Genomic DNA, 222,465 nt, shown 5'->3' with positions numbered 1-222,465 from the left:
CTGGCCGCGGCCCTCTGGATCCAGAACGTGCTGGCCGGCACTTGGAAACTCGACTGGCAGGCCTTACCTTAGGGCCATGAAGGTTCTGAACCTCCAGTGCGGCCATGCCCATTCCTTCGAGGGCTGGTTCGCGTCCGAAGACGATTTCCAGGGCCAGCTCGCCCGCGGGCTGGTCGAATGCCCCCTGTGCGGCGACGCCCAGGTCGCCAAGCTGCCCAGCGCACCGCGCCTGAACCTGGGGGCGCCGGAGCCCAAGCCGGCCCGGCAGGAAGTCGTGTCCGGTCCCACCCCGCAGCTGCAGGCCGCCTGGATGGAACTGGTGAAGCAGGTGCTGGCCAACACCGAGGACGTCGGCGGGCGCTTCGCCGAGGAGGCCCGCAAGATCCACTACGGCGAATCCGAGGAACGCGGCATCCGCGGCCAGGCCTCGCGGGAGGAGACGCAGGAACTGCTGGACGAAGGGATCGGCGTGCTGCCGTTGCCGATCCCGAAGGGGCTCAAGGGGCCGCTGCAGTAGGCTTCCTCCGGGTGGGACCGGATGTCCGGGTCCCGGGGCGCTTTCCTAGAATCCGACCGAACAAGGGTCCGGAGGGGTCATGGACGCATCCACCTACCGCCAGCTGGCACCGGGGGAGCTCGCTCCGTGGTTCCGGCAGCGGACCACGGCGAAGGCGTCGTACGCCTTCGACCTGAGCGGCGGCCGCTACATCGTCCTGTGCTTCCTGGCCACGGCCGGCGACGCGGTCGGTCAGGCGGCGCTGGGCTTCGTGCGGGAGCACCGGGCGCTGTTCGACGACCGGCGCTTCTCCTTCTACGGCCTGAGCTCGGATCCCGACGACGAGGCACGCGGTCGCCTCGTCCAGTCCTTGCCCGGCGTGCGCCACTTCCTGGACTTCGACGGCACGGCCGCCCGGCTCTACGGCGCGCTGCCGGAGGGTTCGCAGGGAGCCGGGGAGGCCGGGACGCCGGGCTACCGGCGGATGTGGGTCGTGCTCAACCCGGGCCTGCAGGTGAAGGCCGTGCTGCCTTTCCGGCCCGACGGCGGCGACCGCCAGGCGCTGCGGGCCCTGCTGGACGCGCTGCCCCCCGTGTCCCACTACGGCGGGATCGAGATGCACGCGCCCGTCATCATCATCCCGGACCTGCTGGAACCCTCCGTCTGCGAGGACCTCATCGGGCGCTATGACCGCGCGGGCGGCACGCCCTCCGGGTTCATGCGCGAGGTGGACGGGCGGACCGTCGCGGTGCACGACGGCAGGCACAAGCGCCGCAGCGACTTCACCATCGAGGACGACGCGCTGCGGCGCCTGCTGCAGCAGCGCGTCCTGCAGAAGGTGGTGCCCCTGATCTGCAAGGTGCACTGCTTCGAGGTCACCCGGATGGAACGCTACCTGGTGGGCTGCTACGACGCCGAGACCGGCGGCCATTTCGCCCCGCACCGGGACAACTCCACGCGGGGGACGGCTCACCGGCGCTTCGCCCTGTCGGTGAACCTGAACGACGACTTCGACGGCGGCGAGCTCGCCTTCCCGGAGTACGGCTGGCGCGGCTACAAGGTGCCGGCGGGCGGCGCCATCGTCTTCGCCGGCGCGCTGCTGCACACCGTCAGCGCCGTGCGGCGGGGCCGGCGCTATGCCTTCCTGCCGTTCCTCTACGACGACGCCGCCGCTGCCGTGCGGGAGTCCAACAACGCCTACCTCGCGCCGGGCTTCGGGGAGTACAAGGCCTGACCGTCGCCCCGCCGGGCACGGGGAAGGGAGTTGAGATCAAAGCCAAGCTTCCGGACGCCAACGCCAAACTTCCGGACGCAGAGGACGCCAAGGGTACGCAGAGGACGCAAAAGGATTCCAATACTTGGATTGGATGTTTTTCTGCGTCCTCTGCGTACCCTTTGCGTCCTCTGCGTCCGGATATTGGTTTTTCTCTACGTCATGAATTGCAGCGCCGCCAGGCGCGAATACATCCCGCCCGCCGCCAGCAGTTCCTCGTGACGCCCTGACTCCACGATCCTCCCGTGGTCCAGCACCACGATGCGGTCGGCCTGCTGCACGGTGGCCAGGCGGTGGGCGATGACCAGCGTCGTGCGGCCGCGCATCGCCGTCGCCAGGGCCGCCTGCACCATGCGCTCGCTCTCGGCGTCCAGCGCGCTGGTTGCCTCGTCCAGCAGCAGCAGCGGCGGATTCTTCAGGATCGCCCGGGCGATCGCGATGCGCTGGCGCTGGCCGCCCGAGAGCCGCACGCCCCGCTCGCCCAGGAAGGTGCCGTAGCCTTCCGGCAGCGCCCGCAGGAAGCCGTCCGCGAAGGCGGCGTGCGCGGCTGCCTGCACCTCCTCGTCGCTGGCCTCCGGGCGGCCGTAGCGGATGTTCTCCAGCGCCGAGGCGGAGAAGATCACGGGCTCCTGCGGCACCAGCGCGATGCGGGACCGCAGCACCTGCGGCTGCCAGTCGCGCACCGGCGTGCCGTCGACCGCGATCGTGCCCTGCTGCGGGTCGTAGAAGCGCAGCAGCAGCTGGAACACCGTGGTCTTGCCGGCGCCGCTGGGGCCCACCAGCGCCACCGTCTCGCCCGGCGCGACGTCCAGCGCGAACCCGGAAAGCGCCGGGGCCTGCGGCCGCGAGGGGTAGTGGAACTGCACGTCCGCCAGCCGCACGGCGCTGCCGCCCACCGGCACGGGCGGCGCCAGCGGACGCTCGGGCGGCAGCACCGGCGAGCGGCTGGCCAGCAACTCCATCAGGCGCTCGCTGGCGCCGGCCGCGCGCAGCAGGTCGCCGTACACCTCGCCCAGCACCGCCAGCGCGCCGGCGAAGATCGCCACGTAGAAGGCGGCCTGCCCGAGCTGGCCGGCGCTCAGCTCCCCGCGCAGCACGGCCTGCGTGCCCTGGTACAGGCCCCACAGCATGAGCGCGGCATTGGCGATGATGACGAAGGCGACCAGCGCCGCCCGCGCCCGGGTCCGCCGGATGCCGGTGCGGAAGGCGTTCTCGGTGGCCGCGGCGAAGCGCCGCGCCTCGCGCTCTTCCGCCGCGTGGCTCTGCACCACCGGGATGGCGTTCAGCACCTCCGCGGCGATGGCGCTGGAGTCGGCGACCCGGTCCTGGCTGGCGCGCGACAGTCGCCGCACCCGCCGGCCGAAGACCATCGCGGGCACCACCACCAGCAGCACGACCAGCAGCACCAGCGCCATCACGCGCGGGTGCGTCAGCACCAGCATGGCCAGGGCGCCGATGCCCATGACCAGGTTGCGCAGCCCCAGGGAGAAGGAGGAACCCACCACCGCCTGGACCAGGGTCGTGTCGGTCGTCAGGCGCGACAGCACCTCGCCGGTCTGCGTGCTCTCGAAGAAGGCGGGGCTCTGTTCCAGCACGTGGGCGTAGACGGCGTCGCGCAGGTCCGCCGTGACCCGCTCGCCGATCCAGCTCACGAGGTAGAAGCGGGCGGCGGAGAACAGGCCGAGGGCCACGGCCACTCCGAACAGCAGCAGGAAGTGCCCCCGCAATGTGACCAGCCGGCCGCCGGGGTCAGCCGACAGGCCGCGGTCGATCATGGTCCGCAGCGCCACCGGGAACAGCAGCATCGCCCCCGCGGCCAGCAGCAGGAACACGCCGGCCAGGACGATGCGCGCGCGGTAGGGCCGCAGGAAGGGCAGGAGCCCGGAGAGGGAACGCGGGGAGCGCGGCTTCGTCGCGGCATCGGGCATCGCGGCAGTTTAGCCATCGTCTTGGATCCGGCTGACACCGTTCCACACCGCGAGCCCGCTCCCGGCTAGAGTGCTCGGCAATGGCCAAGCCCGCTTCCACGCCCCCGCGCAAGACGACGTCCCTCGAGCAATCCTGGAACGCCGCCGACCCCATCCCGGTTCCCGACGCGGAGCACCAGGACGGCGACACCGCCTGGGCGCTCTGGAACGAGGTGAGCGCGCAGCACGAGGCCAGGTTCGCGCCCACCGCGCCCATGACGGTGCCGGCCACCGCCCCGGGTGCCCTGGCCCCCGAGGCCCGCGCCTGGGCCATGACCCAGCCGGCGGCCGGGCGCGCGCCGCTGCGGCCCGCGGCGCCGCGCGCGCAATCGCCGTTCACCCTGGAATCCGCCATGCTGGTGGCGCGCAAGAACAACCGCGTCTGCCCGCGGCCGGTCCGCTGGGCCGAGGTCTCCGCCATGCTGCCGCCGCGCAAGACCGCGCGCGGCCAGCAGAAGCCGCCCGCGCCGGTGATCGGCGCCGCCTGGAACGTGACGCCGCCCCTCACCAAGCGCCTGCACTTCCGCGAACAGATCGAATGGGCCGAAAGCGCCGGCATACTGGAGGCCGTGATCGCTTTCATGCAGTCCATGCGCGAGGACGAATGGCTGCACATGGGCGAGGAATGAACCGGCCCTGCTGAGACTCATCTCCGCCTTCCCGTAGGGCCGCGGCGATGCCGTGGAGCACCGCGGCGACGCGTCGCGCCGCCGGAGCGCGAGGCGTGCCCGCGTTGACGCGGAGCGCGGGATCCCCTCCCGCGTACGATCGGCCGATGACCAGCCCCGCCAGCGGCTACAACCTCGCCCGCTTCGACCTCGTCTCCATCCGCCTGGTCGTGGACTGCCTGCAGCAGGGCAGCCTCAGCGCCGCCGCGCGCGCGTCGCACCTCGCGCTGGCGGCTGCCAGCCGGCGGCTGCGCGAGCTGGAGGACGCGGTGGGCGAGCCGCTGTTCGAGCGCCACGGCCGCGGCCTGCTGCCCACCAGCGCCGGGCGCGTGTTCGCCCGCCACGCGCTGGAGGTGCTGCAGGCCATGGAGCAGATGGGCACCGAGCTGGCCGACCTGCGCCGCGGCATCCAGCGCCACATCCGCCTGGCCGCCAGCACCGCGGCGATCGTCCAGTTCCTGCCGCCGCTGCTGGCGCAGCACGCGCGCGAGGCGCGGCACGTGCACGTCGAACTGGAGGAGCACGTCTCCAGCAGCGTCGTGGCCGCGCTGCGCGAGGGCCGCGCCGACCTCGGCGTGTTCGTCGAGGGCGTGGACACCGAGGGGCTGGAGTGCCAGCTGTTCCGGCGCGACGAACTGGTGCTGGTGTTGCCGCCCCGGCACCGCCTGAACGGCCGGGGCGCCATCGCCTTTTCCGAGGCGCTGGAGGAGGACTGGATCAGCCTCGCCGAAGGCGCGGCCCTGCTGCAGCAGCAGCACGCGGCGGCGCACGCGGCCGGAAGGCCGCTGAAGCTGCGCATGCAGGTGCGCAGCTTCGACGCCGTGTGCCACCTCGTCGCCTCGGGCCTGGGCATCGCGGTGCTGCCCAAGAGCGCGGCCCTCCCCATCATCGGCGCCCGGGGGCTGCGCTGGCGGGCGCTGTCGGACGCCTGGGCCTCGCGCCGGCTGCTGCTGGCGACTCGCCCGGGCACCCACGACGCGGCGGTGGAACAGCTGGTGCGCTTCCTGGTCGAGCCTTCGCAAAAAGCGAAACCCGGGGTCCGCAAACGGCAATAGACGCCGCCCGGGCGCGCACGCAAACTGCGCGCCATGGAGACAAAGACAACACCCGCCGCCGGCCCGCTCGCCGGCCTCAAAGTGGTGGAAATGGGCCAGCTCATCGCCGGCCCCTTCGCCGCCAAGACCCTCGCCGACTTCGGCGCCGACGTCGTCAAGATCGAGCCGCCCGGCGCCGGCGACCCGCTGCGCAGCTGGCGCCTGCTGAAGAACGGCACCTCCGTCTGGTGGCAGGTGCAGTCGCGCAACAAGCGCTCCGTCGCGCTGGACCTGAAGAACGCGGAAGCGCAGGAGATCGTGCGCAAGCTCGCGGCCGAGGCCGACGTGCTGATCGAGAACTTCCGCCCCGGCGCGCTGGAGGGCTGGAACCTCGATCCGCAGCAGCTGGTCGAGATGAACCCCCGCCTCGTCGTGCTGCGCATCAGCGGCTACGGCCAGACCGGCCCCTACCGCGACCGCCCCGGCTTCGGCGTGGTGGGCGAGGCCATGGGCGGCCTGCGCCACCTGACGGCCGAGCCCGGCCGGGTGCCGGTGCGCGTCGGCGTGAGCATCGGCGACACGCTCGCTTCGCTGCACGGCGTGATCGGCATCCTGATGGCCCTGCACGAGCGCCAGCGCAGCGGCCAGGGCCAGATCATCGACGTCGCCCTCTACGAGGCCGTGTTCAACTGCATGGAAAGCCTGCTGCCCGAATACAGTGCCTTCGGCGCGGTGCGCGGGCCGGCCGGCAGCGCGCTGCCCGGCATCGCGCCCACCAACGCGTATCCGTGCAGCGACGGCGGCTACGCGCTGGTGGCCGGCAACGGCGACAGCATCTACAAGCGCCTGATGGCCGCGATCGGCCGCGAGGACCTGGGCAACGACCCGGAGCTCGCCAACAACGCCGGTCGCGTGAAGCGGGTCGCGGAGATCGACGCCGCGATCGGCGCCTGGACGAAGAGCCGCACGGTGGACGAGGTGCTGGAGGTGCTGGACGCCGCCTCGGTGCCGGCCGGCCGCATCTATACCGTGGCCGACATCGCCGCCGACCCGCACTACGCCGCGCGCGGCATGCTGCAGCAGATCCGGCTGGAGGACGGCGACACGCTGACGGTGCCGGGGATCGTGCCCAAGCTCTCGCGCACGCCGGGCGGCCAGCACCGCAACGCGCCGCGCCTGGGCCAGGACAGCGAGGCCGTGATGCGCGAGCTGGGCCTCACCGGGGAACAGATCGCCGGGCTCAAGAGCCGCGGCGTGATCAAGGGGGAACAATGAACCAGCGGATCTTCTTCAACGAGGTCGTCACCCGCGACGGCTTCCAGATCGAGCCGGAGTTCGTGCCGACCGACGCCAAGGTGCAGCTGGTCGACGCGCTCTCGCAGTGCGGCTACGCCAAGATCGAGGTCACCTCCTTCACCTCGCCCAAGGCGATCCCGATGCTGCGCGACGCCGAGGAGGTGATGGGCCGCATCCGCCGCGCGCCGGGCGTGGAGTACACGGTGCTGGTGCCCAACCTGCGCGGCGCCGAGCGGGCGATGGAATCCAGGGCCGACGAGCTGAACCTCGTGATGTCCACCTCCGAGACGCACAACCTCGCCAACCTGCGCATGCCGCGCGAGAAGAGCTTCGCCGCGCTGTCGGAAGTGATCCGCGTGGTCGACGGCCGCACGCCGGTGAACGTCTCGCTGTCCACCGCCTTCGGCTGCCCCATGGAGGGCGACGTGCCGCAGGAAGTCGTGCTCGGCTGGGCCCGGCGCTTCGCCGACCTGGGCGTGCGCGGCCTCACGATCTGCGACACGACCGGCATGGCGCACCCGCAGCAGGTCGCCCGCATGTGCGAGGAGGCCCAGCGGCGCTTCCCCGCGCTGCAGCTCACGCTGCACTTCCACAACACGCGCGGCATGGGGCTGGCCAACGTGCTGGCCGCCGTGCGGGCCGGCATCGTGCGCTTCGACGGCTCGCTGGGCGGCCTGGGCGGCTGCCCCTATGCGCCCGGCGCCAGCGGAAACATCTCCAGCGAGGACACGGTCCACATGCTGCAGGCCATGGACCACGACACGGGCATCGATCTCGCGAAGCTGCTTCAGCTCGCTCGCGCGCTGCCGGAGATCGTCGGCCACGGGGTGCCGGGGCAGGTGGCGAAGGCCGGCCCGAGCACGCAGCTCCATCCGGCGCCCGCCTACGTCGCGGAACTCCGCGCCGCGGCCTGATCCGCATCCTTTCCCAGAACCAGAGGCGCCTGCGCGGCGCCATCGGAGACTCCATGCCCATCCAACGCAGAACTTTCCTCGGCGCCGCGGCCGCCGGGGCCGCCGTGCTGGCGCTGCCCGCCCGCGCACAGTTCGCCGGCAAGACCATCACGCTGCTGGTGCCCTCGGCGCCGGGCGGCACGACCGACATCTCCGCCCGCATGCTGGCGGAGCCGCTTGCCAAGGTGCTGGGTGCCAACGTCGTCGTGGACAACCGCAGCGGCGGCAACGGCAACATCGCCGGCCAGGCGGTCGCCCGCGCGAACGGCGACGGCCTGACCCTGCTGGTGCAGTACTCCGGCTACCAGTCCATCACGCCGCTGGTGCAGCCGGTGAGCGGCTTCGACCCCGGCCGCGACCTGAAGCCGATCGGCCACCTGATCGACGCGCCGCAGGTGATGGTGGTGCGTGGCAACTTCCCCGCCAACACCTTCCAGGAATTCCTCGCCTACGTGCGGGCCAACCCCGGCAAGGTGAACTACGCGTCCAGCGGCAACGGCGCCCTGCAGCACGTGACCACCGAACTGCTGAAGGACCTGACCAAGACCTTCATGACGCACATCCCCTATCGCGGCACCGGCCCGGCGCTGACCGACCTGCTGGCCGGCAACGTCGACCTGACCATCACCACGCCGCCCCCGCTGCTGCCCCACATCAAGGCCGGCAAGCTCAAGGCGCTGATGACCACCGGCACGACCCGGCTGGCGGCGCTGCCCAACGTGCCCACGGCGACCGAGACGGGCGTGCCGCTGGTGGCCTCGTCCTGGTTCGCGGTGTACGGGCCGGCAAGCTTGCCCGCGGAGTTGCAGAATCGGCTCTCGGCCGCGGTGCGCCAGGTGGTCGACACGCCGGAGTTCAGGCGCAAGGCCGAGGAGCAGGGCGCCAAGGCCATCGCGATGACGCCGGCCGAGCTGGCGGCCCTGGGCGAGAAGGAGCGCGCCACCTGGGACCGCATCGTGAAGCTGGCGAAGATCAAGGCCGACTGAAGGCGCGCGCAACGACACAGGAGACAAGAATGCACCGTCGTCCCTTCCTCCGCGCCGCGGCCTTCGCGGCCGCCGCCCTGTGGGCCGGCTGCGCCGCCGCGCAGGGCGCGTTCCCGGCCAAGCCCGTCACGCTGGTCGTGCCCAACCCGCCCGGCGGGCTGGTCGACACCTCCGCGCGCATCCTGGGCGACACGCTGGCGAAGGCGCTGGGGCAGCCGGTGGTGATCGACAACCGTCCGGGCGGCAGCGGCAACGTCGCCTACGGTTTCGTGGCGCGGGCGCCGGCCGACGGCTACACGCTGCTGACCTCCTATTCGGCCTACCACGTGGGCAACCCTTCGCTCTCGCCCAAGCTGCCGTGGACGCAGAAGGATTTCGCGCCGGTCGCACTGATCACGGTGGCCACCAACGTGATCGCCGCGCATCCTTCGGTGCCGGCCAGCACGCTGCAGGAGTTCATCGCCTACCTGAAGAAGAACCCCGGCAAGCTGAGCTATGCCTCGCAGGGCAACGGCTCGGTCTCGCACATCGGCACGGAGATGTTCAAGAGCCGCACGGGGACCAGCATGGTCCACATCCCGTACCGGGGTTCCGGCGCCGCCATCGCCGACGTGCTGTCCGGGCAGGTGCAGGTCTTCATGACCACGCCGCCTTCGGTGATGCAGCACGTGCAGAGCGGCAAGCTCAAGGCCTTCGCGGTGACCGGCAAGACGCGCCATCCGGGACTGCCGAACGTGCCGACGACGGCGGAGGCGGGGCTCAAGGGGTTCGAGCTGGAGTCCTGGGTGGCGATCTTCGCGCCCGCCGCCACGCCGGCCGACGTGGTGCAGAAGCTCACCGCCGGCATCAAGCAGGCACTGGACGCACCCGAGGCGAAGTCGCGCGCCGATGCCGCCGGCATCGAGATCCGCTACCAGGCGCCGGCGCAGCTGGCCGCGATGGTGACGGGGGAAACGGACTTCTGGGCCAAGACGATCAAGGCGGCGGGCATCACGGCGGACTGAGAGGCCTTGCATTCGGGGCGGTGCCGCCCCATCTGCGATCCCTGGAACTGCCCATGGGATCGCGCGACCTCACCCTCCTCGACGCCTACTCCCGCACGGTGACGGAGGTGGCCGAGCGCGTCGGCCCCAGCGTCGCCGCGGTGCAGGTGCAGGATCGCCAGGGCAAGCCGGCCGGCAGCGGCTCGGGCTTCCTCTTCACGCCCGATGGCTATCTGCTCACCAATTCCCACGTGGTGCGCGCCGGCGGCCCGCGCCGCCCCGAGGGCGCCAGCTGGCATGCCTCCTTCAGCGACGGCCGCCGCTTCGCCGCGCGCTGGGTCGGCGACGATCCGCACAGCGACCTCGCCGTGCTGCAGGTCGACGGCATGTCGCAGGGCGCGCTGGTGCCCGCCGTGCTGGGTCGTTCCGCCGACGTGCGGCGCGGCGAGATCGCGATCGCGATCGGCAATCCCCTCGGCTTCGACCACACGGTCACCGCGGGCATCGTCAGCGCGCTGGGGCGCAGCATGCGCGCCTCGACCGGACGGCTGATCCCCGACGTGATCCAGACCGATGCGGCGCTCAACCCGGGCAACTCCGGCGGGCCGCTGCTCGATGCGCGCGGCGAGGTGATCGGCGTGAACACGGCCATCATCCCGCAGGCGCAGGCGATCTGCTTCGCCGTGGCGGTCGACATCGCCAGCATGGTCATCCCGGAACTGCTGCGGCACGGCCGCATGCGGCGCGGCTACCTGGGCGTCGGCGGCAGCACGATCCCGCTCGACCGGCGCATCGTGGTCGCGCTCGGCCTGCAGCAGGCGCGTGCCGTGCGCGTGCTGTCGGTCGAGCCGGGCAGCCCCGCCGATCGCGCCGGCCTGCGTCCGGGCGACCTCCTGCTGGACCTGGACGGGCAGCCGATGGCCAGCGTCGACGCGCTCTACCAGGCGCTGCACCCGGAGCGGATCGGCCGCGACTGCAGCCTCTCGGTGCTGCGGCCGGGCAGCAGCGCGCCGCTGGTCCTCACGGTGCGCCCGCTGGAGGCGCCGGACGCGGGTTAGTGTCCTGTCCGTGCGCGACTTTTCCTCCCCCAACGACCCGCAGTCCTGCGAGGATTGGCCTTCCGAGAGGAGAGCCTGACATGCCGCATCCGCGCAAGCACATGAAGCTCACCGGCGACACGCATCCGCCGGAAGTGGAAGACGATCTCGGCCGCGAGGATGAAGAGCCCCTGCAGTCGGCAGGGCCCGTCCTCGAAACGGCGACAGCCGTCGAGGCAGGGGGCGGTGCGCGCGCCCTGCGCCTCGCCGGCGCTGGCGAGGGCTATCTCGACCAGGCGCGCGCGCAGGTGCGCTCGCGGCCGCTCGCGGCGGCCTTCACCGCCTTCGCCGTCGGCTTCGCGCTCGCCGTGGTGACCCGTTCGAGGTAGGCGGCCGGCGGCCGGCTCCTTATGATGGCCGCCATGAAAAACGTCGGACTGATCGGCCTGGGGGCGATGGGCCTGGGCATGGCGCAGTCGCTGCGCCGCGCCGGGTACCACGTGCACGTGTACGACGTGCGGGTGGATGCCACCCGCACCTTCGCCGACGAAGGCGGCGTCGCCTGCGGCAGCCCTGCCGACGTGGGTTCGCGCTGCGAGGTCGTGATCAGCGCCGTCGTGAACGCGGCGCAGACGGAGCAGGTCCTGTTCGGCGCGGGCGGCGCGGCCGCCGCGATGCCGCGCGGCAGCGTGTTCGTCATGTGTTCGACGGTCGACCCGAACTGGTCGATGGCGATGGAGCAGCGGCTCGCGGCCATGGACCTGCTGTACCTCGATGCGCCCATGTCGGGCGGGGCCGCGAGGGCCGCCTCCGGCCAGATGACGATGATGACCTCCGGCCGGCCCGAGGCCTACGCCAGGGCCGGCGAACTGCTCGATGCGATGGCCGCCAAGGTCTACCGCCTGGGCGACCGCGCCGGCAACGGCAGCAAGGTCAAGATCATCAACCAGCTGCTCGCCGGCGTGCACATCGCCGCGGCGGCCGAGGCCATGGCGCTGGGCCTGCGCGAAGGGGTGGCGCCGGAGGCCCTGTTCGACGTCATCACGCACAGCGCCGGCAACAGCTGGATGTTCGAGAACCGCATGCCCCACGTGTTGAAGGGCGACTACACCCCGCTGTCGGCGGTCGACATCTTCGTGAAGGACCTGGGGCTCGTGCTGGACACCGCGCGGGCCACGAAATTCCCGCTGCCGCTCGCCTCTACGGCGCACCAGATGTTCATGCAGGCCTCGTCGGCCGGATACGGGCGGGAGGACGACGCGGCGGTGATCAAGATCTTCCCGGGGATCGACCTGCCCGGGTGATGCGTCGTTCCGCGCCTGGCACGCGCAGGGGAAGCGCCGTGCCCGGTGCGCCGAAGTGTCGATGTCATGCGGGGCGGCCCTGATCGTGCCGTTCGAAGGCCTGATCGGCCACTGCCCGATCACTTCCTCATCGGGCGCTGAGCCCCGGCCGGCGCCGCCCGGCCCCGGCCAGCGCCCCCGGGTTCTTCCGGGTGGGGGACCCCACCACCCCCACTTCCGGGGGACCGGCACCATCGGGCCGCCCCGCCTCCCACCGAATCCTCAATGCTGGCGCGGATTTGCGCGCGTCCGACGGCACGGTGGCGCCGTCGGCGCGGGCCGGCACGCTTGATGCAATACCTCGTGCGGGAGCCTTCAGTCGGGGAATTTACCGGAAGCGGGCTCAGGAGCCAATCGACTCGTACAGACGGGGGAATGCCATGTGTCAAGCCACCTACGGTAAGTTCCAGCTTCGGTTCCAGTCGCTGTTCGCCAGCGGCCGCGGATTCGCCTTCCCATGCGACCACGAAGGTCACGTGGACCTCGACGGCATGAGCGAGCGCGCGCGGAACAACTACTTCTTCGCGCGGGCGATGGTGGGTCGCGACCTGGCCTGCCCCGCGGTCGAAGCCACGATCCTTCTGTGATGCGGCGCGAAGCCCCGGCGGTGGGCTGGCGCCGTCCCCGTGCCGCGGACCGCGGCGCATCTCGTAGCTCGGCCGGAGGGAATTGACCGGCATCGCATAATCCGGGCCTCACCCGAGGGACATGCGATGACCTACCCCAATACCCAGCTCTTCATCAACGGCCAGTGGCAGGATGCCGCCGACGGCCGTACGCTGCCGGTCTTCAACCCGGCCACCGGCAAGGAAATCGGCCGCGTGGCGCATGCCGGCAAGGCTGACCTCGACAAGGCGCTCGAGGCGGCGCAGAAGGGCTTCGAAACCTGGCGGGACATGACCCCCGCCGACCGCAGCAGGATCATGCGCAAGGCCGCCGCTTTCATGCGCGAGCGCGCCGGCGAGATCGCCCCGCTGCTGACCCAGGAACAGGGCAAGCCGTTGCCGGAAGCCAAGGGCGAGGCGATGGCCGCCGCCGACATCATCGAGTGGTTCGCCGAAGAGGGCTTCCGGGTCTACGGCCGCATCGTGCCCTCGCGCTTCAAGCCGGAACTGCGCCAGATGGTCCTGAAGGACCCGGTGGGCCCGGTGGCCGCCTTCACTCCCTGGAACTTCCCCATCAACCAGATCGTGCGCAAGGTCGGCGCGGCGCTGGCCGCCGGCTGCTCGATGCTGGTCAAGGCGCCCGAAGAGACCCCGGCCGCCGCCGCCGCGCTGATCAAGGCGTTCGCCGACGCGGGGATTCCCCCGGGGGTGCTGGGCCTGGTCTACGGCAACCCGGCCGAGATCTCCGGCTACCTGATCCCGCATCCGACGATCCGCAAGATCACCTTCACCGGCTCCACCCCGGTGGGCAAGCAGCTGGCCGGGCTGGCCGGCCAGCACATGAAGCGGGTGACGATGGAACTGGGCGGCCACGCTCCGGTGATCGTCTGCGAGGACGCGGATATCGCGCTGGCGGTCAAGTCCGCCGGCGGGGCCAAGTTCCGCAACGCCGGCCAGGTCTGCATCTCGCCGACGCGCTTCCTGGTGCACGAGAGCGTGAAGACGGAATTCGCCGAGGCGATGGCCAGGTACGCGCAGGGCCTCAAGGTCGGCAACGGCCTGGACGAAGGCACCCAGATGGGCCCGCTGGCCAACCCCCGCCGCCTGACCGCCATGACCGAGTTCCAGACCGATGCCGTGCAGAAGGGCGCCCAGGTGCTCGCCGGCGGCAAGCGCATCGGCGATGCCGGTAACTTCTGGGAGCCCACCGTGCTGGTGGACGTGCCGCTGGAGGCCAAGCTGTTCAACGACGAGCCTTTCGGGCCGGTCGCGGGCATCCGCGGCTTCACCAGGCTGGAGGAGGCCATCGCCGAGGCCAACCGCCTGTCCTTCGGCCTGGCGGGCTATGCCTTCACGAAGTCGCTGAAGAATGCCGACCTGCTGTCGCGCAGGGTGGAGGTGGGCATGCTGTGGATCAACATGCCGGCCATGCCCACGGCCGAGATGCCCTTCGGCGGCATCAAGGACTCGGGCTATGGCTCCGAGGGCGGGCCGGAGGCGCTGGAGGCGTACCTCAACGCGCGCTCGGTGGCGGTGATGAACGTCTGAGATCCTGGCCGCTCCGTGAAAAAGCCCGGCAGCGCCGGGCTTTTTCGTTGGTGGGCGGTGCTTCTTCAGGACGATGTGGCGGGGCAGCGGCGGCGGACTATCATGGGCACCAGAACTGCGGCGGCAGTTCGCTGCCCACGGCAGGATCCGCGGGCGGGCTCCTCGGGGAGCGTGATTTTTGCGGCGGGCGCGGGCCTTCCCGCGCGTGCCTGGAGACAAGCGATGGCTTCCACCGTGCCCATGTCCTCCCTCGGCCTCGCGCGCATGCCGTTGTTGGCGGAGCTTTCGCAGCGCCGCCTCGACGCGCTCGCCGCGCAGTGCACGTGGCGCCGCTTCGAGCCCGGGCAGGTGATCGTGTCGCACCACGCCGTCGGCGGGGACGTGCACCTGATCGTCGATGGCCGCGTGCGCATCCACGTGTACGGCGCCGACGGCCGCGAAGTGCTGTTCACGCAGGTGCACGAGGGCTCGATCGTCGGCGACTTCGCCGCGGTCGACGGCGGCCTGCGCACGACCGACGCCCACGCCAGCACGCGCGTGCTGAGCGCCTCGCTCTCGAGCGCCGAATTCAAGCAGCTGCTGCGCGAGGAGCCGCTCGTGGAAGAGCGCTACGTGCGCTACCTGGTGGGGCTCGTGCGGTCCCTCACGGACCGGGTGATCGAGCTGAGCACGCTGGCGGTGCAGAACCGCATCCGCGCGGAGGTGCTGCGCCAGGCGCATGCGGTCGCCGCCGCCGACAGCGACTTCGCCCGGCTGGAGCCGGCGCCGCGGCACGCGGACCTGGCGGCGCAGGTGGGCACCACGCGCGAGCAGGTCACGCGCGAGCTGTCGGCGCTCACGCGCCAGGGGCTGCTGCAGAAGACCGAGCGCGGCCTGATGGTGACGAACATGCAGCGCCTGGAGGAGCTGCTGCGCGGCGAGACCGAGCGGCCCGAGTTCAGCGCTTCACGAGAGCGCCGTACTCCTTCTCATGGCGAGCGAGATAGCCCGCGATGAAGCTGCACTGCGCAACCGCCTTCAGCCCGCGCCGCCGCACGTCGTCGAGCGCGTAGCCGGCCAGCCGCGAACCCAGGCCCTGGCCTTCCAGGGCCTTGTCCACTTCGGTGTGCGTGAAGAACAGGGTGTCGCCCTCGCGGCGGTAGCGCGCGAACGCGACCACGCGGCCGTCCTTCTTCAGTTCGTAGCTGGAATGCGCCTCGTCGTGGTCGGGCTCGTAGGCCTCGAGGGTTTGCTGCTGCTGCTTCATGACCCCATGCTGCCACGGGCCTGCCGTCCGCGGGGCTAGAGTGGGCCCATGTGGCAAACGAACCAGCACGCCAGGGCGCCCGGCGACGGCGGACTCCTGGCCAAGGTCATCCCGGCGCTGTCCGTCTTCACCATGGCGATGACCGTTCCGCAGGTGTGGGCGGTGTGGGTGGAGCGGAACACGTCCGGGGTGTCGCTGCTGTCCTGGGGGGCGTACCTGCTCTCCGCCCTGCTGTGGTTCTTCTACGGGCTGCAGAAGCGCGACCGCACGATCTGGGTCGCGTGCATCGGGTGGATCCTGCTGGATGCGGCGGTGGTGGCAGGCGTCTTGTGGCGCGGCTAGATACGTTCACCCGCAGAGCGCCACGGTGCGCGGATCCGGCTCGCCTTCGTAGAACCGCTGCAGCGCCTGCCGGAACACGGCCTCCTGCGGCGCAGCGAGCGAGAACAGCGTGAGGCAGGACCGGAATTTCAGGTCGTCCGGGGAGCCCAGGATCTCGTGCGCGTCCTTGGCGGGCACGGCCAGCATCAGGGCGCAGCACTCGCGCAGCCTCGGCCCCAGCACGGCATGGGCAAGATAGGCCCGGGCTTCGTCGAGCGAGGCGATGCCGTAGCGCTGCGCCATGCTGCTGGCGCCCAGCCCCTTGAGCTGCGGGAACACGAACCACATCCAGTGGCTGCGCTTGCGCCCGGCGCGCAGTTCGTCGCGCACGGCATCGATCACCGGCGCCTGGGCGGCGACGAAGCGTTCGAGGTCGTGCGGATCGTCCACTATCTTTTCGGCGGCAGCCTGCTGGTCACGTCCGCCACCGTCTCGTACTCGCGCCGGATCTCGGAAACGACGCGGGTGGCCGGCTCCCAGTCCTGCACGATGCCCAAGGGTAGCAGGCGGGCCGCGACGGCGGGATTGCGGGCGGCCCGCTGCAGCGCGGGCAGGAGCACCTGGGCCACCTCCGCGGGCGTGCCGGCCGGCAACATCCACGCGAACCACACACCGAGAATGTCCTGCCGGTAACCGAGTTTCGAAAGGGTGGGCACGTGGGGCAGGTCGGGGAAGGGGCTGGAGATCGCCACTGCCTTCAGCGCGCCGCTCTTCATGTGCGAGGCCACGGCGCCCAGGGCCAGGATCACGCCTTCGACCTGGCCGCCCAGCACGTCGGTCACCGCGGGCGCGGCGCCCTTGTACGGGACGGACAGCAGGTCGGTCTCGGCGACCGCGTTGATCACCTGCACGCTCAGGTCGCCGGCCGAGCCGGGGCCCGCGTTGCCGATGCGAAGCTTGCCCGGGTTCTTCCTGGCGTAGGCCACCAGCTCCTGGAAGGTATCGAAGGGCGCCTCCTTGCGCACGACCAGCACCGAGGGCGTGCGCGTGGTGATCGCCAGCGGCGCGAGTTCGCGCAGCGGGTCGTAGCTGGCGGCGGCGGGCTCCAGCACGCGGCGGATCGTCAGCGGACTGTTCTGCGTGAACAGCAGCGTGTAGCCGTCCTTGCGGGCCGCGATCACCTGCTGCACGCCCACGGCGCCGCCCGCGCCGGGCTTGTTGCTGACGACCACCGCCGTGTCGAGCTCCTTCGCCAGCAGGTCGGCCATCGCACGCGCCGTCGTGTCGCCGCCGTCGCCGGCCGCCAGCGGCACCACGATGGTCAGCGGGCCGCGGGGCCAATCGGCCGCCAGCGCGGCCAGCGGGACGACGGAGACGGCGAGCACGGCCAGCAGCGCGATACGGATCATGCGGATCATGCGGATTATGCGGATCATCCGGGGATTCTGCGGCGCCTCGGAGGGGGATGGCCAGCAGCGTTTCCACCACCTGCGAATCCAGGTTGGGGTGGCGGCCGGCGGGGTCGAGCACCGTGCCCGATTCCTGCGACTGCCGCGACAGGCCGCAGGTGCCGTAGAACTTACGGCATCGTCGGCGAATTCTTGTCCGGGTCGCGCCGGTGCCCGCCGCCGCCCTGGTTGCCGGCATCGCCGCCATTGAGCAGCAGCGTCACCAGCACGGCCGACTCCGCGCGGGCCTTCAGCGCATGCTGTTCGCCCCCCGGCAGCACGATCACGTTGCCGGGCCGCAGCTGCCGCACCCCGGCGCCCATCACCACGTCCACCAGCCCTTCGAGGCAATGGATGGTGCATTCGTCGGCGACGTGGTGCATCGGCTGGTCCTGGTGCGGCGCCAGCACCATGTGCAGCAGCTGGATGCGGTCGGTCTTGATCAGGCTCGTGCTCACCGTGCCGGGCAGCTGGTCGCCCAGCGGCGCCACGTTGATCACGTCCAGGTGTTTCGCATGGGGCAGGGCCATCGTTCGTCTCGCGTCGCTTCCCGGCGCAAGAGTAGCAAACCCTAGCGCGGATAGGGAGCTATTTCGCCGGTCCGGCCCTGGTCCAAGGCGGCCTGGTGGACCTTCGCATTGGAGAACGCCCACTTCTTCACGTGCTCGATGTACTCCTGGCGCTCCGGATCGGTCTTGACGAAGTCCGGGTGCCACTCGCTGCCGCGCCAGTCCGTGACGGTGGAAGGCACGAAGTCGACCAGCTCGGGGTTCACCGTGTAGTCCACCCACAGGTATTCGGAGCCCTTGAAGAAGCGCTCCTGCACCTGCAGCACGGTCTTGGGCATCTGCACCTCCTGGGCCTGGATCCATTTCCAGACTTCGCGCTCGGCATGGTCGCGCGGCTGGGCCTGGAAGTAGCGCACGAGGTGGTTCATGAGCACGCAGTCCTGCGCATGCGCCGGTCCGCCGAGCACGGCGCGGTAGAGGGTGTCCTCGCGCCCGCAGGTCTTGTCCCGCCATTCGATGGGATTGCCGGGCTCGGTGGTCGCCCGGATGTGGAAGGAGCCGACGAAGCGCTTGGCCTCGTCGTACTGCACGAGGAAGTAGCTCTTGTACGTGCCGCCGGTGGGAATGCCGTCGGCACTGCTGGCATTGCCGGTCTGCTCCGCCACGACGTTCCACTTGCCCGGCGGCAGCGCGACGCGCAGCTTGCCGACCTCCACGGTGGAGGTGACGGACTCGCCCTTGGCAGGCTCGCGGGCCATGGCCGGCGCGGCGACCATGAGGCAGGCCAGGGCGGCGGCGGTGAACATGTTGCGCATATCTCCTCCTCGTCTTCGGAATGCGTCAAACCATGCCGCCGATAGTAGAAATCGGCAGCGCATGGCGCGACTGCCGGAGGTGACCCTCGCACGGGACTCCCTGCGCGATTTTTTTGGCACCTAGGTGCCGATTTCGTTACGTCCGTCCAGGAGTGTTAAAACTCGTTTCAGACGCCGTATTCGGCCTTGCGCCGAAGTCAATCGTCGTGTAACGCGCCGCGTCGGGTCGCACGGGCGAGCCCGCCAGCGATGGCTGTCGTGGGGAGGGAGCGCGGGAGCGCCGCCCTGCGGCCGCCCGCGACCGAGGCTAGTCGGCGCGGATGTTGTTGGCTTTGGCGACCCCCGCCCACAGTGGAATCTCGCTCGCGATCACGCGGGCGAATTCCTCCGGCGTGCTGCCGGCCGGGTCGATCGCCAGCGCCGCCATGCGGGCGCGCACGTCCGGCAGCTTCACGATGCGCTGCACTTCCGCCGCGAGCTTGTCGATGACCGCCTTGGGCGTGCCGGCCGGCGCCAGCAGCCCGCTCCAGAACTGGATGGTGAGGTCCACCCCCTGTTCGGCCATGGTCGGCACGTCGGGCAGGGCAGGGATGCGCTGCGGCGAGGTGACCGCCAGGCCCTTCAGCAGGCCGCCCTTGATCGGGCCCATGGCCGGCCCGGAGTCGACCAATGTCATCGTGAGCTGGCCGGAGGCGACTCCGTTGACGGATTCCATGCTGCCCTTGTAAGGAATGTGCTCGGCGCGGATGCCGGTCCTGCTTTTCAGCAGCTCGGTGGCCAGCCGGAACGAGGCCGCGCTGGAACCATAGTTCGACTTCTCCGGATTGGCCCTGGTGTACGCCGTCAGGTCGGCCACGTTGTGGAAGGGCGCGCCGGCCGCCACCGAGAGCACCAGCGGGAAGGTGCCGACCAGGGAGACCGGCACCAGGTCCTTCGTCGGCGAGTAGGGCAGCTTCTCGTAGAGGGCCGGGTTGAACACGATGGGCCCGCTCGCGCCCATCAGCAGCGTATAGCCGTCGGGCGGCGCCGTCGCCACGGTCACGCTGCCGACGATGGCCGCCGTGCTGGGTTTGTTCTCCACCACCACTTCCCGCCCCAGGCCTTCCTGCATCTTCTGCGCCAGCAGGCGGGCCAGGATGTCGTTGGCCCCGCCCGGTGCATACCCCACGATGATGCGGATCGGCTTCGACGGGTAGTTGGCGGCCCCCTGCTGCGCGAACACCGGGAGCACGGAAACCGCGAGCATCGCGGCGGCGGCCGCGTGGAGCAGGGCGTTGCGCTTCATTCGGAGTTCTCCCTGGCGGCGGGGGCCCTCCCGCGCGCCGTGTACTCCAGGCCTTTCACCAGGGCCGTGACGGTGCGGCAGGCCGGCACGGGGATGCCGAGGCGCTCCGCCTGCGCGACCACCCAGCCCGTGAGCGCGTCGATCTCCGTGTCGGCGCCGCGGGCGATGTCCAGCGCCATTGAGCCCGCGTGGCGCGTCATCGGCACGGCGCCGGCGCGCACCTTGTGCACGAAGGCCATGGGCTCGAACGCGAAGTTGCCGCCCAGCGCCCGCACGACCTGCTGGCATTCCCCGGCCAGCGCGTCGATCAGGTCGCAGACCTCGGACACCTGGTAGCGCGCCGCATTCTGGCCGCCCACCAGCGCGCCCACCGGGTTCATGACGCAGTTGAAGACGAACTTGGACCACACGGCATCCATGACGTCCGCAATGACCTCGCACGGCAGCCCGCTGCCGCTGAGGAGGTCGCCGAACCACTGCATGTCTTCCAGCCTGCCCTGCACCGGGCCCATCCAGGTGGTGCCGCGGACCAGGTGTTCGATCCGCCCCGGCGCGACGTAGCGGCCGGCGTTCATGGTCGCCCCGTGCGCGACGGGCGCACCGGTGGCCAGCAGCTGTTCGACGTTGCCCATGCCGTTCTGCAGCGTGACCAGCAGCGGCTTGTGCGCGAGCTGCCGCCCCAGGGTGCCCAGCACCTGCGCCGTCGCACTGGACTTGACCAGGAACACGACCGCGTCGAAGGGCTCGTCGACCAGCTCGACGGCCTCGCTCACGCACGGGAAGTGTGCGCGCAGGCGGGTCGCGCCTTCGATCTCGAGGCCGTGCTCGCTGATGTGCCGCGCATGGGCGGTGTTGCTGTCCAGCCCGACGACATAGGCGTTCGCGGCAAGCTTCGCCGCGACGATGCCGCCGATCGCGCCCACGCCCACCACCAGAATCTTCTTCATCGTCAGGTCCCTCCCACCTTCACGTGCAGGACGGCGGCGCGTCCGCCGTCCACCGCCTGCAGGCTGCGCTGCAGGGCCTGTTCGAGATCTTCCGGCGCGTCGACGTACTCGCCGTGCGCGCCGAAAGCTTCGGCCACGCGGTCGAAGCGGCGCACCTCGCCGTCGAGCCGCGCGTGGAACTGGTTCGCCCGGGCCGCTTCGCCCTCCGGGTAGACGCGCAGCACGGCCTCCTTCACGGCCTGCCAGCCGCCGTTGTCCAGGACGACGGTCAGGATCGGCAGCTTCGCGCGCTGGGCCACGGCATAGACCGAGGTCGGCGTCGAGAAATGGAAGCCGCCGTCGCCGCAGACCTGCACCACGCGCTGCGCGGGGCGGGCGAGCTTCGCGCCCAGGGCCATGCCGCCGCTGTAGCCGAGCCCGCCGCCGGAGCAACCGAGCAGGGTGCCGGCGCGCGTGCGGTGGATCTGGGCCAGCACCGCGGGCGAGTTGCGGATCGCCTCGTTGACCACGAGGTCGTCCTGCGACAGCGCGCGGTTCAGCGTCGCGCACACGAAGGCCGGCGCGATGGCGCCGCGGGCGCCCGGGGCCGCCCCGGCCACCGCCACGGCGCGCAGGCGCTCGTCGCGCTCGCGCGACCAGCCGGCCGTGCGCTGCGCCACGCGGGCGCGGAAGTCGTCATCGGCCAGCGTGCGCACCGCCTGCAGGATGTCCGCCAGCGCGGCGGCGCAATCGGCCTGCAGCCGCAGGTCGGTGGCGAAGCCCCACATGGGGAAGTCCTGCTTCAGCGGGTCGATGTCGATGTGGAGGAAGCGCGTGCCGGCATCCGGCCCGGTGAACTTCGGCAGCCAGGGCACGTCCACGTCCAGCAGCAGGCACAGGTCGGCGCCGGCGAGGCCCTGGGCGGGGTCGAAGCCGCCGAAGCAGGGCGCGTCGCGCGACACGCTCAGGGCCGTGGGCATGAATTCGTGGACGCGGATGCCGCACTCGGCGGCCAGCGCCTCCAGCGCCGCCACGGCCTCCGGACGGCGGCCCAGATACGAGGTGACCACGATGGGCTTGCGCGCCTGCACCAGGGCCCGCGCGATCTCGCGCGCGGCCCCGGCGGGGATGCCGCCGGCGCGGACCGGCCCGAAGCGTTCGGCCGGGAAGCTCGCCACCTCCGCGTCGCAGGCCTCGGCCAGCGTTTCGCGCGGCAGCGTCAGGAACACGGGCCCGGGCGGGTCGCTGTGCATCACCGTGTGGGCGCGGCGCAGCACCTCCTTGGCCACCACGCCGCTCGCCAGCGTGTATTCCCACTTGACGTACGGGCGCACCAGGCTGGCGATGTCGAACGGGTCCTGCACGAAGTGCACGTAGTTGTCGCGCGAGCCCGTGAGTTCGCCGCGCAGCGTGAAGGGCGAGCGGCCCGCCATCAGCAGCACCGGCCAGCGGGAGCGGAACAGGTTGTGCATGCCCATGGCGGCATTGGCCGTGCCGGCGTCGACGTGGACCAGCACGCCCTGGCCGCGGCCGGTGACGGCGGCATAGCCGCCCGCCATGTGGATCGCGACGTTCTCGTGCGGGCACAGCACCACCTCGGGGTGCCGCCGGCCCTCGCGTGCGAACTGCGCCATGGCCTCGATCAGCGAGACGTGATCGGTGCCCAGGTTGCAGAAGAGGTACTCGAGGCCTGCTTCCGCGAGCCCGGCGAGGAAATGGTGGGCTGCCGTCGTGCGTGCTTCCGGGTTCATGGTCCTGCTTCTTCGCCGCCTGCATGCACCGAGAGGTCGAAAGTGCGAAGAATAGGCGGCGCCGGCGGGCCCTTCGAGTGGGGGAAACCCCGTTCACGCCGTGCGGCGGTGCGGCCCGCGCCGCGCGATGGCAAGATGCGCCGCACCCCCACGGAGGCGCGCATGTCCAATCACGTCTACAAGAGCATCGAGATCACCGGTTCCTCCACCGTCGGCATCGAGGACGCGGTGAACGGCGCGATCGCCAAGGCCAGCGAAACCGTGCGCAACATCCAGTGGTTCACGGTGGAGGAAACGCGCGGCCACGTGAGCGACGGCAAGGTGGCCCACTGGCAGGTCACCGTCAAGATCGGCTTCACGCTGGAGTGAAGTTCAGGGCGCGGCGCCCTCGGGCAGCTGCAGGTCCGGGTTCCAGGCCACCTCCCAGAGGTGCCGGTCCGGGTCCTGGAAGTAGCCGGCGTAGCCGCCCCAGAAGGTTTCGCCGGCCGGCTTGACGATGGTCGCGCCGGCGCGGGCGGCCTGCGTCATGGCCTCGTCCACGGCGAGCCGCGAACCCACGTTGTGCGCCAGGCAGAACTCGCCGGGGCTGCGCGGCCCGACCGGCAGGCCGCAGTCGTGCGCGAGGCTGGCGCGCGGCCAGAGCGCCAGGCGCAGGCCCCCCTCCAGTTCGAAGAACACGACGGCGCCGTGCTCGAACTGCTGGCCGACGATGCCCTCGGTGCGCCAGCCCAGGCCGTCGCGGTAGAAGGCGAGGGCGCGCTCGAGGTCGTCGACGCCCAGGGTGATGAGGGTGATGCGCGCTCGCATGGACGGGTTCCTCCGCAGGGAATCAGCGCTGGCCCCGCGCCGCCTGCCAGGCCTCGATCTGCGGCAGGATGGCGCGGCGCCGCTCCAGGCTTGCCGCAGGCCAGTACGCATCGCGGTCGTAGTACGCGGGCACGGCCGGCGTGCCTTCCGGCAGCACCACCCAGGGCTGCTTCGACGCGGTGAAGATGTGGATGTCCGGCGGCAGCGCGTCCGGCTCGTCGAGCGTGCCGACGCGCACGAACTTGACCGCCGGTCCGGAGCCGGCGTAGTGGCTCCACAGCGCGACAAGGCAGTGCGGGCAGCGCGCGACCTGCTGGCCCAGGCCGCTTTCCGAGGGCGTGTCGACCATGCGCACCTCGCCCGCGGTCAGCTCGACGCGGTCGCTCTCGAGCAGCGCGTTCAGCGCGAAGGACGCGCCGCTCTCGCGCTGGCACCAGCGGCAGTGGCAACAGTGCACGAACAGCGGTCGCGTGGTCACGCGGTAGCGCACGTGGCGGCAGTCGCAGCCGCCTGCGAGGGGAAAGCGCACGGGGTCTTGCATGGCGAACTGCTCGCGGCGAGTGTGGCACCGGCCCGCCGGCGCCGCAACCTCAGACGTCGCCGCGGGGGCGATAGAGCAGTGCGTGCTCGGCCGCGTATTCGGCCAGCGGTCCCTGGCGCACTTCGCCCGCGCGCAACTGCTCCGCCGGCTTGAGATAGGCGTGCACCGGCTCCGCCAGGCCTTCCAGCGCCAGCGGCAGGCGACGGTAGCCGTCCGGCTCGGCGATGCGCTCCAGCCGGTCCATCGCGGCCAGGGTGCCGGCGTCGACACGGAACACCTGGCCGCTCACCTGCTGCCCCCGGCCGGGCAGGTCCAGCAGCCAGGGCGTGTGGCGCTCGCCCACCAGGTAAAGCGGATAGGCCTCGCGGGTGCGGAACACGCCGGGCACGCGCGTGCCGCGGTTGGTGGCGAAATTGGGGAAGCCCTCCTTGAGGGTGCCGAAGACGAAGACCAGGTGTTCGCGTTCCATGTTCAGGCCTGCGTCTCCACGCGCAGCCACTTCTCCAGCGTCACGCCGTGGACCGAGCTGGCGTACCTGTCATTGCGCAAGGCGCTTTCGTGGTAGCCGTGCTCGTTGTAGAAGCAGCGCGCGGCCTCGTTCTGCTGTCGCGCCTCGAGCCGCACGCAGGCCACGCCGGCGGCGCGCGCGACCTCCTCCAGCCAGGCGAGCAGCGCGCTGCCTATGCCGAGTCGGCGCTGCTCCGGGTGCACGGCCAGCAGCAGGAGATGGGCGTCCTCCTCGCCGTAGCGCATGATGCCGAAGCCGCAGAACGCCTCCTGCTGGCGCGCCACCGCCACGTTGGTGGCGCCGTCGCGGATGCAGCGCTGCACGCGCGCCGGCGTCCAGCGCCAGGGCAGGCCCTGCTCGATGCTGTCCCGGGACAGGCAGGCGATGTCCACCGCGTCGGCGGGCGTGGCGAGCTGGATCGCGATCTCTGCGCGCATGCCTTCACTTATAGCAATTTCGTCCGGCCGGCGCAGCGCTTCGGGCATCATCCCGGCCAGGAGAAGACCCATGCACCCCGAAGACACCCTCGGCACCGTCCGCAACTGCCTCGCGCGCCTGCGCACGGCCTTCGACGCGGCCACTGTGGCCCTCGCGCGGCGCTGCAGCGCCCAGGGCCGGCTCAGCGGCGACAAGCTCGACGCCGAGCAGGTCGCCTCCTTCGAACTGGCCTGGGCGGCGGCGGACCTGCTCGCGGCGGACGCCGGCATCGCCGCCCTGGGCGCGCAAAGCAGCGAGCTCGATGCGCGCCTCGCCCTCCTGTTCGCGGTCGAAGCCGGCCAGGCCGTGCTGGCCCGCCTGGAGATGCTGCACCTCGAGCTCGGGCTGCCCCGCGACGCCCTGCGGGCGCTGCGCGACGACGCCGGCTGGGAGGCGCTGTGCCACTCCGCCGCCGGCTCGCAGGCCCTCGATGCGGCGGGCCGCGCGGTCGCCGCCTCCGACGGCGAAGTCGGGCGCCTGGCGCTGGACGAGCCGCATGCGATGGCGCAGGAGGCCTTCCGGCGCTTCGCCGCCGAAGTGGTGGCGCCCCAGGCCGAGGCCATCCACCGCGACAACCTCACCGTGCCCGAGTCGCTGCTGCAGCCCCTGCGGGAGATGGGCGTGTTCGGCCTCTCGGTGCCGGAGCAGTACGGCGGCAGCGCGCCCGACGGGCACGAGGACGCGCTGCTGATGGTGCTGGTGACGGAGGCCCTGTCGGAAGGCTCGCTGGCCGCGGCCGGCAGCCTGATCACGCGGCCGGAGATCCTCACCCGCGCGCTGGTCGCGGGCGGCACCCCGCAACAGCAGGCCCACTGGCTGCCGAAGCTGGCGGCGGGCGACCCGCTCTGCGCGATCGCCATCACCGAGCCCGACTTCGGCTCCGACGTCGCCGCGCTCACCTTGCGCGGCACGCGCGTGGCCGGCGGCTGGCGCCTCGACGGCGCCAAGACCTGGTGCACCTTCGCCGGCAAGGCCGGCCTGCTGATGGTGGTGACGCGCACCGACCCGGACCGCGCGCTGGGCCACAAGGGCCTGAGCCTGCTGCTGGTGGAAAAGCCTTCGTTCGACGGCCACGACTTCGTGTTCCGCCAGCCCGAGGGCGGCACGCTGAGCGGCCGCGCGATCCCCACCATCGGCTACCGCGGCATGCACTCCTTCGACCTCTCCTTCGAGGACTTCTTCGTGCCCGATGCGAACGTCGTGGGCGGCGAGGCGGGGCTGGGCAAGGGCTTCTACTACACGATGGCCGGCATGGTGGGCGGCCGCATGCAGACCGCGGCGCGCGCCTGCGGCGTGATGCGCGCGGCCCTGCGCGCCGCGATCCGCTACAGCCACGACCGCAAGGTGTTCGGCCAGGCGCTGGCCGAATTCCCGCTCACCCGCGCCAAGCTCGCCCGCATGGGCGCGCGGCTGGCGAGCTGCCGCCAGCTCGCGGGCGCCGTCGCGCGGCAGGTCGATCGCGGCGAGGGCCGCATGGAGGCCAGCCTGGTCAAGCTGCTCGCCTGCCGCTCCGCCGAGATGGTCACGCGCGAGGCGCTGCAGCTGCACGGCGGCATGGGCTATGCCGAGGAGTCGCCGGTCAGCCGCTACTTCGTCGATGCCCGCGTGCTGTCGATCTTCGAAGGCGCGGAGGAAACGCTGGCGCTGAAGGTGGTGGCGCGCAGCCTGCTGGAACGGGCGCTGGGGACGGCCTGAGTCAGAGGGCGGCGACGCGGCGGGAGAACGCATCGACGTTCTCCCAGTCCGTGAACTCCACGCAGGCCTGCGGGTCGGTGGGGCCCTTGGTCAGCCACATGATGAAGCGGATCACCTGCCGGTCCACGAAACCGTAGCTGCGGTAGTCGATCCTGCCCGCGAACACGCCCACCAGCGGGGGGCGCCAGGGCGTCAGGCGGCGGAAGCTCTTCACGTACGGGTTGCCCTCCGGCACGTCCTTGCCCGGCTTGCGCGCGACGGCGTTGACGGTGAAGAAGGCGCTGGGCTTCGTCGCCAGCGCCTGCCGGTTCCCCTCGATGAAGTCGAACACCTCCTGGCGGTGCTTGCCGTAGCGGATGCTGGCGCCGATCACCACTTTCTCGAAGGCGTCCGCGTCCGGGCGCCCGGCGGCGCTGAGCGAGGCCAGCGTCACGGCGTGGCCCTCGCCCTCCAGGGAGCGCTGCATGCGCTCGCAGATCCTGCGCGTGTGGCCGTCGACGGTGGAATAGGCGATGAGGATGCGGGCCATGGGATGCCGCGGTTATAGCGCCGGCGGGCGAGGCCGGCCCTGCGCAAACGCAAACGAAGGCGCGTCAGGCGTCGGACGCGTAGGTCTCGTCGGCGAATTCGATCAGGCAGAAGCCGTGGCCGAAGGGGTCCGAGAACGTGATGCAGCGCGACCCCCGCCATTCCACCCAGCCGGTTTCCTGCTTCGCGCCGGCGTCCAGCGCGCGCCGGGCGGCCTCGAACACGTCGTCGACCACGAAGTCCATGTGCACCGGCGTCCAGTGGCGGGCGTAGTCGCGCGCGATCGCGAGTCCGTGCACGGCGGGCGAGCCGGCGGGATGGCGCAGCAGGTAGATCGTGCAGGCCGCGCCGACGAGCTCCGCCACGTCGTCGTCGAGCACGCGCTGCAGTCGCAGGCCCAGGGCCGCGGAGTAGAAGGCGATGGCCGGATCGAGTGCCGGGACATCGATGTTGAGCAGGATTCGCATGGATCGCTCCTCTCGCGCGGCTACATCTTCAGCTTTGCCGCATACCCCGTCATCTCCAGATACCCTTTCCCCACCCGCCTGCCGTTGCCATCCAGCAGCTCCGACAGCCCCTCCCAGTAGATCGCGCCGGTCGACCCCCGGCTGTCCAGCTCCTGGTTCTCCACCAGCGCGCGCACCGTGTAGAAGTCGGCCGGCGTGCGCACGATCCACTCCACCGGGTAGCTCGCGTTCGTCAGCGGACTCTTCCAGCGCCGCCCCGGCCGGAACTCGGTCTCGCCGGGGCTCGCGACATACAGGTCGCCGCGCGCGCTGCGGAAGGTGCTGCCGTCCCAGAGCGTGCTGCCGTCCGGGCGGCGGATGCGGAAGGCCATGAGGGCGCTGCCGTCGTCGAGGTTCATGCCGATCCAGTCCCAGCCGGCGGCCTCGGCGGGCAGGTACTCGTCGCTGATCTCGTGGTCCATCCAGGCCTTGCCCGCCACCTCGAAGGGGCGGCCCTGCAGGGTGAGGCGTCCCGTGACCGCGAGCTGCGGCTCGCTGTAGTAGTAGCTCGCCTGCTCCGGTTTCGGGCCCTTGCGCGACAGGCCCTGCGCGCCCTGCAGCAGCACCGGCTGCGTGGGCGCGCAGCGCAGGTCCAGCGCGAAGTCGCCGGCGGGGAGGACGGCGTGCCAGGCGCCGCCCTCGCGCGCCAGGGACCAGTCGCGCAGCCGCAGCTGGCCGTCGCCCGTCGCGGCCTCGGCGATGCCGAAGCCGGCGCGCGCGATGCGCTGGTCGTGGCGCAGGCGGCCGCCCTGCACGTCGGTCACCGCCGCATGCGCGAACAGCAACTGCTTCGCCGCGAACTTCGATTGCAGGGCCTGCGTCGCCTCGACCCGCGAGCGGAAGAAGGTCACCTGGAAGCCGAAGCTGCGCTCGCCCGCCTGCGCGTGGCCGGTGATGTACCACCACTCGGTGCGGAACGCCGGGTGCGCGCCGTGGTCCGCCGGGAAGGACAGCCGCCGCGCCGGCAGCGCCCAGGTCCGCGGCGCGAGCGCGAGGCAGGGCAGCGCGACGAGCAGGGGGCGGCGCCGCATCACCAGTCCTCCTTCACCGCGAGCACGGCGTCGCGGCCGGCCGCGGCCCGGCCCGCGAGCCAGGCCGTCAGCGTGCCGGCGACGACCACGGCCGCACACAGGGCAAGAAGGCGCGTCCAGGGCAGCAGCAGGTCCATGGTCCAGTGGAAGCTCTGGGGATTCACCACGTGCACCAGCACGACGGCCACCGCCAGGCCCAGCCCCAGGCCCGCGAGGGCGCCGATCACGGTCCACGCGGCCCCTTCGCCGGCGACCACGGCCAGCACCTGCCGGCGCGTGAGCCCCAGGTGCGCGAGCAGGCCGAACTCCTTGCGCCGCGCCAGCACCTGGGCGCTGAAGCTCGCGGCCACGCCGAACAGGCCGATGGCGATCGCCACGGCCTGCAGCCAGTAGGTCACGGCGAAGCTGCGGTCGAAGATGCGCAGCGAGATGCTGCGCACCTGCGAGGCGGAGGCGAAGTCGACCAGGTCCGGCGCGCCGGCCTCGCGCGCCACCAGGGCGCGGATGCGGGCCTGCACGTCCTGCTCGGAGGCGTCGGGCGCGAGCCAGAGCTGGGCATCGTTGATGCGCCGGTCGCCCGTGAGGCGCAGGTAGTCGGCCTGCCCGATCATGACCGCGCCGGTTTGCCGCACGTAGTCGCGCCACACGCCCGCGACGACGAAAGGCCCGCCGCCCAGCACGCCTTCGAGCACCGGCAGCGGCTCGCCCTTGCGTGCGCCGTACAGGTCGACCATCGCTTCGCTGACGTAGACCGGCACGGCGCCGGCGGGCACCGCGACGGGGTCGCCCACCAGAGGCAGGCTGCGGCGCGCATCGCCGATCGACCGGGAAAGCAGGGCCACCTGCGGCCGCGCGGGATCCAGCAGCAGCAGGCGCACGCGCTGGGTGGCGACTCGCGCCACGCCCGGCACCTGCGCCAGTCCCTCCACGAGGGCCGGCGTGAGGTAGGCCGTGTCGCCGGTGCCGGCGCCGATGCTGGTGCGCAGGTACAGGTCGGCGGGCAGCACGATGTCGAGCCAGTCCGAGACCGACTGGCGAAAGCTCGCCACCATCACGGTGAGCGCCACCGCGAGGCTGAGGGCCGCGACGACGCCGCTCACGGCGACGGCAGCGCTTTCGCGCACGCGCCGCGCGCGCTCCACCGCGAGCAGCGGCAGCAGCCGGTGCGCCACCGCGGGCGCGAGCCGGTCGTAGAAGGCGCCGACCGCGCCGGGCAGCACGGAGATGCCGCCCACCAGCAGCAGTCCCACCGAGACGTAGGCCGCCAGCGGGATGCCGCCGATCGGCGGCAGCAGCGCGAGCGCGACGGCCGCGCCCAGCGCCAGCCAGCCCGGCCAGTGGCGCCGCGCGCGCGGCAGCCCGGTGCCCAGGCCCTTCAGCGTCTGCGCCAGCGGCAGGCGGGCGGCGCTGCGCGCCGGCAGCCAGCCGCCCGCCATCGCCGCCACCACGCCCAGGGCGCCATAGCCTGCCGCGGCCAATCCGCTCCACTGCAGGCTGGGCCGCACGCCGGGGAAGTACCCGCCGCCCAGGTCGCCCCCGAGCAGCGACAGCGCCGCTGCCGCCAGCCCGGTGCCGAGCGCGATGCCCGCGATGCTGCCCACCAGTCCCAGCAGCGCGGATTCGGTGAGCACCAGGCGCAGGCGCTGGCGCGCCGTGAGCCCGAGCACGCCCAGCAGCGCGAACTGCTGCGCGCGCCGTGCCACGCTGAGCGCCAGCACGGAGAACACGAGGAAGGCGCCGGTGAACAGCGCGACCAGCGCCAGCACCGTGAGGTTGACCCGGTAGGCCCGCGAGATCTGGCTGACGCGCTGGCCCGTGTCGCCGGGTTCCGCCGCCTGCACGCCCGCGGGCAGCTGCAGCGCGCGCAGCCAGTCGGCGCGGGGCACGCCGGCCTTCAGGCGCACGTCGATGCGCGTGAGCTGTCCGCCGCGGCCGAACAGGTCCTGCGCGGCGCCGAGGTCCATCACCAGCAGGGGGCCGCCGCCGGCGTTGGTGGAGCCGGCCACGCGCAGTTCGCGCAGGGCCAGGCCGACCTGCAGCCGCAGCCGATCGGGCGGCAGGACCTGGCGCGCCGCGGCATTGAGGAACACGGTGTCGGGGGAGAGCACGGACAGGCGGTCCGCGCCTTCGCCGGGAACGGGCACCAGTTGCGGGGCGGTGGCGCCCACGACCAGCGCGTCGACCCCGAGCACGCGCAGCGGCGTGCGCTCGCCGTCCCGGGCGAGCGCGAGCGTCTGCAATTCGAGGACGGGGCTCGCCCAGGCGACGCGCGCATCGGTCGCGACGCGGGCGTACAGCGCTTCGTCCAGGACGCCCTGCGCGGCCCGCAGTTCCAGGTCCGGCTCGCCGCCGGCCGAACGCGCCGCGGTGGAGAACTCGTCCAGCGCCGACGCGTTGATCAGGTGGACGGAAAAGGCCAGGGCGACGCCCAGCATGACCGCGAGCACCGCGGTCGCGCTGCGCCAGCCGTGGTGGCGGACTTCCTGCCAGGAGTAGGTCGCGAGGAGCGCGAGCATGCGGGGCATTGTGCCGCCGCAGGCGCGCGCGGGACGGAAATCAGGCCGTCGCCCCCATCAGCTCCTCCTTGCGCGTCGCCAACTCGTCGCGCAGGGCCACCAGGTCCAGCTTGCGGGCGGCGCGGGCCTTCGGGAACATCTCGTTGCGCTCTTCCTTCACGTGGTGGTCGATGTACTCGCCCAGCACCGTGACCTTGGCATCGAACATCTCGTCGGCCTCCGCCATGCCCTCGATCTGCGCGATCAGGTCCTTGGCCGACTGGTGCTCGACCTCGGCCTCGGCCAGCAGGTCCGTCTCCTTGAGCGCGGCGCGCAACGCCGGGTAGAACAGCTCTTCCTCGATCTGCGCGTGGACGGAGAGCTCGTGGCAGATCTGGCGGGCGAGGTCCATCTTCTTCTGGGCAGCGCCGCGGGCGCGCGAACCGGTCAGTTCCTCGTATTCCTTGAACATCTTCTTGACGGCGCGGTGGTCGGCATCGAGAAGGTCGCAGGCATCCTTTTCGCCACGGGTGTTCGGCATCTTCGTTCTCCTTGGAAATGGTTCGGTCATGATCGTCAGCGCACGGCGCAGGCACTGTAGGAAGACGGCGGCATCGCCCGCCGCGTTCCGCCGACGCGCCCGCGGACGCACGCGCCCTCCGCGTGCGGGCTGGTCCGGCCCGCGCGTGCGCGCCTGTCGGACCGTTGAGCCTTCGCGCAGTCCTTAGTCTTCAGGGACTTGCGAAGAAAGGATTTCCATGAGCCAGCGCACGCATCCGATCGATCAGGCGAAACACAAGACGAGCGAAGTCCAGCACGAGCTCGAAGTGGCCAGCGCGGAGCTCGGCCTGACCCACGGTGCGCTGGAGCGCGAACTCCCGGCCGACGTGAAGCAGCAGAGCGACATCGCCTGGGCGATCCGCCAGAACGCGGAGCTCGAGCGCAAGGTGCAGCAGGCGGCCGAGGACCTCGAAGAGGTGACGGAACTGCTCGAGCAGGCCAAGGACGGGGGTGCATGACCCGGTGTCGCCGCGCGCGGGCGCGGTCTAGAATGAATCAGACACTCGCACAGACAGGGGCAGGCAGAAGTGACCGTGCGTGTTTTCCTGGTCGAGGACATGAAGCAGGTGCAGGGCGCGCTGGCCGAATTGCTGGCGACCCTGGGCGATTTCCGGCTGGTGGGCGCCATGCGCACCGAAGCCGAAGCCAAGCTGTGGCTGCAGGAAAACCCCGGCGGCTGGGACCTCCTGATCATCGACCTTGTGCTGGATCAAGGGACCGGCATGGCCGTGATCCCGCGCGCGCGGGGGGCGGCCGGGGCCGGGGCGGGTAACATCGTGGTCCTCAGCGACTACGCCAGCGACGGGATCCGATCGCATTGCCTGAAGCTCGGCGCGGACGCGGTGTTCCTCAAATCCCAGACCCAGGAATTCATGGACTACTGTTCCGAGCTCGGCGGCCTCGCGGCCGCGACCGCATCATGAGGCGCCGCCTCGTCCTGTCCGCCACGGCCGCGGCCTGCCTGCTGGCCGCCTGCGGCAAGGAGTCCTCCTCCGGCGGCGACAGCAGCGCCAGCGGCGGCAAGCCGGCCCCGCAGCCCGTCTCGATCGAGGCGATCGAGCAGAAGGCCAAGGGCTTCAACGTCGGCTCCACGATGGCCACGCGGGTCATCTACGTCTTCTTCGACCCGCAGTGCCCGCACTGCGCGGCCCTGTGGGAGAACATCAAGCCGCTGAAGTCGCAGGTCCGCTTGGTGTGGATCCCGGTTGGCCTCATCGGCGAGAAGAGCGTGGCCCAGGGCGCCGCCATCCTCGGCGCGCCGGACCCGGTCATGAAGATGGAGGAGAACGAGGCCTCCGTGCGCAACCAGCAGGGCGGCATCGCCGCCATGGGCGTGGAAGACGCGAAGAAGGACATCGTCAAGGCCAACACGGCGCTGTTCACCAGCTTCGGCTTCAGCGGCGTGCCCACGATCGTCGGCAAGCATGCGCAGACCGGCGGGCTGGTGACGATCGACGGCGCGGTGCCGGCGGTCACGCTGGCGCAGAAGTTCGGCCTCACCGCTCCCGGCAGCTGATCCGGCCCCCGGCCCGCGGGTTGGCGCCCGTGGGCCGCGTCACGTCCCGGAAATTCCGTCGCTGCGCAACTGCAGCACCCGGTCCGCCTGGGCGGCCGCGGCCGCCGAGTGCGTCACCAGCACCAGCGCCGCGCCGCTCTCGCGCGCCTGCGCGCGCAGCACCCCCATGACCCGCGCCGCCGTCGCGGGATCGAGGTTGCCGGTCGGTTCGTCGGCCAGCAGCAGCGTCGGCCCGTGCACCAGCGCCCGCGCGATGGCGACGCGCTGCAGCTGGCCTCCGCTCAGCTCCTGCGGCAGGCGCTGCCCCAGGCCCTCGAGCCCCACCGCCGCCAGCATCGCCTGCACCCGCGCCGCGTCGGGACGACCGAGCAGCAGCAGCGGCAGCCCCACGTTCTGCGCCACGTCCAGGTGCGGCAGCACGTGGAAGGCCTGGAACACGAAACCGAGCTGGCGCCGGCGCAGCAGCGCGCGACCCTCGTCGTCCAGCGTCGCGAGATCGACGCCGTCGAGGACGACGCGCCCCTCCTGCCACACGTCGAGTCCCGCCATGCAGTTCAGCAGGGTGGACTTGCCCACGCCCGACTCGCCGACGATCGCCACGAACTCGCGCGGCGCGACGGTGAGCGAGACCCCGCGGAACACGTCCACTTCGCCGTAGCGCTTGGCGAGCTGCTGCACTTCCAGCATCAGGCTTCCACTCCGGCGGCGCGCAGCACCTGCGCGAGGGCGTCGGGCGCATCGCAGGCGATCACCCGCCGCTGCGGCATGCCGCGCAGCCAGGTGAGCTGCCGCTTGGCGAGCTGGCGCGTGGCGGCGATCCCGCGCTCGCGCAGCAACTCCGGTGGCCAGCCTGCGTCCAGCGCCTCCCAGGCCTGCCGGTAGCCCACGCAGCGCATGCTGGGCAGGTCCGGGTGCAGGTCGCCGCGCGCACGCAGGCGCCGCACCTCGTCGAGGAAGCCGGCGGCCAGCATGGCGTCGAAGCGCTGCGCGATGCGTGCGTGCAGCCAGGCGCGGTCCGCCGGTTCCAGCGAGAGCCACAGGTCCGGCTGCGGCAGCGGCGCGCGGACGCTGGCGCGGTGCAGCCGCGACAGCGGCTGCCCGCTGACGCGGAACACTTCCAGCGCGCGCTGGATGCGCTGCGCGTCGTTGGGCGCGAGGCGGGCGGCCGTTTCGGCATCGACGGCGGCCAGCTGCGCGTGCAGCGCGGGCCAGCCGGCGCGCGCCGCTTCCGCCTCGATCTCCGCGCGCACTGGCGCATCCGCGGGCGGCAGCGCGTCGAGCCCCTCGAACAGCGCCTTGAAATACAGCATGGTGCCGCCGGCCAGCACCACGCGGCGGCCGCGGGCGCGGATCTCCTGCAGCAGCCGGCGCGCATCCGCCGCGAACTCTGCCGCGCTGTAGGCCTGCGAAGGCTCGCGGGTGTCGACCAGGTGATGGACCACGCGGGCGCGCTCGTCAGCGGTGGGCTTGGCGGTGCCGATGTCCATCCCGCGGTAGACCAGCGCCGAATCCACGCTGACGATTTCCGCGTCCAGCCGCTCGGCCAGCACGAGCGCGGCGGCGCTCTTGCCCGAGGCGGTGGGGCCGGCGAGCGCCACCGTGGCGGGCAGCGAGGAATGGGGCATCCGGACGAGGTTAGCAGATGAGGCGCCGCCGCCGCGCTATACGCAAATGGTTGCAGTGAACCCGTGTACGGCCGCCCCGCACCCACAATGGAGACAAGAGTAGCAACGGAGAACCAGGGGCGTGGACCTGAGGGTGTTCCTCGTGGAGGACATTCAGCGCATGCGCGGATTGCTGGCTGAATTGTTCGACTCCATCGGCGGCTTCTCGGTGGTCGCCAATGCCAGCACCGAGGCCGAGGCGTACCTGTGGCTGGAAGAACATCCCGGCGGCTGGGACGTGGCCGTGATCGACCTCGTGCTGGAGCAGGGCGCCGGCATGAACGTGATCCGGCGCTGCAAGGCCGATTCGGCCGGCGGCCGGGTCGTCGTGTTCAGCAGCTATGCGACGCCGGGCGTGCGGCAGCACTGCCTCGACCTGGGCGCCGACGCCGTGTTCGACAAGGGCGACACGGGCGGCTTCATCCAGTGGTTCCACGACCTGGAGGACCAGGAGAACTCCGGTCCGTAGGCGGCGGCGGCCGCGCTTGTCGGTCCTTGTCCGACACGCATCTCCGCCTCATCCGACAAGCCCCGCGCCGCACGCCCCTAGCATCGGGGCATGAGTGCGATGAGATCTGGCTGCGGACCAGACGATGCCGAGGGTGGAACGTGGGCGACCGAATCGCTGCCCATGTCCGTCCGCAAGGAATTGCTGGAACGCGAATTGAACAAGCTGGGCTTTCGCAAGGCGACGGCCCACGGTGGCACGTCCACCCACGACGGCGGGAGTGCGCAGCAGCAGGGTGACTCCGGCTCCTCGCATCCGCAAGCCGACTCGGAGCGATCGGCCGGTCACGGCGGTTGACGCCGTGATCGGCCGGAACCGGGCGGCAGGCGGGCGTGGGCCCGCTGCTTAGAATCGCCCGATGATCCCCATCCAGATTGGCGGCCGCCCCCTGGCCGGAGGGCGGCTGCCGGCCGTGTGCGCGCCGCTCGTGGCCCGCACCCGCGCGGCGCTCGCCGCGGAAGCGGCCGTCGTCGCCGCCAAGAAGCCCGACCTGCTGGAGTGGCGCGTCGATTTCCTCGAGTCGATCGCCGATGCGCAGGAAGTGCTGCGGGCCGCGGCGAACGTGCGTGCCGCCAGCGCGGACATCCCCATCCTGTTCACGCGCCGCTGCCAGCGCGAGGGCGGGCAGCCGATCGCGTTGACCGAGCCGCAGGTGCTCGCCCTCTACGAAGCGGTGGCGGCCAGCGGCTGCGTGGACCTGATGGACTTCGAGATGGGCAACGAGCCCGGGCATGTGGCACAGGTGCGGGCGCTGACGCGCCGCCACGGCCTGCCGCTGGTGCTGTCCTTCCACGACTTCCACGCCACGCCCGCCGACGCCGAACTGCGCGCACGTTTCGAGCAGGCGCAGCGGCTGCAGGCCGACGTCGCCAAGCTCGCCGTGATGCCGCAGTCCATGGAGGACGTGCACCGCCTGCTGGGCGCCACGCTGCAGGCCAGCCGCGCGCTGGCCATCCCGGTGATCAGCATGGCCATGGGCGGGCTGGGCGCGGTGACGCGGCTGTGCGGCGGCGGCTTCGGCTCCGCGCTGACCTTCGCGGTGGGCGCGGCCGCGTCGGCGCCGGGCCAGATCCCGATCGAGGAAGTGCGCGCCGCCCTGGCGGTGCTGCAGCGCGCTACTTCAGGCTGAAGAACTGCGCCAGCGCTTCGCGGTACTGCGCCTGGCCGATGGCCATGGTGCTGTGGTGCGAGCCGCCTTCCACCAGCAGGAAGCGCTTGCGGCCGGGCGCGGCTTCGTAGAGGCGACGGCCCAGCGCGGGATCGATCAGCGAGTCGTCGGCGCCGTGCACCACCAGCAGGGGCGAGTGCACGCTGGCCACCTTGCGGATCGATTCGAAGCGCTGCGTGATCAGCGGCCCGATCGGCAGCCAGCCGAATTTCATCGAGCTCGCCACGTCCGGGATCGAGGTGAAGGTGCCCTCGACGATCACGCCCTGTTCGTCCTCGACGCGGGAGGCCAGGTCGATCGCGATCGCGCCGCCCAGCGAGTGACCGAACACGTAGCGCGGGCGATCCGGATAGTGCTGCGCCAGCCAGTTCCACGCCGCCCGGGCGTCCTCGCACGCGCTGTCCTCCGAGGGCAGCTCGCGGGTCGACTTGCCGAAGCCGCGGTAGTCGATCGCCAGCACCGAGAAGCCCAGTTCCTGCATGCGGCGGATGCGCGGCGCCGAGCCGCTCACGTTCCAGCGCGCGCCGTGCAGGTACAGCAGCACCGGCTTGTCCTGCGGCTGCTGCGCCGCCGGCAGCCAGAGGGCGTGCAGGCGCGCGGGGCGTTCCGTCACCTTCGAGTCGAACTCGATCCAGACCTCTTCCATCCCCTGCGCGTACTCCGCGCTGGTGGAGCGGCTGCGGTCGCTGGGCTGGAAGATCCATTCGCGCTGGCGCTCGTCCAGCGTGGAGCATCCCACGCTCAGGAGGGTGGCGGCGGCGATCGCGGCAAACAGCAGGCGGCGTTTCATCTCCAGCGCATTCTCCCCAAATCCGGCCTGGCTCTGCAGGGACGTAAGCCGGCGTTCACGCGCTTTGCCTCGCGGATGCACGCGGCTCGGGGGTAATCCCCTAGCGTCCGCGCAGGAACAAGCCGTCCAGCTCGCGCAGGGAAAGCTGGCGCCAGGTCGGCCGGCCGTGGTTGCACTGGTCGGAGCGCTCCGTGGCCTCCATCTGGCGCAGCAGGGCGTTCATCTCCTCCAGCGTCAGCTTGCGGTGGGCCCGCACCGCGCCGTGGCAGGCCATGGTGGCCAGCAGTTCGTTGCGGGCGCGCTGGACCACGCTGCTGGCGTCGTGCTGGCCCAGTTCGGCGAGCACGCTGCGCGCCAGTTCGACCGGGTCGCCCTGGGCCAGGGTGGCGGGCACGGCGCGCACGGCCAGCGTCCTGGGCGTGAAGGGGCTCACCTGGAGGCCCAGCGCTTCCAGCGCGTCCTGGCAGGCTTCGGCGGTGGCGACTTCGGCCGGCGTGGCGGCGAAGGTCGCGGGGATCAGCAGCGGCTGCGAGCGGATCGCCTGCGCGTCCATCTGCGCCTTGAGCCGCTCGTACACGATGCGTTCGTGCGCGGCGTGCATGTCGACCAGCACCAGGCCCTGGGCGTTCTCGGCCAGGATGTAGATGCCGTGCAGCTGCGCGACGGCCCTGCCGAGGGGCCATTCCTGCGCGGGCCCGGCCTCGCTGGTCTCGGCGGGTGCCGCGATCTCCGCATGCTCGGGCGAACCGAAGGGAACCCCTGCTTCCCGCACCTCGGCTTCGGCGGGCCGTTGCCACAGGACCCCTACATCCGCGACCCGCTCCCCCACCTGCGCTGCGAACGGAATCGAAGGCTGCCGCCACGCCGGCATAGTCGCCGGCGCCGCCGGTGTCGCCGCGAGCTCCAGCGCAGGCTGCGCCGCCTGCCCCGCCGCCGCCGCGCGCGGCGCCGACAGCGCCGCCTCCAGCGCATGCCGCACGGCCTGGTGCACCTCGCGGCCGTCGCGGAAGCGCACCTCGATCTTGGTCGGGTGCACGTTGACGTCCACCCGCGCCGGGTCGATCTCCAGGTGCAGGGCGTACACCGGCTGGCGCTGGCCGTGCAGGAGGTCCTCGTAGGCGCTGCGGGCCGCGTGCGCGATCACCTTGTCGCGCACGTAGCGGCCATTGACGTAGGCGAACTGCCAGTCCGCGCGGGAGCGCGCCGCGTCCGGCACGCCCGCGCGGCCGCGCACGCGCAGCGGCCCGGCGGTGAAGTCGATCGCCAGGCTGTCGCCCAGGAAGTCCTCGCCCAGCACGTCCGCCAGGCGCTGCTCGCGCGTGCCGGCGCGCCATTGCTCGACGAGCCTGCCTTCGTGCCACACGGTGAAGCCGACGTCCGGCCGCGCCAGCGCGTGCCGGCGCACCGCCTCCAGGCAATGCGCGAATTCGGTCGCGTCGGTCTTGAGGAACTTGCGGCGCGCCGGGGTGCTGAAGAACAGCTCCTTCACCTCCACCGTCGTGCCGGTGGCGCGGGCCGCCGGCCGCAGCTCGCCGCTGGAGGCGTCGAGCAGGAAGGCGCTCGCCTGGCCCGCCGTGCGCGACAGCAGGTGCAGCTCGGAGACGGAGGCGATCGCCGCCAGCGCCTCCCCGCGGAAGCCCATCGTCGCCACCGACTCCAGGTCGGCCAGCGAGCCGATCTTGCTGGTGGCGTGGCGCTTCAGGGCCAGCGGCAACTGCTCGCGCTCGATGCCGCCGCCGTCGTCCTCCACCGAGATCAGGCGCACGCCCCCGGCGAGCAGCCGCACGGTGACCTGCGCGGCGCCGGCGTCCAGGGCGTTGTCGACCAGTTCGCGCACGACCGAGGCCGGACGCTCCACCACCTCGCCCGCGGCGATCTGGCTGACCAGCTCGTCGGGCAGCTCGCGGATCGGGCGACGGGGGGCGGGGGACAGCACGGCATTCATCCGGAGCGATTCTAGGCGGCTAAAATCCGCGCCCCCCATGACCGCACCCTCCGCCCCCGGCGCCTTCTGCGCCATCGATTTCGGCACCTCCAACTCCGCCATCGCGGTCCCGGCCGCCGGCGGCGCCATGCGGCTCGTCGCGGTCGAGGATGGCCAGCCCACCATGCCGACGGCGGTCTTCTACCAGGTGGAGGGCCGCGCGGCCCACGAGGCGCCGCTGCGCCTGTACGGCCGCGCGGCGCTGGCGGCCTACATCGAAGGCCACGAGGGACGGCTCATGCGCTCCATGAAGAGCGTGCTCGGCTCGCCGCTGGCGGACCAGCGCACGGAGGTCGGCGCCGGCCACGCGGTGCCCTACCTGGACGTGGTGGGCGGCTACCTGCAGCACCTGAAGGAGCTGGCGGAGCGGGAGGCCGGCGCCCCGCTGACGCGGGCCGTGCTGGGGCGGCCGGTCTACTTCGTGGACGACGACCCGGCGCGTGACGCGCAGGCGCAGGCCGCGCTGGAGGCGGCGGCCCGCGCCGTGGGCTTCGCCGAGGTGAGCTTCCAGTACGAACCGATCGCGGCCGCCCTGGACTACGAATCGCGCCTTGACACGGAGCAGCTGGTGCTGGTGGCCGACATTGGCGGCGGCACCTCCGACTTCTCGCTCGTGCGCGTGGGCCCGCGGCGGCGTGTGCACCTGGACCGGCGCGACGACATTCTCGCCAACCACGGCGTGCACGTGGCCGGCACGGACTTCGACCGCCAGGTGGAGCTGGCCACCATCCTCCCGACCTGCGGCTACCGGGGACTCGGGCCACCCCGCCCGGACGGGCCGCCGCGCGAAGTCCCCAGCCGCGTGTATTTCGACCTGGCGACGTGGCACCTGGTCAACACCGTGTACTCGGTGCCCCGGGTGCTGGAACTGCGCCGCATGCGGTCCTTCTACGGCGACCCGCGCCAGCACGCGCGCCTGATGAAGGTGGTGGAGCAACACCTGGGCCACGCGCTGCTGGGCCAGGCGGAGGACGCCAAGATCGCCGTGGCCGAAGGCGGCACGACCGAGATCGATCTGCGGCGCCTGGAGGCCGGCCTCGCCGCCCGCCTGGACGAGGCCGGCGCCGTGCACGCGCTGGATCCGGAGCTGGATCGCATCGTCGCGGCGGCGCGGGAAACGCTGCGCGCGGCCGGCGTGGCGGCCGACGAGGTCGACGTGCTGTACCTCACCGGTGGCTCGACGGGATTCGCACCGCTGGTGCGCCGCATCGCGGACGCCGTGCCGCGGGCGACGCCCATCGCGGGCGACCGGCACGCCAGCGTCGCACAAGGGCTCGGGGTGCACGCGCAACGGCTGCACGCGAGGGCCCGGGGATAATCGCCGGCATGGACGTCGTGATGCTGCTGGTCGACTTCATCCTGCATGTCGACCGCTACCTGGAAACTTTCGTGACGAACTACGGCGCATGGGTGTACGCGCTGCTGTTCCTCATCATCTTCATCGAGACGGGCGTCGTCGTGATGCCCTTCCTGCCGGGGGATTCCCTGCTGTTCGTGGTGGGCGCGCTGTGCGGGCTCGGGCTCATGAGCTATCCCTTCTCGGTGGCGCTGCTGATCGCCGCCGCGGTGCTGGGCAACCAGAGCAACTACACCATCGGCCGCCACTTCGGGCCCAAGGTGTTCCAGTGGGAGGAATCGCGCTTCTTCAACAAGCGCGCCTTCGAGCAGGCCCATGCGTTCTACGAGAAGTACGGCGGCATCACCATCGTGCTGGCGCGCTTCATGCCCTTCCTGCGCACCTTCGCCCCCTTCGTGGCGGGGGTGGCGCAGATGACGCGCCGCAAGTTCAGCTTCTACGACGTGACCGGCGGCACCCTGTGGGTGGGCGGCATCGTCACCGCGGGCTACTTCTTCGGCAGCATCCCCTGGGTCAAGGAGAACCTGGACAAGATCATCTGGGCCATGATCCTGGTCCCCGGGGTCATCGTGCTGGCCGGTGCGTGGCAGGCCAGGCGCAACGCCCGGCCAGTCGGGGGCTGAGCGGAAAGTTCCCCCGCCGGGCTCCGTCAACTGCAGGATGTGCGCCCCGCGAAAGCCTGCGACAAGGCAGGATTTCTCGCGGCGGAGACCTGCATGGAACAAGGGGCGGGGTCGGTCTGGGCGGACGAATGCGACCTCGTCCTCAAGGGCGGGATCACGAGCGGGGTGGTCTATCCCCTCGCGATCGCGGAACTGGCGAAGGCCTTCCGCTTCCGCTCCATCGGCGGCACCAGCGCCGGCGCGATCGCCGCCGCGGCGGCCGCCGCCGCCGAGACCGGCCGCCAGCGGCGCGAGGCCGGCGCCCTGCCGCCGCAGTTCGATCCCTTCGCGCGGCTGCGCGAACTGCCCGCCTTCCTGGGCGAGCCGGCAACCGAGGGGCGAGGCACACGGCTGCTCGGGTTCTTCCAGCCCGCCCCGGAACTGGCGCCCCTGTTCGATGCCTTCCTGGCCCTGCTGCAGCATGGCAAGTCGAAGATGCGCCGGATGGGCGAAGCGCTCGCCATCCTCTGGCGCTCCGCGGGGCCGGGGCGCTGGCTGGGGCTGCTCGCCGGCCTGCTGCCCCTCCTGTTCCTGCCGCTGCAACTGCGCAGCCTGCTGCCGGCGGTCGTGCTCCTGGGGGTCGCGATGCTGGTTCCGATGGCCTTCGTCATGGTCCGGGCCCTGCGCCTGGCCCTGCACGAACTCCCCGCCAACGGCTTCGGCATCTGTTCGGGCATGCCGCAGCGGGAGGGCCTAGCGCTGACCGAGTGGCTCGCCGGCTACCTCGACGAACTCAGCGGCCAGGACAGGCTGCATCCCGGCGCGCCGCTCACCTTCGGCAACCTCGCCGGCTACGACATCGAACTGCAGGTGATGACCACCTGCCTCACGCTGGGGCGGCCGTTCCGGCTGCCCTTCCGCGACGACGAGCAGGTGCGGGAGAACAACAGCTTCTGGTTCCGCGAGGAGGATTTCGCCAGGCTGTTCCCGGCGCGCGTCGTGCAGTGGCTCAAGGAGCACCAGCGGGTGCCCGTGCCGGGCGAGCGCGACGGCGACCCCGCCTTCCTGCGCCTGCCCGAGCCCAAAGACCTGCCGGTGGTGGTTGCGGTCCGCATGAGCCTGAGCTTCCCGCTGCTGCTGTCGGCCGTCCCGCTGTACGCCTTTCGCACCAACGGCGATCCCGCGCGGGCGCGGCGCGAGCCCGTCTGGTTCACCGACGGCGGCATCGCCTCGAACTTCCCCATCCACTTCTTCGATGCGCCGCTGCCGAGCCGCCCCACCTTCGGCATCGACCTGGGCGAGGCGCACACCGAGGCGGAAGCCGGCGAGTTCCTGCCCCGGACCAACAAGGATGCGCGCCGGCCGGACTGGCGCGCCTTCGAGGGCGCGCCGCCGGACCGGCTGCTGTCCTTCCTGCTCAGCGTCCTGGGCGTCGGCATGGCCTGGAACCACGAGGTCCTGTCGCACATGCCCGGCTTCCGCGACCGCATCGGGCTGGTCCGGCTCACGCGCGAACAGGGCGGCCTGAACCTCACCATGGAGAAGCAGCGGATCGCGCAGCTGGCGCGCTACGGCGAGAACGTGGGCAAGCGCTTCGTGCGCCGCTTCGGCGACCCCGCGAAGTGGGACCCGGAGATCGCCGCCCTCGAGCCGGGGCCGGTCCTGCTCGATTGGGAGAACCACCAGTTGATCCGCTTCCGCTTGCTGCTCGCGACGATGGAGGAGTTCTGCGGCCAGTTGGAGCACGTTCTTTCGCGCCTGGCGGGTTCGCGCTCGGACTACGAGCGTTTCCTGGCCCTGCCGGCGCGCAGGCACAGCTACGGGCTGCAAGGCCAGGTCGAGGCAGCACCGTTGCCGCCCCGGTCGCAGGCGCAGCTCGCGCGCGAGGTGCTGCAGCGCCTGCGCGCCCTGGCCTGCGTGCTGCAGTCGGCGACCACGCTGGCGGGGCAGGAGGGCCGCGACATCCGCCTGTCCAAGCGGGCGCCGCGGCCGGCGCCGGAGCTGAAGGTGCGTCCGCGCGTCTAGACTGAGGGCATGAACGCCCCCGAATCCCTTTCGCGCTGGGCCGGCGCCGGCTCCAGCCGCGTGCCCTTCTGGGCCTATACCGACACGCAGCTGTACCAGCAGGAGCTGCAGAAGATCTTCTACGGCCCGCACTGGAGCTACGTCGGGCTGGAAGTCGAGATCCCCAAGGTGGGCGACTACCGCCTGAGCCAGGTGGGCGAGCGGCAGGTGATCATGGTGCGCGACCGCGTGGCGAGGAAATTGGAATCTGACCCCAATTCGGCGGACCACGGGATCCGCGTCGTCGAGAACCGCTGCGCCCACCGGGGCGTGCGCTTCTGCCAGCAGCCGCACGGCAACGTGCGCAGCTTCGTCTGTCCCTACCACCAGTGGACCTACAAGCTCGATGGGACGCTGGCGGGCCTGCCTTTCAAGGACGGCGTGCCGGCCACGGATGCCGAGGGCCATGCCTGCGTGCACGGCGGCATGCCGGCGGACTTCGACACGAAGCAGCATGGCCTGACGAAGCTGCGGGTGGCGGTGCTGCACGGGCTCGTGTTCGCCACCTTCAGCGCCGAGGCCGAGCCGCTGGAGGAGTACCTGGGGCCCGCCGTGCTGCCGTGGCTGGAGCGGATCTTCGCCGGCCGCAAGCTCACGCTCCTGGGCTACAACCGCCAGCGCATTCCGGGCAACTGGAAGCTGATGATGGAGAACATCAAGGACCCCTACCACCCGGGCCTGCTCCATACCTGGTTCGTCACCTTCGGCCTGTGGCGCGCCGACCAGAAGAGCCGCATGGTGATGGACGCGCAGGGCCGCCACGCCGTGATGATCTCGCGCCGCAACGACGGCGGCGAGAACAAGGCGGTGACGCAGGGCGTGACGAGCTTCAAGGCCGGCATGGCGCTGAACGACGACCGCCTGCTGGACGTGGTGCCGGAGCCGTGGTGGAAGGTGCCCGATCCCTCGAATCCCGGCACGGAGATCATGCCCAGCGTCACGATGCTCACGCTGTTCCCCAGCCTGATCATCCAGCAGCAGGTGAATTCGCTCTCGACGCGGCACATCCAGCCGCGCGGCGAGGGCAGCTTCGACTTCGTCTGGACGCACTTCGGCTTCGCCGACGACGGCGAGGAGATGACGCGCCGGCGCCTGCGGCAGGCCAACCTGTTCGGGCCGGCCGGCTTCGTCAGCGCCGACGACGGCGAAGTGATCCAGTTCAGCCAGGACGGCTTCCGCCAGTGGGGCGAGGGCGGCGAGACGTTGTGCGAACTGGGGGGCACCGACACGCAGGGCACCGAGCACATGGTGACCGAGACGCTGATCCGCAGCATGTACGCCTACTGGCGCAAGGTGATGGGCGTATGAATGAGCGCCTGCTGCTGCGCCTGGAGATCGACGAACTGAACGCCGGCTATGCCGCGGCGCTGGACGAACGCCGCTTCGACGACTGGCCCGGCTTCTTCCTGCCGGAGGGCCTGTACAAGCTGCAGGCGCGGGAGAACTTCGACCGCGGGCTGCCCCTGGCGCTGATCGCGCTGGAGGGGCAGGGGATGATGAAGGACCGGGTCTACGGCATCACGCAGACCATCTACCACGGGCCGTACTACACGCGGCACGTGGTGGGTCCCGCGCAGGTGCTGGGGGAAGGAAGCGAGGGGCGGGTCCGCGCCCAGGCCCACTATGCGGTGTTCCGCACCCGGCCCGGCGACGCGAGCGAGGTCTACAACGTGGGGCGCTACATCGACGAGATCGAATGCACGCCGGCCGGCCTGAAACTGGCCAGCCGGCTGTGCGTGTACGACAGCGAGATGGTGCTCAACTCGCTGATCTACCCCATTTAGCGGTTCAGCATGCCGCCGGGCTTGGTCGCCTGGTTGCCCAGCAACGCGCCGGCGCCCGCGCCGAGGACGGTCGCGCCGGTGCCGCCAACGGCGTTACCGACCAGGCCACCCACCACCGCACCGCCCACGGTGCCGACCGCCTGGCGATCGCTCATGCCGGCGCAGCCGCCGAGGCCCAGCAGGGAAGCGGCCAGAACAGCCGCGGAAATGAACTTCGTCTTCATGGCATAACCCTTCCAGAATCGAGTTGTCCGACGGCCGCAGGATGGCGGCCAACGTGTGCCAATCACTTTAGGTACCGGGGCTCTGCCGGGCTGTAGGAGACGTTCACCGCATCGTGCAGGCGTACTGTGGGCGCACGAAGTACGTCCACGCCGTCACTCCACGTATCGCACATTGCATCGCGAAGGGCCAAAGAAAATGGGGTCACTCGCGTGACCCCATTGGCTGTGCCGGTGCGGGCTCAGCGCTTCGCGGCCTGGTTGCCCAGGTAGCCGCCGGCCGCCGCGCCGAGGATGGTCGCGCCGGTGCCGCCCACCGCGCTGCCCACCAGGCCGCCGACCACGGCGCCGCCCACGGTGCCGACGGTGGTGCGGTCCATCGAGGCACAGCCACCGAGGCCCAGGAGCGAAGCGGCCAGGACAGCCGCGGAGATGATCTTGGTCTTCATGCGATCCCCTTGATTTCTTTCAACCGCTGGAGGCGCGGCAACCTGTGCCAGTGAATGTAAAAAGAAGCACCAGGGCGGGCTGTAGGAGCCCCGCGAAGCGGGCTGTCGTCTGCCCGCAGCAATCCATGAGGGGGGAGGGAGGCGCGGCAGCAAGCGGCCCGCGAGGGCGCGCTCAGAGCGGGCGGTTGCGCGCGAGCGGCGGGTTGCGCGCGAAGTAGCGCTCGATGCCGCGCACCAGGGCGCTCGCCAGCTGCTCCTGGTATTCGGGGCTGCGCAGCTTCTGTTCTTCCTCGGGGTTGCTGATGAAGGCCGTCTCCACCAGCACGCTGGGGATGTCCGGCGCCTTCAGCACCGCGAAGCCCGCCTGTTCGACCTGGCCCTTGTGCAGCCGCCCGACGCCGCCGATCTCGCCCAGCAGCTCGCTTCCGAGCTTGAGGCTGTCCTTGATCTGCGCGGTGGTGCTCATGTCCAGCAGGGCGCGCGACACGTGCAGGTCCTGCGACTTGATGTTGATGCCGCCGATCAGGTCCGCCTTGTTCTCGCGGTCGGCCATCCAGCGCGCCGCGGTGCTGGAGGCGCCGTTGTGGCTCAGGGCGAACACGCTGGCGCCGCGCGCGGTGGGCGTCATGAAGGCATCGGCATGGACGCTCACGAACAGGTCCGCCTGCACGCGCCGGGCCTTGTCGACGCGCACGTGCAGCGGCACGAAGAAATCGGCGTCGCGCGTCATGTAGGCGCGCATGGGGTTGCCGTTGATGGTGAGGTCGTTGATGCGCTCGCGCAGCAGGTGACCGATCTGCAGCACGACGTCTTTCTCGCGCGTGCCGCCGGGGCCGACGGCGCCCGGATCCTCGCCGCCGTGGCCGGGGTCGAGCGCCACGATGATCAGGCGGTCGGTCTTGGCCCGGGCCAGCGCGGGGCGCGCCACTTCGGAGGCCTGCACGGTGGCCCGCGCCGGGCGCTGCGTGCGCTGCACGATCAGGTCGCCGAGCGGGTCCTCCGCTTCGGCCGCCGCGAACGGCGCCGGGGCGGTGGAGCCGGACGAAGGCTTTTCCTTCATGCGCTCGGCGATCAGCGCTTCCAGGGGGTCGACCGGCTTGTGCGGGTAGAGGTCGACCACCAGGCGGTTCTTGTAGGCGGCCACGGGCTGGAGGTGGAACAGCTGGGGCAGGGCGGGCTGCTTCAGGTCCACCTGCAGGCGCACCACGCCGGCGGCGTGCTGCAGCACGCGGATGCCGGCGATGTACGGGTCGTCCGCCTTCACCTTGGCGACCAGCTCGCGCAGCGTGGCGTCGAGCGTGATGCCCCGCAGGTCCAGCGCGACCCGCTCCGGCGAGCTCACCATGCTGCTGGCGAGCAGCCCGTCCGATTCGATGGTCAGGCGGGTGTACTCGGGCGCCGGCCACAGGCGCACGGCGAGGATGGTGGCGCCGTGCGCGATCTGGTGCGCGCCGAGCATCAGCACCACGCTGCCCTGCAGGAGCCGGCGGCGCTGCATCACGACAGCAGCTCCGCGCCGCGCAGCGTGTTGGCGCGCAGGCTCACGCGCCGGTGCGCGTCGTCCTCGGCCAGCGCGAGGTGGATGTCCAGGTCCGCCACGGGCAGCAGCCCGGCGGCCTTCAGCGGCCACTCGGCGATCTTCAGCCCCGGGCCGGCGAAGATGTCGCGGAAGCCGGCGTCCTCCCACTCGCGCGGATCGTCGAAGCGGTAGAAGTCGAAGTGCCAGGCCTCCAGCGCCGGCAGTTCGTAGGGCTCGACCACCGCGTAGGTCGGCGACTTGATGCGGCCCTCCGCGCCCAGGGCCCGCAGCAGGTGGCGCACCAGGGTCGTCTTGCCCGCGCCCAGGTCACCATGCAGGGCGATGAAGGCATCGGCGATGGCGGGCCGGGCGGCCAGCCGCTCGGCGAACGCGCGGGTGTCCTCCTCGCCCGCCCACAGCAGGGGGCGGGAGTCCATTCCTACAATCGGCGGGTGACGGTCGACAGCGTTCAATTCGATGCTCAAGTCCTGCTGGCCCGGATACGGCAATGGGCGGGCGAGCTGGGATTTTCCCAAATCGGAGTGGCCGGCGTCGACCTCTCCAGCGCCGAACCCGGACTGATCGCATGGCTTGCCAACGGATTTCACGGCGAAATGGCCTACATGGAGAACCATGGGGTGCGGCGCGCCCGCCCGGCCGAACTGGTTCCGGGCACGGTGAGCGTCATCACCGCCCGCATGGATTACCTGCCCGCGGCGCCGGAGGGCTGGCAGGCCATTGAATTCGAACGATTGCAAAGACCGCGTGAAGGGATTGTTTCCCTTTATGCGCGGGGCCGCGACTACCACAAGGTCCTGCGGGGGCGGCTGCAGAAGCTGTCGGAGCGCATCGAGGGGGCGGTGGGGCCCTTCGGGCACCGCGTCTTCACCGACTCCGCTCCGGTGCTCGAAGTGGAGCTGGCCGCGCGCAGCGGCCAGGGCTGGCGCGGCCGCCACACGCTGGTGCTGAACCGCGAAGGCGGCTCCATGTTCTTCCTGGGCGAGGTCTACGTCGACCTGGCCCTGTCGCCCACCGAATCCGTGGAAGACCACTGCGGCAGCTGCCGCGCCTGCCTGGACGTGTGCCCGACCGGCGCCATCGTGGCGCCCTACCGGCTGGATGCACGTCGCTGCATCTCTTACCTCACGATCGAGCACCCGGGCCCGATTCCGGCGGAATTGCGGCCCCTGATGGGCAACCGCATCTACGGCTGCGACGACTGCCAGCTGGCCTGCCCCTGGAACAAGTTCGCCCAGCCGGCGGTGCTGCCGGACTTCGCGCCGCGACCGGCGCTGGTGGGACAGCCGCTGGCCCAGCTGTTCGGGTGGTCCGAGGAGGAGTTCCTGCGCCACACGGAGGGCAGCCCGATCCGGCGCATCGGCCACGAACGCTGGCTGCGCAACGTCGCGGTCGCCCTGGGCAACGCCCTGCGGCGGCAGGACGACCCGGGGATCCGGGCCGCGCTGTCAGCCCGCCGCGACCATCCCAGCGCCCTCGTGCGCGAGCACGTGGAGTGGGCCCTGGCGCAGGCTTAGCAGTTGCCGTCGACGAGGTTCTTCTCGACCTCGCGCAGCTGCCGCTGGTACATCTGGACCGTCTCGGGGCGGCTGCCGGACTTCAGGCGGCCTTCGATCGCGGTGTGCTGCTCGCGCAGGTTGGGGCAGGCGAGGCTGGGCGGACCCTTGCGGGCAGGGGTAGCGGCGGGCGCGGCGGCGGGAGCCGCGGTGCTGCCGGAGGCCACCCGCCGCACGGCGGCGGCTTCCTCGCCCTTGCCGGCCGGCAGCGCCGTGGACGCCGCGGGGCTGGACGCCGCGGGGGTGGACGCCGCGCTGGCGGACGCCGCGCTGGCGGCGCGCTGGGTGACAGGCGCCCCGGCGGCTGACGCGCCGCGCCCCGGCCGCACGGCCTCCTGCGCGGACGCGGCCTCGCAAGGGCGGTCCTGGAAGACGTTGCCGCATCGGAAAAGAGCCGCGGAAGCCGGTACGGCCAGCGCGCAGGCCAGGGCACCGAGCAGCGCGGGCACGTTCTTGTTGTTCATCCCGCTCTCCAAACGATCCTCGCATCGTAAACGGCTCAGGTAGCCGAAAGGAGGACCCCGAGTGCAAAAGGCAGGCTCGCCATGCCCAAAATCGTGGAGAGTGTCACAAGGGCGGCGACATAAGGACCGTTGTAACCCATGCGCGAGGCCAGCACGTAGCAGCTGGAGGCGGTGGGCAGGGCGGAAAACAGCAGCAGGACGACCGTCTGGGCGCCATCCAGGCGCAGCCCGCGGGCGAGCAGGGCGGCCAGCAGGGGCAGCAGCAGGTGCCGGATCGCGAGCAGCGCGGCCGCCAGCGCCTTCTGCTGCGCGAGGTGGCCCAACTGCATGCCGGCGCCAGCGGCCATCAGGCCGAGCGGAATCGAGGCGCCGCCCACCCGGTTGACGCTCGGTTCCATCCACGCCGGCACGCGGAAGCCCGCCAGGTTCGCGGCCAGGCCCAGCGCGGTGGCGATGATCAGCGGGTTGCGCAGCAGCGCCCGACCGAAGCCGGTGCGGCCGTGCCGGGCCATCGGCCACACGGCCCCGACGTTGAACAGCGGCACGCAGACCCCGATCAGCACCGCGATCAGCAGCAGCCCCTGCGGCCCGGCCAGCCGCTCCGCGAGCGCGAGCCCGATGAAGGAATTGAACCGAAAGGCCACCTGCGCCGCGCCGGCGTGCTCGCGCGGGTCGACCACGCGGGCCAGCCCCGGCAGGTGCGGCACGGCATAGGCGAGGGCGATGCCGCCCAGCCCCAGCAGCAGGCCGGCGGCCATCAGGTTGGACGCGGCGCCCAGGTCCAGCGGGCTGCGCACGATCGACTGGAACAGCAGCACCGGGAAGAGGAAGAAGTACACCAGGCTCTCCACCTGCTCCCAGACGGTGCGGTTCAGGGCCGTGTAGCGGCACACGAGGTAGCCGCAGAGGATCAGGGCGAAGTCGGGAAGGAGGAGCTGGACAAAATGCACGCGCGCGAGGATAGCCCAGGCCCCTACCGTCTCCCGGAAGGCCAAGCTTGCGGTTGGCTGAGGGCTGCCCCCGATCGGCAGGCCGCGTCGGGGCGGCCCCCGGTTCTGCCCGTACGATGCGAGGTTCAGCAACACAGGAGACTCGAATGAAACGACGTGTCTGGATCGCCGCCGCCGCCACGCTGCTGGGCGCCGCGGCCGCTCCGGCGCTCGCGCAGGGCTACCCGAACAAGGTCGTGAAGCTGACCGTGCCCTTCGCGCCCGGCGGCACCACGGACATCATCGCCCGCGTGATCTCGGAGCCGCTGGGCAAGAACCTGGGCCAGCCGGTGATCGTGGAGAACAAGGCGGGCGGCGGCGGCGTGGTGGGCGCGGCCGACACGGCGCGCCAGCCGCCGGACGGCTACACACTGGGCATCGCCACCGTGTCCACCACGGCGGCCAACCCGGCGATCAACCCCAAGATCCCGTACAACCCGCTGACGGACTTCACGCCGATCATCAACATCGCCGCGACGCCCAACATCATCGCGGTCAACCCGGGCTTCCCGGCCAAGGACTACAAGTCCTTCATCGCCGAGGTGAAGAAGAACCCGGGCAAGTACTCCTACGCCTCCTCCGGCACGGGCGGCATCGGCCACCTGCAGATGGAGCTCTACAAGAGCCTCTCGGGCGCCTTCGTGACGCACATCCCCTACCGCGGCGCGGGCCCGGCCCTCAACGACGTGGTGGCCGGCCAGGTGCCCATCATGTTCGACAACCTGCCCTCGGCGCTGCCCTTCATCAAGGAAGGCCGGCTGGTCCCCATCGTGGTCGCCGCGCCGCAGCGCCTGAAGGAACTGCCCAACGTGCCGACCTTCAAGGAAGTGGGCCTGGAGCCGGTGAACCGCCTGGCCTACTACGGCATCGTCGGCCCCAAGGGCCTGCCGAAGGAGGTGGTGCAGAAGGTGCACGACGCGGTCAGCAAGTCGCTGCAGGACCCGGCGGTGCGCAAGCGCATCGAGGACACCGGCTCGATCATCGTCGGCAACACGCCGGAGCAGTTCGCCGAGCAGATCAAGAACGAGTACGCCGTGTACAAGAAGGTGGTGGATTCGGCGAAGCTGAAGCTGGACTGAGTCCCTTCGATTCCGCGTGCGCGCACGGGTGTCCGGAATGAGGCAGCTGGAGTTCGCTGCTGCTTCCTTGCCGGACCAGACCGGGACTGTCCGTCTCTGCGACTGTCCCCCGGCGGCGCTGAAGCGCCGCCTCCTCCTTTATGTCGCTGAGCCGGACAGTCCCGGTCTGATCCTGCGCCGTGCGGGATCGAGCGCAGCGGCTTCGTTGGAGCGATCCGGGGATGCTCCCGGAGGACGCGCGTTTTCCGATGGCAGGACCCAGGACCAGGATGGGACAGTCCGACTCGGCGACATAAAGGAGGAGGCGCGGGCGCGGCCATCTTCCTGGCCAGGGCTCTCATCCGCGCCGGGGGACAGTCGCAGAGGCGGACTGTCCCATCCTGGTCCGGCCCGGGGGGCAACGGAGGTTCCGGGCTCGCCGGGACTCGCCCCGCAACCTCCCGGCTGCTCCCAAACGCGGCGCTGACGCGCCGACCCCGTTCCATGAGCGACGCCATCGACACCTTCATCGACGCCCTCTGGCTCGAGGAGGGCCTGTCGCGCAACACGTTGGCGGCGTACCGGCGCGACCTCGCGCTGTACGAGCAGTGGCTGGCCGCCGAGCGCGGCCGGCGGCTGCCGGCGACGGAGGAGGCCGACCTGCAGGGGTACTTCGCGGCCCGCCATGCGCAGACCAAGGCCACCTCCGCCAACCGCCGCCTCACCGTCTTCAAGCGCTACTTCCGCTGGGCGCTGCGCGAGCGCCTGATCGACGCCGACCCGACGCTGCGCCTGCAGTCCGCGAAGCAGCCGCTGCGCGTCCCCAAGACCCTCACCGAAGCCCAGGTCGAGGCGCTGCTGGCCGCGCCCGACGTGGACACCCCGCTGGGCCTGCGCGATCGCACGATGCTGGAACTGCTGTACGCCAGCGGTCTGCGCGTCAGCGAGCTGGTCACGCTCAAGATCTTCATGGTGGGCATGAACGAGGGCGTGCTGCGCGTCCTGGGCAAGGGCAGCAAGGAGCGGCTGGTGCCCTTCGGCGAGGTGGCGCGCGACTGGATCGTGCGCTACCTGGCGCAAGCCCGCCCGGCGATCCTCGCCGGCCAGCAGAGCGAGGACCTGTTCGTCACCGGCCGCGGCCACGGCATGACGCGCGCCATGTTCTGGGTGATCGTCAAGAAGCATGCGGCCGGCGCCGGCATCACGGCGCCGCTGTCGCCGCACACCCTGCGCCATGCCTTCGCGACCCACCTGCTCAATCACGGCGCCGACCTGCGCGCGGTGCAGATGCTGCTCGGACACGCGGACATCTCGACGACGACCATCTACACTCACGTGGCCCGCGAGCGCCTGAAGCAGCTGCATGCGCAGCACCACCCGCGGGGCTGAACCGCTTACCGAGGGGAGCCGCCGGATGACCCACCCGACGCGCCGGACGACGCTGGCCGCATTGACGGCGCTGGCGCTGCCTGCGCAGGCGCAGCAGTGGCCGGGGCGGCCGCTGCGGCTGATCGTCCCCTATCCCACCGGCGGCATCGCGGACCTGATCGGGCGCGGCCTCGCGGCCCGGCTGGCGGCGCAGCTCGGGCAGCCGCTCGTGGTGGAGAACCGCGCCGGCGCCAGCGGCACCATCGGCATGGATGCGCTCGCCAAGGCGCCTGCCGACGGCCTCACGCTGGCGTTTTCCGCCATCAGCCCGCTGGTGCTGAGCCCGGCCCTCGGGCGGGTGCCCTACGACCCCGTCCGCGACTTCACGCCGGTGGCCAGCGTGATGGTCTCGCCCATCCTGCTGATGGCCACCAACGCCCTGGCGGTGCGCGACTTCCGCGAACTGCTGCAGCACGCCCGCGACTGGCCCGACACGATCCGCTGGGCCACCTCGGGCCTGGCGTCGCTGGGCCACCTGATGCTGGAGGAAGTGCAGGCGGAGGCAAAGGTGCGCCTGGTGCACATCCCCTACAAGGGCGGCAGCCAGCAGATCAACGATGCGCTGGGCGCGCAGTTCGAAATCCTGTCGACCAACGCGGCCCCCGCGCTCAACGACTACTTCAGGGCGGGGCGGCTGCGGCCGCTGGCGGTGGGCGCGCCGCGCCGGCTTGCAAGCCTGCCGCAGGTGCCCACGCTGGCGGAACTGGGCTTTCCGCGCGCCAATCTCTCTTCCCACTTCGGCCTCTTCGCCCCCGGCAACCTGCCCGTGCGGCTGCTGGACCGGCTCAACGGCGAAGCGAACACGGCGCTCGAGGCGCCCGAGTTGCGCGCGCGCATCACCGTGGCAGAAAACCTCGTGACCGGCGGGGCGGCCCGCGACTTCGCGCGCCAGATCGCCGCCGAAGCCGACAGCACCCAGGCGATCGTGCGCTCCGTCGGGATCCGCGCGGAATAGCCGGGGGGCGCTCGCGGGCGGGAACGGGCCCGCGTGCGGTGACATCTATCTCCATAGAGACCCGGTTTCCCGGACCAACGGTCCGGCTGGCGTCCTAGGAGAAGCCCATCATGACCCGAAAAATGCATGTTCTCGCCCTGGCCGCCGCGGCCGCGTTCGCCCTGTCCGCCCAGGCCCAGCAGGGCCCGTCCGACCCGCAGATCGCCCACATCGTGGTGACGGCCAACCAGGTCGACATCGACGCCGGCAAGCTGGCCAAGGAGCACTCCAAGAACAAGGAGGTCGACAAGTTCGCCCAGCAGATGATCACCGACCACACGGGGGTCAACAAGCAGGCGGTGGAACTGGCCAAGAAGCTGAAAGTCAAGCCCGAGGACAACGACACCAGCAAGAGCCTGAAGAAGGGCGGCGACGAGAACATCGCCAAGCTGAAGAAGCTCAAGGGCGCGGAATTCGACAAGGAATACGTGGCCCACGAGGTCGCCTACCACCAGGCGGTGCTGGACGCGATCGACAAGACGCTGATCCCCTCGGCGAAGAACGCCGAGCTGAAGGGCCTGATCGAGAAGGTGCGGCCCGCGATCCAGGCCCACCTGGACCACGCCAAGCACCTGCAGGCGGACCTGGCCAAGTGATGAAGAAACTCGCCGCGCTCGGGATGCTGCTGGCCGCCGGCTGGACGCTGGCCGGACCGGCCGGCGCCGCGACCCACACGGTGAAGATCGAGGGCATGCAGTTCGTGCCCGCGACCCTCACCGTGCAGCGCGGCGACACGATCGTCTGGCAGAACAAGGACGTGGTGCCGCACACGGCCACCGCGCAGGGAGGCTTCGATTCCGGCAACATCGCCGCGGGAAGGAAATGGAGCCATGCCATGAAGAAGGCGGGAAGCTACGACTACGTCTGCACCTTCCACCCGGGCATGAAGGCAAAGGTGGTGGTGCAATGACGCGCATGAACACGAAGGTCGATGTCGTCCGGCAGGAAGTGGACGATGCCTCGCTGGCGCAGCGGGTGCATGCGGGCGACGCGGCCGCTTTCGAGCTGCTGATGCGCCGCTACAACCAGCGCCTCTACCGCCTCGCGCGCTCGATGCTGCGCGACGCGGCGGAAGCCGAGGACGCCGTGCAGGACGCGTACCTCGCCGCGTACCAGTCCATGGGCGCGTTCCGCGGCGAAGCGAGCCTCGCCACCTGGTTGTCGCGCGTCGTCGTCAACCAGTGCCTGGCCCGGCTGCGCCGGCAGGCGCGGCGCGACAACATCGTGCCCATGGTTCCCCTGGGGGGCCCGGGCGAAGAGGAGGGCCACGCCATGCCCGCGGACGACAAGGACAGGCCCGACCGCGCGCTGGTGCGGGCCGAACTGCGCGCCGTTCTCGAGCGCAAGCTCGACGAACTGCCCGAAGCCTTCCGCACGGTGTTCGTGCTGCGTTCGGTGGAGGAATTGAGCGTGGAGGAAACCGCGCGCACCCTCAACCTGCCCGAAGCGACCGTGCGCAGCCGCCACTTCCGCGCCCGCAGCATGCTGCGCGAATCCCTGGCGCAGGACATCGACGTCGCCGAACGCGACGTGTTTTCCTTTGCCGGCGAGCGCTGCGACCGCATCGTGGCCAACGTCCTGAAGAAGCTCGACTCCCGCTCCTGACGCACCCCGGAAGCGCACCGCGCGCGCGTTCGCGCCATCGCGGTGCGCCTTCCGCCCCTCCTCCGCACCAATCCGGCCTTTGCGGCCCCTTCGCGATTGGCACGCGGATTGCGTTGACTCCTCCATCCCGACCACGGCGGCCCGCTGCCGTGGCCCCGGTCCTCGTGGCGCACGACGCAGTGCCGCCGCGGCCGCACGACGCAGTGCGCAACAGGTCCGGCCCGGGTGGCGCCCCGCGAGCCTGCTCGCAGCCGGGCGCCGCCTGCTGCGCCCGCGGCCCGCCCTTCACCCGCAACCCAGGAGTCAACGCCAGTGGCCTACCTCGTCCCATCCGAATTCGTCGCCAAGATGGTCGATGCCGGAGAGTCCAAGATCTTCATGTCGACGCGCGACACGCTGGTGCGCTCCTTCATGGCCGGCGCCATCCTCGCGCTGGCCGCCTGGTTCGCGGTCACCATCAACGTGCAGACGCAGCAGCCGCTGCTGGGCGCCGTGCTGTTCCCGGTGGGCTTCTGCATCCTCTACCTGCTGGGCTTCGACCTGCTCACGGGCGTGTTCGTGCTGGCGCCGCTGGCGCTGATCGACAAGCGCCCCGGCGTGACCTGGAGCGGCGTGCTGCGCAACTGGGGCCTGGTGTTCACGGGCAACTTCGGCGGCGCCTTCACGGTGGCGGTGATGATGGCGATCGTCACCACCTTCGGCTTCTCCACCGAGCCCAACGCGGTGGGCAAGGCGATCGGCGTGATCGGCGAGACGCGCACCCTGGGCTACGCGCACTACGGCGCCGCCGGCATGCTGACGCTGTTCGTGCGGGGCATGCTGTGCAACTGGATGGTCTCCACCGGCGTCGTGGGCGCGATGATTTCCACCACGGTGGGCGGCAAGGTGATCGCGATGTGGATGCCGATCATGCTGTTCTTCTACATGACCTTCGAGCACTCGATCGTCAACATGTTCCTGTTCCCCTCCGGGCTGCTGCTGGGCGGCCACTTCACGCTGATGGACTACCTGGTGTGGAACGAGATCCCCACCGTGCTGGGCAACCTGGTGGGCGGCCTGTCCTTCACCGGCCTGACCCTCTACGCCACGCACCTGAAGACGGCGGCGAAGCGGGCGATCGCGTGATCGTCGCCGCCGGGCAGTACTCGGACCGGGGCCGCAAGGCCACGAACCAGGACTGCCATGGCCTGCGCATCCCGCGCGAGCCGCAGCGCGCGTCCAAGGGCGTCGCCCTCGCGCTCGCGGACGGCATCAGTAGCAGCGCGTCGGCGCAGCAGGCCAGCCAGGCGGCCGTCCGCAGCTTCCTCGACGACTACTTCTGCACCTCCGACGCGTGGTCGGTGAAGAAGTCGGTCGAGCGGGTGCTGGCGGCCACCAACGCCTGGCTGTTCGCGCAGACCCAGGCGGGCCAGGGCCGCTACGACCGCGATCGCGGCTGGGTCTGCACCTTCAGCGCCCTGGTGCTGAAGTCGCGCACCGCGCACCTGTTCCACGTGGGCGACGCGCGCATCTGGCAGGTGCACGGCCGCGCGCTGGAGCAGCTCACCACCGACCACCGCGTGGCGGCCGGCGGCGGCCAGAGCTACCTCGGGCGGGCGCTGGGCATCGCGCCGCACGTGGAGATCGACTATCGCAGCGTCGCGCTGGAGGAGGGCGACACCTTCCTGCTCGCCACCGACGGGGTGCACGAGCACGTGCCGCCGCAGGCGATGCTGGCGGCACTGGAAAGCCACGCGGACGACCTCGATGCCGCCGCACGCGCGATCGCCGAGGCGGCGCTCGCGCGCGGCAGCGAGGACAACCTCACGGTGCAGGTGCTGCGGGTGGAGCGGCTGCCGGCGGCGCAGCCCGGCGAGTTGCAGCGCCTGGTCGGCGCGCTGCCCTTCCCGCCGCTGCCGGAACCGCGCGCGGAGTTCGACGGCTACCGCATCCTGCGCGAGCTGCATGGCAGCAGCCGCAGCCACATCTACCTGGCGCAGGACGGCGCTGCGGGTGCGACGGTGGCGCTGAAGATCCCCTCCATCGACCTGCGCGACGACCCGGGCTACGGCGAGCGCCTGCTACTGGAGGAGTGGGTGGCGCGGCGCGTCACGAGTGCGCACGTGCTCAAGGCCTGCCCGCCGGCGCGGCGCCGCAACTTCCTCTACGTCGCCATGGAATACGTGGAGGGCTGCACGCTGCGGCAGTGGATGGTCGATCATCCCCGGCCCGACCTGGACACCGTGCGCGACCTCGTCGACCAGATCGCGCGCGGCCTGCGGGCGCTGCACCGGCTCGAGATGGTGCACCAGGACCTGCGGCCGGAGAACGTGATGATCGATGCGGGCGGCACCGTGCGCCTGATCGACTTCGGTTCGGTGCAGGTGGCCGGCATCGCCGAGACGGGGGACGCGGTCCCCCGCCTGCTCGGGACCGCGCAGTACTCCGCGCCGGAGGCCTTCCTGGGCGCGGCCGGTTCGCCGCGCTCCGACCTGTACGCGCTGGCCGCGATCGCCTACGAGATGCTGGCCGGCCGCCTGCCGCATGGCGCGGAACTGGCGCGCTGCCGCACGCTCGCCGAGCAGCAGCGCCTGCGCCTGCGTCCGCTGCGCGAGCTGCGGCCGGAGCTGCCGTCCTGGGTGGACGATGCGATCGCCCGCGCGCTGCAGCCGGAGCCGCAGCGACGCTACCAGGAGGTGGCCGAATTCGCGTACGCCCTGCGGCGGCCGGATCCCGAGCTGCGGCCGCGCCGGGCGCTGCCGCTGATCGAGCGCGATCCGCTGCGGTTCTGGAAGGCGCTGTCGCTGCTGCTGGGGCTGGGGTGCGTCGCGCTGCTGGGCCTGCGCGCGACCGGGCACTAGGCTGGCGCGCCGCTGCGGCGGGTCCGCTCCGCGGCGATGATGTTCTCGATCGCGGGGGCCCCGAGGCCTTGCGATTCCAGGGCGTGCGAGGTGAGCAGCAGTCCCGCCTCCAGCATCTCGGGCACCACGCAGGTCGCGCCGGCGGCTTCCAGCTCGCGGGCGTGCGCCTCGTCGTGCGAGCGGGCGAAGATCTTCAGCTGAGGCGCCTGCTCGCGCGCGGCCTTCACCACGCGGCGGGCGGCGGAGGGCGAATCCATGGTCACGACCAGGCTGGCGGCCTCGTCCAGCTTCAGCTTGCGCAGCAGCTCCACCCGCGCGGCGTTGCCGAAGTAGACCGGGAAACCCTGCTCGCGCAGCCGCGCCGCGCGGTCGCCGTCGTGTTCCACCGCGATGTAGGGCACCTGCTGCGCCGCCAGCACCTCGCCCAGCATGCGGCCCACGCGGCCGAAGCCGATCACGACCACGTGGCCGCTGGCGCCCGGCAGGCGGCTCTCGTGCACTTCGCGCTGCTGCTGCACCGTGTCGGCGTCGATCCAGCGCCCGAGGCGGTGCGCCAGCCGCGCGACCACCGGCGTGACCAGCAGGCTCAGGCTGACCACCAGGAACATGAACTGCCCGATCGGGTGCGTCAGCGCGCCGGCCGCCACGCCGGCGCCGATGATGATGAAGGCGAACTCGCCGCCCTGCCCGAGCAGCAGGCCGGCCTCGATCGCCTGCCCCCACCGCAGGCCGGAGGCGCGCAGCACGCCGGCCGCGATGATCGCCTTGATCGCGAGCAGGCCGACCACCGAGACCGTGATCCACCCCGGTTCGCGCAGCACCTCGCGCGGGTCGATCTCCATGCCCACGGTCATGAAGAACAGGCCCATGAGCAGGCCCTTGAACGGTTCGACGGTGATCTCGACCTCGTGCCGGTACTCGGTCTCCGCCAGCAGGAGGCCGGCGAGGAAGGCGCCCAGCGCCATCGACAGGCCGGCGGCGGCCGTCGCGCCGCCGATGCTCAGGACCACCAGCAGGCACAGGGCCGTGAACACCTCCGGCTGGCGCCGCCGCGCGAGGGTCCGGAACAGGACCCGCACCAGGCGCGGCCCCAGCACCAGGATCAGCGCCACGATCAGCAGCGACGCGAGCATCTGGAAACCGAGCTTCTGGAACAGGCCACTGCCCGAATCCTTGCCCACCAGCTCCACCAGGATCAGTAGCGGCACCACGGCGACGTCCTGGAACATCAGCACCGAGAAGCTGGCCTGGCCGACCGGCGTGGCGAGCGCGCGCGATTCCACCAGCAGCTGCATCACGACCGCGGTGGACGACAGCGACAGCACCAGCCCCAGCACGAGCGCCACGCCGGGCCGGTTGCCGAAGCCCCAGGCCAGCCCGCCGATCACCATGCCGCTCAGGAGCACCTGCCCCGCGCCGGCGCCGAACACCCAGCGGCGCAGCTCCCATACGCGCTGGATCGACAGCTCCAGGCCGATCAGGAACATCAGAAAGATCACGCCCAGGTCCCCCAGCACCTGCACGCCCTGCTGGCGCGGAAAGGTGAGCCACGACAGGACGGGGTATTCCGCGGCGAGGCTGCCGCTGCCGTAGGGGCCGGCGATCACACCGACCACCAGGAACCCGACCACCTGGTTGATGCGGAAGCGCTGCAGCAGGGGGATCAGGATGCCCACCAGCGCGAGGAACAGCAGGGTCTCGCGGAGAAAGGGCAGGGCGGCGGGATGGTCCATCGGGGCCGCCCCATTCTAGGAACGGGCCGGCCCCCAGACGATGAGCTGGATCAGTCTGCGAGCGCGGCGCACCCGGCTATTTGCTGCAGCCCCACTCGTAGGGCGTCACCCAGCGGCAGTTGCCATAGGTCCTGGAATAGTCGGCCGCTGCCGCCGGCGGCTCGGGCTTCGTTTCCGCGCGCGCCCGCGCCCGCAGGCTGCTGGTGTGGTCCGCCACCGCTTCGACCATCGCGACGCTGGGATACATGCCGCGCGCCTGCAGCACCTTCTGCCGGTCGATGATCGCGCGCAGGATCGGCTCGCCTTCCGGCGTGCGCAGCACGGGGTGGTCGTTGCGGGCCCGCTCCAGGACCTGCTCCACCTCGGTGTCCTGCACCGAGCGTTCGCGCTTCCTCTTCTCCAGTTCGGCGGTCTGGCGCGCCGCTTCGTCCCGCTCCGCGGCGACCCGCTGGCTGGCGAGCTGCGCGTCCAGCTTCTCCGCGGCCCCGCGCTGCGCCTCGGCGCGATCGGCTTCGGCGCGTTGGGCTTCGGCCTTGCGGGCGGCGTGTTCGGCCGTGTGCTTCTCGTAGCTGGCCAGGGCGGCGGCCCGGCGTGCCAGCTCCTGCGGATCGGCATCGGCGGCGCCGGCGATTGCGGGCAGCACGGCGCGCACGCGGCCGGCCTGCTCGCCGCCTTGCGGCTCGGACTCTTCGCTGGACGAAGAGGTGCCGCGCCTCAGCGTCACGTGCGTGCCGCCGCCGTGGGCCGCGCGGTCCGTCTCGGCCCTGGCGCTGGCCTTGGCGATGCTGCTGCCGCCGCGGCGGCCCCCCCTGGCCCCGGCATCGCCCGGTGCGGCGAGCAGGGCTGCCGCCACCAGCATGACCACGGCGCCGCCTGCCCCGGCGCCTGCGTGTTGTCGCATGACTCTTCTTCTCCGTCCCGCTTTGCGGGCCATGCTAAGCAGCCGCGGCGCGGCCGGTGCGACCGTCCGGGACGCGCAGGGCGCCGCTGGTCAGCGGGCCCGCGCGGGCGTGACGTGCGCCACGGGCCTCGGGGTCCCCGTCGAGGGACGAATGCAGCCCGGCGCGGGGGACTGCACGACCGGATCGGAGCGCCGCAACCACGGCAGCCCGGAATGAGGTACCATCGGCGGGCTGACGTTCCACAAGAGTCCGCATCTCTAGGTTTCTCTTCCCCTGCTCCCGCTCTCGCGGCGAGACGTAGTCGAATCTCCCACCGATGGTTTCTTGGCGTTCGCTCCGCGCGGCGCAGCGCTGCCCGGGAAACTTTTCATCGAAAGAGATTGACATGACGACCAGCCAGACCGGAACCGTGAAGTGGTTCAACGAAAGCAAGGGCTACGGCTTCATCGCCCCGGACAACGGCGGCAAGGACCTGTTCGCGCATTTCCGCGAAATCCAGGGCGCCGACGGCTTCAAGACCCTCGCCGAGAACGCACGCGTGCAGTTCGACGTGACGCAGGGCGCCAAGGGTCCCCAGGCTTCCAACATCCGGCCGCTCGCCTGAGGTCGGCGGCGCAACCCGAAGGTCCCCGCGGCCTTCTCCGGCGGCCCGAACCGCCTGGACGAACCCTCGTCCGTTCCTGGCCCGCGCATGGGTGCATGCGCCGGCGAGAAGCAGCATGCCATGCCGCTCCACAGGCCTTTTCCAGCACCTGCGGAGTTGCCATGAAATCCCTGAACGGCCCACGGGCCGCTTTCCACCCTGCCGTCATCCCCGACGGATCTCCCGCCGGCCCGCTGAAGGTCGGCAAGTACCTCGTGTCTCCGCTGATCAAGATCCTGGAGAACGGCTGGTTCGCGAGTTCCGTCTCGATCCGCTCCGGCTCCGGTTCCGGCACGACGGATCGCGTCCTGCGCTTGACGCGGCTGTTCCGCTGCGCGAAGGAAGCGGCGGCCTACGCCCATGCGGAGGGAATGCGCTGGATCGGCGATTCCCACGGGCCCCGGTGGGCGCCCCTGAACTGACAGCAGGAGGGCCGTAGGCCGAGAACGCCACCACCCGGTGGCCTCAGCAGCCGTTGCGGCAGCGGTACTGGCGGCGTCCCGCCACCAGGAAGGACACCAGGCTCGAACGCGACACGTGCTTGCTGCACAGGAAGCAGCTCATGGTGGCGCCGAATGCGCCGGGGAAGTCCGTGCCTCCGACCTTCGAGGCGTAGCGCAGGCCCCCGGGCCGCAGCGTGGTCTTGACGTCTGCGTCTTTCACGTGGGATCCCATCGCGCGGGCGCTCGGTGGATGAGAGGTGCAGGCACGATATTCTCCTCACGTGCCGGTGCGATGGAACTGCGAGAGATGCGGGCGTCGTCGAAGGGCACTTCTGGGGCGGCGCTTCCGGATGCACACACTGTACGCCCGTCGGGTGGCGCTGGGCCCCCTGCCGGGCAGGTAAAAATTCAGGTCGGCGGCGGGGCCTCCGGCTGCTCCGGCGGCTGCACCGTGGAGGTCTCGGTCTCGGGCTCGGTCTCGGGCGCGGGTCCGGCCGCCTTCTTGCGGACCTTCTCGGCCTTCTTGCTCTTCTTCTCCAGCTCGCGCTGTCGCTTGGCGAAGGAGTAATTCGGTTTGGGCATGGCGTCTCCCTGTAGTTACCGCGGGCACGCGCCGCACGGTGCGGGACGCCAACAAGGTCGTCGCTGGAAATCGCCAACGACCCCCGCGAAGGGAGAGGGAAGAGAGATCGGAGAACGAGGCCTTGACGACGTCAGGCCAGCTCATGATACACCGCGCGCCCAAGGCGTCCCATCGCGCCGCCGGGTGGGAGCGCACGCGACGGCGCATCCGCGAACGGGCTGGCGTCCTACACCCTGCGGGCCGGCTCAGGCACATAAGGGGAGAGTCAGCTTGTCGGGGGAGGAACCCATGAACGAAAAAAGCACACCGCCGGTGCCGGTCAAGGGAGACCGGAATCCGCACGAGGTCAGCGGTGAAGAAGCGCGGCCGACCGAAACCCGGGCGCGGCAGACGTCCGGCGGCGGCCATCGCAGCGGCTCGCGCGGAGCGGGCACCTTCGAGAACTCGGACGGCCAGGGCGAGCCGGGACAGGGCCCGTCGAACGCGGCCGCCGCCGCCCGGTGACCGAACCGCTGCTCCTGAGCACCACGCGGGTGTCGACCTTCCGCGGCCGGCAGCTGCTCACGGCCGCGACCAGCTTCTTCTTCGCCCGCGGCGAGCGGCTGTTCGCGGTCACCAGCCGCCACGTCCTGCACGACGCGCCGAGCGGGCATTTCCCGGATCGCGCCGAGTTCGTGCTGCACGTGGATGCCCGCGACCTCACGCGCTGGGTCCTGTTCTCGGTGCCGCTCTACCGCGACGGGCTCGCAGTCTGGCGGCAGGGCACCGACTCCGCCGGCGAGGTCGACGTCGCCGTGCTGGAACTGGAGCGACAGCACCTCCCGGAGCATGTCGTGCTCCGGGCCTTCGAGCCGCGCCACCTGCAGCCCACCGCCACGGAGGTGGAGGTGGGCGCCCCGCTGCTGGTGGTCGGTTTTCCGTTGGGCTTCTACGACACGCGACACCACCTGCCCGTGGTGCGGCACGCCATCATTTCCTCTTCCTTCGGCGTCCGGTTCCAGGGGGAGGGCTACTTCCTCACGGACGGGCGCATGCACCGAGGCTCGAGCGGCGCACCCGTGGTGATGCGCTGGAAGGGCGGCGATCCGGCGATGCCGTGGCGCCTGCTGGGGGTGCACGCAGCCCGCATGGACATGGGCGGGCGCGACCTGGCCCGCGACGAGACGCTGGGCCTGAACTGCGCCTGGTACGCCGACATCCTGATGACCCTCACCGAGGGCGACTCCGCGCCGGACGCGCCCAGGAGCCGCGGCACGGCCGCTGCGCCGCGTTGAGGGCAAGCCCTTGTAGGCCGAGAGCCCCAAAAGCGAGGCGGCTGCGCCACGGCGCAGGCCCCAGGCCCTACAATGGGCGTTCTTCCGCTTCAACCGCGGCTCTCCTCCCGGCAGAACCCGTCCTTCGCGAGGCTCGCTCCTCCAGGTTCTGTCCCTTCCGCCCCGCACCGGGGTGGCTTTCCACTCCCCATGTCGCGCGCCGCCGGCGCGGTCCCGACGTGGGTCCCCGCCTGTCCGGCCGTGGCCGGGCCGTGCCCCGAAAAGGAATTTCCCATGGCCAAAGAGGAGTTGATCGAAATGCGCGGCCGCGTCGCCGAAGTGCTGCCCGACTCGCGATTCCGGGTGAAGCTGGACAACGGCCACGAACTCGTCGCGTACAGCGGCGGCAAGATGCGCAAGCACCGCATCCGCGTGATCGCGGGCGACGACGTGACGCTGGAACTCTCGCCCTACGACCTGACCAAGGGCCGGATCATGTTCCGCCACCTGCCCGAACGCAGGGCGGCGGCACCCGGCGCGCGCCGTCCGCCGCCCAAGCGCTGAAGCCGGCGCCTGGATTGCCGCGCTACGCGCGGCGACCTCCCGGAGGGCGCGGCCCGCTGCGTAAAGCGGCTCAGGGCCGCGACGACAGGTCGGGCGAGCCGGCCAGGTAGGCGAGTTCCGCCTCCGAGAAACCGGCCCGGCGCCGCGCGTCGAAGTTGAAGGGTGGATGCAGCCGCGGCGCCGCGTAGCGCTCCACCAGTGCGCCGTAGTGCGCCACCGGATCCAGCCCCTCGCGTTCGCAGAGATGACGGTACCAATGGTTGCCGATCGCCACGTGGCCGACCTCGTCGCGCAGGATCACGTCCAGGATCTCCACCGCGCGCAGCGCCGCCGCGGTGCCCACCTGGCGCAGCTTGCGCTGGATCTGCGGGGTGGCGTCCAGCCCGCGCGCCTCCAGCGTGCGCGGCACCAGGGCCATGCGGGCGACGACGTCCTCCTTCGTCTTCTCGCACATGGCCCACAGGCCGTCGTGCGCATCGAAGTCGCCGTAGGCGTGGCCCATCGTGGCGAGATGGTCCGCCAGCAGCGTGAAGTGAAAGGCTTCTTCCGCCGCGACCCGCAGCCAGTCGTGGTGGAAGGCCTCCGGCATGCCTTCGAATCGCCACACGGCGTCGAGCGCGAGGTTGATGGCGTTGAACTCGATGTGCGCGATCGCGTGCAGCAGCGCCGCGAGGCCTTCGGGCGTGCCGGGCGAGCGCCGCGGGACCTGCGCGGGATGCACGAGGCGCGGCCGCTCGGGCCGGCCGGGCAGGGCGGCCGGTGGCGGCGGTGCGGAAGGCGAGAGAGGCAACTGCCCGGCCATGCCGTGCAGCGCCCGTGCCTGCGCGGCCTTGGCGCGCGGATCGGACTCGCGCAGGGCCCGCAGGGCCTGTTGGCGAAGCTCCATCCCTACAATTCTAGTTTTTGCCCGGGGCATCATCGAATGGCGATCTACGAACTCGACGGCAACGCGCCGAAGCTGGCAGAAGGCGCATGGGTCGCCGACAGCGCGCAGGTGATCGGACAGGTGGAAATGGCGGAGAACGCGAACGTCTGGTACGGCTGCGTCGTCCGCGGCGACACCGAGAAGATCCGCATCGGCCGGAACACCAACATCCAGGACCTGTCCGTGCTGCACGCGGACCCGGGCGTGCCGCTCAGCATCGGCGACAACGTCACCGTGGGCCACCAGGTGATGCTGCATGGCTGCACCATCGGTGACGGCACCCTGGTCGGCATTCAGGCCGTGGTGCTGAACAACGCGAAGATCGGCCGCAACTGCATCGTGGGCGCCGGCAGCGTCGTCACCGAGGGCAAGGAGTTCCCGGACAACTCGCTGATCGTCGGCTCGCCCGCCAAGGCGATCCGCACGCTCGACGAGGAGGCGGTCGCGAAGTTCCAGCGCATCCCGCCGCACTACGTGCAGAACGCCCAGCGGCACGCCCGCGCGAAGAAGATCGGCTGATGTCCGAGCTCCACAAGTTCCTGTTCGAAGGGCTGCCGGTGCGCGGCAACATCGTGCGCCTGACCGACGCCTGGACCGAGATCCTGTCGCGGCGCCGCGCCGACGACGCCGCCTCCACCTGGCCCTGGCCGGTGATGGAACTGGTCGGCGAGATGGCGGCGGCCGGCGCGCTGATGCAGTCCAACATCAAGTTCAACGGCGCGCTGGTGATGCAGATCTTCGGCGAGGGGCCCGTGAAGGTCGCGGTCGCCGAGGTCCAGCACGACCTGAGCCTGCGCGTGACGGCCAAGGTGGTGGGCGAGGTGTCCGCCGGCGCGCACCTGCAGGAGCTGGTGAACGTGAACGGGCGCGGTCGCTGCGCGATCACCCTGGACCCCAAGGACCGGCTGCCGGGCCAGCAGGCCTACCAGGGCGTGGTGCCGCTCAACGCGAGCACCGGGACGGGCCAGCCGCAGCTGGCCGACGTGCTGGAGCACTACATGCGCCAGTCGGAGCAGTTGGACACGCGGCTGGTGCTCGCGGCCAACGAGAACGTGGCTGCCGGCCTCCTGATCCAGCGCCTGCCGGCCGAGGGCGGCGCGCACCTGGCGGCCGGCATGGAGATGGAACCCGCCGAGCAGCTGGAGCACTTCAACCGGATCGCCACGCTGGCCGGCAGCCTGACGCCCGAGGAACTGCTGCAGCTCGACGTGGAGACGATCCTGCGCCGCCTGTTCTGGGAGGAGAAGCTGCTGCGCTTCGACCCGCTGGTCCCGCGCTTCCGCTGCACCTGCAGCCGCGAGAGGGTGACCGGCATGATCCGCGGCCTGGGCGAGGAGGAGTCGAGGAGCATCCTCGTCGAGCGCGGCGAGATCGACGTGTCCTGCGACTTCTGCGGCCAGCACTACCGCTTCGATGCGGTGGACGCGGCGCAGATCTTCACGGCGCCCGGCGACCGGCCGCCGGGATCGTCGACGATGCACTGAGGCCGGCGCGGCGTGTCGGTGGATTCCGACACGCCGGTGGCACCCTGGCCGTCACCGAAAGTCCTAAGCCGCGCGTTGCAAGCAGCGGGGGCCTTCGTCGTCGCCCCGCAACCAAGGAACAATGATGAACAAGCTGCTCGCTGCGCTGCTCGCCTCCCTGGCCGTGTCCTTCGCCTTCGCCCAGGCGACCCCCGCCACGCCGGCCTCGCCGGGCGCTGCCGGGGCCGCCAGCCCCGCCTCGCCGTCGACCGGCGCGATGCCTGACGCCGGTTCGGGCAGCAAGGCGGGCGCCTCCGACGGCTCGGCCAAGAAGACCAAGACCTCCTCCAAGTCCAAGTCGAAGAAGAAGTCGACCAAGACCGCCAAGAAGGACAAGAACTAGCCCGGCGGCTCGCGCAGCCCGCGGAACAGGCGGTGCTCGCAGGCCGGGTCGCTGCACTTCTCGCACACCCAGACCCAGGGCTTTGAGCTGCCGGTCTCCTCGCCGTCCGCGGGGCGCACGGCTTCGGGCAGCACGCCCGCCGCGGCGAGTGCCTGCAGCGCGGAGCGCAGGCGCTGCGGCCCCTGGCCGTACACCACCTGGAAGGCGACGCCGCTGCGCTGCAGGTGCGCGCGCACCAGCGCATCGACCGGCTCGCGGGGCTGCGCGGCATCGCGCTGCAGGCCGTCGGGGGACCAGGCCACGTCGAGCCCGGTGAGCAGCGTGGCGGCGTAGGTGCGCTGGCGCGCGATGGCGAAGCGGTACAGCGCGCCGTCCTCGAACAGCATCCCGGCGTAGATCGCCACCATGAGCGCCGTGGTGTCGGCGATGACGATCTCCGCCTGCGCGCCGGCCTCGTCGACGCGCCGTTCCTGCTCCTCGGCGATGGCGAGCTGCTCGTCGGGTTGCGGTGTGCGGCCTGCGCGCACGCACCATTCGCGCAAGACCTCGCCGACCGCGACGGCCTCCAGCCCGCGCCCGCGCAGGTCGGCGGCGAGTTCGCGGGCGAGGGTGGTCTTGCCGGTGCTCTCGGCCCCCAGCAGGGCGATGCGCCGGGCCATGGCCTTATTTCGCGATCTGCACCAGGATCTCGTTGGGCCGGACCATGCCCAGTTCGGCGCGCGCCTTCTCTTCCACCATCTCCAGGCCTTCCTGCAGGTCGCGCACCTCGGCGGCGAGCCTTTCGTTGGCGTGCTGGGCCTCGGTGTTGCGCGTCTTCTGGTCGTCCAGCTTCTGGCGCATCTGGGCGACGTCGCCGACGCTGCCGCGGCCCAGCCAGAGCTGGGCCTGCACCACGGCCAGCAGGCCGATCAGCAGCGCGGCGACGACGCGTCCGTTCACCCGATGACGATCAGCGCAGGTTGTAGAAGGCCGTGCGGCCCGGGTACTGGGCGATCTCCCCCAGGTCTTCCTCGATGCGCAGCAGCTGGTTGTACTTGGCCATGCGGTCCGAGCGCGAGAGCGAGCCGGTCTTGATCTGGCCGGCGTTGGTGCCCACGGCGATGTCGGAGATCGTGGAGTCCTCGGTCTCGCCGGAGCGGTGCGAGATCACGGCCGTGTAGTTGGCGCGCTTGGCCATCTCGATGGCGGCGAAGGTCTCCGACAGCGTGCCGATCTGGTTGATCTTGATGAGGATCGAGTTGGCGATGTTCTTTTCGATGCCTTCCTTCAGGATCTTGGTGTTGGTGACGAACAGGTCGTCGCCCACCAGCTGCACCTTGCGGCCCAGGCGCTCGGTCAGCAGCTTCCAGCCGTCCCAGTCGCCTTCGGCCATGCCGTCCTCGATGCTGATGATCGGGTACTTGCCGACCCAGCTTTCCAGCCGGGAGACCCACGCTTCCGGCGAAAGCTGGTCGCCCTCGGAGGCGGACAGGTCGTACAGGTTCTCGCCTTCCTTGTAGAACTCGCTGGAGGCGCAGTCTAGGGCCAGGGCGATCTGCTCGCCCGGCTTGTAGCCGGCCTTCTCGATCGCCTGCAGGATCATCTGCAGCGCGGCCTCGTGGTCCTCGACGTTGGGAGCGAAGCCGCCCTCGTCGCCGACGGCCACGCTCATTCCCTTGTCGTGGATGATCTTCCGGAGCGCGTGGAACACCTCGGCGCCGTAGCGCAGCGCCTCGCGGAAGCTGGGCGCGCCCACCGGGACGATCATCAGCTCCTGGAGGTCCAGGTTGTTGTTGGCGTGGGCGCCGCCGTTGACGACGTTCATCATCGGCACCGGCAGCTGGCAGCCGTTCATGCCGCCGAAGTAGCGGTACAGGGGCAGGCCGGATTCCTCCGCCGCGGCCCGGGCGACGGCCATGGAGACGGCCAGCATCGCATTGGCGCCCAGGCGGCCCTTGTTCTCGGTGCCGTCGAGGTCGATGAGCGTCTTGTCCAGGAAGTTCTGTTCGGCGGCGTCGAGGCCCAGGACCGCTTCGGAGATCTCGGTGTTGATGTGCTCCACGGCCTTGAGCACGCCCTTGCCGAGGTAGCGCTTGGGATCGCCGTCGCGCAGCTCGATGGCCTCGCGCGAGCCGGTGGAAGCGCCGGAGGGCACGGCGGCGCGGCCCATGGTGCCGGACTCCAGCAGGACGTCGCACTCCACGGTGGGATTGCCGCGCGAGTCCAGGATCTCGCGGCCGACGATGTCAACGATTGCGCTCATTCTCGGTTTCTCTTTTCAAAGTCAAAAACAAGACAGCCGAACGCAGAAGGCGCAGAGGATGCGCAGAGGACGCAGAAGCAAACCATATTGAATGTCCTTTTTGCGTCCTCTGCGAACTCTCTGCGTCCTCTGCGTTCGGCATTAGGTTTTCAGGTGCCCTCGATCAGCACCATGCGCATGACCGCCGCCCCTTCGCGCGCCTTCTTCGCTGCGGCGTATTCGGGCGAGTCGTAGAAGGCGCGTGCTTTCTCGACCGACGGGAACTTCAGGAGCACCATGCGGCCGGGCGTCCAGTCGCCCTCCAGCACCTGCACCGCGCCGCCGCGCACGCACACCTCGGCCCCGTGCGCCTGCATGGCGGCCGTGGACAGCTTCTTGTACTGCTCGTACTGCTGCGGGTCGGTGACGTCGACGTTGGCGAGGATGTAGGCGCTAGGCAAAGTCGTTCTCCAGGAAGCGATGGTTCTTCTTGGTGACGCGATCGAGCTCCACCAGCGTCTCCAGCAGCGCGCGCATGTGCTTCAGCGGCACGGCGTTGGGGCCGTCGGACAGCGCCTTGGCCGGGTCCGGATGCGTCTCCATGAACAGGCCCGCCACGCCCACGGCCACCGCCGCGCGCGACAGCACCGGCACGAACTCGCGCTGGCCGCCCGAACTGGTGCCCTGGCCGCCCGGCAACTGCACCGAGTGCGTGGCGTCGAACACGACCGGGGCGCCGGTCTCGCGCATGATCGCCAGCGAGCGCATGTCCGAGACCAGGTTGTTGTAGCCGAAGCTCGCGCCGCGCTCGCAGGCGAGGAAGCTGTCTTCCGGCAGGCCCTTTTCCTTCGCGGCCTCGCGCGCCTTCTGGATCACGTTCTTCATGTCGCCGGGGGCGAGGAACTGCCCCTTCTTGATGTTCACCGGCTTGCCGGACTGGGCCACGGCGCGGATGAAGTCGGTCTGGCGGCACAGGAAGGCGGGGGTCTGGAGCACGTCCACGACCTTCGCCACCTCGGGGATCTCCTCCTCGGTGTGCACGTCGGTCAGCAGGGGCACCTTCAGCTCGCGCTTCACCTTGCCCAGGATCTCCAGGCCCTTTTCCATGCCGGGGCCGCGGAAGCTGGAGCCGGAGGAGCGGTTGGCCTTGTCGTAGCTGCTCTTGAAGACGAAGGGAATGCCGAGCGCCGAGGTGATCTCCTTCAGCTGGCCGGCCACGTCCATCTGCAGCTGCTCGGATTCGACCACGCAGGGGCCGGAAATCAGGAAGAAGGGCTTCTCCAGCCCAACCTCGAAACCACAAAGCTTCATGCGACCGCCTTCAGCGATTTGTTGGTGCCCGTGCCCTGCCGCTGCGACTGGTGCTCGCAGGCGGCGCGGATGAAGGCGTTGAACAGGGGATGGCCGTCCCAGGGCGTGGACTTGAACTCCGGGTGGAACTGCACGCCCATGAACCAGGGATGCACGGCCTGGGGCAGTTCGACGATCTCCGTCAGGTGCTCGCGCTGCGTCAGCGCGGAGATGACGAGGCCCGACTTGCGCAGCTGGTCCAGGTACTTCACGTTGGCTTCGTAGCGGTGGCGGTGCCGCTCGGTGACCACGTCGCCGTAGATCTGGTGCGCCAGCGTGCCGGCCGCGACGTCGGAGCTCTGGGCGCCCAGTCGCATGGTGCCGCCCAGGTCGGACTGCTCGGTGCGGGTCTGGATCGCGCCGCTCGCGTCCTGCCACTCGTTGATCAGCGCGATCACGGGGTGCTTCGCCTGCTGGTCGAACTCGGTGCTGTTGGCGCCCTCGAGGCCGGCGACGGAACGCGCGTACTCGATGGTGGCGACCTGCATGCCCAGGCAGATGCCGAGATAGGGCACCTTGTTCTCGCGGGCGAAGCGGGCGGCCAGGATCTTGCCCTCCACGCCGCGCTTGCCGAAGCCGCCGGGCACCAGCACGGCATCGAACTTGGAGAGCTGGCCCACCGTCTCCTGCGTGATCGTCTCGGAGTCGATGTAGTCGATCTTCACGCGCATGTGGTTCTTCAGGCCCGCATGGCGCAACGCTTCGTTGAGCGACTTGTAGCTGTCCGACAGGTCGACGTACTTGCCGACCATGGCGATGTTGACCTCGCCGCGCGGATGCTCCACCTCGTACACCAGCTGGTCCCAGCGCTTGAGGTTGGCCGGCGGCGTGTTCAGGCGCAGCTTGTCGCAGATCAGGCCGTCGAGGCCCTGCTCGTGCAGCACGCGCGGCACCTTGTAGATCGTGTCCACGTCCGGCATGGAGATCACGCCCCACTTCGGCACGTTGGTGAACAGGCTGATCTTCTCGGCCTCGTCGTCGGGGATGTTGCGGTCGGCGCGGCACAGCAGGGCGTCCGGCTGGATGCCGATCTCCCGCATCTTCTGCACGGTGTGCTGCGTGGGCTTGGTCTTCAGCTCGCCTGCCGCGCCGATCCACGGCACGTAGGTGAGGTGGACGAAGGCGGAATTGTTGGGGCCGTGCTTCAGGGCCATCTGGCGCACGGCTTCCAGGAAGGGCAGGGACTCGATGTCGCCCACGGTGCCGCCGATCTCGACGATCGCGACGTCCACTTCGGCGGAGCTGCCCATGCCGGCGCCGCGCCGGATGAATTCCTGGATCTCGTTGGTGACGTGGGGGATGACCTGCACGGTCTTGCCCAGGTAGTCGCCGCGGCGCTCCTTCTCCAGCACGCTCTTGTAGATCTGGCCGGTGGTGAAGTTGTTGGCGCGGCGCATCCGCGTGGAGATGAAGCGCTCGTAGTGGCCCAGGTCCAGGTCGGTCTCGGCGCCGTCGTCGGTCACGAACACTTCGCCGTGCTGGAAGGGCGACATCGTGCCCGGATCCACGTTGATGTAGGGATCCAGCTTGATGAGGGTGACTTTGAGGCCCCGCGACTCCAGGATCGCTGCGAGGGAGGCTGAGGCGATTCCCTTGCCCAGGGAGGACACCACACCGCCGGTGACGAAGACGAATTTGGTCATGTCGATCGGGAGGCGGGCTCCCGGGGAGGTGGTAAAGCGAGATTATAAAGGTGAGGGGCCGGCCCCTTACACTCTCGGGCCATGAACGACCTCGCCGGCAAGCACATCGTCCTCGGGCTCACGGGTGGGATCGCGTGCTACAAGGCCGCGGAACTGTGCCGCGCGCTGGTGAAGGAAGGCGCGACGGTGCAGGTCGTGATGACCGAGGCGAGCGAGCAATTCATCACGCCGGTGACCATGCAGGCGCTGTCCAACCGGCCCGTGTACACCTCGCAATGGGATCCGCGCGAGCCGAACAACATGCCGCACATCAACCTGTCGCGGCAGGCCGACGCCATCCTCATCGCGCCCTGCAGCGCCGACTTCATGGCCAGGCTGGTGCACGGCCGCGCCGACGAGTTGCTGTCGCTGATGTGCCTCGCCCGGCCCATCGCCCGGGTCCCCCTGCTGATCGCCCCCGCGATGAACCGCGAGATGTGGGCGCACCCGGCGACCCAGCGCAACATGGCGCAGCTCGCCGCCGACGGCGCGACGCTGCTCGGCGTGGGGAGCGGCTTGCAGGCCTGCGGCGAAACCGGGGACGGCCGCATGCTGGAGCCGCAGGAACTCCTGGAGGACCTGATCGCCTTCTTCCAGCCCAAGCTGCTGGCCGGGCGCAGGGTCGTCGTGACGGCGGGGCCCACCTTCGAGGCGCTGGACCCGATCCGCGGCATCACGAACCACTCCTCGGGCAAGATGGGCTTCGCGATCGCGCGGGCCGCCCGCGAGGCCGGCGCGGAGGTCGCGCTGATCGCCGGGCCGGTGAGCCTGGCCACCCCCCGCGGCGTACGCCGGGTCGACGTGAAATCGGCGCGCCAGATGCTCGCGGCCACCGAGGCGGAAATCCCGCAGGCCGACGTGTTCGTGGCGACCGCCGCCGTGGCCGACTGGCGTCCCGCCACCGAATCGGATCAGAAGATCAAGAAGGAGGGCGGCGGGCAGCCACCGGTGCTCACCTTCACCGAGAACCCCGACATCCTGGCCACCGTGGCCCAAGGGGCGCGGGCGCGCAGCGGCGAACTGTTCTGCGTCGGCTTCGCGGCCGAGAGCCACGACCTGGTGCGCAACGCCAGGGCCAAGCGCGAGCGCAAGGGCGTGCCCCTGCTGGTGGGCAACATCGGCCCCGTCACCTTCGGCCAGGACGACAACCAGATGCTGCTGGTCGACGCCCAGGGCGTGCAGGAACTGCCGCGCGCGTCCAAGCTCGTGCTGGCCCGCCAGCTGGTGGCCGAGATCGCGCGCCGCCGCGTACCGGCCTGAATCCCTCTCCTTCGAAATGCAAGTCGACGTCAAGATCCTCGATCCCCGCATGGTGGATCAACTGCCCACCTACGCCACGCCCGGCAGCGCCGGGCTGGACCTGCGCGCCTGCCTGGACGCGCCGCTCACGCTCGCGCCCAATGCGTGGCAGCTCGTCCCGACGGGCATCGCCATCTGGCTGAAGGACCCCGGTTACGCGGCGCTGATCCTGCCGCGCTCGGGCCTCGGCCACAAGCACGGCATCGTGCTGGGCAACCTGGTCGGCCTGATCGACAGCGATTACCAGGGCCAGCTCATGGTGAGCGCCTGGAACCGCAGCGACACGGCCTTCACCTTGCAGCCGATGGAGCGGCTGGCGCAACTGGTCGTCGTGCCGGTCGTGCAGGCATCGTTCCAGGTGGTGCAGGAGTTCCCGGCGACCGAGCGCGGGGCGAATGGCTACGGCTCCACGGGGAAGAGCTGACGCTCTGCCGCGTCCGGTGCGGCTGACAGGCGGTCCGACCTGCTCCTACGTGTAAGTGCGGTAATGACTGCATGCCGCCGCGGGGTGTGCCCGATTCAATGACTGTACAGGGCGCATCCATTGGGGGGCGCCGTGTGCAGATCAGCAATCCAAGGAGAATTCCATGCGCACATTCACCCGTTTGACCTCGCTGGCGGCCGGCAGCGTAGCCGTCGCGATGCTCGCGGCCTGCTCGTCCTATCCGGTGGCCAACAGCTACCCGAGCTATCCGACCAGCACGTACCCGGTGTCCACGTACCCCGTGGCGGGCGCCGAATTCGGCCGCATCACCAACATCGAATACATGCCGGTGGGCACGAGCGCGCCGGCGAGCCACAACGTGCTCGGCGCGGTGGTCGGCGGCGTGGTGGGCGGCCTGCTGGGCAACCAGATCGGTTCCGGCAGCGGCCGCACCGCGGCGACGGTGCTCGGTGGCGTGGCCGGCGCGGCGGTCGGCAACCAGATCGCGCGCAACTCGGCGGGCGTGACCACGCAGGCGGGCTATCGCATCACGATGCAGACGGACCAGGGCATGATCCGCACGTACGAAGTGCCGGCGACGGGCGACCTGCGCGTGGGCGATCGCGTGCGCGTCGACAATGGCGTGATCTATCGCGGGTAAGACGTTCCGCGACGAAGAAACGCCCGGCGCTGCCGGGCGTTTTCTTGAAAGCCGTCGAAAACCAAACTTCCGGACGCAGAGGGCGCAAAGGGTACGCAGAGGACGCAAAAAAGACAAAGAAACCTTTAAAAGGTTTTCTTTTGCGTCCTCTGCGTCCGGCTGTTTTAAAACGCCCTTCGAAGAGACGCTAATCGCCGATGCGGAAGAAGCCCGTGCCGAGCGTTCCCTGGCCCACTTCCTCCTCGGTGGCTTCCCGCACGGCTTCCACCTTCAGGTGCAGCCGGATCGCGATGCCGGCGAGCGGATGGTTGGCATCCAGTACCACGTGCTCGGGATAAATTTCGGTGACGGTGTAGAGCAGGTTCTCCGGCGCGTCCTTGCTGGTGGCGCCGGGCGGCAGGCCCTCGAAGGTCATGCCTTCCTCCAGTTCCTTCGGGAACACGCTGCGCGGCTCCAGGAACACGAGCTTCTCGTCGTAGTCGCCGAAAGCGTCCTCCGGCTCCAGGTGCAGGTCGAGGCGGGCGCCGGGCTCGTGGCCCTGCAGCGCCTCCTCCACCTTGGCCAGCAGGTCCTTGCCGCCGACCAGGAACTCCACCGGCTCTTCGAGCCGGTCCAGTTCTTCGCCCAGCGTGTCCTTCAGGGTCCAGGTCAGCGCGACCACGCAGCGGGGTGTGATTTCCATAGGAGAATTGTCGCAGCTCCCATGGACCCCCACGCCCCACTGGCCCTGCTCGGCGGCCTGAGCCCGACGCTGTTCATGAAAAGGCACTGGCAGAAGAAGCCCCTTCTCGTCCGCCAGGCCGTCCCGGGCTTCCAGCCGCTGCTGGCGCCGCGCGAGCTGTTCGCCCTGGCCGAACGCGACGAGGTCGAATCGCGCCTCGTCGTCCACGACGGGCCGTCCTGGCGGCTGCGGCGGGGGCCCTTCGCGCGCCGCGCGCTGCCGCCCCTGAAGAAGCCGGGCTGGACCCTGCTCGTGCAGGGCGTGGACCTGCACCACGCCGGCGCGCACGAGCTGCTGCACCGCTTCGATTTCGTGCCCGCTGCGCGGCTGGACGACCTGATGATCAGCTACGCCACCGACACCGGCGGTGTCGGCCCGCACTTCGACAGCTACGACGTGTTCCTGCTGCAGGCCCAGGGCCGGCGCCGCTGGCGCATCGGCCGCCGGTCGGACAGGGTGCTGCAGGAGGGCGTGCCGCTGAAGATCCTGGCGAACTTCGAGCCCGAGCAGGAGTTCGTGCTGGAGCCGGGCGACATGCTGTACCTGCCCCCGCGCTACGCGCACGACGGCATCGCCGAGGGCGAGTGCCAGACCTGCTCCATCGGCTTCCGCGCGCCGGCGCAGGCGGAGCTCGCGCGCGAGCTGCTGCAGCGCATCGCCGACGAAGCGGCGGAAGAGGGCGAGCCGCGCATCTACCGCGACCCGGCCCAGGCCCCTAGCGGGGCGCCCGGCGCGCTGCCCGAGGGACTGAGGCAGTTCGCGCAGGACGCGCTCGCCGCCGCATTGAGGGATCCCGCGGCGCTCGATCGCGCGCTGGGCGCCTACCTCAGCGAACCGAAGCCCAACGTGTGGTTCGAGCCCGGGCGGGCGCCTCGCAAGCTGCGCTCGCTGGTGCTCGATGCGCGCACGCGCATGCTGCATGACCGGCGCCACGTCTTCATCAACGGCGAGGCCTGGCGCGCCGCCGGCGCGGACGCGACCCTGATGCGGCGGCTGGCGGACCGGCGTCGGCTCGAGGCCGGCGAGCTCGAAGGGGCCAGCGACGCCGCGCGCGCGCTGCTGCGATCGTGGTGCGAAGCGGGCTGGGCCCATGCCACGGGCGAGGCCCGTGGCGAGTGATGGCGAAACCGCCGTACGGAGGAGAGTCATGAGCGAAGAGGAGCGACAAGGAGCGGCCTCGCCGCTGCCCTCGCGGCGCTTCGAAGGCCGCGAGGAGTTCCGTCAGCTGCTGCGCGATGCGCTCGCGTGCGCGGCGCGCGACGGCTGGCGCGACATCATCCTGAGCGACCCCGACTTCGAGGACTGGCCCCTGGACGAGCGCGCCACCGCCGAGTCGCTCCAGGCGTGGTCCTCCTCCGGCCGCGGCATCGTGCTGCTGGCGCGCAACTACGATCGCGTGCTGCAGCGGCATGCGCGCTTCGTGCAGTGGCGCCGCCAGTGGTCGCACATCGTCACGGCTGTTGCCTGTCCCAGCGCGGACCGGCTCGACCTGCCCAGTGCGCTGTGGAGTCCGGCGTGGGTGCTGGAGCGGCGCGACCTCGAGCGCAGCAACGGCTTCTGCGGCAGCGAGCCCGAGCGTCGCGTACTGCTGCGTGAAAGCCTGGCCGAATGGCTGCAGAAGGCCACGCCCGCCTTCCCGGCGAGCACGCTCGGGCTCTGAAGAAGGCCCCCACTATGCTGGCGAGCTCGCGCGGGAAAACCCTTTGAGGCTATAATTTTTGGCTGAGCTGGAAAGGGCGCGAGCCTCCCGCTCTCGGTCACTAGCGGCTTTGCCCGCCAGGACAAAGTTCCGGAATCGTTGTCCCCATCCCTAGAAGGAAACCTGAAATGAAGAAATCGCTCGTTCTGGCCACCCTGGTCGCCGCCGTTGCCCTGGCCGCCTGCGGCAAGAAGGAAGAACCGGCGCCCGCGCCCGCCCCGGCGCCCGCTGCTGCTCCGGCCCCCGCTCCCGCGCCGGCTCCCACCGCCGACACGTCCTCCAGCGCTGCTTCCGCCGCCGCGGGCTCTGCCTCCGCTGCCGTGGGCGCCGCTTCCGCCGCTTCGGGCACGAAGTAAGCCATTGCGCGGCGCGCGCTTGCGCGCTGCTGGAAGAAGCCGCCTTCGGGCGGCTTTTTCTTTGGTACTCCGCTGATCTCCGGAGGCCGCTGGAGAGGGTTCGTTTCCGTCGGATGAGGAAATCTTCAGGTGCGCGCAGCGGCCTTCTTGCCGGACCAGAGCGGGGCTGTCCGTCTCTGCGACTGTCCCCCGGCGCGGGTGAGAACCGCGCCCCGGGTGAGCGCGGCGCCCGCGCCTCCTCCTTTATGTCGCCGAGCCGGACAGCCCCGCTCTGGTCCTGCGCCGCGCCAGGTTCGTGCGCAGCGGCTTCGTTGACGCGTGCCGCAAGCCGTGCGCCGCGAGACGCAGATGGGCGCAGGCAAACTGCCCGGACGCGCGCTGCGCAGGACCAGGGCGGACAGGCCCGTCCTGGTCCGGGCCCACTAGCAACGAAGCGAGACGGCGGCTGACCGCACCAATTCGTGTATCACAGTGCGCTCGCCGCCGAACGCGATTCACCCCGTTCGCGCAAATCGGCAAAGAACTTCTTCTTGGTGGGTCGCGCCTACGCAGCCAACCAGCCGCTGCCGCAGGGCCCATCGGCCACATGCACGTCGCTGGCGCCGCAGCCCAAGGCCTGGGCCAGCGCCGCGCGCGCGAGTTCCGGCGTGTTGTTCTCCTCGCTGAGGTGCGCGGCCACCACCTGCCGCAGGTGGCCTGCCGCGAGCAGCGACTGCGCGAAGGCCGCGGCCGCGCCGTTGGCCAGGTGTCCGTAGGGGCCGCCCACGCGCCGCTTGAGGAAAGGCGGATAGCGCGAGGCCCTGAGCATCTCCTCGTCGTGGTTGCACTCCAGCAACAAGGTGCTGCACCCGGCCAGTTCCTGCACGACATGCGCGCTGACGTGCCCGAGGTCCGTCACGACGCCCAGGCGCGCGTCGCCGTCGGTCAGCGTGAGCTGCAGCGGTTCGCGCGCATCGTGCGGCACCGTGAACGGTCGCACCTGCATGGACCCGAGCTCGAAGACGGCGCCGTCGCAGGCCAGCCGCAGCAGGCCGTCGAAGTCCGGCTGGCCGATCGCGGCATAGGTGCCTTCGCTCATGTACACCGGGATGCGCTCGCGCAGGGCGAGCGCGCGCGCGCAGCCGATGTGGTCGCCGTGTTCGTGGGTGACGAAGACCGCGTCGATCTGGTCGGCCAGCATGCCGGCCGCGCGCAGGCGCTTGTCCAGTTCGCGGATGCCGAGGCCGCAGTCGATCAGCAGGTGCGCCGCGTGGGCGCCGCTGCGCGCCTGGACCACCGTGGCGTTCCCCGAACTGCCACTGCCCAGGCTCTTGAAACGGATCACGGAAGCCCCGTTACTTCAGGTCCTCGGCGATCACCTGCACGATGCGCTGCGCGTTGGCGGAAGTCTCCGGCGCGCCGTTCGCGTTCAGCACCGAGACGGTGGTGCTCTGGCCTTCGGCCTTCAGGTTGATGCGGTACTTCAGCGGCTGCTCCGTCTTCTCGCTGCGGCTGAACAGCTTGCCGAAGAAGCCGGGCTCCTTCTTGTCCGGGTTCGGCGGCACGTAGCGCACGAAGTAGGTGCCCTGGCTGCGGTCGCGGTCCTCCACCGTGAATCCGGTGCGGTCCAGCGCGAGGCCGACGCGGCGCCAGGCGCGGTCGAAGCCCTCGTCGATCACCACCACCGGCTGGCTGTTCTGGGTCTCGACCCGCGAGGTGGGCTTGTCGGAGGCGACGTTGGTGGCGGCCGCGGCCTGCGCCTGCGGCGCCCCCAGCTTCACCATCAGGCGGCGCAGGAACTCGGCTTCCAGCTCGGGATCGGCCGGGCGCGGCTGCCACGCCGTGTTCTCCTTCTGCTGCGTGGTGTAGACCTCGATCATGCCGCGGTGGCTGATGTAGATCTCGGTGCCGCCGGTGGCGGAGCGCTCCAGGCGCGTGCGGAACTTGTCGCGTTCGGAGGTGGAGTAGGCCGAGTCGATCAGCTTGCCCAGCGTGCCGCGGATGATGTCCTGCGGTATCTTGGCCCGGTTCTCGGCCCAGTCGGTTTCCATGATGCCGAGGTTGGGCTGGTCCATCGTCAGCAGGAAGCCGCTCTCCTGCCAGAAGTCGCGCACCAGCGGCCAGACCTGGTCGGCCGAGCGGTTCACCACCAGCCAGCGCTGGTTGCCGGCGCGCTCGATGCGCACGTCGCCCACGGCGGTGGCCGCGGTCGGCAGGTTGGGCACGGCCTGGCCCACGTTGTAGCTGCTGGCGGAGACGGCGCCGCCCGGCGTCGCGTAGCGCGAGTCCCGGGACAACTGCGTCAGGTCCGGCGGCACTTCGAGCGTCACGCCCTTGCTGGCGCTGCGGTAATCGATCTTGTCCTCTTGCAGGACGGAGCAGGCGGACAGCGCCGCGGCCACGGCGAGAAGGCCGAACTTGGCGATCAACTTCATGGAATCCCCTCTGGATGTCTTCGCGTGCTCAGCCCAGCAGGCCGGCGGCACGCAGCGCGCCCTCGACCACGGCTTCGTTGGCCTTGGCGAGCGGCGTCATCGGGAGGCGCAGCGCGCCGCCCATCAGGCCCATGCGGGCCATGGCCCACTTCACGGGGATCGGGTTGGCTTCGACGAACAGGTGCTTGTGCACGGGCAGCAGGCGCAGCTGGATCTCCATCGCCTTCTTCGCATCGCCGGCGATGGCGGCGACGCACAGTTCGTGCATCAGGCGCGGGGCCACGTTGGCCGTCACGCTGATGTTGCCCTGGCCGCCGCACAGCATCAGCGCCACGGCGGTGGCGTCGTCGCCGGAATAGATGGAGAAGCCCTTCGGGGCTTCCTTGATCAGCCACTCGGCACGCTCGATGTTGCTCGTGGCTTCCTTGATGCCGACGATGCCGGGCACCCGCGCGAGGCGCAGCACCGTGTCGTGCTGCATGTCCGCGACCGTGCGGCCGGGCACGTTGTAAAGCACCATGGGCAGGTCACCGGTCGCTTCGGCGATCGCCTTGAAGTGCTGGAACAGGCCTTCCTGCCCGGGCTTGTTGTAGTAGGGCACGACCTGCAGCTGGGCGTCCGCGCCGACCTTCTGCGCGAACTTCGCCAGCGCGATCGCCTCGACGGTGGAGTTGGCGCCGCAGCCGGCCATGATGGGCACGCGCTTCTTCGCCTGTTCCACGGCGACGCGGATGATCTCCTGGTGCTCCTCGACGTCGACGGTCGGCGACTCGCCGGTGGTGCCGACCACGCAGACGCAGTCGGTCCCCTGCTCGATGTGCCAGTCGACCAGCTTGCGCAGGGCGGGGTAGTCGACGCTGCCGTCGTCCAGCATCGGGGTGACGAGCGCGACGATGCTGCCAGTAATCGGTGTCATGGTTGTGTCCCGGGAATCCGTCGATTCTAACTAGAGCATGTAACGCACTCTTGTAGGGCTCGGCCGCTCGCGCACCGCCGCGATGCGCTGGACGAAGCGCGGCGGGCCATCGAGGAAGCCGTCCTCGAACGCGACCACCCGCAGCGCGCCGCCGTAGACCTGCAGCAGCTCGCCCGGCGTCAGCAGGAATTCGGGGCGCGAGGGCTTGCCGACGGACTCATTGCCCTGCGTGAAGGTCTCGTGCAGCAGCACGCCGCCGGGAGCGACCGCGGCCAGGATCTGCGGAAACAGTGGCCGCCAGAGGTAATTGGTGACGACCACGAGGTCGAACTGCCGGTCCGCCAAGGGCCAGGGGCCGTTCTCGATGTCGGCCCGCACGATCTCGCCGAGGCCCGCGATGGCGGCGATGGCCTCGGGGTCGCGGTCGACCCCCGTGACGGGATGGCCGCGCGCGGCGAACCAGCGCAGGTGGCGGCCGCGGCCGCAGGCCACGTCCAGCACGGTGCCGCCCGGCGGGACCAGGTGGGACCACAGGCGGATCCAGGGGGAGGCTTCGTCGGTTCCGTGCATGGTGCTGGTCACGCGGCTGCCCGCGTGCCGGAACGGGCCGGGAAACGGCGGTGGCCACCGGCGCCGGACCGGAGCGGAATTGTCCGCCTCACTCCATGTCCTCCGGCAGGGCCTGAAGGCCCTGCCTCCCCCTTTACTTCCGGAGGCGGACAATCCCGCTCCGGTCCTGGGGTGTGCGGGTGCGGGTGGCAGATGCTCCGATGAGCGTGGCCGCGAGCGTTCTTCGGGGGCCCGGGGGGACGCCATGGTCCATCGCGGCGCAGCGCAGGACCGGGACGGGACTGTCCGTCTCCGGAAGTAAAGGAGGAGGCACTGGCTTCAGCCAGTGCCGGGGGACATGGAGTGAGACGGACAGTCCCGTCCCGGTCCGGCCGGGGGGAAGCGTGCGCGCGCCTCACTGGAAACATGCCCAGATCATCTCCCCGAGGCCCACCATCATCTCCGGCCGCGTGTACAGCGCGAACACCCCCGCCAGCACCGCGCCGGCGATGGCATAGGCCGTGACCCGGCGCCCCCTCGCCGACATCAGGCCCCCTGCGGCATGGCCGTCCGCGCGATCGGCGCCTCCCGCACCGGCAGGTTCACCACCGCCGCGAAGATGCCCAGCGCGATCGACAGGTACCAGACGATGTCGTAGCTGCCGGTGCGGTCGTACAGCAGGCCGCCCAGCCACACGCCCATGAAGGAGCCGATCTGGTGGCTGAAGAAAACGAAGCCGCCCAGCATCGACAGGTGCGCGACGCCGAAGATGTTGGCGATGGTGGCGTTGGTGGGCGGCACCGTGGACAGCCACAGCAGGCCGATCACCGCCGAGAAGACGTAGACCGACCCGGGCGTCAGCGGCGCCAGCAGGAACAGCGTGATCGCGACCGAGCGGCCCAGGTAGATGCCGGCCAGGATCTTCCGCTTGGCCAGCTTCTGCCCCAGCATGCCCACGATGTAGGTGCCGAACACGTTGAACAGGCCGATGATGGCCAGCGCGTAGCTCGCCACCTGCGGCGACAGGCCCTTGTCCTTGAGGTAGCTGGGCATGTGCACGCCGATGAACACGACCTGGAAGCCGCACACGAAGTAGCCCGCCATCAGCAGCTGGAAGCTGGGGTAGCGGAAGGCCTCGGCCAGCGCCTGCAGGACGGTCTGCTCGCGCTTCGGCGCGTGCGCCCCGCCCAGGCCCGGCTCGCGCAGCCCGCGCGCCAGCGGCACGATCAGCAGCGCGGTGACGGCCAGCACCAGCAGCGCCTGCTGCCAGCCCAGGCCGCCGATCAGGCCCTGTTCCACCGGCACCATCAGGAACTGCCCGAACGACCCCGCCGCGGCCGCGACGCCCATGGCCCAGGAGCGCTTGCTCGGGTCGATCTGCCGGCCGATCACGCCGTAGACGATGGCGTAGGTGGTTCCGGCCTGCGCCGCGCCGATCAGCACGCCCGCGGTCAGCACGAACACCAGCGGATTGGTCGGGAAGGCCATGCCCACCAGCCCGGCTGCGTAGAGCAGGGCGCCGACCGCCAGCACCCGGAAGGCGCCGAAGCGGTCGGCCAGCATGCCGGCGAAGATGCCGATCAGGCCCCAGGCCAGGTTCTGGATGGCGATCGCAAAGGCGAAAGTCTGGCGGCTCCAGTCCTGCGCCTGCGTGATCGGCTGCAGCCACAGGCCGAAGCCGTGGCGGATGCCCATCGACAGGGTCACGACCAGGGCGCCGCAGACCAGCACCTGGGTCATCGAAAGCTTGGGGGCGGCGTCTTGCATCCGGGCGACTGTAGCGAGAACGTCCTCCCCACGCTTGCAGCGGGGCTGACAACCCTGTTGAAATCTTTGCCGCGAATTGATGATGCCTCGGCATGAATGCAACACCGGCTGGATGTGCATCCAGTGCGAAAGAAGGCAGGCCACTACAATCCGGCTCCCATGGCCACGAAACCGTCCGACTACTCCGAAGGTTCGATCCGGGTGCTCAAGGGCCTCGAGCCCGTGAAGCAGCGCCCGGGCATGTACACCCGCACCGACAACCCCCTGCACGTGCTGCAGGAGGTCCTGGACAACGCCGCCGACGAAGCCCTGGCCGGCTACGGCAAGCGCATCGGCGTGGTGATGCACGCCGACGGCTCCGTCAGCGTGGAGGACGACGGCCGCGGCATCCCCTTCGGCCTGCACCCCGAGGAGAAGGCGCCGGTGATCGAGCTGGTGTTCACGCGCCTGCACGCCGGCGGCAAGTTCGACAAGGGCAAGGGCGGCGCCTACAGCTTCTCCGGCGGCCTGCACGGCGTGGGCGTGTCGGTGACCAACGCGCTGGCGAAACGGCTGGAGGCCACCAGCTACCGCGACGGCCAGGCCGCCACGCTGGCGTTCTCCGGCGGCGACGTGGTGGAGAAGCTGGCGGTCCGCAAGTCCGGGCCCGGGGACCGCAGGCAGGGCACCACCGTGCGCGTGTGGCCCGACGCGAAGTACTTCGAGTCGATCCAGGTCCCGATGGCGGAACTGGCCCACCTCCTGCGCAGCAAGGCGGTGCTGATGCCCGGCGTGACCGTGCAGCTCACCGACGAGAAGAAGAAGGAAACCCAGACCTGGCAGTACAAGGGCGGGCTGCGCGACTACCTGATGCAGACGCTGTCCTCCGACCCGGTGATCCCGCTGTTCGAGGGCGAGGGCTTCGCCGACAGCAACGAGAACTTCGCCGAGGGCGAAGGCGCCGCGTGGTGCGTGGCCTTCACGGAAGAAGGCCAGCCGGTGCGCGAGAGCTACGTCAACCTGATCCCCACCACCGCCGGCGGCACCCACGACAGCGGCCTGCGCGACGGCCTGTTCAACGCCGTCAAGAGCTTCATCGAGCTGCACAACCTGCAGCCCAAGGGCGTGAAGCTGCTGCCCGAGGACGTGTTCGCCCGTGCCTCCTACGTGCTCTCCGCCAAGGTGCTGGACCCGCAGTTCCAGGGCCAGATCAAGGAGCGCCTGAATTCGCGCGACGCCGTGCGGCTGGTCTCCAGCTTCGTGCGGCCGGCGCTGGAACTGTGGCTCAACCAGCACGTCGACTACGGCAAGAAGCTGGCGGAACTGGCGATCAAGGCGGCGCAGTCGCGCCAGAAGGCCGGCCAGAAGGTGGAGAAGCGCAAGGGCTCCGGCGTCGCCGTGCTGCCCGGCAAGCTCACCGACTGCGAGAGCAAGGAGCTCACGCACAACGAGATCTTCCTGGTGGAAGGCGATTCGGCCGGCGGCAGCGCCAAGATGGGCCGCGACAAGGAGTGCCAGGCCATCCTGCCGCTGCGCGGCAAGGTGCTCAACACCTGGGAAGTCGAGCGCGACCGCCTGTTCGCCAACACCGAGATCCACGACATCGCGGTGGCGATCGGCGTCGATCCGCACGGGCCGAACGACACGGTCGACCTGTCCGGCCTGCGTTACGGCAAGATCTGCATCCTGTCGGATGCCGACGTGGACGGCTCGCACATCCAGGTGCTGTTGCTCACGCTCTTCTTCCGCCACTTCCCGAAGCTGATCGAGTCCGGCAACGTGTACGTGGCGCGCCCGCCGCTGTTCCGGGTGGACACCCCGGCGCGCGGCAAGAAGCCGGCCGGCAAGCTGTACGCGCTGGACGAGGGCGAGCTCACCGCCATCCTCGACAAGCTGCGCAAGGAAGGCGTGGGCGAGGGCAAGTGGACCATCAGCCGCTTCAAGGGCCTGGGCGAGATGAGCGCGGAACAACTGTGGGAGACCACGCTCAATCCGGACACGCGCAGGCTGCTGCCGGTGAGCCTGGCCCGCTTCGACTTCTCCGGCACCGAGACGCTCATCACCAAGCTGATGGGCAAGGGCGAAGCGGCCGCCCGGCGCGAACTGATGGAGCTGCACGGCGACGCCGTCGAAATCGACATTTGAGAACCACCCGAGGAGGAACGAGATGAGCGACGACACCAGCGGACGGTCCACCCCCCGGGTGCGCCTGCGCCCCACGATGCAGAGCGACCTGGAGTACGTGCTGTCGCTCGAGCAGGACCCGGAGAACCAGCCCTTCATCACGCCCTGGGAGAAGATGCAGCACGAAGCCGCCATCCGCTTCCCGGACTTCCGCCACTTCATCATCGAGGCCGGCCCGGGGCTGGAGCGCGCCGGCTTCCTGATCCTGATCGGCTGCCGCAACCCGCAGGCCTGCATCGAGCTCAAGCGCATGGTGGTGCAGGGCAAGGGCAAGGGCTACGGCCATGCGGCCGTGCGCGTGGTCAAGAAGATCGCCTTCGACGACCTCGGCGCCCACCGCTTCTGGCTCGACGTGAAGATGCGCAACACGCGCGCACAGGCCCTCTACGTGAAGGAAGGCTTCGTGCAGGAAGGTGTGCTGCGCGAGGCGGTGCGCGTGAAGGACGGCTTCGACTCGCTGGTCGTGATGTCGATGCTGGCGGGCGAATTCGCCCAGCGCCGCGAGCAGGCGCTGGAGCTGCAGAAGTGAGCGCCGCACGGCCGCCCGAAGGCGCGAAGGCCCCCTCGGGGGGCAGCGCAGTACACGAAGTGACAAGCGTGGGGGCACCATGACTTTGCGCGCGCTGCTCGCGGCGGCGTTCGCGCTGTGGCTGGCGCCTGCGCATGCGGAGATCTGGGGCTATGTGGACTCCCAGGGCGTGCACTTCGCCGCCGAGAAGATGGACGAGCGCTACGAGCTGTTCTTTCGCGGCGGCGAGAGCTTCGACACCGCGGAAGGCATCGCCGCGCCGGGCGCGCCGGCGGCCGACGCGCCCGGCCGCGTGCTTTCCTTCCTGCAGGTCTCGCCCGGCTTCCGGCTGGTGCAGCCGCAGGTGAGCGAGGCCGCGCGCGAGCACGGCATCGAGCTCGAACTGCTGCAGGCGCTGATCGCGACCGAGTCCGGCTTCGATCCGGCGGCGGTGTCGCCCAAGGGCGCGGTGGGGCTGATGCAGGTGATGCCGGCGACGGCGCAGCGCTACGGCCTCGCGGGCGATGCCCGGGCGCCGATCGAGAAGAAACTGAAGGACCCGCGCACCAACCTGCGCACCGGCGCGCGCTACCTGCGCGACCTGCTGCAGATGTTCCCGGGCCGGCTGGAGCTGGCGCTGGCCGCCTACAACGCCGGCGAGGGCGCGGTGCAGCGGGCCGGCAACCGCATCCCCAACTACCGCGAGACGCAGAACTACGTGCGCACCGTGATGCAGCTCTACACGATGCTCAAGCCGGTGCCTGCGGCCGTCGCGGCGCCTGCGGGGCCGCAGCCCCGTCGCGTGCACATGGAACTGCCCGGTCCCGCCGGCACGACCGGGCGGCGCAACCTGCCTGCCGGCCTGGCGGCCGTCGCGCCGCTGGAAGGCGCAGGCACGCCCGCCGCGGTGGTCCACGACTAGCTCTCTTTTCCCTTCCGATTTCCAAGTGACCGACACGATCGATCCGGCCCAGCTCTGGCTGGGCGCCTTCGTCGGCGCCCAGGTGCTGCTGTTGTTCTCCTGCGTGATCAAGGCCAACGCCTATGGCGAGCGCGCCCTGCTGCTGCACGCCCCGGCCACGCTGATGTCGGTGCTCTCGGTGCTGTCGATGATCGGCCGGCAGCCGCTCGCGCCCACGGCGGTGCTGCTGCTGGTGCCTGCCCTCGCCGGCGTGCAGCTGATGGACCTCATGAGCCATGCGAGCGAGGTGCGGCAGGCGCGCCGCTGGCTGTTCGTCGCCAGCGCCATCCTGCCCGTGCTGGCGCTGGGCGCCATCTACAGCGACTGGGCGCTGGTCGGCGGCGTCGTGCTGTGGACCTCGGTGGTGCTGCTGGTGGTCGTGCGGGGCTGGCGGCAGAGCCGGCCCTGGAACTGGTGGCTGCTGCCGGCCCTGGTGGCGCTGGCGCTCGCCAGCTTCCGGCTGGCGGCCGACGCGCCGCCCTACGACATCGAGGATGCGCTGTGGCAGGCGGGCCTGCTGGCGGTCTGGGCGGCCTGCACCTACGTCGCCACGGACTGGCGCGGGCGCATCGTGGGCGAGACCCGGGCGCGCGTCCTCGGCCGCACCACCACCGATCCGCTGACCGGCCTGGCCACGCCGATGGTGCTGTCGCAGCGGGTGCAGGCCGCGCGCAACCTGACGCGCCGCTATGGCCATCCCAGCGTGCTGATGATCGTGAACATCGACAACCTCGGCGCGCTGACGGACGAATTCGGGCCGGAGGCGGCGGAGTCGGCCGTGCTGGCCGCCGCCAGCCGCATCCGCGGCTCGCTGCTGCGCGACGGCGACGTGGCCGCGCGCCTGACCCATTCGCGCATGGGCGTGCTGGCCGAAGGCTGCGCGCCCGCCCAGGCGGCGGCGACGGTGGCCTCGCGGATCCTGGTCGCGGGCCTCAAGGAGCCCCTGCCAGCGGCGAAGGCGGAGTACCTGCACTTCCGCATCGTGATGACCGCGGTGCCGCCCGGCGAGGTCGAGCCCATCGTGCTGCTGCAGAAACTGAACACCCGCCTGGACCAGGAAGTGCGCGGCGCCTCCGAGCGCCGCATCGTCACCCTGAGCCAGGACGAACTCTCCGATACCCCCAAGACCCTCCGATAACGATCCATGGAGCAGGAACTCATCCCCCTCGCCAGCCCGGGCGACGACGACGGCGGGCTCGACCTCGCGAGCTACGCGCAACGGGCCTACCTGGAGTACGCGCTGAGCGTGGTCAAGGGCCGCGCCCTGCCGGACGTGGCGGACGGCCAGAAGCCGGTGCAGCGGCGCATCCTCTACTCGATGTACCGCATGGGGCTGGGCTTCGGCGGGGGCGCCGGCGCCAAGCCCGTGAAGAGCGCGCGCGTGGTCGGCGACGTGCTGGGCCGCTTCCACCCGCACGGCGACCAGGCCGCCTACGACGCGCTGGTGCGCATGGCGCAGGACTTCGCGCAGCGCTACCCGCTGATCGACGGCCAGGGCAACTTCGGCAGCCGCGACGGCGACGGCGCCGCGGCCATGCGCTACACCGAGGCGCGGCTGGCGAAGATCGCCAACCTGCTGCTCGACGAGATCGACGAGGGCACGGTCGAATTCGTGCTCAATTACGACGGCAGCACGCAGGAGCCGGTGGTGCTGCCCGCGCGCCTGCCCTTCGCGCTGCTCAATGGCGCCAGCGGCATCGCCGTGGGCCTGGCGACCGAGATCCCCTCGCACAACCTGCGCGAGGTGGCGGACGCCTGCGTGGCGCTGGTGAAGAACCCCAAGCTGTCCGACGAGGACCTGTTCGCGCTGGTCCCGGGCCCGGACTATCCGGGCGGCGGCCAGGTGATCTCCAGCGCCGCCGACATCACCGAAGCCTATGGAAGCGGCCGCGGATCGCTGAAGGTGCGGGCGCGCTGGAAGATCGAGGAGCTGGCGCGCGGCCAGTGGCAGCTGGTCGTGACGGAACTGCCGCCCGGCGTGAGCTCGCAGAAGGTGCTGGAGGAGATCGAGGAGCTGACCAACCCCAAGGTCAAGGCCGGCAAGAAGGCGCTGACGCAGGAGCAGGCCAACCTCAAGGCGGCCGTGCTGGCCGTGCTGGACACGGTGCGCGACGAATCGAGCAAGGACGCGGCGGTGCGCCTCGTGTTCGAGCCCAAGACCAGCCGGATCGCGCAGGACGAACTGACCAACACGCTGCTGGCGCAGACCTCGCTGGAGACCTCTGCGCCGATCAACCTGACCATGGTGGGCCTGGACGGCAGGCCGGTGCAGAAGTCGCTGCGCCAGATGCTGGTCGAATGGATCGAGTTCCGCCAGCGCACCATCGAGCGCCGTTCGCGGCACCGCCTCGACAAGGTGATGGACCGCACCCACATCCTCGAGGGCCGGCAGCTGGTGCTGCTGAACATCGACGAAGTGATCGCGATCATCCGCGCCGCGGACGACCCGAAGCAGGCGCTGATCGCTCGCTTCAAGCTCTCCGAGCGGCAGGCCGAGGACATCCTCGAGATCCGCCTGCGCCAGCTGGCGCGCCTCGAGGCGATCCGCATCGAGCAGGAGCTGAAGGAACTGCGCGCCGAGCAGCAGAAGCTGGAGGAGATCCTCGGCTCGCCGGCCGCCTTGCGCCGCCTCATGGTCAAGGAGATCGAGGGCGACGCGAAGCAGTTCGGCGATGCCCGCCGCACCCTGATCCAGGCCGAGAAGAAGGCCGTGGCGGAGGTGAAGGTGGTCGACGAGCCGGTGACGGTGGTGGTGTCGCAGAAGGGCTGGGTGCGCTCGCGCCAGGGCCACGGGCACGACGCGTCCAGCTTCGCCTTCAAGGCCGGCGACGGCCTCTACGGCACCTTCGAGTGCCGCACGGTGGACACGCTGCTGGCCTTCGGCAGCAACGGGCGCGTGTACTCGGTGGCCGTGTCGACGCTGCCCGGCGCCCGCGGCGACGGCCAGCCGCTCACCACCTTCATCGAGCTGGAGTCGGGCACGCAGCTGGTGCACTACTTCGCCGGCGCCGGGAATGCGTGGCTGCTGCTGTCCAACTCGGGCGGCTACGGTTTCCTGGCGACGGTCGACAACATGGTGTCGCGCCAGAAGGGCGGCAAGGCCTTCCTGTCGCTCGGCGCCGGCGAGACGGTGTGCAGGCCTTCGCCCGCCAACGTGCCGCCCGCACCCGGCGCGCAGGCGACGGCTGCGAACCTTCCCGCCACCCACGTGTGCTGCGCCTCGACCGGCCGGCGCATCCTGACCTTCGAGATCGCGGAGCTGAAGGCCATGGCCAACGGTGGCCGCGGCCTGATGCTGATGGACCTGGAGCCGAAGGAAGAACTCGCGGGCGCGGCGGCCTACAGCCGCTCCGTGCGCATCACCGGGCTGGGCCGCGGCGACAAGGAGCGCGAGGAGGTGCTGGAGATCCGGTCCCTCAACAACGCCAAGGGCGCGCGCGGCCGCAAGGGCAAGGTGGCGGACCTGGGCTTCAAGCCGCTGGTCGTCACCCGGGTCGAGTGATGGAACCGCGCCGCCGCCTGCGCGCCGGCCAGGCGATCACGCCGCAGGAGTTCGAGGAACTCTCCGACGAGGAACTGGAGCGCCTCGTGCCGAAGAAGTACCGCGAGTTCTTCCCGGGCAAGGACGGCTGCGCGGACGGGTACTTCTACCTCCACGACGGCACGGCGTACAGCTTCTATCGGGGCGGGTTGCTCGACGAGTAAGTTTGTTCTTTCTCCCTGCCCTTCGGGGAGGGGCAAGGGTGGGGGCAAGTTCGAATGCGCCCTTCTCCACGTGCGGGGTCCGTCGCGCCAGGCGGTGCGCGGTGCGGGCCCGCGAAGGTGCCGGTCCGCGGCTTCGCGCGCGGACTTCCCCAAAAAATCGGGCCCGCCGCCGCGGAGCCATAACTCACTGCGAGTTTGCGGCGCACCGCAAACTCTCCGTTCGAACAGATGTCTCCAGCATGAAACGTACGCGCGGCTCGCATCGCTGTCGCTGCGTAGCCGCGCTGCGGCGGCGGGCCCGATTTTTCGGGCGGCCCCAACGCGGGCCCGCACCGCGCACCGCCTGTCGCGACGCGCAGCGCCGTGCCCTCTGGGACCACAATCATTGCCGCCCATCGCGTCATCCCGTGCGGGCGAGAATCCAGTACGCGCGAACCGCCAGGGCACCGGGATCACGCACACCGCCTGCCGCGACGCCCTCGGGCAGAATGAGGCCCTACGCAGCCTGGCACGTACTCTCGGCTCGCTCGCTCAATCCACGGTCTGCCGATACCGCAGCAATGCCACTGCCGCCGCCACGACCATGAACGCCAGCATGGGCCACAGGTCCCCCAGCAGCTGCCCCGTTTCGCTCCCCTTCAGCATGATCCCCCGCACGATCCGCAGGAAGTGCGTCAGCGGCAGGATCTCTCCCAGCCACTGCGCCCACTGCGGCATGCCGCGGAACGGGAACATGAACCCGGACAGCAGCATGCTCGGGAGGAAGAAGAAGAACGTCATCTGCATCGCCTGCAGCTGATTGCGCGCAAGCGTCGAGAAGGTGAAGCCGACGCCCAGGTTGGCCACGATGAAGACGCCGATCATGGCCAGCAGCAGCGGCCAGCTGCCCGCCATGGGCACCTCGAACAGCAGCCGCGCCGCGCCCAGGATCACCGTCAGCTGCACGTACCCCATCACCACGTAGGGCAGGATCTTGCCGGCCATCACCTCCGCCGGCAGCACCGGCGTGGCCAGCAGGTTCTCCATCGTGCCGCGCTCGCGCTCGCGCGTCATCGCCAGCGAGGTGAGCATCACCATCGTCATCGTCAGGATGGTGCCGACCAGGCCCGGCACGATGTTGTAGCGCGACAGGCCCTCGGGGTTGTAGCGGCGGTGCACGACGACGTCGAAGGGCAGGGCCTTCGCCTGCAGCCCCAGGAGCGGCCCGGCCAGCTCCCGCTGCAGCGCCTGCGCGCTCGCGCCCTGCAGCGCCGCGAAGGCATTGCCGGACGCCGAGGGGTCGGTGGCGTCGGCGGCCAGCAGCAGCGCGGGGCGCTCGCCGCGCACCAGCCGCTGGCCGAAGCGAGGCGGGATGACCACGAGGAACTGCACCTCGCCGCGTGCCAGCAGCTCCTCGCCCGCGTCCTCGCTGGTGCCCTCGTGCACGATGCGGAAGTAGCCCGTGTTCTGCAGGGCCGCGGAGATGCTGCGCGCCATCGGGCTCGTGTCGGCGCTCACCAGCGCGGTGGGGAGCGCCTTCGGGTCGGTGTTGATCGCGTAGCCGAACAGGATCAGCTGCATCACCGGCACGCCGATCGCCATCGCGAAGGTGAGCCGGTCCCGCAGCATCTGCTGGAACTCCTTCAGGAAGACCGCAAGCGTGCGGCGCCAGGACAGCCGGGTCATGGCGCGGCGAAGTTGTCCTGGGCGCGGGCGATGAGGGCCACGAAGGCCTGCTCCAGGGAAGCGTCGGCGCCCAGGCCGGCCTGCCGCACCACCTCCGCGCCGGTGCCGCGGGCCAGCACCGTGCCGTAGGCGATGTACACCAACTCGTCGCAGCGCTCGGCCTCGTCCATGTAGTGCGTGGAGACGAGCACCGTCATGCCTTCCTGCGCCAGCCGGTGGATCTCGTCCCAGAACTCGCGCCGGGCCTTCGGGTCGACGCCGGCCGTGGGCTCGTCCAGCAGCAGCAGGCGGGGCGCGTGGATCAGGCAGGCGGCGAGCGCCAGTCGCTGCTTCCAGCCGCCCGAAAGCGTGCCCGCGAGCTGCCGCTGCCGCTCCACCAGCCCCAGGCGGGCCAGCGCCTGGTCCACGGCCTCGGTCCGGCGCTCGAGTTCGAACAGCCGCGCGATGAAGTCCAGGTTCTCGCGGATCGAGAGGTCCTCGTAGAGGCCGAACTTCTGCGTCATGTAGCCCGACTGCCGCTTGATCGCGCGCGACTCGCGCAGCACGTCCAGGCCCAGGCAGGTGCCTTCGCCCGCGTCGGGCTTCAGCAGCCCGCACAGCATGCGGATGGTGGTCGTCTTGCCGCTGCCGTTGGGGCCGAGGAAGCCGCAGATGCGGCCGGTGGCGACCTGCAGGGCGACGTCGTCGACCACGGCGCGCCCGTCGTAGCGCTTCGTCAGGCCGCGCACGTCGATCGCCAGCGCGGTCACTGGAGTACCTTCGTGCTGCGCACTCCGGTATTCGCGCTTGGGGCGGCCCGGCGCGCTCATGGCGCCGCTGCCTTCGCGGCGCGCCGCACGTCCAGCGGCTGGCCCGGGCGCAGCCGCGCCGCGTCCGCCCCGTTCACCGGCCGCGCCTCGACCAGGAACACCAGCTTGCTGCGCTGCGCGTTGGAGTAGATCACCGGCGGCGTGTATTCGGGCTGGGTGGCGATGAAGCTCACCCGCGCCTCGATGGGCTTGCCGCAGCCGTCGCAGGAGAGCTGGACCGCCTGCCCGAAGGCGATGCCCGCCAGTTCCGGCTCCGGCACGTAGAAGCGCGCCTTGATGTTGCCGGGCGGCAGCAGGGCCACGACGGGCGCCCCCGCCTGCACGAATTCGCCCTGCCGGAAGAAGGTGTCGCTGACCACGCCGGCGGCGGGGGCCGCCTGGCGCTTCTGCTGCTCGCGCCATTCGTTCTGCCGCAGGACCTGGCGCGCCGCCTCGACCTGCGCGTCGGCCGCGGCGCGCTCGTCGGTCCGCGACGGCAGGTTGGCGACCCGCAGCGCCGCCTCCAGCTCGCTCACGCGGCCCTGCGCCTCTTCCGCGGCCGCGCGCGCGGCATCCACTTCCAGCCGGGAGATCGCGCCGCTGTCGGCGATCGGCGCCTTGCGCGCGAGCTCGCGCCGCGCCAGCGCCAGCTGGGACCGCGCCTGCGCGAGCTGCGCTTCCTGCACGGCGAGTTCGGCCGGGCGCTTGCCCTTGTCGGTGTTCGCCGCCTGGAAACGCGCGGCGGCCAGCCGCGCCTGCGCCTCGGCGCGAGCGGCCTCCTCCGACTGCGCCTCCAGCGCGAACAGCGCGTCGCCGCGCGCGACCTGCTGGCCCGACGCCACCTGCAGGCTCGCCAGCGTGCCGGCCAGCGGCGCGGCCACGTAGACGTAGTCGCCTTCGGCGTAGCCGGACCAGGCGGGTTCCGGCGCGCGGTCGCAGGCCGCGAGCAGGGCGGCGGCGCAGGCGAGGGTCCATGCGGGCTTCATCCGGTTCCCCTTTGCAGTGCCGCCAGCGCGAGCTCCACGCGCTGCGCGATGGCCTCGTCGCTGGTGACCTGGCGCTTCAGCTGGCGGCCGATGAGGGCCGGGGCGATCCGCAGCCGCGCGACGTGGGGCACGACCACCAGCGGCAGCGCCACCGCGCCCATGGTGAAGACGAAGCGCTGCAGCTTCGGCAGCGGCGCCAGCACGCCGGCCGCTTCGGCCTCGTTCATCAGCGCGACCAGCAGGCGGAGGTGGCGCGGGGCATTGGCGCGCAGGAACTCCGCCGCCACGGCGTCGCCGCCGCTCGCATCGGCGAAGACGCGGCCCAGCATGGCCTCGTGGTCGCGCACGAAGGTCGCGAGGAACAGCAGCGCCTGGCGCAGGCGTTCCAGGGGCGGGCCCTCGTGGTGCACGCGCTCGGCGAGCGGGCCGAACATCTCCTCGTAGTACTGCTGCAGCAGCTCGCGCAGGAAGTCGTCCTTGGAGCGGAAGTGGTAGTGGAACATGCCCACGTTCACGCCCGCGTGCTCCGTCAGCGCCCGCACGGAGAGCCCGGCGCCGCCGCGCGCGGGATACAGCAGCCTGCCGCTGCGCAGCAGCGCCTGCTCGATGTTGCGGCCGGGACGGGCCATGGCGGCATTATTGGTCGCGTGACCAATAATGTGCAAGGGGCGCTCGTGCGGCACATCCCTCCCCGGGCGGGGGAGGGAGGAAGATCACACCTCCGCGATCAGCTCGATCTCCACGCAGGCGCCCATCGGGATCTGCGCCACCCCGAAGGCGCTGCGCGCGTGCGCGCCCTTGTCGCCGAACACCTGGCCGAACAGCTCGCTGGCGCCGTTCGTGACCAGGTGCTGCTCCGTGAAGTCCGGCGAGGAGTTCACCAGGCTCATGACCTTGACGATGCGCTTGACCTGGTCCAGGTCGCCGACGGCGGCGTGCAGCGTGCCCAGGAGATCGACCGCGATCGCCCGCGCCGCCTGCTTCCCTTCCTCCGTCTGAATCGTCTTGCCGAGCTGGCCGACCCAGGCCTTGCCGTCCTTCTTCGCGATGTGGCCGGAGATGAAGACGAGATTGCCCGTACGGACGAAAGGCACATAGGCCGCCGCTGGTGTCGCCACCGGCGGCAGCGTGATGTTCAGTTCCTTCAGCTTGTCGTAGACGCCCATGATCTGCTCCTTCGGTGAATGCCGGATTCTAGGGAGCCGGTCTGGCGCCGGGGCGGCGTTTCTCCGGGTTTCGGGGCGGATGAGGGCCTGACGACAAACAGGACGAAGCCATGAGCCCGGTACTGGCCCGCCATGGCTCCATGACGAAGCCCCTCCGAGGCGCTACGGCGCGGCGCCTGCCGCCGGCGTGACCGTCACGGCCACGCGCAGGGTGTGGTTGGCGCCGCCGTGGATCACGCCGCGCACCGGCGACACGTCGCCGTAGTCGCGGCCGAAGGCGAGCGTCACGTAGTCCTCGCCGGCGGCGCGGTCGTTGGTGGGATCGAGATCGACCCACTGGCCGGGGCCTTCCGCCGCCGGCAGGTACACCGAGACCCAGGCATGCGAGGCATCGCTGCCCACCAGCCGGGGCTGCCCCGGCGGCGGCTCGGTGAGCAGGTAGCCGCTGACGTAGCGGCCGGGCAGGCCCAGGCTGCGCAGGCAGCCGAGCATCACCTGCGCGAGGTCCTGGCAGACGCCCTTGCGCAGGGCCAGCGCCTGCAGCGCCGGCGTGTTGACGTCGGTGGCGGTGGTCTCGTATTCGAAGTCCGCGTGGATGCGCTGCGTCAGTTCGCGCGCTGCCTCCAGCAGGGGGCGCCCCGGCGCGAAACTGGGCCGGGCGTAGTCGGCGAAGGCGTCGTCGCGCGGCACGGAGGGCGAGGCGAAGGCGAATTCGGCGGCGGGGTCGTAGCGGCTCGCGCGGTGGTAGCGCATGCGCTCCACCGCCTGCTCCCAGGGCAGGCTGGCGGCCGGCACGGCCTGCGCCGAGGTGGCGACCAGGCTGTCGGCCACCACCCGCAGGGCCTCGTGCGAGAACTGCAGGCTGAAGAAGCTGCGCGTGTTGCCGTACACGTCGATCCATTCGCTGCTGCGCGCGGGTGCCGGTTCGATGGCAAGCCGGTGGCGCAGGACCTGCTGCGTGGCCGTGGTGGCCGGCTTCAGGTGCGCCATGTGCTGCGCCGTGCGCACCGCGGGCACGTAGTCGTAGGCGGTTTCGTGCAGGACGTGCAGCAGCATGGCCTCAGGCGCCGACCGAGGTGCGGGCGTCGGTCGAGTGCGCGAAGTAGCGCGCGGCGAGCTCGTCGGAGAGCCGGTAGGAGGCGTCGATGCACTGCTGCAGCAGCTCGGTCGTCGCGGGGTAGCGGCCCGAGGCGTCGCGCTGGCACAGGCCCTCCAGGTTCCAGGACTCGGGGTCGGGCACGGGCATGGCCACGGCGGTCGGTTCGCCGGGGGCGGCGCCGGCCAGCTTCGCCAGCCGGCCGCGCAGCGTCTGCGCGACCCAGCCCAGCGCGCGCGGGTTCTCGCGGTCCAGCACCAGCAGGTCCAGCAGGGCCGGGATGTCGTGGCGTTGCTGGTACTGCGCGTGGAAGGTGATCGTGCTGTCGAACAGCGCCACCACCGCCTCGTAGCCGCCTTCGTCGAACAGGGCGCCGGTCCCGAAGCCGCTGGCGAGCGCCTGCGCGAGGAAGGCCAGGCGCTCCAGGTGGCGGCCGATGGACAGCAGCCGCCAGCCGTCGTCGCGCGTCATGCGGTCGGTCTGCGCCCCGGTCATGGCGGCCGTGTGGGCCGACAGCCTCTCCAGCACCCGCAGCGCCTCGACCGAGGAGTATTCGCCCCCGCTGGCGAGCGCTTCGCAGCCGATGCGGAACTCCTGCTCCGCCCGCACGATCTGGTTCCACTGTTCGATGGAGATCCGCTCGCGCACGGCCGACGCGGCGGCGCGGACGGCGCGCAGGTTGAAGCCGACGCTTGTGGCGTCGTCGCGGTCGCCCAGCGCCGCGACCAGGGAGCGCTCGAAGACCCGCCGGCCCTGCCGCGCCGCCGGCACGCCGGCGAGCACGAGCCCGTTGGCCACCGCGAGCTCGCGCAGCCAGGCCACCAGCGGCGCGGAGTTCTGGTCCTCGCCATTGAGGCTCTCGATCGCGAGCCGCGCGAGGCGCGCCGTGTTCTCCGTGCGCTCGGTGTAGCGCCCGAGCCAGAACAGGTGCTCCGCCGCACGGCTGGTGACGGTGCGGCTGCGGTGCGCCGTGTCGATGGCGGGCTGGTCGTGGTGCAGCAGGGTGGTCGGATCGACCTCGCCCTCGGTGAGCACCCAGGTGTCGGCACTGCTGCCGCCGCGCTGCATGGAGGCGATCTCGGTGTCGCTGGTGGCGATGCGCGTGAGTCCGCCGGGCAGCACGCGCCAGCCGTTCGCGCCGTCGGACAACGCGAACACGCGCAGCAGCATGGAGCGCGGCACGATGTGGTCGCCCGAGCGCGCGCTCTTCCAGGTGGGCATCTGCGACAGGCGGATGTAGCTCTGGATGGTGTGCCGGTCCGGATCGCGCAGGATCCGCCCGGCGTATTCGTCCAGCTCGCGGCGCGAAAGGTTCTTGCCCAGGATGGCCGCGGCGCCGGCGCCGCCGAGGGTCTCCTTGATCACGCACTGCGGCAGTTGCGGCAGGGCGGCGGCCATGGCGGCGCGTTCGCCGCACCACCAGGTCGGGAGCGAGGGCAGCTGCAGTTCCGCGCCCAGCAACTGCCGGCTCAGGGCCGGCAGGAAGCCGAGCAGCGCCGGCGATTCGAGCATGCCCGAGCCCGGGCAGTTGGCCACCAGCACGTTGCCGGCGCGGACCGCCTGCAGCAGGCCCGGCACGCCCAGGTGCGAATCGGGGCGCAGCTCCAGCGGGTCGAGGAATTCGTCGTCGAGCCGCTTGAGCACGCCGTGGACCGGTTCCAGCCCCTTCAGCGTCTTCAGGTACAGGCGCTCGTCGCGCACGGTCAGGTCGCTGCCCTCGACCAGGGTGAGGCCCAGGTAGCGCGCCAGGTAGGCGTGCTCGAAGTAGGTTTCGTTGTAGGGCCCCGGCGTCAGCAGCACGATGCGCGGCTCGGCGGCATCCATCGCGCGGCCCATCGCCGTGAGGCTTTCCAGCAGCGCCCGGTAGGCGCCGGCCAGGCGCTGCACCTTCAGGTCGCGGAAGGCCTCGGGGAACAGGCGCGAGATGGCCAGGCGGTTCTCCAGCAGGTAGCCGAGCCCCGACGGGGCCTGGGTGCGCTGCGTCAGCACCCACCAGTTGCCGGTGGGGTCGCGCGCCAGGTCGAAGGCGGCGATGTGCAGGCGGCGGCCGCCGGCCGGCTGCACTCCGTGCATCGGCCGCAGGTAGCCGGGATGGCCCTGCACCAGCGCGGGCGGCAGCAGGTTGGACTTCAGCAGTTCCTGGGGCCCGTAGAGGTCTTCCAGCACGCGTTCCAGCAGGCCCACGCGCTGCAGCACGCCGGCCTCGATGCGCTGCCAGGTGGCGGACGGGATGATCAGCGGGAACAGGTCCAGCGACCAGGGCCGCTGCGGGCCGTTGGCATCGGCGTAGACGTTGTAGGTGACGCCGTTGTCGCGGACCTGGCGCTGCAGGTCGATGGTGCGCCGATTGAGGTCGCCGAAGCCTTCGCGGCCCAGGTTCTCGAAGAAGCGGGCCCAGGGCCGCGTGGGCAGGGCGTGCGCGCCCACCACGGCGGCATGGGCCGCGGTGTCGGGCAGCGGGGCGGAGATGCCGCCGCGCAGTTCGTCGTAGTGGCCGGGCGCGGCCGGGGGCGCCAGCGCCGCGGCGAGCGCGGCGGGCGTCTCCTCGGCCTGCAGGCCGAACAGGGAATCCTTGGGCGAGTCCACGACCGGTCCATTCTCCACCAGCCGGGCCGTGCCTGCTGGCGGCTCCTACCCCACCGCGACGACCAGCGCCGGGTCGAAGCGCGCGTTCTCCTGCACCCCTTCGCGCACGTAGCCGCGCGGGTTGCACAGCACGCGCGTGCCGCCCACGCGGTAGTCGAAGCTGTCGTGCGTGTGGCCATGCACCCAGAGGTCCACGCCCTCCAGCAGGTATTCGGCATCGGAGGCGAAGCACAGGTTGACGGCCGATCCGGCGAAGCGCGGATGGATGCTGCGCACGGAGGGCGCGTGGTGGCTGATCACCACGGTGGGGCCCGCATGCGGGTGCGCCAGCCGCTCCCGCAGCCACCGCGAATGGCGGCGGAACAGGGCGGCGCAGTCGTCCGCGCGCAGCAGTGCCTCCTCGCCTTCGCGCAGGCGGATGCGGGAGAAGTCGCGCATGAAGCTGGTGGCGGCGCGCTCCGCCGCCTCCTGCTGCGGCAGGTCGGGCAGGCGGAACTCGGTCCACAGGGTGGTGCCGAGGATGCGCACGCCATCGAGCACGAGTTCGTCGTCGTGCAGCAGGCGCACCGGCGTGCCTTCGGTGAGCGCGCGCAGTTCGGCGATGCGTCCCTCGAGGCTGCCGCCGTAGAACTCGTGGTTGCCCGGCACGTACAGCACCGGCTTGCCGAGCGCGCCGGCCCAGGCCACGGCCTCGCGGGGCCGGGCGATGTCGCCGGCCAGCACGACGAGGTCGGCGTCGGTGGCGGGCAGGTCCATCCCCGCCTGGCTCAGGTGCAGGTCGGAGACGACGTGGAGCGTGAGCGCCATGTCAGGCCGGGGGCCGGCGCAGGTCCAGCGTGAACGGGAATTCGCGGCTGCCCGTGAGTTCCACCGTCGCGGGCGGCACCTCCATGCGACCCGGCGAGTGCCCCATGCGGAAGAAACGCGCCAGCCGCCGGCTCTCCGCCTCGTAGGCGTTGACGGGGAAGGTGACGTAGTTGCGCCCGCCCGGGTGGGCGACGTGGTACTGGCAGCCCGCGACGGAGCGGTGCATCCAGGTGTCGACCAGGTCGAAGGTGAGCGGCGCGTGCACGCCGATGGTGGGATGCATGGCCGAGGGCGGCTGCCAGGCACGGTAGCGCACGCCGGCGACGAATTCGCCCGCCGTGCCGGTGGACTGCAGGGGCACCGGCCGGCCGTTGACGGTGACGACGTAGCGGCTCTCGTTCAGCCCGGTGACCTTGACCTCGATGCGCTCCAGCGAAGAATCGACGTAGCGCACCGTTCCGCCGGTGGCGCCCTCCTCGCCCATCACGTGCCAGGGCTCCAGCGCGTTGCGCAGCGTCACCTCCATGCCGAGCGCCTGCAGGGTGCCGGCGACCGGGAAGCGGAATTCGAAGTGCGGCGCGAACCAGTGCGGATCGAAGTCGAAGCCGGCCTGCCGCAGCTCGGCGAGCACGTCCTGCAGGTCCAGCCAGATGAAGGAGGGCAGCAGCCAGCGATCGTGCAGCTCGGTGCCCCAGCGGGTGACCGGCGCGCGGTAGCTGTCCTTCCAGAAGCGCGCCACCAGGGCGCGCAGCAGCAGCTGCTGCACCACGCTCATGCGGGCGTGCGGCGGCATCTCGAAGGCGCGCAGTTCCAGCAGGCCCAGGCGGCCCGTGGCGCTGTCCGGCGAGTACATCTTGTCGATGCAGAACTCGCTGCGGTGCGTGTTGCCGGTGACGTCGATCAGGATGTTGCGCAGCGTGCGGTCCACCAGCCAGGGCGGCATGGCGTCGCCCTGGAGCTTCCGGTTGCGCTCGATCTCCTTCAGCGCGATCTCCAGCTCGTAGAGCTGGTCGTTGCGCGCTTCGTCCACGCGCGGCGCCTGGCTGGTCGGGCCGATGAACAGGCCGCTGAACAGGTAACTGAGGCTGGGGTGGTTGTGCCAGTACAGCAGCAGGCTGGCGAGCAGTTCGGGCTGGCGCAGGAAGGGCGAGTCGGCAGGCGTCGCGCCCCCCAGCACGAAGTGGTTGCCGCCGCCGGTGCCGGTGTGGCGGCCGTCGGTCATGAACTTCTCGGCCGAGAGCCGGCTCTCGAAGGCGGCCTGGTACAGGAACTCGGTGTGCTGCACCAGCTCGCCCCAGTCGTGCGCCGGGTGGATGTTCACCTCGATCACGCCGGGGTCGGGGGTGACCTGCAGGATCTTCAGGCGCGGGTCGCGCGGCGGCGGGTAGCCTTCCAGCACGATCTGCAGCTCGAGCTCCTCCGCCGTCGCCTCCACGGCGGCGAGCAGTTCCAGGTAGTCCTCCAGGCGCGCCAGCGGCGGCATGAACACGTACAGCACGCCGCTCTGGCCGCCGTGCTCGCGCTCGGCCCTCGGGCCATTGGCGCGCTGGGGGTCGCGCACCTCCACGCACAGCGCCGTGCGGGTGAGCCAGTGGGCGGACTCGAAGCGGTCCGGCGCGCGGGCGGGCTCGGCGGGCCTGCCGTCCGGTGCGGCGCCGGGACCTGTCGGGGTGGGACGGGTGCCTGCGCCGGGAACGGCACGCCCGTGCCCTCCCGGGCCCGGGAAGTCCTGGAACAGGCGCGGTGCCTCGCCGCGCGCGCTGGCCGGACCCTGCACGTACTGGCCGCGCAGGCCGTCGAAGGCGGGCAGGGGGGCCGCCGGCGCCATCGGGTCGCGCTCGATCAGGTAGGGGTAGTCGGCCTCGCGCACCCACGGCAGGCTTTCCAGCGGCAGCCGGTACCCCATGGGCGAGTCGCCGGGGATCAGGTACAGGCGGTCGTCGCGCAGGAACCAGGGGCCGCTGCTCCAGCGGGCGCCCCGCAGCTTCGGGGCCTCCGGGTCCTCGGCTTCCAGCGGCAGCACGTAGCCGACCACCGAATCGAGTTTCTGCCCGAACACGCGGCGCAGGCGCACGCGTTCGAGTTCGTCGTCGAGCCGGGCGTCGAAGGGATCGACGTTGACCGGCAGCCGTCGCTCGCGCCACAGGTAATAGAAGACGTCCTCGTAGCCGGCCTGCACGAACCGGTCGGTGATCCCCAGCTTGCCGGCCAGGCGCTGGACGAAGCGGCGCGCATCCTCCGGGCCGTGGCGGGCCGGCTGGCGTTCGTCGGCGAACAGCGCCGGATTGCGCCAGCAGGGCTGGCCGTCGGCGCGCCAGCAGATCGACAGGGCCCAGCGGGGCAGCTGCTCGCCCGGATACCATTTGCCCTGGCCGAAGTGCAGGAAGCCGCCCTGGCCGTATTCGGCGCGCAGCCGGTTCACCAGTTCGGTCGCGTAGCCCCTCTTGGTGGGGCCGAGGGCGTCGGTGTTCCATTCGGCCGCGTCGCGGTCGCCCACCGCGACGAAGGTCGGCTCGCCGCCCATGGTCAGGCGCACGTCGCCGGCCTCCAGCGCGCGGTCCACGGTGTCGCCCAGCGCCAGCACCTGCTGCCACTGTTCCTCGGTGTAGGGCATGGTGACGCGCGGCGATTCGTGGATGCGCGTGACCTGCATGTGGTGGCTGAACTCCACCTCGCAGTCTTCCACCATGCCTTCGATCGGCGCGGCGCCGGAAGGCTGCGGCGTGCAGGCGAGCGGGACGTGGCCTTCGCCGGCGAGCAGGCCGGAGGTCGGGTCGAGGCCGATCCACCCTGCACCGGGAAGGTACACCTCGCACCATGCGTGGAGGTCGGTGAAGTCCACTTCGGTGCCACTCGGGCCTTCCAGCGACTTCACGTCCGGCTTCAGCTGGATCAGGTAGCCCGAGACGAAGCGCGCCGCCAGCCCCATCCGGCGCAGCAGCTGCACCAGCAGCCAGCCCGAGTCGCGGCAGGAGCCGCTGGCGAGTTCCAGCGTCTGCTCCGGCGTCTGCACGCCCGGTTCCATGCGGATCAGGTACCGGACGTCGTTCTGCAGCTGCTGGTTGAGCGTGACCAGGAAATCGATGGTGCGCCGCGGGGTCCGGTCGATCTTGTCCAGGTAGGCCTGGACGCGCGGCGTGAGCGGCTCGCAGGCGAGATAGGGCGCCAGTTCCTCGGCGACCTGCGGCTCGTACTTGAAGGGGAAGTTCTCGGCGCCCGGTTCCAGGAAGAAGTCGAAGGGGTTGTAGACCGCCATCTCCACCACGAGGTCGACGGTCACCTTGAAGCCCGTGGTCTTCTCCGGGAAGACCAGGCGCGCCTGGAAATTGGAGAAGGGGTCCTGCTGCCAGTTGATGAAGTGCTTTTCCGGCTCGACCCGCAGGGAGTACGAGATCACCTTGCTGCGGCAGTGCGGCGCGGGTCGCAGGCGCACCACCTGGGGGCCCAGCAACACCGGTCGGTCGTATTTGTAATGAGTGACGTGGTTCAGTGCAGCGTGGATGGACATGGCGCTGCATCGTAGCAACAGCCGGGCCTGCGGAGTTTTCGGGCGCCCTTCGCGCCTCCGCGTGCCCCGGCCGGCGGGCGACGCAGCGGCACGCGTCGCGCCCGTGTGACATTCGCCCTGCGCGCTTGAGCCCGGTCAGATGAGCGGTGGCTGTGGCATGACAAAGTAGACGCGACCCGGTTGTCACAAAACGTACACTGATGGGCAAGGGGTCCAATCAGATGCCACCAGTCCTCGCAGCCCGACTCGCACCGGACGCGCCAGACGCGCCGGGCCGGGTCGACTTCGCCGGGACTTCCCAGCTCGCCTCCGGCCTCGACGGCAGCGCCGCCGACGGCGTGTCCGCGGTGGCGACGATCGTCTATGCGCGCCTGCATCATTTTTCTGCCATCTGCAACGCGCTCGGGCCCGACGAGGCCGCGGCCTTCGTCACCGAAGTGCGGCGGATCCTGACGGATCCGATCGTCAAGCTCCATGGGGAGGTCGGCACGCGCCGCCCGGATTCCATCCTGGCCGTCTTCGGCAACAAGCCGGAGGACCGGAAGCCGAATCACGCGCAACGCGGCCTGCATGCGGCCATCCTGCTGGTGCACGAGGTGGTGCAACTGGCGCAGGCCATCGCGGCGCGCACGGAATTGGCGCACCTGCCCAGCCTCACGCTGGGCGCGGGCGTGCACCTGGGGGTGGCCGACCTGTCGCGGCGCACCAACGGCAAGGTGCACGCGGCCGGCGAGGCGGTCGAAGTCGCCCGCCTGCTCGAAGTCACGGCGATGGACCTGAACTGGAGCATCGCGACCTCCGCCGGAACCAGCGTGGCGGCGCAAGGGCGCGCCGAGAACGGCCGCATCGGCTCCGTGGGCCTGCCGGACAACAGTTTCCTGGACATCGTGGAAGTCGCCGGCCTGGTGCCGCGCCGCGGCTCGCACACGCCGCCGGAGGTGTTCCACAAGCTGCGGGATTCGCTGCAGGTCAACCAGCATGCGCGCCGGCGCACCGCCGCCCCCGCGGCCGTGCCCAACGCACCGGTCTCGGGCACGCACCTGCTGATCGAGGGCTACCACGTGCTGCGCAAGATCGGCGAGGGCGGCATGGCCTCCATCTACCTCGCCCAGCCGGCCGAAGGCGGGCCGCCGCAGGTGCTGAAGGTCATGCGGCTGGACCAGGGCCTGGAGGGCGACGCCCTGCAGCGCTTCATCCAGGAATACGCGCTGCTGGCGCAGATCCACCACCCGAACGTGGCGCGCATCCACCGCCAGGACTTCTCGGTGGCGCATGCCTACATCGCGATGGAGTACTTCCCGCGCGGCGACCTGCGTTCGCGCATGCGCCAGGGTCCCATCGCTCCGAGCACGGCGCTCTCGTACCTCAAGCAGGCCGCGGCCGGCCTGGGTGCGATCCACCAGGTGGGGATCGTGCACCGGGACATGAAGCCCGACAACCTGATGCTGCGCCAGGACGGCAGCCTCGCGCTGGCGGATTTCGGGGTGGCCAAGCAGGTGTCGATGAAGATCACCGAAACCGGGGACGGCGACATCGTCGGCACGCCTTACTACCTGAGCCCGGAGCAGGCGCTCGGCCACCCGGTGGACGCGCGCAGCGACATCTACAGCCTGGGCGTGATGGCCCACGAGCTGCTCACGGGCCGCAAGCCGTACCACGCCAGTTCCGCGCAGGAGCTGCTGCGCATGCACGTGCAGGAGCCGGTGCCGCTGCTGCCGCCCGACCACGCGCACCTGCAGGCCGTGATGGAAGGCCTGATGGCCAAGGACCACGAGCTGCGCTATCCGTCGGCGCAAGCCCTGCTCGACGACCTGGCCCGGATGGGTCTGTGATGGTCCCGAGCTCCTCTGCACCCGGCACCCACGCCCGGCGCGCCGCGCGCGCGACGCAGCCGCCCGGCGCCTTCGCGCCCCACATCCCCGGCTTCCAGCTGCTGCGCCAGGTGGGCCGCGGCCGCCACGCCGCCGCCTGGCTGGCGTGGGACGAGGCCGGGGAGCGCGAAGTGGTGCTGAAGCTGCAGCCCGCCGGCGACGGCGCGCTGATGCGCGAGTACGCCATGGCGGTCCGCCTGGACGGCCCGCACGTCGTGAAGGTGTTCGGCTGCGGCGAAGCCGGCGGCCAGGGCTGGCTCGCGATGGAACACCTGCCGGGGGGCAACCTTCGCCGCCTGATCGGGCAGGGCAACACCGCCCCCGAGGCCCTGCACCTGCTGCGGCAGGCCGCCGAGGCGGTGGCCCAACTGCATCGCCGCGGCCTGGTGCACCGCGACGTCAAGCCGGACAACCTGCTGCTGCGCGCCACCGGCGAACTGGTGCTGGCCGACTTCGGCCTGGTGACGTCCGTGGGCGCGCCGGACCCGCGCGCGCAGCCCGGCGCCCTGGTCGGCACGCCGCGCTACGTCGCCCCGGAACAGCTCGAGGGCGCCTGCGCCGCGCCCGCCGCCGACGTCTACAGCCTCGGCGTGCTGCTGCACGAGATGCTCCGTGGCTGCCCCCCCTTCGCCGGCGAGACGCTGATGGAGGTGCTGTCGCAGCACCTCATGGCCCCGCCGCCGCGCCTGCCCGCCGACCTCGCGGGACTGCAGCCGCTGCTCGACCGAATGCTTGCCAAAGAGGTGAATGACCGGCTTCCCGATGCGGACGCCGTACTCGGCCTTCTGGGCCAGAGGTGGTTACCGTGAATGTGAATGAACAATACCTGGTCGACGTGATCGGCTTCAACGCGGTGGAGCGATCGATGCTCGCGAGCATCTTCGCCCTCGGCGCGCGGCGCGATCCCGGCTTCTTGCAGTACGACCCTGCCGCCACCGTCAGCGGATCGGCCGACATCTACCTCGTGGATGCCGAGAACCCCGAGGCGCTGAACGAATTCAAGATGCTGAGCCGCCGCGCCAACCTGCCGGCGGTGTTGATCGGCGCCGCCGCCGACAGCCTCGGCTTCCCGATGCTGCCGCGGCCGCTGCAGTGGGCCCGGCTGCTGCAGGCGCTGGAGGAGACCGTGATGGCCTCCGGCACCTCCGCCGCGGGGCACAAGCGCGACGACGAGGACGGCACGCTGCCCCTGGGCCACACGTTCTCGGCCAGCAGCGCCGGCCGCACCGGTGCGCCGCACAGCGGGGGCTTCGAGGGCGCCGCCGCGCAGAAGCGCGCCGCCGGCGACACCGTGCTGGTGGTCGACGACAACGCCTCGGTGCGCATGTTCATGAAGGCCAAGCTCGCGCCCTTCCAGTTCGAGGTGGACTTCGCCGAGACGGGCGAGGAGGCCGTCGGCCTCACGGGCCAGCGCGAATACGCCTGCGTGTTCCTCGACGTGGTGCTGCCCGGCATCGACGGCTACCACGTCTGCAAGGCGATCAAGGCCAACAAGCACGCCATCAAGAAGACCGCGGTGGTGATGCTCACCAGCCGCAGCTCGCCGTTCGACAAGCTGCGCGGCTCGCTCGCGGGCTGCGACGAGTACCTGACCAAGCCCCTCGACGAGGACCGCCTCCTCGAGGTGATCGCCAAATTCCTTCCCAGCAGTCGCAAGCGCGAGCGTTCCGGAGCAACGAAAAAATGAGCAAATCTATCCTGGTGGTGGACGACACCCGTTCGATGCGCGCGATGGTGGCGGCGGTGCTGGAAGGCGCCGGGTATCAGGTCGCCCAGGCCGGCGACGGCGTCGAGGCCCTGGAACTGGCGCGCCAGCGCGTCTTCGACCTCGTGGTGACCGACCACAACATGCCGCGCATGGACGGCGTGACCCTGGTGCGCGAGCTGCGCCAGCTGCCCAACTACGACCCGGTGGCGCTGATCGTGCTGTCCACCGAAGCGAGCCCCGAGCTGAAGCAGAAGGGCCGCGAGGCCGGCGCCACGGGCTGGATGGCCAAGCCCTTCGACCCGCAGCGCATGCTGGACATCGTCGGCAAGTTCATCTGACGGGACCGGCAGGGAGGCCTCATGTTCCAGCCCTCGAACAGCTTCGGCGACCCGCTCGCCTTCCGCACCATCTTCTTCGAGGAGGCCCACGAGCACCTCGAGAACGTGGAGGCGATCCTCCTGCGCATGGACGTCGACGCCCCGCAGCCCGACGACCTGAACGCGATCTTCCGCGCGGTGCACTCCATCAAGGGCAGCGCCGCCATGCTGGGCTGCAGCGAGATCGCGGCGCTCACGCACCTGCAGGAGAACCTGCTGGACCTGCTGCGCAAGAACGAGCGTCCCCTGGCCACCGAGGACATCGAAGCGATGCTGCGGGCCGGCGACGTGCTGCGGCTGCAGGTGCAGCACCGCCGCGGCTCGCGGCCCGAGGCTCCGGACGCGGCCGACGTCGAGGCGGTGCTGCGCGATCGCGTGGCGCAGCCCGCGGCCGACGCGCGCGGCGGCCAGGCGGGTCCCGTCACGCGCCACTTCCGCGTGAGGCTCGGCCCGCTGGCGACCCCGATCGACGAACTCGAACTGGACATGATGCTGACGGGCCTGGCCGAGATGGGCACCGTCACCAACACCGAGGTGGACAACGTGGAAGGCGGCAGCGTCGCCTTCGAGGTGGCGCTGCAGGGCGCCGCGGCGGACCTGCAGAGCGTGCTGGCGCTGGTGGTGCCGCCGGAGCAGATCGTGCTGCAGACGCTGCAGGCCGCCACGGCGGAAGCGCAGCCGCAACCCGCGGCCGCGCCGGCCGCGGTGCCCGCACCCGCGCCGGTGCTGCAGGCGGTGGCGCCGGCCGCGGCGGCAGCGAACGAGGCGGAAGACGAGTTCTTCGTCGACCCGGAGGAGTTCAAGAAACGCGCGGCCGCGGCGCAGGCCAACGCGACCCGGCACGGCGGCTCCGTCGACCTGTTCGTGACGCCCGAGGAACTGAAGAAGGACCGGGCCGCGAAGGAAGTCGCCGGTCCCGTCGAACTGTTCGTCACCCCGGAGCAGTTCCACAGCCAGCGCGCCGCCGTCGCGACGCCGGTTCCGGCAGCCGCGCCGATCGCCGCGGCCACGCCCGCGCCGGTCGCCTTCGCCGCGCCCGCGGACGCGCAGGAGCCGGCCACGCCGGTCGCGCACGACACCACCTTCATCCGCGTGGCGACCGAGAAGATCGACCTGCTGGTGAACCTGGTGGGCGAGCTGGTGATCACCGAGGCCATGCTCCAGCGCAACGGCGCCGTCGCCGACCACGCGGGGGACAGCCGCTACGGCGGCAACAGCGGCCTGGCCGACCTGTCGCGCCACACGCGCAACTTGCAGGAGGCTGTGCTCGCCATCCGCATGCTGCCGATCTCCAACGTGTTCTCGCGCTTCCCGCGCGTGGTGCACGAGCTGTCCAACCGGATGGGCAAGCGCGTCGAGCTGAAGGTCTCGGGCGAGAGCACCGAGCTCGATCGCGGCCTGATCGAGAAAATCTCCGATCCGCTGATGCACCTGGTGCGCAACGCGATCGACCACGGGCTGGAAACGCCGGAGGAGCGCATCGCCGCCGGCAAGGCGCCGGTGGGTTCCGTGTGGCTGCGCGCCAGCCAGCGGGGCGGCAACATCCTGATCGAGGTGAGCGACGACGGCCGCGGCCTCGACCGCGAGCGCATCCTGAAGCGCGCGATCGAGCGCGGCAACCCCATCTCGCCCGATGCGCCCGACGCCGAGGTCTGGCAGCTGATCTTCGAAGCCGGCCTGTCGACCGCGGACAAGGTGACGGACGTCTCCGGGCGCGGCGTCGGCATGGACGTGGTCCGGCGCAACATCCAGGCGCTGGGCGGCACGGTGGACTTGTCCTCGGTGCCGGGGCAGGGCATGCGCGTGACGGTCAGCGTGCCGCTCACGCTGGCCATCATGGAGGCCATGACCATCTCCATCGGCGCCGAGACCTACGTGCTGCCGCTCGCCTGCGTGGTGGAGTCGCTGAGCGTGGGCGCCGGCGAACTGCACACGCTGCCGGGCCACGGGGACACCCTGCGCGTGCGCGAGGAATACCTGCCGGTGCTGCACCTGGCGAAGCTGTTCCCGCCGCAGAAGCCGCGCGAGCAGGCCTCCGCCATCGCGGTGATCGTGGAGACCGACGGCTCCAAGGCCGCCCTGCTGGTGGACGAACTGGTCGGCCAGCAGCAGGTGGTGGTCAAGAGCCTGGAAGCCAACTTCCGCCGTGTGCCGGGACTCTCCGGCGCCACCGTGATGGGCGATGGCTCGGTCGCCCTGATCCTGGACGTCGCCCACCTGGTGCGGCTGTCGGGGCGCGAAGGCGCGATGCAGTTCTGAGGCCTGAAAGGGCAGGTCAACCAAACAGCCGAACGCAGAGAGCGCAGAGGTTCCGCAGAGGGCGCAGAAGAAAACCTTAAAAGCTTTTTTTTTCTGCGTCCTCTGCGTAGCTTCTGCGCTCTCTGCGTTCGGCTGTTTGGTTTTGCCTGCCTTCCGGGATAACCGCACCGCCGCCGGTCGCCGGGGGTTAAGCAATCTCCCTCGGTTGACGTACATCTACTGGCGCAATGAGAGGCACCCTCATCCTGTGACTCAGCAGGCGTCGTTGGGAAGCGCGCCGCATGACAGGAGAGAGATGATGTTCCAGAACCTGCGGCTCTCGGCCCGGCTCGCGCTGGGCTTCGGGGTGGTGATCCTGCTGGCGGTCGCGACCTGCGTGCTGGGGATCACCAGCCTCGCCTCGCAGAGCCAGCGGATCGACGAACTCGCCAATACGCAGACCCCGGCCCTCGTGCTCGCCGGCGAATGGCACGCGCGCGTGGAGGCGGCCGCCAAGGACATGCGGGGCCTGTTCATCGTGCCCGAGGAGGACATGCTGGAGGAGGTCACGCACATCCGCATGGGCCGCCAGGAGCGCGACCGGCTGCGGGCCGAACTGGCCCAACTGGCGCAATCGCCCAAGGCGAAGGAAGCCCTGCAGGGCATTGCCGACACCACGACGACCTACCTCGCCATGGAGACCGAGTTCCTGAAGCTCGCCGAGGACGGCAAGATGCAGGAGGCGCGCGACATGATGCTGAACCGGATCCGGCGCGTGCAGATCGCCCACCTCGAGAACATCGAGCGGGTCGTGCAGGTGCTGGCGGCCGAGGCGAAGGAGCTGTCGGCACGATCCGCCGCCAGCGCGCGGGCCAGCCTGTCGCTGATGGCGGCGGCCACCGGCGCCTCCGCGCTGCTGGCCCTCCTGTTCGCCATCGTGGTCACCCGCTCCATCACCCGGCCGATCGACGAGGCCGTGGCCGCCGCGCGCCGCGTGGCGCAGGGCGACCTCACCGTGGACCTGCGGACCACCCGCCGCGACGAGGCCGGCCACCTGCTGGAGGCGCTCGGGGAAATGATGATGCAGCTGCGCCAGCTGCTCGGCGAGGTCGCCACCGGCGCGGACGCGGTGGCGCACAGCAGCGCGCAGATCGCCCAGGGCAACCAGGAACTGTCGCAGCGCACCGAGAAGCAGGCCGGCACGCTGGAGGAAACCGCCAGCTCGATGGAGGAACTGACTTCCACCGTCGCCCAGAACGCCGACCATGCGCACCAGGCGAGCCAGCTCGCGGTGAGCGCTTCGCAGGTGGCCGTCCGGGGCGGCGAGGTCGTCGGCGAGGTGGTCAGCACGATGGAGGGCATCACGGCCTCCTCGCGCAGGATCGCCGACATCATCGGCGTGATCGACGGCATCGCGTTCCAGACCAACATCCTCGCCCTCAATGCGGCGGTGGAAGCCGCGCGCGCCGGCGAACAGGGCCGCGGCTTCGCCGTGGTGGCCGCCGAAGTGCGCAGCCTGGCGCAGCGCAGCGCCTCGGCCGCCAAGGAGATCAAGGCCCTCATCCACGAGTCGGTCGGCAAGGTGGACACCGGCGCGAAGCTGGTCGACGCCGCCGGCCAGACGATGGAGGAGATCGTCGTGGCGGTGAAGAAGGTCAGCGACCTGGTGGCGGACATCGCCCTGGCCAGCCAGGAGCAGAGCTCCGGCATCCAGCAGGTCAACGCGGGCGTCACGCAGATGGAGCACGTGGTGCAGCAGAACGCGGCGCTGGTGGAGGAAGCGACCGCCGCGACGGGGTCGATGAAGATGCAGGCCGACGGCCTGAGGCGCCTGGTGGCCCGCTTCAAGCTGCACGAGCAGGCGGCCGTGCCGGCCCCCGAGCCCGCAGCGGAAGCCCCGCAGGCCGAGAGCCTGCCGGCCGTGCCGCTGGCGGTGACGCGCATCGCCGCGCGCGCGGCGGCCGCGAACCAGCCCGCCGTGCTGGCGGTGTCCAGCGGCGCGCGGTCCGCGGGCGGGGAGTGGAAGGAGTTCTGAGTGTGCCGCCCGCGCCACGCCGGCCCCGGCCGGAAGGCGGCACGGGGGCGACGGACGGACCGGATTCTTTGCTTTTGCGCACGAGTCGTTGCGAAGCTCCGGATCCGGCCCGTTTACGTATTGCAACATCCCGGCCGGGATGGCATTCTCGGCTCGACAGTGCGAGGCGCGCCAAGCGCGAGAGGAGAAGAAACATGCAAGGACCGATGGCAAGCGCCAGTTCCACGACGGGCAAGTCCACGGAGGGCCCGGCGAGCGAGTTCCTGACGTTCCGCCTGGGTGCGGAGAGCTACGGCATCGAGATCCTGAAGGTGCAGGAGATCCGGGGCTACGAGACGCCCACCGCGATCGCCAACGCCCCTTCGTTCATCAAGGGCGTCATCAACCTGCGCGGCGTGATCGTCCCCATCCTGGACCTGCGCATCAAGTTCCACCTGAGCGAGGCGCGCTACGACGAGTTCACCGTCGCCATCATCCTCAACGTGGCGGGACGCGTCGTCGGCGTGGTGGTGGATTCGGTGTCCGACGTGCTGACGCTCGACAGCGAGTCCATCCGGCCGACGCCGGAGTTCGCCTCGGCGACCTTCGACACGAAGTACATCACCGGGCTGGGCACCATCGACGACCAGATGATCATCCTGCTCGACATCGAGAAGCTGATGACGGGCGCCGACATGGCGCTGGTCGACGGCGCCGTCCACTGAGGCGCCCGGATCCAGGCAGGCGGGCCGGGGTGCCGCGCGGTGCGCGCGGGCCCGGGCTGCGCGCGGGCCCCTTGGAGGTACATCCCCTTGTCGCAGTTTGAGGCCAACAGCGGCATCGACCGCAACGCGCTCCGCGGGCTCCTCCACGCCGCGCGCCCGCGCGCCGGGGCCGGATCCTGTGCTCCTGGCGGCGGCCTCGCCATGACGAGGCTGCGCAACCTGGGCCTGGCCCGCAAGTTCGCGCTGCCGGGCCTCGACGGCGGCGTGCCGGCCGCCGGGCATTGGACGGAGTTCCGAGCTTGAAACTGCACCCCCTGCGAACGGCCGACGGGACCGCCCGCAACACGCTCCCTTTCGATTTCTCGCTGCCGCTCACGGACGCTGCCTCGATGCTCAGCGAGCGCGACTTCTCGACCGTGCGCGAGCTGATCGCCCAGTACGCCGGCATCAAGCTGAGCCCGCAGAAGCGCAACATGGTCTACAACCGGCTGCAGCGGCGCCTGCGCGCGCGCGGCCTGGCCAATTTCGGCGACTATCTCGCCCTGGTGCAGCGCGAGGGTTCCGACGAACGCGAGGCCTTCGTCAATGCGCTGACGACCAACCTGACCGCCTTCTTCCGCGAGCCGCACCACTTCGACATGCTGCTGGAGCGCGCCCGCGCGCAGGTGCAGCAGCGCGGCGCCCCGCTGCGCTGCTGGAGCAGCGCCTGCTCCACCGGCGAGGAAGCCTGGTCGATCGCCATGGTGCTGCGCGAGGCGCAGTGCCCCGGCAGCGTGCTGGGCACCGACATCGACACCGACGTGCTGCACGCGGCGCAGTCCGGCATCTACCGCATGGACCGCACGTCCACCCTCTCGCCCGAGCGCCTGCGCAGGCACTTCCTGCGCGGCTCCGGCGCCAACGAGGGGCTGGTGAGCGTCCGGCCGGAACTGCGTTCCCTGGTGCAGTTCAACCAGCTGAACCTGCAGTCGCCGGTGTGGCCGGCCCACGAGCGCTACGACGTGATCTTCTGCCGCAACGTGGTGATCTATTTCGACCGCGAGGTGCAGAAGAAGCTGCTCGCGCGCTTCGCCGACCTGCTGGTGCCGGGCGGCCTGCTGATGGTGGGCCATTCGGAGAGCTTCCCGTCGACGCATGCGGGCTTCCGCTCCTGCGGGCGCACGGCCTACGAACGGGTGGGAGCGTGAGCGCAGTCCTCCAAGACAACCCCGAGCCCCTGCGCTACTTCGACCGCGAATTCCAGGTCGACACGGTCAAGATCCTGCCCGGGCAGTACCACGCCGCGCGCAGCGGCGCGGTGACGACGGTGCTGGGCTCCTGCGTGTCCACCTGCCTGTGGGACCCGGTGGAGCGCATCGGCGGCATGAACCACTTCATGCTGCCGGGCGACAACGCGCATCCCGACTCGCCCTGGGCCGCCTCGGCGCGCTTCGGCGTCTACGCGATGGAAGTGCTGATCAACCAGATGATCCACCTGGGGGCGGACCGCCGCCGGCTGGTGGCCAAGGTGTTCGGCGGCGCCCGCCTGCTGGCCGGCTTCGAGCGGCTGGACGTGGGCGCCAAGAATTCCGAGTTCGTGGTCGAATTCCTCCGGGTCGAAGGCATCCGCGTGCTGGCCAGGGACCTGCAGGACGTCTGCCCGCGCAAGGTGCACTTCTTCGTCGAGAGCGGCAAGGTGCAGGTCAAGCGCCTGAGCCTGACCCCGAGCGAGACCGTGCAGCGGCGCGAACAGGAATACCTCCAGCGGCTGGACGCGAAGTCCGGCGGCGAGATCGAAATCTTCAAACCCCCGCGATGATCCGCGTCCTCGTAGTCGACGATTCCGCCGTGATGCGGGCCTTCCTCGGCCGCGTCGTGGCTTCGCAGCCCGACATGGAGCTGCTGGGCGCGTCGCCCGACCCCCTGCTGGCGATCGACCGCATCCGCCGCACTCCGCCCGACGTGATCACGCTGGACGTCGAGATGCCGCGCATGAACGGCCTCGACTTCCTGCGCAACCTGATGATGGTGCGGCCGCTGCCGGTCATCATGATCTCCTCGCTCACCCGCGAGGGCGCCGAGACCACGATGAAGGCGCTGGAACTCGGCGCCGTGGACTTCGTGGCGAAGCCCGCCAGCTACGACCAGCTGGAACAGAACGCGCAGGAGATTGCCGACAAGATCCGCGCCGCGGCCGGCGCCCAGGTGCGGCGGCGCCGCGCCATGGTCTCGCAGCCGCAGCCGGCGCTGAAGTCGCGCCCCGCCCCGCTGATGCCGTCCGCGCCGGCGGCGGGGCTGCGGCGGGTGATCGGCATCGGCGCGTCCACCGGCGGGGTCGAGGCGCTGCGCGAACTGCTGACGAACCTGCCCTCGCGCATGCCGCCGATCGTGATCGCGCAGCACATGCCGCCGGGCTTCACCGAGACCTTCGCCAGGCGGCTGGACACGCTGTGCAAGATCCACGTCAAGCAGGCGGACGACGGCGAGGCGGTGCACGAGGGCGTCGCGTACATCGCGCCGGGCGGACGCCACCTGGTGCTGATGCGCCGCGCGTCCGGCTACTACCTGCGCGTGACGGACGATCCGCCGGTGAACCGGCACCGCCCCTCGGTGGACACGCTGTTCCGCTCGATCGCCAGGGCCGCGGGCCCGAAGGCGATCGGGGTGATGCTCACCGGCATGGGCGGCGACGGCGCCGACGCCATGCTGGAGATGAGCCGCGCGGGCGCCCACAACATCGCCCAGGACGAGGCCACCTGCGTGGTCTTCGGCATGCCGCGCCAGGCGATCGTCGCCGGCGGCGTGCACGAGATCACGCCGCTGCCGGACATCGCCGGCCGCCTCGAGGCCCTGGCCCTCTCCTGATCCCTGGCTCCCTCCTTGCCCCTCCGGGGGAGGGTCGGGGTGGGGGCACGCCCGGCTCCTCCAGGTAGGGGAGCGTTCCCGTGACGCACTGGTCGCCGCGCGCGTTGAACCACGGTGATCCCGCCGTCCACTCTCCCGCCGCTCCTTCTGGGCGTGGTCCTCGGCGCCGCCCTGCAACTGCAGCAGCCCCGCCTCTGGCCGCCGCTCGCGTATGCGGCCCTGGGCGGGCTCGCCTTGCTCCTGCTGCTGCCCGCACTGCGCCTGCGCCGGCGCAGCGCGGCGCTCTTCCTGCTGGCCACGGCGCTCTCCGCCGGCGTGACCGGCTGGCGCGCCGCGGCCTTCCTCGCCACCCGCATCGACCCCGCGCTGGAAGGCGCGGACCTGCAGCTCACCGGCATCGTCGCCGCCCTGCCGCAGCGCAACGAGGCCGGCCTGCGCTTCCGCTTCGCACCGGAATCGGCGCAGCGCGATGGCCGCCCCGTCGCCGTGCCGCCGCGCATCCTGCTGGGCTGGTACGGCGGCCTCGATACCGGCGGCGAGGGCACGCCGGCGCTGCAGCGGTTGCCCGCGGACCTGCGCCCCGGCGAGCGCTGGCAATGGACGGTGCGCCTGAAGGCGCCGCACGGGCACGTCAACCCGCACGGCTTCGACCACGAGCTGTGGCTGTGGGAGCAGGGCATCCAGGCCACCGGCTACGTGCGCGCCGCCCCGCGCGATCCGCCGCCGCGGCGCCTGGGCGCCACCTGGGCGCACCCGCTCGAACAGGCCCGCCACGCGGTACGCGAGGCGATCTTCGCGCAGGTGGGCGATCCGCGCCTGGCCGGCGTGCTCGCCGCGCTGGTGGTGGGCGACCAGGGCGCGATCGAACGGGCCGACTGGGACGTGTTCCGCGCCACCGGCGTCGCCCACCTCATGAGCATCTCGGGCCTGCACGTCACCATGTTCGCCTGGGCGGCCGGCGCGCTGGTGGGCCGCGCCTGGCGGCGCAGCGCGCGGCTTTGCCTCGCCTGGCCGGCGCAGCATGCCGGCCTCCTCGGCGGCATCCTGCTGGCAGCCGCCTACGCCCTGTTCAGCGGCTGGGGCGTGCCGGCGCAACGCACGGTGTTCATGCTGGCCGCCGTGGGCCTGCTGCGCCTCGGCGCGCGCGACTGGCCCTGGCCGCACGTCTGGCTGCTCGCCTGCGCCACCGTGGTGACCATCGATCCCTGGGCGCTGACGCAGGCGGGCTTCTGGCTCAGTTTCGTGGCGGTGGGCGTGCTGTTCGCGAGCGGCCCGGCGCGGTCCGCTCCATCCCCGCCGGCGGGCAGCCTCGTCGCGCGGGTGCTTGGCTCGCTGCGCGCCCTCGCGCGCGAGCAGTGGGTCGTGACCGTCGCCCTCACGCCGCTGTCGGTGCTGCTGTTCGGGCAGGTGTCGCTGGTGGGCCTGCTCGCCAACTTCCTCGCCATCCCGTGGGTGACGCTGGTCGTGACGCCGCTCGGACTCGGCGGCGTGCTGCTGGCGCCGCTCTGGACCGCCGCCGCCGGGGCGCTGGAGCTGCTGGGCGCGTTCCTGCGCCTGCTGGCGGAACTGCCGTTCGCGACCTGGTCGGCCCCCGTGCCGCCCTTGTGGGCCGGCGCGGCCGCCGTGCTCGGCGGCCTGCTGCTGGCGGCGCGCATCGCGCCGACCCTGCGCCTGCTCGGCCTGCCGCTGATGCTGCCGCTGCTCCTGTGGCAGGTGCCGCGGCCGCCGCCGGGCGAGTTCGAGCTGCTCGCCGCCGATGTCGGCCAGGGCAACGCGGTGCTCGTGCGCACCGCGACGCACACCCTGGTGTACGACGCCGGCCCGGGCTACAGCCGCGAGACGGATGCCGGGCAGCGCGTGCTCGTCCCGCTGCTGCGCGCCTGGGGCGAGAGGGTGGACCTGCTGGTGCTCAGCCACCGCGACAGCGACCACACCGGCGGGGCGGCGGCGGTGCTGCGCATGCAGCCGGGCGCCCGGCTTCTGGCCTCGCTGGAGCCGGGCCACCCGCTGCAGGCGCTGCGTCCCGTGGAGCCCTGTCGCGCCGGCCAGCAGTGGGACTGGGACGGCGTGCACTTCGAACTGCTCCATCCGGCGGAGGAGGACTACGCGCAGCGCCTCAAGCCCAACGCGATGAGCTGCGTGCTGCGGGTGGGCAACGGGCGCGCCCGCGCGCTGCTGGCGGGCGACATCGAACAGCCGCAGGAGGCGGCGCTGCTCGCGCGGGGTACGGACCTGGCGGCCGATCTCCTGCTGGTGCCGCACCACGGCAGCCGCACTTCCTCGTCCGAGGCTTTCCTCGATGCGGTGCGGCCGTGGGCCGCCGTGGTGCAGGCCGGTTACCGCAACCGCTTCGGGCATCCGGCGCCCGTGGTGCGGCAAAGGTACGAGCAGCGCGGCATCGTGCTCGCGCTCTCGCCCCGCTGCGGTGCGGTGGCGTGGGCTTCACGCACCGCGCGGGTGCTGCGCTGCGAGCGGCAGGAAGACCCGCGCTACTGGCGCCACGAGGCCGCTCCCACGATGGCCGACTGAGGTGCGGCAGGGTGACCCGACCGTGGCCGACCGCGGTGCGGCCGGGCGACCCAGCCGTGGCCGGGAAGTTGCTATCCTGTAGCCGGAGAACCGCATCTATGCAGAAATTCGACGAGATGTTCGCCCAACTGCCCCAGGACGGTGCGGTCCAGTTCCAGGCGCAGTCCATGGGCGGCATGTCGCAGCTGCAGGTGCAGGGCGTGCGCGACCATTACCGCACCTACGCCGAGTGGCTCTCGCGCCAGTCGCACGAGATGATGCGCTCGCGGCGCGAGGAGGCCGAGATGATCTTCCGCCGCGTCGGCATCACCTTCGCGGTCTACGGCGCCAAGGACGAGGACGGCGCGGGCACCGAGCGGCTGATCCCCTTCGACCTGATCCCGCGCATCATCCCGGCGGACGAGTGGCGCCGGATGGAAAAAGGCCTGGTCCAGCGCGTCGACGCGCTCAACCGCTTCATCCACGACGTCTACCACGAGCAGGAGATCGTCAAGGCCGGCGTCGTGCCGGAGGCGCAGATCACCGGCAACGCGCAGTTCCGCCGCGAGATGATGGGCGTGAACGTGCCGAACAACATCTACTCGCACATCGCCGGCATCGACATCGTGCGGGCCCCCGACGGCAACGGCGAGGGCCGCTACTACGTGCTGGAAGACAACCTGCGCGTGCCCAGCGGCGTGAGCTACATGCTGGAAGACCGCAAGATGATGATGCGGCTGTTCCCCGACCTGTTCAGCGCCTACAAGGTCGCGCCGGTGATGCACTACCCGGACCTGCTGCTGGAGACGCTGCGGGCCTCGGCCCCCTCGACCACCGACGACCCGACGGTCGTGGTGCTCACGCCGGGCATGTACAACAGCGCCTACTTCGAGCATGCCTTCCTCGCCCAGCAGATGGGCGTGGAGCTGGTCGAGGGCCAGGACCTGTTCGTCAAGGACAACTTCGTCTACATGCGCACCACGCGCGGCCCGCGCCGGGTGGACGTGATCTACCGCCGGGTGGACGACGACTTCCTCGATCCGCAGGCCTTCCGCCCCACCTCCACGCTCGGCTGCGCGGGGCTGCTGAAGGTCTACCAGGCCGGCAACGTGACCCTGTGCAACGCGATCGGAACCGGCGTGGCCGACGACAAGTCGATCTATCCCTTCGTGCCGAAGATGATCGAGTTCTACCTCGGCGAGAAGCCGATCCTCTCGAACGTGCCAACGTGGTCCTGCCGCAACCCCGAGGACCTCAAGTACGTGCTGGCCAACCTCAAAGAACTGGTGGTCAAGGAAGTGCACGGGGCCGGCGGCTACGGCATGCTGGTGGGCCCCGCGGCCTCGGCGCAGGAGATCGAGGACTTCCGCGGCGCGCTGCTGGCCCGGCCCGATGGCTACATCGCCCAGCCGACGCTGTCGCTTTCGAGCTGCCCCACCTTCGTGGAGCGGGGCATCGCGCCGCGCCACATCGACCTGCGGCCCTTCGTGCTCTCGGGCAGGGAGGTGCAGATGGTGCCGGGCGGGCTCACCCGCGTGGCCCTGAAGGAGGGTTCCCTGGTGGTCAACTCCTCGCAGGGCGGCGGCACCAAGGACACCTGGATCCTCGAAATTTGAACGGAGAAAACAACGACATGCTCTCGCGCACCGCGGACCACCTGTTCTGGATGGCGCGCTACACCGAGCGGGCGGAGAACACCGCGCGGATGCTGGACGTGAACTACCAGACCTCGCTGCTGCCGCAGTCCGCCGCGGTGTCCAAGGTCGGCTGGCAGGGCATGCTGTCCATCAGCGAGCTGATGCCGGCCTACCAGGCCAAGCACGGCGAGGTCGAGCCGCAGAGCGTGATGCAGTTCATGGTGAAGGACGAGAGCAATCCCTCGTCCATCGTGTCCTGCCTGCGGGCCGCGCGCGAGAACGCACGCGCGGTGCGCGGCTCGCTCACCACCGAGGCCTGGGAGACGCAGAACCAGACCTGGCTGGAGGTCAACCGCATGCTGCGCTCCGGCGAGTTCGAGCGCGACCCCGCCCAGTTCTTCGAGTGGGTGAAGTTCCGCTCGCACCTCTCGCGCGGCGTCACGGTGGGCACCATGCTGATGGACGAGGCGCTGCAGTTCATGCGCCTGGGCACCTTCCTCGAACGCGCCGACAACACGGCGCGGCTGGTGGACGTGAAGTTCCACGCCGTCCAGAGCGACTTCTTCGGCGCCGCCAGCGAGAAGGACCAGGAGTACGACTTCTACCACTGGAGTTCCATCCTGCGCAGCGTGTCCGGCTTCGAGATCTACCGCAAGGTGTACCGCGACGTGATCAAGCCCGAACTGGTGGCGGACCTGCTGATCCTGCGCGCCGACATGCCGCGGTCGCTGCACGCCAGCATGAACGAGGTGGTGCACAACCTCGCGATGGTGGCCAACGACCAGTCGTCCGAGACGCAGCGCCGGGCCGGCAAGCTGCGCGCGGACCTGCAGTACGGCGACATCGACGAGATCCTCGCCACCGGACTGCACGCCTTCCTCACCCAGTTCCTGGACCGCGTGAACGAACTGGGCGTGCGCATCAGCCGGGACTTCCTGATCCCCGCCTGACCGGCGCCCGCGCCGGCCTCAGCCCGGGGCGCGCAGCCACGCGAGCGCGGCGGCCTCCTCGGCGAACACGCGGATGTTGGTTCCGTTGCGCCGCGCCGCCTTTTCGGCGACGCGCGTGATGCGCTCCGGCTGTACCACCGCGGCCACCCTGCGCAGGTGCGCCAGGCTCAGGGCGGCCTCCCGGCCGATGCAGACCTGCTGTTCGGGCGTGAACCGAGTCTGCATCTCGCGCAGGTCCAGCAGCAGCACCGGGTGCTCCCAGCCGCCGCTGTCCACGCCCAGCAGGTGGAGCAAGGACACGAGCTGGTCGAAGGAGGGATGCCCCGCCACCTCGACGCGGGCATGGTCGACCTCATTCCCGACGAAAAGGTCGAAATTCATCACCGTTTCTGTCATGGCAGGTCGAATTTGCCAGACGGTGTGCGGCACCTGTGAGTCGGAAGTCACTCCGATGGGGGGTGTTACGGAAGTAACCTACTCCGCGTGAGGTGCACCACGCGGCGCCGCCAGGGTCGGATCAGGCCTGGAGGCCGGCGAGCGTGCGCCCCAGGTTTTCCCGCGCGCGGTGCTCCAGCGCGTCGTGGAAGGCGGACGTGAGGTAGATGCGCGGTCGGGCGAGGAAGGCGGCGAGGACCTCGGCGCGGCCGGCCCGGAACTCCGCCTCCGGCAGGTGCCCGTACTCGGCGCGGATCTGCCGGTCGTAGTCGTCGAAGCGCGCCGGCGCCGCGCCGAGGATCGCCAGGTCGATGTCCAGCAGCAGGCGGGTGTCGGGGTCCTCGCTGGGGGCGTGGCCCTTGGTGGCCAGGACGAGGGCCTGCACCCTCTGGGCCACCTCCTCGCCGCAGCCGGCGGCGAGGATGCTGCGCCAGGCCCATTCGGCGCTGCGCGCCTCGTTGTCGGGGCGGCCCGGGTCGTACACGGCGTCGTGGAACCACAGCGCCAGCTCGACCTCGGCCGGGTGCTGCGCCAGCGAGGCCGCGGCCTCGAAATGCGCGAGGCAGGCGCGCAGGTGCTGCAGCGTGTGGTACTCCCGGTGGGCTTCGCTGTACGCGGCCACGAGCTGGTTGTACAGGCCCGCGGGCACGGGTTCGGCGCCCAGCTCGCGCCACAGGCGCTGCCAGGAAGCGCTGCTGACGCTCATGGGGTACCTGCGGTCTGCTGGCGCGCCAGCGCTTCCTTCACCTCGCGGCCGAGTTCGATGACCGCCATCGCGTAGTAGCTCGACCAGTTGTAGCGCGTGATCACGTAGAAGTTCTCCGTGCCCGCCACGTAGGTCGGCGGGTCTGCGCCATTCTGCAACTCGATCAGCGCGAGCGGCCCCTTGTGTTCCAGCGCCGGCCCCTCCAGCACCGCGCCCTTGGCCTGGAAGCTCGCCGCGCTGAAGGTGGGCAGGATGTCGGGCGCGAGCAGGGCGTCCAGCTGCAGCTTCTCCTGGTCGAGCTGCACCGGGTAGTGGGTGGGCATGCCGGTGTTCCAGCCGTAGCCCTTGAAGTAGTTGGCCACCGAGGCGATCACGTCGTCCGGGCTGTTCGCCAGGTCCACCTTCTTGTCGCCGTCCTGGTCGACGCCCCAGCGCGCCAGGCTGCTGGGCATGAACTGCGGCATGCCCCAGGCGCCGGCGTAGCTGCCGCGCGGCTTCAGCGGGCTGCTCTTGGCGGTGTAGTGGAAGGCGAGGAACTGCTCCAGCTCGCCGCGGAAGTACTGGCTCCGTTCGGCCGCGCGCGGGTGGCTCGCGGGGAAGTCGAAGGCCAGCGTGGCCAGCGCGTCGAGGATGCGGAAGTCGCCCATCTGCTGGCCGTAGATCGTCTCCACGCCGACGATGCCGACGATGATCTCGGCGGGCACGCCGTACTGCTGTTCCACCGTTTCCAGGGTGCGGCGGTGCTCCTCCCAGAAGCGCACGCCGGCGCGGATGCGCACCGGGTCGATGAAGCGGCTGCGGTACACCGCCCAGTTCTTCGGCTGGGCCGCGGGCGGCGGCTGCATCAGGCGCGAGACCACCGCGAGGTTCTGCGCCTGGCCCAGCATGCCGCGCGCCCATTCGGGATCGATGTCGCGGCGCGCCGCGACGTCCTCGGCGAAGCGCATCGCGTCCTCGCGTTCGGCGTAGGGCGGTCCGCTGCGTTGGGGCGGCTTCTTCGCGCGGCCGGCGGGCCGGGCGCCCTTGGCTGCGGCCACCAGTTCCTCGCCGGCGGGCGGCGGCAACTGCGCCGGCGCGGCGAGCGGCAGCAGCAGGAAGGCGAAAGACAGGAGGCGGACGGGCAGCATCAACGGGGCCAGGCGAGGTGGTGGAATTCGCGCCGCAGCGCGGTGAGGCTGGCGGGGCTGGCCGGCGCATAACGCTGCGCTTCCAGCTTCAGCAGCCAGTCCGCCAATGGTCGCGCATCCGGGCCGAATTGGCTCGTGACAAGATTTGCGATTTGGCGAGGGGGGGTGGCGCGCCCGATTTCCACGCCCGCGCCGCGCAGGCGGCGCCGGGCCCGGCCCAGCAGGCGCAGCCAGGGGTCGTGCTGGCGCCGGTCCCACCAGGTCCACAGGGCGCCCAGGCCGGCGGCGGCGACGATCAGGCCGATCAGCAGCCGGGCGAGGTCCTCCCAGCCGGGGGACTCGAAGCCGAGGTTGCGCAACAGGTTGAGCTGGCGGCTCTGCGTGTAGTTCAGGATCCACTGGTTCCAGCTGTTGTTCAGCGCCTCCCAGGTCGTGCGCAGCAGGGCCGAGAGGTTCGGGTTCACCGTCTCGATGGCGGTGGCCAGCACCCCGCGCGAGGCCGCGAGCCGTTGCAGCGAGCCCGTGCGCGCCGGCGCGACGGCCGAGGTCGGGTCCACCCGCACCCAGCCGCGCCGGTCCAGGAAGACTTCGGTCCAGGCGTGCGCGTCGCTCTGCCGCACCACCCAGAAGCCGTCCAGCGCGTTCAGCTCGCCGCCCTGGTAGCCGGTCACGATGCGGGCGGGGATGCCCATGGCGCGCATCAGCACGACGAAGGCGGACGCGATGTGCTCGCAGAAGCCCTGCCTGCGGTCGAACCAGAATTCGTCGGCGGTGTCCTCGCCGTAGACGCCGGGTTCGAGGGTGTAGACATAGTCGCCGCTGCGCAGGCGGCGCAGGGCGGCCTGCACCAGTGCGGCCGGATCGCGCGGGTTGTCGCGCAGCAGCGTGGCGGCCAGTTCCAGGGTGCGCGGGTTGCGGCCGGGCGGCAGTTGCCGGTACTCGGGCAGCACGGCGTTGCGCGACTGCGGGCCGTGGCGGAAGCTGAGGAAGCTCTCCGCCTCGTAGCGCAGCAGGTCGACCACGGGGCGGTTGGCCACCCATTGCAGCTCGCTGGTCATCGCCACCTCGACGCCCGGGACGATGGGCGCTTCGGCGGCGGCGTCCAGCGTCAGCAGCCAGGGGCGGTTGCTGGGCTCCAGCGTCACCTGGTAGCGCACCGGCATGCCGGAGCCCGTGAGGTGCGGGTCGGCCAGGCGGGGCGGGGGGAAGCGCGTGGCCAGGCGCGAGAGCAGCGGCCGCCACTCGCGGCCATCGAACTCGCTCAGCACCGGGCCGCGGAAATACATGTCGCGCTGCGGTGGCGGGCCGTCCAGGAACTTGACCCGCAGCGCGACCCCCTCGTCGAGGGCCAGGCTGGCCATCGCGCCGACCTCCATCTGCGCCGAGAGGCCGCTGCGCCCGCTCATGGCGTCGCTGGGGATGCCCCAGAGCGGCCCGAAGCGCGGGAACAGCATGAACAGCACGCCCATCACGGGGGCGCCCAGCAGCGTCATCCAGCCCGCGGTGCGCGCCGCCTCCAGCAGCGGCGGCCGGCCCACGGGCATGTGCGCGTTGACCAGCGCGGTCAGCAGGCCGAGCAGCCCGAGCAGCATCGCGAAGGCGACCAGCAGCGACTGCGAGAAGAAGAAGTTCGTGAGCATCGTGAAGAAGCCCAGGAAGAACACGACGAAGGCATCGCGCTTCGCCCGCAGTTCCAGGGTCTTCAGCGCCAGCAGGGCGACGATCAGCGTCACGCCGGCATCCCGGCCCAGCACGGTGCCGTGCGTCGCCCAGGTGCCGGCCACGGTCGCGATCAGCAGGGTCGCCACCCACCAGCGGCCCGGCAGCGGCCTGGCCTTCATGGCCAGCGTGGCGCGCCACACCAGCACGGTGCCGGCGAAGGCCGAACACCACCAGGGCAGGTGCCCGACATGGGGCAGCACCACCCAGCCGATCACGGCCAGCAGGAACAGGGTGTCGCGGCCGTCGCGCGGCAGGGCGGCGAGGCGGGCGCCGACCTTCAGCACAGCGCCAGGGCCTCCAGGCAGCGGCGCTTGTGCGCCTCGCCGGTGCCGGGCGGGATCTGCTGGCCGGCCACGCGCAGGCCGTAGTTCTGACCCAGCTTGTCGGCCTGCAGCACCCAGGCCGCCAGGCGCGACAGCCGCGCCTCGCGCTCGGCGACGCCGGCCAGCGCCTCGTCGAGCCACAGCTCGTGGCGCTGCGCCTGCAGGGTGTCGCGGCTCACCAGCTCGTTCGACTTGGCCACCTTCTTCCAGACCACCATCTTCATGGGGTCGCCGCGCCGGTAGGCGCGCACGCCTTCGAATTCCCCGGTGGTCTGCACCTTGGACACCGCAAGCCCGCCGGCGCGCGGCTCGCCAGGCGGCAGAGGCGGTGGGTGCACCTCGGGCTTGGGATACACCAGCACCTGCGCCGCCGGCCGCCACACCGTCCAGACCCGGAAGGTGCCGAGCGGGAAGCGCGTTTCCGCGGTGAGCGGCGGCACCCGGTGCAGCCCGCGCCGTTCGGGGCGGAAGGCGACCTGCACGGTGCAGCTGCCCTGGGCCGGCACGTCGGTCCAGGTCCAGCGGTCGCGGTGGCGCACGTCGAGCACCGCCAGGCCGATGCCGTGCCGCACCGAGCGCCGGCTGTTGCTCAGGACCACCGACAGCGCGGTGCTGGCGCCGGCGAACTGCGGCGCCGGGGCCATCAGGTTCAGGGTCAGCCCGCGCAGGGTGGCATGGCACACGTGCATGCCCACGGCGGCGCTGCCGGCCAGCAGGAAGGTCAGGAGATAGCCCAGATTGAGCTGGTAGTTGATCGAGCCCACCAGCAGCACGAGCAGGGTGATCGCCAGCATGAAGCCGGGACGCGTGGGCAGGATGTAGACGTTGCGCTGGGTGAGGGTGAGCGTGTCGGTGTGCGGCAGGCGGGATTCCCACCAGTGCTGGATGCGCTCGCGCACCCGCATCGCCTGGTTCCACGTCGAGCGCCGACCCTCGGGCGTGTCCGCTCCCGCACGCCGAAGGCTGAACGCCGAACGCGGAACCGCTTCTTTCATGGCAATGGCACCGCCTCCATCATCGCGCGGACCTGCTCCACCGGGCCGCGCCCCGCGTCGCCCACAGGGATGAGCCGGTGCGCCACGGTCTGCGGCAGGATGGCCTGGACGTCGTCCGGCGCCACGTAGTCGCGGCCCGACAACAGGGCCTGCGCCTTGGCCGCGCGGATCACGGCGATGCCGGCACGGGGGCTCAGGCCCTGCAGGAACCAGCGGCCCGAACGGCTGGCGGCGACCAGGTCCTGCACGTAGTCCAGCAGCGGCTCGGCCGCGTGGACCTGCAGCACCTTCTGCTGCATGGACTGCAGCTCGATCGGCGACAGCGTGTTGCCCAGCTCCTCGACCATGTCGCGCCGGTCCGCGCCGGAGTACAGCGCGCGTTCGGCGGCGCGGTCGGGATAGCCCAGGGAGATGCGCATCAGGAACCGGTCCAGCTGCGATTCGGGCAGGGCGAAGGTCCCGAGCTGGTCGTGCGGGTTCTGGGTGGCGATCACGAAGAACGGCGAGGGCAGGCCGCGGGTCTCGCCTTCCACCGTCACCTGCTTTTCCTCCATCGCTTCCAGCAGCGCGCTCTGGGTCTTGGGGCTGGCGCGGTTGATTTCGTCCGCCAGCAGCACCTGGGCGAAGATCGGGCCCGGGTGGAAGATGAAGCTCTCGCGCCCGCGGTCGTAGACCGATACACCCGACAGGTCGCTGGGCATCAGGTCCGCCGTGAACTGGACCCGCGAGAACTGCAGCCCGAAGGCGCGCGCCAGAGCGTGCGCCAGCGTCGTCTTCCCCACCCCCGGAACGTCCTCGATCAGCAGGTGCCCCCCCGCCAGCAGGCAGGCCACGCAGTCGCGGACCTGCGCCGGCTTGCCGACGATCACCGTGTTAAGCTGGTCCAGGAGCGTTTTGAGTTTTTGTCGTGCTTCCATGAAACGCGACCTTATCCGAATTTCGAACGTGGCCGAGGTGGGGTGATGCACAAGACGGGCTTTTACACGCACGCGGACTGCCGGAGACATGACATGGGGCACGGCCATCCGGAGTGTCCGGAGCGGCTCGACGCCATCGAGGACCGCATGCTGGCGTCGCGCCTGCTGGACGTCGTGGAGCGCCGCGAAGCGCCGCTGGCCAGCACCGAGACGCTGGAACTGGCCCACGACCGCATGCATGTGGCGGGCATCCGGGGCCTGGCGGACGAACTGCGCGAGCAGGAGGACGCGGGCGGCCTGGACCACCTCCACATCGATCCTGACACCGCGCTGAATCGCCACACCTGGAGCGCCGCCCTGCGCGCCGCCGGCGCCGCGATGGCCGCCACCGACGCGGTGATGGCCGGCGAGCTGGAGAACGCGTTCTGCGCGGTGCGTCCGCCCGGCCACCACGCGTGCCGCAGCCGCGCGATGGGCTTCTGCTTCTTCAACAACGTCGCGGTGGCGGCGCGCTACGCGCTGGAGCGCCACGGCCTGGAGCGGGTGGCGGTGGTCGATTTCGACGTGCACCACGGCAACGGCACCGAGGACATCCTGTCCGGCGACGAGCGCGTGCTGATGGTGGGCATCTTCCAGCACCCCTTCTACCCGTACAGCGGCGAGTCCCCCAATGCGGACAACATGGTGAACGTGCCGGTGCCCGCCTACACGCGCGGTCCCGCGATCCGTGAAATCGTGGACACGCTGTGGCTGCCGCGCCTCGAGGCGTTCGCGCCGGAGATGATCTTCATCAGCGCCGGCTTCGACGCCCACCGCGAGGACGAGCTCGGCCAGCTCGGGCTGGTGGAGGCGGACTACGCGTGGATGACCGAGAAGATCCGCGACGTCGCCAAGCGGCACGCCAAGGGCCGCATCGTGTCCTGCCTGGAGGGCGGCTACAACCTGAGCGCCCTGGGGCGCAGCGTCGAGGCGCACATCCGGGTGCTGGCCGATGTCTGAGGCCGCCCTGCTGGAAAGCCGCGACGCGCGCGGGGTGGTCACGCTCGCCATGAACCGGCCGGCGAGCTTCAACGCCCTGTCGGAGGAGATGATCGCCGCGCTGCAGTCCGCGCTGGACCGGCTGGCGGGCGACGAGGGCGTGCGGGCGGTGGTCCTCGCGGCGCAGGGCAAGGCCTTCTGCGCCGGCCACAACCTGAAGGAAATGATCGCGCGGCCGGAACTGGCCTACTACCAGAAGCTGTTCGCGCAGTGCAGCCGCATGATGCTGGCGATCCAGAAGCTGCCGGTGCCGGTGATCGCGCGGGTGCAGGGCATCGCCACGGCGGCGGGCTGCCAGCTGGTGGCGCAGTGCGACCTCGCGGTCGCCTCGACCGAGGCGCGCTTCGCGGTCAGCGGCGTGAACTACGGCCTGTTCTGTTCCACGCCCAGCGTGCCGCTCTTGCGCAACGTGCCGGCGAAGCAGGCGATGGAGATGCTGGTGACCGGCGAATTCATCGACGCCACGGAGGCGCGCGCGCGCGGGCTGGTGAACCATGCCGTGGCGCCCGGGCAGGTGGATGCGGAAATCGCCCGGCTGGTGGACAGCATCCTGGCCAAGCCGCGGCTCGCGCTGGCCATGGGCAAGGAGCTGTTCTACCGCCAGCGCGAGATGGGCATCGAGGCGGCCTACCAGCTGGCGGCGCAGACGATGGCCGCGAACATGATGGACGGCTGCGCGCTGGAGGGCGTGACCGCCTTCACCGAAAAGAGAAAACCGAACTGGAACAAGTGACGGGGAAGGGGCTGGCGCAGGGGATGGACGAACTGCGGCGATTCATCCGCGACCTGGATCGCGGCGCGACGCCATGGGAATTCGGCACGCTGGCCGCGAGCCTGCTGGTCGCCTATGGCATCTGCTGGCTGGTCGGGCGCCGGCGGCGCGGCGACTCGGTATGGTTCGGGCGGGCCCTGGTCGACGGCCTGCTGTTCCCGCTGCTGGCGCTGGGCCTCACCTACACGATGATGCTGGCGCAGGGGCGCTTCCAGCCCGTGCCGGTGCTGCGCATCGCGGTGCCGATCCTGGTGGCGCTGGCCGGCATCCGGCTGCTGGCGCGCGTGTTCACGCTGGTCTTCCCGCATTCCGCGCTGGCGCGCCTGGTGGAGCGCCTGTTCTCCTGGGTGGCCTGGCTGGCCGCGGCGCTGTGGATCCTGGGCCTGCTGCCCCCCGTGCTGGCGGAGATGGACAAGATCGAGTTCGCCTTCGGCAAGTCGCACGTCAGCCTGCGCACGATCCTGGAAGGGGCGCTCTCCTCCGGCCTGGTCATGGTGCTGGTGTTGTGGATCTCCGCGGCGCTGGAGCGCAAGGTGCTGCGCGACGCGGTGAGCGACCTGTCCCTGCGCAAGGTGGCAGGCAATGCCATCCGCGCCGTGCTGCTGGTCATCGGTTTCCTGTTCGCGCTCTCGGCGGTGGGCGTGGACCTCACCGCGCTGTCGGTGCTGGGCGGCGCGCTGGGCGTCGGCCTCGGCTTCGGCCTGCAGAAGCTGGCGGCCAACTACGTGAGCGGCTTCGTGATCCTGGCCGAGCGCAGCCTGCGCATCGGCGACACGGTGCGGGTCGACAACTTCGAGGGCGTGGTCACGGACATCAAGACGCGCTACACGCTGATCCGTTCGCTCAACGGGCGCGAGTCGGTGGTGCCCAACGAGAAGCTGATCACCGAACGGATCGAGAACCTGTCGCTGGCCGATCCCAAGGTGCTGCTCACCACCGACGTGGCGGTGAGCTACGAGGCGGACGTCGAGGAGGTCCGCCGGATCCTGCTGGAGGCCGCGCGCGGCGCGGCGCGCGTGATCGAGGACCCCGGCCCGGGCGTGAACCTGGTGCGCTTCGGCGCCGACGGCCTGGAATTCCGCCTGGTCTTCTGGATCGCCGACCCGCAGAACGGCTCGGGCAACGTCATCTCCGAGGTGAACATCCGGGTGCTGGAGGGCCTGCGCGCGGCCGGCATCGACATCCCTTACCCGCAGCGGGTGGTGCACATGGTGCAGTCGGGGTCTGCCAGCGGTCCTGCATCGAGCTGAGCCGGTTTAAAAAGGAATACCGAACGCAGAGGGCGCAGAGGTACGCAAAGGGCGCAGAAAAGACCTTGAAAGCATTTTTTCAAAGGATTTTTCTGCGCCCTTTGCGTACCCTCTGCGCCCTCTGCGTTCGGCTGTCTGGTTTTTTCCTCACTTCATCAGCGACGGCAACCACAAACTGAGCTGCGGGAACGCGATCAGCACGCCCAGCATCAGCACCATCACGGCCACGAAGGGCCAGCAGCCGCGGAAGATGTGGCGCAGGCCCACGCCGGGCAGCAGGGCGTTGAGGACGAACAGGTTCATCCCCACCGGCGGCGAGATCAGGCCGATCTGCACGATCATCACGATCAGCACGCCGAACCACACCGGGTCGAAGCCGAGCGAGGTCACGATCGGGAAGAACAGCGGGATCGTCAGCAGCACCATCGTCAGTTCTTCCATGACGGTGCCCAGCACCACGTAGATCGCCATCATCGCCACCACGATCATGGTGGGCGACAGCCCCAGGTGCGTGATCCAGTCCTTGAGGTCGCCGGGCAGGGTGGTGAAGTTCACGAAGTTGGCGAACAGGGTCGCGGCGATCAGCAGCGTGAACAGCATCGCCGTGGTGCGCGCGGACTCGGCCAGCACCTCGAACAGGTCGCCCCAGGTGAGCCTGCGCCGCAGCAGCGCGAACAGGAAGGCGCCGGCGGCGCCGAAGCCGGCGCCCTCGGTGGCGGTGAAGAAGCCGCCGTAGATGCCGCCCAGGACCACCAGCACCAGCACCAGCACGCCCCAGATGCCGCGCAGCGCGCGCCAGCGCTGCGGCCAGGACATGCGTTCGCCCGCCGGCGCGTGCTCGGGGTCGCGGGAGGTGATGACGACGATGGCCCCCATCAGGAGCGCCGCCGTCAGCAGCCCCGGGATCACGCCGGCCGCGAACAGCTTGCCGATGCTGGTCTCGGTGACGATGCCGTAGATCACCATGATCGTCGAGGGCGGGATCATGATGCCCAGCGTGCCGCCCGCGGCCATCACCCCGGTGGAGAGCGAATCGCTGTAGCCCAGCTTGCGCATCGACGGGTACGCCACCTTGCTCATGGTGGCCGCGGTCGCGATGGAGGAGCCGCAGATCGCCCCGAAGCCGGCGCAGGCGGCGACCGTCGCATGCGCCAGGCCGCCGCGCAGGTGGCCGATGAAGGCATAGGCCGCCGCGAACAGCTCGTGCGCCAGCCCCGCGCGGGCCACGAAGTTGCCCATGAGGATGAACAGGGGGATCACCGACAGCGTGTACGCGAAGCCGGTCTCGTACACCACCTGCGCGGTGCTGGCCAGCGCCGGCTGCCAGCCGCGGGTGAGGCCGATGCCGGCGAAGCCGACCAGGCCCATGGCGAAGGCGAGCGGCACCCGCAGCAGGGCGAGCAGGAAGATCGCGCCGAATCCGAGCAGGGCCGCGGTCACAGGGCGGCCCCTTCGCCTTCGGGCCGCTCCACGGGCTGCCCGCGCAGCAGCCACAGGTGCACCAGCCCGGTCACGCCGCACAGGACGCTCATGCCGTAGAGGAACGGCGCCTTCAGGATCTGCAGTTGCGCCGTGGTCTCGCCGCTCTCGGCGAACTGGCCGCCGGTGCGCCACATCAGCCCGGCGAGCGCCAGCAGGACGGCCGCGCACAGCAGGTGCACCAGCACCGCCTGGGCCCGGCGCACCCAGGGCGGCAGGTAGGGATCGAGCGAGTCGAACTCGACGTGCTCGCCGCGCCGCGACACCAGCGGCAGCGCCCCGAAGATCACCACCACCATCAGCAGCTCGGTCACCTCGAGCGAGCCGGGGATCGAGTTGGAGAGGAACTTGCGGCCCAGCACGTCGAAGAAGGTCAGCGCCATGATCGCGAACAGCGCCGCCCCCGACAGCAGCCCGCACAGCAGATCCAGGATCTTGTTCATTTTGGTTGGAAGCGTCCCCTCGCCCATGCAAACGAAAGCGGCACCGGGTGGCCCCGGGTGCCGCCTTTCTACCAGAGTCGCCGGGGGACCTACTTCGATTGCTTCGCGATCTCCGACCGGAACTCGGCGAGCACCTTGGCCGCGTCCTTCAGGCCCTTGCCCTCGGCGTCCTTGACCCACTTCTGCTCCAGCGCGGAAGTCTTGCCCTTGACGTCCGACACGAACTTGGCATCGGCCTTCGTGACCTGCACGTTGTTGGCCTGCATGAGGCCGTAGGCGCGGCGGTCCACCTTGTCCCAGTTGCGCCCGAAGATGCGCGCCGCCATTTCGCCGGAGGCGTCGTCCACCGCCTTCTTCTCCGCCGGGCCCAGCTTGGCGTAGGTGCCGGGGTTCATCATGAACACGAAGCTGGTGTTGTAGAGGCCGCCGGGGAAGGTGGTGGCGTACTTGATGATCTTGTCGATCTTGAAGGACTCGATCGATTCGGCCGGGAACAGCGTCCCGTCCATCACCCCGCCGGACAGCAGCTCGTAGGAATCGGTGGCGGGCTTCAGGGTCACGTTCATGCCCAGCACCTTGGCGATCTCGTTGACCATGCCGCCGCCCACGCGCCACTTGAGGCCCTGCAGGTCCTCCAGCCGGGTCACCGGCCTCTTGGTATTGAAGACGATCCCGGGCCCGTGGGTGAAGAAGGCCAGCACGTGCACGCCCTGGTGCTCCTGGACGAACTGCGGGTTCTTCAGGGCCACCTTGTTGAAGGCGACCGACAGCGGCTCGGCGGAGTCGCCGAGGAAGGGCATCTCGGCCAGCTGGGTCAGGACGAAGCGCCCGGGCGTGTAGCCGTGCACGGTGAAGGAGACGTCGGCCAGCCCGTTCTTGACCGCGTCGTAGGTGCCCGGCGGGTTCGCCACGGCCCGCGGCAGGACGTTGCATTTGACCTTGCCCGCGCTGTTCTTTTCGACCAGGTCGCACCATTCCTTCTGGGCGATGCTCAGGGAGTGGGTGGGCGGCACCCAGCTCGAAGCGGTGAGCACGGTCTGGGCCCCCGCCGGAGCGGCTGCGGCCAGGAAGGCGAGGGTGGCGGCGGAAAGCAGGCAGCGATTCATCCAACGAACTCCTTGCAAGGGTGCGTGGCACTGTAAGGCTCTGCCCTAAGGCCGCCCGTCCTGACTAACCCGCAGGGGGGCCCCCTCGGCGGGAGGGGGCTGGCGGGACCCCGGTCGACCCCTATAATTCAAATCGAACGGTCGTACTATTTTGCGGTGCTGCAGCATGGCACCATGCCGGCTCGGGAGGCAGATCCGGCCTCGCGAATAGAATTCCAGTTTACGTCAACGTCAATTCTCCCCCTTCAATAGTCAGGAGTGCCCAGATGAAGGTCCTGGTCCCGGTCAAGCGGGTGGTGGACTACAACGTGAAAGTCCGCGTGAAGTCGGACGGCAGCGGTGTGGACATTGCCAATGTCAAGATGAGCATGAACCCCTTCGACGAGATCGCGGTCGAAGAGGCCGTGCGGTTGAAGGAAAAGGGCGTCGCCACCGAGGTGATCGCCGTGTCCTGCGGCGTCCAGCAGTGCCAGGAAACGCTGCGCACGGCCATGGCCATCGGCGCCGACCGGGCCATCCTGGTGCAGACCGACGAGGAACTGCAGCCGCTGGCCGTGGCCAAGCTGCTGAAGGCCCTGGTCGACAAGGAGCAGCCGGGCCTGGTGATCCTGGGCAAGCAGGCCATCGACGACGACTGCAACCAGACCGCGCAGATGCTGGCGGCGCTGGCCGATCTGCCGCAAGCCACCTTTGCCTCCAAGATCGAAGTGGCCGACGGCAAGGCGAAGGTCACGCGCGAAGTCGACGGTGGCCTGGAGACGCTGGAAGTGGCGCTGCCCGCCGTGGTGAGCGCCGACCTGCGCCTGAACGAGCCGCGCTACGTGACGCTGCCCAACATCATGAAGGCCAAGAAGAAGCCGCTGGAGACGCTCAAGCCCGAGGACCTGGGCGTGGACGTGAAGCCGCGGCTGAAGACGCTCAAGGTCTCCGAGCCGCCCAAGCGGGGCGCGGGGGTGAAGGTGCCGGACGTGGCCACGCTCGTTCAGAAGCTGAAGAACGAAGCGAAGGTGATCTAAGCAGCGGAAAAAACCCAACAGCCGAACGCAGAGGACGCAAAGGATTCGCAAAGGGCGCAGAAAAGACAATGAAAACCTTCAAAGGATTTTTCTGCGTCTTCTGCGTGACCTCTGCGCCCTCTGCGTTCGGTATTCGGTTTTGACTGAACATAGGAAGCCCTCATGACCTCCCTCGTCATCGCAGAACACGACAACGCGCACGTCCGTGCCGCGACCCTCAATACAGTGACCGCCGCTGCTGCCTGCGGCGGTGAAGTCCACGTGCTGGTGGCCGGCGCCAATGCCGCCGAAGCCGCCAAGGCCGCCGCGCAGATCGCCGGCGTGGCCAAGGTGATCCACGCCGACGGCGCCCAGTTCGAACACGGCCTGGCCGAGAACATGGCCGCGCAGGTGCTGGCGCTGGCCGGCAACTACAGCCACATCCTGTTCCCGGCCACCGCCAGCGGCAAGAACATCGCGCCGCGCGTGGCCGCCAAACTGGACGTCGCGCAGATCTCCGACATCACCAAGGTCGACAGCCCCGACACCTTCGAGCGCCCGATCTACGCCGGCAACGCCATCGCCACCGTGCAGAGCGCCGACAAGGTCAAGGTGCTCACGGTGCGCACGACCGCCTTCGACCCGGCGGCCGCCACCGGCGGCAGCGCCGCGGTGGAGAGCGCCAGCGCCACGGCCGACGCGGGCAAGTCGAAGTTCCTGGGCCAGGAGATCGCCGCGAGCGACCGTCCGGAGCTGACCGCCGCCAAGATCATCGTGTCCGGCGGGCGCGCCATGGGCTCCAGCGAGAAGTTCCACGAAGTGCTGGAGCCGCTGGCCGACAAGCTCGGCGCGGCCATCGGCGCCTCGCGCGCCGCGGTGGACGCCGGCTACGCGCCCAACGACCTGCAGGTGGGCCAGACCGGCAAGATCGTCGCGCCGCAGCTGTACATCGCCTGCGGCATCAGCGGCGCGATCCAGCACCTGGCTGGCATGAAGGACTCCAAGGTGATCGTGGCGATCAACAAGGATCCGGAAGCGCCGATCTTCAGCGTGGCCGACTACGGGCTGGAAGCCGACCTGTTCCAGGCGGTGCCCGAACTGGTCAAGGCCCTGTAAGGCCATCCACTCCTCCCCTCCGGGGGAGGGCTGGGGTGGGGGCACTCCCCGCGCCCATCGCAGTTCCGAGCGCCCCCATCCCAGCCTTCCCCAGCGGGGGAAGGAGCGAAACCGACCCCCCGGAGGAATGACATGAGCTACACCGCCCCCCTCAAGGACATGCTGTTCGACATCCAGCACCTCGCTGGCATCGAGCAGATCGCCCAGTTGCCCGGCTTCGAGGAAGCCGGCCTGGAGACCGCGCAGGCCGTGCTGGAGGAATGCGCGAAGTTCAACGAGGGGGTGGTGGCACCGCTCAACGTGGACGGCGACAGGAATCCTTCGACCTGGAAGGACGGCCAGGTCACGACCACGCCCGGCTTCAAGGACGCCTACCGCAAGTACAGCGAAGGCGGCTGGCAGGGCCTGCAGCATCCGCAGGAGTTCGGCGGCCAGGGCTTGCCCAAGGCAATCGGCGCGGCCTGCTGCGAAATGCTCAACTCCGCCAACCTGAGCTTCGCGCTGTGCCCGCTGCTCACGGACGGCGCGATCGAGGCGCTGCTGACCGCCGGCTCCGACGCCCTGAAGTCCGTGTACCTGGAAAAGCTCGTGACCGGCGAGTGGACCGGCACGATGAACCTGACCGAGCCGCAGGCCGGCAGCGACCTCGCGCTGGTGCGCACCCGCGCCGAGCCGCAGCCCGACGGCACCTACAAGGTCTCCGGCACCAAGATCTTCATCACCTACGGCGAGCACGACATGGTGGACAACATCGTCCACCTGGTCCTGGCCCGCATCCCCGGCGCGCCCGAGGGCGTGAAGGGCATCAGCCTGTTCGTGGTGCCGAAGTTCCTGGTCAACGCCGACGGGACGATGGGCGCGCGCAATGACGTGCAGTGCGTGAGCATCGAGCACAAGCTGGGCATCAAGGCCTCGCCGACCGCCGTCCTGCAGTTCGGCGACCACGGCGGCGCCATCGGCTACCTGGTGGGCGAGGAGAACCGCGGCCTCGAGTACATGTTCATCATGATGAACGCGGCCCGCTTCGCCGTGGGCATGCAGGGCATCGCGATCTCCGAGCGGGCCTACCAGAAGGCTGTGGCCTATGCGCGCGACCGCGTGCAGTCGCGCCCGGTGGACGGCTCCGGCAACGGACCCGCGCCCATCATCGTGCACCCCGACGTGCGCCGCATGCTGATGACGATGCGCGCGATCACCGAAGGCTGCCGCGCGATGGCCAGCGTGGCCGCGGCGGCCTACGACGCCGCCCACAACCACCCCGACGCCGCGGCCCGCAAGCAGAACCAGGCCTTCTACGAATTCCTGGTGCCGCTGGTGAAGGGCTACAGCACCGAGACCAGCCTGGATGTGACCTCGCTGGGCGTGCAGGTGCACGGCGGCATGGGCTTCATCGAGGAAACCGGCGCGGCGCAGTACTACCGCGACGCCCGCATCCTGACCATCTACGAAGGCACGACCGCGATCCAGGCCAACGACCTGGTGGGCCGCAAGACGATGCGTGACGGCGGCCAGACCGCGCAGGCCATCGCCGCGCAGATCGAGAAGACCGAAGGCGAACTGTCGAAGCGCGGCAGCGCCGATGCGAAGGCCGTGGCGAAGCGCCTGGGCGCCGCGCGCAAGGCCTTCCTCGACGCGGTGTCCTTCGTCGCGCAGCAGGCCAAGTCCGCGCCGAACGCGGTGTTCGCGGGCTCGGTGCCGTACCTGATGCTCGCCGGCAACCTGGTGGCCGGCTGGCAGCTGGCGCGCTCGCTGCTGGTGGCGGAGGACCTGCTGGCCAAGGGCGAAGAGGCGGACTTCATGCGCGCCAAGATCGTCACGGCGCGCTTCTACGCCGACCACGTCCTCACCCGGGCGCCGGCGCTGCGCGACAGCGTGGTCGAAGGCGCCGACAGCGTGAACGCGCTGGCGCTGGAGGCCTTCTGATGCGGCCACTCCCCGCCGCGCTGCGCCGGCTGGCCCTGCCGGCGATCGCATCGCCGATGTTCATCGTCAGCAACCCGAAGCTGGTGATCGAGCAGTGCAAGGCGGGGGTGGTGGGCTCCATGCCCGCGCTCAACGCGCGGCCGGCCGCGCAGCTGGACGAATGGCTGCACGAGATCGAGGAGGCGCTCGCGGCGCACGACCGTGCGCATCCCGACGCCCCGGCCGCGCCGTATGCGATCAACCAGATCGTGCACAAGAGCAACGACCGCCTGGACCACGACATGGAGGTGGTGGTCCGGCGCAAGGTGCCGATCGTGATCACCTCGCTGGGCGCCCGCACCGACGTCAACGACGCGGTGCACGGCTACGGCGGTGTGGTGCTGCACGACATCATCAACAACGCCTTCGCGCGCAAGGCGATCGAGAAGGGCGCCGACGGCCTGATCGCCGTGGCGGCGGGCGCCGGCGGCCATGCCGGCGTGAAGAGCCCCTTCGCGCTGGTGCAGGAGATCCGCCAGTGGTTCGACGGGCCGGTGGCGCTCTCCGGCTCCATCGCGACCGGCGGGGCGATCCTGGCCGCGCAGGCGATGGGCGCGGACTTCGCGTACATCGGCTCCGCCTTCATCGCCACGCACGAGGCCCGCGCGGCCGAGGCGTACAAGCAGATGATCGTGGAGTGCACGTCCGACGACATCGTGTACTCGAACCTGTTCACGGGCGTGCACGGCAACTACCTGAAGCCGAGCATCCGCGCCGCAGGCCTGGACCCGGAGAACCTGCCCGAGAGCGACCCCAGCAAGATGAGCTTCGGCAGCGACCGCAAGGCATGGAAGGACATCTGGGGCTGCGGGCAGGGGATCGCCGCGGTCAAGGAAGTGGCGCATGCGGGCGAGTTGATCGCCCGCCTGAAGCGCGAGTACGCGCAGGCGCGCGCGCGGCTCGGGCTCGGGGCGGAAGCCGTCATCGCAGCTTAGGCGGGCACCCGGAGCACGCGCGCAGCGCGTGCTACGCGGACGCCCCGGAGGCCCGCCGGCGCGGGCATGACGCAGCGGTCATTCCTCGGGCATGTAGCTCAACGCCCCCGCCTTGCCCCAGAACACGCGGTACATGTACACCGTGTAGAGCACGATCGCCGGGAGCGTGATCGCCACCCCGACGAAGATCACCACCAGCGATTCGTGCGCGCTGGCGGCCTGCCACACCGTCAGCCGGTCGATCACGATGTAGGGGTAGATGCTGTACGCCAGCCCGAGGAAGGACAGCACGAACACCAGCACCGTGCTGACGAACACCACCCAGCCGTAGCCGGCCTGCACCACCTGCGGCCGGCCGGTGGCGAGGAAGATCGCGAAGAACGCCGCCGCGCAGGCCACCGGGATCGGCAGCAGGCCGATGAACTGCGGCAGCGCGAACCACTTCTCGAACACGTTGGGGCTCACCAGCGGCGTGGCCAGCGAGATCGCCACCAGCGCCGCGCCCATGGGCCACAGCACGATGCGCGCCCAGCGCACCGCCTTGTCCCGCAGCGCCCCTTCGGTCTTCATGATCAGCCAGCCGGCACCCAGCATGGCGTAGGAGGTCGGCAGGGTCACCGCGATCAGCAGCGCGAACAGGTGCGCGAGCAGCGTGTCGTCGAACACCGTGAGGTAGCTGCCCAGCATCCAGCCCTGCGCCGCCGCGGCGGCCAGCGAGCCGAACGCGAACAGGCGGTTCCACATCGCCTTGCGGGCGGCCCGCGCCTTGACGCGGAAGTCGAAGGACACGCCGCGCAGGATCAGCCCCAGCAGCATCACGGCGACCGGCAGGTACAGCGCCGACAGCACCAGCCCGTGGGCGCGCGGGAATGCGATCAGCAGCACGCCGATGCCCAGCACCAGCCAGGTCTCGTTGGCGTCCCAAAAGGGGCCGATGCTGGAGACCATCAGGTCCTTTTCCTCGTCGTCCGCGAACGACAGCAGCAGGCCGACCCCGAGGTCGTAGCCATCGAGCACGACGTAGGCGAGCAGGGCGAGGCCCATCACGCCCATGAAGATCAGCGGCAGCACGGTCGGCCAGTCGAGGTTCATGGCGCGCTCCTTCAGGCGGGGCCGCCCACGGGCTCGGCGGCCTTGGGGCTTTGCGGCGTCTGCGCGGTGGGCATCGCGGGATGCTCCGCCATGTACATCAGCACCAGCACGTAGGCCGCGAGCAGGAAGACATAGGTGGCGAGGTAGGCGATCAGCGTGGACAGCACCATGCCCGGCGGATGGCGCGCGACGAGCTCCGCGGTGCGCAGCTGCCCGTAGACGAGGAAGGGTTGCCGGCCCACTTCGGTGACGATCCAGCCCGCGAGGGTGGCGATCCAGCCGGCGAAGGTCATCGCGGCCAGCAGGCGCAGCTGGGTGCGGGAGAGCGCGAGGCGGCCGGCCGAAATCTCGCGCCGCCCTCGCCACAGCGTCCAGGCCGACCACCAGGCTACCGCCAGCATCAGCAGCCCCATGCCGACCATGATGCGGAAGCCCCAGAACACGGGCGCCACCGGCGGATGCGCGTCGGGGAATTCATTCAGCCCCTGGAGTTCCGCGTCCGGATCGTGCGCCAGGATCAGGCTGGCCAGCCCCGGCACCTGCAGCGCGAAGTGCGTGCGGCGCGCCGCCTCGTCCGGCCAGCCCACCAGCGTCAGCGGCGCGGCCTTTTCCGTCTGCCAGATCGCCTCGATGGCCGCGATCTTGGCGGGCTGGTGCTGCAGCGTGTTGAGGCCGTGCATGTCGCCGGCCACGATCTGCAGCGGGATCGCGATCGCGGCGCCCACCACGCCGGTGCGCAGCGCCAGCCGGGAGCCGCCGTTGTCGGTGCCGCGCAGCAGCTGCCACGCCGACAGCCCCGCGACGAGGAAGGACGCGGTGAGGGCGGACGCGAGCAGCTTGTGCGCGAGCCGGTACGGGAACGAGGGATTGAACAGGATCGCCAGCCAGTCCCGCGCGTGGTAGCGGCCGTCGACCACCTCGAAGCCGGCGGGCGTCTGCATCCAGGAGTTGAGGCTCAGGATCCAGAACGCCGAGAGCGTGGTGCCGAGCGCCACCATCAGCGTCGCGAGCAGGTGCACCCGCTCGGACACGCGGCCGCGGCCGAACAGCATGATGCCGAGGAAGGTCGCCTCCAGGAAGAAGGCGGTGAGCACCTCGTAGCCGAGCAGCGGGCCCGCGATGTTGCCCACCCGCTCCATGTAGCCGGGCCAGTTGGTGCCGAACTGGAAGCTCATGGTGATGCCGGACACGACGCCGAGCGCGAAGCTGAGGGCGAACACCTTGGTCCAGAGGTAATACGCCTCTTCCCAGTGGCGCGCGGCGGCCGTGCCCTTCGCCGCGCCGTGCCGCAGCCGGAAGTACAGGAGGAACCAGCACAGCGCGATGTTGATGGTGGGAAAGAGGATGTGGAACGCGATGTTGGCGGCGAACTGCAGGCGGGAAAGCATCAGCGTGTCCATCTCGGCTCCGGATTCGCGGGGGGGAAGAAAGGGACCATACCGAAGCGGCGCCCGGCGCGGGGGCGCCGCCACGGCAGAATGCGCGCATGCTGCGCCGCATCCTGCTCTGCGCTGGCGCGCTGGCCTGCGCCGGCGCCTGCCTCGCCTTCGACCTCCAGGGCCATCGCGGCGCCCGCGGGCTGCGGCCGGAAAACACGCTGCCGGCCTTCGCCCACGCCCTGGAGCTCGGCGTGGACACGCTGGAGCTGGACATCGGCGTCACGCTCGACGGCGTGGTGGTGGTTTCCCACGATCCCTTCCTGAACCCGGCGATCACGCGCGACGCCAGCGGGCAGTGGCTGCCGGCGGGCCGGGGGCCCCTGATCCGTTCCCTCACGCTGGCGCAGTTGCAGGCCCACGACGTCGGCCGCATCCAGCCGGGCACGGCGTACGCGAAGACCTTCGAGACCCAGCAGCCGGTGGATGGCACCCGCGTCCCCACGCTCGCGCAGGTGTTCGAACTCGCGAAGACGCGCGGGGCGACGCGCGTGCGCTTCAACATCGAGACCAAGATTTCGCCCGGCCAGCCGGACGACACGCTGGCCCCGGAGGCGCTGACGCAGGCGCTGCTGAAGGCGATCCGCAATGCGGGCGTGGGCGCGCGCGTGACGATCCAGAGCTTCGACTGGCGCACCCTGCAGCTGGTGCAGAAGCTGGAGCCCGCGATCCCGACCGTGTACCTCACCGTGCAGAGCACCAGCAACGACAACACCCGCGACGCGGCCTGGACCGCCGGGTTCCGGCTGGCCGAGCACGGCAGCGTGCCGCGCATGGTCAAGGCCGCGGGCGGCACCGCGTGGTCGCCCAATGCGGGCGCCTTGACCGAAGCGCTGGTCGCGGAAGCCCACGCGCTGGGCCTGCGGGTGATCCCGTGGACGGTCAACGATCCCGCGCTCATGGATCGCCTGATCGGCTGGGGCGTGGACGGGCTCATCACCGACTACCCCGACCGCCTGCGCGAGGTGATGGCGAGGCGCGGGATGCCCTTGCCCTGACGACCGTTACACCTTGGCCGCCTCGCGGTCCTTTGATCTGCGTCATACTGTATGCATGAACAGTGTGGACCGCAGCACCGCGAATACCGTGGCCGAGGTGCGGGTGCCGCTGGCCGCCATCAAGGGCCGCGGGACTGCCAGCCGCTTCCCGCACCGCTTCGAGCGCGACAGCCGCGAAGCCTTCGACGACGGCTGGGAAACGGCGGACGGGGAGGAGGCGACCGCCGTGCCGCGCACCGAGGTGATCTGGGAAACGGCGAAGAGCCTCATCACCAGCAACGACTCCCCCGACATCTACTTCAACCTGTCGATCAATCCGTACCGGGGTTGCGAGCACGGCTGCATCTACTGCTACGCGCGGCCGACCCACAGCTACCTGAATCTCTCGCCGGGCCTGGACTTCGAGACCAAGATCATCGCCAAGCGGAACGCGGCGGAGCTGCTGCGCGGCGAACTCGCGCGCCGCTCCCACCGCCCCGAGCTGATCGCGATCGGCACCGCGACCGACTGCTACCAGCCGGTCGAGCGGGAGCTGCGGCTCACCCGGTCGGTGATCGAGCTGATGCACGAGACGCGCCACCCCTTCGCGCTGGTGACCAAGTCCAGCGGTGTCGAGCGTGACCTGGACCTGATCGCGCCGATGGCGCAGCAGGCGCTGGCGGCCGTGTACGTCACCATCACCACGCTCGACGCCGAACTGGCGCGCCGGCTGGAGCCGCGGGCCGCGGCGCCGCACCGGCGCCTGCGCGTGCTGCGCACGCTGGCCGAGCACGGCATTCCCTGCGGGGTGAGCCTGGCGCCGCAGATCCCCTTTCTTAACGACGACATGGAGCAGGTGCTGGAGGCGGCCTGGGAGGCCGGGGCCCGCGAGGCCTTCTACCACGTGCTGCGGCTGCCCTGGGAGGTCGCGCCCCTGTTCCGCCAGTGGCTGGAGATGCACTACCCCGGGCGGGCGCAGCGCGTGATGCACCGCATCCAGGAAATGCGCGGCGGCAAGGACTACGACAGCGACTTCGCCACGCGCATGAAAGGCTCCGGGGCCTGGGCCGACCTGATCGCGCAGCGCTTCCGCAAGGCAGTGGCCCGCATCGGCTTCAATGCGAAGAAGGTGGATTTCAGGACCGACCTGTTCCGGCCGCCTGCGCGCGACGGGCAGGGCAGCCTGTTCTGAGACGGAGCGCGAAACGCTTCAGTCGACGGCCAGCAGGCCGGCGACGAAGACGATGCCGGAGAGCAGCGCGGTGGCCAGGTTGGCCCTGAGCTGTGCGGGCCCCGAAAGGCGTCGCGGCGAGTGGTTCCAGACCCAGACGATCGGCACCACGGCCAGCACCAGGATCAGCAGCAGGACCTGCCAGCGCAACAGGCTGGCCCAGGCCGGCAGCACGAATCGCGAGGTGCCGTGCCACAGGGAATCGATCGGCAGTTGCTGGCTCCAGAGGCCGCAGGCCGCCAAGGCGCCGACCAGCAGTGCGAGCGTGACGGCAAGGCGAGTCGTGCGCCGCCAGCCGAGCAGGCTGAGGAACAGGCCGTTGGCGCCGGCCATCAGGAGGATGGAGGCGAGGGCGGTGCGCACGTCGGGCGCGGTGCCGTCCAGCAGGCGCCAGACGCCCACGTTGCAGACCAGCCCCAGCCAGAGGCTCGCGCCCAGCACCAGCCACGAAGGATGGGTGGCCGCGCGGGACTCGTCCGGCATCAACAGGGAGGAATAACCTGTGCTGCGAAAGAGCTTCAGGGCCATGCTCTGCATTGTCGCCCGCGGCTGCGCGGCCCGGCACCCGGGGCGCACCGGGGTGTGCCTTTGGGGCGACAAAAAGAAAGGCGGCCCTTGGCCGCCTTTCCGGGTCCCCGCCTTCGCGGGGGATGACGTCACTTGCCGCGCGGGGACGCCGCCGCTCACGCGTTGAAGAACCCCTTGAGCTTGTCCGCCCACGATTCCTCGTTGGGCGAGTGCTTGGCGCCGCCCTTGCGGATCGACTCGTCCAGCTCGCGCAGCAGCTTGCGCTGGTGCTCGGTCAGCTTCACCGGCACCTCCACCGCGATGTGGCAGTACAGGTCGCCCGGATAGTTGGAACGCACGCCCTTGATGCCCTTGGCGCGCAGGCGGAACTGCTTGCCCGCCTGGGTGCCTTCCGGGATGTCGATCGCGGCCTTGCCGTCGAGCGTCGGCACCTCGATCTCGCCGCCCAGGGCGGCCCGCGCGATGCTCACCGGCACCACGCAGTGCAGGTCGTCGCCGTCGCGCTCGAAGATCGCGTGCTTCTTCAGCCGGATCTCGATGAACAGGTCGCCCGGGGGCCCGCCGTTGGTGCCCGGCTCGCCGTTGCCGGCGCTGCGGATGCGCATGCCGTCGTCGATGCCAGCCGGGATCTTCACTTCCAGCGTCTTCTGCTTCTTCACCCTGCCCTGGCCGTGGCAGGTCATGCAGGGCTCGGGGATGATCTTGCCGCTGCCGTGGCAGTGCGGGCAGGTCTGCTGGACGCTGAAGAAGCCCTGGCGCATCTGCACCACGCCCGCGCCGTGGCAGGTCGTGCAGGTCTTGGCCTGGGTGCCGGGCTTGGCGCCGGTGCCGTGGCAGGTCTCGCACTCGTCCCAGGACGGGATGCGGATCTGGGCGTCCTTGCCCTTGGCCGCTTCCTCCAGGGTGACCTCCATCGCGTACGACAGGTCGGCGCCGCGATAGACTTGGCGGCCGCCGCGGCCGCCGCCGGCGCGGGCCTGGCCGAAGATGTCGCCGAAGATGTCGCCGAAGGCCTCCGCGAAGCCGCCGAAGCCTTCCGCGCCGGCGCCCATGCCGCCGCGCATGTTCGGGTCCACGCCGGCATGGCCGAACTGGTCGTAGGCCGCCCGCTTCTCCGCTTCGGACAGCATCTCGTAGGCTTCCTTCGCCTCCTTGAAGCGCGCCTCCGCGTCCTTGGCGCTGTCCCCCTGGTTGCGGTCAGGGTGGTATTTCATCGCCAGCTTGCGATAAGCCTTCTTGATCTCTTCGTCCGAGGCGTTCTTGGGAACGCCGAGGACTTCGTAGTAATCGCGTTTCGTGGCCATTGTTCTGAGGGTGCTACGAGCAACAACGCCGCGTTGACCTGCGCGCAAGCGTCAGAGTCGAACGCGGCGAGTTAAACCGGCGCGCAGCGTCCGGTTTAACCTTTCTTCACTTCCTTCACTTCCGCGTCGACGACGTTGTCGTCGTTCGCGGGATTCGAAGAAGCGCCGGCGGAAGCGTCCGCACCCGGAGCCGCTCCGGCACCCGCGCCACCGGCCGCCTGCTGCGCGGCGTACATCTGCTCGCCCAGCTTCTGGCTGGCCGTCATCAGCGCGGCGGTCTTGGCCTCGATCGCATCCTTGTCCTCGGACTTGAGCGTCTCTTCCAGTTCCTTCGCGGCCGCCTCGATCTTCCCCTTCTCGGAGGCGTCGATCTTGTCGCCGTACTCGGTCAGGCTCTTGCGCACGCTGTGCACCATGGCCTCGCCCTGGTTGCGGGCCGTGACCAGCTCCAGCTTCTTCTTGTCGTCGGCGGCGTTGACCTCGGCGTCCTTCACCATTTTCTCGATCTCGGCCTCGGACAGGCCCGAGTTCGCCTTGATGGTGATCTTGTTTTCCTTGCCGGTGCCCTTGTCCTTGGCGCCCACGTGCAGGATGCCGTTGGCGTCGATGTCGAAGCTCACCTCGATCTGGGGCAGGCCGCGCGGCGCCGGCGGGATGCCTTCCAGGTTGAACTCGCCCAGCAGCTTGTTGCCCGTGGCGATGTCCCGCTCGCCCTGGTAGACCTTGATCGTCACGGCCGGCTGGTTGTCGTCGGCCGTCGAGAAGGTCTGCGCGAACTTGGTCGGGATCGTGGTGTTCTTCTTGATCATCTTCGTCATCACGCCGCCCAGGGTTTCGATGCCCAGCGACAGCGGGGTGACGTCCAGCAGCAGCACGTCCTTGCGCTCGCCCGAGAGCACCTGGCCCTGGATCGCGGCGCCGACGGCAACGGCCTCGTCGGGGTTGACGTCCTTGCGCGGCTCCTTGCCGAAGAACTCCCTGACCTTCTCCTGCACCTTGGGCATGCGGGTCATGCCGCCCACCAGGATCACGTCCTGGATGTCGTTGACGGACACGCCGGCGTCCTTGATGGCGGTGCGGCACGGCTCGATGGTGCGGGCGATCAGTTCGTCGACCAGCGCTTCGAGCTTGGCGCGCGTCAGCTTGATGTTCAGGTGCTTGGGACCGGAGGCATCGGCCGTGACGTACGGCAGGTTGATGTCGGTCTGCGTGCTGTTGGACAGCTCGATCTTCGCCTTCTCGGCCGCTTCCTTCAGGCGCTGCAGGGCCAGCACGTCCTTCGTGAGGTCCACGCCCTGTTCCTTGCGGAACTCGGTGACGATGTAGTCGATGATGCGCTGGTCGAAGTCCTCGCCGCCGAGGAAGGTGTCGCCGTTGGTGGACAGCACCTCGAACTGCTTCTCGCCCTCGACGTCGGCGATCTCGATGATCGAGATGTCGAAGGTGCCGCCGCCCAGGTCGTACACCGCGAGCTTGCGGTCGCCCTTGCCGTGCTTGTCGAGGCCGAAGGCCAGGGCCGCGGCGGTGGGCTCGTTGATGATGCGCTTGACGTCCAGGCCGGCGATGCGGCCGGCGTCCTTGGTGGCCTGGCGCTGCGAGTCGTTGAAGTACGCCGGCACCGTGATCACGGCTTCGGTGACCTCTTCGCCGAGGTAGTCCTCGGCGGTCTTCTTCATCTTGCGCAGCACGTCGGCGGAGATCTGCGGGGGCGCCAGCTTCTTGCCGCGCTCCTCGACCCAGGCGTCGCCGTTGTCGGCGGCCACGATCCTGTAGGGCATCAGGTCGATGTCCTTCTGCACTTCCTTCTCGGTGAACTTGCGGCCGATCAGGCGCTTGACCGCGTAGAAGGTGTGCCTGGGGTTGGTGACGGCCTGCCGCTTGGCGGAGGCGCCGACCAGGATCTCGCCGTCTTCCTGGTACGCAACGATGGAGGGCGTGGTGCGCGCGCCCTCGGAGTTTTCGATGACCTTGACGTTGTTGCCTTCCATGATGGCAACGCACGAATTGGTCGTGCCCAGGTCAATGCCGATGATCTTTCCCATTGTTTCTCCTTGCTCTGTCCGGCCGCGGGGGCTGTGAATCAGTCTGTGGCGTACTTGTGGATAACTGTTACGGATTCAAGGCCGTGCTAGCTCTTATTTGGGCGCCGCCACCATCACGAGCGCGGGGCGCAGGATGCGGTCGGCAATGGAATAGCCCTTCTGCAGCACGGTCACGACCGTGTTGGGCTCCTGGTCGGCGGGCACCATGGAAATGGCCTGGTGCTGGTGGGGATCGAATTTCGCGCCGGCGGCGGGATTGATCTCGAGCACCTTGTTGCGCTCCAGGGCCGCCTTCAGCTGGCGCAGCGTGGCTTCGGCGCCCTCGCGGATCTGCTCCGGGGTGCCGCCCTGGTGGGCGAGGCCGGCTTCGAGGCTGTCGGCCACCGGCAGCAGGCTCTCGGCGAAGCTCTCGACGGCGAACTTGCGGGCCTTGGCGATCTCGTCCTCGGCGCGGCGGCGCACGTTCTGCATCTCGGCCTGGGCGCGCATGAACTGGTCGGCCAGTTCGGCATTCCTGGCACTGAGCTTGGCGACCTGCTCCTGCCAGTCCTCGTCTTCGGCGGAGGGCGCGGCCGCGGCGGCGTTGCCGTTGGCCGTGGCGGCGTCGTTGGCCGCCTGGTCGGGAGCGGGAGCGGGGCTTGCGGGCTGTTCGCCTTCGGATTGCATGTTCTTGTCGGACATGGCGGAAAAAACTCGTTCTCTGACTGGACCGGCTGGAACTTGGGGCTGGGAGGGTTATTTCAAGCCGAACGGACGCAAAAAAGGCCGAGGTACTCGGCCGTCCGTCGGCAGCGGGCGGGGGGGCGGGCCTTGCCCGGCCGGTGCCGCCGTCAGCGAGTCGACAGCAATTCGACGTCGAACTTCAGCGTGGCGTTGGGCGGGATCACGCCGCCGGCGCCGCGGGCGCCGTAGCCCAGTTGCGGCGGGATGACCAGGGTGCGCTTGCCGCCCACCTTCATGCCGGCGACGCCTTCGTCCCAGCCGCGGATCACCATGCCGGCGCCCAGCGAGAACTCGAACGGGTCGTTGCGGTCGCGGCTCGAATCGAATTTCGCGCCCTGCACGCCGTTGTTGAACAGCCAGCCGGTGTAGTGCACGCGCACGTCCTGGCCGGACCTGGCTTCGGGGCCTTGCCCTAAGAGTTCGTCTTCGTACTGCAGGCCGCTGGGGGTGGTGATCATGTTCTTGTCTTTCGGGAGGGGTTCAGAGGAGGCCGCGGCGCGCCAGGTCGCGCATCAGGGCGGAAGCGCCGTAGCGCCAGGGCTCGATGCGGTCGCTGGTGTTGACGCGGTTCACCAGTGTACCGAGCGTGGGCGTGGCGATGGCCACGACGTCCCCGACCACGTGCGTGAAGCCGAGTCCCGGCCCGTGCCTGTCCTGCGTCGGCGCGAACATGGTCCCGAGGAAAAGCACCAGCCCGTCCGGGTACTGGTGGTTGGGGCCGATCGCGTGTCCGACCAGGTCCAGCGGGTCGCGGCTGATCATGGAGATGTTGCTGGAGCCGGCCAGCTGGAAACCCTCCGGCCCGATCACCTTCATCGAGAGCTCGGCCTGCCGCACTTCGTCGATGCCGAACTGCGCGTCGAACAGGCGGATGAAGGGACCGATGGCGCAGCTCGCGTTGTTGTCCTTGGCCTTGCCGAGGAGCAGCGCGCTGCGGCCCTCGAAGTCGCGCAGGTTGACGTCGTTGCCGAGGGTCGCGCCGACGGTCTCGCCGCGGCTGTTGACCACCAGCACGATCTCGGGCTCGGGGTTGTTCCACTCGCTCTTCGGGTGGATGCCGATCTCGGCGCCTGTGCCCACCGCGCTCATGGGCTGCGACTTCGTGAAGATCTCGGCGTCGGGCCCGATGCCGACCTCGAGGTACTGCGACCACAGCTTGCGCGCGACCAGCACGTCCTTGAGCCGCATCGCCCCGGCCGAGCCGGGCTTGACCTTGGACAGGTCGTCGCCGATCACGGCCACCACTTCCTTGCGCACCGATTCCGCCAGCGCCGGGTTGCCGCGCGCCTGCTCCTCGATCACGCGCTCCAGCATCGAGGCGACGAAGGTGACGCCCGAGGCCTTGATCGCCTGCAGGTCGCAGGGCGCAAGAAGCCACGGCCGCTCGTCCACGCGGGCGTCGGCGGAGCTGTTCGCGATGACCTCCTGCAGCGAGGCGAGGCGCGGTGCGTCGTGCGCGCGCACGGCCGCCGCGGGGTCGGGCAATTCGAGCAGGGCGCTGCAGGTCGGCGCGAGCTTCGACAGGTCGTAGAGGGACTGGTCGTCCGCGCGCACCAGCACCGGGCCCTGGCCTTCGATCCAAACGCGTCCGACGAGGGTGGCCTGCTGCGCATCGGCGGGCAGCGTCGCCTTGAGGAAGTCTTGCATCAGGTGGGCAGTTTCTTTTTCGCCTGGGCAGCGGCCCAGCGCGCTGCGAAAGGCTGCAGGTCGCTCAGGCGCTTCAGGAGGTCCGCGCCGCTGGGAGTGACACTGTAACCGTCGCCCGTGTGCAGCATGAGGCCGGCCTCGCGCAGTTCCTTGATGCGGGTGTTGAGCGTGTTGGGCGTGATGCCGCCGACGCTGTCCTGCAGCAGGCGGAAGGTCTGGGGATGGCCGTCGCGCAGGGCCCAGAGCACCCGAATGGCGTAGCGCGCCTCCAGCAGCGCGAGCAGCTGGTGGATGGCCACGTTCTCCTTGGGACTCATTCGCGCGGGACTCCTGCGCCTCGCGCGGAAAGCAAGGCGGGGAACGGAGTGTACGCAGGTCCTGCTATGCAAACAATAGCAGACGTGACGCCGGCGCAACGGGTCAGTCGGAGCCGTAGACCTTCTTCAGCAGGCGCAGCAGCGTCTGCAGTTCGGCAGCGGTGAGGCGCGCGCCCACTTCGGCCTCCAGCGCGGCCGCGGTCTTCTCCGCGTCGCGCACCAGCTTCTGGCCGCCGGGCGTGAGGTGCAGGCCCATGGCGCGGCCGTCGCGCGGATGCGGCTTGCGGGCCAGCAGCTCGCGTTGTTCCAGCGCGTTCACCATGCCCACCAGGTTGGGCGGCAGGATGCCCAGCGTGGCACAGAGTTGGCGCGAGGTGATGCCCGGGTTGTGCGCCACCAGCGAGAGCACGGAGAAGTCGACCGGCCGCAGGCCGTACGGGGCCATCCGTTCCAGGAACACGTCGATCACGGCCAGCGCGGCGCGGCGCGCGTTGTAGCCGATCAGGGTCTCCAGGAAGCTGGTGTCGACCTCCTCCACGCAAGGCGCGGCGGTCCCGTTGCGCGGCGATGGGGCGGAGGGGCGTGGCATCGTCCTCACGACTCGGCGGTGAAGCCGATCCGCTTGACGATCGGTCCCCAGCGCGTGTGTTCGTCCTTCTGGCTCTTGTCCATCTCGGCCGGCGTGGAGCCGCGCGCGACGAGCGCCGAGACCGCCAGGCCGTCGACCACGGCCTTGTCCTTCAACGCCGCGTTGATGGCGGCGTTCGCGTTCGCGACGACGGTTTCCGGCGTGCGCGCGGGCGCATAGATGCCGAACCATTCGTCGGCCGTGAGTTCGGGGAAGCCCTGTTCGGCGTACGTCGGCACGTCCGGCGCGAAGGGCGAGCGGGTCGCGCCGGAGGTCGCGAGGATGCGGATCTTGCCGGCCTTGTAGTTCGCCACCGCGTCGCCCGTGGGCGTGGAGGCGGAAGCCAGCGTGCCGCCGATCATGTCCGCCACCGCGGGCAGCGAGCCGCGGTAAGGCACGTGCTTCAGGTCCACGCCGGTGTTCAACCCGAGCAGCGCGGCCAGGAAGTGCGGCGTGGAGCCCGCGGCGGGCGAGCCGTAGCTGGCCTTGTCCGGGTTGGCCTTGGCCCACGCAAGATAGTCGCGCACCGTCTTCACGCTGGCCGGCACCAGCGGACCCACCGACAGCGCGTGCGTCATCATCGCCACGATGGACACCGGCACGAAGTCCTTGAACGGGTCGTAGCTCAGCTTGCTGTAGATGTGCGGGTAGATCGACATCATCGAGTACGGCGTCAGCAGCAGCGTCGCGCCGTCCGGCCGCGCCGACTTCACCGTCTCGCAGGCGATGCGCCCGCCGGCGCCCGCCTTGTTCTCCACCACGCCCGGCGACTTCGCATAGGCGCCGTTGCCGATGCGGTCGGCCACCAGGCGGCTGGCCTGGTCCGCCGTGCCGCCGGCGGGAAAGCCGACGACGATCTTCGGCGCGTCGAAGCCCTGCGCGTGCAGCGCGCCGGACAGGGAAGACAGCAGGCCGAAGGAGGCGGCCGAGTGCACGAACTGGCGACGGGTGGTCATGCGATGTCTCCTGGTTGGAAGGCCGCCAGTGTCACGTGGCTTGCGCCCGCGCCGCACCCAGGTAAGTCTCTATCACGCGCGGGTCGCCGGCCAGCTGCGCCGCAGGGCCCTGCAGGCTGATCTCGCCGGTCTCCAGCACGTAGCCGTGGTCCGCCACTTCCAGCGCCGCGCGGGCGTTCTGTTCCACCAGCAGGATGGACACGCCCTCGCGCCGCAGCCGCGCGATGGTCTGGAAGATCTCGCGAACCACCAGCGGCGCGAGGCCCAGGCTCGGCTCGTCCAGCATCAGCAGCTTGGGCTGCGCCATCAGGGCGCGGCCCACCGCCAGCATCTGGCGTTCGCCGCCCGAGAGAGTGCCGGCCAGCTGCAGCCTGCGCTCCTTCAGGCGCGGGAACAGCTCGTAGACGCGTTCCAGGCCCTTGCGCCAGTCGGCCACGCCCAGCTTCATGGGACGGTAGCCGCCCAGCACCAGGTTGTCCTCCACCGGCATGGTGCCGAACAGCTCGCGCTTCTCCGGCACCAGCGCCAGGCCCATCATCACGCGCTCTTCCAGCGTGGTGCCGGCGAGGTCCTGGCCGTCGAAGACGATGCGGCCGCGTGCCGGCAGCAGGCCCATGAGGGCGTTGAGGGTGGTGGACTTGCCGGCCCCGTTCGGCCCGATCACGGTCACGACCTGCCCGCGCGGCAGCTCGAAGTCGAGGCCGGTCAGCACCTCGGCGCGGCCGTAGCCGGCGTGCAGTTCGCGGACCTGGAGTAGGGCGTCGGCCATGTCAATGCTCCGTTCCCAAGTAGGCGGCCCGCACCTGCGGGCTGGCCTGAACTTCGGCCGGCGTGCCCTCCATCAGCTTGGTGCCGAACTCCATCACCACGATGCGGTCGGTCAGGCCCATGACGAATTCCATGTCGTGCTCCACCAGCAGCAGGCTCATGCCCTCGTCCTTCAGCTGGCGCAGCACGTCGGCCAGCGCCTTCTTTTCCTTGTGGCGCAGGCCCGCCGCGGGCTCGTCGAGCAGCAGCAGGGCAGGGTCGGTGCACAGCGCCCGAGCGATCTCCATCAGGCGCTGCGGCCCGAGCGCGAGGTTGCCCGCCAGTTCGTGCATGCGGTCGGCCATGCCGATGCGCGCCAGCTGGCGCTCGGCCTCGGCGAACAGGCGGCGCTCCTCCTCGCGGTCCAGCCGCAGCATCGCCCGCGCGGTGCCGCAGGATCCGCGCAGGTAGCCCCCGAGCGCGACGTTCTCCAGCACGGTCATCTCCGGGATCATCTTCACGTGCTGGAAGGTGCGCGAGATGCCGCGGCGTGCGATCTCCCGCGAGGGCAGCCCGCCGATCGTCTCGCCGCGCCAGCGCACCTGCCCGCCGCTGAGGGCCAGCACGCCCGTGACCAGGTTGAAGGTGGTCGACTTGCCGGCGCCGTTCGGGCCGATGAGGCCCACGAGGTCGCCGGCGCGGATCTCGAAGCTCACGTCGTTCACGGCGGTCAGGCCGCCGAAGCGCTTGCGCACGGCCTCCACCTGCAGCAGCGGCTCGCCGCGCGCGGGCTTGGCGCGGGCGGGCAGCGGCGCGGCGCCGTCCCAGTCGCACCTGCGGTCGATGCGCGGCAGCCGGCGCAGCACGAAGGTCCAGAGGCCGTCGGGCGCGTACTTCAGCACCGCCACCAGCACGATGCCGAACACGATGGTCTCGAAGTTGCCGCTGGTGCCGATCAGCCTGGGCAGCAGCACCTGCAGCTGGTCTTCCACCAGCTTGACCACCGCGGCGCCGAGGAAGGCGCCCCACACGTGCGACACGCCGCCCAGCACCGCCATGAACAGGTACTCGATGCCCTTGGCGATGGAGAAGGGGCTGGGCTGGACGGTGCGCTGGAAGAATGCGAACAGCCAGCCGGACACCGCGGCCAGCACGGCGGCCAGCACGAACACCACCAGCTTGTGGCGGAAGGTGGAGATCCCCATGGCCTCGGCCATGGTGGCGCCGTTGCGCAGCGAGCGGATCGCACGCCCCGGCCGCGAGTCCAGCAGGTTGGAACAGCCCCAGGCGGCCAGCAGGGCGAAGATCCACACCAGGACGTGCAGGCCGCGGCCGCTGCCGAGGTCGGCGCCGAAGACCTTCAGCGTGGGCACGCCCAGGATGCCGTCGTACTTGCCCAGCCACTCCATGTTGGCCAGCGTGTAGTTGAGGGCGAGTCCCCACGCGATGGTGGCGAGCGGCAGGTAGTGGCCCGACATGCGCAGCGTGATCGCGCCGAGGACCAGCGCGGTCAGCACGGTGAGGCCGGCGCCCAGCAGCAAGGCCACCCAGGGGGAGCCGGCGAGCTTCACCGTCACGAAGGCGGCGGTGTAGGCGCCGACGCCCACGAAGGCGGCCTGGCCGAAGGAGGTCAGGCCGGCGACGCCGGTGAGCAGCACCAGGCCCAGCGCGACGAGGGCATAGAGGCCGATGTAGATGCTCTGCGTGATCCAGAAATCCGGCACCGGCAGGGTGGGCAGCACCAGCATGGCCAGCGCGAACAGCGGGAAGGCGAAGCGCTGCAGCCCGCCGGCGCGCGGTCGCACCCGCGGCGCGGCGTCCGGTGCGGCGTCCGGTGCGGGGGAGGCGAGGCTGCGGTCCATCAATGTTCCTCCACGTGCGGGTCGGCCAGCGAACGCCACAGCAGCACCGGCAGGATGGAGCCGAACACGATCACTTCCTTGAAGGCGCTGGCCCAGAAGGAGCCGAAGCTTTCCAGCAAGCCGACGCCCAGGGCCCCGACCAGCGCCAGCGGGTAGCTCGCCAGCCCGGCGAACACCGCGGCCACGAAGCCCTTGAGGCCGATCAGGAAGCCGCTGTCGTAGAAGATGGTGGTGGTCGGTCCGATCAGCAGGCCCGAAAGCGCGCCGATCAGCGCCGCCATCGTGAAGGCCGTGCGGCCGGCGGCGCTGGACGAAATGCCCATCAGGCGGGCGCCGGCGCGGTTCACCGCCGTGGCGCGCAGCGCCTTGCCGGTGAGGGTGCGTTCGAAGAACAGGTACAGCAGCACGATCAGCGCGAGCGAGGCGACGAAGATGATCACGGTCTGGCCGCTGAGCGTCAGCGCCCCGGCGGAGAAGCGCTGGTCCCAGAACGCGGGATTGCGGAAGCCTTCGGCGCCGAAGAAGAACAGCCCCAGGCCGACCAGCGCGAAGTGCACGCCGACCGAGACGATCAGCAGCACCAGCACGGAGGCGTCCGCGAGCGATTCGTAGGCGAGGCGGTAGATCAGCGTGCCGAACGGCGTGACCAGGGCCAGCGTGAGCAGGGCCTGCACCACGAGCGGGAAGCCGCGCGGGGCGGCCCAGACCGCGACGGCGGAGGCGATCACCGGCCAGGCGAGCGTGCGCACCAGCTGCAGCACCATCCGCTTCGGCGGGATGCGCTGCCGCCAGCCGGTGAAGAGCTCGCCGACCGCGGCGGCGAAGGCGAGCGCGAGCAGGAACCAGACGGTGCCCGGCACCTTGCCGGTCTGGAACAGGGCCAGCGTCAGCGCGCCGAAGGCGACGAACTCGCCCTGCGGGATGAAGATCACGCGCGTGACGGCGAAGACCAGCACGGTGGCCAGCGCGAGCAGGGCATACACCGCGCCATTGGTCAGGCCGTCCAGCGCGAGGATGCCGGCGATCGAAAGGTCCATGGGTTCTCGGGAGGGCCGGGGTGGGGCGGAAGTGCCACCACCCCCGGTCGAATCACTTCTCGACGACGAACTTCCCGTCCTGCACCTTCAGCATCACGCCCGTCTCCTTCGTGTAGCCCCAGTGGTCGTCCTTGGTCCAGTTCATCACGCCGTGCGAGAAGACGGTGCGGCCCATGCCTTCCATCGCGTCGCGCAGGGCGGCGCGGAATTCCGGCGTGCCCGGCTTGGCCTTCTTCAGGGCGACCGGGACGATCTTCTCCATCACCAGCTGGAAGTCGTAGGCATGGGCGGCGAACTGGTTGCGGGAACCGGCGCCGTTGGCCTTCTCGTACTTCGACACGAAGTCGATGGCGGTCTTCTTGGAGGGATGGCTTTCGGGCAGCTGCTCGGCGACCACCGCGGGGCCGGAGACGACGAAGGTGCCCTCCACGTCCTTGCCGCCGATGCGCACCAGGTCCGGCGTGGCGGCCGCGTGCGTCTGGTAGATCTTGCCCTTGTAGCCGCGCTCCACGATCGCCTTCTCGGGCATCGCGGCGCCGGAGCCGGTGGCCACGACCAGCATGGCGTCGGGATTGGCGGACGCCAGCTTCAGGGCCTGCGCCGTCACGCTCGTGTCGGTGCGGGCGAAGCGCTCCACGGCCACGATCTTCATGCCGTTGCGTTCGGCCTCGGCCTGCGCGGCCTTCAGCCACAGTTCGCCGTAGGCGTCGGTGTAGCCGATGAAGCCGATGGTCTTCACGCCCTGCTTCTTCATGTGCTCGAACACGGCGTGGGCCATCACGTCGTTGCCCTGCGGCAGGCGGAACAGCCAGTGGTCCTGGCCGGGCGGCACGCCCACCGGGGAGGCGGCGATCTGCAGCACCTTGTTCTCGGCGGCGACCGGGGCCATGGCGGCGGCAACGGGGGTGAGCACGGATCCCAGGATCACGTCCACCTTGTCCTCGGTGATCAGGCGCCGGGTGTTGCTCACGCCCTTGGCCGGGTCGGAAGCATCGTCGAGGATGATCAGGTTGACCTTCTCGCCGGCGATCTCCTTGGGGAACTGCTTGAGCTGGTTCTGCGTGGGGATGCCGAGGCCGGACCCGGGACCGGTGAGCGAGATCGAGACCCCGACGTTGATGTCGGCGAGCGCGCCGGTGGCGGCGCCGAGCGCGACGGCCGCGGCGATCAGGGAGCGTACGAAGTTCATTGTTGTCTCCAGGGTGAAATTCTGGTCAGCGCGGCGCCATGCGCAGCGCGCCGTCGAGGCGGATCACCTCGCCATTGAGGTGGGTGTTGCCCACGATGTGGCAGGCCAGCTGGGCGAACTCCTCCGGCTTTCCCAGGCGCTGCGGGAAGGGGATCGAGGCCGCGAGCGACTGCTGCACCGGCTCGGGCAACTGCTTCATCAGCGGCGTGGCGAACAGCCCGGGCGCGATCGTGCAGACCCGGATGCCGTGCTGCGCGAGATCGCGCGCCATCGGCAGCGTCATGCCCACGAGGCCGCCCTTGGACGCGCTGTAGGCCTGCTGGCCGACCTGGCCGTCGAAGGCGGCCACCGAGGCCGTGAAGAGCATGACGCCCCGCTCGCCGTCTTCCAGCGGGGCGAGCTTCGCGCATTCGGCGGCGAACAGGCGGCTGGCGTTGTAGGTGCCGACGAGGTTGATGTTGACGACGCGGGCGAATTCCTCCAGCGGCGCCGGGCTGCCGTCCTTCTGCACGATGCGCTTGGCCGTGCCGATGCCGGCGATGTTCATCAGGATGCGGGCCGGGCCGTGCCTTTCGGCCGCCTTCGCCAGCGCCGCCTGCAGGCTGTCGGTCTGGGTGATGTCGCACTGGCAGGCCACGCCGCCGATGTCCGCGGCGACCTTCTCGGCCTGCGCCAGGTTGACGTCGAGCACGGCGACCCTGGCGCCCAGCCGCGCGAGCTCGCGCGCGGTGGCTTCGCCGAGGCCCGATGCGCCGCCGGTGACCAGCGCGGCCTGTCCCTGGATGTTCATGCGTTCTCCTCGCGGGGTTTCAAGGTGAAGGGCAGCCGGTCCTCGTGGAAGGCCTGCACCAGGGCGTCGCGGTGCTTCAGCACGGCGCGCTGGTTGATGGAGCCCTTGTCGGTGACCTCGCCGCGGTCGATCGACGGCGGCTCGTCCAGCAGGTAGAGGCGGGCGACGCGGCTGGCGCTGCCGGTGGCCTGCAGCGCCAGGGTCTCCAGCACGCCCTGGAAGTGGTCCTGCACGGCGGCGCTGCGCAGCACTTCCTGCAGCGGCGCGTCGGCGGGCAGGTGCGGCGCGAGGCTGCGCACCTTGGGCGTGGGAAAGAGCAGGGCGCCCACTTCGTTGCGGTTCAGCCCGGTGATCACGGCGTCCTGCACATGGGGCGCGCCGGCGGCGATGATCCGCGCCCGCAGCGGCCCGACGCTCACGAAGGTGCCGGTGGCGAGCTTGAAGTCCTCGGCGATGCGGCCGTCGAACTTGAGGCCCAGGTCGGGGTCGTCCGGGTCGATCCAGCGCACCGCGTCGCCGGTGCGGAAGAAGCCTTCCTCGTCGAAGACTTCCTTCGTCGCCTCCGGATTGCGCCAGTAGCCGGGCGTCACGTTGGGGCCCTTGTAGCGGATCTCGGTCTTGCCCTCGGTCGGGACCAGCTTCAGTTCCATGCCCACGGTGGGCAGGCCGATGTGGCCCGAGCGCACGTCGGGATTGGTCACGAACACGGCGAAGGGCGCCGACTCGGTCATGCCGAGGCCGGTGCCCATCACGATGCGCTCGCCGATCTCCTCTTCCTGCACCTCGTGCAGCAGGTCCCACACGGGCTGGGCCAGCGCCGCACCGGAATAGAAGAACATGCGCACCCGCGACAGCAGCCTGCGGCGCAGCACCGGGTCGGCCTTCATGGCGTGGGCGATCGCCTCGAAGCCGGTGGGCACGTTGAAGTACACGGTCGGCGCGATCTCGCGCAGGTTGCGCAGCGTCTCCTGCATCAGCGCCGGCGTGGGCTTGCCGTCGTCGATGTAGAGCGTGCCGCCGTTGTAGATCGTGAGGCCGACGTTGTGGTTGCCGCCGAAGGTGTGGTTCCAGGGCAGCCAGTCCACCAGCACCGGCGGCTCCTCCGTCAGCACCGGCATCGACTGGCGCATCTGCTGCTGGTTGGCGCACCACATGCGATGGGTGTTGATCACCGCCTTGGGCAGCTTCGTGGAGCCGGACGTGAACAGGAACTTGGTGATGGTGTCGGGGCCGGTGGCGTGCATCGCGGCCTCGACCGCGGGCGTCGGCGCCGTCTCCAGAAGCTGCGCCAGCGGCGTGACCTGGCCGCCCGCGACTTCGCCTTCGGCGAGGACCACCTCGACATCGGCCGGCACCGTTGCCGCGATCGCCCTCGCATAGCGGGCGTCGGCGGCGAACACCAGGCCCGGCGTGAGCGTGGCGAAGACGTGGCGCAGCTTGTCGTAGTCCTGGCTGACCAGCGAGTAGGCCGGCGACACCGGGCAATGCGGGATGCCCACCACCATGCAGCCGAGCGCGAGCAGGGCGTGCTCCAGCCCGTTCTCGCTCAGGATCGCGACCGGCCGCTCGGCGTCGAGGCCGCGATCGAGCAGGGCCTGGCCGATGCCGCGGGCGCGCTGCAGGGCCTCGCGGTAGCTGACGGACTGCCACTCGCCGGTGCTGCCATCGGCGTTGCGGCGGCGGCGCGCCATGAAGACCCGCTCCGGCTCGGTCTCGGCCCAGTGCACCAGGCGGTCCGTCATGCGCAGCGAATGCGACTGCAGTTCGCCTTCGCCGCGCAGGTAGCGCACGCCGCCGGCGCCGTCGCGCAGCAGCGCGCGCGTCACGCCGAAGCGCAGGGCCCGGTATTTCGCCGGCGACGGAATGTGGACGATCGGACTGCGCATGTCTCCTCCTTGCCTCTGGCGGGCTTCGGGGTTCAGGACTTGGCGACCTTGGCGGCGCGTCCTTCGAGGAAGTCGCGCACGCGCTGCTTGGCCTCGGGCGCGCTCTGCGCGATGGCGGCCATCAGCGCCTCGGTGAGGAAGCCCTGGTCCGCCGGCTGTTCCGCGATGCGCGGCAGCGCGTGCGTCAGCGCGAAGTTGGTCAGCGGCGCGTTCTGCGCCACCCGCCGCGCGATCTCCACCGCCTTCGCGAAGGACTGGCCGGCGGGCACCAGGTACTGGGCGAAGCCGGCGCGCTCGCCTTCCTCGGCCTGGTAGACCCGGCCGGTGAGCATCATGTCGGCCATGCGCGCGGCGCCGATCAGGCGCGGGATGCGGACCGCGCCGCCGCCGCCCACGAAGATGCCGCGGGCGCCTTCGGGCAGCGCGTAGAAGGTGGTCGTGTCGGCGACGCGGATGTGGCAGGCCGCGGCCAGTTCGAGGCCGCCGCCGACCACCGCGCCGTGCAGCGCGGCGACGACCGGGACCGGCCCGTACTGCACCTCCTCCAGCGCCGCATGCCACATGCGCGAGTGGTGCAGGCCGGCACCGGCATCGCGCTCCTTCAGCTCCGACAGGTCGAGGCCGGCGCAGAAGTGGTCGCCGGCGCCGTCCAGCACCGCGGCGCGCACGGTGGACGGCAGGTTCTCGAAGGTGCTGCGCACGGCCAGCACGAGCCCATCCGAGAGGGCGTTGCGCTTGGCGGCGCGGTTGAGGCGGATCACGGCGATCTCGCCGTCGATCTCGAGCTGGAGGTCTTGGGTGGCGGTCATGGCGTTGGAGCGAGTGGCCGGATTATGGTTATGCGGGATAACGATCATCAACATCCGGACGCTCGGGACTTACCCTAGGGACTTCCCAAAAAGGTCGCTCGCCATGGACCACGCCAACCTCATCGCCATCGACGTCCACACCCACGCCGAAGTCAGCTGCTGGAACCCCTTCGACAACTACGGGGAGGAGTACGACCGCGCCGCCGACAAGTACTTCAAGTCCGATCGCCGGCCGACGATCGCCGAGACCGTCGCGTACTACCGCGAGCACCGGATCGGGCTCGTGATGTTCACGGTGGACAGCGAGTCCAACCTCGGCCGCCGCCGCATCCCCAACGAGGAGATCGCGCAGGCCGCGCGCGAGAACGCCGACATGATGATGGCCTTCGCCAGCATCGACCCGCACAAGGGGAAGATGGGCGCGCGCGAGGCCGAGCGCCTGATCAGGGAGGAAGGCATCAAGGGCTTCAAGTTCCACCCGACGGTGCAGGGCTTCCATCCGTACGACAAGATGGCCTGGCCCTTGTACGAGGTGATCGACGCGCACCGGATGCCGGTCATCTTCCACACCGGCCACAGCGGCATCGGTTCGGGCATGCGCTGCGGCGGCGGCCTGCGGCTCGAATACAGCAACCCGATGCACCTGGACGACGTCGCGATCTCCTTCCCGGACATGCAGATCGTGATGGCACACCCCAGCTTTCCCTGGCAGGACGAGGCGCTCTCGGTGGCCACGCACAAGCCCAACGTGTGGATCGACCTCTCCGGCTGGAGCCCGAAGTACTTCCCGAAGCAGCTCGTGCAGTACGCCAACACCCTGCTGAAGGACCGCATCCTGTTCGGCAGCGACTACCCCCTGATCACGCCCGAACGCTGGATGAGGGACTTCGAGGAGGCGGGCTTCAAGCCGGAGGTGATGCCCGGCATCCTGAAGGGCAACGCCGTCCGGCTGCTGGGGCTGGCGTGAGCGCATTCTTCCGCGGGCTCGCGGACATCGAGGCGCTCGAGCGCACGCCTTACGAGGAGGCGATTCCGGCGCGCACGACCTACGGCCTGATCGCCCGCGCGGCGCGGCAGTTCGCCGGCCGCACCGCCTTGACCTTCCTGCCGGACGGCGAGCTCGCGACCGCGCCCGTGCGCATGTCCTACGCGGAACTGCTGGCGAACATCCACCGCGCCGCCAACCTGTTCCGCCGGCTCGGCGTCGGCCCGCGGGACGCGGTCGCGATCCTCGCGCCCAACATCCCGGCCACCCACTGCGCGCTGTGGGGCGCCCAGCTCGCCGGCCGCGCCTGTCCGATCAACTTCATGCTGCAGCCGGAGCACATCGCGGCGCTGCTCGACGCGAGCGGCGCCAAGGTGGTGGTGGCGCTGGGTCCGCATCCGGACCTCGACCTCTGGTCCGCCGTGCAGCGCGTCCCCGGGCTGGAACGCCGCACGGTCCTGCGCATCGGCGACGGCTTCGAGGCCGCGCTCGCGGCCGAACCGGACACGCTCGCCTTCGATCCGCAGCTGGCGCCGGAGCGCATCGCGGCCCTGTTCCACACCGGCGGCACCACCGGGGCGCCCAAGCTCGTGCAGCACACGCACGGCAACGAGGCGCACACCTCCTGGTTCGCCCACCGCTTCTACGGCTTCGACGAGCACACGGTGGAGATCAACGGCTTCCCGCTGTTCCACGTCGCCGGCGCCTTCGTCTACGGGCTGGCCTTGCTGGCCATCGGCGCCACGCAGGTGCTGCCGACCGTCACCGGCATGCGCAATGCGGGCTTGCTGCGCAACTACTGGAAGTTCTGCGAACGCGAGCGGGTGACGGCGCTCGCCTGCGTGCCGACCATCCTGGCCAACCTGTGCAACCTGCCCGTCGACGCCGACATCTCCCGCGTGCGGGTGGCGTACACGGGCGGCTCGCCGCTGCCCACCGAGCTGGCGCAGCGTTTCGAGCACGGCCCGGGCATTCCGGTGCGCAACATCCTCGGCATGACCGAATGCGCCGGGCTGGTCTCGATCGAGCCCTTCCACGGGCCGCGCGTGCCGGGCTCCGCCGGCCTGCGGCTGCCCTACAGCGACGTGCGCGTCGTGCCCTGGCGCGACAGCCTGCGCACCGGGCAGCCCTTCGGCGTCGGCGAAACGGGCATCGTGGTGCTGCGCGGGCCGCACGTGAGCCCCGGCTACACCGACCCCGCCCGCGACGCGGGCCTGTTCGAGCAGGGCTGGCTCGTCTCCGGCGACCTGGGCCACCTCGACGCGCAGGGGTACGTGCATGTCACCGGGCGCGCCAAGGACGTGATCATCCGCGGCTCGCACAACATCGACCCCGGCCTGGTGGAGGACGCCTTCCTCGCGCACCCGGCGGTGGCGATGTGCGCCGTGGTGGGCGAGCCCGACGCGCACGCGGGCGAAGTGCCGGCCGCCTTCGTCACGCTCAAGCCGGGAACGCAACTGGCGGCGGAAGCGCTGCTCGGCGAAGTCGCGCCCCAGGTCTACGAGCGCCCGGCGGTTCCCCGGCGGGTGGTCGTGCTGGATACGCTGCCCACCACGGCCGTCGGCAAGGTCTACAAGCCGGCCCTGCGGGCCCGCGCCATCGAGCTGAAGCTGCGCGAGCTGTTCGCGGCGGCCGCACCGGGCGTCGCACTGGAGCTCACGGTCGCGGAGAAGGGCGGCGGCTATGTGGCCGATGCGACCGTCCCGGGCGCGGCCGATCCGCAACTGGAGCAGCGCCTGCGCGACGCGCTCGGCGCGATCGCGGTGGAGACGCGATTCCGTTTCGCCGGCTGATCACCAGCCGCCGCAGCGCAACCACTCGTCCACGTCGGCCAGCCGGTCCGCGCCCCAGAACGGCTCGCCGTCGACCACGAGGGTAGGCGAGCCGAATACGCCGGCGGCGAGCGAGGCCGCCACCATCTCGCGCAGCAGCGCCGCGGCCTCTTCGCCCGCCGCCGCGCCGGCGAGCTCGGCCGGATCCAGGTCCTGCGGCAGCGCGATCCCCGCGAGCGCCTCGGGGGTGGAAAGGTCCCGGCCCTCGGCCCAGTAGGCGTGGTACAGCGCATGCGCGACCGGACCCTGCAGCGCGGGACGGTGCTGCCGGACCCAGCAGAAGGCGCGCGCGGCCGGCAGCGGGCTGCCCACTGGCGCCTCCAGGTCGCGACCCAGCTGCAGGCCGTGGCGCCGGGCGTGCCGCCGCACGTCGTGCCGGATGTAGTCGCCCTTCAGCGGGGTGTCGAGCAGCGGCTTGAGTCCCATCACCTTGAGCACGCTCACGCCCAGCAGCATGGGCCGCCAGTCCACGGTCCGGTCGTGCCGTGCCGCCAGCTCTTCGACGCGCAGGCTGGCGAAATACCCGTAGGGCGAGATGAAATCGAAATGGAAGACGAGCGGCGCGGGCATGCGCATAGCTTAGCGACGGCTCGTCCGTCGCCTCCGACGCGCGCACGGCGCGAACGCCCACTCCGCTGAGCTGCAACTCGCCTGCCCATTCCCCTTCTAACGTAAGGAGAACAGCCAGTAGCCAGTGGAGGGAGGGGACCTTATTCGATGGTGGACTACCTGATCGGCATCGACGGTGGAGGCAGCGGCACCCGGGCCCTGGTCCAGCGGGTTCATGGCGAGACGGTAGGCACCGGAACCGCGGGCCCCTCGGCCCTCGGGCAGGGCGTGCCGCAGGCCTGGGAGAACGTCCAGGCCGCGGCCCGTCGTGCTTTCGAAGCCGCGGGCCTGCCCATCCCCACCTGGAAGCGCTGCGCCCTCGCGGCCGGGCTGTCGGGCGTGAGCCACGGGCCCTGGCGCGAGGCCTTCCTGGCGAGCGACCCCGGCTTCGCCCGGCTGGAGGCCGAGACCGACTCCTTCACCATGCTGCTCGGCGCCCATGGCGGGCAGCCCGGCGCGATCGTGATCGCGGGCACCGGCAGCATCGCCGAAGCGCTCCGTGCCGACGGCAGCCGCGCTACAGTCGGCGGATGGGGGTTCCGCGTGGACGATGAAGGCAGTGGCGGCTGGCTGGGCCTGCAGGCGGTGCGGCACGGGCTCGCCGCCTTCGACGGCCGGGTCAACCCCAGCCCGCTGGCGCGCCGGGTCTGGATGCACTGCGGCGACGAACGGGAATCGCTGCAGGACTGGTGCCAGCAGTCCGGGCAGTTCGAATTCGCGCAGCTCGCGCGCGCCGTGTTCGAGTGCGAGGGCAGCGACCCGGTCGCGGCCCGCCTGCTGCAGGATGCGACCACCGCGCTCGAGGACCTGGTCCTCGCCGTGGACCCGCGCGGCCGCCTGCCGGTGGTGCTGGCCGGCAGCATCGGCGAGCGGCTGGCCCCCCGCATGCGGCCGGCACTGCGCAGCCGCCTCGTGCCGGCCAAGGCCGGCGCGGCCGAAGGGGCACTGGCGCTCGCCCGCCGCCTGCTGGAAGAACAAGCGGAAGAGACCCTGTGACGCGCACGGTGAAGGGCCGCATCCTGACGCCTTCCGGGGCGCTCGATGGCGCCCTCCGCCTGGGCGGCGACGGCCGCATCGAAGCGGTCGAGGGCTCGTCGGTGCCGGCGGACCGCGTCCGCGACGGCAGCGGCCCCTTCCTGCTGCCCGGCTTCATCGACCTGCACGTGCACGGCGGCGCCGGCCGCGACATCATGGAAGGCGGCGACGCCGCCCTGCAGGTCGCGCGCAGGCACGCGCAACACGGCACCACCGCCTTGCTGGCCACCACGATGACGGCCCCGATGGAAGACCTGCGCGCCTCGCTCGCGCCCATCGGCGAGCTGTGCCGCGCGGGCGCGCCCGGCGCGGCCCGGGTGCTCGGCATGCACCTGGAAGGCCCGTACATCAACAAGGGCAAGCTGGGCGCGCAGCCCGATTTCGCCCGCCCCGTCTCGCTGGCCGAACTGCGCGAGCTCGATGCGCTGGCCCCCATCCGCCTGCTGACTCTCGCTCCCGAAGTGCCCGGCAACATGGAAGCGATCGTCCAGCTGGTCGCCGCCGGCTTCCGGGTGCAGGTGGGCCACACGCTGGGCAGCTACGAGGACGGGGTGCAGGCCCTGGAGCGCGGGGCACTGGGCTTCACGCACCTGTTCAACGCGATGACGCCGCTGCACCACCGCATGCCGGGCATGGTGGGCGCGGCGCTGGCGCATGCGCGTTTCGCCGAGATCATTCCCGACCTGCTGCACGTGCACCCCGGCGCGATCCGCGCGGCGCTGCGCTGCATTCCCGGCCTCTACTGCGTCACCGATTCGACCGCGGCGACCGGCATGCCCGACGGCGAGTACAAGCTCGGTCGCCAGCCCGTCACCAAGTGCCTGGGCGGCGTGCGGCTCGCCGACGGCACGCTGGCCGGCTCCACCCTGACCATGGACCGCGCGCTGCGCAACCTGGTCGAGGGGGTCGGCGTGCCACTGGAGGACGCCGCCCGTCGGCTGGCCACCCACGCGGCCGACTTCATGGGCCTGGCCGACCGCGGCCGGCTGGAGCGCGGCGCCTGGGCCGACGTGGTGGTGCTCGATCGCGAGCTGCGCGTGCAGGAGGTCTTCGTCGAAGGAGGTTCCATCGATGTCCCGCATGCTGGATGAGGCGCGCGAGGCGCCCGAGGCCGTCGCGCGCCAGTTGCGCGAAGACGGCGAGCGCTGGCGCGCGTTCGGCGAGCGCCTGCGGCAGCAGCCGCCGACGGCGCTGCTGACGATCGCCCGCGGCAGCTCGGATCACGCGGCCCACTACGCCGCCTACCTGGTGATGGCCCGGCTGGGCCGGCTGGTCACGTCGATGCCGATGTCCCTGATCACGCTGTACCAGTCGGAGATCCGCTGCCAGGGCCTGGCCTCCTTCGCCTTCTCGCAATCGGGGCAGAGCCCCGACCTCGTGGGGCCGACGCAGTATTTCCGCCAGTGCGACGCCATCACCTGCGCCTTCGTCAACGTCCCCGACTCGCCGCTGGGGCGCGCCGCCGAATGGCTGTTCCCGCTGCACGCGGGCCAGGAACAGAGCGTCGCCGCGACCAAGAGCTTCATCGCGCAGCTGGTGTCCGGCGCGCGGCTGGTGACGGCCTGGCAGGATGATGCGACACTGGCCTCGGCCCTGCGGCAGCTGCCGCAGGCCCTGGAGCGCGCGAGCCAGGCGGACTGGTCGCCGGCGCTGGATGCGCTGCGCGAGGCCGACCGCCTGTTCGTGATCGGCCGCGGCCTGGGCCTGCCGGTGGCGCTGGAAGCGGCCCTGAAGTTCAAGGAGACCTGCGGCATCCAGGCCGAGGCCTTCTCCGGCGCCGAAGTGCAGCACGGCCCGATGCGCCTGATCGAGGAGGGGTATCCCCTGCTCGTGTTCGCCCCCCGCGGGCCCGCGCAGGCCGGGCTGCTCGAACTGGCGCAGGCGATGCGCGCCCGTGGTGCACGCGTGCTGCTCGCCGCACCATCGGGGACACCCGATGCGAACCTGCCCCTGGTGGAAAGCAGCGTTCCGGAGCTCGATCCCGTCTGCGCGATCCAGAGCTTCTATCCCATGGTCGAAGCCCTGGCCCGGGCCCGCGGCAACGATCCCGACCGCCCGCCGCACCTGCAGAAGGTCACGAAGACAAGCTGACGCGCGGCCGCAGAATCTTGCGCAGGATCAAGACTGCGGGTCGACGCATGGCGTCAACGGCGGGCCCGCGACTTGCATTGAGGACTACATGGAGCATGTGTGCGATGCAGGCCGCAAGACCCCGCCCCGAAAGGGCCGAACGGGGACTGTGGTTTACACGCCGCTCATGGTGTTCCCTAGCGGTTCCGCCCCTTGTTTTTATCTACCGTTCACCTACAGTGAAGTCGGGGTTTGGCCTACAGGGCGGAATCTTTGTTGCCCGAGGCTCTGGAGTACAGTGATCACCGCACCGAGCGATTGACGCTGCAGTCCGCTAACGAAGGAGGCTTCATGGACGTCGTCCGCAATTTCCTCACCCGCTACGAACAGAAGCGCGAGGAAGAATTGTCGATCGAGGAATTCCTCGATCTCTGCAAGAGGGAGCCGCTCACGTATGCGACGGCCGCAGAGCGCATGCTGGCCGCGATCGGCGAACCGGAAATGGTGGACACCCGGCACGACCCGCGGCTGTCGCGCATCTTCGGCAACAAGATCATCCGGGTCTATCCCGCGTTCAAGGACTTCTACGGACTGGAAGAGCCGATCGAACAGGTGGTCTCGCACTTCCGCCATGCCGCGCAGGGCCTGGAAGAGAAGAAGCAGATCCTGTATCTGCTCGGTCCGGTGGGCGGCGGCAAGTCCTCGATCGCGGAACGCCTCAAGCAGCTGATGGAGCAGGTGCCCTTCTACTGCCTGAAGGGTTCGCCGGTGAACGAGTCCCCGCTGGGCCTCTTCAGCAACGAGGAAGACGGGCCGCTGCTGGAGCAGCAGTTCAACATCCCGCGGCGCTACACGCAGAAGATCATGTCGCCCTGGGCGGTCAAGCGCCTGGAGGAATACGGCGGCGACATCCGCAAGTTCAAGGTCGTCAAGCGCTACCCGTCGATCCTGAAGCAGATCGGCGTCGCCAAGACCGAACCCGGCGACGAGAACAACCAGGACATCTCCTCGCTGGTCGGCAAGGTCGACATCCGCAAGCTCGAATCCTTCGCCCAGGACGACCCGGACGCCTACAGCTACTCCGGCGGCCTGTGCCTGGCCAACCAGGGCCTGCTGGAATTCGTGGAGATGTTCAAGGCGCCGATCAAGGTGCTGCACCCGCTGCTGACCGCCACCCAGGAAGGCAACTTCAAGGGCACGGAAGGCTTCGGCGCGATCCCGTTCGACGGCATCGTGATGGCCCACTCGAACGAGAGCGAGTGGAAGGCGTTCAAGAACAACAAGAACAACGAGGCCTTCCTCGACCGGATCTACGTGGTCAAGGTGCCGTACTGCCTGCGCGTCACCGAGGAAGTCAAGATCTACGAGAAGCTGATCCTGAACTCCTCGCTGCAGGAGGCCGTGTGCGCCCCCGGCACGCTGAAGATGATGGCGCAGTTCGCCGTGCTGACGCGCCTGAAGGAGCCCGAGAACTCCAGCATCTACTCCAAGATGCTGATCTACGACGGCGAGAACCTGAAGGACACCGACCCCAAGGCCAAGAGCTACCAGGAGTACCGCGACTACGCCGGCGTGGACGAAGGCATGACGGGCATCTCCACGCGCTTCTCGTTCAAGATCGTGTCGAAGGTCTTCAACTTCGACTCGAACGAGGTGGCGGCCAACCCGGTGCACCTGATGTACGTGCTGGAACAGCAGATCGAGCGCGAGCAGTTCCCGGCCGAGACGGAGCAGAAGTACCTCTCGTACATCAAGGAGCACCTGGCCACCCGCTACGCGGAGTTCATCGGCAAGGAGATCCAGACGGCCTACCTGGAGTCCTACTCCGAGTACGGCCAGAACATCTTCGACCGCTACGTCACGTACGCCGACTTCTGGATCCAGGACCAGGAGTTCCGCGACACGGACACCGGCGAGATCTTCGACCGCGCGGCGCTGAACGCCGAACTCGAGAAGATCGAGAAGCCGGCCGGCCTGTCCAACCCGAAGGACTTCCGCAACGAGATCGTCAACTTCGTGCTGCGGGCACGGGCCAACAACGCGGGCAAGAACCCGGTGTGGACCAGCTACGAGAAGCTGCGCACGGTGATCGAGAAGAAGATGTTCTCGAACACCGAGGAGCTGCTGCCGGTCATCAGCTTCAACGCCAAGGCTTCGGCCGACGAGGCCAAGAAGCACGAGGACTTCGTGGACCGCATGGTCGACAAGGGCTACACGAAGCGGCAGGTGCGCCTGCTCTGCGAGTGGTACCTGCGCGTGCGCAAGAGTTCGTGACGCCGGGCGCGTCGAGGACCTAACGAGAGGAAGGGCCGCCCAGTGAGCAATAGCAACGGTGGCGAGCGGTCCATGCTCCACCAGGTCATCGACCGCCGCCTTTCGGGCAAGAACAAGTCCATCGGCAACCGCGAACGCTTCCTGCGCCGCTACAAGGAGCAGATCAAGGAAGCGGTGCGCAAGGCGGTCGGCGACCGCAGCATCCGTGACATCGAGGAAGGCGCGGACATCACCCTGCCCCGGCGGGACGTGTCCGAGCCGACCTTCGGCCACGCCCCCGGCGGCAGCCGGGAACTGGTGCACCCGGGCAACCAGGAATACATCCGCGGCGACCGCATCCAGCGGCCGCAGGGCGGCGGCGGGGGCGGCTCGGGCGGCAGCGGCGCGTCGCAGGACGGGCAGGGCGAGGACGACTTCGTCTTCCGCATCTCCCGCGAAGAGTTCATGAACTACTTCTTCGACGACCTGGCGCTGCCGCGGATGATCCGCACGCAGCTGCTGGCCGACGTCCCGGAGTGGAAGTACCGCCGCGCCGGCTTCGTCTCCGAAGGCAGCCCGAGCGCCCTGCACATCGTGCGCTCCATGCGCACGGGCCTGGCGCGCCGCATCGCGATGGGCGGCGACGCCCGCGTCGAACTGCGCCGCGCCGAGGAGCAGCTGGAGGAAGCCGAGCGGAGCGGCATGCCCGAGAAGGACCTCGCGCTGCTGCGCGAGGCCGTCGCCGAACTGCGCGCCCGCCTCAAGCGCGTGCCCTGGCTGGACCCGTTCGACCTGCGCTACCGCAACCGCGTGCGCGAGCCCATGCCCACCAGCAAGGCGGTGATGTTCTGCCTGATGGACGTGTCCGGCTCGATGGACGAATCCCGGAAGGACCTCGCCAAGCGCTTCTTCATCCTGCTGTACCTGTTCCTCTCGCGCCACTACGAGAAGACCGAGGTGGTGTTCATCCGCCACCACACGCAGGCGGCCGAAGTGACGGAAGACGAGTTCTTCCACGCCACCGAAAGCGGCGGCACCGTGGTCTCGAGCGCGCTGACGCTGATGAACGAGATCATCCGCCAGCGCTACATGGGCAGCGAGTGGAACATCTACGGCGCCCAGGCCTCCGACGGCGACAACTGGCAGCAGGACTCGTCCAAGTGCCGGGAGCTGCTGGACAACAAGATCCTGCCGCTGGTGCGCTACTACGCCTACGTGCAGGTGGCCGACGAAGACCAGAACCTGTGGGAGGAGTACACGCGCGTGCGCGATTCCAACGCCCACTTCGCCATGCAGAAGATCTGCACCCCGTCGCAGATCTTCCCGGTGTTCCGTGACCTCTTCAAGAAGACGCCGCAGGCCGCATGAGCGCGCCGGGCCGCCCCAAGCGCGAATACCGGAGTGCGCAGCACGAAGGTACTCCAGTGCTCCCCGCCCGGCCGCCCGAAGGGGCTCGTACCGCAATGCGTAGCATGAAGGTTATCCTGTGACTGAAGCTGAACTCCTGACCCCGACGGACGTCCGGAAGGACGAGACCAAGCGTCTGCCCAGCCCCTCCGACTGGAACTTCGAGCTGATCGACACCTACTTCCAGGCGATCCGCCGCACGGCGGAGCGCTTCGGCCTGGACACGTACCCGACGCAGCTGGAGCTGATCTCCTCCGAGCAGATGCTGGATGCCTACGCTTCGGTCGGCATGCCGGTGAACTACCGCCACTGGTCCTACGGCAAGCACTTCATCCAGAGCGAGAAGAGCTACCGGCGCGGTCACATGGGGCTGGCCTACGAGATCGTGATCAACTCCGATCCCTGCATCGCCTACCTCATGGAGGAGAACACGATGCCGATGCAGGCGCTGGTGATGGCGCACGCCTGCTTCGGCCACAACTCCTTCTTCAAGGGCAACTACCTGTTCCGCATGTGGACGGACGCCAGCTCGATCATCGACTACCTGGTCTATGCCAAGAGCTTCGTCTCCGAATGCGAGGAACGCTACGGCATCGACGCGGTGGAGCAGGTGCTGGACGCATGCCACGCCCTGATGAACTACGGCGTGGACCGCTATCGCCGGCCGCAGAAGATCTCGATGGTGGAGGAAGAGAACCGGCGCAAGGAGCGCGAGGCCTACCTCCAGCAGCAGGTCAACGACCTGTGGCGCACGCTGCCTACGAAGTCGGGCAAGCAGGCGGAGAAGAAGGCCAGGCGCTTCCCCGACGAGCCGCAGGAGAACATCCTGTACTTCATCGAGAAGAACGCGCCGCTGCTGGAGCCCTGGCAGCGCGAGATCGTGCGCATCGTGCGCAAGATCGCGCAGTATTTCTATCCGCAGCGCCAGACCCAGGTGATGAACGAGGGCTGGGCCACCTTCTGGCACTACACGCTGCTCAACACCATGTACGACGAGGGCATGCTCTCGGACGGCTACATGATGGAGATCCTGAGCTCGCACACCAACGTGGTGTTCCAGCCGCCGGTGACGCACCCCGCGTACAGCGGGATCAACCCGTACGCGCTGGGCTTCGCGATGTTCACGGACATCAAGCGCATCTGCCAGAACCCCACCGACGAGGACCGCGAGTGGTTCCCGGAGCTCGCGGGAACGGACTGGATCAAGTCGCTCGACTACGCGATGCGGCACTTCAAGGACGAGAGCTTCATCGGCCAGTACCTGAGCCCGAAGCTGATGCGCGACCTGCGGCTGTTCGCGGTGCTGGACGACGCGGCGCAGTCGGAGCTGGAAGTCTCGGCCATCCACGACGGGCAGGGCTACCGCCGGCTGCGCGAATCGCTGTCGCGGCAGCACGACCTGGGCTGGCGCGAGCCGAACATCCAGGTGTGGAACGTGAACGCCCGCGGCGACCGCTCGCTCACGCTGCGCCACATCCGCCACAACGACCGCCCGCTGGACAACAGCGCGGAGGAAGTGGTGAAGCACGTGGCGCGCCTGTGGGGCTTCCGGGTCCGGCTGGAGAGCGTGGACGGGCATGATCGGGTGATGCAGCATTGGGAGGTCACGCCTCCGCAGCATCACTAGGCCGGCGTCGGCCTCCCGCCCGCACCTCACCCCCGCCCGCGCGGGGGTGACGCATCATCGACGCCCATGTCCCGCCCTGCCGCCGCCAAGGCGCTTCCCCTCGTCCTCGTCCTCACCCTCGTCTGGGGCACCAACTGGGCGCTGTTCCCCCTCGCCGTGCGCGAGGTCTCCGTCTGGACCTTCCGCGCCGTGAGCCTCACCGCTGCCGGCCTGCTGCTGCTCGCCTTCGCCCGTGCCCGCGGCATGTCCATCGCCATCCCGCGGGCCCACTGGGCCGCCGTGGTCGGCGCGGCCCTCGTGTACCTCATGGTCTGGAACCTCGCGAGCACCTACGCCGCGATCCTGATCCCCTCCGGCCAGGCGGCGATCCTCGGCTTCACCATGCCGATGTGGACGGTTCTGGCGGCATGGGCGCTGTTCGGCGAACGACCGACGCCGCGCATGTTCCTGGCGGTGGCGCTCGCCGCCCTCGGCGTCGGCCTGCTGCTGGTGCCCGCGCGCGCGGCCTACGCGCAGGCGCCGGCGGGCTTCGTGCTCGGGCTCACGGCAGGTCTCGGCTGGGCCCTCGGAACGGTCCTGCTCAAGCGGGCCGCCGTACCCGCGCCGGCGCTGGTTCTCACCGGCTGGCAGCTGCTGATCGCCGCCGGGCCGCTGTGGGTCGGCGCGCTCTGGATCGGCTGGGGCCACTGGTTCGCGCCCTCGTGGCAGTCGATCCTCGTCATCTCGTACATCACGGTGGTGCCGATGGCGATCGGCAACGCCGCCTGGTTCGCCATCGTCGGCCTGCTGCCTGCCAGCGTGGCCGGGATCTCCTCGGTGATGGTGCCCATCGTGGCGATGGTCACCGGCGCCATCGTGCACCGGGAACCGCTGGGGGCCTACCAGCTCGGCGCGATGCTCTGTTGCGGCAGCGCGCTGGCGCTGGCCCTCACGCGCCGGGGAGAGAAGGGCGGGGCGCCCGGCGGCCCACCCGCGGTCCGCCGCGCGGACTCCTAGGCCGGCACCGCGCCGGCGGCGCCGGCGGCCTCGTCCGCGTGCAGCTTCTGCGTCCCCGCCGCCGCCTGGGTGGCCAGTCCGGCGAGCACCGAGATCGGCTCTTGCCGGGTTGGATTGGACCTTGGTCCAATGGTGTGCACTGCAGCAAGACGCGACCATGACGCGAGCCCCGGCGGGGAGCAGGCCATGGGGCAGGACCTGGCGCGCGCGCTCCCGCGGGGCAGACCTTTCTTGCACTGAGGGAGCAGCCATGTCCGATCCCACCCGCCACCTCGCCCGCAGCACCGACCTCGGCGCCAAGGTCGGGCAACTTCTCCAGAAGCGGCTCACCGTCGCCCAGGAACATTTCGCCGCCCGCGTCAAGGAGGCCCGGGAACGCCACGGCGGGGCCGAGGTCCCGTCGGTTACCTCGCCGATGGACGCCTGGAGCGGCGCGGCCGACTACGCGGTCGACTTCGCCCAGCGCTCGGTCCTGTTCTGGGACGCGCTGCGCGAGCGCGGCAACATCTACGTCGACCACACGCGCGCCGGGCTGCCCCCGGTGCTGCACTTCGAGTACGACATGGTGCTCGACGCCCGCACGTTGCAGCGGCCGGTCAACTACGCGCTGGTCCGCATCGTCCCGCCGGAGCGCGTGAAGGTGGACGACACGCTGCGGCCCTACGTGATCATCGACCCGCGCGCCGGCCACGGCCCCGGCATCGGCGGCTTCAAGGACGACTCCCAGGTGGGCGTCGCGATCCGCGCGGGCCATCCGGTGTACTTCGTGATCTTCTTCCCCGACCCGGAGCCCGGGCAGACGCTGCTGGACGTGTGCAACACGGAAGCGCTGTTCGTGCAGCATGTCCGGCGGCTGCACCCCGAGGCCTCCAAGCCGGCCATCGTGGGCAACTGCCAGGGCGGCTGGGCCGCGATGATGCTGGCGTCCTCCAACCCCGATGACACCGGCCCGGTGGTGATCAACGGCGCGCCCATGTCCTACTGGGGCGGCGCCTTCGAGGAAGGCGAGGGCGACAACCCCATGCGCTATGCCGGCGGCATGATGGGCGGCACCTGGCTCGCGTCCCTGACCTCCGACCTCGCCGGCGGCAAGTTCGACGGCGCCTGGCTGGTGCAGAACTTCGAGAACCTCAACCCCGCGAACACCTACTGGGACAAGTACTACCACGTGTTCGCCAACGCCGACACCGAGCCGCCGCGCTTCCTGGAGTTCGAGCGCTGGTGGGGCGGCTTCTACCTGATGAACCGCGAGGAGATCGAGTGGATCACCCGCAACCTGTTCGTGGGCAACAAGCTGTGGAAGGGCGGGGTGCAGAACGGCGAGGGCGGCGTGTTCGACCTGCGCGCGATGAAGGTGCCGATGATCCTGTTCGCCTCCCTGGGCGACAACATCACGCCGCCGGAGCAGGCCTTCAACTGGGTGGCCGACGTCTACGGCAGCACCGAGGAGATCAAGGCGCGCGGCCAGGTGATCGTGGGCCTGTTGCACAAGGACATCGGGCACCTGGGCATCTTCGTCTCCGGCAAGGTGGCCAAGAAGGAGCACGCCCAGATCGTCAACGTGATGGAATCGATCGAGATGCTGCCGCCGGGCCTCTATGCCATGCACATTGCCGAGAGCAAGGGCGGCGACGGCAAGCCGGCCTACGAGGTCAGCTTCGAGGAGCGCAGCCTCGAGGACGTGGCGCGCCACCTGAACCGCTTCCAGCGCGCCGACGAGAAGCCCTTCGAGGCGGTCTCTGCCATCTCCGACTTCAACCAGCGCGCCTACGAGCTGTTCGCGCGTCCGCTGGTGCAGGCCATGTCGAGCGAGTTCGGCGGGCAGATGCAGCGCACCTTCCACCCGCTGCGCATGCAGCGCTGGGCCTGGTCGGACCTGAATCCGGCGATGTGGTGGCTCAAGCCCACCGCCGAGGCCGTGAAGCAGCAGCGCAAGGCGCTGCCGCCGGAGCACGCCCTGCGCAAGAACGAGAAGCTGATGTCCGAGCTCACCAGCGCCGCGCTGGACTACTACCGCGGCGTGCGCGACGCGCTGAGCGAGGCGCAGTTCTTCGGCACCTACGGCAACCTGTTCTCGCTGCACCTCGCCGACCGGGCGGAAGAAAAGGCGGGGCCGGCCGCCGCCGGCGATCCGCGCGAGCTGGCGGAGGTGAAGGAAGCACTGGCCGCCATCGAGGAAGGGGGCTATGCCGAGGCGGCCGCGCGCGCCGCCTTCCTGCTGGCGCGCAAGGGCGAACCCCTGCCGCTGGCGCGCCTGCAGCTGAAGAAGGAACTGCTGGGCGACTACAAGGAGCTGCTGCCGCAGATCCCCATGGACGAGGCCCGCCGCGTCCGCGGCGCGCAGGAGCTGATCGTGCGCTACGCACCCGAGCAGGCGATCCAGACCCTGCCGCGCCTGTTGCGCAACCCGGCGGACCGCGACCGCCTGCTGGCGCTGCTCGATCGCGTGCTGAAGGACGAGCGGGTGCAGAAGCTCAAGCCGCTGCCCGAACAGCTCGCGATGCTGGAGCGCATCCGCACCACGGTGGGCGGCAACGGCCACGCCGCCGCCGTCGCCGCCAGCGGCGGCAAGGTGCGGCCCATCACCACCCGATCTTCCCGGAGGGCATCGTCATGAGCGGCTCCCACCAAAACTACGAGCGCCTGCTGGCGCGGGCGAAATCCCTGCCACCCGTGCCCACGGCGGTCGCGCACCCGTGCGACGTGTCGTCCCTCACGGGCGCCATCGACGCCGCCAGGCTGGGGCTGATCGCGCCCATCCTGGTGGGCCCGGTCGCGAAGATCCGCGCGGTGGCGGAACAGGCCGACATCGACATCTCGCGCTTCGAGATCGTCGACGCGGCCCACAGCCATGCCTCCGCCGCGGAAGCGGTTCGGCTGGTGCGCGAGGCCCGCGCGGAATGCCTGATGAAGGGCAGCCTGCACACCGACGAACTGATGGGGGCCGTGGTCGCCCGCGAGACCGGCCTGCGCACCTCGCGCCGCATCAGCCACTGCTTCGTGATGGACGTGCCCGCGCACGACACGCCGCTGGTCATTTCCGATGCCGCGGTCAACATCGCCCCCACCCTGGAGGACAAGGTCCACATCGTGCAGAACGCGATCGACCTGGTGCACGCGCTGGGCGTCGGGGAGGCGCGGGTGGCGATCCTGTCGGCCATGGAGACCGTCAACCCCAAGGTGCCGACCACGATCGAGGCCGCGGCGCTGTGCAAGATGGCGGACCGCGGGCAGATCACCGGCGGCATCCTGGACGGGCCGCTGGCGCTGGACAACGCGATCGACCTGCAGGCCGCGAAGATCAAGAAGATCGACTCTCCCGTGGCCGGCCGGGCCAACGTGCTGATCGTGCCGGACCTGGAAGCGGGCAACATGCTCGCCAAGAGCCTGAGCTTCCTGGCGGGCGCCGATGCCGCCGGCATCGTGCTCGGGGCGAAGGTGCCGATCATCCTGACGAGCCGCGCCGACTCGGTGACGGCGCGGCTGGCGTCCTGCGCGGTGGCCTCGCTGGTGGCGCATGCGCGCCGCGAGGCGCTGTCGAAGGTGGTGCAGTGAACCGGGGGGGACGAAGCCATGGCTGACGCGATCGTCGTCCTCAACGCCGGCTCCTCCAGCATCAAGTACTCGGTGTTCCTGCTGCGCGGCGCGGACATGGACCTCGCGCTGCGCGGGCAGGTGGAGGGCCTCTACACCAAGCCGCGTTTCGTCGCGAAGGACGCCGCGGGCGAGCTGATCGCCGAGAAGGACTGGGGCGAGGGCGTGAAGCTGGACCACGCCGGAGCGCTGGACCACCTCGTCCCCTTCGTGCGTGAGCACTTCAAGGGGGACCGGCTGGTGGCGGTCGGGCACCGCGTGGTGCACGGCGGCATGCAGTATGCGGCGCCGGTGCGCATCGACGCGCAGGTGCTGCAGGCCCTGCGCGCCTTCGAGCCGCTGGCGCCGCTGCACCAGCCGCACAACCTGGCCCCGGTCGCGCTGCTGCTGGAACGGCAGCCCGCGCTGCCCCAGGTCGCCTGCTTCGACACCGCCTTCCATCGCGGCAACCCCGAGCTGGCGCAGATGTTCGCGCTGCCGGCGCAGTACCACGCCGAGGGCGTGCGGCGCTACGGCTTCCACGGGCTGTCCTACGAATACATCGCGTCCGTCCTGCCGCAGTTGGACGAGCGCCTGGCGCGGGGCCGCACGATCGTGCTGCACCTGGGCAACGGGGCGAGCATGTGCGCGCTCGCGGAGGGCCGCAGCATGGCGAGCACCATGGGCTTCACGGCCGTGGACGGCCTGCCCATGGGCACGCGCTGCGGCGCACTCGATCCCGGCGTGATCCTGTACCTGATGGACCAGCGGGGCATGGATGCGCGCGCGATCGAGAAGCTGGTGTACAGCCAGTCCGGGCTGCTGGGCGTGTCCGGCATCTCCAGCGACATGCGGGCGCTGCTGGCGAGCGAGGATGCGCGGGCGCGCACGGCCGTCGACCTGTACGTGTACCGCATCCGGCGCGAGCTCGGCTCGCTGGCCGCTGCGCTGGGCGGGCTGGACGCGCTGGTGTTCACCGGGGGCATCGGCGAGAACGCGTCCCTGGTCCGGCACCGCGTCTGCGAGGACGCCCGCTGGCTGGGCGTGGAGCTCGACCCGGCGGCGAACACGAAGGGCGGACCGCGCATCAGCGCGGCCGGCAGCCGCACGGCGGCCTGGGTGGTGCCCACCAACGAGGAGCTGATGATCGCGCGCCACACGCGCGCGATCATCGCGGCCGCCTGAGAGATCGGACCGGAGGGAGAGAGCACGATGCAGGTTCCCACCCCGCCCCTGAAGGGCATGAAGGCGCTGGTGGTCGGCGTGGCCAACGAACATTCGATCGCCTACGGCTGCGCGGCGGCCTTTCACCAGCTCGGCGCCGAGCTGGGGCTGACCTACCTGAACGAGAAGTCCCGCTCCTATGTCGAGCCGCTGGCGCGCAATCTCGACGCGCGCTTCCTGCTGCCGCTGGACGTGTCCACCCCCGGCGAGATGGAAGCCGTGTTCGAGCGGATCGCGAAGGACTGGGGCCGGCTGGACATCCTGGTGCACTCGGTGGCCTGGGCGCCCAAGGAAGACCTTCAGGGCGGCCTGCTGGATTGCAGCGCCGAGGGCTTCGGCAAGGCCATGGACGTCTCCTGCCACTCCTTCATCCGCATGGCGCGGCTCGCCGCCCCGCTGATGAAGGAGGGCGGCACGATGCTGGCCATGAGCTACCACGGCGCCCAGAAGGTCGTGTCCAACTACAACGTCATGGGCCCGGTGAAGGCGGCGCTGGAGGCCAGCTGCCGCTATCTCGCGTACGAGCTCGGGTCCAGGGGCATCCGCGTGCACCCGGTCTCGCCGGGGCCCTTGAAGACGCGCGCCGCCTCCGGGCTGAAGGACTTCGACCTGCTGCTCAACGAGGCGATGCACAAGGCGCCGGTGGGCGAACTGGTGGACATCATGGACGTGGGCTTCGCCTGCGCCTACCTGGCCACGCCGTACGCGCGGCGCATCACGGGCGGCACCGTGTACGTCGACGGCGGCGTGCACATCATGGGCTGACATGCGGGCCGACAGCGTCGACGGCGGGTCCGGCTTCGGCCAGGCGCTGGCCGCCCTCTTCGGCAGGCTCTGGAGTTCGGGGGCCGACGAGGAACCGGACCAGGACCGGGGGCTCGTTGCCGAACTCACGGACACCATCGTCGACACGGTGGAGCCCAGGGTGCGCGCCCGCGGGGATTACCGGGAGCGGCTCGCGCCGAGCGTGCGTGCCACCATCGCCTACCTGCGCGAACTCGGACGCCTGCCGCTGGACCCGGTGCCGCTGGCGCGCGCCAGCTGGGGCCCCGATCCCTGCATCAATGCGTTCTTCGGCCGGGCCGAGGATATCCCGGCCTTGCTGGGCCGCAGCCAGGAGCTGCGGGCCTTCTTCGAGACGAACGCGATGGCGACGGAGGCCTTCGCGCTGCTGGGCATGCAGCGCGAGGAAAGGACGGTGTTCGCGCCGAGCATGGAGAACGGCGTGCTCACGCAGGACGTGCCGCAGACCACGGTCAACTTCACCGGCCACAGGCTGTTGTCGCCTGCCGCGTCCCTGGAGCAGGTCCGGGAGGAAGCCGGCAAGCGCCTCATGCTGCGGCTGGCGCAGCTGACGCTGGCCCGCGTCCTCGAGGCCGACGAGCAGGGCGCGCCGGATGCCCAGCACAAGCACCTGCAGGCCATCCGCTCGCGCCTGCTGAAGCAGGTGCGCGACGGCGTGGGGAGCTTCTCCGAAGACCCGACCGTGCTCGCGCGGCGGATCGAACGGGCGCGGCTCGATCTGGACCACGCCATGGATCCGAAGTCCAGGCTCGCCACCCTGGACGGCAGCCTCGCGCTGATCGAGGAGGTCTTCGGCCACCCCACGAAGCATGTCGCCCTGGAACGGACGCAGCTCCACCTGAGCCGGATGAACGTGAAGGTGAAGCCAGGCAGTGCCGAACCGCACCAGGTCCTGCAGCTCGCCGAGCTGCGCGTGGGCGAGCAGCTGAAGGCGGTGATCGCCTTCGTGCGCTGCCCGCGCTCCGAGCTGCCGGCCCGCAAGGACCTGCTGGCGCAGGCCGAGCGCTTCCTCTAGGAGCACCCGCCGCGGCGCTGCTACATTGCGGCCCACCGGGCGCAGCCCGCGAGGAGACGCCATGTACGCAACGCAATTGTTCGCCGGCCAGCGCATCCTGGTCACCGGCGGCGGCACCGGCCTGGGCCGGGCCATGGCCGAACGCTTCCTGGAACTGGGCGCCGAGGTCGCCATCTGCGGCCGCCGCAAGAGCGTGTGCGACGAGACGGCCGCGGCCTGGCGCGAACGCTTTCCCGGCCGGCGCGTCGACACCTTCGGCCTGGATATCCGCGTGCCGCAGGCGGTGGAGGAGATGGTGCAATCCCTGTGGGAGGGCGGCGGCCTCACGGGGCTGGTGAACAACGCGGCAGGCAACTTCATCGCGCCGACCGAATCGCTGTCGCCGCGCGCCTTCGACGCGATCGCCAACATCGTCTTCCACGGCACCTTCTACGTGACGCAGGCCGTCGGCCGGCGCTGGGTGGCCGAGGCCAAGGCGGGGCAGTGGACGCCGGAGCGCCCCTGGCGCAGCGTGATGAGCATCATCACCACCTGGGTGGACAACGGCAGCCCCTACGTGGTGCCCTCGGCCATGAGCAAGGCGGGCATCGAGGTGATGACCAAGTCGCTGGCGGTCGAATGGGCGCGCCACGGCGTGCGCCTCAATGCGGTCGGCCCCGGCGAGATTCCCACCGAGGGCATGAGCAAGCGGCTCAACCCGGGCGAGGAGCCGGGGGCGCGCAGCCGCGCGCGCAACCCCATGGCGCGGCCGGGAAAGCTGGTCGAGCTGCAGAACCTCGCGGCCTTCCTGATGGCGCCGGGGCAGTGCGACTGGCTCACCGGCCAGAGCATCATGATGGACGGCGGCAACGCGCTCGCCACCGGCGGCAACTTCTACGAGCTGCGCGAATGGAGCGATGCCGACTGGCAGGCCGCGCGCGAGCGCATCGAGGCGCAGAACGCGAAGGACAAGGCGCAGCGCTGATCGCGTGGCGGCCCGCATGCGCACCGCCGGGTGGCTCTCCGCGCTCCTCTGCCTCGCGCTGGCGGGCTGCAGCGTCGTGCGCGGCACCAAGCTGCTCGCGCCGACCGCCTTCGGGCTGGAGCGGGTCACGCCGGAGCTGTACGTGCAGGCCGGCACCGACGCCGCGACGCGGGAGTCCCTGCGGCAGGCGATGGAGCGGGCCCGCGCCGCCATCCGCGCCGGCTACGGCGGCGTCGCGTCGCGCCCGATCGTGCACGCCTGCGTCACGGAAGCCTGCTACGAGGGATTCGGCGGCATGGGGTCCGTCGCCAAGGTCTACGGCGACCGCATCCTCGTGTCGCCGCGCGGCCTGGACTGGCATTTCATCGCCCACGAGTGGTCGCACGCGGAACTGCACGAGCGCCTCGGCTTCCGCGCGGCGCTGCGCCTGCCGCAGTGGTTCGACGAGGGCGTGGCCGTGGCCCTGAGCGAGGCGCCCCCGCATTCGGAGGCGCACTGGCGCTTCCTGGTGGACTCCGGCGTGCGCCGGCCCTCGCCGGTGCAACTGCGCGAGTTCCGCACCCGGCGCGAATGGCTGGATGCCGTGGGGGCCTACGGCGAGGCGGGCAACGCGGAGCGCAGGGCGCGCGGCGAGCCGGAGATCCGGCCGGTCTACGCCGCGGCGGGGCACGAGCTGCGGCCCTGGCTGCGCCAGCGCGGCGTGCCTGGCCTGCTGGCCTTCATCGCCGACATGCGCGCCGGCGAGGCGTTCGACGCCGCCTGGCTGCGGCCGCCGCCCTGAGCGCCGGAAGGGGCCGCCTCAGGTCCGGATCACCGTGATGTGCTCCGTCCCGCTCTCCGGCAGCCACACCTCGCCCTTGCGCCCGAGGATCTGCCGCACGTTCGCGCTCTCGCGCGGCAGCGCATGCCGCTCGAACTTCTCGCTCGCCAGGTCGAAGGACCAGATCGCGTTGCCGCCGAAATCGCTCACCCAGGGCCGGTCGCGGTCGTCCACGTACACGGCGTAGATCATCGGGTTGCCGCCCGGCACGCGCCAGGCGCGCCAGGCCTTGCTGGCCGGGTCGTGCATGGAGAGCTGGCCGCTGTTCCATTCGCTCACCCAGATGCGGCCCTGGCTGTCGCTCCAGACGCGCCGCGCCCCCTGGCCGCGCGTCGGCGGCTCCACGATCCGCGAGTCGCCGGTCTTGCGGTCGATCTGCGCGATGTAGGAGCCGGCCAGCGAGCACCACCAGACCTCGCCCGACGGCGTGGAGCAGATGCCGTACGGGCCGCGCCCGCGCGGCGCTTCCTTCACCGTGACCTGCCCGCTGCGCACCGCCACGCGGCCGACGTAGCCGCTCTGCCCGGTGAACCACAGATCGCCGTCGCCGTCGAAGGCGCAGGTGTTGAGGTTCGTGTAGGACGTGCCGGCCGGCAGCGGGAAGACGGTGACGGCCCGCTGCGGCCAGGTCACCCGCACGATCGCGTTCTGCCCGCCGTCGGTGAGCCAGGCCGCCCGGTCGGGACCCTGGATGACGCCGTGCGGCGAAGAGCCGCGCCCGAGCGCGACCAGCTCGGTGCGGCCGGTCGCGGGTTCGAACCAGCCCAGGTGCCCGCTCGCCTGCGCGCTGAACCAGACGCCGCCATCGGGCGCCGGCGCGACGTCGTGGATGCCGGTGCGCGTGGACGTGGCGAGCTTCCACGACTGCATGGAGGGCCTGGCCTGCGCGTGCACCGGCAGGGGCAGGCAGGCGGCGGCGAGCGCGGCCAGCACCGGCCGCCGGGTGGGATGCGTGGACATCGGGGGCTCCTGCGGAACTGCGCAGGCATTCTGCGCCGCCGCGGCGCCCGCCTCAAGGGACCAGGCCGACCACTTCGATGGCAGGCTCGCCGCCCGCCGTGACGCTGCGGCGGCCGAAGGCCGCCGTCTCGGCGAACGCGGCCGCCACGGCCCGCGAGACGGCGATGCGCCAGCCGCTGGCGGCCGCCGTTTCCTCCAGCGCGCTCACGAGGTTCATGGTTTCGCCGGGCACCGGCGCCTGGCCGTGATCGCCGTGCAGCCCGTCGTTCACGGTGACGATCGCGATCGGGCCGGCGTGCAGGCCGAGGGTGACCGGCCGCTCGGGCGGCGCGGCCCTGGCGAGGGTCACCGCGGCGCGCAGGACGCGCAGTTCCACCGGCGTCGGCATGGCGGCGTCGCCGGCGAACACGGCGATCACCTTGCCGCCATAGGGCAGGACGTGCAGGGCGCCGAAGAGGTAGAAAGTATCCAATGCACTCTGCTGCGCGTGCTTGAGGCGTTCGGCGAGCGCGTTCGGGTCCTGCTGCAGCGTGCTGCCGAGCAGGTCCGCCAGCAGCACGAAGGCGTGCTCGTAGCGCACGTCGGCCCCGGGGGCGACGCTGCGCTTCCAGCGCGCGTTGATCTCGCGCTGCAGCCGCGACTCGTACTGGCGGCCCAGCGTTTCCTTCTGTTCCTCGAGCGCGTTCTCGACCATGCCGGACATGGAGTCGATGAATGCTTTCTGCTGCGCCTGCCGGCGCGCGAGCACCGCCGCGATGGCGTCGCACAGCTCGTTGGGGCGGTAGGGCTTGGTGAGGTAGTCGTCGGCGCCCGACGTCATGCCCTGCCGCATGTGCTCGCGGTCGGACATGGCCGTGAGCAGGATCACCGGGAGGTTGACGAGGCCGGGGTCGGCGCGCAGCGCCGCCACGACCTCGTAGCCGCTGATGCCCGGCATCATCACGTCGCAGACGACGACTTCCGGCGGGGACTCGCGCACGGCGGCGAGCCCCTGCTCGCCGTCCGCGGCTTCCCGCACCTGGTGCCCGGCTTTCCTGAGCGCGAAGCTCGCGATCATCCGCTGGGCGACGTCGTCCTCGATCAACAGCACTTGCGCCATGAGCGCATTGTGGCCGAGATCAGATCACGCCTTGCGCCAGCATGGCGTCCGCGACCTTGACGAAGCCGGCGACGTTGGCGCCGTCCACGTAGCTGACGGAACCGTCGTCGCGGCGGCCGTGCTGCACGCAGGCTTCGTGGATGCCGCGCATGATGCCCAGCAGGCGCGCGTCGACTTCCTCGCGCGGCCAGGACAGGCGCATGGCGTTCTGGCTCATCTCCAGGCCGGAGGTCGCCACGCCGCCGGCGTTGCTGGCCTTGCCCGGCGCGTACAGCACGCGGGCCTGCTCGAACACCTGCACGGCGCCCAGCGTCGAGGGCATGTTGGCGCCCTCGGCCACGCACAGCACGCCGTTCTTGACCAGCGTTCGGGCGTCGTTCTCGTCCAGCTCGTTCTGCGTGGCGCAGGGCAGGGCCACGTCGACCTTCACGCTCCAGGGCCGGATGCCCGCGTGGAAGTTGCTCTTGGTGCGCTGCGCGTAGTCGCTCACGCGGCCATACAGGTGGTTCTTCACCTCCATCAGTTCGGCCAGCTTCCCGGTGGTGAAGCCGTCCTCGTCGATCACGGTGCCGCTGGAGTCGGAGACGGTGACGACCTTGGCGCCCAGAGCGAGGGCCTTCTCGATGGCGTACTGGGCCACGTTGCCCGAGCCCGAGACGCTCACGCGCAGGCCTTCGAAGCTGCGGCCCTGGCGCTGCAGCATCTCCTGCGCGAAGTACACGGTGCCGTAGCCGGTGGCTTCCGGACGGATCAGCGAGCCGCCGAAGGCCAGGCCCTTGCCGGTGAACACGCAGTCGGCGCGGTTGCTCAGCTTCTTGAACATGCCGGCCATGTAGCCCACCTCGCGGCCGCCCACGCCGATGTCGCCGGCCGGCACGTCGGTGTCGGCGCCGATGTGGCGGTACAGCTCGGTGATGAAGGCCTGGCAGAAGCGCATGACTTCGCCCGGGCTGCGGCCCTTGGGATCGAAGTCGCTGCCGCCCTTGCCGCCGCCCATGGGCAGCGTGGTGAGCGCGTTCTTGAAGGTCTGCTCGAAGGCCAGGAACTTCAGGATGGAGGCGTTGACCGAGGGGTGGAAGCGCAGGCCGCCCTTGTAGGGGCCGATCGCGGAGCTGTGCTGGATGCGGAAGCCGCGGTTGACCTGCACGTCGCCGTGGTCGTCGACCCAGCTCACGCGGAACTGGATCATGCGCTCGGGTTCGACCAGGCGGTCCAGCAGGCCGTGCTCGGCGTATTTCGGGTGGCGGCCGATGAAGGGCCACAGGCTTTCCATCACCTCGCTGACCGCCTGCAGGTATTCAGGCTGGCCGGGGTTGCGGTCGGCCACGTGGGCCAGGAATTCGTGTACGGACTGGTATTTCACTTGGCGGGGTCGATGAACTGAACCCTTCATTATTTGCCGGATCGCGAGGCGCCGATTCCGAGGGGCTATTCGTTTGCCACAAGCGTCACATCGCGGCGAAAAAGGCTCTTTTCCTGCATTCCGGCACGACGAGGGCGGGAGGGTCTGCAGGCACGACGAAAACCGGACAGCCGGACGCAGAGGGCGCAAAGGGTACGCGGAGGATGCAAAAAGGAACATCCGTCCGCAAAAGAAAGGTTCTTTCGCCGATTTCCGGGGGACGGATGCGGGGAGTCCGCGGGTGCGTGCAGTGGCTTTCTTGCCGGACCAGAGCGGGGCTGTCCGTCTCTGCGACTGTCCCCCGGCGCGGGTGAGAACCGCGCCCCGGGTGGGTGCAGCGTCCGCGCCTCCTCCTTTATGTCGCCGAGCCGGACAGCCCCGCTCTGGTCCTGTGCCGCGCCAGGTTCGTGTGCAGCGGCTCCGGTGACGCGTGCCGCAAGCCGTGCGCCGCTAGAAGCAGGTGCGCGATGGGAACTGCCTGATTCGCGCGCTGCGCAGGCCCGTCCTGGTCCGGCCCACTCGCAACGAAGCGAGCCAGCGCATGACCGCGCCAATTCGACTTCAGTCCGCGCCCCACATCTCCCGGGCGGTCTCCACCACCAGCCGCAGCTTGTTGCGCTGGTCGTCGACCGCGATCAGGTTGCCGTGCACCGTGCTGGAGAAGCCGCACTGCGGCGACAGCGCGAGCTGCTCCATCGGCGCGTACTTCGCGGCCTCGTCGATGCGCCGCTTGAGTTCGTCCTTGTCTTCCAGCTGGCCGAACTTGGTGGTGACCAGGCCCAGCACCACCGTCTTGCCCTTGGGAAGGTAGCGCAGCGGACGGAAGTCGCCGGAGCGGGCGTCGTCGTACTCCATGAAGTAGGCGTCGATGTCCATCTCCTTCAGCAGCGCCTCGGCGACCGGCTCGTAGTTGCCGGCGGCGGCATGGGTGCTCTTGAAGTTGCCGCGGCACAGGTGCATGGCCAGCAGCATGCCCTGCGGCTTCTGCGCCACCACCTTGTTGATGAACTTCGCGTAGCGGTGCGGCAGTTCGTTGGGATCGTCGCCGCGCTGGCGGGCGGCTTCCCGCATCTTGTCGTCGCACAGGTAGGCGAGGTTGGTGTCGTCCATCTGCACGTAGCGGCAGCCGGCGTCGTACAGCGAGCGCAGCTCGTCGCCGTAGGCCTTGGCCACGTCGTCGTAGAAGGCCGGCTCCAGCTCGGGATAGGCCTCCTTGCTGATGCCCGCGCGGCCGCCACGGAAGTGCAGCATGGTGGGCGAGGGGATGGTCACCTTGGGCGTGCGGCCGGCGGACACCTGCGACTTCAGGTACTCGAAGTCGGCCCTCTGGATGTCCTTGGCGTGGCGCACCTTGTCGATCACGCGGATCACGGGCGGCGCGAGTTCCTCGGTGCCGTCGGGTTTGCGGATGGTGACCGGCACGTCGGTCTTCACGCCACCGAGCTGCTCGAGGAAGTCGATGTGGAAGTAGGTGCGGCGGAACTCGCCGTCGGTGATGCCCTTGAGGCCCAGGTCCTCCTGGAACTTCACGATCTCGGTGATGGCCTGGTCTTCCACCTTGCGCAGCTGGGCGGGGGTGATCTCGCCCTTCGCCTTCTGCGCCCGCGCTTCCAGCAGGTACTTGGGGCGCAGGAAGCTGCCGACGTGGTCGTAGCGGGCAGGGAGTTGCATCATGGTTGTCGTCTCCGGAACGAGGATGGTCAGAGGTCGAGGACGAGGAGGGGTCCTTTCGCGCGCGAGCAGCACGGCAGGAACTGGTCGTGCTTCGCCTTCTCCTCCTCGGTGAGGTACAGGTCGCGGTGCTCGCATTCGCCCTGCAGCACGCGGGTGAGGCAGGTGCCGCACACGCCCTGCTCGCAGGACGTGAGCACCTCGACCCCGTGGGCCTGCAAGGCCTGCACCACGGTCTTGTCCGCGGGCACCTCGTAGGTGGCTCCGCTGCTGGCGAGCTTCACCTGGAACGCGCGGTCGCCCGTCGTATCCTGCGGCGCCGCCCCGAAGTATTCGAGGTGCACCTGCTCCGCAGGCCAGCCCTGGCGCTGCGCGGTCTGCACGACCCGGTCGATGAAGCCCGTGGGTCCGCAGACGTAGAGGTGCGTACCGGCCTCGGGGGCGCGCAGCGCCGCGTCCAGGTCCAGCTTCTGGGCCGCATCGCCGTCGTCGAAGTGGAAGCGCACGCGGTCGGCGTAATCCGAGGAGGCGATCTCGTCGCGGAAGGCGGTGCGTTCGGCCGAGCGCGTGCAGTAGTGCAGTTCGAACTCCGCGCCCGCGGTGGCCAGGCGCTGCGCCATGCACAGCAGCGGCGTCACGCCGATGCCGCCCGCGAACAGCAGCGTGCGGCCGGCGTGCACCAGCGGGAAGTGGTTGCGCGGCTCGCTGATGCGCAGCGTGTCGCCTTCCTTCACCCAGTCGTGCATCGCGGTGGAGCCGCCGCGCGAGTTGGCGTCGCGCAGCACCGCGATGCGGTAGCGATGCTGCTCCGCCGCGTCGTTGCACAGCGAGTACTGGCGCGTGAGGCCGCCGGGCAGCTCCACGTCGATGTGCGAGCCGGCGCTGAAGCCGGGCAGGGCGGAGCCGTCCGGCTTCACCAGCTCGAAGCTGGCGATGTCCAGCGCTTCCTGCCGCCGCTTCGCGACCTGGACGGTGATCTGCGTCATGCCGGCGCCCGTTCGGCCGCGACCAGCCGGTCGATGATCTTGCGCGCCTGCACGCCGCCCGCATCGATGTTGAGCATCAGCAGGCGCCGGTCGGGGTACTGCGACAGGTTGCGCTGCTGCGCCTCCAGGATCGCCGTGTCCTCGGCGAACACCTTCGCCTGGCCGTCGCGGATCTGCGCGGTGAGGTTGCGGTCCTTCGGGTTGAAGTTGCGGGCCATGCCCCAGAAGTACCACATGCTCGTCTCGGTCTCGGGCGTGAGGAAGTCCACCACGATGGAAGAGACCTTGTCCTTCGCGTCGGCGTGGTAGCCGCCCTTGCCGGCCAGCGCCACGCCCACCTCGATCATCACGTGGCTGGGCGGGACGAAGTGGCACACCTGCCAGCGGTCCACCGGCTGGTCGTCGGGCAGGTGGTTGCCGCGCAGGTTGGCGCGCCAGAAGGGCGGCGCCATCACCTTGTCCATGAAGCGGCTGGTGACCACGCGCTCGCCCTCGGTCTTCGTGGTCACCGGCACCTGGTCGATCTCCTTCTGGCCGATGCTGCCCGCGTGCACGTAGGTCTCGTGCGTGAGGTCCATCAGGTTGTCGACCATGAGGCGGTAGTCGCACCTCAGGTGGTACAGGCCGCCGCCGTAGGCCCAGTCCGGGTTGTCGGCCCATTCCAGGTGGTGGATCTTCGCGGGATCGGCCAGCGCCGCATCGCCGGTCCAGACCCACACGAAGCCGTAGCGCTCCACCACCGGGTAGGCGCGGATCTTCGGGAAGCCGCCGACGCGCTGCCCGGGCATGGAGACGGTCTTGCCGTCGCAGCCCATCACCAGCCCGTGGTAGCCGCAGACCAGCTGGCCTTCGCAGACGCGGCCGAGCGACAGCGGCGCGCCGCGGTGCGGGCAGAAATCCTCCACCGCGGCGACCTGGCCGTCGCCGGCCCGGTAGAACACGATCTTCTCGTTGCAGACGGTGCGCCCCAGGGGCTTGTCATCGATCTCGTCGGGGGTGCAGGCGACGTACCAGGCGTTCTTGGGAAACATGGCGCGGGATTATGGTCACGGCACCTCGCGCTGTATACATGGTGAGGCATTCATTCCGGGTTATCCCTGATGAATATGAAGCCGGTAGGTGGATCCCACCTCACATAATGCGCTTCCATGTATACAGCAGGCGCCTCCGCGCCCGACTCGCAGTCCGTGAAGGCGCAGCTGCGCCTGCGCGAGATGATCCTGGCCGGCGAGCTGCCGGGCGGCTCGCGCATCGCGGAGCTCCCGATCGTCGAGCGCCTGGGCGTCTCGCGCACGCCGATCCGCGCGGCCCTCATGCGGCTGGAGCAGGAGGGCCTGCTGGAAGCGCTGCCCCATGGCGGCTACGCGGTGCGCACCTTCTCCGAACGGGACGTGGCCGACGCCATCGAGCTGCGCGGCACCCTCGAAGGCCTGGCCGCACGGCTGGCCGCCGAGCGCGGCGTGGCCGAAAGCGTGCTGGCCGAAGCGCGGCTCTGCCTCGACGAGGTGGACGTCGTGCTCGCTTCACCCGCCCTGGACGACGCGGCCTTCACCCGCTACGTGGGCCTCAACCAGCGCTTCCACACCCTCCTGGCCGAGATGGCCGGCAGCGCGGTGCTGGCGCGCGAACTGGAGCGGGTGGTGAACCTGCCCTTCGCCTCGCCCTCCGGCTTCGTCATCGTGCAGGCCGACTCGCCCCGGGCGCGCGACATGCTCGTGGTGGCGCAGGACCAGCACCGCCAGGTGCTGGAGGCGATCGCGCAGCGCGAGGGCGCGCGCGCCGAAGCCCTCATGCGCGAGCACTCGCGGCTCGCCCAGCGCAACCTGCGCGAGGCGATGCGCACCCCGCACCTGGACCGGATGCCGGGCGTGCGGCTCATTCGTCAACGGTAATATCTCCCCCGGCGCTATCGCAAAGCGTCATAACTGCTAGACGCCGGCGCGGTTTGCCGCCGCGGGCCGGACGCTCAGAATTCGCACCACGCCGCACGCAGGCGGCTTCGCCCGCGGCCGTGACCAATACCAAGAGGAGATCCATCGCCATGCAGAAAAGAACCCTTCTCCAGGCCGCGGCGGCCGTGGCCCTGCTGGGCGCCAGCGGCCTGGGCCTGGCGCAGGACAACGTCTTCAAGATCGGCCTGGTCCTGCCGATGACCGGCCAGCAGGCCACCACCGGCCGCCAGATCGAGGCCGCCGCCCGCCTGTGGATGGCGCAGAACGGCGACACCGTGGCCGGCAAGAAGGTGCAGCTGATCGTCAAGGACGACACCAGCCTCCCCGACCAGACCCGCCGCCTGGCGCAGGAACTGGTCGTCAACGAGAAGGTCAACGTGCTGGCCGGCATGGGCATCACGCCCTCGGCGCTGGCGGTGGCGCCCATCGCGACGCAGTCGAAGACGCCGCTGGTGGTGATGGCCGCGGCCACCTCCAGCATCACGGAAGCCTCGCCCTACATCGTGCGCACCAGCTTCACGCTGCCGCAGGTCTCGGTGGCGATGGCCGACTGGTCGCCGAAGAACGGCATCAAGAGCGTGGTGACGCTGGTGACCGACTACGGCCCGGGCCTGGACGCGGAGAAGTACTTCAGCGAGCGCTTCCTGTTCAACGGCGGCAAGGTGCTGGAGAAGCTGCGCGTGCCGCTGCGCAACCCGGACTTCGCGCCCTTCCTGCAGAAGGTGCGCGACCTGAAGCCGGACGCGCTGTTCGTGTTCGTGCCGTCCGGCGCGGGCGCCGCGGTGATGAAGCAGTTCGGCGAGCGCGGCATGGACAAGGCCGGCATCCGCCTGATCGGCACCGGCGACGTGACCGACGACGACCAGCTGAACGACATGGGTGACGTGGCCCTGGGGGTGGTCACCTCGCACCACTACTCGGCCTTCCACCCCTCGCCGGCCAACAAGAAGTTCGTGGCCGACTTCATGAAGGCCAACAAGAACCTGCGTCCCAACTTCATGGCCATGGGCGGCTACGACGGCATGCGCGTGATCTACGAGGCGCTGAAGAAGACCGGCGGCAAGGGCGGCGGCGACGCCCTGGTCGCGGCCATGAAGGGCCAGATCTTCGAAAGCCCGCGCGGCCCGGTGTTCATCGACGCCCAGACCCGCGACATCGTCCAGAACGTCTACCTGCGCAAGGTGGAGAAGAAGGACGGGCAGCTGTACAACGTGGAGTTCGACGTCATCAAGGACGTGAAGGATCCGGGCAAGTCGAAGCAGTAACGACCTGGCCTGGCTGTTTCCCTTTCCCCTCCGGGGAGAGGGCAGGGCAGGGGCTGCGCGCACCGGCCCTTCCCCCCAGCTCCCCTCCCCCGGCCTTCCCATGCTCACCATCCTCTTCGACGGCATCGCCTACGGGATGCTGCTGTTCGTGCTCGCCGTCGGCCTGGCCGTGACCATGGGCCTGATGAATTTCATCAACCTGGCGCACGGTGCCTTCGCCATGACGGGCGGCTACATCACCGTGCTGCTGATGCAGCGCCTCGACGTGCCTTTCCTCGTGTGCCTGCCGCTCGCCTTCGCCGGCACGGCGCTGCTGGGCGCGGTGCTGGAACGCACGCTCTACCGGCCCCTGTACCGCAAGCCGCACCTGGACCAGGTGCTGTTCTCGATCGGCCTCGTGTTCATGGCCGTGGCGGCGGTCGACTACTACGTGGGCTCCACGCAGCAGATCATGCAGCTGCCGCAGTGGCTCAAGGGCCGCACCGAGATCGGCTCGCTGGGCATGGGGCACTACCGCCTGTTCATCATCGCGGTGTGCGCGGCGCTCACCGTCGCCCTGCAGTTCGTGCTGGCGCGCACCCGCTTCGGCAGCCGCCTGCGCGCCTCGGTGGACGACCAGCGCGTGGCCGCCGGCATGGGCATCAACGTGAACCTGGTGTTCCTCTCCACCTTCGCCTTCGGCTCGGGCCTCGCCGGGCTGGGCGGCGCGCTGGGCGCCGAGGTGCTGGGGCTGGATCCGTCCTTCCCCCTCAAGTTCATGATCTATTTCCTGATCGTGGTGGCCGTGGGCGGCACCTCCTCGATCACCGGCCCGCTGCTGGCGGCGCTGCTGCTGGGCGTGGCCGACGTGGCCGGCAAGTACTACATCCCCAAGATGGGCGCCTTCATCGTCTACAGCCTGATGATCGTGATCCTGCTGTGGAAGCCCAACGGGCTGTTCGTGCGGCAAGGCGGCAAGGCATGAAGGCGCAGCAAGACCTGCAGCGGGCCAGCCGGATGAAGCCGTGGGAGCCGGTGCTGTGGCTGCTGGCCTTCGCGGCCCCGTTGCTGTTCCCCACCCACGCGCTGATCGTCAACGAGATCGCCATCCTCGGCCTGTTCGCCGTGTCGCTGGACCTCGTGCTGGGGTACGGCGGAATCGTGTCGCTGGGGCACGCCGCCTTCTTCGGTCTCGGCGCCTATGTGTCCGCGCTGTTCTGCAAGCACGTGCACCCGGACCCGCACCTGGCCCTGCTCGTCTCCATGGCCGCGGCGGCGCTGCTGGGGCTGGCGGCGAGCTTCACCATCCTGCGCGGCACCGACCTCACGCGGCTGATGGTGACCCTGGGCGTCGCCCTGATCCTGCTGGAACTGGCCAACAAGCTCGACTGGCTGACCGGCGGCACCGACGGCATCCAGGGCCTCGTGTTCTCGCCCGTCCTCGGCCGCTTCGAGTTCGACCTCGCCGGGCGCACGGCCGCCTACTACTCGCTCTCGGTGCTGCTGCTCCTGTTCCTCGTGGCGCGGCGCATCGTCCACTCGCCCTTCGGCGCCACGCTGAAGGCGATCCGCGACAACCGCCTGCGGGCCATGGCCATCGGCGTGCCGGTGCACGCGCGCCTGGTCGCGGTCTACACCATCGCCGCGGCCATGGCGGGCGCCGCCGGCGGCTTGTTCACGCAGACTTCCGGCTTCGCGTCGCTGGACGTGTTCGAGTTCCACCGCTCCGCCGACACGCTGCTGATGCTGGTGATCGGCGGCGTCGGCTGGCTCTATGGCGGCCTCGCCGGTGCCGTCGTCTTCAAGCTGATGCAGGACTGGATCTCCGGCATCACGCAGCAGTACTGGGGCTTCTGGCTGGGCCTGTTCCTGGTGGTGCTGGTGCTGGTCGGGCGCGACCGGCTGCTGAAGCCCTGGACCTGGTGGAGGAAGGCGAGCGCCGCACGGCCGCCCGTAGGCGCGGGCCCGCTCCTCCAGGACGGGGGAGGCTCCGAATGAGCGAAGTCGTGCTTTCGTGCCAGGGCCTCGTGAAGCGCTTCGGCGGCATCGTCGCCACCAACGACGTCAGCCTCGAATTGCGCCGCGGCGCCCGCCACGCGCTGATCGGCCCGAACGGCGCCGGCAAGACCACGCTGATCAACCTGCTCACCGGCGTGCTCGACGCCACCGCCGGCCGCATCGCGCTGGAAGGGCAGGACATCACGCAGCTCGCGCCGCACCAGCGCGTGCGCCGCGGCATGGTCCGCACCTTCCAGATCAACCAGCTGTTCGCGACCATGACGCCGCTGGAGACGCTGGGGCTGGTCGTGTCCCAGCAGCGCGGGCTGGGTACGCGCTGGTGGCGCTCGCTGGGCAGCGACCGCGGCGTGGCCGAACGCGCGCAGCAGTTGCTGGAGCAGTTCCACCTGGCCGAGGTGGCCAACCAGCAGACCGAGCACCTCGCCTACGGCAAGCGCCGCCTGCTGGAGATCGCCATCGCGCTGGCCTGCGAGCCGCGCGTGCTGCTGCTGGACGAGCCGGTGGCCGGCGTGCCGGCCGGCGAGCGCGAGGAACTGCTGCAGACCGTGGCCGCGCTGCCGGCGGAGGTCTCGGTGCTGCTGATCGAGCACGACATGGACCTGGTCTTCAGCTTCGCCGACCGCATGACGGTGCTGGTGAACGGCGCCGTGCTCACGGAAGGCTCGCCCGACGAGATCGCGGCCAACCCGCAGGTGAAGGCCGTGTACCTGGGCTACGAGAACGAGGCCATCCATGTCTGAACTGTTGCGCGTGGAGGGCCTGAGCGCCGGCTACGGCGAGGCCGTGGTGCTGCACGACATCTCGTTCGCGCTGGGGCAGGGCCAGACCCTGGCCCTGCTGGGACGCAACGGCACCGGCAAGACCACCCTGATCAACACGCTGGCCGGCGCCACGCGCCAGCATGGCGGCAGCATCGGCCTGGGCGGCGCGGCGCTCCACAAGCTGCCCTCGCACGAGCGCGCGAAAGCGGGCATCGGCTGGGTGCCGCAGGAGCGCAACATCTTCAAGTCGCTCACGGTGCACGAGAACCTGACCGCGGTGGCGCGGCCGGGCGCCTGGACGCCGCAGCGCGTGTACGAGATGTTCCCGCGCCTGGCCGAGCGCAAGACCAACCTGGGCACGCAGCTGTCCGGCGGCGAGCAGCAGATGCTGGCCATGGGGCGCGCGCTGGTGGTGAACCCGAAGCTGCTGCTGCTGGACGAGCCGCTGGAAGGCCTGGCGCCCATCATCGTCAGCGAACTGCTGCGCGCCATCTCGCGCATCACGCGGCAGGAAGGCCTGTCCGCGATCATCGTGGAGCAGCATCCGCTGGCCATCCTCGACATCTCCGACAGCACCGTCGTCCTCGACCACGGCACCGTGGTGCACGCCGACCGCGCGGACCGCCTGCGCAACGACCCCGAGCTGCTGGACCGGCTGCTCGGTGTGGCACGATAGCCCGATGAATCCTCGCAGGAGAATGGCGCTGGCCGGCATGGCCGGCGCGCTGGTGACGCCATGGCTGGCCGCGCAGGGCCGCTGGCCGGCGAAGCCGATCCGCATCGTGGTGCCCTTCGGGGCTGGCGGCGTGGCCGACCTCACGGCGCGCGCCGTGGGGCAGAAGCTCGGCGAACAGCTGGGGCAGGCCATCGTGATCGACAACCGCCCCGGCGCCGGCGGCGTGACGGCGGGCAACGTGGTCGCGCAGGCCGAGCCCGATGGCCACACGCTGCTGCTGGTGAGCAACGGCACGGCGGTGAGCGAAGGGCTGTTCCAGAAGCTGCCTTTCGACGCGCAGAAGGATTTCGCGCCGATCTCCCTGCTGGGCACCTTCGACATCGCGCTCGTCGTGCCGCAGGAGTCGCCCTTGCGCACGCTCGCCGACCTGCTCGCCCATGCGAAGGCCCATCCCGGCAAGCTGAACATCGCGACCGTGGCCGTGGGCAGCACGCAGAACCTGGCCGCCGAACTGTTCAAGACCACCGCCGGCATCGACGCGCAGGTGGTGCCCTTCAACGGAACGCCGGCCGTGGTCACCGCGCTGCGCGGCGGCTCGGTCGATGCGGCCGTCGAGATCCTCGCGCCGGTGAAGTCGCAGATCGCCGCCAAGGCGCTGCGCGCGCTGGCGACCTTCGGCGAGAAGCGGCCGACCGGGCTGCCCGACGTGCCTACGGCCGCCGAGACCGGCGGTCCGCTCGCGGGCCTGCGCATCGCCTCGTGGAACGGCCTGGCCGCGCCCGCCCGGACGCCTGCGCCCGTGCTGCTGCGCCTGAACGCGGAGCTGAAGAAGGCGCTTGCGACCCCGGAGCTGAAGAAGAAGCTCGCGGACCTGAACGTGGATGCGCGCTGGAGCACGCCCGAGGACCTGGGCAACCTGCTCGCCAGCGAGATCCGGCGCTGGAGCGACGTCATCGCGCGGGCGAAGATCCCGCGGCAGTGAAGGAGACCGCCATGGAAGTGAAGCGCATCGGCCTGGTGGGCTACGGCGAGGTCGGCAAGATCTTCGCGGGCGGGCTCAAGCCCTTCGTGGGCGAGGTCGCGGCCTGGGACCTGAAGTTCGCCGATCCGGCGACCGCGGAGGCGGAGACGGGCCATGCGAGCCGCAACGGCATCGTCGCCTGCGCCTCCCTGCGCGCGCTGTGCGAGGCGAGCGATCTCGTGATCTCCGCCGTGACGGCGTCGAACACGCTCGCGGTCGCGGAGGAGGCGGCGCCCCTGCTGCGTTCCGGGGCGTTGTTCCTCGACCTGAATTCGGCTTCGCCCGGCACCAAGCAGAAGGCCGGCGCCGCCGTCGATGCGCGCGGCGCGCACTACGTCGAAGCGGGCGTGATGACTTCGGTGCCGCCCCATGGCGTGAAGGTGCCCATGCTGCTCGGGGGCGCGCAGGCCGCGCCGCTCGCGCAACTGCTGCAGTCCTGGGGCCTGGATGCCCGCGCCGTGAGCGAGAAGCTGGGCGTGGCCAGCGCGATCAAGATGTGCCGCAGCGTGATGATCAAGGGCCTGGAGGCGCTGGTGATCGAGAGCTACGCCACGGCGCGCGCCTATGGCGTGGAGGACCACGTGCTGCCCACGCTGCAGGAGACCTTCCCCGCGATCGACTGGAGCCGGCAGGGCGCGTACTTCTTCAGCCGCGTGGTGCAGCACGGCCAGCGCCGGGCCGAGGAGATGCGCGAGGCGGCGAACACGGTGCGCGAGGCCGGCTTCGAGCCCTTCATGGCGGCGGCGACCGCGGAGAAGCAGCAGTGGGTCGCCGACCAGGCGCGCGCGGGCGTGTTCCGCGACCTCCCCAAGGAGGCCTGCTGGCAGGACTACGCGGACGCCTTGTTGTGAGAACCTAGGGTTTATTCCAATTGCCGATTGCTCGACGTAAGTGCTTGGGCGTTGACGCCGATCAATGGCCGAGCACGGCCGCAGGCCTACGATGCTTGGCAGAAGAACAGGGGGGCCCAGCCTACCCTCACCTCAGGGCGTCTCCATCCCCTTGGCCCTGAGGATTTGCACGGCCCCGGTGCCGCGCAGGGCCGCCAGCAGCTCCCGGGCTGCGGCGGCCTCTTTCGTCTGGGCCGCCAACGCGCCCGCATACACCGTGTAGTTCTGGATCTCGGCGGGCAGCGGCCCCACCAGCACCGCCTCGGGCACGGCGAGGATCTCGCTGATCTGGTGGATGCCCAGGTCCGCGCTGCCGTCCACCACCCGCGTCGCCACCAGCCCGCCCGGCACCAGCACCGCCTTCGCCCGCACGATCGGGCCGATGCCCCAGCGTTCGAACAGGCCATCGAGGTAGATGCCGCTGGAGCCGCCTGCGGCCGGGTCGATGTACGCCACCGAGCGCGCATGGAGCACGGCCGAACGGAAGGCTTCCACGGTGGAGATGTCCGGCAGCGGCGCGCCGCGCCGCACGGCCACCCCGATCGCCACCTGCGCGAGCGGCACCGGCTCTTCCGCCGCGACCTGGCCGCCCTCGCGCAAAGGCTTCAGCGATGCGGGGCTGGAGAACACGAGGTCGAAGGCCTCGCCCCCGGCGATGCGCTTCTGCAGCGCGCCGGCCGTGTCGTTCTCGATGCGCAAACGATGGCCGGTCTGCTGCTCGAAGGCCGGCTGCAGCGCGACCAGCACGGGCTTGAAAGCGCCGGCCGAGAGCACCTTCAATTCGGCGGCGGCCGCGTGCGCCGCCACGACGCAGGCGAGGGGCAGGAGCAGCAGGCGGGAGATGCGCATCGTCGTTCTCCTTGGTGAGGTGACGGCCGCGGGTCGGTCGCCGCGTACTGTACGTCCGACGGCGGAGGGTCGCGAGAAGCGGCACCAAGGTGCCTTGTGACCGTTGGCGCGCTACAGCGCGTGCGCCACGACCCCGGGCGCCCGGGCGCGGATCAGGTCCAGCGTCGCCTTCTGCACCGGCGTGGCCGGCCGCTGCAGGCTGGTGGCCAGCGACAGCCGGATGCGCAGCGGCGGCGCGCCGATCGCCTGGGTCGAATAGGCGGACGGGCGCGGCGAATTGAGGACCGCATTGCGCGAGAGGATGGCGCAGCCGGCGCCATCGAGCACCAGGTCCAGGATGGCGGACACGCCGTCGATCTCCAGCACCACGTTCGGGCGGCAGCCGATGTCCGCCATCTCGGCCTCCACGTAGTTGCGGATCGCGTTCGGCCGGGTGGGGATCACCAGCGGCAGGCCGGCGACCTCGGCCAGGGTGATGGGGCCGGGCGGTGGATCCTCCTGCAGCCCCGGCGGGCGGGCGCGCACCAGCACTAGTTCCTCTTCCAGCAGCGGCGTCAGGTCGAGCTCACGCGAGGGCTGGGCGTTGTAGAGCACGGCGATGTCGAGCCGCCCGCTGACCAGCCCTTCCAGCAGCGCGCTGGACAGGCCCTCGCTGATCGAGAGGCGCGCTTCCGGCAACTGCTCGCGGAACGCGCGCGTCAGCGGCACGGTCAGTGCGCGCGCGATGCTGCTCGGCAGCCCGACCGCGACCCGGCCCGCGAGCCCCCCGCGCAGCCGGCCCAGGTCCTCCCGCGCCCGCTCGACCTGGTACAGGATGCCCCGTCCGTGCTCCAGCAGCAGCTTGCCCGCCTCGGTGGGCACGGCGCCGCGGCCGTTGCGCACCAGCAGGTTCTGGCGCAGCTCCACTTCCAGCAGGCGCACCTGGCGGCTCAGCGCCGGCTGGGCCACATCCAGCTCGATGGCGGCGCGCGTGAAGCTGCCCAGCTCGGCGACGCGAACGAAGTACTCCAGCTGCTTGAGGTCCATGAATCCGAATACCTTCCGGGGCATTATGCCGAACCGCTATAGCTGCTAGTGACGGTGTCCGCTGTTGCCGGCGCCGGCTCGTGCCCACAATCCGCGCCATGACTGCGACGCTCCAGGGAATCTCCTCGATGGCGACCCGCCAGGTGCTGACCGAACTGGCGCAAACCCACTCGCAACGCTCCGGCCTGAAGGTGCAGGTGGAGTCGGTCGGCGGCGTCGATGCCGCCAAGCGCGTCGCCGCCGGGGAGCCCTTCGACTTCGTCGTGCTCGCGGCCGACGCGATCGAAAAGCTGGCGGCGGGCGGCCAGGTGGTCGCGGGCAGCCGGGTGGACCTGGTCGATTCCGGCGTGGCCGTCGCCGTGCGGGCCGGCGCGCCGCGCCCCGACATCTCCAGCGAGGAAGCCCTCAAGCGCGCCGTGCTCGCCGCCCGCAACGTCGGCTATTCCACCGGCCCGAGCGGCGTCGCCCTGGTGAAGCTGTTCGAGCGCTGGGGCATCGCGCAGGACCTGCAAGGCAGGCTGGCGCAGGCGCCGCCCGGCGTGCCGGTCGGCGCGCTGGTGGCGCGCGGCGAGGTGGCCCTGGGCTTCCAGCAACTGAGCGAACTCATTCACCTGGAAGGCATCACCGTGGTCGGCCCGATGCCGATGGCCGTGCAGATCAACACCGTCTTCGCCGGCGCGCTGTGCGCCGCCTCGCGGCAGCCGGACGCCGTGCGCGCGCTGCTCGCCTTCATGGCCTCGCCCGATGCCGCCGCCGCCAAGCGCCGCAACGGCATGGAACCCGCCTGAGCTCCCCCAAGGAAACGACGACATGAGCATCATCATCGATTGCCACGGCCACTACACGACCGCGCCGAAGCAGCTGGAGGAATGGCGCAACCGGCAGGTCGCCGGCATCAAGGACCCGTCGCAGATGCCGAAGCTGTCGGAGCTGAAGATCGCCGACGACGACATCCGCGAATCCATCGTGAACAACCAGCTGCGCCTGATGAAGGAGCGCGGCAACGACATGACGCTGTTCTCGCCGCGCGCCAGCTTCATGGCGCACCACATCGGCGACTTCGAGGTCTCCAGCACCTGGGCGGCGATCTGCAACGAGCTGTGCCACCGCGTCGCGCAGCTGTTCCCGGAGCACTTCGTGCCGGTGGCGATGCTGCCGCAGTCGCCCGGCGTGGACCCGAGGACCTGCATCCCCGAGATGGAGAAGTGCATCCGCGACTACGGCGCGGTCGGCATCAACCTGAATCCCGATCCCTCCGGCGGCCACTGGAAGGAGCCGCCGCTCACGGACAAGTGGTGGTACCCCATCTACGAGAAGATGGTGGAGCACGACGTGCCCGCGATGATCCACGTGAGCACGAGCTGCAACGCGTGCTTCCACACCACCGGCGCGCACTACATCAATGCCGACACCACGGCGTTCATGCAGCTGATCCAGGGTGACCTGTTCAAGGACTTCCCGACGCTGCGCTTCATCGTCCCCCACGGCGGCGGCGCGGTCCCGTACCACTGGGGCCGCTACCGCGGGCTGGCGCAGGAGATGAAGAAGCCGCTGCTGGACACGCACGTGATGAACAACGTGTTCTTCGACACCTGCGTCTACCACCAGCCGGGCATCGACCTGCTGAACACGGTGATCCCGGTGAAGAACGTGCTGTTCGCCTCCGAAATGATCGGCGCGGTGCGCGGCATCGACCCCACCACGGGCAACTACTACGACGACACGAAGCGCTACATCGACGCGTCGACGATCCTGACCCCCGAAGACAAGCACGCGATCTTCGAAGCCAACACGCGCCGCGTCTTCCCGCGGCTGGACACGCTGCTCAAGAAACGCGGGAAATAAACCATATACCGAACGCAGAGGGCGCAAAGGATACGCAGAGGGCGCAGAAGCAATTCAAAAGGAATTCTTCTTGTGATTCTTCTGCGTCCTCTGCGTATCTTCTGCGACCTCTGCGTTCGGCTGTTCGGCTTGGCTGTTTGAATCCCTGGAGAACCAGACAATGTATGAACTAGGCGTCGTCTACCGCAACATCAAACGGGCGGACCGCGAAGTGGCCGATGCGCTGGCGAAGTTCGGCGCGTCCACCGTGCACGAGGCCATGGGCCGCGTCGGACTCATGAAGCCGTACATGCGACCGATCTACGCCGGCGCGCAGGTCTCCGGCACCGCCGTCACGGTGCTGCTGCATCCCGGCGACAACTGGATGCTGCACGTCGTGGCCGAACAGATCCAGCCCGGCGACATCGTCGTGGCGGCCTGCACCGCCGACAACACCGACGGCTTCTTCGGCGACCTGCTGGCGACCTCGTTCCAGGCTCGCGGCGCCCGCGCCCTGGTGATCGACGCCGGCTGCCGCGACGTGCGCACCCTCACCGAAATGGGCTTTCCTGTGTGGAGCAAGGCCATCAGCTCCAAGGGCACGGTCAAGTCCACGCTCGGTTCCGTGAACATCCCGGTGGTCTGCGCGGGCGCGCTGGTCACCCCCGGCGACGTGATCGTGGCGGACGACGACGGCGTGGTCTGCGTGCCCGCGGCCATGGCGAAGAAGGTGCTCGACGCCGCCGCAGCCCGCGAAGCCAACGAAGGCGAGAAGCGCGCCAAGCTGGCATCCGGCTTGCTGGGCCTCGACATGTACAAGATGCGCGAGGGCCTCGCGAAGGCGGGCCTGCGCTACATCGACTGAGCGCCGGCATGCTGCGTCGACGCATTCTCGCCGCTGGCGCTCTCGCGGCCGCCGTGGTCGCCGCCGGCTGCGCCCAGGTGCCCACCGGTGCGCCGGCGGAGGCGCGCGCCGCGCTGGCACCCACGGGGACGCTGCGCGTCGCGGTCTATCCGGGCAGCCCCAGCTCCATGGTCGTCGGCAGGAGCGGCGAGCGGGCGGGCGTCGCCTACGATCTCGGCGCCCTCGCCGCCAGGCGCCTGGGCGTGCCGGTGCAGTACGTCGAGATGCGCCGCGCCGCCGAGGTCTTCGACGTCGTGAAGTCCGGACAGGCCGACCTCACCTTCACCAACGCGAGCGAAGCCCGCCAGCGCGAGGCCGACTTCACGCCGCCGCTGGTGCGGCTGGAATCGGGCTACCTGGTCGCCGGCAATGCGCGCATCACCGACATGGCGCGCATCGACCAGCCGGGCCTGCGCGTGGGCGTGGCGGAGGGCGGCAGCTCGCACGCGACGCTCTCGCGCGAGCTGAAGCAGGCGCGCGTGCTGCCCGTCGCCTCGCTGGCGGCGGCGGCGCAGATGCTGCGAGCGGGCGAACTCGACGCCTTCGCCAGCAACAAGGCGATCCTGTTCGAGCTGGCCGACCAGGTGCCCGGCGCCCAGGTGCTGCCGGGCCGCTGGAGCCTGGAAAACCTGGCGCTGGCCGCGCCCAAGGGCCGCCCGCCCGCCGCCGCGGCCTGGCTGCGCGACTTCGGCGCCAGCCTGCGCGGCAGCGCCGAACTGCAATCCATGATCTCCCGGGCCGGCCTGCGTGGCACGGCGCCCGACTGAAGCCTGCCAAGGAGCAAGAATTGAATCCCACCCGCAGAACCGCCATCGCCCGCATGGGCGTCGCCCTCGCCGGCGCCTCCGCGGTGCCGCTGGCTGCGCACGCGCAGGCCGCCTGGCCCGAGCGCCCCGTCACCGTGGTCGTCGGCTATTCCGCCGGCGGCGCCGTCGACGCCGTGGCCCGCACGCTGGGCCAGGCGCTGTCCAAGGCCCTGGGCCAGCCCTTCGTGATCGAGAACCGGCCGGGCGCCGGCACCAACATCGCGGTCAAGTCCGTGATCGATGCCAAGCCCGACGGCTACACGCTGCTGATGGCCGCCAACGCCCTGGCCGCCAACATGGCCCTCTACAAGCCGCAACCCTTCGATGCGGAGAAGGACCTGGTGCCGGTGGCGCTGGTGGGCCGCGTGCCGGTCGTGATCGCCGCCAACGTCAACACCCCGTACACCAACATCAAGCAGGTGATCGAGGCCGCCAAGCAGAAGCCGAATTCGATCGCCTACGCCTCGCCGGGCAACGGCTCGACGCCGCACATGGCGGCGGAACTGTTCGCGCGCGCCGCCGGCATCGACCTGATGCACGTGCCTTACCGCGGCGGCGCCCAGGCCATCACCGACGTGATCGGCGGCCAGGTGCCGCTGCTGGCCATGAACGCGCTGGAGGTGAAGCCGCAGGTCGCGGGCGGCAAGCTCAAGGTGCTGGCCACCCTGACGCCGCAGCGCACGCCCATCTTCCCCGACGCGCCGACCATCTCCGAGATGGGCTTCCGGGGCTTCGAGGCCTCCGTCTGGTACGCCCTGATGGCGCCGGCGAAGACGCCGACGGCCGTGGTCGAGCGCCTGCACGCCGAGGTGCAGAAGGCGCTGCAGAGCCCCGAAGTGCGGGAGCGCATGACGGCCGTGGGCGGCGAAGTCCTGCCCGGCGACCGGCAGATGCTGGCCTCCCTGCTGCATTCCGAGCGCGTGCGCTACGACAAGCTGGTGCGCGACGCGAACATCAAGCCCGACTGACCCTGACCCCTTTCTTCCGACAACCGATGAAGCCTTCTGCCCTGTCCGTCTTCCGTCGCGCCGCGCTGGCCGCGTTCGCCCTCTCCGCGCTCTCCGGCCTGGCACAAGCCGAGGACTTTCCTTCGCGCCCGGTGCGCATCATCACGCCCTTCCCGGTGGGCAGCGGCCCCGAGGGCGTGACGCGCCTGGTGGCCGACAAGCTCTCGCGGATGTGGGGCAAGCCGGTGATCGTGGAGAACCGCCCTGGCGGCAACGGCTTCATCGCCATCGACGCGTTCAAGCGCGGCGCCACCGACGGCCACGACCTGATCCAGCTCGATAACGTGCACCTGTCGGCGTATCCCTCGCTGTTCAGGAAGCTGCCCTACGACGCGCAGAAGGACTTCGATCCGCTGCTGCCGCTGTTCAAGACCTACTTCTTCGTCACGACCGCCACCAACAGCAAGTACAGGAACGTGGCGGACCTCATCGCCGACGCGAAGGCCAACCCTGGCAAGCTGAACTACGGCTCCTGGTCGGTCGGCAACCCGGTGCACCTGGGCTCGGCGCTGTTCGACACGGTGAACGGCACCAGCATGCAGCACGTGATCTACAAGGAGACCACGCAGCTCTATACCGGCGTCGCCAACGGCGAACTGACGTACGCGCTAGGCAGCAGCGCGACCTCCGGCCCCCTCTACCGCGCCGGCAAGCTGAAGTACCTGGCCATCGCCGCGCCCAACCGCCTGCCCGCCTTCAAGGACGTGCCCACGGTGGCCGAGGCCGGCGGCCCGAAGAACTTCGAGGTGAGCGGCTGGACCGCCATCGCCGCGCCCAAGGGCCTGCCGAAGGAAGTGGCCGAGAAGATCCAGCGCGACATCGCCAGGGCCCTGGCCGAGCCGGACGTGAAGGAGAAGTTCCTCTCCTTCGGCTACGAGCCCTTCACCCCGACGCGCGAGCAGTTCAACGCCTACATCCAGTCGGAGACGGCGCGCTTCGCCGGCATCATCCGCACGGCCGGCGCCCAGCTGGATTGAGCAGGGGACCTCAATGAGCCAACCCACTTCCGGCGGATTCGAGAAGACGCCCGGCTGGCTGGACTGGTACGCCGGCCCCAGCAAGCCGAAGTTCCAGCTGCCCGCCAACAGCGTGGACGCGCACTGCCACGTGTTCGGCCCGGGCGACCGCTTCCCCTATGCGCCCGAACGCAAGTACACGCCCTGCGATGCCAGCAGGGAGCAGCTGTTCGCCCTGCGCAACCACCTGGGCTTCGCCAAGAACGTGATCGTGCAGGCCACCTGCCACGGCGCCGACAACCGCGCGCTGCTCGACGCGCTCACGCACTCCGGCAACCGCGCCCGCGGCGTGGTCACGGTCAAGCGCAGCGTGAGCGACGAGGAACTGCAGGCCATGCACCACGCCGGCGTGCGCGGCGTGCGCTTCAACTTCGTCAAGCGCCTGGTGGACTTCACGCCCAAGGACGAACTGATGGAGATCGCCGCGCGCATCGCACCGCTCGGCTGGCACGTGGTGATCTACTTCGAGGCGGTGGACCTGCCCGAGCTGTGGGACTTCTTCACCGCGCTGCCGACCACCGTGGTGGTCGACCACATGGGCCGGCCCGACGTGAGCAAGCCGGTGGACGGCCCCGAATTCGCGCTGTTCCTGAAGTTCATGCGCGAGCACCCGAACGTGTGGAGCAAGGTGAGCTGCCCCGAGCGCCTGTCGCTGGACGGCCCGCCGGCCCTCGACGGCGAGCGCGCCCCCTACCGCGACGTGGTGCCGTTCGCGCGCAAGGTGGTCGAGACCTTCCCGGACCGCGTGCTGTGGGGCACCGACTGGCCGCACCCGAACCTGAAGGGCCACATGCCGGACGACGGCCTGCTGGTGGATTTCATCCCGCACATCGCCGTCACGCCGGAGCTGCAGCGCAAGCTGCTGGTGGGCAACCCGAACCGGCTGTACTGGCCCGAAGAGATCGAAGGAAGCTGAGGCCATGAAGAAGGAATTCGTCTCCAGCGGTCTGGCCGCGGCCCTGGCCCTGCTGGCCGGCTGCACCGCGCCGGGCTTCCGTCCCGTCGCGGCGCCGGCACCGGCCACCACGCAGACGCCCATGGTCGCCAACCCGCAGGCGACCTGCGCCGCGCTGGCGGGCAAGACGATTCCGTTCACGGAGATCGGCTTCCCCAGCGGCAACGCTACCATCGATTCGGCGCAGTTGCAGGAGCCGACGCCGCTGGCGGTGTCGCAAGGCGCGCCGACGCCGGCGGCGTCCATCCGCGCGCCGCTGCCTCCGCGCTGCAAGGTGCTGGGCCGCATCGCGCCCATCGATCCGAACGCGCCCTTCATCCATTTCCAGGTCAACCTGCCGGTGCACTGGAACGGCCGCTCGGTGCAGTACGGGGGCGGCGGCTTCAACGGTACGCTGATCACCGGGGAGGCGCTGCTGCCCGCCGCGCGCTTCGGGGAGCCGGTGCCGCTGGCGCAGGGCTACGTCACCTACGGCACCGACTCGGGCCACCAGAACCGCGCCGGCGAGCCGCCGCAGTTCTTCGCGCTCAACAGCGAAGCACTGCTGAATTTCGCCCACGCCTCGTACAAGAAGGTGCGCGACGTGGCGGTGGCGGTCATGAAGGCCGCCTATGGCCGCGGCCCGGAGAAGCTGTATTTCGTCGGCAGCTCCGAGGGCGGCCGCGAAGGCCTGACGATGGCGCAGCGCTATCCGAACGACTTCGACGGCATCTTCAGCCGCGTGCCCGTGATCCACTGGACGGGCCTGCAGCACGCCGGCCTGCGCGACGGGCTCGCCCTCGCCAGCGGCGGCTGGATGAACCCGGCCCAGGTGAAGCTGGTGAACGACGCGGTGCTGGCCTCCTGCGACGCGGCGGACGGCGCGGCCGACGGCATCGTGTCCGACCCGGTCGGCTGCCGCGGGCGCTTCGACGTCGACAAGCTGCGCTGCACCGGCGCGCCGGCCGACAACTGCCTCACCGAGGCGCAGGTCCGCGCCGTGCGGACCCTGCACTCGCCGGTGGACCTCGGCGTGGACCTCGCGAACGGCTTGCGCAGCTACCCCGGCCGCGGGCCGAGCGGCGAGGCGATCCCGTCCTCCGGGCCCACCGGCGGCTGGCAGTCCTGGTGGACGGGCAGCCAGGCCCCGGCCTTCCCTCCGGTGCCGGCCAACGGCATCGCCTGGTTCTACGGCGCCGGCGCGATCCAGTTCTTCTACGCCGTCAGCCCCAACGTGGACCTGCGCACCTACAAGGCGGCGGACCACGCGAAGCGGGTGCGCGAGGTGTCGGACCTGATGGATTCGACCAACCCGGACCTGTCGGCCTTCCATCGCCGCGGCGGCAAGCTGATCGTGCTGGAGAACCTGGGCGACTACGCGCAGAGCCCGTACGCGGGCATCGACTACCACGACGCCGTCGTGCGGCGCATGGGCCGGGGTACGGTGGACCAGTTCTTCAGGCTCTACACGGCGCCCAACGTGGACCATGTGGGCACGGGCGCCCCGGCGAATGCCGACCTGTTCCCCGCGCTGGTCGCCTGGGTGGAGCAGGGCCGGGCACCGGCGGGTCTGGTGCTGGTCGAACAGGAAGCGAGGCCGCCGTTCGCGGTGAAGCGCAGCCGGCCCCTGTGCGAGTGGCCGCAGGTGCCGCGCTACCGCGGCGGTGACATGAACGCGGCAGGCAGCTTCGCCTGCGCGCAATAGACAGCAGAGAGGAGGACAGCCATGCCGCTGGACAAACCCTATGCCGGCATCCCCGGCACCACGATCTTCGACGCCGACCAGAGCCGCAAGGGCTACTGGCTCAACCAGTTCTGCATGTCCCTGATGAAGGCGGCCAACCGCGAGCGCTTCAAGAAGGACGAGCGCGCCTACCTGGACGAGTGGCCGATGAGCGAGGACCAGAAGCTGGCCGTGCTGGCGCGCGACCTCAATCGCTGCATCGCACTGGGCGGCAACATCTACTTCCTGGCCAAGATCGGCGCCACGGACGGCAAAAGCTTCCAGCAGATGGCCGGCTCCATGACCGGCATGAGCGAGGAGGCCTATCGCGACATGATGGTTTCCGGCGGGCGTTCCGCCGCCTGGGGCCGCGACACCGAGGAGAACAAGTAAGTGGCCCGCATCACCGCATCCGTCTACACCTCGCACGTGCCCGCCATCGGCGCGGCGCTGGACCTGGGCAAGACCCAGGAGCCGTACTGGCAGAAAGTCTTCGGCGGCTACGACTTCTCGCGCCAGTGGATGAAGGACAACCAGCCGGACGTCGTGTTCCTGGTCTACAACGACCACGCCACGGCCTTCAGCCTGGAGATGATCCCCACCTTCGCGATCGGCACCGCGGCCGAATTCCAGCCGGCCGACGAGGGCTGGGGCCCGCGCCCCGTGCCCAAGGTGATCGGCCATCCCGAGCTGGCCTCGCACATCGCGCACTCGGTGATCCAGCAGGACTTCGACCTGACCATCGTCAACAGGATGGACGTGGACCATGGGCTCACGGTGCCGCTGTCGCTGCTGTGCGGCCAGCCGAGGGAGTGGCCCTTCAAGGTGATCCCCTTCGCCGTCAACGTGGTGCAGTACCCGGTGCCCAGCGGCATGCGCTGCTTCCGGCTGGGGCAGGCGATCCGCAAGGCGGTGGAGAGCTTCGACGAGGACCTGAACGTGCAGATCTGGGGCACGGGCGGCATGAGCCACCAGTTGCAGGGCCCGCGCGCCGGCCTGATCAACAGGGAATGGGACAACCGCTTCCTGGACCGATTGATCGAGGATCCGGAAGGCCTGGCCGGCGTGCCGCACCTGGAGTACGTGCAGGAGGCCGGCAGCGAGGGCATCGAGCTGGTGATGTGGCTGATCGCGCGCGGCGCGATGGCCGACGTGGCCGGCGGCCCCAAGCCCACCGTGAAGCATCGCTTCTATCATGTGCCCGCATCGAACACCGCGGTGGGCCACCTGGTCCTGGAGAACGCAATATGACCCCCCCACGCTCCTCACTCCGTGTAGTCGCTGCCCCCCGAAGGGGCTCCAGCCTCCTTGAGGCGGCTCGGCGGAGGCTGGCATGAGCAAGACCGTCCGCATCGCACTCGCCGGCCCCGGCGCCTTCGGCATCAAGCACCTCGACGGGCTGAAGAACATCGACGGCGTGGAGATCACGTCCATCATCGGCCGCGAGCTGCCCAAGGCGCAGGAAGTCGCGCAGAAGTACGGCGCGAAGCACGTCACGAACAACCTCGACGAGGCGCTGGCGCGCCCGGACGTGGACGCGGTCATCCTGTGCACGCCGACGCAGATGCACGCGCAGCAGTCCATCGCCGCCATGAAGGCCGGCAAGCACGTGCAGGTGGAGATCCCGCTGTGCGACAAGCTGGACGAGGGCAGGGCCGTGGTGGAAATGCAGAGGAAGACGGGCCTGCTCGCCATGTGCGGCCACACGCGCCGCTTCAACCCGAGCCACCAGTACGTGCACAGGAAGATCCAGGCCGGCGAATTCAAGGTCTTGCAGATGGACGTGCAGACCTATTTCTTCCGCCGCACGAACATGAACGCGCTGGGCCAGCCGCGCTCCTGGACGGACCACCTGCTCTGGCACCACGCGGCGCACACGGTGGACCTGTTCCAGTACCAGACCGGCAGCCGCGTGGTGAAGGCGAACGCGATCCAGGGACCGATCCATCCGGACCTGGGGATCGCGATGGACATGAGCATCCAGCTGAAGACGGAGAGCGGCGCGATCTGCACGCTATCGCTGTCGTTCAACAACGAGGGGCCGCTGGGGACCTTCTTCCGCTACATCGGGGATACGGCCACGTACATCGCGCGCTACGACGACCTGTTCAACGGGAAGGAAGAGAAGATCGACGTGGCTAAGGTGGACGTGTCGATGAACGGGATCGAGCTGCAGGACCGGGAATTCGTCGCGGCGATCCGGGAGGGAAGGGAGCCGAATTCGAGCGTGGCCCAGGTGCTGGCTTGCTACGAGGTGCTGGACCAGCTGGAGCAGCAGCTTCGGTGACCGTCATTCCCCCGGAGGCGGGTTCGGCATCCCGGTGCCCGCGCTCCGGGGCCGATAGCGATCCTGGGCGTCGCGCCCGCGCCACGCCGCTCGATCCAGCGCGCCGCTCGACGCACCGCTGCTCATAAAAGCGGCAAGGAACTGCAAGCCGCGCCGATACAGGCGCCCCCGGACAAGCGGGGCGGTTTTCCACAGCCTTCTCCACGCGGCCTGTGAAGTCCCCTGGGCAACACCTGTGGTAAGGCGTCAGGCGCGCCGCCGGGTTGGCGTCGCCCTCGATGCGCAGCCGATCACCGGCTGCTGCACTCCGCAGGCAAGAAGCAAAGGGCGGTCGCGCCACCAATCCCATCAACGCGAGTGCCTCCGCATTCGCGCTGTCGTTCGCTTGACTGCCGTGCAGGCTGGCGCCAGCATGGGAGCGATGCGAACCCCGGTCCTGCAACGCCGTCGACTGCTCGTGCTTTCCGCTTTTCTTCCCGCGCTTCGCGCGCAAGCCGTACCGCCCGGGCAACGCTGGTACGAGGCCGCGGAGGCCATGCGGCGCCTGGCGCTGAGTTGGGGCGACCAGCCCTATGGGGCCGTTGTCGTGCAGGGCGATCGCATCGTCGGGAAGGGGCCCAGCCGCGTAATCCAGCGCAAGGACCCGAACGCGCATGCCGAACGCGAGGCGATTCGCGACGCCCGCGAGCGGTTCGGTGCGGAAGTGCTCCGCGGCGCCGTGCTCTATTCGACGTCGCGACCGTGCGCCTGGTGCGAAGCGGCTGCCGCCGAAGCAGGCATTGCCCGGATGATTCATGGTGCCGACCTGCAGGATGCTGGTGCGCCAGTCCGATGAGTTTGGACGGATGGCTGTCGCGAGGCCGTTGCCCTTCGCTCGGACCCGGGTCCTCCTGCTTGATCCTCGCACCTTCCGGGGCTTGAAGGCCGGCTTTTCCAGGTTTGCCGTCATGGGCGTCCATGACGTCAGCAAGGCAGGGCCTTCCAAGGCAAAGGCAACGACCCCCGGGGCGACGTACACGATGAACGTCACCACGGTCCGGCTGGGGTGGGGGCTGGTGGACGTGGACGGCGTCAAGGCAGAGAATTTGCTGGGCGTGGGAGCCGTGTACACACTGTCGAAGCGGACCAGCCTGTACGCCGATTTCGCGCACAAGATCTTCCCGACGCAGTCCGCCAACACGTACGGGCTTGGAATCGCGCACGGCTTCTGAGAAGGCCCGTGTCTCCAGGGGAGATCGGGATCCTGGCTGCCTTCGGCCGTGGAGGCTGCTTACGCCTGCAGCCTCTTCGCTTCCATCGGGTCCAGCCCGTACATGTCGGCGAACTCGGCAACCGTCTTGCCGCTGGCCTTGAAGGCGTTTTGCAGGGCCTCGCGACGCGCGCTCCTTTGCGCCACCATCGACAGGGCGTCTTCCAGCATGGAATGCACCTTGTCATCGGGCGAGGTGAAGCGCTCGCGGTAGGCTTCGCGGCTCAGGCCGGATGCCTCGATCGCCGCCGCCAGTTGTGCAACTGCACGCTGGCGGGCCTGCTCCGGCGCCTTGCCGCTGCGGCGCTTGTACAGCTCCAGGATGGCGTGATGCACATGCTCCGGCGCCACGGGCTCCACTGGCTTGCCTTGCAGGTCGTGGCGCGCCAGGCCGGAGGCCACGGCCTCGATGTAGCGTGTCGAGCGCGTGTGCAGCCCGAGCGCCACCTTGAGCTCCGCCGCAGGCAACGCCTCCGCATGCGCCGCCACGAGGTCTTCGAAGACGCCGACCTTGAGGGGAAGAAACCGGGCACCGAACATCCCGGGGTAAAGCTCGAACAGCTTTTGCAGGAGGGGGTGCACTGGCCGGGGCGCCTTGCGTGAGGCGGGCTGGGCACGCGATGCGGGAGAAGTGACGGTCGTGTCTTGGTTCATGGTCTGTTCTTGGTCGACGGGCGCGAGCACGTTGCGGTTGGTGCCTTCGTCAGCCGGGCTGTGCCCGCCGTGTTGCATTGGCTCCCGATTTTCCTGTGATCGCGCGCCGCAGGGGCTCATGTTGCTCCTGCGCGTCTGGCGTGTGCCAGGCGGCCGCGTGACGCACGCAAAGCGCTTGCGCGCCGGGATAACGGGGTCAATGTAATGGCAATGGTGGCAGGCGGCTCGAATGCGCGCCGTCAGCCGGGCGAGCTTGCTTCGCATCGCGAGGAGGTTCTTCGCCCGCAGCCACAGTCTAGCCCGGCTCGGCGTGGAGATGACGCGCGACGTCGCACTGCGCCCCATGTGCGGGACGCGCATTCGAGACACGAGTCTCGAGTCAGGCGCCGCCCTGCGGCGAAGGACGGCCCGTCTACATTGGCGGTGCGAACCCGTTGCGCCCCACCAGCACGCGCAAGGCCGTCGGCTTGGCGTCCTTTTCCTGGGCGGTCACCATGACGCGTGCGCCGGGCACGAGCAGGGCTTTCTCGTCTTCCTTCCCCGGCTTGAAGGTCACCACCGGCACGTTGGCGGGAACAATGACGGTTTTTTCCCCGCCCTTGTAGCGCAGCGTCAGCTTCTGCCCGCCCGGAACGGATGCCGGGGCGGCAGCGAGGTCTGCCACCGTGGCGTTCGTCATGGTGCTTTGCGGCTGGAGATCCCACGGGTAGTGTCCCTCCCCGGTGCCGCGCGCCGACTCCGGAAAGACCAACACCTCCAGCGCCAGTTGCGTGCCGTCTGGCTGCGGCATGGCGGCGGTGCCAACGAAGTTGCCCGGCTTGATGTCTGCCAGGTTGATCGGCACGACCTCGATCACGCCCATATCCGCCGGGCGCACGAGGGTGATGGTCTCGCCGCTGCGCTCCTTGACGGTCAGCGTCACGGCGTCGACTTTCTCGATCGTGCCGCGCAGGCGCACGGTCGGCGTGGCGGGCGGCGCCGTTTGCGCCAGGGCCAGGGTGGTGGAGAGGACACCCAGGGCGATGAGGAGCGGTTTGAACATGGAAACCTCCCGAGTCGGAGGCCGAAATGTGGCTTATGCGAGGGCGCAGTGCAAGAGCCCTCACCGGACTGCTCGTCATCTCTGCTGTACGCCCGCACCGATGGGGCTCGCGCAGGCTCACCACCCCTCCTGCCGAAACAGGACTCAGGGTCGGAAGCAGAAGTCGCATTCAGTCCCGCTGCGCGGACCACGCTCGGCTCCAGACCAGGAGTCCCTACGCGCAGCGAGTGACCGCTGTTGCTTAAGAAGTTGTCCTAGGCGGGCGCCCGGATTCAAGCCGGCGGTCGCGACTGGCGAACGGCGACACCTGCCTGCTGCAGAATGGGATCGCGTGCGCACCGGTCAAGGCGAAGGTGCGCGTCCATCCGTCACTCACCCGGAAGGAGTCCCGCGATGTCCCTGATGCCTTCTCTAGTTCGCGGGCTGGCCGCTGCGCTGCTGAGCGCCGCGATCAGCGTCGCCGCGCAGACCGCGCAGACCGCGCAGACCGCGCAGACCGCGCAGACCGCGCAGACCGCGCCGAAGCCTAACGTCGTGGTGCTTGCCACCGGGGGCACCATCGCCGGCGCCGGCGCCAGCGCGGCCAACAGTGCCACCTACCAGGCTGCCAAGGTGCCGGTCGACAAGCTGATCGCCGGCGTCCCCGAACTCGCCGACGTCGCCAACCTGCGGGGCGAGCAGGTGTTCCAGATCGCGTCGGAGAGCTTCACCAACGACCGCTTGCTGACGCTCGGCAAACGCGTCTCGGCGCTGGCAAAGGACCCGGGCGTGGACGGCATCGTCATCACCCACGGCACCGACACGCTCGAGGAGACGGCGTTCTTCCTGACGCTGACCGTGCACACCGACAAGCCGATCGTCGTGGTCGGGTCGATGCGCCCGGGCACCGCGATGTCGGCCGATGGCACACTGAACCTGTACGACGCGGTCGTCGCCGCGGGTGACAAGTCCTCGCGCGGCAAGGGCGTGCTCGTGGTCATGAACGACGACATCCTGAGCGGCCGCGACGCGAGCAAGCGCATCAACATCAAGACCAGCGCGTTCGGCAGCCAGTGGGGCGCGCTCGGCTCGGTCGTCGAAGGCAGGACCTACTGGTTCCGCGCCCCCGTCAAGCGCCACACCAACGCGAGCGAATTCGACATCGACCGCATCGACGGCCTGCCGACGGTGGCGATCGTCTACGGCTCGGGCGAGATGGGCACCTGGGGCGCCGAGGCCGCGGTGAAGGCCGGCGCGAAGGCGATCGTGCACGCCGGCACCGGCAACGGCTCGGTCCCCGACTACGAGGTCGAGACACTGCGCCGACTGCGCGCCGGCGGCGTGCACATCATCCGCTCGGCACGCGTTCCCGACGGGTTCGTGCTGCGAAATTCCGAGCAGCCTGACGACAAGTACGACTGGGTCGTGGCGCACGACCTGAACCCGCAGAAGGCCAAGATCCTCGCCGCGCTGGCGCTGACCCGCACCAACGACACGAAGGAACTGCAACGCATCTTCTGGGAATACTGAGCGTCGCATCCGATGGCTGCAGGCCAGACCGCGCGCCTGCACATCTGGCACACGGCTTGGATGCTGGATCAGGGGCACCGCTGCAACTTCGAATCGAGCCGCGCCAAGGTGGTGTGCTCGGAAGCCGAGTGGCGCGTGGTCGACCGCTGCGTGCAGGTCCTCGGTGGCCAGGGCGTCACCGGCGAGACGGCGGTGATGCGGATCTTCATGGACATGCGCGCCTTCCGCATCTACGACGGCCCCAGCGAGGTGCACCGCTGGAGCATGGCGCGCAAGCTCGTGTCAGGCGGCGGCGCGGCAGCCTGAAGCCTTGGCGGAACTGCCGGCGCGGAGCGCGCATCGGTACGGCCATCGGCGTCGTCGCCTCGCGGGAGGTGCGGATCTACGCTACCCGCCCCTGGCGCGAGGAGGTCCCATGCGACACGATTCCATGGCCGCCGCCTTCCCATCAAGCTGGACTCGACTCCAACGCCGACGGCGCGCCGATGTCGCTGGCGACACGAGACCCTGGGGCGCCTACGGAGCCTCGTACTGCCCCGCGGGCGGCGCAGGTGGCGTGCGGGATTCCTGCTTCTGCCTGGCAGCCGGGTCGTACAGCACTGTGCCCGTGCCCACTCCGGCGCCAACGCGTGCCGGGCCGCTGCCAATCGGCGCGCTGGCGCCCACGCCCACTCCGGCACCGACCTGTCCGTCCTGGTTGACACCGACACCCACGCCCACGGGGCCCGCGCCGGTCCCGATGCCTGCCGAGACGCCTCCCGGGCCGACACCGACGCCGATCGAGAAGGGACCGACCGGGATGCCGATGCCGACGCCGGCAGAGCAGCCGGCCAGCAGCGCAGGCGCGAGAAGAAGAGCGGCCAGCGAGAGGTGTGGCATGGAGTTCATTCTAGGAGGGCAGGCACCACGCGCGTCGCCGATTTCCCTGTCAGCGCACCGGGTTCTCCAGCGCGCCGCTCCCGCCTCCGGGCCAAACGCAGGCACTCCGACGGCCTATCCTCTTGAGCGGACCTCCGCTCCCGACGGGATCGTCGGCGGTGCGGCGTTCAGGGTCTCGATCGCAAAACCGGCGGCCGCCTTGTACCGGGCCATGTAGGCCTCCCGCTCCGCTGCCGGGATGACCTGATCGATGTCGTCGAACACCCCGCCGCAGCGCTCGTCGACGAGCCCCAGCAAGCCGAAGGGCCCGGAGCCCCGATTGCGCAGGACCAGCGCCGAAATTTCGGCGCAGAGCTTCTGGTCGTAGCTGCGCAGCGCTTTCACACCCACGCCGTGCTGCACCAGAGCCGCGCCCAGCACGCGCGCGTCGACGATCGCCTGGCTGGCACCGTTGGACCCCACCGGATACATCACGTGTGCCGCGTCGCCGAGCAGGGCGACGCGCCCGTCGACCCAGGTCGGCACCGGGTCGCGATCGATCATGGGGTATTCGAACACCTCCGTTGCCCCGAACAGCATGGACGGAACATCGAGCCAGCCGAAATCCCACCCGTCGAAGTGATGGGCGAAGTCCGCAAGCTGCACGCGCCGATTCCAATCGCCCTGCGTCCACCCGTCCCGGTTGTCGACCGTGATCTCCGCGATCCAGTTGATGGTGGCGAGCCCGGTGGCGGGATCGGGTTGCGAGATCGGGTAGAAAACCACGCGGTGGCGGAGGCTTCCCACGCCCACGAAGGATGCGCCGGAGCGGATGGGAACGCCCGGCGTGGTGCCGCGCCACATGATCGCGCCTCCCCAGCGGATCGGCGGTTGCGTCGGGTGCATCTGGGCGCGGACGGCCGAATGCAATCCGTCCGCAGCCACGAGGAGGCATCCGCGGACCTCCTGCGTCGCCCCGTCGCGTGCCCGGACCGTCGCGACGACGCCGTCCGGTTCATTGCGGTAGGCGAGCACGCGGTGCCCGAGCTTCACCGCCTGCGGGCCCAGCCGCTCCAGCACGGTACGGTACAACAGCATCTGCAGCTTGCCGCGGTGAACCGAATATTGTGGCCAGCGATAGCCGGCGAGGAGCCCGCGCGGCTCGCTGTAGACATCCTTGCCGTTGCGTCCGACCAGGGCCCATTCCCGCGCCTGGATGCCGATCCTGTCGAGTGCGGCGGCGTCGAGGCCCAGGTCGAAGAGTTCGCGGACCGCATTGGGTTGCAGGTTGATGCCGACGCCCAGGGGCTGCAGGTCCCCTACCGCCTCGAAGACGACGCAGGGAACGCCGATCTGGTGCAGCGTGAGCGCCAGGCTCAGGCCGCCGATGCCGCCGCCGGCGATGAGAACGGGGGGCTGCGGGAGCGAAGGGGCGGGCGCGTCGGTCATGGGCGGATTGTCCGTCATCGTTCGCAGGCATCGAGGACAGGGGCTGGGCATCAGTGGATGCGCGTGAAGCCCAATCGCCGCTTCCGGGCCATCACCAGACATCCCTTGCGAAGCGATGCACGGCTCTCATCAGTTTGAAGACGTGCACTGGACTCCTGAAAGGCTCACCGAGTTCCAAACCCGATCCTTGCGAGCTCGGCGGCGTCGCGATCAGTCGCTGTGCTTGCTGCAGGCCACCGGGGCGGAGAACATTGCGGCAACACTTCGCCGAAGGACAGTACAGAAGCGGTGCGGAGATGGGTCTAGCGCGTAGCGGCGGTGTCCTTCGGTCGTAACGGCTCCTTCGGGTCGGGAACCGGACATCGCAAGGTGGGAGGGGCGCTTTGCCGCTCGGTTCAACCATGAGTGGGGTAGAAAGACCGCGGAGCGGGAGAAATGCATGACCGAGGATACGCGTTGGACACCCGTCACCTTCGAGAACTGCCACGCCATCGCCGGGCCGTTCTATCACGGCACTGCTGCGGTGCTCCAGCCCGGCGATCTGCTGAGGCCGGGCTTCGAATCCAACTATCAAAAGGGACGGATTTCCAACCACATCTACTTCACTTCCGTGGTTGCCAGCCTGGCAGCGCAAGTCGCCGCCGCACTGGCCGGAATCGAGGGCCGAGGGCATGTGTACCTCGTGCAGCCCACGGGCCCGTTCGAGGACGACCCCAACGTCACGAACAAGCGCTTCCCAGGGAATCCCACGAAGTCCTACCGAAGCAGGCACGCCCTGCGCATCATCCGTGAGGTGGAGGAATGGGAGGAGCACAGCCAGGACGTCATCAAGCGGATGCTCGACGGGATCGCGGCGCTCCGAGCGCAGGGCCGAGACCTCATCGAGGACTAGCGGCGCGGTGCGTCTGGCGTAGCGGCGCAAGTGGTAGCACCCATTTCGGGCATGTCCACTTTTCGCGAGGCGGACGCGCAGTGCACACGATGTTCGTCGCCGACGGTTGGGCAGACGAGACGCGATAGGGGGCGCCCGCTCGCCGGGCCGCGGCGGCGGCCACGAAGTACTCCCGTTCCTTCCCGGTGCAGCCGACGTTGCCGCCGTCCGTCGCTCGCTGCTCGCTGCTGCGTCGATGCTGTCGATTTCGCCCCCACAGCCTCGTCATTGCGGCAATGGCGAATAAAGACACAGGCGCGTGAACGCGGAACGGAAAGTGATTTCTCATCCTCTCGCGCGAGCCGATGTTTCATCTGAAATGAATACCCATCGCCGCTGCAACGATCGGGCAACCGGTCGAATCGACGCTGCCCCGGTCGGACGACGACCTGCCTCGCGTGAACGGTCATCGCGTGCCCATGGCTGGGAACGCTTTCGCCGCCGCACCATCCTGGAAAGAGCCCCTCACATGCCCGCATCCGCTACACGTCAATCATCCCGCTGGAATGCGAGCACGGTCCGCGCGGCGGCGCTGCACGCGGTGATCGTGCTCGCGAGCCTCGTCGCCGCGTCCATCATGCTGGTCGCCTGCGGTCCCGACGCCTCGCACGCGAGGGGTCAGCCCGGCGCGGGCGGCCCACCCCCCGCGGTGGTTGTGGTGACGTCGCTGGTCGCGACCAACCTGGCGATGAACTACGAATACGTTGGCCAGACGGCTGGTTCGCGCGACGTGGAAGTGCGTGCGCGTGTCGCCGGCATCCTGCTGGCTCGCAACTTCACCGAGGGCGGCAGCGTCCGGAAGGGCCAGTCGCTGTACAGCCTGGACCCGGCGCCGTTCCAGGCCGCGTTCAATCGCGCCGAGGCCGAGGTGGCCGCCGCCGAAGCCAGGCTTGCGCAGGCCACGCGCACCTTGAATCGCCTGAGGCCGTTGGCGGAGGCGCGCGCGGTGAGCCAGCGCGACTACGACGATGCGGCGTCGGCCGAGCAGGTGGCGCACGCGGAACTCAAGGCCGCGCAGGCACGTCGCGCCGAGGCCGCGTTGAACCTGGTCTACACCAAGGTCGAGGCGCCGCTGTCCGGCGCGGCGGGCCGTTCGCAGGTGAGCGAGGGAACGCTGGTGGCCGGCCCCGGCACGCTTCTCACCACGCTGACGCAGACCGATCCGATGAAGGTGCGCTTCGGCATCGCCGACACCGACCAGATGAAGTGGCGCAACGAAGCGGCCGCGGGCCGGCTGCAACTGCCGCCGCACGAGGCTTTCACGATCGAGATCAAGCTCGCGGACGGCAGCTTGTACCCGCGCAAGGGCAAGCTGCTGTTCTCCGACACGCGAGTGTCGGGCAACACCGGCACGGTAGAGGCCGAGGCCGAGGTGCCCAATCCGGATGGCGTGCTCAAGCCCGGCCAGTTCGTGCGCGTCCGCCTGACCGGCGCGACCAGGCTCAATGCCTTGCTGGTGCCCTCGCGCGCCGTGCTGGAGGGGCCGCAGGGCAAGTTCGTCTACCTGGCGGCCGATGGCAAGGCTGCGCCCAGGCCGGTGCAGGTGGGCGACCAGATCGGCGACGACTGGGTCGTCAACTCCGGGCTCGCCGCCGGCGACCCGGTGATCGTCGACGGCATGGCGCGCATCTTCTTCCCCGGTGCGCCGATCCAGGTCGCGCAAACGCCCGCGGGCGCGAAGGCGACTGCGGGTGACGCGTCGGCACCCGCGGCGGCAGCCCGCCCCGCGAAGTAAGGACCCATCGAACCGCCAAGGGGACCGCGCATGTTCTCGCGTTTCTTCATCGACCGGCCGATCTTCGCGGCCGTGCTGGCGATCTTCATCGTCATTGCCGGCCTGTCGGCCATCCGTTCGCTGCCGATCGCGCAATACCCCGAGATCGCGCCGCCGGTGGTCACCGTCACGGCCGTCTACCCTGGCGCGAGCGCGGAGGTCATCGAGCAGACGGTGGCCGCTCCGCTCGAAAACGCCATCAACGGCGTGGAGCGCATGATCTACATGGGCTCCACGTCCACCAGCAACGGCGTCGTGCAGATCCTGGTCACGTTCGATATCGGCACCGATGCCGACAAGGCGGCCCAGGTCGTGAACAACAGGGTCAAGCAGGCCGAGACCAGGCTGCCACAGGAGGTGCGCCGCCAGGGCGTCACGGTGGAGAAGGGCTCGTCGGCGTTCCTGCAGGTGCTGGCCTTCTACTCCGACGACGGGAGCAAGGACGACCTGACGATCAGCAACTACGTCACTCTCAACGTGCTCGACTCGTTGAAGCGCGTGCCGGGGACCACCAACGTGCAGATCTTCGGCGCCAAGGACTACGCGATGCGCATCTGGCTGCGGCCGGACCGGCTGGCCCAACTGCGGCTGACCACCAGCGACATCGCGCGGGCGATCAACGAGCAGAATGCGCAGTTCGCCGCCGGCAAGGTGGGCCAGGCGCCCACCGGCGGAGCGCAGGAGATGGTCTACACGATCACCACGCAGGGGCGGCTGGCGGACCCCAGGCAGTTCGAGGAGATCATCCTGCGGTCCAACCCCGACGGCAGCACGCTGCGGCTGAAAGACGTCGGCCGCGTGGAGCTCGGCTCGAAGGACTACGACTTCATCGGCCGCGTCAACGGCCGACCCGCCACGCTGGTGGGCGTCTTCCTGCAGCCCGGAGCCAATGCGCTCAGTGTCGCCAGGGAGGTCGAGCGCACGCTCGAGAGTCTGGCCAGGAGCTTCCCCAAAGGCATCGTCCAGTCGGTGCCGTACGACACCACACGCTTCGTGAAAGTGTCGATCGAGGAAGTGGCCATCACGCTGGCCGAGGCGATGGTCCTCGTGGTCCTGGTCGTGTACCTGTTCCTGCAGAACTGGCGTGCCACCTTCATCCCCGTCGTGGCGGTGCCGGTGTCGCTGATCGGCACCCTGGCCGGGTTGCTGGTGATGGGCTATTCGATCAACACGCTGACGCTGTTCGGCATGGTGCTTGCGATCGGAATCGTCGTCGACGATGCGATCGTCGTGCTGGAGAACGTCGAACGCATCATGCACGAGGAGAAGTTGAGCGCCCGCGAGGCGGCGCTCAAGGCGATGCGCGAGGTCTCGGGCCCGGTGATCGCCATCGTGCTCGTGTTGTGCGCGGTGTTCGTCCCGATCGCCTTCCTGGGCGGCCTGTCCGGCGAGTTGTACCGGCAGTTCGCGGTGACGATCTCGATGGCCGTCATCATCTCGGGTCTCGTGGCGCTCAGCCTCACGCCGAGCCTGTGCGTCCTGATCCTGAAGCACGAGCACCGCGACCCAGGGCGCTTCTTCCAGTGGTTCAACCGCGTCTTCGCGCGCGTCACCCATCGCTACGTCGCGGGCGTCGGTTTCATGGTGCGGCGCGCCGGCATCGGCCTGGCGCTGTTCGGCGGCATGGTGGTGCTGGCGGTCGGACTATGGCGCATCACGCCCGGATCCCTGGTGCCGGACGAGGATCAAGGCTGGTTCTTCTCGGCGGTGATCCTGCCCGACGGCGCATCGCTCCAGCGCACTGACCATGTGGTGCGCCAGGTCAGCGAGATCATCAAGTCCAATCCCGCCAACCAGGACGTCATCGCCTTCACCGGCTTCGACTTCCTCGGTGGCGGATTCCGCAACAATGCGGCGACGATCTTCGTCACCCAGAAGCACTGGAAGGAGCGCACCCAGCCGGTGCCGGCGCTGGTGGGCGAGGTCTTCATGAAGACGGCGCACATCAAGGAGGCCCTCGTGCTGGCCTTCAACCCGCCGCCGATCTTCGGCCTCGGCACCGCGGGCGGCTTCGAGTTCTACCTGCAGCAGCACGGTGAAGGCGGTGCCAAGCGCCTCGCGCAAGTGTCGCAGCAGTTCCAGGGCGCGCTCGCGCAGAGCAAACTGCTCGCAGGCGGCGCCCAGACCTTGTGGCGCGCCACGGTGCCGCAACTTCATGTCGACGTCGATCGCGAGCGCGCCAAGGCGCTCGGCGTGCCGGTGGACGAGCTGTTCAACACGCTGTCGGCAACGCTCGGCAGCTATTACGTGAACGACTTCAACAAGTACGGGCGCACCTGGCAGGTGTTGATGTCGGCCGAAAGCGGGTATCGCAAGCGGCCCGATGACATCGGCCGCATGTGGGTGCGCTCGGACTCGGGCGCAATGGTGCCGGTGTCGGCGGTGGCGAGCGTGAAGTATTCGGCAGGTCCGGAGATGCTCGATCGCTTCAACAACCATCCCGCGGTCAAGCTGCTAGGTCAGGGTGCGCCGGGCGTCAGCTCCGGCCAGGCGATCGCCGAGGTGGAGCGCGTCGCGCGGGAAGTGTTGCCGCCGGACTTCGGCTTCGACTGGGGCGGCGCTTCCTACCAGGAGAAGCGCTCATCGGGCACCTCGGGCCTGGCACTGCTGCTGGGGGCGCTGATGGTGTTCCTGATCCTCGCAGCACAGTACGAGAAGTGGTCGCTACCGCTGTCCGTGATGCTCGCGTTGCCGTTCGGAACCTTCGGGGCACTCGCGGCGGTGTGGCTGCGCGGGATGACCAATGACGTGTACTTCCAGATCGGCCTGGTCACGCTGCTGGGCCTGGCGGCAAAGAACGCGATCCTGATCGTCCAGTACGCGTCCCAGAAGGTCCACGAGGGCATGAGCGCGTCGGCAGGCGCCCTCGAGGCGGCGCGGCTGCGCTTCCGGCCGATCATCATGACCTCGCTGGCCTTCATCCTCGGCGTGCTGCCGCTGGCGTTCTCCAGCGGCGCAGGCGCTGGAGCGCGGCGTTCGGTCGGCACCGGCGTGATGGGCGGCATGATCGCTGCCACCTTCCTCGCCATCTTTTTCGTGCCGATGTTCTTCAGGGTCATCACGGCGCGCCGTCTGCGCGAGCAGCGCAGCACCGAGGAAATCCAGGCCGAGGCCCATCGCGAGCACGCGCACCGCGGCCCGCACGGGGCACACCATCATCCGCATCGCGGACAAGCGGGCGGAGCCTCGCTGTCCGGCGTGGACGGAGCGCCGGCGTGAAGGCCCGCCGCAGCGCGACCCGCGCCATCGCGTTGTCGGCCGCTGTGCTGGCCGGCTGCGCCGTGCCGCCGGTTGAGCGCCGGGAGACGCCGCAGCTCGAACTCCCCGTGCCTGCGGCAGTGGTGCCCCAGATGCCGGCCGAATGGTGGAAGAGCTTCGACGACCGGCGGCTCGATGCGCTGGTCGCCGAGGCGTTGGCGAACAACCGCGACCTGGCGCGCGCGATCTCGCGCATCGACGAGTCACGCGCCGTGCTGCGCCTGGCCAGTGCCGATCGCCTGCCCCGGGTCGATGCCAACGTGTCCGGCAGCCGCCAGCACTTCGGCGAGAACGCACCGTTGACGATCGGCGGCAACAGGCTGACCTTCAATGACTTTCGAGCCAACCTGAGCGTGGCCTACGAAGTCGACCTTTGGTCGCGCGCGGCGAGCCTGAGCGCGGCTGCGCGCGAAGAGCTGCTGGCGAGCGAATTCGCGCGCGACACCTTGCGGATCGTGTTGGCGGCGCAGGTGGTGCAGTCGTATGCGACGCTGCAGTCGCTCGATGCGCAACTGCTGCTGTTCGGCGAGGCAGTGCTGGCGCAGCGCGACAGCCTGAGGCTGCAGCGCATGCGTTTCAACGCCGGCGACATTTCCGAGCTCGACGTCCAGCAGCTCGAGGCCGAGCTGATCGACAACGAGGCGCAACTGCCCAAGCTCGAGCGCGCGCGCGGCGAAGCCGAGCGTGCGCTGGCACTGGTGCTCGGGCGCTCGCCGAAAGACTTGCTCGAGCGGGGTCTCGTGCGCAGCGAGGCGCCGACACTGCGCGCGAGCGGCGTGCCCGCAGGCTTGCCATCGGACCTGCTCCTTCGCCGGCCCGACGTTCAGGCCGCCGAAGCGCGGCTGCGGGCCGCCGGTGCGCGCGTCGACGCAGCGCGTGCGGCGTACTTTCCCGGCATCACGCTGACCGCCGCCTACGGCTTCCAGAGCACGGAGCTCTCCAATCTGTTCGATGGCCGTTCGCTGGCCTGGAGCATTCTCGCTGCGCTGACGCAGCCCATCTGGGACGGTGGGCGGATCGACGCGCAGTACGAGATCACGCAGGCGCGCCACAGGCAACTGGAGCTGGACTACCGGGACAGGGTCGCGGTTGCCTTCCAGGAGACGCGGGATGCGCTCGGGGCCTTCGCCGAGGCCAGTGCCACGCTGCGGAGCGCGCAGCGCCGCGCGCAGGCACTGGCGCGCGCCGCCGAACTCACCCGCACCCGTTACGACGGCGGCCAGTCGAGCCGGCTCGATGTGATCAACGCGGACCGGCTGGCGCTGACCGCGCAGGCCCAGGGCGCCGATGCGGCGCGGGCCTTGACCGAGGCGCAGGCCAATGTGTTTCGGGTGCTAGGCGGTGGGTGGCACGTTTCGTCGTTGCATTGAAGAGGCCCGCGGCTTCAGCGCACGGCCCGCACGTCGGAATCGAACAGGTAGCCGGCGCCGCGCTCGGTCTTGATGTACGTGGGGTTCGCAGGGTCCGGCTCGATCTTGCGGCGCAGCCGCAGGATCTGCACATCGATCGAGCGGTCGTACACCTCGGCGTTGTGCAGGCGCGAGAGCTCGAGCAGGTGATCGCGGGTGAGCACGCGCTGGGGCGCGGACAGGAATGCGGTCAGCAAGCTGAACTCGCCGTTCGTGAGCTCGACGAGCCTGCCGTCGACCGCCCTCAGCTTGCGTAGACCGATGTTGAGTTCCCAGTTGCCGAAGCGGTAGCAACGCACGCGCGCGATCGCGTCGGCCACCGTGGCTTGCGCCCCGGCGCGGCGCAGCAAGGCGCGCACCCGCGCCAACAGTTCGCGAGGGCTGAACGGCTTGGTCAGGTAGTCGTCGGCGCCGAGTTCCAGCCCCATCACGCGGTCGGCTTCTTCGGAGCGACCGGTGAGCATCAGGATCGGCAGCGACGCTGTGCCTTCGCGCAGGCGACGTGCGATTTGCATGCCGTCCTCGCCCGGCAGCTTGAGGTCGAGCACGAGCAGGTCGACGGGATCGCGTGCCAGGGTCTCTTCGAGTTCGCGACCGCTGGCCAGCGCCGTGACGCGCAGGTCGTTCCCGGACAGGTATTCCGACAGGAGTTCGCGCACCGCGGGATCGTCGTCGAGCGCGACGACGTGCGCTTGCCAATGCGAGACGGCAGACATGACAACGCCTCTATCGAGGAGACCCGCGATGCTAGCAAACGAAGCCGTTCCGCGGGCGACGCAGGGACGACCGGGAGGGGGCACAGGATTTCAAACGTAATGCCGGCGAAACATTCCGACATGCGACGGTCGTGCACAATGTCCCCACCAAAACGCAGGGTCGATAGGGCCTCCAGAAGGGACGCGATGTCGAACGCGCGCAACGTGCTGGTACTCGGAACCGACCAGGCGACCCGCTCGCTGTTCGTCGAATGGCTGGACGGGGAGGGGTGGCAGGTCGTCGATGCGGCGTCGCCCGAATCGGCCGCCCCGCTGTCGCTGGTCGTGCTCGAAGTGGCCTTTCTGCGCGGGGGCGGGCTGCAGCCACTGGCCGAGGCGAAGCTCCGGTACCCCGGCGTGCCGATCGTCGTCGTCTCACCCACGGTCTTCTCCAGCGTCGGCTGCTGTGGCCCCTGTGCGGCCGCTCTGGGCGTCGCCGGCGTGCTGCCCAAGCCGATCGCGCGTGCGACGCTGATGGAGGCAGTTCATCGCCTGGCGCGCTCGTCAAGCTGATGGGAGGTGCGTGAGACCTTCGAATCGCGTACCGCGAGCGCCATCACGACGCCGGCGGATGGCTCAGTCGTGCAAGGCCTCGGCCAGGCTGCGCGCGATGTCACGCGCAGCCAGTGGCTTGGCCAGGACCTCCTTGATGCCGATCTCGCGCGCGCGGTCGATCAGCGCCGGCGTCACGTAACCGCTCATCAGCACGATCGGGATGTCAGGCCGGATGCGTCGGATCTCGCGCGCCAGTTCGGAGCCTGTCATTTCCGGCATCGCTTCGTCGG

General features: G+C 70.2%; 219 protein-coding genes and 2 pseudogenes (2 of these 221 running past the window's edge). 124 read left to right on the top strand and 97 right to left on the bottom strand.

Annotation, left to right across the window (positions count from 1 at the left end):
• From JJ685_RS04750 to JJ685_RS04740, 3 genes are all read left to right on the top strand, one after another.
• Positions 1–72, top strand: the 3' end of a protein-coding gene (locus tag JJ685_RS04750) for an NUDIX domain-containing protein (RefSeq protein WP_201673047.1). 510 nt of this gene lie to the left of the window's left edge; the window shows 72 of its 582 coding nt (coding positions 511–582); the start codon falls outside the window, past its left edge; its stop codon occupies positions 70–72.
• Between the two features lie 4 nt (positions 73–76).
• Positions 77–517: a DUF1178 family protein gene (locus tag JJ685_RS04745; RefSeq protein WP_201673046.1), complete on the top strand. Its 441-nt coding sequence runs from the start codon at positions 77–79 to the stop codon at positions 515–517.
• Between the two features lie 79 nt (positions 518–596).
• The gene (locus JJ685_RS04740) at positions 597–1,730 is read left to right on the top strand and encodes a 2OG-Fe(II) oxygenase (RefSeq protein ID WP_201673045.1); all 1,134 of its coding nucleotides are present in this window, start codon (positions 597–599) and stop codon (positions 1,728–1,730) included.
• A 194-nt stretch (positions 1,731–1,924) separates the two neighbouring features.
• On the opposite strand, the gene JJ685_RS04735 is transcribed toward JJ685_RS04740, so the two are convergent.
• A complete protein-coding gene (locus tag JJ685_RS04735; RefSeq protein ID WP_201673044.1) occupies positions 1,925–3,697 on the bottom strand; it encodes an ABC transporter transmembrane domain-containing protein in 1,773 nt (590 codons plus the stop codon).
• An 80-nt stretch (positions 3,698–3,777) separates the two neighbouring features.
• Between JJ685_RS04735 and JJ685_RS04730 the strand changes: the two genes are divergently transcribed.
• The 12 genes from JJ685_RS04730 (at position 3,778) to JJ685_RS04675 (ending at position 15,185) form a co-directional block, all read left to right on the top strand.
• A complete protein-coding gene (locus JJ685_RS04730; protein WP_201673043.1) occupies positions 3,778–4,365 on the top strand; it encodes a hypothetical protein in 588 nt (195 codons plus the stop codon).
• Positions 4,366–4,511: 146 nt separating this feature from the next.
• Positions 4,512–5,459: a LysR substrate-binding domain-containing protein gene (locus tag JJ685_RS04725; RefSeq protein ID WP_201673042.1), complete on the top strand. Its 948-nt coding sequence runs from the start codon at positions 4,512–4,514 to the stop codon at positions 5,457–5,459.
• Positions 5,460–5,492: 33 nt separating this feature from the next.
• Positions 5,493–6,713 (top strand): CaiB/BaiF CoA transferase family protein, encoded by a 1,221-nt coding sequence (locus tag JJ685_RS04720; protein WP_201673041.1) that lies wholly within the window; start codon positions 5,493–5,495, stop codon positions 6,711–6,713.
• The gene (locus tag JJ685_RS04715; protein ID WP_201673040.1) at positions 6,710–7,648 is read left to right on the top strand and encodes a hydroxymethylglutaryl-CoA lyase; all 939 of its coding nucleotides are present in this window, start codon (positions 6,710–6,712) and stop codon (positions 7,646–7,648) included. Before JJ685_RS04720 ends, JJ685_RS04715 begins: the two co-directional genes overlap by 4 nt.
• Before the next feature lie 53 nt (positions 7,649–7,701).
• On the top strand, positions 7,702–8,673 hold the full coding sequence (locus tag JJ685_RS04710; RefSeq protein WP_201673039.1) for a Bug family tripartite tricarboxylate transporter substrate binding protein: 972 nt from the start codon (positions 7,702–7,704) through the stop codon (positions 8,671–8,673).
• A 29-nt stretch (positions 8,674–8,702) separates the two neighbouring features.
• On the top strand, positions 8,703–9,677 hold the full coding sequence (locus tag JJ685_RS04705; RefSeq protein ID WP_201673038.1) for a Bug family tripartite tricarboxylate transporter substrate binding protein: 975 nt from the start codon (positions 8,703–8,705) through the stop codon (positions 9,675–9,677).
• 53 nt (positions 9,678–9,730) lie between these two features.
• Positions 9,731–10,714, top strand: coding sequence for a S1C family serine protease (locus tag JJ685_RS04700; protein ID WP_201673037.1), 984 nt, complete (start codon positions 9,731–9,733; stop codon positions 10,712–10,714).
• An 80-nt stretch (positions 10,715–10,794) separates the two neighbouring features.
• A complete protein-coding gene (locus JJ685_RS04695; protein ID WP_201673036.1) occupies positions 10,795–11,082 on the top strand; it encodes a hypothetical protein in 288 nt (95 codons plus the stop codon).
• A gap of 33 nt (positions 11,083–11,115) precedes the next feature.
• Positions 11,116–11,997 carry an L-threonate dehydrogenase gene (gene ltnD, locus JJ685_RS04690; protein WP_236598675.1) on the top strand — a complete coding sequence of 294 codons (882 nt, stop codon included), beginning with the start codon at positions 11,116–11,118 and terminating at the stop codon, positions 11,995–11,997.
• A 419-nt stretch (positions 11,998–12,416) separates the two neighbouring features.
• Complete coding sequence (locus tag JJ685_RS04685) at positions 12,417–12,623, top strand: hypothetical protein (protein WP_201673034.1); 207 nt, start codon at positions 12,417–12,419, stop codon at positions 12,621–12,623.
• Positions 12,624–12,749: 126 nt separating this feature from the next.
• Positions 12,750–14,189 (top strand): NAD-dependent succinate-semialdehyde dehydrogenase, encoded by a 1,440-nt coding sequence (locus tag JJ685_RS04680; RefSeq protein WP_201673033.1) that lies wholly within the window; start codon positions 12,750–12,752, stop codon positions 14,187–14,189.
• Between the two features lie 222 nt (positions 14,190–14,411).
• A complete protein-coding gene (locus JJ685_RS04675; RefSeq protein WP_201673032.1) occupies positions 14,412–15,185 on the top strand; it encodes a Crp/Fnr family transcriptional regulator in 774 nt (257 codons plus the stop codon).
• Here JJ685_RS04675 and JJ685_RS04670 read toward each other — a convergent pair.
• The gene (locus JJ685_RS04670) at positions 15,127–15,435 is read right to left on the bottom strand and encodes a GNAT family N-acetyltransferase (protein ID WP_201673031.1); all 309 of its coding nucleotides are present in this window, start codon (positions 15,433–15,435) and stop codon (positions 15,127–15,129) included. The genes JJ685_RS04675 and JJ685_RS04670 overlap by 59 nt on opposite strands.
• 48 nt (positions 15,436–15,483) lie before the next feature.
• On the opposite strand from JJ685_RS04670, the gene JJ685_RS04665 reads away from it, so the two are divergent.
• Positions 15,484–15,777: a SemiSWEET family transporter gene (locus JJ685_RS04665; RefSeq protein ID WP_201673030.1), complete on the top strand. Its 294-nt coding sequence runs from the start codon at positions 15,484–15,486 to the stop codon at positions 15,775–15,777.
• A gap of 6 nt (positions 15,778–15,783) precedes the next feature.
• On the opposite strand, the gene JJ685_RS04660 is transcribed toward JJ685_RS04665, so the two are convergent.
• The 7 genes from JJ685_RS04660 to JJ685_RS04630 all read right to left on the bottom strand — a co-directional run bounded on the left by JJ685_RS04660 (position 15,784) and on the right by JJ685_RS04630 (position 22,490).
• Positions 15,784–16,206 carry a DUF1810 domain-containing protein gene (locus tag JJ685_RS04660; RefSeq protein WP_201673029.1) on the bottom strand — a complete coding sequence of 141 codons (423 nt, stop codon included), beginning with the start codon at positions 16,204–16,206 and terminating at the stop codon, positions 15,784–15,786.
• The gene (locus JJ685_RS04655) at positions 16,206–17,192 is read right to left on the bottom strand and encodes a Bug family tripartite tricarboxylate transporter substrate binding protein (RefSeq protein WP_201673028.1); all 987 of its coding nucleotides are present in this window, start codon (positions 17,190–17,192) and stop codon (positions 16,206–16,208) included. Before JJ685_RS04655 ends, JJ685_RS04660 begins: the two co-directional genes overlap by 1 nt.
• 143 nt (positions 17,193–17,335) lie before the next feature.
• A complete protein-coding gene (locus JJ685_RS04650; protein WP_201673027.1) occupies positions 17,336–17,734 on the bottom strand; it encodes a cupin domain-containing protein in 399 nt (132 codons plus the stop codon).
• Positions 17,735–17,775: 41 nt separating this feature from the next.
• A complete protein-coding gene (locus tag JJ685_RS04645) occupies positions 17,776–18,528 on the bottom strand; it encodes a hypothetical protein (RefSeq protein WP_201673026.1) in 753 nt (250 codons plus the stop codon).
• A gap of 307 nt (positions 18,529–18,835) precedes the next feature.
• A complete protein-coding gene (locus JJ685_RS04640; protein WP_201673025.1) occupies positions 18,836–19,813 on the bottom strand; it encodes a Bug family tripartite tricarboxylate transporter substrate binding protein in 978 nt (325 codons plus the stop codon).
• On the bottom strand, positions 19,810–20,760 hold the full coding sequence (locus tag JJ685_RS04635; RefSeq protein ID WP_201673024.1) for a ketopantoate reductase family protein: 951 nt from the start codon (positions 20,758–20,760) through the stop codon (positions 19,810–19,812). Before JJ685_RS04635 ends, JJ685_RS04640 begins: the two co-directional genes overlap by 4 nt.
• 2 nt (positions 20,761–20,762) lie before the next feature.
• Positions 20,763–22,490, bottom strand: coding sequence for a thiamine pyrophosphate-requiring protein (locus JJ685_RS04630; RefSeq protein ID WP_201673023.1), 1,728 nt, complete (start codon positions 22,488–22,490; stop codon positions 20,763–20,765).
• A gap of 162 nt (positions 22,491–22,652) precedes the next feature.
• Here JJ685_RS04630 and JJ685_RS04625 point away from each other — a divergent pair, with 162 nt between their 5' ends.
• Complete coding sequence (locus tag JJ685_RS04625; RefSeq protein WP_201673022.1) at positions 22,653–22,859, top strand: dodecin; 207 nt, start codon at positions 22,653–22,655, stop codon at positions 22,857–22,859.
• Between the two features lie 3 nt (positions 22,860–22,862).
• Here JJ685_RS04625 and JJ685_RS04620 read toward each other — a convergent pair whose 3' ends face one another.
• Genes JJ685_RS04620 through JJ685_RS04605 form a run of 4 tightly spaced genes read right to left on the bottom strand, consistent with a single transcriptional unit; the run spans position 22,863 to position 24,783 of the window.
• Positions 22,863–23,297 (bottom strand): VOC family protein, encoded by a 435-nt coding sequence (locus tag JJ685_RS04620; protein ID WP_201673021.1) that lies wholly within the window; start codon positions 23,295–23,297, stop codon positions 22,863–22,865.
• Between the two features lie 22 nt (positions 23,298–23,319).
• Entirely contained in the window at positions 23,320–23,838 is a 519-nt protein-coding gene (locus JJ685_RS04615) for a GFA family protein (RefSeq protein WP_201673020.1), read from the bottom strand.
• 49 nt (positions 23,839–23,887) lie between these two features.
• A complete protein-coding gene (locus tag JJ685_RS04610) occupies positions 23,888–24,307 on the bottom strand; it encodes a gamma-glutamylcyclotransferase family protein (RefSeq protein WP_201673019.1) in 420 nt (139 codons plus the stop codon).
• Between the two features lie 2 nt (positions 24,308–24,309).
• Positions 24,310–24,783, bottom strand: coding sequence for a GNAT family N-acetyltransferase (locus JJ685_RS04605; protein ID WP_201673018.1), 474 nt, complete (start codon positions 24,781–24,783; stop codon positions 24,310–24,312).
• Positions 24,784–24,853: 70 nt separating this feature from the next.
• Between JJ685_RS04605 and JJ685_RS04600 the strand changes: the two genes are divergently transcribed.
• Positions 24,854–26,518 carry an acyl-CoA dehydrogenase family protein gene (locus JJ685_RS04600; RefSeq protein WP_201673017.1) on the top strand — a complete coding sequence of 555 codons (1,665 nt, stop codon included), beginning with the start codon at positions 24,854–24,856 and terminating at the stop codon, positions 26,516–26,518.
• Between the two features lies 1 nt (position 26,519).
• Here JJ685_RS04600 and hemG read toward each other — a convergent pair whose 3' ends face one another.
• The 5 genes from hemG to JJ685_RS04575 form a co-directional block, all read right to left on the bottom strand.
• Positions 26,520–27,047 (bottom strand): menaquinone-dependent protoporphyrinogen IX dehydrogenase, encoded by a 528-nt coding sequence (gene hemG, locus JJ685_RS04595; RefSeq protein ID WP_201673016.1) that lies wholly within the window; start codon positions 27,045–27,047, stop codon positions 26,520–26,522.
• Positions 27,048–27,111: 64 nt separating this feature from the next.
• Positions 27,112–27,513 carry a VOC family protein gene (locus tag JJ685_RS04590; protein ID WP_201673015.1) on the bottom strand — a complete coding sequence of 134 codons (402 nt, stop codon included), beginning with the start codon at positions 27,511–27,513 and terminating at the stop codon, positions 27,112–27,114.
• A gap of 20 nt (positions 27,514–27,533) precedes the next feature.
• On the bottom strand, positions 27,534–28,583 hold the full coding sequence (locus JJ685_RS04585) for a lipocalin-like domain-containing protein (protein ID WP_201673014.1): 1,050 nt from the start codon (positions 28,581–28,583) through the stop codon (positions 27,534–27,536).
• Positions 28,583–31,099, bottom strand: coding sequence for an ABC transporter permease (locus JJ685_RS04580; RefSeq protein ID WP_201673013.1), 2,517 nt, complete (start codon positions 31,097–31,099; stop codon positions 28,583–28,585). The genes JJ685_RS04585 and JJ685_RS04580 overlap by 1 nt, the downstream gene beginning before the upstream one ends.
• A gap of 40 nt (positions 31,100–31,139) precedes the next feature.
• Positions 31,140–31,619, bottom strand: a complete 480-nt coding sequence (locus tag JJ685_RS04575) for a hemerythrin domain-containing protein (RefSeq protein WP_201673012.1) — start codon at positions 31,617–31,619, stop codon at positions 31,140–31,142.
• A gap of 217 nt (positions 31,620–31,836) precedes the next feature.
• On the opposite strand from JJ685_RS04575, the gene JJ685_RS04570 reads away from it, so the two are divergent.
• The 3 genes from JJ685_RS04570 to JJ685_RS04560 all read left to right on the top strand — a co-directional run bounded on the left by JJ685_RS04570 (position 31,837) and on the right by JJ685_RS04560 (position 33,155).
• Complete coding sequence (locus JJ685_RS04570; protein WP_201673011.1) at positions 31,837–32,097, top strand: hypothetical protein; 261 nt, start codon at positions 31,837–31,839, stop codon at positions 32,095–32,097.
• Positions 32,098–32,166: 69 nt separating this feature from the next.
• Positions 32,167–32,562 (top strand): response regulator, encoded by a 396-nt coding sequence (locus tag JJ685_RS04565; protein ID WP_330901701.1) that lies wholly within the window; start codon positions 32,167–32,169, stop codon positions 32,560–32,562.
• A complete protein-coding gene (locus JJ685_RS04560) occupies positions 32,559–33,155 on the top strand; it encodes a thioredoxin fold domain-containing protein (protein WP_201673009.1) in 597 nt (198 codons plus the stop codon). Before JJ685_RS04565 ends, JJ685_RS04560 begins: the two co-directional genes overlap by 4 nt.
• 39 nt (positions 33,156–33,194) lie before the next feature.
• On the opposite strand, the gene JJ685_RS04555 is transcribed toward JJ685_RS04560, so the two are convergent.
• Both JJ685_RS04555 and miaA read right to left on the bottom strand, forming a co-directional pair.
• Positions 33,195–33,842, bottom strand: a complete 648-nt coding sequence (locus JJ685_RS04555) for an ABC transporter ATP-binding protein (RefSeq protein WP_201673008.1) — start codon at positions 33,840–33,842, stop codon at positions 33,195–33,197.
• On the bottom strand, positions 33,842–34,780 hold the full coding sequence (gene miaA / locus JJ685_RS04550; RefSeq protein ID WP_201673007.1) for a tRNA (adenosine(37)-N6)-dimethylallyltransferase MiaA: 939 nt from the start codon (positions 34,778–34,780) through the stop codon (positions 33,842–33,844). The genes JJ685_RS04555 and miaA overlap by 1 nt, the downstream gene beginning before the upstream one ends.
• Positions 34,781–34,901: 121 nt before the next feature.
• Here miaA and JJ685_RS04545 point away from each other — a divergent pair, with 121 nt between their 5' ends.
• From JJ685_RS04545 to aroD, 3 genes are all read left to right on the top strand, one after another.
• The gene (locus tag JJ685_RS04545) at positions 34,902–35,288 is read left to right on the top strand and encodes a response regulator (protein WP_201673006.1); all 387 of its coding nucleotides are present in this window, start codon (positions 34,902–34,904) and stop codon (positions 35,286–35,288) included.
• 162 nt (positions 35,289–35,450) lie between these two features.
• Positions 35,451–35,624, top strand: coding sequence for a hypothetical protein (locus JJ685_RS04540; protein ID WP_201673005.1), 174 nt, complete (start codon positions 35,451–35,453; stop codon positions 35,622–35,624).
• Between the two features lie 61 nt (positions 35,625–35,685).
• Entirely contained in the window at positions 35,686–36,456 is a 771-nt protein-coding gene (aroD, locus tag JJ685_RS04535) for a type I 3-dehydroquinate dehydratase (RefSeq protein WP_201673004.1), read from the top strand.
• Here the strand turns inward: aroD and JJ685_RS04530 are convergent.
• A complete protein-coding gene (locus JJ685_RS04530) occupies positions 36,443–37,285 on the bottom strand; it encodes an alpha/beta hydrolase (RefSeq protein ID WP_201673003.1) in 843 nt (280 codons plus the stop codon). The two genes, aroD and JJ685_RS04530, sit on opposite strands and share 14 nt — an antisense overlap.
• 100 nt (positions 37,286–37,385) lie before the next feature.
• Positions 37,386–39,230 carry a DNA mismatch repair endonuclease MutL gene (mutL, locus tag JJ685_RS04525; protein ID WP_201673002.1) on the bottom strand — a complete coding sequence of 615 codons (1,845 nt, stop codon included), beginning with the start codon at positions 39,228–39,230 and terminating at the stop codon, positions 37,386–37,388.
• 37 nt (positions 39,231–39,267) lie between these two features.
• Here mutL and JJ685_RS04520 point away from each other — a divergent pair, with 37 nt between their 5' ends.
• The 5 genes from JJ685_RS04520 to JJ685_RS04500 all read left to right on the top strand — a co-directional run bounded on the left by JJ685_RS04520 (position 39,268) and on the right by JJ685_RS04500 (position 45,076).
• A complete protein-coding gene (locus JJ685_RS04520) occupies positions 39,268–40,587 on the top strand; it encodes an Hsp70 family protein (RefSeq protein ID WP_201673001.1) in 1,320 nt (439 codons plus the stop codon).
• 8 nt (positions 40,588–40,595) lie between these two features.
• On the top strand, positions 40,596–41,249 hold the full coding sequence (locus JJ685_RS04515) for a DedA family protein (protein WP_201673000.1): 654 nt from the start codon (positions 40,596–40,598) through the stop codon (positions 41,247–41,249).
• A 93-nt stretch (positions 41,250–41,342) separates the two neighbouring features.
• Entirely contained in the window at positions 41,343–43,253 is a 1,911-nt protein-coding gene (locus tag JJ685_RS04510) for a patatin-like phospholipase family protein (RefSeq protein WP_201672999.1), read from the top strand.
• Between the two features lie 9 nt (positions 43,254–43,262).
• Positions 43,263–44,600 carry an aromatic ring-hydroxylating dioxygenase subunit alpha gene (locus JJ685_RS04505; protein ID WP_201672998.1) on the top strand — a complete coding sequence of 446 codons (1,338 nt, stop codon included), beginning with the start codon at positions 43,263–43,265 and terminating at the stop codon, positions 44,598–44,600.
• Positions 44,597–45,076 (top strand): aromatic-ring-hydroxylating dioxygenase subunit beta, encoded by a 480-nt coding sequence (locus JJ685_RS04500; protein ID WP_201672997.1) that lies wholly within the window; start codon positions 44,597–44,599, stop codon positions 45,074–45,076. The genes JJ685_RS04505 and JJ685_RS04500 overlap by 4 nt, the downstream gene beginning before the upstream one ends.
• On the opposite strand, the gene JJ685_RS04495 is transcribed toward JJ685_RS04500, so the two are convergent.
• The 4 genes from JJ685_RS04495 to tsaE all read right to left on the bottom strand — a co-directional run bounded on the left by JJ685_RS04495 (position 45,073) and on the right by tsaE (position 47,702).
• Positions 45,073–45,300, bottom strand: coding sequence for a glycine zipper 2TM domain-containing protein (locus JJ685_RS04495; RefSeq protein ID WP_201672996.1), 228 nt, complete (start codon positions 45,298–45,300; stop codon positions 45,073–45,075). The two genes, JJ685_RS04500 and JJ685_RS04495, sit on opposite strands and share 4 nt — an antisense overlap.
• Positions 45,301–45,539: 239 nt before the next feature.
• The gene (locus JJ685_RS30215) at positions 45,540–45,746 is read right to left on the bottom strand and encodes a glycine zipper 2TM domain-containing protein (protein WP_201672995.1); all 207 of its coding nucleotides are present in this window, start codon (positions 45,744–45,746) and stop codon (positions 45,540–45,542) included.
• A 172-nt stretch (positions 45,747–45,918) separates the two neighbouring features.
• Positions 45,919–47,244: an N-acetylmuramoyl-L-alanine amidase gene (locus tag JJ685_RS04485; RefSeq protein WP_201673692.1), complete on the bottom strand. Its 1,326-nt coding sequence runs from the start codon at positions 47,242–47,244 to the stop codon at positions 45,919–45,921.
• Positions 47,244–47,702: a tRNA (adenosine(37)-N6)-threonylcarbamoyltransferase complex ATPase subunit type 1 TsaE gene (gene tsaE / locus JJ685_RS04480; RefSeq protein ID WP_201672994.1), complete on the bottom strand. Its 459-nt coding sequence runs from the start codon at positions 47,700–47,702 to the stop codon at positions 47,244–47,246. The genes JJ685_RS04485 and tsaE overlap by 1 nt, the downstream gene beginning before the upstream one ends.
• Before the next feature lie 63 nt (positions 47,703–47,765).
• On the opposite strand from tsaE, the gene queG reads away from it, so the two are divergent.
• Entirely contained in the window at positions 47,766–48,800 is a 1,035-nt protein-coding gene (queG, locus tag JJ685_RS04475; RefSeq protein WP_330901722.1) for a tRNA epoxyqueuosine(34) reductase QueG, read from the top strand.
• On the opposite strand, the gene JJ685_RS04470 is transcribed toward queG, so the two are convergent.
• Together JJ685_RS04470 and JJ685_RS04465 are read right to left on the bottom strand one after the other, a co-directional pair.
• Positions 48,797–49,303, bottom strand: a complete 507-nt coding sequence (locus tag JJ685_RS04470) for a hypothetical protein (protein ID WP_201672992.1) — start codon at positions 49,301–49,303, stop codon at positions 48,797–48,799. The two genes, queG and JJ685_RS04470, sit on opposite strands and share 4 nt — an antisense overlap.
• A gap of 35 nt (positions 49,304–49,338) precedes the next feature.
• Complete coding sequence (locus JJ685_RS04465; protein WP_201672991.1) at positions 49,339–50,253, bottom strand: AEC family transporter; 915 nt, start codon at positions 50,251–50,253, stop codon at positions 49,339–49,341.
• 146 nt (positions 50,254–50,399) lie between these two features.
• Here JJ685_RS04465 and JJ685_RS04460 point away from each other — a divergent pair, with 146 nt between their 5' ends.
• The 8 genes from JJ685_RS04460 to JJ685_RS04425 all read left to right on the top strand — a co-directional run bounded on the left by JJ685_RS04460 (position 50,400) and on the right by JJ685_RS04425 (position 58,217).
• Complete coding sequence (locus JJ685_RS04460) at positions 50,400–51,371, top strand: tripartite tricarboxylate transporter substrate binding protein BugE (RefSeq protein WP_201672990.1); 972 nt, start codon at positions 50,400–50,402, stop codon at positions 51,369–51,371.
• A 483-nt stretch (positions 51,372–51,854) separates the two neighbouring features.
• Positions 51,855–52,739: a site-specific tyrosine recombinase XerD gene (xerD, locus tag JJ685_RS04455; protein WP_201672989.1), complete on the top strand. Its 885-nt coding sequence runs from the start codon at positions 51,855–51,857 to the stop codon at positions 52,737–52,739.
• A 25-nt stretch (positions 52,740–52,764) separates the two neighbouring features.
• Positions 52,765–53,733 carry a Bug family tripartite tricarboxylate transporter substrate binding protein gene (locus JJ685_RS04450; RefSeq protein ID WP_201672988.1) on the top strand — a complete coding sequence of 323 codons (969 nt, stop codon included), beginning with the start codon at positions 52,765–52,767 and terminating at the stop codon, positions 53,731–53,733.
• A 110-nt stretch (positions 53,734–53,843) separates the two neighbouring features.
• Positions 53,844–54,368 (top strand): DUF4142 domain-containing protein, encoded by a 525-nt coding sequence (locus JJ685_RS04445; RefSeq protein ID WP_201672987.1) that lies wholly within the window; start codon positions 53,844–53,846, stop codon positions 54,366–54,368.
• Positions 54,368–54,682, top strand: coding sequence for a cupredoxin domain-containing protein (locus JJ685_RS04440; RefSeq protein ID WP_201672986.1), 315 nt, complete (start codon positions 54,368–54,370; stop codon positions 54,680–54,682). Before JJ685_RS04445 ends, JJ685_RS04440 begins: the two co-directional genes overlap by 1 nt.
• The gene (locus tag JJ685_RS04435) at positions 54,679–55,377 is read left to right on the top strand and encodes an RNA polymerase sigma factor (protein WP_201672985.1); all 699 of its coding nucleotides are present in this window, start codon (positions 54,679–54,681) and stop codon (positions 55,375–55,377) included. The genes JJ685_RS04440 and JJ685_RS04435 overlap by 4 nt, the downstream gene beginning before the upstream one ends.
• A gap of 312 nt (positions 55,378–55,689) precedes the next feature.
• Positions 55,690–56,502, top strand: coding sequence for a formate/nitrite transporter family protein (locus tag JJ685_RS04430; RefSeq protein WP_201672984.1), 813 nt, complete (start codon positions 55,690–55,692; stop codon positions 56,500–56,502).
• Complete coding sequence (locus JJ685_RS04425; protein ID WP_201672983.1) at positions 56,499–58,217, top strand: protein kinase domain-containing protein; 1,719 nt, start codon at positions 56,499–56,501, stop codon at positions 58,215–58,217. The genes JJ685_RS04430 and JJ685_RS04425 overlap by 4 nt, the downstream gene beginning before the upstream one ends.
• Here the strand turns inward: JJ685_RS04425 and JJ685_RS04420 are convergent.
• Together JJ685_RS04420 and JJ685_RS04415 are read right to left on the bottom strand one after the other, a co-directional pair.
• Positions 58,214–59,950: a cation:proton antiporter domain-containing protein gene (locus JJ685_RS04420; RefSeq protein ID WP_201672982.1), complete on the bottom strand. Its 1,737-nt coding sequence runs from the start codon at positions 59,948–59,950 to the stop codon at positions 58,214–58,216. The genes JJ685_RS04425 and JJ685_RS04420 overlap by 4 nt on opposite strands.
• Before the next feature lie 76 nt (positions 59,951–60,026).
• Complete coding sequence (locus tag JJ685_RS04415; RefSeq protein ID WP_201672981.1) at positions 60,027–60,851, bottom strand: hypothetical protein; 825 nt, start codon at positions 60,849–60,851, stop codon at positions 60,027–60,029.
• 386 nt (positions 60,852–61,237) lie between these two features.
• Between JJ685_RS04415 and JJ685_RS04410 the strand changes: the two genes are divergently transcribed.
• Positions 61,238–61,456 carry a cold-shock protein gene (locus JJ685_RS04410; protein WP_201672980.1) on the top strand — a complete coding sequence of 73 codons (219 nt, stop codon included), beginning with the start codon at positions 61,238–61,240 and terminating at the stop codon, positions 61,454–61,456.
• 161 nt (positions 61,457–61,617) lie between these two features.
• Positions 61,618–61,917: a hypothetical protein gene (locus tag JJ685_RS04405; protein WP_236598672.1), complete on the top strand. Its 300-nt coding sequence runs from the start codon at positions 61,618–61,620 to the stop codon at positions 61,915–61,917.
• Between the two features lie 43 nt (positions 61,918–61,960).
• On the opposite strand, the gene JJ685_RS04400 is transcribed toward JJ685_RS04405, so the two are convergent.
• Both JJ685_RS04400 and JJ685_RS04395 read right to left on the bottom strand, forming a co-directional pair.
• Entirely contained in the window at positions 61,961–62,158 is a 198-nt protein-coding gene (locus tag JJ685_RS04400; protein WP_201672979.1) for a hypothetical protein, read from the bottom strand.
• 188 nt (positions 62,159–62,346) lie between these two features.
• A complete protein-coding gene (locus JJ685_RS04395; RefSeq protein WP_201672978.1) occupies positions 62,347–62,520 on the bottom strand; it encodes a hypothetical protein in 174 nt (57 codons plus the stop codon).
• Between the two features lie 289 nt (positions 62,521–62,809).
• Here JJ685_RS04395 and JJ685_RS04390 point away from each other — a divergent pair, with 289 nt between their 5' ends.
• From JJ685_RS04390 to infA, 3 genes are all read left to right on the top strand, one after another.
• Entirely contained in the window at positions 62,810–63,025 is a 216-nt protein-coding gene (locus JJ685_RS04390) for a hypothetical protein (protein ID WP_201672977.1), read from the top strand.
• Positions 63,022–63,795, top strand: a complete 774-nt coding sequence (locus tag JJ685_RS04385; RefSeq protein WP_201672976.1) for a trypsin-like serine peptidase — start codon at positions 63,022–63,024, stop codon at positions 63,793–63,795. The genes JJ685_RS04390 and JJ685_RS04385 overlap by 4 nt, the downstream gene beginning before the upstream one ends.
• A gap of 273 nt (positions 63,796–64,068) precedes the next feature.
• On the top strand, positions 64,069–64,338 hold the full coding sequence (infA, locus tag JJ685_RS04380; RefSeq protein WP_201672975.1) for a translation initiation factor IF-1: 270 nt from the start codon (positions 64,069–64,071) through the stop codon (positions 64,336–64,338).
• Positions 64,339–64,408: 70 nt separating this feature from the next.
• Here infA and JJ685_RS04375 read toward each other — a convergent pair whose 3' ends face one another.
• Positions 64,409–65,224: a ferritin-like domain-containing protein gene (locus JJ685_RS04375; protein ID WP_201672974.1), complete on the bottom strand. Its 816-nt coding sequence runs from the start codon at positions 65,222–65,224 to the stop codon at positions 64,409–64,411.
• A gap of 36 nt (positions 65,225–65,260) precedes the next feature.
• On the opposite strand from JJ685_RS04375, the gene JJ685_RS04370 reads away from it, so the two are divergent.
• The 3 genes from JJ685_RS04370 to JJ685_RS04360 all read left to right on the top strand — a co-directional run bounded on the left by JJ685_RS04370 (position 65,261) and on the right by JJ685_RS04360 (position 67,129).
• Positions 65,261–65,782 carry a gamma carbonic anhydrase family protein gene (locus JJ685_RS04370; protein WP_201672973.1) on the top strand — a complete coding sequence of 174 codons (522 nt, stop codon included), beginning with the start codon at positions 65,261–65,263 and terminating at the stop codon, positions 65,780–65,782.
• Complete coding sequence (gene hslO / locus JJ685_RS04365) at positions 65,782–66,747, top strand: Hsp33 family molecular chaperone HslO (RefSeq protein WP_201672972.1); 966 nt, start codon at positions 65,782–65,784, stop codon at positions 66,745–66,747. Before JJ685_RS04370 ends, hslO begins: the two co-directional genes overlap by 1 nt.
• A gap of 124 nt (positions 66,748–66,871) precedes the next feature.
• A complete protein-coding gene (locus tag JJ685_RS04360; RefSeq protein WP_201672971.1) occupies positions 66,872–67,129 on the top strand; it encodes a hypothetical protein in 258 nt (85 codons plus the stop codon).
• Here JJ685_RS04360 and JJ685_RS04355 read toward each other — a convergent pair.
• The 6 genes from JJ685_RS04355 to JJ685_RS04330 all read right to left on the bottom strand — a co-directional run bounded on the left by JJ685_RS04355 (position 67,126) and on the right by JJ685_RS04330 (position 72,343).
• On the bottom strand, positions 67,126–67,788 hold the full coding sequence (locus JJ685_RS04355) for an AAA family ATPase (protein WP_201672970.1): 663 nt from the start codon (positions 67,786–67,788) through the stop codon (positions 67,126–67,128). The two genes, JJ685_RS04360 and JJ685_RS04355, sit on opposite strands and share 4 nt — an antisense overlap.
• Positions 67,789–67,792: 4 nt before the next feature.
• Positions 67,793–68,068, bottom strand: coding sequence for a septum formation initiator family protein (locus JJ685_RS04350; RefSeq protein WP_201672969.1), 276 nt, complete (start codon positions 68,066–68,068; stop codon positions 67,793–67,795).
• A 10-nt stretch (positions 68,069–68,078) separates the two neighbouring features.
• A complete protein-coding gene (eno, locus tag JJ685_RS04345; RefSeq protein ID WP_201672968.1) occupies positions 68,079–69,371 on the bottom strand; it encodes a phosphopyruvate hydratase in 1,293 nt (430 codons plus the stop codon).
• A 149-nt stretch (positions 69,372–69,520) separates the two neighbouring features.
• On the bottom strand, positions 69,521–69,811 hold the full coding sequence (locus JJ685_RS04340; RefSeq protein ID WP_201672967.1) for a DUF1330 domain-containing protein: 291 nt from the start codon (positions 69,809–69,811) through the stop codon (positions 69,521–69,523).
• A complete protein-coding gene (gene kdsA / locus JJ685_RS04335) occupies positions 69,804–70,661 on the bottom strand; it encodes a 3-deoxy-8-phosphooctulonate synthase (RefSeq protein ID WP_201672966.1) in 858 nt (285 codons plus the stop codon). The genes JJ685_RS04340 and kdsA overlap by 8 nt, the downstream gene beginning before the upstream one ends.
• Positions 70,658–72,343, bottom strand: coding sequence for a CTP synthase (locus JJ685_RS04330; RefSeq protein ID WP_201672965.1), 1,686 nt, complete (start codon positions 72,341–72,343; stop codon positions 70,658–70,660). The genes kdsA and JJ685_RS04330 overlap by 4 nt, the downstream gene beginning before the upstream one ends.
• 81 nt (positions 72,344–72,424) lie before the next feature.
• Here JJ685_RS04330 and coaBC point away from each other — a divergent pair, with 81 nt between their 5' ends.
• The 3 genes from coaBC to JJ685_RS04315 all read left to right on the top strand — a co-directional run bounded on the left by coaBC (position 72,425) and on the right by JJ685_RS04315 (position 74,766).
• Positions 72,425–73,642 (top strand): bifunctional phosphopantothenoylcysteine decarboxylase/phosphopantothenate--cysteine ligase CoaBC, encoded by a 1,218-nt coding sequence (gene coaBC / locus JJ685_RS04325; RefSeq protein WP_201672964.1) that lies wholly within the window; start codon positions 72,425–72,427, stop codon positions 73,640–73,642.
• 16 nt (positions 73,643–73,658) lie between these two features.
• On the top strand, positions 73,659–74,105 hold the full coding sequence (dut, locus tag JJ685_RS04320; RefSeq protein WP_201672963.1) for a dUTP diphosphatase: 447 nt from the start codon (positions 73,659–73,661) through the stop codon (positions 74,103–74,105).
• Positions 74,106–74,268: 163 nt separating this feature from the next.
• Positions 74,269–74,766 carry an outer membrane lipoprotein gene (locus tag JJ685_RS04315; RefSeq protein WP_201672962.1) on the top strand — a complete coding sequence of 166 codons (498 nt, stop codon included), beginning with the start codon at positions 74,269–74,271 and terminating at the stop codon, positions 74,764–74,766.
• Between the two features lie 187 nt (positions 74,767–74,953).
• On the opposite strand, the gene JJ685_RS04310 is transcribed toward JJ685_RS04315, so the two are convergent.
• Positions 74,954–75,448: an FKBP-type peptidyl-prolyl cis-trans isomerase gene (locus JJ685_RS04310; RefSeq protein ID WP_201672961.1), complete on the bottom strand. Its 495-nt coding sequence runs from the start codon at positions 75,446–75,448 to the stop codon at positions 74,954–74,956.
• Between the two features lie 21 nt (positions 75,449–75,469).
• Here JJ685_RS04310 and JJ685_RS04305 point away from each other — a divergent pair, with 21 nt between their 5' ends.
• The 3 genes from JJ685_RS04305 to JJ685_RS04295 all read left to right on the top strand — a co-directional run bounded on the left by JJ685_RS04305 (position 75,470) and on the right by JJ685_RS04295 (position 77,542).
• Positions 75,470–76,606 (top strand): cupin domain-containing protein, encoded by a 1,137-nt coding sequence (locus JJ685_RS04305; protein WP_201672960.1) that lies wholly within the window; start codon positions 75,470–75,472, stop codon positions 76,604–76,606.
• 28 nt (positions 76,607–76,634) lie between these two features.
• Positions 76,635–77,147, top strand: coding sequence for a hypothetical protein (locus JJ685_RS04300; RefSeq protein ID WP_201672959.1), 513 nt, complete (start codon positions 76,635–76,637; stop codon positions 77,145–77,147).
• A gap of 167 nt (positions 77,148–77,314) precedes the next feature.
• On the top strand, positions 77,315–77,542 hold the full coding sequence (locus JJ685_RS04295; RefSeq protein ID WP_201672958.1) for a hypothetical protein: 228 nt from the start codon (positions 77,315–77,317) through the stop codon (positions 77,540–77,542).
• A gap of 544 nt (positions 77,543–78,086) precedes the next feature.
• Here the strand turns inward: JJ685_RS04295 and JJ685_RS04290 are convergent.
• The 6 genes from JJ685_RS04290 to JJ685_RS04270 all read right to left on the bottom strand — a co-directional run bounded on the left by JJ685_RS04290 (position 78,087) and on the right by JJ685_RS04270 (position 83,188).
• On the bottom strand, positions 78,087–78,866 hold the full coding sequence (locus JJ685_RS04290) for an MBL fold metallo-hydrolase (protein ID WP_201672957.1): 780 nt from the start codon (positions 78,864–78,866) through the stop codon (positions 78,087–78,089).
• Between the two features lie 10 nt (positions 78,867–78,876).
• A complete protein-coding gene (gene bamC, locus JJ685_RS04285) occupies positions 78,877–79,956 on the bottom strand; it encodes an outer membrane protein assembly factor BamC (RefSeq protein ID WP_201672956.1) in 1,080 nt (359 codons plus the stop codon).
• Between the two features lie 28 nt (positions 79,957–79,984).
• Positions 79,985–80,872, bottom strand: coding sequence for a 4-hydroxy-tetrahydrodipicolinate synthase (gene dapA, locus JJ685_RS04280; RefSeq protein ID WP_201672955.1), 888 nt, complete (start codon positions 80,870–80,872; stop codon positions 79,985–79,987).
• 30 nt (positions 80,873–80,902) lie between these two features.
• Entirely contained in the window at positions 80,903–81,442 is a 540-nt protein-coding gene (locus JJ685_RS04275) for a class I SAM-dependent methyltransferase (protein ID WP_201673690.1), read from the bottom strand.
• A 394-nt stretch (positions 81,443–81,836) separates the two neighbouring features.
• Positions 81,837–81,968, bottom strand: a complete 132-nt coding sequence (locus tag JJ685_RS30040; RefSeq protein ID WP_269117358.1) for a hypothetical protein — start codon at positions 81,966–81,968, stop codon at positions 81,837–81,839.
• Entirely contained in the window at positions 81,968–83,188 is a 1,221-nt protein-coding gene (locus JJ685_RS04270) for an MFS transporter (RefSeq protein ID WP_201672954.1), read from the bottom strand. The genes JJ685_RS30040 and JJ685_RS04270 overlap by 1 nt, the downstream gene beginning before the upstream one ends.
• Positions 83,189–83,347: 159 nt before the next feature.
• On the opposite strand from JJ685_RS04270, the gene JJ685_RS04265 reads away from it, so the two are divergent.
• The 6 genes from JJ685_RS04265 (at position 83,348) to JJ685_RS04240 (ending at position 90,525) form a co-directional block, all read left to right on the top strand.
• Positions 83,348–85,312, top strand: coding sequence for a DNA topoisomerase IV subunit B (locus tag JJ685_RS04265; RefSeq protein ID WP_201672953.1), 1,965 nt, complete (start codon positions 83,348–83,350; stop codon positions 85,310–85,312).
• A 22-nt stretch (positions 85,313–85,334) separates the two neighbouring features.
• Complete coding sequence (locus JJ685_RS04260; RefSeq protein ID WP_201672952.1) at positions 85,335–85,880, top strand: GNAT family N-acetyltransferase; 546 nt, start codon at positions 85,335–85,337, stop codon at positions 85,878–85,880.
• Positions 85,881–85,959: 79 nt separating this feature from the next.
• Entirely contained in the window at positions 85,960–86,781 is an 822-nt protein-coding gene (locus JJ685_RS04255; protein ID WP_201672951.1) for a lytic transglycosylase domain-containing protein, read from the top strand.
• 25 nt (positions 86,782–86,806) lie between these two features.
• Positions 86,807–87,958, top strand: a complete 1,152-nt coding sequence (locus JJ685_RS30035) for a diguanylate cyclase domain-containing protein (protein WP_201672950.1) — start codon at positions 86,807–86,809, stop codon at positions 87,956–87,958.
• A 6-nt stretch (positions 87,959–87,964) separates the two neighbouring features.
• Complete coding sequence (parC, locus tag JJ685_RS04245) at positions 87,965–90,322, top strand: DNA topoisomerase IV subunit A (RefSeq protein ID WP_201672949.1); 2,358 nt, start codon at positions 87,965–87,967, stop codon at positions 90,320–90,322.
• Positions 90,322–90,525, top strand: a complete 204-nt coding sequence (locus JJ685_RS04240) for a hypothetical protein (protein ID WP_201672948.1) — start codon at positions 90,322–90,324, stop codon at positions 90,523–90,525. Before parC ends, JJ685_RS04240 begins: the two co-directional genes overlap by 1 nt.
• Positions 90,526–91,056: 531 nt before the next feature.
• Here the strand turns inward: JJ685_RS04240 and JJ685_RS04235 are convergent.
• The 9 genes and pseudogenes from JJ685_RS04235 to JJ685_RS04195 form a co-directional block, all read right to left on the bottom strand.
• Positions 91,057–92,190 (bottom strand): ABC transporter permease, encoded by a 1,134-nt coding sequence (locus tag JJ685_RS04235; protein WP_201672947.1) that lies wholly within the window; start codon positions 92,188–92,190, stop codon positions 91,057–91,059.
• A gap of 86 nt (positions 92,191–92,276) precedes the next feature.
• Positions 92,277–92,999, bottom strand: a pseudogene (locus tag JJ685_RS04230) (ABC transporter ATP-binding protein); the annotation flags it as partial.
• The gene (locus JJ685_RS04225; protein ID WP_201672945.1) at positions 92,996–93,964 is read right to left on the bottom strand and encodes an HlyD family secretion protein; all 969 of its coding nucleotides are present in this window, start codon (positions 93,962–93,964) and stop codon (positions 92,996–92,998) included. The gene JJ685_RS04225 and the pseudogene JJ685_RS04230, both read right to left, overlap by 4 nt.
• Complete coding sequence (locus JJ685_RS04220; RefSeq protein ID WP_201672944.1) at positions 93,961–94,593, bottom strand: TetR/AcrR family transcriptional regulator; 633 nt, start codon at positions 94,591–94,593, stop codon at positions 93,961–93,963. Before JJ685_RS04220 ends, JJ685_RS04225 begins: the two co-directional genes overlap by 4 nt.
• 84 nt (positions 94,594–94,677) lie before the next feature.
• Positions 94,678–95,130 carry a RidA family protein gene (locus JJ685_RS04215; RefSeq protein ID WP_201672943.1) on the bottom strand — a complete coding sequence of 151 codons (453 nt, stop codon included), beginning with the start codon at positions 95,128–95,130 and terminating at the stop codon, positions 94,678–94,680.
• Positions 95,131–95,292: 162 nt separating this feature from the next.
• Complete coding sequence (locus JJ685_RS04210; RefSeq protein WP_201672942.1) at positions 95,293–96,186, bottom strand: transglutaminase family protein; 894 nt, start codon at positions 96,184–96,186, stop codon at positions 95,293–95,295.
• Positions 96,187–96,190: 4 nt separating this feature from the next.
• The gene (locus tag JJ685_RS04205; protein WP_201672941.1) at positions 96,191–98,812 is read right to left on the bottom strand and encodes a circularly permuted type 2 ATP-grasp protein; all 2,622 of its coding nucleotides are present in this window, start codon (positions 98,810–98,812) and stop codon (positions 96,191–96,193) included.
• A 45-nt stretch (positions 98,813–98,857) separates the two neighbouring features.
• Positions 98,858–99,619 carry a metallophosphoesterase gene (locus tag JJ685_RS04200; protein WP_201672940.1) on the bottom strand — a complete coding sequence of 254 codons (762 nt, stop codon included), beginning with the start codon at positions 99,617–99,619 and terminating at the stop codon, positions 98,858–98,860.
• Position 99,620: 1 nt separating this feature from the next.
• Positions 99,621–103,127 carry a transglutaminase family protein gene (locus tag JJ685_RS04195; RefSeq protein WP_201672939.1) on the bottom strand — a complete coding sequence of 1,169 codons (3,507 nt, stop codon included), beginning with the start codon at positions 103,125–103,127 and terminating at the stop codon, positions 99,621–99,623.
• A 221-nt stretch (positions 103,128–103,348) separates the two neighbouring features.
• On the opposite strand from JJ685_RS04195, the gene JJ685_RS04190 reads away from it, so the two are divergent.
• The 13 genes from JJ685_RS04190 to JJ685_RS04130 all read left to right on the top strand — a co-directional run bounded on the left by JJ685_RS04190 (position 103,349) and on the right by JJ685_RS04130 (position 119,999).
• A complete protein-coding gene (locus JJ685_RS04190; RefSeq protein WP_201672938.1) occupies positions 103,349–104,959 on the top strand; it encodes a protein kinase domain-containing protein in 1,611 nt (536 codons plus the stop codon).
• The gene (locus JJ685_RS04185) at positions 104,959–105,807 is read left to right on the top strand and encodes a serine/threonine-protein kinase (protein ID WP_201672937.1); all 849 of its coding nucleotides are present in this window, start codon (positions 104,959–104,961) and stop codon (positions 105,805–105,807) included. Before JJ685_RS04190 ends, JJ685_RS04185 begins: the two co-directional genes overlap by 1 nt.
• Positions 105,804–106,685, top strand: coding sequence for a response regulator (locus JJ685_RS30210; RefSeq protein ID WP_201672936.1), 882 nt, complete (start codon positions 105,804–105,806; stop codon positions 106,683–106,685). The genes JJ685_RS04185 and JJ685_RS30210 overlap by 4 nt, the downstream gene beginning before the upstream one ends.
• On the top strand, positions 106,682–107,044 hold the full coding sequence (locus JJ685_RS04175) for a response regulator (protein WP_201672935.1): 363 nt from the start codon (positions 106,682–106,684) through the stop codon (positions 107,042–107,044). Before JJ685_RS30210 ends, JJ685_RS04175 begins: the two co-directional genes overlap by 4 nt.
• Before the next feature lie 21 nt (positions 107,045–107,065).
• Positions 107,066–109,342, top strand: coding sequence for a chemotaxis protein CheA (locus tag JJ685_RS04170; RefSeq protein ID WP_201672934.1), 2,277 nt, complete (start codon positions 107,066–107,068; stop codon positions 109,340–109,342).
• Between the two features lie 298 nt (positions 109,343–109,640).
• Entirely contained in the window at positions 109,641–111,356 is a 1,716-nt protein-coding gene (locus tag JJ685_RS30205) for a methyl-accepting chemotaxis protein (RefSeq protein WP_330901700.1), read from the top strand.
• Positions 111,357–111,550: 194 nt separating this feature from the next.
• On the top strand, positions 111,551–112,060 hold the full coding sequence (locus tag JJ685_RS04160) for a chemotaxis protein CheW (RefSeq protein ID WP_201672933.1): 510 nt from the start codon (positions 111,551–111,553) through the stop codon (positions 112,058–112,060).
• Positions 112,061–112,359: 299 nt separating this feature from the next.
• Positions 112,360–113,247 (top strand): CheR family methyltransferase, encoded by an 888-nt coding sequence (locus tag JJ685_RS04155; protein WP_201672932.1) that lies wholly within the window; start codon positions 112,360–112,362, stop codon positions 113,245–113,247.
• Complete coding sequence (cheD, locus tag JJ685_RS04150; protein WP_201672931.1) at positions 113,244–113,858, top strand: chemoreceptor glutamine deamidase CheD; 615 nt, start codon at positions 113,244–113,246, stop codon at positions 113,856–113,858. The genes JJ685_RS04155 and cheD overlap by 4 nt, the downstream gene beginning before the upstream one ends.
• Positions 113,855–114,904 carry a protein-glutamate methylesterase/protein-glutamine glutaminase gene (locus JJ685_RS04145; RefSeq protein ID WP_201672930.1) on the top strand — a complete coding sequence of 350 codons (1,050 nt, stop codon included), beginning with the start codon at positions 113,855–113,857 and terminating at the stop codon, positions 114,902–114,904. Before cheD ends, JJ685_RS04145 begins: the two co-directional genes overlap by 4 nt.
• Before the next feature lie 114 nt (positions 114,905–115,018).
• Positions 115,019–117,433 (top strand): DNA internalization-related competence protein ComEC/Rec2, encoded by a 2,415-nt coding sequence (locus tag JJ685_RS04140; RefSeq protein ID WP_201672929.1) that lies wholly within the window; start codon positions 115,019–115,021, stop codon positions 117,431–117,433.
• 98 nt (positions 117,434–117,531) lie between these two features.
• Positions 117,532–119,028: a circularly permuted type 2 ATP-grasp protein gene (locus tag JJ685_RS04135; protein WP_201672928.1), complete on the top strand. Its 1,497-nt coding sequence runs from the start codon at positions 117,532–117,534 to the stop codon at positions 119,026–119,028.
• 17 nt (positions 119,029–119,045) lie between these two features.
• Positions 119,046–119,999 carry an alpha-E domain-containing protein gene (locus tag JJ685_RS04130; RefSeq protein WP_201672927.1) on the top strand — a complete coding sequence of 318 codons (954 nt, stop codon included), beginning with the start codon at positions 119,046–119,048 and terminating at the stop codon, positions 119,997–119,999.
• 18 nt (positions 120,000–120,017) lie between these two features.
• Here JJ685_RS04130 and JJ685_RS04125 read toward each other — a convergent pair whose 3' ends face one another.
• From JJ685_RS04125 to JJ685_RS04100, 6 genes are all read right to left on the bottom strand, one after another.
• Entirely contained in the window at positions 120,018–120,380 is a 363-nt protein-coding gene (locus JJ685_RS04125; protein WP_201672926.1) for an STAS/SEC14 domain-containing protein, read from the bottom strand.
• Between the two features lie 136 nt (positions 120,381–120,516).
• On the bottom strand, positions 120,517–121,140 hold the full coding sequence (locus tag JJ685_RS04120) for an HD domain-containing protein (protein WP_201672925.1): 624 nt from the start codon (positions 121,138–121,140) through the stop codon (positions 120,517–120,519).
• Complete coding sequence (gene mltB / locus JJ685_RS04115; RefSeq protein ID WP_201672924.1) at positions 121,137–122,267, bottom strand: lytic murein transglycosylase B; 1,131 nt, start codon at positions 122,265–122,267, stop codon at positions 121,137–121,139. The genes JJ685_RS04120 and mltB overlap by 4 nt, the downstream gene beginning before the upstream one ends.
• Positions 122,267–124,273, bottom strand: coding sequence for a transglutaminase family protein (locus JJ685_RS04110; protein WP_201672923.1), 2,007 nt, complete (start codon positions 124,271–124,273; stop codon positions 122,267–122,269). Before JJ685_RS04110 ends, mltB begins: the two co-directional genes overlap by 1 nt.
• Complete coding sequence (locus tag JJ685_RS04105) at positions 124,267–125,217, bottom strand: DUF58 domain-containing protein (RefSeq protein ID WP_201673688.1); 951 nt, start codon at positions 125,215–125,217, stop codon at positions 124,267–124,269. Before JJ685_RS04105 ends, JJ685_RS04110 begins: the two co-directional genes overlap by 7 nt.
• Positions 125,218–125,303: 86 nt before the next feature.
• Complete coding sequence (locus tag JJ685_RS04100) at positions 125,304–126,224, bottom strand: AAA family ATPase (RefSeq protein WP_201672922.1); 921 nt, start codon at positions 126,222–126,224, stop codon at positions 125,304–125,306.
• 45 nt (positions 126,225–126,269) lie between these two features.
• Between JJ685_RS04100 and JJ685_RS04095 the strand changes: the two genes are divergently transcribed.
• Genes JJ685_RS04095 through JJ685_RS04085 form a run of 3 tightly spaced genes read left to right on the top strand, consistent with a single transcriptional unit; the run spans position 126,270 to position 129,284 of the window.
• Positions 126,270–127,223 (top strand): histone deacetylase family protein, encoded by a 954-nt coding sequence (locus tag JJ685_RS04095; RefSeq protein ID WP_201672921.1) that lies wholly within the window; start codon positions 126,270–126,272, stop codon positions 127,221–127,223.
• On the top strand, positions 127,216–127,995 hold the full coding sequence (locus JJ685_RS04090; RefSeq protein WP_201672920.1) for an enoyl-CoA hydratase: 780 nt from the start codon (positions 127,216–127,218) through the stop codon (positions 127,993–127,995). The genes JJ685_RS04095 and JJ685_RS04090 overlap by 8 nt, the downstream gene beginning before the upstream one ends.
• Positions 127,996–128,018: 23 nt before the next feature.
• Positions 128,019–129,284, top strand: a complete 1,266-nt coding sequence (locus JJ685_RS04085; protein ID WP_201672919.1) for a mechanosensitive ion channel family protein — start codon at positions 128,019–128,021, stop codon at positions 129,282–129,284.
• Between the two features lie 147 nt (positions 129,285–129,431).
• Here JJ685_RS04085 and JJ685_RS04080 read toward each other — a convergent pair whose 3' ends face one another.
• The 3 genes from JJ685_RS04080 to JJ685_RS04070 form a co-directional block, all read right to left on the bottom strand.
• Complete coding sequence (locus JJ685_RS04080; protein ID WP_201672918.1) at positions 129,432–130,724, bottom strand: TRAP transporter large permease; 1,293 nt, start codon at positions 130,722–130,724, stop codon at positions 129,432–129,434.
• Positions 130,721–131,206: a TRAP transporter small permease gene (locus JJ685_RS04075; protein WP_201672917.1), complete on the bottom strand. Its 486-nt coding sequence runs from the start codon at positions 131,204–131,206 to the stop codon at positions 130,721–130,723. Before JJ685_RS04075 ends, JJ685_RS04080 begins: the two co-directional genes overlap by 4 nt.
• 89 nt (positions 131,207–131,295) lie before the next feature.
• Entirely contained in the window at positions 131,296–132,312 is a 1,017-nt protein-coding gene (locus JJ685_RS04070; RefSeq protein WP_201672916.1) for a TRAP transporter substrate-binding protein, read from the bottom strand.
• Positions 132,313–132,578: 266 nt separating this feature from the next.
• On the opposite strand from JJ685_RS04070, the gene JJ685_RS04065 reads away from it, so the two are divergent.
• From JJ685_RS04065 to JJ685_RS04050, 4 genes are all read left to right on the top strand, one after another.
• Complete coding sequence (locus tag JJ685_RS04065; RefSeq protein ID WP_201672915.1) at positions 132,579–133,328, top strand: electron transfer flavoprotein subunit beta/FixA family protein; 750 nt, start codon at positions 132,579–132,581, stop codon at positions 133,326–133,328.
• 162 nt (positions 133,329–133,490) lie between these two features.
• Positions 133,491–134,423: an electron transfer flavoprotein subunit alpha/FixB family protein gene (locus JJ685_RS04060; protein WP_201672914.1), complete on the top strand. Its 933-nt coding sequence runs from the start codon at positions 133,491–133,493 to the stop codon at positions 134,421–134,423.
• A gap of 132 nt (positions 134,424–134,555) precedes the next feature.
• Positions 134,556–136,346, top strand: a complete 1,791-nt coding sequence (locus tag JJ685_RS04055; RefSeq protein ID WP_201672913.1) for an acyl-CoA dehydrogenase — start codon at positions 134,556–134,558, stop codon at positions 136,344–136,346.
• The gene (locus JJ685_RS04050) at positions 136,346–137,320 is read left to right on the top strand and encodes an NAD(P)H-dependent flavin oxidoreductase (protein WP_201672912.1); all 975 of its coding nucleotides are present in this window, start codon (positions 136,346–136,348) and stop codon (positions 137,318–137,320) included. Before JJ685_RS04055 ends, JJ685_RS04050 begins: the two co-directional genes overlap by 1 nt.
• A 78-nt stretch (positions 137,321–137,398) precedes the next feature.
• Here JJ685_RS04050 and JJ685_RS04045 read toward each other — a convergent pair whose 3' ends face one another.
• The gene (locus JJ685_RS04045; protein WP_201672911.1) at positions 137,399–138,412 is read right to left on the bottom strand and encodes a cytochrome d ubiquinol oxidase subunit II; all 1,014 of its coding nucleotides are present in this window, start codon (positions 138,410–138,412) and stop codon (positions 137,399–137,401) included.
• A gap of 11 nt (positions 138,413–138,423) precedes the next feature.
• The gene (locus JJ685_RS04040) at positions 138,424–139,812 is read right to left on the bottom strand and encodes a cytochrome ubiquinol oxidase subunit I (protein ID WP_201672910.1); all 1,389 of its coding nucleotides are present in this window, start codon (positions 139,810–139,812) and stop codon (positions 138,424–138,426) included.
• An 86-nt stretch (positions 139,813–139,898) separates the two neighbouring features.
• Between JJ685_RS04040 and JJ685_RS04035 the strand changes: the two genes are divergently transcribed.
• Positions 139,899–140,846 carry a glycerophosphodiester phosphodiesterase gene (locus JJ685_RS04035; RefSeq protein WP_201672909.1) on the top strand — a complete coding sequence of 316 codons (948 nt, stop codon included), beginning with the start codon at positions 139,899–139,901 and terminating at the stop codon, positions 140,844–140,846.
• 88 nt (positions 140,847–140,934) lie between these two features.
• Positions 140,935–142,017: a PA0069 family radical SAM protein gene (locus JJ685_RS04030; protein ID WP_201673687.1), complete on the top strand. Its 1,083-nt coding sequence runs from the start codon at positions 140,935–140,937 to the stop codon at positions 142,015–142,017.
• 18 nt (positions 142,018–142,035) lie between these two features.
• Here the strand turns inward: JJ685_RS04030 and JJ685_RS04025 are convergent, their stop codons facing one another.
• The 16 genes from JJ685_RS04025 to JJ685_RS03950 form a co-directional block, all read right to left on the bottom strand.
• Entirely contained in the window at positions 142,036–142,584 is a 549-nt protein-coding gene (locus JJ685_RS04025; protein ID WP_201672908.1) for a hypothetical protein, read from the bottom strand.
• Positions 142,585–142,739: 155 nt separating this feature from the next.
• Positions 142,740–143,888, bottom strand: a complete 1,149-nt coding sequence (gene dnaJ / locus JJ685_RS04020) for a molecular chaperone DnaJ (RefSeq protein ID WP_201672907.1) — start codon at positions 143,886–143,888, stop codon at positions 142,740–142,742.
• 95 nt (positions 143,889–143,983) lie between these two features.
• Positions 143,984–145,930, bottom strand: a complete 1,947-nt coding sequence (gene dnaK, locus JJ685_RS04015; RefSeq protein ID WP_201672906.1) for a molecular chaperone DnaK — start codon at positions 145,928–145,930, stop codon at positions 143,984–143,986.
• A 93-nt stretch (positions 145,931–146,023) separates the two neighbouring features.
• Positions 146,024–146,611 carry a nucleotide exchange factor GrpE gene (gene grpE / locus JJ685_RS04010; protein ID WP_201672905.1) on the bottom strand — a complete coding sequence of 196 codons (588 nt, stop codon included), beginning with the start codon at positions 146,609–146,611 and terminating at the stop codon, positions 146,024–146,026.
• A gap of 149 nt (positions 146,612–146,760) precedes the next feature.
• Positions 146,761–147,111, bottom strand: coding sequence for an FKBP-type peptidyl-prolyl cis-trans isomerase (locus JJ685_RS04005; RefSeq protein ID WP_201672904.1), 351 nt, complete (start codon positions 147,109–147,111; stop codon positions 146,761–146,763).
• A gap of 22 nt (positions 147,112–147,133) precedes the next feature.
• A complete protein-coding gene (locus JJ685_RS04000; protein WP_201672903.1) occupies positions 147,134–148,300 on the bottom strand; it encodes a fumarylacetoacetate hydrolase family protein in 1,167 nt (388 codons plus the stop codon).
• Positions 148,300–148,617 (bottom strand): winged helix-turn-helix transcriptional regulator, encoded by a 318-nt coding sequence (locus JJ685_RS03995; protein WP_201672902.1) that lies wholly within the window; start codon positions 148,615–148,617, stop codon positions 148,300–148,302. Before JJ685_RS03995 ends, JJ685_RS04000 begins: the two co-directional genes overlap by 1 nt.
• Before the next feature lie 103 nt (positions 148,618–148,720).
• Entirely contained in the window at positions 148,721–149,206 is a 486-nt protein-coding gene (locus JJ685_RS03990; protein WP_201672901.1) for a MarR family winged helix-turn-helix transcriptional regulator, read from the bottom strand.
• Positions 149,207–149,211: 5 nt separating this feature from the next.
• Positions 149,212–150,201 carry a Bug family tripartite tricarboxylate transporter substrate binding protein gene (locus JJ685_RS03985; RefSeq protein WP_201672900.1) on the bottom strand — a complete coding sequence of 330 codons (990 nt, stop codon included), beginning with the start codon at positions 150,199–150,201 and terminating at the stop codon, positions 149,212–149,214.
• A gap of 31 nt (positions 150,202–150,232) precedes the next feature.
• Positions 150,233–150,970, bottom strand: coding sequence for an ABC transporter ATP-binding protein (locus tag JJ685_RS03980; RefSeq protein ID WP_201672899.1), 738 nt, complete (start codon positions 150,968–150,970; stop codon positions 150,233–150,235).
• Between the two features lies 1 nt (position 150,971).
• Positions 150,972–152,696 (bottom strand): branched-chain amino acid ABC transporter ATP-binding protein/permease, encoded by a 1,725-nt coding sequence (locus tag JJ685_RS03975; protein ID WP_236598781.1) that lies wholly within the window; start codon positions 152,694–152,696, stop codon positions 150,972–150,974.
• A gap of 113 nt (positions 152,697–152,809) precedes the next feature.
• The gene (locus JJ685_RS03970) at positions 152,810–153,847 is read right to left on the bottom strand and encodes a branched-chain amino acid ABC transporter permease (protein WP_201672897.1); all 1,038 of its coding nucleotides are present in this window, start codon (positions 153,845–153,847) and stop codon (positions 152,810–152,812) included.
• A 52-nt stretch (positions 153,848–153,899) separates the two neighbouring features.
• Complete coding sequence (locus tag JJ685_RS03965; RefSeq protein WP_201672896.1) at positions 153,900–155,036, bottom strand: ABC transporter substrate-binding protein; 1,137 nt, start codon at positions 155,034–155,036, stop codon at positions 153,900–153,902.
• A gap of 25 nt (positions 155,037–155,061) precedes the next feature.
• The gene (locus tag JJ685_RS03960; protein ID WP_201672895.1) at positions 155,062–155,826 is read right to left on the bottom strand and encodes an SDR family NAD(P)-dependent oxidoreductase; all 765 of its coding nucleotides are present in this window, start codon (positions 155,824–155,826) and stop codon (positions 155,062–155,064) included.
• Positions 155,823–157,712 carry a feruloyl-CoA synthase gene (locus tag JJ685_RS03955; RefSeq protein ID WP_201672891.1) on the bottom strand — a complete coding sequence of 630 codons (1,890 nt, stop codon included), beginning with the start codon at positions 157,710–157,712 and terminating at the stop codon, positions 155,823–155,825. The genes JJ685_RS03960 and JJ685_RS03955 overlap by 4 nt, the downstream gene beginning before the upstream one ends.
• Before the next feature lie 32 nt (positions 157,713–157,744).
• On the bottom strand, positions 157,745–158,521 hold the full coding sequence (locus JJ685_RS03950) for a crotonase/enoyl-CoA hydratase family protein (RefSeq protein ID WP_201672889.1): 777 nt from the start codon (positions 158,519–158,521) through the stop codon (positions 157,745–157,747).
• 103 nt (positions 158,522–158,624) lie between these two features.
• Between JJ685_RS03950 and JJ685_RS03945 the strand changes: the two genes are divergently transcribed.
• Both JJ685_RS03945 and JJ685_RS03940 read left to right on the top strand, forming a co-directional pair.
• Entirely contained in the window at positions 158,625–159,488 is an 864-nt protein-coding gene (locus tag JJ685_RS03945) for an amidohydrolase family protein (protein ID WP_201672887.1), read from the top strand.
• Positions 159,485–161,299: an AMP-binding protein gene (locus JJ685_RS03940; RefSeq protein WP_201672885.1), complete on the top strand. Its 1,815-nt coding sequence runs from the start codon at positions 159,485–159,487 to the stop codon at positions 161,297–161,299. The genes JJ685_RS03945 and JJ685_RS03940 overlap by 4 nt, the downstream gene beginning before the upstream one ends.
• On the opposite strand, the gene JJ685_RS03935 is transcribed toward JJ685_RS03940, so the two are convergent.
• Complete coding sequence (locus tag JJ685_RS03935) at positions 161,300–161,908, bottom strand: 2-hydroxychromene-2-carboxylate isomerase (RefSeq protein ID WP_201672883.1); 609 nt, start codon at positions 161,906–161,908, stop codon at positions 161,300–161,302.
• Between the two features lie 147 nt (positions 161,909–162,055).
• On the opposite strand from JJ685_RS03935, the gene JJ685_RS03930 reads away from it, so the two are divergent.
• The 14 genes from JJ685_RS03930 (at position 162,056) to JJ685_RS03865 (ending at position 179,696) form a co-directional block, all read left to right on the top strand.
• Entirely contained in the window at positions 162,056–162,943 is an 888-nt protein-coding gene (locus JJ685_RS03930; protein WP_201672881.1) for a BadF/BadG/BcrA/BcrD ATPase family protein, read from the top strand.
• Positions 162,940–164,073: an N-acetylglucosamine-6-phosphate deacetylase gene (gene nagA, locus JJ685_RS03925; RefSeq protein ID WP_201672879.1), complete on the top strand. Its 1,134-nt coding sequence runs from the start codon at positions 162,940–162,942 to the stop codon at positions 164,071–164,073. The genes JJ685_RS03930 and nagA overlap by 4 nt, the downstream gene beginning before the upstream one ends.
• Positions 164,063–165,073, top strand: a complete 1,011-nt coding sequence (locus JJ685_RS03920; protein WP_201673686.1) for an SIS domain-containing protein — start codon at positions 164,063–164,065, stop codon at positions 165,071–165,073. Before nagA ends, JJ685_RS03920 begins: the two co-directional genes overlap by 11 nt.
• 330 nt (positions 165,074–165,403) lie before the next feature.
• On the top strand, positions 165,404–167,326 hold the full coding sequence (locus JJ685_RS03915) for a PrkA family serine protein kinase (RefSeq protein WP_201672873.1): 1,923 nt from the start codon (positions 165,404–165,406) through the stop codon (positions 167,324–167,326).
• A 72-nt stretch (positions 167,327–167,398) separates the two neighbouring features.
• Complete coding sequence (locus tag JJ685_RS03910; RefSeq protein WP_201672872.1) at positions 167,399–168,673, top strand: YeaH/YhbH family protein; 1,275 nt, start codon at positions 167,399–167,401, stop codon at positions 168,671–168,673.
• Positions 168,674–168,791: 118 nt separating this feature from the next.
• Positions 168,792–170,339, top strand: coding sequence for a SpoVR family protein (locus JJ685_RS03905; RefSeq protein WP_201672871.1), 1,548 nt, complete (start codon positions 168,792–168,794; stop codon positions 170,337–170,339).
• A gap of 66 nt (positions 170,340–170,405) precedes the next feature.
• Positions 170,406–171,335: a DMT family transporter gene (locus JJ685_RS03900; RefSeq protein WP_201672869.1), complete on the top strand. Its 930-nt coding sequence runs from the start codon at positions 170,406–170,408 to the stop codon at positions 171,333–171,335.
• Between the two features lie 250 nt (positions 171,336–171,585).
• A complete protein-coding gene (locus tag JJ685_RS03895; RefSeq protein WP_201672867.1) occupies positions 171,586–173,952 on the top strand; it encodes a DUF3141 domain-containing protein in 2,367 nt (788 codons plus the stop codon).
• Positions 173,949–174,890 carry a phosphate acetyltransferase gene (locus tag JJ685_RS03890; protein WP_201672866.1) on the top strand — a complete coding sequence of 314 codons (942 nt, stop codon included), beginning with the start codon at positions 173,949–173,951 and terminating at the stop codon, positions 174,888–174,890. Before JJ685_RS03895 ends, JJ685_RS03890 begins: the two co-directional genes overlap by 4 nt.
• Positions 174,891–174,908: 18 nt before the next feature.
• On the top strand, positions 174,909–176,093 hold the full coding sequence (locus JJ685_RS03885; RefSeq protein WP_201672864.1) for an acetate/propionate family kinase: 1,185 nt from the start codon (positions 174,909–174,911) through the stop codon (positions 176,091–176,093).
• 27 nt (positions 176,094–176,120) lie between these two features.
• A complete protein-coding gene (fabI, locus tag JJ685_RS03880; RefSeq protein ID WP_201672862.1) occupies positions 176,121–176,897 on the top strand; it encodes an enoyl-ACP reductase FabI in 777 nt (258 codons plus the stop codon).
• A gap of 1 nt (position 176,898) precedes the next feature.
• Positions 176,899–177,951, top strand: coding sequence for a hypothetical protein (locus JJ685_RS03875; protein WP_201672860.1), 1,053 nt, complete (start codon positions 176,899–176,901; stop codon positions 177,949–177,951).
• Between the two features lie 61 nt (positions 177,952–178,012).
• Positions 178,013–178,915, top strand: a complete 903-nt coding sequence (locus tag JJ685_RS03870) for an SDR family oxidoreductase (RefSeq protein ID WP_201672858.1) — start codon at positions 178,013–178,015, stop codon at positions 178,913–178,915.
• A 16-nt stretch (positions 178,916–178,931) separates the two neighbouring features.
• Positions 178,932–179,696: a hypothetical protein gene (locus tag JJ685_RS03865; RefSeq protein ID WP_201672856.1), complete on the top strand. Its 765-nt coding sequence runs from the start codon at positions 178,932–178,934 to the stop codon at positions 179,694–179,696.
• 18 nt (positions 179,697–179,714) lie between these two features.
• Here JJ685_RS03865 and JJ685_RS03860 read toward each other — a convergent pair whose 3' ends face one another.
• From JJ685_RS03860 to JJ685_RS03835, 6 genes are all read right to left on the bottom strand, one after another.
• A complete protein-coding gene (locus JJ685_RS03860; RefSeq protein ID WP_201672855.1) occupies positions 179,715–180,695 on the bottom strand; it encodes a Vgb family protein in 981 nt (326 codons plus the stop codon).
• 52 nt (positions 180,696–180,747) lie between these two features.
• Complete coding sequence (locus JJ685_RS03855; protein WP_201672853.1) at positions 180,748–181,794, bottom strand: response regulator transcription factor; 1,047 nt, start codon at positions 181,792–181,794, stop codon at positions 180,748–180,750.
• Positions 181,795–181,813: 19 nt separating this feature from the next.
• A complete protein-coding gene (gdhA, locus tag JJ685_RS03850) occupies positions 181,814–183,157 on the bottom strand; it encodes an NADP-specific glutamate dehydrogenase (protein ID WP_201672851.1) in 1,344 nt (447 codons plus the stop codon).
• A gap of 600 nt (positions 183,158–183,757) precedes the next feature.
• Positions 183,758–184,870, bottom strand: a complete 1,113-nt coding sequence (locus JJ685_RS03845; protein WP_201672850.1) for a 5-methyltetrahydropteroyltriglutamate--homocysteine S-methyltransferase — start codon at positions 184,868–184,870, stop codon at positions 183,758–183,760.
• 26 nt (positions 184,871–184,896) lie between these two features.
• Complete coding sequence (locus JJ685_RS03840) at positions 184,897–185,853, bottom strand: PDR/VanB family oxidoreductase (protein WP_201672848.1); 957 nt, start codon at positions 185,851–185,853, stop codon at positions 184,897–184,899.
• Positions 185,850–186,884, bottom strand: a complete 1,035-nt coding sequence (locus tag JJ685_RS03835) for an aromatic ring-hydroxylating dioxygenase subunit alpha (protein ID WP_201672846.1) — start codon at positions 186,882–186,884, stop codon at positions 185,850–185,852. Before JJ685_RS03835 ends, JJ685_RS03840 begins: the two co-directional genes overlap by 4 nt.
• A gap of 117 nt (positions 186,885–187,001) precedes the next feature.
• Here JJ685_RS03835 and JJ685_RS03830 point away from each other — a divergent pair, with 117 nt between their 5' ends.
• The 8 genes from JJ685_RS03830 (at position 187,002) to JJ685_RS03795 (ending at position 194,377) form a co-directional block, all read left to right on the top strand.
• Positions 187,002–187,745, top strand: coding sequence for a GntR family transcriptional regulator (locus JJ685_RS03830; protein ID WP_201672845.1), 744 nt, complete (start codon positions 187,002–187,004; stop codon positions 187,743–187,745).
• A 149-nt stretch (positions 187,746–187,894) separates the two neighbouring features.
• The gene (locus JJ685_RS03825; RefSeq protein ID WP_201672843.1) at positions 187,895–189,070 is read left to right on the top strand and encodes an ABC transporter substrate-binding protein; all 1,176 of its coding nucleotides are present in this window, start codon (positions 187,895–187,897) and stop codon (positions 189,068–189,070) included.
• 100 nt (positions 189,071–189,170) lie between these two features.
• On the top strand, positions 189,171–190,034 hold the full coding sequence (locus JJ685_RS03820; protein WP_201672842.1) for a branched-chain amino acid ABC transporter permease: 864 nt from the start codon (positions 189,171–189,173) through the stop codon (positions 190,032–190,034).
• A complete protein-coding gene (locus tag JJ685_RS03815; RefSeq protein ID WP_201672840.1) occupies positions 190,031–191,047 on the top strand; it encodes a branched-chain amino acid ABC transporter permease in 1,017 nt (338 codons plus the stop codon). The genes JJ685_RS03820 and JJ685_RS03815 overlap by 4 nt, the downstream gene beginning before the upstream one ends.
• Positions 191,044–191,808, top strand: coding sequence for an ABC transporter ATP-binding protein (locus JJ685_RS03810; RefSeq protein ID WP_201672838.1), 765 nt, complete (start codon positions 191,044–191,046; stop codon positions 191,806–191,808). Before JJ685_RS03815 ends, JJ685_RS03810 begins: the two co-directional genes overlap by 4 nt.
• Positions 191,801–192,505, top strand: a complete 705-nt coding sequence (locus JJ685_RS03805; protein WP_201672837.1) for an ABC transporter ATP-binding protein — start codon at positions 191,801–191,803, stop codon at positions 192,503–192,505. Before JJ685_RS03810 ends, JJ685_RS03805 begins: the two co-directional genes overlap by 8 nt.
• A 4-nt stretch (positions 192,506–192,509) precedes the next feature.
• Positions 192,510–193,487: a Bug family tripartite tricarboxylate transporter substrate binding protein gene (locus JJ685_RS03800; protein WP_201672835.1), complete on the top strand. Its 978-nt coding sequence runs from the start codon at positions 192,510–192,512 to the stop codon at positions 193,485–193,487.
• Between the two features lie 11 nt (positions 193,488–193,498).
• Entirely contained in the window at positions 193,499–194,377 is an 879-nt protein-coding gene (locus JJ685_RS03795) for an NAD(P)-dependent oxidoreductase (protein WP_201672833.1), read from the top strand.
• A gap of 132 nt (positions 194,378–194,509) precedes the next feature.
• Here JJ685_RS03795 and JJ685_RS03790 read toward each other — a convergent pair whose 3' ends face one another.
• Positions 194,510–195,265, bottom strand: coding sequence for a molybdate ABC transporter substrate-binding protein (locus tag JJ685_RS03790; RefSeq protein ID WP_201672832.1), 756 nt, complete (start codon positions 195,263–195,265; stop codon positions 194,510–194,512).
• A gap of 111 nt (positions 195,266–195,376) precedes the next feature.
• The gene (locus JJ685_RS03785) at positions 195,377–196,291 is read right to left on the bottom strand and encodes a LysR substrate-binding domain-containing protein (protein WP_201672830.1); all 915 of its coding nucleotides are present in this window, start codon (positions 196,289–196,291) and stop codon (positions 195,377–195,379) included.
• 98 nt (positions 196,292–196,389) lie between these two features.
• Between JJ685_RS03785 and JJ685_RS03780 the strand changes: the two genes are divergently transcribed.
• From JJ685_RS03780 to JJ685_RS03720, 13 genes are all read left to right on the top strand, one after another.
• Entirely contained in the window at positions 196,390–197,079 is a 690-nt protein-coding gene (locus JJ685_RS03780) for a substrate-binding domain-containing protein (RefSeq protein ID WP_201672828.1), read from the top strand.
• Between the two features lie 22 nt (positions 197,080–197,101).
• Positions 197,102–198,136 (top strand): amidohydrolase family protein, encoded by a 1,035-nt coding sequence (locus JJ685_RS03775; protein WP_201672826.1) that lies wholly within the window; start codon positions 197,102–197,104, stop codon positions 198,134–198,136.
• 160 nt (positions 198,137–198,296) lie between these two features.
• Complete coding sequence (gene ligK, locus JJ685_RS03770) at positions 198,297–198,980, top strand: 4-carboxy-4-hydroxy-2-oxoadipate aldolase/oxaloacetate decarboxylase (protein ID WP_201672825.1); 684 nt, start codon at positions 198,297–198,299, stop codon at positions 198,978–198,980.
• Positions 198,981–198,988: 8 nt separating this feature from the next.
• Positions 198,989–199,786, top strand: coding sequence for a transporter substrate-binding domain-containing protein (locus JJ685_RS03765; protein ID WP_201672823.1), 798 nt, complete (start codon positions 198,989–198,991; stop codon positions 199,784–199,786).
• A 20-nt stretch (positions 199,787–199,806) separates the two neighbouring features.
• Positions 199,807–200,793, top strand: coding sequence for a Bug family tripartite tricarboxylate transporter substrate binding protein (locus JJ685_RS03760; RefSeq protein WP_236598669.1), 987 nt, complete (start codon positions 199,807–199,809; stop codon positions 200,791–200,793).
• A gap of 26 nt (positions 200,794–200,819) precedes the next feature.
• Positions 200,820–201,809: a Bug family tripartite tricarboxylate transporter substrate binding protein gene (locus JJ685_RS03755; protein ID WP_201672817.1), complete on the top strand. Its 990-nt coding sequence runs from the start codon at positions 200,820–200,822 to the stop codon at positions 201,807–201,809.
• Positions 201,810–201,822: 13 nt separating this feature from the next.
• Positions 201,823–202,764: an amidohydrolase family protein gene (locus JJ685_RS03750; RefSeq protein ID WP_201672815.1), complete on the top strand. Its 942-nt coding sequence runs from the start codon at positions 201,823–201,825 to the stop codon at positions 202,762–202,764.
• Positions 202,765–202,768: 4 nt separating this feature from the next.
• Complete coding sequence (locus tag JJ685_RS03745; RefSeq protein ID WP_201672814.1) at positions 202,769–204,487, top strand: tannase/feruloyl esterase family alpha/beta hydrolase; 1,719 nt, start codon at positions 202,769–202,771, stop codon at positions 204,485–204,487.
• 21 nt (positions 204,488–204,508) lie between these two features.
• Complete coding sequence (ligA, locus tag JJ685_RS03740) at positions 204,509–204,898, top strand: protocatechuate 4,5-dioxygenase subunit alpha (RefSeq protein WP_201672810.1); 390 nt, start codon at positions 204,509–204,511, stop codon at positions 204,896–204,898.
• Positions 204,899–205,756 carry a class III extradiol dioxygenase subunit beta gene (locus JJ685_RS03735; protein WP_201672809.1) on the top strand — a complete coding sequence of 286 codons (858 nt, stop codon included), beginning with the start codon at positions 204,899–204,901 and terminating at the stop codon, positions 205,754–205,756.
• Positions 205,757–205,838: 82 nt separating this feature from the next.
• Positions 205,839–206,792 carry a Gfo/Idh/MocA family oxidoreductase gene (locus tag JJ685_RS03730; protein WP_201672806.1) on the top strand — a complete coding sequence of 318 codons (954 nt, stop codon included), beginning with the start codon at positions 205,839–205,841 and terminating at the stop codon, positions 206,790–206,792.
• A 421-nt stretch (positions 206,793–207,213) separates the two neighbouring features.
• Positions 207,214–207,627: a deaminase gene (locus tag JJ685_RS03725; RefSeq protein ID WP_201672805.1), complete on the top strand. Its 414-nt coding sequence runs from the start codon at positions 207,214–207,216 to the stop codon at positions 207,625–207,627.
• Entirely contained in the window at positions 207,587–208,003 is a 417-nt protein-coding gene (locus JJ685_RS03720) for a porin (protein ID WP_201672804.1), read from the top strand. The genes JJ685_RS03725 and JJ685_RS03720 overlap by 41 nt, the downstream gene beginning before the upstream one ends.
• 59 nt (positions 208,004–208,062) lie before the next feature.
• Here JJ685_RS03720 and JJ685_RS03715 read toward each other — a convergent pair whose 3' ends face one another.
• Positions 208,063–208,959: a ProQ/FINO family protein gene (locus JJ685_RS03715; RefSeq protein WP_236598668.1), complete on the bottom strand. Its 897-nt coding sequence runs from the start codon at positions 208,957–208,959 to the stop codon at positions 208,063–208,065.
• Between the two features lie 148 nt (positions 208,960–209,107).
• A complete protein-coding gene (locus JJ685_RS03710) occupies positions 209,108–209,737 on the bottom strand; it encodes a hypothetical protein (RefSeq protein WP_201672803.1) in 630 nt (209 codons plus the stop codon).
• A 402-nt stretch (positions 209,738–210,139) separates the two neighbouring features.
• Here JJ685_RS03710 and JJ685_RS03705 point away from each other — a divergent pair, with 402 nt between their 5' ends.
• Positions 210,140–211,246 carry a type II asparaginase gene (locus tag JJ685_RS03705; RefSeq protein ID WP_408015458.1) on the top strand — a complete coding sequence of 369 codons (1,107 nt, stop codon included), beginning with the start codon at positions 210,140–210,142 and terminating at the stop codon, positions 211,244–211,246.
• Between the two features lie 27 nt (positions 211,247–211,273).
• Positions 211,274–211,552: pseudogene (locus JJ685_RS03700) on the top strand (acyl-CoA dehydrogenase family protein); the annotation flags it as partial.
• Positions 211,553–211,762: 210 nt separating this feature from the next.
• Here JJ685_RS03700 and JJ685_RS03695 read toward each other — a convergent pair.
• Together JJ685_RS03695 and JJ685_RS03690 are read right to left on the bottom strand one after the other, a co-directional pair.
• Positions 211,763–212,134, bottom strand: a complete 372-nt coding sequence (locus tag JJ685_RS03695) for a hypothetical protein (RefSeq protein ID WP_408015448.1) — start codon at positions 212,132–212,134, stop codon at positions 211,763–211,765.
• A 105-nt stretch (positions 212,135–212,239) separates the two neighbouring features.
• Entirely contained in the window at positions 212,240–213,553 is a 1,314-nt protein-coding gene (locus JJ685_RS03690; protein ID WP_201672801.1) for a flavin-dependent oxidoreductase, read from the bottom strand.
• 439 nt (positions 213,554–213,992) lie between these two features.
• Here JJ685_RS03690 and arr point away from each other — a divergent pair, with 439 nt between their 5' ends.
• The 4 genes from arr to JJ685_RS03670 all read left to right on the top strand — a co-directional run bounded on the left by arr (position 213,993) and on the right by JJ685_RS03670 (position 220,886).
• On the top strand, positions 213,993–214,445 hold the full coding sequence (arr, locus tag JJ685_RS03685; protein ID WP_201672800.1) for an NAD(+)--rifampin ADP-ribosyltransferase: 453 nt from the start codon (positions 213,993–213,995) through the stop codon (positions 214,443–214,445).
• Between the two features lie 508 nt (positions 214,446–214,953).
• Complete coding sequence (locus tag JJ685_RS03680) at positions 214,954–216,219, top strand: efflux RND transporter periplasmic adaptor subunit (RefSeq protein ID WP_201672799.1); 1,266 nt, start codon at positions 214,954–214,956, stop codon at positions 216,217–216,219.
• Between the two features lie 30 nt (positions 216,220–216,249).
• Complete coding sequence (locus JJ685_RS03675; RefSeq protein ID WP_201672798.1) at positions 216,250–219,477, top strand: efflux RND transporter permease subunit; 3,228 nt, start codon at positions 216,250–216,252, stop codon at positions 219,475–219,477.
• A complete protein-coding gene (locus tag JJ685_RS03670) occupies positions 219,474–220,886 on the top strand; it encodes an efflux transporter outer membrane subunit (RefSeq protein ID WP_201672797.1) in 1,413 nt (470 codons plus the stop codon). The genes JJ685_RS03675 and JJ685_RS03670 overlap by 4 nt, the downstream gene beginning before the upstream one ends.
• 14 nt (positions 220,887–220,900) lie before the next feature.
• Here JJ685_RS03670 and JJ685_RS03665 read toward each other — a convergent pair whose 3' ends face one another.
• Positions 220,901–221,641, bottom strand: coding sequence for a response regulator (locus JJ685_RS03665; protein ID WP_201672796.1), 741 nt, complete (start codon positions 221,639–221,641; stop codon positions 220,901–220,903).
• A gap of 186 nt (positions 221,642–221,827) precedes the next feature.
• Here JJ685_RS03665 and JJ685_RS03660 point away from each other — a divergent pair, with 186 nt between their 5' ends.
• Positions 221,828–222,193, top strand: a complete 366-nt coding sequence (locus JJ685_RS03660; protein ID WP_201672795.1) for a DNA-binding transcriptional response regulator — start codon at positions 221,828–221,830, stop codon at positions 222,191–222,193.
• A 63-nt stretch (positions 222,194–222,256) separates the two neighbouring features.
• Here the strand turns inward: JJ685_RS03660 and JJ685_RS03655 are convergent, their stop codons facing one another.
• Positions 222,257–222,465, bottom strand: partial view of a PAS domain-containing protein gene (locus JJ685_RS03655; protein WP_201672794.1) — the 3' end only. Its footprint extends 3,799 nt past the window's final position; the window shows 209 of its 4,008 coding nt (coding positions 3,800–4,008); the start codon falls outside the window, past its right edge; its stop codon occupies positions 222,257–222,259.

Source organism: Ramlibacter monticola, assembly GCF_016722785.1.
GTDB lineage: Bacteria > Pseudomonadota > Gammaproteobacteria > Burkholderiales > Burkholderiaceae_C > Ramlibacter > Ramlibacter monticola.
The sequence above is the reverse complement of the archived record's forward strand: the minus strand, read 5'-3'. Positions and strand labels throughout refer to the sequence as shown.

Coding starts and splice junctions, on each gene's coding strand:
- JJ685_RS04355 (WP_201672970.1), bottom strand. CDS start 67,788: ATGGCCCGGCGCATCGCCCTGCTGGGGGCCGAGAGCACCGGCAAGACC.
- mltB (WP_201672924.1), bottom strand. CDS start 122,267: ATGCTGCCCGTCCGCCTCCTGTCTTTCGCCTTCCTGCTGCTGCCGCTC.
- JJ685_RS03765 (WP_201672823.1), top strand. CDS start 198,989: ATGCTGCGTCGACGCATTCTCGCCGCTGGCGCTCTCGCGGCCGCCGTG.
- JJ685_RS04255 (WP_201672951.1), top strand. CDS start 85,960: ATGACTTTGCGCGCGCTGCTCGCGGCGGCGTTCGCGCTGTGGCTGGCG.
- JJ685_RS04720 (WP_201673041.1), top strand. CDS start 5,493: ATGGAGACAAAGACAACACCCGCCGCCGGCCCGCTCGCCGGCCTCAAA.
- JJ685_RS04295 (WP_201672958.1), top strand. CDS start 77,315: ATGAAGAAATCGCTCGTTCTGGCCACCCTGGTCGCCGCCGTTGCCCTG.
- JJ685_RS04510 (WP_201672999.1), top strand. CDS start 41,343: ATGGAACAAGGGGCGGGGTCGGTCTGGGCGGACGAATGCGACCTCGTC.
- JJ685_RS03955 (WP_201672891.1), bottom strand. CDS start 157,712: ATGCGCAGTCCGATCGTCCACATTCCGTCGCCGGCGAAATACCGGGCC.
- JJ685_RS03825 (WP_201672843.1), top strand. CDS start 187,895: ATGCAGAAAAGAACCCTTCTCCAGGCCGCGGCGGCCGTGGCCCTGCTG.
- JJ685_RS04405 (WP_236598672.1), top strand. CDS start 61,618: ATGAAATCCCTGAACGGCCCACGGGCCGCTTTCCACCCTGCCGTCATC.
- JJ685_RS04395 (WP_201672978.1), bottom strand. CDS start 62,520: ATGCCCAAACCGAATTACTCCTTCGCCAAGCGACAGCGCGAGCTGGAG.
- JJ685_RS03930 (WP_201672881.1), top strand. CDS start 162,056: ATGGTGGACTACCTGATCGGCATCGACGGTGGAGGCAGCGGCACCCGG.
- JJ685_RS03705 (WP_408015458.1), top strand. CDS start 210,140: ATGCCTTCTCTAGTTCGCGGGCTGGCCGCTGCGCTGCTGAGCGCCGCG.
- JJ685_RS03985 (WP_201672900.1), bottom strand. CDS start 150,201: ATGACCACCCGTCGCCAGTTCGTGCACTCGGCCGCCTCCTTCGGCCTG.
- JJ685_RS30040 (WP_269117358.1), bottom strand. CDS start 81,968: ATGTCGGCGAGGGGGCGCCGGGTCACGGCCTATGCCATCGCCGGCGCG.
- JJ685_RS04685 (WP_201673034.1), top strand. CDS start 12,417: ATGTGTCAAGCCACCTACGGTAAGTTCCAGCTTCGGTTCCAGTCGCTG.
- JJ685_RS03680 (WP_201672799.1), top strand. CDS start 214,954: ATGCCCGCATCCGCTACACGTCAATCATCCCGCTGGAATGCGAGCACG.
- JJ685_RS03795 (WP_201672833.1), top strand. CDS start 193,499: ATGGAAGTGAAGCGCATCGGCCTGGTGGGCTACGGCGAGGTCGGCAAG.
- JJ685_RS03915 (WP_201672873.1), top strand. CDS start 165,404: ATGGACGTCGTCCGCAATTTCCTCACCCGCTACGAACAGAAGCGCGAG.
- JJ685_RS04460 (WP_201672990.1), top strand. CDS start 50,400: ATGAAACGACGTGTCTGGATCGCCGCCGCCGCCACGCTGCTGGGCGCC.
- JJ685_RS04185 (WP_201672937.1), top strand. CDS start 104,959: ATGGTCCCGAGCTCCTCTGCACCCGGCACCCACGCCCGGCGCGCCGCG.
- JJ685_RS03845 (WP_201672850.1), bottom strand. CDS start 184,870: ATGATGCAACTCCCTGCCCGCTACGACCACGTCGGCAGCTTCCTGCGC.
- grpE (WP_201672905.1), bottom strand. CDS start 146,611: ATGTCCGACAAGAACATGCAATCCGAAGGCGAACAGCCCGCAAGCCCC.
- hemG (WP_201673016.1), bottom strand. CDS start 27,047: ATGGCCCGCATCCTCATCGCCTATTCCACCGTCGACGGCCACACGCGC.
- JJ685_RS03710 (WP_201672803.1), bottom strand. CDS start 209,737: ATGTTCAAACCGCTCCTCATCGCCCTGGGTGTCCTCTCCACCACCCTG.
- JJ685_RS04650 (WP_201673027.1), bottom strand. CDS start 17,734: ATGGCCCTGCCCCATGCGAAACACCTGGACGTGATCAACGTGGCGCCG.
- infA (WP_201672975.1), top strand. CDS start 64,069: ATGGCCAAAGAGGAGTTGATCGAAATGCGCGGCCGCGTCGCCGAAGTG.
- JJ685_RS04200 (WP_201672940.1), bottom strand. CDS start 99,619: ATGGCGCTCACGCTCCACGTCGTCTCCGACCTGCACCTGAGCCAGGCG.
- JJ685_RS03750 (WP_201672815.1), top strand. CDS start 201,823: ATGAGCCAACCCACTTCCGGCGGATTCGAGAAGACGCCCGGCTGGCTG.
- JJ685_RS04630 (WP_201673023.1), bottom strand. CDS start 22,490: ATGAACCCGGAAGCACGCACGACGGCAGCCCACCATTTCCTCGCCGGG.
- JJ685_RS04000 (WP_201672903.1), bottom strand. CDS start 148,300: ATGCAAGACTTCCTCAAGGCGACGCTGCCCGCCGATGCGCAGCAGGCC.
- JJ685_RS04415 (WP_201672981.1), bottom strand. CDS start 60,851: ATGCGACAACACGCAGGCGCCGGGGCAGGCGGCGCCGTGGTCATGCTG.
- JJ685_RS04315 (WP_201672962.1), top strand. CDS start 74,269: ATGCGCACATTCACCCGTTTGACCTCGCTGGCGGCCGGCAGCGTAGCC.
- JJ685_RS04175 (WP_201672935.1), top strand. CDS start 106,682: ATGAGCAAATCTATCCTGGTGGTGGACGACACCCGTTCGATGCGCGCG.
- JJ685_RS03730 (WP_201672806.1), top strand. CDS start 205,839: ATGAGCAAGACCGTCCGCATCGCACTCGCCGGCCCCGGCGCCTTCGGC.
- JJ685_RS04085 (WP_201672919.1), top strand. CDS start 128,019: ATGGACGAACTGCGGCGATTCATCCGCGACCTGGATCGCGGCGCGACG.
- JJ685_RS04100 (WP_201672922.1), bottom strand. CDS start 126,224: ATGGAAGCACGACAAAAACTCAAAACGCTCCTGGACCAGCTTAACACG.
- JJ685_RS04240 (WP_201672948.1), top strand. CDS start 90,322: ATGGAACCGCGCCGCCGCCTGCGCGCCGGCCAGGCGATCACGCCGCAG.
- JJ685_RS03895 (WP_201672867.1), top strand. CDS start 171,586: ATGTCCGATCCCACCCGCCACCTCGCCCGCAGCACCGACCTCGGCGCC.
- eno (WP_201672968.1), bottom strand. CDS start 69,371: ATGAGCGCAATCGTTGACATCGTCGGCCGCGAGATCCTGGACTCGCGC.
- bamC (WP_201672956.1), bottom strand. CDS start 79,956: ATGAAGTTGATCGCCAAGTTCGGCCTTCTCGCCGTGGCCGCGGCGCTG.
- JJ685_RS03720 (WP_201672804.1), top strand. CDS start 207,587: ATGGTGCCGACCTGCAGGATGCTGGTGCGCCAGTCCGATGAGTTTGGA.
- JJ685_RS04375 (WP_201672974.1), bottom strand. CDS start 65,224: ATGGAGCTTCGCCAACAGGCCCTGCGGGCCCTGCGCGAGTCCGATCCG.
- JJ685_RS04055 (WP_201672913.1), top strand. CDS start 134,556: ATGAGCTACACCGCCCCCCTCAAGGACATGCTGTTCGACATCCAGCAC.
- JJ685_RS04090 (WP_201672920.1), top strand. CDS start 127,216: ATGTCTGAGGCCGCCCTGCTGGAAAGCCGCGACGCGCGCGGGGTGGTC.
- JJ685_RS03665 (WP_201672796.1), bottom strand. CDS start 221,641: ATGTCTGCCGTCTCGCATTGGCAAGCGCACGTCGTCGCGCTCGACGAC.
- JJ685_RS03910 (WP_201672872.1), top strand. CDS start 167,399: ATGCTCCACCAGGTCATCGACCGCCGCCTTTCGGGCAAGAACAAGTCC.
- JJ685_RS03805 (WP_201672837.1), top strand. CDS start 191,801: ATGTCTGAACTGTTGCGCGTGGAGGGCCTGAGCGCCGGCTACGGCGAG.
- JJ685_RS04045 (WP_201672911.1), bottom strand. CDS start 138,412: ATGAACCTCGACTGGCCGACCGTGCTGCCGCTGATCTTCATGGGCGTG.
- JJ685_RS04615 (WP_201673020.1), bottom strand. CDS start 23,838: ATGCAAGACCCCGTGCGCTTTCCCCTCGCAGGCGGCTGCGACTGCCGC.
- JJ685_RS03975 (WP_236598781.1), bottom strand. CDS start 152,696: ATGCTGGTGCTGCCCACCCTGCCGGTGCCGGATTTCTGGATCACGCAG.
- JJ685_RS04590 (WP_201673015.1), bottom strand. CDS start 27,513: ATGCGAATCCTGCTCAACATCGATGTCCCGGCACTCGATCCGGCCATC.
- JJ685_RS03835 (WP_201672846.1), bottom strand. CDS start 186,884: ATGTTTCCCAAGAACGCCTGGTACGTCGCCTGCACCCCCGACGAGATC.
- JJ685_RS03780 (WP_201672828.1), top strand. CDS start 196,390: ATGACTGCGACGCTCCAGGGAATCTCCTCGATGGCGACCCGCCAGGTG.
- JJ685_RS04635 (WP_201673024.1), bottom strand. CDS start 20,760: ATGAAGAAGATTCTGGTGGTGGGCGTGGGCGCGATCGGCGGCATCGTC.
- JJ685_RS04235 (WP_201672947.1), bottom strand. CDS start 92,190: ATGACCCGGCTGTCCTGGCGCCGCACGCTTGCGGTCTTCCTGAAGGAG.
- JJ685_RS04135 (WP_201672928.1), top strand. CDS start 117,532: ATGCAGAAATTCGACGAGATGTTCGCCCAACTGCCCCAGGACGGTGCG.
- JJ685_RS03995 (WP_201672902.1), bottom strand. CDS start 148,617: ATGAGTCCCAAGGAGAACGTGGCCATCCACCAGCTGCTCGCGCTGCTG.
- JJ685_RS04625 (WP_201673022.1), top strand. CDS start 22,653: ATGTCCAATCACGTCTACAAGAGCATCGAGATCACCGGTTCCTCCACC.
- tsaE (WP_201672994.1), bottom strand. CDS start 47,702: ATGGACTCCCGCCCCCTGCTGTGGGCGGGCGAGGAGGACACCCGCGCG.
- JJ685_RS04675 (WP_201673032.1), top strand. CDS start 14,412: ATGGCTTCCACCGTGCCCATGTCCTCCCTCGGCCTCGCGCGCATGCCG.
- JJ685_RS04600 (WP_201673017.1), top strand. CDS start 24,854: ATGCACCCCGAAGACACCCTCGGCACCGTCCGCAACTGCCTCGCGCGC.
- JJ685_RS04610 (WP_201673019.1), bottom strand. CDS start 24,307: ATGGAACGCGAACACCTGGTCTTCGTCTTCGGCACCCTCAAGGAGGGC.
- JJ685_RS04495 (WP_201672996.1), bottom strand. CDS start 45,300: ATGAAGACGAAGTTCATTTCCGCGGCTGTTCTGGCCGCTTCCCTGCTG.
- JJ685_RS04580 (WP_201673013.1), bottom strand. CDS start 31,099: ATGCTCGCGCTCCTCGCGACCTACTCCTGGCAGGAAGTCCGCCACCAC.
- JJ685_RS04440 (WP_201672986.1), top strand. CDS start 54,368: ATGAAGAAACTCGCCGCGCTCGGGATGCTGCTGGCCGCCGGCTGGACG.
- JJ685_RS03980 (WP_201672899.1), bottom strand. CDS start 150,970: ATGGCCGACGCCCTACTCCAGGTCCGCGAACTGCACGCCGGCTACGGC.
- JJ685_RS04505 (WP_201672998.1), top strand. CDS start 43,263: ATGAACGCCCCCGAATCCCTTTCGCGCTGGGCCGGCGCCGGCTCCAGC.
- JJ685_RS04585 (WP_201673014.1), bottom strand. CDS start 28,583: ATGCGGCGCCGCCCCCTGCTCGTCGCGCTGCCCTGCCTCGCGCTCGCG.
- JJ685_RS04035 (WP_201672909.1), top strand. CDS start 139,899: ATGCTGCGCCGCATCCTGCTCTGCGCTGGCGCGCTGGCCTGCGCCGGC.
- JJ685_RS04530 (WP_201673003.1), bottom strand. CDS start 37,285: ATGAAACGCCGCCTGCTGTTTGCCGCGATCGCCGCCGCCACCCTCCTG.
- JJ685_RS04645 (WP_201673026.1), bottom strand. CDS start 18,528: ATGCGCAACATGTTCACCGCCGCCGCCCTGGCCTGCCTCATGGTCGCC.
- hslO (WP_201672972.1), top strand. CDS start 65,782: ATGTCCGAGCTCCACAAGTTCCTGTTCGAAGGGCTGCCGGTGCGCGGC.
- JJ685_RS04670 (WP_201673031.1), bottom strand. CDS start 15,435: ATGAAGCAGCAGCAGCAAACCCTCGAGGCCTACGAGCCCGACCACGAC.
- JJ685_RS03900 (WP_201672869.1), top strand. CDS start 170,406: ATGTCCCGCCCTGCCGCCGCCAAGGCGCTTCCCCTCGTCCTCGTCCTC.
- miaA (WP_201673007.1), bottom strand. CDS start 34,780: ATGCCCCATTCCTCGCTGCCCGCCACGGTGGCGCTCGCCGGCCCCACC.
- JJ685_RS03790 (WP_201672832.1), bottom strand. CDS start 195,265: ATGCGCATCTCCCGCCTGCTGCTCCTGCCCCTCGCCTGCGTCGTGGCG.
- JJ685_RS04145 (WP_201672930.1), top strand. CDS start 113,855: ATGATCCGCGTCCTCGTAGTCGACGATTCCGCCGTGATGCGGGCCTTC.
- JJ685_RS03830 (WP_201672845.1), top strand. CDS start 187,002: ATGTATACAGCAGGCGCCTCCGCGCCCGACTCGCAGTCCGTGAAGGCG.
- JJ685_RS04225 (WP_201672945.1), bottom strand. CDS start 93,964: ATGAAGCCCGCATGGACCCTCGCCTGCGCCGCCGCCCTGCTCGCGGCC.
- JJ685_RS04740 (WP_201673045.1), top strand. CDS start 597: ATGGACGCATCCACCTACCGCCAGCTGGCACCGGGGGAGCTCGCTCCG.
- JJ685_RS04270 (WP_201672954.1), bottom strand. CDS start 83,188: ATGCAAGACGCCGCCCCCAAGCTTTCGATGACCCAGGTGCTGGTCTGC.
- JJ685_RS04160 (WP_201672933.1), top strand. CDS start 111,551: ATGCAAGGACCGATGGCAAGCGCCAGTTCCACGACGGGCAAGTCCACG.
- kdsA (WP_201672966.1), bottom strand. CDS start 70,661: ATGAAGCTTTGTGGTTTCGAGGTTGGGCTGGAGAAGCCCTTCTTCCTG.
- JJ685_RS04330 (WP_201672965.1), bottom strand. CDS start 72,343: ATGACCAAATTCGTCTTCGTCACCGGCGGTGTGGTGTCCTCCCTGGGC.
- JJ685_RS04445 (WP_201672987.1), top strand. CDS start 53,844: ATGACCCGAAAAATGCATGTTCTCGCCCTGGCCGCCGCGGCCGCGTTC.
- JJ685_RS03800 (WP_201672835.1), top strand. CDS start 192,510: ATGAATCCTCGCAGGAGAATGGCGCTGGCCGGCATGGCCGGCGCGCTG.
- JJ685_RS04485 (WP_201673692.1), bottom strand. CDS start 47,244: ATGCAGCGCCGCCGGCTCCTGCAGGGCAGCGTGGTGCTGATGCTCGGC.
- ltnD (WP_236598675.1), top strand. CDS start 11,116: ATGAAAAACGTCGGACTGATCGGCCTGGGGGCGATGGGCCTGGGCATG.
- JJ685_RS04435 (WP_201672985.1), top strand. CDS start 54,679: ATGACGCGCATGAACACGAAGGTCGATGTCGTCCGGCAGGAAGTGGAC.
- JJ685_RS04555 (WP_201673008.1), bottom strand. CDS start 33,842: ATGCTGGAAGTGCAGCAGCTCGCCAAGCGCTACGGCGAAGTGGACGTG.
- ligA (WP_201672810.1), top strand. CDS start 204,509: ATGCCGCTGGACAAACCCTATGCCGGCATCCCCGGCACCACGATCTTC.
- JJ685_RS04410 (WP_201672980.1), top strand. CDS start 61,238: ATGACGACCAGCCAGACCGGAACCGTGAAGTGGTTCAACGAAAGCAAG.
- JJ685_RS04730 (WP_201673043.1), top strand. CDS start 3,778: ATGGCCAAGCCCGCTTCCACGCCCCCGCGCAAGACGACGTCCCTCGAG.
- JJ685_RS03885 (WP_201672864.1), top strand. CDS start 174,909: ATGGCTGACGCGATCGTCGTCCTCAACGCCGGCTCCTCCAGCATCAAG.
- JJ685_RS03755 (WP_201672817.1), top strand. CDS start 200,820: ATGAAGCCTTCTGCCCTGTCCGTCTTCCGTCGCGCCGCGCTGGCCGCG.
- JJ685_RS03695 (WP_408015448.1), bottom strand. CDS start 212,134: ATGAACTCCATGCCACACCTCTCGCTGGCCGCTCTTCTTCTCGCGCCT.
- JJ685_RS30215 (WP_201672995.1), bottom strand. CDS start 45,746: ATGAAGACCAAGATCATCTCCGCGGCTGTCCTGGCCGCTTCGCTCCTG.
- JJ685_RS04005 (WP_201672904.1), bottom strand. CDS start 147,111: ATGATCACCACCCCCAGCGGCCTGCAGTACGAAGACGAACTCTTAGGG.
- JJ685_RS04120 (WP_201672925.1), bottom strand. CDS start 121,140: ATGAGCGTCAGCAGCGCTTCCTGGCAGCGCCTGTGGCGCGAGCTGGGC.
- JJ685_RS03890 (WP_201672866.1), top strand. CDS start 173,949: ATGAGCGGCTCCCACCAAAACTACGAGCGCCTGCTGGCGCGGGCGAAA.
- JJ685_RS04710 (WP_201673039.1), top strand. CDS start 7,702: ATGCCCATCCAACGCAGAACTTTCCTCGGCGCCGCGGCCGCCGGGGCC.
- JJ685_RS03860 (WP_201672855.1), bottom strand. CDS start 180,695: ATGTCCACGCATCCCACCCGGCGGCCGGTGCTGGCCGCGCTCGCCGCC.
- JJ685_RS03950 (WP_201672889.1), bottom strand. CDS start 158,521: ATGACCGCCACCCAAGACCTCCAGCTCGAGATCGACGGCGAGATCGCC.
- JJ685_RS03960 (WP_201672895.1), bottom strand. CDS start 155,826: ATGAACATCCAGGGACAGGCCGCGCTGGTCACCGGCGGCGCATCGGGC.
- dapA (WP_201672955.1), bottom strand. CDS start 80,872: ATGACACCGATTACTGGCAGCATCGTCGCGCTCGTCACCCCGATGCTG.
- JJ685_RS04260 (WP_201672952.1), top strand. CDS start 85,335: ATGAGCGACGACACCAGCGGACGGTCCACCCCCCGGGTGCGCCTGCGC.
- JJ685_RS04370 (WP_201672973.1), top strand. CDS start 65,261: ATGGCGATCTACGAACTCGACGGCAACGCGCCGAAGCTGGCAGAAGGC.
- JJ685_RS04695 (WP_201673036.1), top strand. CDS start 10,795: ATGCCGCATCCGCGCAAGCACATGAAGCTCACCGGCGACACGCATCCG.
- JJ685_RS04095 (WP_201672921.1), top strand. CDS start 126,270: ATGCACAAGACGGGCTTTTACACGCACGCGGACTGCCGGAGACATGAC.
- JJ685_RS04050 (WP_201672912.1), top strand. CDS start 136,346: ATGCGGCCACTCCCCGCCGCGCTGCGCCGGCTGGCCCTGCCGGCGATC.
- JJ685_RS04170 (WP_201672934.1), top strand. CDS start 107,066: ATGTTCCAGCCCTCGAACAGCTTCGGCGACCCGCTCGCCTTCCGCACC.
- JJ685_RS04520 (WP_201673001.1), top strand. CDS start 39,268: ATGACCGCACCCTCCGCCCCCGGCGCCTTCTGCGCCATCGATTTCGGC.
- JJ685_RS03840 (WP_201672848.1), bottom strand. CDS start 185,853: ATGACGCAGATCACCGTCCAGGTCGCGAAGCGGCGGCAGGAAGCGCTG.
- JJ685_RS04210 (WP_201672942.1), bottom strand. CDS start 96,186: ATGCTGCTGCACGTCCTGCACGAAACCGCCTACGACTACGTGCCCGCG.
- JJ685_RS03745 (WP_201672814.1), top strand. CDS start 202,769: ATGAAGAAGGAATTCGTCTCCAGCGGTCTGGCCGCGGCCCTGGCCCTG.
- ligK (WP_201672825.1), top strand. CDS start 198,297: ATGTATGAACTAGGCGTCGTCTACCGCAACATCAAACGGGCGGACCGC.
- JJ685_RS04515 (WP_201673000.1), top strand. CDS start 40,596: ATGGACGTCGTGATGCTGCTGGTCGACTTCATCCTGCATGTCGACCGC.
- JJ685_RS04560 (WP_201673009.1), top strand. CDS start 32,559: ATGAGGCGCCGCCTCGTCCTGTCCGCCACGGCCGCGGCCTGCCTGCTG.
- JJ685_RS04735 (WP_201673044.1), bottom strand. CDS start 3,697: ATGCCCGATGCCGCGACGAAGCCGCGCTCCCCGCGTTCCCTCTCCGGG.
- JJ685_RS04420 (WP_201672982.1), bottom strand. CDS start 59,950: ATGGACCATCCCGCCGCCCTGCCCTTTCTCCGCGAGACCCTGCTGTTC.
- JJ685_RS04305 (WP_201672960.1), top strand. CDS start 75,470: ATGGACCCCCACGCCCCACTGGCCCTGCTCGGCGGCCTGAGCCCGACG.
- JJ685_RS03810 (WP_201672838.1), top strand. CDS start 191,044: ATGAGCGAAGTCGTGCTTTCGTGCCAGGGCCTCGTGAAGCGCTTCGGC.
- dut (WP_201672963.1), top strand. CDS start 73,659: ATGCAAGTCGACGTCAAGATCCTCGATCCCCGCATGGTGGATCAACTG.
- JJ685_RS04570 (WP_201673011.1), top strand. CDS start 31,837: ATGAGCCAGCGCACGCATCCGATCGATCAGGCGAAACACAAGACGAGC.
- JJ685_RS04275 (WP_201673690.1), bottom strand. CDS start 81,442: ATGCACGGAACCGACGAAGCCTCCCCCTGGATCCGCCTGTGGTCCCAC.
- JJ685_RS04640 (WP_201673025.1), bottom strand. CDS start 19,813: ATGAAGCGCAACGCCCTGCTCCACGCGGCCGCCGCCGCGATGCTCGCG.
- JJ685_RS04190 (WP_201672938.1), top strand. CDS start 103,349: ATGCCACCAGTCCTCGCAGCCCGACTCGCACCGGACGCGCCAGACGCG.
- JJ685_RS03945 (WP_201672887.1), top strand. CDS start 158,625: ATGGACCACGCCAACCTCATCGCCATCGACGTCCACACCCACGCCGAA.
- JJ685_RS04065 (WP_201672915.1), top strand. CDS start 132,579: ATGAAGGTCCTGGTCCCGGTCAAGCGGGTGGTGGACTACAACGTGAAA.
- JJ685_RS04195 (WP_201672939.1), bottom strand. CDS start 103,127: ATGTCCATCCACGCTGCACTGAACCACGTCACTCATTACAAATACGAC.
- arr (WP_201672800.1), top strand. CDS start 213,993: ATGACCGAGGATACGCGTTGGACACCCGTCACCTTCGAGAACTGCCAC.
- JJ685_RS04450 (WP_201672988.1), top strand. CDS start 52,765: ATGACCCACCCGACGCGCCGGACGACGCTGGCCGCATTGACGGCGCTG.
- JJ685_RS04025 (WP_201672908.1), bottom strand. CDS start 142,584: ATGGCCCTGAAGCTCTTTCGCAGCACAGGTTATTCCTCCCTGTTGATG.
- JJ685_RS03725 (WP_201672805.1), top strand. CDS start 207,214: ATGCGAACCCCGGTCCTGCAACGCCGTCGACTGCTCGTGCTTTCCGCT.
- JJ685_RS03815 (WP_201672840.1), top strand. CDS start 190,031: ATGAAGGCGCAGCAAGACCTGCAGCGGGCCAGCCGGATGAAGCCGTGG.
- JJ685_RS04130 (WP_201672927.1), top strand. CDS start 119,046: ATGCTCTCGCGCACCGCGGACCACCTGTTCTGGATGGCGCGCTACACC.
- coaBC (WP_201672964.1), top strand. CDS start 72,425: ATGAACGACCTCGCCGGCAAGCACATCGTCCTCGGGCTCACGGGTGGG.
- JJ685_RS03785 (WP_201672830.1), bottom strand. CDS start 196,291: ATGGACCTCAAGCAGCTGGAGTACTTCGTTCGCGTCGCCGAGCTGGGC.
- JJ685_RS03970 (WP_201672897.1), bottom strand. CDS start 153,847: ATGGACCTTTCGATCGCCGGCATCCTCGCGCTGGACGGCCTGACCAAT.
- JJ685_RS04745 (WP_201673046.1), top strand. CDS start 77: ATGAAGGTTCTGAACCTCCAGTGCGGCCATGCCCATTCCTTCGAGGGC.
- JJ685_RS04605 (WP_201673018.1), bottom strand. CDS start 24,783: ATGCGCGCAGAGATCGCGATCCAGCTCGCCACGCCCGCCGACGCGGTG.
- JJ685_RS03870 (WP_201672858.1), top strand. CDS start 178,013: ATGTACGCAACGCAATTGTTCGCCGGCCAGCGCATCCTGGTCACCGGC.
- JJ685_RS04680 (WP_201673033.1), top strand. CDS start 12,750: ATGACCTACCCCAATACCCAGCTCTTCATCAACGGCCAGTGGCAGGAT.
- JJ685_RS04470 (WP_201672992.1), bottom strand. CDS start 49,303: ATGAACAACAAGAACGTGCCCGCGCTGCTCGGTGCCCTGGCCTGCGCG.
- JJ685_RS03935 (WP_201672883.1), bottom strand. CDS start 161,908: ATGCCCGCGCCGCTCGTCTTCCATTTCGATTTCATCTCGCCCTACGGG.
- JJ685_RS04125 (WP_201672926.1), bottom strand. CDS start 120,380: ATGAATTTCGACCTTTTCGTCGGGAATGAGGTCGACCATGCCCGCGTC.
- parC (WP_201672949.1), top strand. CDS start 87,965: ATGGAGCAGGAACTCATCCCCCTCGCCAGCCCGGGCGACGACGACGGC.
- JJ685_RS04700 (WP_201673037.1), top strand. CDS start 9,731: ATGGGATCGCGCGACCTCACCCTCCTCGACGCCTACTCCCGCACGGTG.
- JJ685_RS03690 (WP_201672801.1), bottom strand. CDS start 213,553: ATGACCGACGCGCCCGCCCCTTCGCTCCCGCAGCCCCCCGTTCTCATC.
- JJ685_RS04620 (WP_201673021.1), bottom strand. CDS start 23,297: ATGCGAGCGCGCATCACCCTCATCACCCTGGGCGTCGACGACCTCGAG.
- JJ685_RS04540 (WP_201673005.1), top strand. CDS start 35,451: ATGTCCGTCCGCAAGGAATTGCTGGAACGCGAATTGAACAAGCTGGGC.
- JJ685_RS03920 (WP_201673686.1), top strand. CDS start 164,063: ATGCTGGATGAGGCGCGCGAGGCGCCCGAGGCCGTCGCGCGCCAGTTG.
- JJ685_RS03820 (WP_201672842.1), top strand. CDS start 189,171: ATGCTCACCATCCTCTTCGACGGCATCGCCTACGGGATGCTGCTGTTC.
- JJ685_RS04105 (WP_201673688.1), bottom strand. CDS start 125,217: ATGCGGGTGCGCGAGCGCATCCAGCACTGGTGGGAATCCCGCCTGCCG.
- JJ685_RS04500 (WP_201672997.1), top strand. CDS start 44,597: ATGAATGAGCGCCTGCTGCTGCGCCTGGAGATCGACGAACTGAACGCC.
- JJ685_RS04070 (WP_201672916.1), bottom strand. CDS start 132,312: ATGAATCGCTGCCTGCTTTCCGCCGCCACCCTCGCCTTCCTGGCCGCA.
- JJ685_RS04040 (WP_201672910.1), bottom strand. CDS start 139,812: ATGGACACGCTGATGCTTTCCCGCCTGCAGTTCGCCGCCAACATCGCG.
- mutL (WP_201673002.1), bottom strand. CDS start 39,230: ATGAATGCCGTGCTGTCCCCCGCCCCCCGTCGCCCGATCCGCGAGCTG.
- JJ685_RS04655 (WP_201673028.1), bottom strand. CDS start 17,192: ATGATCCGCATAATCCGCATGATCCGCATGATCCGTATCGCGCTGCTG.
- JJ685_RS03875 (WP_201672860.1), top strand. CDS start 176,899: ATGCGGGCCGACAGCGTCGACGGCGGGTCCGGCTTCGGCCAGGCGCTG.
- JJ685_RS03660 (WP_201672795.1), top strand. CDS start 221,828: ATGTCGAACGCGCGCAACGTGCTGGTACTCGGAACCGACCAGGCGACC.
- JJ685_RS04360 (WP_201672971.1), top strand. CDS start 66,872: ATGAACAAGCTGCTCGCTGCGCTGCTCGCCTCCCTGGCCGTGTCCTTC.
- JJ685_RS04725 (WP_201673042.1), top strand. CDS start 4,512: ATGACCAGCCCCGCCAGCGGCTACAACCTCGCCCGCTTCGACCTCGTC.
- JJ685_RS04705 (WP_201673038.1), top strand. CDS start 8,703: ATGCACCGTCGTCCCTTCCTCCGCGCCGCGGCCTTCGCGGCCGCCGCC.
- fabI (WP_201672862.1), top strand. CDS start 176,121: ATGCAGGTTCCCACCCCGCCCCTGAAGGGCATGAAGGCGCTGGTGGTC.
- JJ685_RS03990 (WP_201672901.1), bottom strand. CDS start 149,206: ATGCCACGCCCCTCCGCCCCATCGCCGCGCAACGGGACCGCCGCGCCT.
- JJ685_RS04390 (WP_201672977.1), top strand. CDS start 62,810: ATGAACGAAAAAAGCACACCGCCGGTGCCGGTCAAGGGAGACCGGAAT.
- JJ685_RS04220 (WP_201672944.1), bottom strand. CDS start 94,593: ATGGCCCGTCCCGGCCGCAACATCGAGCAGGCGCTGCTGCGCAGCGGC.
- JJ685_RS03855 (WP_201672853.1), bottom strand. CDS start 181,794: ATGGCGCAAGTGCTGTTGATCGAGGACGACGTCGCCCAGCGGATGATC.
- xerD (WP_201672989.1), top strand. CDS start 51,855: ATGAGCGACGCCATCGACACCTTCATCGACGCCCTCTGGCTCGAGGAG.
- aroD (WP_201673004.1), top strand. CDS start 35,686: ATGATCCCCATCCAGATTGGCGGCCGCCCCCTGGCCGGAGGGCGGCTG.
- JJ685_RS03715 (WP_236598668.1), bottom strand. CDS start 208,959: ATGCGAAGCAAGCTCGCCCGGCTGACGGCGCGCATTCGAGCCGCCTGC.
- JJ685_RS04060 (WP_201672914.1), top strand. CDS start 133,491: ATGACCTCCCTCGTCATCGCAGAACACGACAACGCGCACGTCCGTGCC.
- JJ685_RS04310 (WP_201672961.1), bottom strand. CDS start 75,448: ATGGAAATCACACCCCGCTGCGTGGTCGCGCTGACCTGGACCCTGAAG.
- dnaJ (WP_201672907.1), bottom strand. CDS start 143,888: ATGGCCACGAAACGCGATTACTACGAAGTCCTCGGCGTTCCCAAGAAC.
- JJ685_RS04075 (WP_201672917.1), bottom strand. CDS start 131,206: ATGAACAAGATCCTGGATCTGCTGTGCGGGCTGCTGTCGGGGGCGGCG.
- JJ685_RS04215 (WP_201672943.1), bottom strand. CDS start 95,130: ATGGGCGTCTACGACAAGCTGAAGGAACTGAACATCACGCTGCCGCCG.
- JJ685_RS04715 (WP_201673040.1), top strand. CDS start 6,710: ATGAACCAGCGGATCTTCTTCAACGAGGTCGTCACCCGCGACGGCTTC.
- JJ685_RS04665 (WP_201673030.1), top strand. CDS start 15,484: ATGTGGCAAACGAACCAGCACGCCAGGGCGCCCGGCGACGGCGGACTC.
- JJ685_RS03675 (WP_201672798.1), top strand. CDS start 216,250: ATGTTCTCGCGTTTCTTCATCGACCGGCCGATCTTCGCGGCCGTGCTG.
- JJ685_RS04300 (WP_201672959.1), top strand. CDS start 76,635: ATGAGCGAAGAGGAGCGACAAGGAGCGGCCTCGCCGCTGCCCTCGCGG.
- JJ685_RS04265 (WP_201672953.1), top strand. CDS start 83,348: ATGGCCACGAAACCGTCCGACTACTCCGAAGGTTCGATCCGGGTGCTC.
- JJ685_RS03865 (WP_201672856.1), top strand. CDS start 178,932: ATGCGCACCGCCGGGTGGCTCTCCGCGCTCCTCTGCCTCGCGCTGGCG.
- JJ685_RS30205 (WP_330901700.1), top strand. CDS start 109,641: ATGTTCCAGAACCTGCGGCTCTCGGCCCGGCTCGCGCTGGGCTTCGGG.
- JJ685_RS04575 (WP_201673012.1), bottom strand. CDS start 31,619: ATGCCGAACACCCGTGGCGAAAAGGATGCCTGCGACCTTCTCGATGCC.
- dnaK (WP_201672906.1), bottom strand. CDS start 145,930: ATGGGAAAGATCATCGGCATTGACCTGGGCACGACCAATTCGTGCGTT.
- JJ685_RS03965 (WP_201672896.1), bottom strand. CDS start 155,036: ATGAACTTCGTACGCTCCCTGATCGCCGCGGCCGTCGCGCTCGGCGCC.
- JJ685_RS03775 (WP_201672826.1), top strand. CDS start 197,102: ATGAGCATCATCATCGATTGCCACGGCCACTACACGACCGCGCCGAAG.